The organism is Roseovarius indicus (assembly GCF_008728195.1).
Taxonomy (GTDB): Bacteria; Pseudomonadota; Alphaproteobacteria; order Rhodobacterales; family Rhodobacteraceae; genus Roseovarius; species Roseovarius indicus.
Genome location: NZ_CP031598.1, coordinates 2,913,438 through 3,138,055 on the forward strand (window position 1 = coordinate 2,913,438; position 224,618 = coordinate 3,138,055).

The following is a 224,618-nucleotide window of genomic DNA, read 5'->3' on the forward strand; positions in this document are numbered from 1 at the left end:
ATGGCCGAGCCCGAGCAGCCGCAGATCTATCTCATCACGCCGCCCGAGATCGAACTCAGCCGGTTCCCCGACACGCTCGCCCGGGTGCTCGACGCCCATGACGTGGCCTGCATCCGCCTCGCCCTCTCGACCCATGACGAAACCGCGCTGTCGCACGCCGCCGATGCCTGCCGCGAGGTGGCCCATGCCCGCGACATCGCCATCGTCATCAACACCCATTTCATCCTCGCCGAGCGGCTGGGCCTCGACGGCGTGCACCTGACCGACGGCGCGCGCCAGATCCGCACCGCCCGCAAGACGCTCGGCGCCGATGCGGTCGTGGGCGCCTTCTGCGGCGCCTCGCGCCATGACGGGATGAGCGCGGGCGAAGCCGGCGCCGATTACGTCAGCTTCGGCCCTGTCGGCGACACGGCTCTCGGAGACGGCACAAAGGCCGAGCACGACGTCTTCGAATGGTGGTCGCAGATGATCGAGGTGCCGGTCGTGGCCGAAGGCGCGCTCGACGAAGATCTCATGCGCTCCCTCGCCCCGGTCACCGACTTCTTCGGCATCGGCACCGAGATCTGGTCGGCCGACGATCCCGCCGCCGAACTCGGGCGCCTGATCGCCGCGATGGGCCACGGCTGATGTTGCGCAAACCGGCCCGGCCGCGCACGGTCGGTTAACCCCGCGCCCGGCGCGCGGGTCTCGGTCGAAAACACCGACAAAATACCGACGTTATACCGACGCGATACCGACATCGCCTTTTCCGGCCATTTCAACGCGTTAACCCCGATTCGCCCCGGTTCCTCAACGAGACAGCCGCCGCGCCTCCGGCATCCCGCCCCTGACAACCTGCTCCACATGCGCCGCCAGCGCCTTGCGGGTCGCGAAATCTTCCACCTTTACAGGCACATGGTAGACGACCTTCACAGATCCGTTCCGCCGTGCCGCCAGCAGTTTCAGCGCATGCGACCCGAAATCCATATCGCCCCACCAGCCATAAAACCGCGGGTCTTCCCCCTCCGGCGCGGTATAGATCACGGTGACCGGCTGGATATGCATCTCATGCCGCAACGCCTCGTTGAAGAACGCCTGAAAGAGCGTTGATTTGAATGGCAAAACCCGGAACCCATCCGTCGAGGTGCCCTCGGGGAAAAACAACAGCTTGTGCCCCGCCAGCAGCCGGTCCTCGAACACCTCCTGCTGCGCCTTCGCCTCCCGCGGATCCCGCGCGATGAACACCGTCCCGGTGATCTTCGCCAGGAACCCGATCCCGGGCCACCCCGCCACCTCGGCCTTCGAGACGAAATAGACCCGCTTGCGCGCATTGAGCGAGAAAATATCCAGCCAGGACGAATGGTTGGCCACCACGGCGCCCCGCGCCGTCATCCGCTCGCCCACCGCCTCATGCCGCATCCCAAGCACGAAAAAGGCAAGCCGGCACACCACTTGCGTGATGAAGGGCGTCCACGGCCGGTGCATGCCGTGCAGCGGCCTCTCGACCAGCCGCAGCAGCATCATCGCCACCACGCCCGTCAGCAGGATCGCCACCAGCGTCAGCCCCCGCAGAACCACCCGAAACCAGCCCCCCGCCGTGATTTTGAAAGGCGGTGCGGGCTCTTCGGGCGACCACGTGAAACTCACGCCGTAATACCCTTGGAATATATGTTTTTCTGGGTTTCGCTCAATCGTTCGGTATCCATCACCAGGCAGATATCGGTGGTGTTGAACGCATGATCGATATACGCGCCGTCCCCCACATAGCCCCCCAGCCGCAGGTAGGCCTTGATCAGCGCCGGCACTTGCAGCATCGCCGCCCGCCGGTCGATGCGGTCCTCGGCCAGCAGGTCCATCCGCTGGTAATGCGCCGCCTGCGTGCGCACCCGCAGCCCCTCGGGCGCAAGGTGCCGATGGTGCAGAAGCGACAGCGGCTGTGCCAGGGCCTCCACATCCGTGCCGTGGAAGCTTGCCACCCCGAACAGGATTTCTATCTCGTTTTCAATCACGTAGCGCGCGAGCCCGTTCCAGAGGTGGAACATCGCCGCCCCGCCCCTGTAGGACGGCGCAAGGCATGACCGCCCCAGCTCCATCAGCCGCCGGCCGCTCTGTTTCAGCGGCGTCAGGTCATACTCGTCCTCGGAATAGAACTGGCCCATCTGCCGTGCCTGGTCGTCGCGCAGCAGGCGGTACACCCCCACCACCGCGTCATCCTTCGCGCCGTCCGTCAGGATGAGATGGTCGAAGAACGGGTCGAACCGGTCCTGCTCCAGCCGCGCGTCATGGTCGACCATCGGCCCGTCGCCGCCCAGTTCCTCGACGAAAACCTCGTATCGCAGGCGCTGCGCGGCCCGCAGATCGGCGTCCGAGCCTGCCAGCCTGACACTGAACTGATCCTGGCCCTTGCTCATCCCTGCCCTCGCGCCTCCGTTCGCCGCGGTTTTAGGGCGCGAAAGACACGAAAGCAACGGCACTTGACCGCGTTGCACCGATCATGCCTTTCGGGTGCCTTAACTTTTCCGTAACCTCCCTCATGTTTTGATCACCGGGATCAATTCAACACGGGAACCATCGATCACGACCTTGCCAACTTCCTGGAAATTCACGGTGATTTTTCCACCAATGTTCGACTGCACCTGCCCTGTGCCCCAATCCGGCTGGCGCGGGTGTTCGACCAGCATGCCGGGTTCCAGGAAACTGTTAAGATCTGACATACTGTTAACCGCCACTGTGGAGTTGCCAATTGCTTCATCCTAGCGACAAGATCGCCTCCCTCATAGGGTCGCGTATCTGCCATGACCTGATCAGCCCGGTGGGCGCGGTCGCCAACGGCCTCGAATTGCTGGAATTGTCGGGCCTGCCGAAAAGCCCGGAATTCTCGCTCGTCTCCGAAAGCGCCGGTCACGCCTCGGCGCGAATCCAGTTCTTCCGCCTCGCCTTCGGCGATGCCGAGCCCGAGCAGGTGATTTCCGGTCAGGGCGTGGCCGACATTCTCGCCGCCGTCTACCAGGCCGGGCGGGTCGATATCGACTGGCAGGCGCGCGGCGATTTCGCCCGCCCCGTCGTCAAGGCCGCCCTGCTGGCGGTCATGTGCGTCGAACAGGCCCTTGTGGCTGGCGGCACGATCATCGTCACGCAGGATGACGGGCGTTGGCACATCCGGGCCGAGGCGCCCCGCCTCGCGCCCGATCCGGTGCTGTGGAACATCCTGCGCGGCGAACCCGGGCCGGACGCCGTGACACCGGCGGCGGTGCAGTTCCTTCTCCTGCCGCACATCGCCAGGCAGAACGACATGAATGCCGACCCGCAAGCATCTGATTCTAAAGTAGAAATTAGACTTTAGGAGCGCGTCGCGCCGTCGCCTTCGACAAGATACTTGAAGCTGGTCAGCTGCGCCGCGCCCACCGGGCCGCGGGCATGCATCTTGCCAGTCGCAATCCCGATCTCGGCCCCCATGCCGAACTCTCCGCCATCTGCGAACTGGGTTGACGCATTGCGCATCAGGATCGCGCTGTCGAGCTCGGCAAAGAACTGCTCCGCCGCGGCGTCATCCTCGGTGATGATGCAGTCGGTATGCTGCGAATGATACTGCCGGATATGGGCAATGGCGCCGTCGATATCCTCGACGACCTTGGCCGCGATGATACTGTCGAGATACTCGCGCCCCCAGTCGTCCTCCGCCGCCGCCTGCGTGCCGGCGATGACCTGAAGCGCCGCATCCGCGCGCACCTCGACCCCCGCGTCGATCAGCGCCCGGATCAGCCCCTGACCAATCGTATCCGCCACCTTCCGGTGGATCAGCAGGCATTCCGCCGCGCCGCAGATACCCGTCCGCCGGGTCTTGGCGTTCATCACCACCCGCAGCGCCTTCTCGGGGTCGGCGTCCTTGTCGATATAGATGTGCACGATCCCCTCGAGATGGGCGAAAACCGGCACCCGCGCCTCGCGCTGCACCAGCCCCACAAGGCCCTTGCCGCCCCGCGGTACGATCACGTCGATCGTGCCTGTCATGGTCAGCATTTCCTTCACCGCCGCCCGGTCGCGCGTGGGCACCAGCTGGATCGCGTCCTCGGGCAGCCCCGCCGACCGCAAACCTTCCACCAGCGCCGCATGGATCGCCGCCGAGGAATGGAAGCTCTCCGATCCGCCCCGCAAAATAACGGCATTGCCCGATTTCAGGCAGAGCGCGCCGGCATCGGCGGTCACGTTGGGCCGGCTTTCGTAGATCACACCGATCACACCCAGCGGCGTGCGCACGCGGCGGATATGCAGCCCCGAGGGCATGTCCCACTCGGCCAGAACCTCGCCCACCGGATCATCCTGCGCGGCCACGGCGCGCAAGCCCTCGCACATGGATTTCACCCGGTCTTCAGTCAGCAAAAGCCGGTCCATCATCGCATCCGACAGGCCCTTTTCTCGGCCATAGTCGAGGTCTTTCTCGTTGGCCGCCATCACCTCGCCCCGGGCCGCCCAGAGCGCGTCTGCCGCGGCTTCCAGCGCCTGTCGCTTGGTCTCGGGTCTGGCGGTGGCCAGTTGCGCGGCAGCGGCCTTGGCACGCTCGCCGATATCGGCCATCAGGGCGGGGATATTGTCGAGGTCTTTCATGGTCAGCGGTCCTTCGCAGGTCAGCGGGAGCGTAGCATCATAGGCGATCAGAACGCCATATCGTCGCGGTGAATGAGCGGCCCGCGCGCCGGATAGCCGAGCCGTGGCTCGATATCCTGTGTCTTCAGGCCCTTGATCAGCGCGGCATCCCGCGCATCGTAGCGTGTGAGCCCCTGCCCGAGCTTGCGCCCCGTGCTGTCGGCCACCTCCACCGGGTCGCCGCGCCCGAACCGGCCCGTCACGCCCGTGACACCGGCGGGAAGCAGGCTGCTGCCGCCCTGCAGCGCGCGCGCCGCACCGTCATCGACCGTGATCCGCCCCTTGGGCTTCATCGCGGCAATCCATGCCTTGCGCTTCTGATGCGGGTCGCCCTGCGCCGTGAACCAGGTGGCCGGCGCGCCTTTTTCCAGCGCGGACAAGGGGTTGAGGACCGATCCTTCGGTGATCGCCATGTCGCAACCGGCCGCTGTCGCGGTGCGCGCCGCCATCAGCTTGGTCTTCATGCCACCCTTCGACAGGCCCGACCCCGCATCGCCCGCCATCGCCTCGATCTCGGGCGTGATCTCGGAAATCACGTCGAACCGCGTCGCCGCCGGATCGTCTGACGGATTGCCGGAATAGAACCCGTCGACATCGCTCAGCAGGATCAGCTGATCGGCCCCCGCCGTCACCGCCACCTGGGCGGCCATCCGGTCGTTGTCGCCATAGCGGATCTCGTCGGTGGCCACGGTGTCGTTCTCGTTGACGATGGGCACCGCGCCCAGCTTCAAGAGCTGCTCCAGCGTGGCGCGGGAATTGAGATAGCGCCGCCGGTCGGCACTGTCCTCCAGCGTCACCAGCACCTGCGCGGCCCGCAATCCATGCTCCGACAGCGCCCGGTCATAGGCATGCGCCAACTGGATCTGGCCCACCGCGGCGGCAGCCTGCGATTGCTCCAATGTCAGTTCGGTCATGGGCAGGCCAAGCGCCCCGCGCCCCAGCGCAATCGAGCCCGACGACACGAGGATCACGTCGGTCCCGCGCGCCCGAATGCGCGCCACGTCGTCCACCAGCGCCTTCAGCCAGTCCGAGCGCAACTGGCCCGTGCCGCGATCCACCAGAAGCGCCGACCCGATCTTGACGACGATCCGCTTGGCGTCGCTCAGGGCTGCCACGGCTCGGGCTCTTCGTCTGTGGCCTTCTCGCGCAGCCGGCCATCATCAATCTGGGCCCGGAGCGCGCGGAGCACTTCGGTCACGCCTTCGCGGGATACGCCCGACATCAGCATGACATTCTCGGCGCCGGCGGCCTGAACCTCGTCCCGCAGGAAGGTCCGCTCCTCATCGTCAAGCGCGTCGATCTTGTTGAGCACGGTCACGCGCGGCTTCTCGGCCAGCGCGCCGCCATAGGCCTCCAACTCGTTGATAATCGTCTGATAATCCTCGACCAGCGTGCCCGACGTACCGTCGACCAGGTGCAACAGCACCGCGCAGCGCTCCACGTGACCAAGGAACAGGTCGCCCAGGCCCTTGCCCTCATGCGCGCCGTCGATGAGGCCCGGAATGTCGGCCACGACGAACTCGACGCCGTCCACCTCGACCACGCCAAGGTTGGGGTGCAGGGTGGTGAACGGGTAATCGGCAATCTTGGGCCGGGCGTTGGAGGTGGCCGCCAGGAAGGTCGACTTGCCCGCGTTGGGCAGGCCCACGAGGCCCACATCGGCGATCAGCTTCAGCCGCAGCCAGAGCGTGCGCTCGACCCCTTCCTGCCCCGGGTTCGACCGGCGCGGCGCCTGGTTGGTCGAGGTCTTGAACCGCAGGTTGCCCCAGCCGCCATTGCCGCCATGGGCCAGCTCGATCCGCTGGCCGACTTCGGTGAAGTCGGCGATCACCGTCTCCTGATCTTCGTCGAGAATCTCGGTGCCGACGGGTACGCGCAGGACGATATCCTCGCCATCCTTGCCGGTACGCTGGCGGCCCATGCCGGGCTGGCCGTTATCGGCGAAGAAATGCTGCTGATAGCGGAAGTCGATCAGCGTGTTCAGCCCCTCGACCGCCTCGGCGTAAACCGAGCCGCCCTTGCCACCATCGCCGCCATCCGGCCCGCCATATTCGACGAACTTCTCGCGCCGGAAGCTGATACAGCCACCGCCGCCCGAACCGGACCGGATATAGACCTTTGCGAGATCGAGGAATTTCATACTGTCATCCTTTATGCAAAGGTCCCTGCCGGCTCAATCCATTTTGCGGCTGTAAGTCCAGGTGGGAACCTTGGCGTTGCGGGCGACCGAGAAGGTTTCGGCGTCGCCCAGGTAGTTGAAGCCGTGATTGGTCACCACGCGGGCCGACACGGGGTTGTCCTGAAAGACCGAGGCAAAGACCGTGCGGCACTTGCAGGGGTTTGCCGCAAGCAGCGCGCCCACGACCTCGGAGGCGACGCCGGTGTTCCAGAACGGATGGGCCACCCAGTAGCCGATCTCGCACTGCCCCTCGTCGACCTTTTTCATGCCGATCGCCCCCATTACTTCCGAGCCGCCGTCGCGCGAGCCGTCGATGATCCAGACGGTTTCGATACGGTCAGGCGCGGCAACACGAGCGAGAAACGCCTCGATCGTGCCGGGCGGCAGGGGGTGCGGGATGCTCGACGTGTTGCGTGCCACCCGCTCGTCGCCCACGTAATGGGCCAGAAGCCCCGCATCCGAGGCGCGCGGCGGGCGCAGGTCGAACCGGCCGGCCGCTATGGTGGGTTGCATGTCGATCGTCTCCAGTTTCATTGCGTTCTCCTCCCAAACGCGGGGCCCTCTTCCCTTGGCCCGAACTGGGGAATGACTGGATGCCGGTGCACGATCCGAAAAAAGAAAGGGGACCGGCCCTGGCCGATCCCCCTGATGTTCACGTTACACCTGTTCCGGTCGGCTTATTCTGCGGCCTCCGCCACTGGCGTGACCGAAATGAAGGTACGGCCCTTGATGCCCTTGTGGAACGTCACGGCGCCTTCGACGGTGGCGAACAGGGTATGATCCTTGCCCTGGCCAACGCCGTCGCCCGGCCAGAACTTGTTGCCGCGCTGACGCACGAGGATGTTGCCCGGAATGACGGCTTCGCCGCCATATTTCTTAACGCCAAGGCGGCGGCCGACGGAATCGCGACCGTTACGTGATGAACCGCCTGCTTTCTTGTGTGCCATCTCGTTGTCTCCTATCTCGCCGGATTACTTAGCCAATTCTTTGGCTTGTTCAATCCATTCGGGTTTGACCTTGACGGCCTCGAAATTGTCCGCGTCCACCTTGGCCAGCTCGGCATAGGTGGTGATGCCGGCCTCGTTCAGCTTCTTCGCCGCCGCCGGGCCGATGCCCGTGATGGCGGTGAGGTCGTCTGCGGCAGCCGGGGCCTCCTTCTTGGGCTCGGCTTTCTTCTCGGCCTTCGGTTCGGCTTTCTTGGCGACGCTTTTCTCGCCAGCCTCGTTGTTCTTCACCTGCTTGGCCATCTCGGCCTGATCGGTCGCGTTGTCGGCATAGCGTTCCTTGCCCATGCCAGCGGCCAGCGCACCTGCGCCAACGGCGGCCTTGACGCCCGACTTGTCGGCGCCTTTTTCAAGGATCTCGGTCACGCGCAGCAGGGTCAGCTGCTGGCGGTGGCCCTTCGTGCGCTGCGAGCCGTGCTTACGGCGGCGTTTCACGAAGTGAATGACCTTGTCGCCCTTGACCTGATCGACGACCTCGGCCTGAACGGCTGCGCCATCGACGAGGGGAGAACCGATCACCGGCGCATCGCCACCCAGCATCAGGATTTCGTTGAACTGAACCTTTTCACCGGCGTCGGCTGCAATCTTTTCCACGCGGAGCATGTCGCCCGACTGGACCTTGTATTGCTTGCCACCGGTCTTGAGGACCGCAAACATGTTCGTCTTCCTTTTCAACTTCCGCGTCCTGTGGCCCCCGTTTTCGGGTGTTTAGCGGGGCGTTCCCCCTGCCTCGGACGGCGCGCCCCATGTCGTGGGCGTAATTCCATGAGCCCCGCGCAGGCATTCCACCCGCCGGGATGCGCGCTTATCGGGGGATGAGGCTTCAAAGTCAAGGGGGAAATCCGGGGCCGCGGCCCGGAATTGCTCAGCCTTTCGGAAGCATGAAGGGCGCGAAGAAAGCGGTCAAGCCGGCAAGGTCATCGAGCGGCAGGATCGCGGCGACAAACTGATCGGGCCGGACGATCACGAGCGCGCCCTGCTCCCGGTCGATCCCCCGCAGGTCGAAGATATCGGGGCCGGTCTTGAGGTCGGGACAGAAGGCCTTTTCATAGTCGGCAAGGCCGAACCGCCCCTTGGGCGGTGTCAGCAAGCCGGGCAGCGCGCCCATGTCCATATCGCGGTGATCCGCCTGGAAGACGGCGCGCAGGTCGATGACGGCGTCGATATTCGCACCTTCCGGCGTGTAAAGACGCAGCGGGCTGTCGGGCGACGTCTCGAGCGCTCTACAAAGCCGGGCAATACCGCCCTCCGGCCCGCCCATGTCGCCCTGCCCCGCGAAGGCCACCAGCCGCCATCGGCCATCGGCCAGCATCGCGTGCCCAAGCTGCATGGGCTTGGCATCCGCCAGCCGTATGACCGGCGCGGAATGAAAGCGCATCCCGATGGGCAGCCCGCTGGCCAGCGCCTGGTTCCCCTCGCGCACGATCATCGAAGGCTCGTAGCGCGCCTCGACCCCGGCGGTGTAGCGGCCGTGCTTCTGGAAATACTGCTGGAATTGCGCAGACGAGTCGGGATCGTTGGATTTCGAGCTGAACAGCCGCGCCATGTCGCGGTCGAAATCGATCAGTTCCTGCGCCTTGGCACGGCGCTCGCCGGAATAGGTGTGCAACAGGTCGGGCGCCGCTTGCCCGCGCAAAACAGCCGCCAGCTTCCAGCCGAGGTTGAACGTGTCGGCCATCGACACGTTCATCCCCTGCCCCGCCTTGGGGCTGTGGGTGTGACAGGCGTCGCCCGCGATGAAGATCCGCGGCGTGCACCCCTCCCGCGATCCGGTGCCAAGGTCATCGAAACTGTCGCAGACCCGCTGCCCGATCTCGTAGGCCGAGCACCACGCCACGTCTTTCACGTCGAGCGTATAGGGCGACAGGATCGCCTGCGCCTTCCCGATCAGCATCTCCGCCGTGACGTTCCGGTCGGCGGCGCGTTCGTCGCCGTGCAACTCGTCGAGCTCCACATACATGCGCACCATTGTCCCGCCCTCGCGCGGAATGATCAGGATGCTCCCGCTGCTGGCCGACCGGATCGCGGCCTTGAGGCGGATATCGGGGAAATCGGTGACGGCGAGGATATCCATCACCCCCCAGAGCTGCCGCGCGGCATCGCCCTTCAGGGCATAGCCCAGCGAGGATCGCACGACGCTGCGGGCGCCGTCACAGCCGACGACATACCGGGCGCGGATGCTTTCTTGCGCACCGTCCGGCCCGTCGAACCGGGCCGTGACGGGGTAATCGGGGTCGTCGGTCCGCTCCAGCGCGGCCAGGTGGCGATCATAGTCCGGGGTCAGCCGGCGGGGCCCGTGGCGCATGATGTCGAGGTAGAAGTCATGCACCCGCGCCTGGCTGAGAATGGTGTGGGGCATCTCGGACAGGTCGTCGGCCACGTCCTGGATCCGGTCGGCGCGGACGAGGCCCTTACCCCCCTCTCCGGGGGCCCAGAAGACGGTTTCATTGACCCAGTAGGCCTCCTCCATCACCCGGTTGGCAAAGCCGAAGGCCTGGAACATCTCCATCGAGCGGCAGGCGATCCCGTCGGCCTGCCCAATTTCGAGCGGCCCGGATTTGCGCTCGGCGATGCGGGTCACGATATCCGGGAAGGCCGATAGTTGCGCGGCCAAAGTCAGCCCGGCAGGGCCACACCCGATGATGAGAACGTCGACATCGGCGGGACGGTCGCCGGCGCCGCCTGCTTCAGGCGCGATCCGCGGATCACCCGGTCGGAACCCGTCGAAATGATACTGCATCTCCGTCCTCCCCGCGCGACCGGCCCGGTACGGCCCGGCGCCAGTCTAGGCGGAAAACCCGCCCTGCCAATAGCGGCCATTCCGCCGCAGGGGACAGGTCAGAGCTTCTGGCTCCGCATGTGCTGGGCGACCGCCTGCCCGACCAGATAGGACAATTCCTCGTACATCCGGTCGAAGGTGGCAAAGAGCGCCCGGTTGAGCGCCTGCCCCTCGTCGCTCTGCCACAGCGCGATATAGGCGTCGACCTCGTCATCTTCGAGCGGCTGGTAGGCGGTCAGCAGGTAGGCCCCGATCCAGGCCGCGCTGTCCTCGCGCACGCCGTCTTCCTGCGACCAGACATCGAGCAGCATGTCTTCTTCCGACAGATCGTAGGCTCCGCCGTCTGCAAGGCCGCGGTACAGCATCAGGTTGGAATTCAGAATGCCCATCACGTTGTGCTCGATCAGGTCGCTGTCTTCGATCAGCGTCTCGATCTGGTCGACGATCAGGGCACCCTTGCGCGACAGGTCCTCATACTGATCCTTGGCCGCGGATTCGACCTCGGGGTCGAGAAAGGCCTCACGCGCCGAAAGCTCCAGTTCCACCACTTCGCGCCCCAGGTCCGACGCGAAGAACTCGTTCAGCGGCGCCAGGTTCTCGCCCTTCAGCGCGTGCGTCATCCGCTCTTCCACGAGGTTCTGCATCTTGTCGGTGTCGTAGATCCGCTCGACACTGGCCTGCCAGCCGTCGAGGTCGGCGTCCGGCATCATCTCGAGCGCAAGGCTCTCGGCATAGGCAAGCCCCTCCTCGCGCATGATGTCGACCGTGTCGGTCATGCGCAGCGCCTCCAGCAGGGTGTCAAGCTCGGGGCGGTCCTCGGACTGGGCGGGCATGGCCCAGATCACGGCGGCACAAAGCGCCCCGGCTGCGGCACGGAAAAGGCTCATGCTCAAAGCTCCTGCCCGGGATGCATCTCGGCCATGCGGGCGGCCAGCACCTCGAACCGGTTGGCCATGATCTCGTACTGGATGGCGTTCATCAACTCGTAAACCCTTTGCATCTTGGGCGTTTCCAGTGCCTCGGTATAGTCTTCCAGCTCTTCGAGGGACAGGTCGCGATAGGTGAAGGCCGCATTGGCCAGCCCCGCCTCGACCATGTTCTCGCGCATCTCGTCTTCCTGGTTACGGATGACCGCGCGCAGGGCGCCTTCGTCGATCTGGTAGTCGAGCACCCCGGCGTGCGAGGCGGCCATCAGGAACCGCACCATGATCTCCTGCACGGCACGCACAGACTGATCCTCGGTATCGATCGCGTCGGCCATGCGCTCGAACATCTCGGCCCGGCCATTGCCGGCGTCGCGCGCCTCGGCCAGAAGCTCGGCCCCTTGCGCCCGCTGCGCGGCGCTGTCCTCGGCCATGTGCGCGGCGTTTTCCAGCTTCACCAGCTTCTGCCCCAGCGGCGAGGCATAGAAGCCCGCGGCATGACCCAACAGGTCGTCCGACAGCGTTTCGGACAGGATGTCGATGGCCATGTCGTGCATCTTCTCGGTGTCGAAGACCTGCTTGGTGACGCGCGACCAGTCATGGCCGAAGTCGCTGGGCTTCATGCCCAGCATTTCAGGCGCGTCCGAGGCGGATTGCTTGATCGATTCGAGTGCCACATCGAACCCCGTGACCTCGAGGAACGCTTCGAGGTTGGCCCGGTCGGCTGCGCGCACCTGCGGAGGCAGCAACAGCATGACCGCGGTCATCAGGGCAATGAGCGGAGCGTGGATCTGGGGCCGTCGCAACAAGGGGGGACTCCTCTGGGTGAAATTGCTCTATCCGGAATCTAGGCAAATTCTCCCGCCAAACAATGCAAAACCCCCTTGTCCTGCCCCGGAAAGGCGATTAAACGCACCCTCCAGACCCCCGCGGAGAGGTGCCGGAGTGGTCGAACGGGGCGGTCTCGAAAACCGTTGACCCTTCACGGGGTCCCAGGGTTCGAATCCCTGTCTCTCCGCCATTTTTCCCGACAGACCAACCGCGTCGACCGGCCACCGCCCGGCGGGTGCGCTGTCGCATTGGCTCGCCAATCCCAAGGCCGTCCGCCGTCTGAAAACCCTTAAGACTGATGGCAGAATTAAGGTCATTTTTCGGCACGCCCGAATGCCGATTGCGCCACGCAGCCCGTTCGAGCATCATGGGCGAACAGGTTGATTTCAAAGCATCTTGAGGATGGCAGGGCGGGTCCTCGGTCGCACTGCTCCGGTCATCTGACGTGTGGGTTTCGAAGGGAAGAGGCGATGGATCCGAGCACGAAATCGAAGGTCGACGCGCTCGAGACAGGCCTCGAGAACGAGGTCGACTCTTACAAGACCCTGCTCTCACAGCCTGCCGACACCACGCTTGACCAGTTGCAGGGCGATGTCGAGGGGCTGCCAGGCAAGGTCTCCTCAAGCCTCAAGACCCTCACTGATCAATTCGGTGCGATCAACCCAGCCGCCATAGGCAAGACCGGTCAGGAATTCGCCGGCTCTATCCTGCCAGACCTTGTCGGCGGTGCGGCAGATGGCTTCGCCCGGCACTGGGTGTTGGTCCTCCTTGCCGTCGTCGTGCTGTGGATCACCCGGCTGATCTTCATTTCGTTCGTGGGCACGATCGACTACCGGGGCATCATCTCGCTCGGCAATCCCGGCGGGCTGAAATATATCGTCATCGCATGCGGTATTTTCGGGATAGCCGGGTACTACGCCCACGCCGCCAAGCAGGCCGAGCGCAGCCCGACGGCCACGTGACATCGAAGAGCCTTCATTTCCGCTGAGCGCCACCGCCCAACGAAGCAGTCTCGCCGACAGGCCTCGCCCCCAGTTAAGCGCGCGCGCACCCGGCGCGCCGACGTGCCGCCATTCCAATCCGCACCGCATTTCTTTGAGGTTAGGCACGGCGATTGCATTCCCCGGCCACTGCTCTATTGATGGCCGAAAGGAGCGCGCCTTTGTCCAGCATTATCAGTGTCCTGACCGATCCGGTTCTGCCGATCTTCGCGATTGCGATCATCGGGTACCTGCTGGGCCGCACCGGTCATGCGACCGAGGAAAATGCCCGCATCGTCAACCGCTTCTGCATGTCCATCCCGATGCCCGTGCTTGTCTTCGGACTTTTGGCACGCTCGGATTTCGATGCCTTCGTCTGGGACAAGCTGCTGGTCTATGCCGCCGGAGAGGCGATCGTCTTCACGCTCGTCTTCCTGACCGCGCGCAAGGTCTTCGCCTGCACGGTGACCGAAGCGGTGCTGCTGGGCGTCTGCGGGGCGTTTTCCAACACGGTCATGTATATCCTGCCGATTTCCCAGCTGGTCTACGGCGTCGATGCGGTGGGCTCCGTCGTGTCGGTGATCGTGCTCGATATCCTCTTCCTCTTCGCCGGGTCGCTGATCTTTCTCGAACTGCATGGCAACGAGGCCTGGCGCCCCGGCGTGATCGTCGGAAAACTGGCCCGGATGCCGCTGATCGTGGCGATCGTTCTGGGGCTCGCCACAGGGCTCATGGGCCTCGACCTTCCCGGGCCAGCCGAGACCTTCATCAACTTCAATGGCGATGCCGCCCCGCCGATTGCCCTCTTCGCGCTTGGCGTGGTGCTGTCGAAAACACGGATGTCCGCCGATCCGGTGGTTCTGACCGTCGGCGCGATCAAGATGCTGGCCTTTCCGGCACTGGTCTGGGCTGTGTTTTCCGTGGTCTCGCCCGGTTGGGACCCGCAGACACAGCAATTCATTCTCACCGCGGCCGGCCCTGCAGGGGCCATGGCGTTCAGCATGGCGCTTCTCTACGACGTGCGCGCCGACCGGATCGCGCAGATCATCGTCGGCACCAGCGCGCTGACGCTCCTGTCGCTGGCGCTGGTTCTGTCGTTATAGGGCCACTGTCACGCAATGCCCCTCAATTCGCGCAATTTCCGCCTCAATCGGATCGTAACCCCCGCACCTGTAGCTTCTTACGAGTTTTCGGAGATTCGCGTGATGCGCCCGACCCCGCTGCCCACCGCCCGCCATGCCCGGCTGTTCGAACTGATCCGGCAGATCAATCTTGCCGAGCAACGGCGCGAAATGCCGCTGCCCGCGGATGTCACCGTCGATGACACCATGGCCTTCGCCCGCCGTGCCGCGCAAACGCTTGCGGCACGCGGCTAGCGCTTAGCCGGGCGCGCCGCGAAAACCCGTCGCCACGACGAACTTTTCCGAACTGTCCGAGCGCGAGGCCGGCGGCTTGACGTTGGCCACCTTGGTGAAACGCTGCTTGAGCAGCTTCTGCAACTCGCCCTCGGCGCCCCCGGCCAGCACTTTCGACACGAACGTGCCTCCCTCTTCCAGCACGTCGAACGCCAGATAGGCCGCCGCCTCGCACAGCGCGATGATGCGCAGGTGATCGGTCTGCTTGTGCCCGGAACTGGCGGCCGCCATGTCCGACATCACCACGTCGGCCTTGCCGCCAAGCCAGTCCTTCACCTTGTCGTCGGCGCCCTCGTCCATGAAATCGAGCTGGTGAAGCTCGACCCCGGCAATCGGCTCGACCTCCTGCAGGTCGACACCGAGGATGAACCCCTGGGCCTTGCCGGCCTTCTCGCCCAACGCGTTCACCCGCGGCACCGCCACCTGGCACCAGCCGCCGGGGGCGCAGCCAAGGTCGACCACTCGCGCGCCCGGGACAAGGAAACGGAACTTGTCGTCGAGTTCCATGATCTTGAACGCCGCGCGGCCCCGATACCCATCGGCCTGCGCGCGTTTCACGTAAGGGTCGTTCAGCTGCCGTTGCAGCCAGCGGGTCGAGGACGACTTGCGCCCCCGTGCCGTCTTCACCTTGACCTTCAGATCGCGCTGTCCGCGCCCCGAGGTGTTCTTTCCGTCCGGTTTCTTGGTCATTATGCGTCCGTATCTTCCAGCACGCCGTCGGATGACATGAGCGCGTACAGTATGCCCTCTCGCAGGCCCCGGTCGGCCACTGACAGCCGATCGGTGGGCCAGCAGCGCAGAAGCGCCTGAAGGATCGCCGCGCCTGACATGATGAGGGCCTGCCTGTCAACGCCGATTCGCGGGTCGCGACGGCGCCCGGCCGGGCCAAGGGCAAGATAGCTGCGGATCACCTTGTCGATCTCGTCAGAGGTCATGCGCAGCCCGTCAACCTTGTTGCGGTCATAGCGTTTGAGGCCCAGATGGCTGGCCGCCACGGTGGTGACCGTGCCCGACGTGCCGACAATCTGGAACCCCTCGCGCGGCGGTTCATCCTTGTAGGGGGCGAACTCGGCAAGGTTTTCCTCGAAAAACCAGCTCATCAGGGCAAAGCGCGCGCTGTCATCCTCCACGTCGCGGAACTGATCGCGCAATGTGGCAACGCCCAGCGGCACGCTGATCCAGTCGACGACCCGCGCCCGCGGCCCGCCGTCATCGGGCAGATCGAAGCCGCCATGCATGCGCATGATCGCCCGCGCCCGCCCCTGGGGCGGCACGCCTGTCAGGTCGATCCAGACCAGCTCGGTCGACCCGCCACCGATATCGACCACCAGAAGTTGCTCAGTCCGGGGGCTGACAAGCGGCGCGCAGGACACGACGGCAAGCTGCGCCTCCTGCTGCGGTTCGATGATCTCCAGCCGCAATCCGGTTTCGCGGTGCACGCGGTCCATGAAATCGCGCCCGTTCGCGGCGCGGCGGCAGGCCTCGGTCGCGACAAGGCGCATTTTCACCACCTTGTTGCGTTTCAGCTTCTGCTGACACACGCGCAAGGCCTGGATCGTGCGATAGATCGAGGAACGCGAAAGCCGCCCGGTCTTCTCGAGTCCCGAGCCCAGCTGAACGGATTTGGAAAAGCTGTCGACAACTGAAAATTGTCCGCCCTTCGGACGGGCAATCAGCATACGGCAACTGTTGGTACCCAGATCCAACGCCGCATACAGCGGCGGTGCATCGGGCCGGGTCAGTGCGGGGCTATCTACCGCTTTCGGGATCGCGCCCGCACTTACGGGACGCTTGGGCGCCATCTTGTCACGCCCTCCATTTCGAGTTGAGTCAAAGGTAGGCGCTTGCGAGGCATCGCGCAAGCGTTTGCCTGAGGTCATGACAAAGTTGAAAGCTTTTCCGATTAGCCTCGGTGGCCATGCGCGACAGGCGCCTCTAGTGTCAGACTGTCGCAGGACGTGCGCGTTCTGTCGAAAATCGACCCTGCCGGGGGGCTGCCCTGCTTTAGAGAGAGGCCACTGAAAACGAGGAATCAGTCATGGTTGATGTCACCATCGTCTACTGGCGGGATATTCCGGCACAAGTCATTGTCGGAAAAGGCCGCCGCGGTGCTAAGAAACAACTGCCCGAGCGTTTCGAGCAGGCGATCGACCGTGCCGCGATGAAGGTGGGGGCGTCGGATACCGACACCTACCTGGCCGAGTGGCGCAAGGCGGCGCCCTACCCGGTCGAAGGCGAAGCGGCGGACGTGGCCGAGGCCGAAGCGGCCCGGCTTGACGCGGAATACGATCAGGACCGGATCAAGGCCCTGATCGCCAATGAAGGCTGGGCATGAGCCCGAAACCTGCGCTATGGGAGGCCATTATGGCTCTGTTGAACTTCAAGAAGCGTGAGAAACCCGCGGTCGTGGCCGATGCCCGTCTCGAGGCTGTTCTTCAAGGCTACTCGATCGAGGTGATGCCGCGCACCGCCGAGAAGGTCGAGAATTTCCGCGACCTGCTGCCCGAGGGCACGCGCGTCTACATCGCCCATATCGAGGGCACGCCGATCAACGACATGGTCGCCACCGCCAAGCGCCTGGCCGACGAAGGCTATCCGGTGATGCCGCACTTCCCCGCGCGCATCATCAAGGACAAGGCCACGCTGGCCGACTGGATCGCCCGCTACAACGGCGAGGCCGGCGTCGAGCAGGCCCTGCTGCTGGCCGGCGGTGTCGAGAAACCCCATGGCGATTTCCACAGCTCGATGCAGCTGATGGAATCGGGCGAATTCGACAAGGCGGGCTTCAAGCGCCTGCACGTGGCCGGCCATCCCGAGGGCAACAAGGATATTGACCCCAATGGCGGCACCAAGTCTGTCGACGAGGCGCTGCAGTGGAAGCAGAAATTCTCCGAGCGCACCGACGCCGAAATGGCCATCGCCACGCAGTTCGCCTTCGACGCCAAGCCGATGATCGCCTGGGCCGACCGCCTGAACGCCGAAGGCATCAAGCTGCCGATCCACATCGGCATCGCGGGCCCCGCCAAGCTGCAGACCCTGATCAAGTTCGCCATCGCCTGCGGTGTCGGCCCCTCTCTGAAGGTGCTACAGAAGCGCGCGATGGACGTGTCGAAACTGCTGCTCCCCTACGAGCCGCACGAGGTTCTGCGCGACCTGGCCGCCCACCGCGCCGCGAACCCCGATTTCAACATCACCAACGTCCACTTCTTCCCGCTGGGCGGCATCAAGACGAACGCCACCTGGGCGATCGAGAACGGTGGCAGCGCCACCAAACCCGCAAACGCCTCCTGAAGGATCGAAAATGACCCGTACCATCGTCGAGAGCAAAACCAAAACCGCCATCATCGGCTTCGATGAACCGTTCTGCGTGATCGGCGAGCGGATCAACCCGACAGGCCGCAAGAAGCTTGCGGCCGAACTCGAAGCGGGCGATTTCTCGACCGTGGAATCCGATGCCCTGGCGCAGGTTGCGGCCGGCGCCAACATCCTCGATATCAACGCGGGCGTTGTCTACAACTCGAACCCCGATCCGAACCAGACCGAACCGCCGCTGATGACCAAGGTGGTCGAGCTGGTTCAGGGCCTCGTCGATATCCCGCTTTGCATCGACAGCTCGGTGCCGGGCGCGCTGGAAGCTGGCCTTGCCGCCGCGCATGGCCGCCCGCTGCTGAACTCGGTCACGGGCGAGGAAGAGCGCCTGGAACTGGTTCTGCCGCTGGTCAAGAAGTACAACGTGCCGGTCGTTGCCATCTCGAACGACGACACCGGCATTTCGGAAGACCCTGACGTGCGCTTTGCCGTCGCCAAGAAGATCGTCGAGCGCGCCGCCGATTTCGGCATTCCCGCCCATGACATTGTGGTCGACCCGCTGGTCATGCCGATCGGCGCCATGGCGACCGCCGGTCAGCAGGTCTTCACCCTCGTCCGCCGCCTGCGCGACGAGCTGGGCGTGAACACCACCTGCGGTGCTTCGAACATCTCCTTCGGCCTGCCCAACCGGCACGGCATCAACAACGCCTTCCTGCCGATGGCGATGGGCGCCGGCATGACCAGCGCGATCATGAACCCGATCGCGCTGCCGGTGAAACAGGCGGAGATCGAGGCCAAGAAGGCCGAGGTCGCCGCCCTTGGCATCGTGCTGCCCGAGGACATGGACGACGAGACCTTCTGCCAGCTCTTCGGTCTCGGCTCGACCAAACCGAAGGCCGGCAAGGAGATGGAAGCCATCCGCGCCGCCAACTTCCTGACCAACAACGACCCGCATGGCGGCGACTGGATCCGGTTCAACAAGGCCCCGCCGAAGCCGGGCGAGGAAGCGGAAGGTCGCGGTGGCCGGGGCGGCCGTCGTCGGCGCCGCGCTTAAGGGTAAGTTCGGGATTGGGGGCCAGCCCACAAACCCCCGGGATATTTTCAGCCAGAAGAAGGGCCGGGGTCGTACCCGGCCTTTCTCGTTTAAGGGGTGTGGTCAGGCGCGCTTGTCTTTAAGGGCGGCCACGCCCAAGACGTCGAGCACCTTGGCCTCGATATCGGCGGCGCTGAGCTTGGCGGTGGCATACATGTCGTCGGGGCTCGACTGGTCGATGAACACGTCGGGCAGCACCATCGAGCGGTATTTCAGACCGCTGTCGAAGACGCCGTTTTCCGCCAGAAGCTGGGCCACATGGCTTCCGAAGCCGCCGACCGAGCCTTCCTCGACGGTGATCAATGCCTCATGCTTCGCGGCGAGATCGAGGATCATCTCCTCGTCCAACGGTTTTGCGAAGCGGGCATCTGCAATCGTCGGCTCGATCCCGCGCTGCATCAGCGCCTCACGCGCCTTGCGCACTTCGCCCAGCCGGGTGCCGAAGGACAGGATCGCGACGCGCGCGCCCTTGCTGACGATCCGGCCCTTGCCGATTTCCAACACCTCGCCGTGCTCGGGCATCTCGACCCCCTGCCCTTCGCCGCGCGGATAGCGGAAGGCGATGGGCCCGCTGTCATGGGCCACGGCCGTGGCGACCATGTGCACGAGCTCGGCCTCGTCCGCCGCCGCCATGACGGTGAAGTTCGGCAGGCAGGTCAGGTAGGCCACGTCGAAAGCGCCGGCATGGGTCGGCCCGTCGGCGCCGACAAGGCCCGCACGGTCTATCGCGAAGCGGACCGGCAGGTTCTGGATGGCGATGTCGTGCACAACCTGGTCATAGCCGCGCTGCAGGAAGGTGGAATAAAGCGCCGCGAAGGGCTTCATGCCCCCGGCCGCCAGACCGCCCGCAAAGGTCACCGCGTGCTGTTCGGCGATACCCACATCGAAACAGCGGCTGGGATAGCGTTTCTCGAAGAGGTCGAGGCCGGTGCCGTCGGGCATGGCCGCGGTGATGGCGCAGACCCTGTCATCTTGCGCGGCGTGATCCAGCAGCGCGTTGGCGAAAACCTTGGTGTAGCTCGGCGCGTTCGAGGGCTTCTTCTTCTGCTCACCGGTGACAACGTCGAACTTCGCCCGCGCATGGCCTGCGTCGCTCGACTGTTCGGCGGGCGCATATCCCTTGCCCTTCTTGGTGATCGCATGGATCAGGATCGGCCCGGTGGCCCGCTGCCGTACGGTACGCAGGACAGGCAGAAGCTGCTCCATGTCGTGCCCGTCGATGGGGCCGACGTAAGAGAAGCCGAGCTCTTCGAAGAGCGTGCCGCCCACGGTCATGCCTTTGAGCATTTCCTTGGCGCGACGGGCCCCTTCCTGGAACGGCGTGGGCAAAAGAGAGACCGCTCCCTTGGCCGCTGCCTTGAACTCCTGAAAAGGCTCGCCCGCGTAAAGCCGCGAAAGGTAGGAGGAGAGCGCGCCCACGGGCGGCGCAATCGACATTTCGTTGTCGTTCAGGATGACGATCAGGCGCTTCTTCAGGTGGCCCGCGTTGTTCATCGCCTCGAAGGCCATGCCCGCGCTCATCGCGCCGTCACCGATCACGGCGATGGCATCGCCGTGGCCAGTGTCGCAGACACCACCCAGGTCCCGCGCCACGGCAAAGCCGAGTGCAGCACTGATCGAGGTGGAGCTATGCGCCGCGCCGAACGGGTCATATGGCGACTCGGCCCGCTTGGTGAAACCGGAAAGGCCGTCTTTCTGGCGGATCGTGCGTATGCGTTCGCGCCTGCCGGTCAGGATCTTGTGCGGATAGCACTGGTGCGAGACGTCCCAGATCAGCTTGTCGCGGGGCGTGTCGAAGACATGGTGCAGGGCCACGGTCAACTCGACCACGCCCAGCCCCGCGCCAAGGTGCCCGCCGGTCTCGGAAACGGCCGAGATGGTTTCCTGCCTGAGCTCATGCGCCAGTTGCACAAGCTGCGCATCGCTGAACCGCTTCATGTCGGCAGGCGTGGTCACCTGGTCCAGCAGGGGTGTATTCGGGCGGTCTGACACGGGCATTCCCCTCTCTGGCACGACGCTTCCGTCAGGTCTGGCGTGAGATAACGAAGCGCGCCAGCTGCCGCAAGCTCTCGGCGTCCTGACCATAACAGGATATGGCCTCGCAGGCCTCTTCCGCAAGGGCCGCGGCGCGGGCGCGGGCGGCATCGAGGCCGAGAAGCGAGACGAACGTGGCCTTTCCGGCGGCGGCATCCTTGCCCACCGCCTTGCCCACGGCGCCCGCATCGCCGGTCACGTCGATCACGTCATCCTGGATCTGGAAGGCAAGGCCGAGGGCCTTGGCATACCGGTCGAGCGGCCCGCTATCGTCCCCGGCCATGCGCGGCCCGGCAGTGGCGGCCCAGCGAATGAGCGCTCCGGTCTTGCCGGCCTGAAGGGCGGTGATCTCCTCAAGCGTCAGGGGGCTCTCGGCGGTTTCGGCGGCAATGTCGAGCGCCTGCCCCAGCACCATCCCCTGCCCGCCCGCTGCACGTGCAAGCGTCAGGGCCAGCTCGGCCCGGGCGGCGCCGGTTTCGGCCCCGTCCGGATGGCTGGCCATCTCGAAGGCCAGCGATTGCAGCGCATCCCCGGTCAGAACAGCGGTCGCTTCATCCCACTTCACGTGAACCGTGGGCTGACCGCGGCGCAGGTCGTCATCGTCCATGCAGGGCAGATCGTCATGAACGAGACTGTATGCATGCATCGCCTCGATCGCACAGGCGGGCCAGATCGACCGGTCGTCGGCCACCCCGTGCAGCCGCGCACCTTCGATTACCAACGCAGCCCGCACGCGTTTGCCGCCGCACACAGCGTAGCGCATTGCCTCCGCCACCGGGCCATCGCCAAACGGATTCAGAACGTCGGCAAGATGCGCCTCGACCCGGGAACGGATCCCGGCGAACCTGTCATCCATTCCCGGGCTCACATATTCTCGACCGGGGCAGTCCCGGTCGGGTTGCCCTCTCCATCGAGCGTGATCGCGGCAACCTTCTCCTCGGCTTCCTTCAGCTTGGTCTCGCAGCGCTTCTTCAGCTCGGCCCCGCGCTCGTAGAGCTTGATGGAATCCTCCAGCGCCACGTCGCCCCGCTCCAGCTTGCTGACCACCTGTTCGAGCTCTTTCATGGCCTCTTCGAAGGACATTTCGGAAACGGGAGTATCAGACATCGGCGCCTCGCAAATCTGGCAGGGTTTCGCGCCACCATAGACGCCGCCGGGATGGGGTTCAATTCGGTTGACGCCCCAAATTCCATGCGGAATTGTAACGCCCATGGCGAAACCGCACGGCCCTTCTCCCCTGCCCGACATGGATGCGATGATGGACCTCGTGCAGGCGTTCGAGGGCTTGGCCGCGAAAGACCCTTTGCTGACGGGGGCGCGGCTCAGCGACGTGATCCGTCTGGTGCCGGGCAAGCGCGCGATCCTGTCGGGGATGGTTGGCGAGCGGCCGGCGATATTCCGGTTCTACATCGAACATGCCGAGGCCTATGCCCGGCGCGACTGGGCCGAGTTGCAGCGCACCAGATGCTTCATGTCCGACGGGGATTACCAGGTGAACGCGCCGCTGCTGCATGTGCCCGAGCTTGGGCTTGTGGTGGTCGCGCGGGCGGATGGCGTGCCGTTGATGGAGCGGATACGCGCGGCCGACGCAGCGCAAAGGGCCGATTTCCTGCGCCCGGCCGCAGAGTGGCTGCGCAGGTACACCGCGCCAAGCGAAGAACTGACAGACGTGCGGCTGGACGGGTGGTACAAGCGCATAGAACGCGGCATGGCGCGGCAGCGGCACGGCGCGCTGCGCCGCGCCGAAGCGGCGGTTCTGGCAGAGCTGAAACGGATTGCCGCGCCGCACGAGACCGGCCAGTGGCGGGTTGCGGTCAGTCATGGCGACTTCCACCCCAACAACCTGCTGGCCGACGGTGCACGCCTGACAGGGATAGACACCGGCGGGTCGGCCAAGCTGCCCCTCTACAAGGACATGGCCCGGTTCCTGTCGCACATGGCGCGGCGCGGGTTGATCCCGTCGGGCGAAGAGCGGCTCGGGGTCGATGCGCAGGGGCTCGATGCCTTCGCAGAGGCGTTCGCGCTCGACGAGGTCGAGCGCAACATCTGGCTGCCCTTCATGCTGGGGGTCGAGGTGCTGATCCGGATCGAGGCAAAAGCCTTGTCCGAAAAGCGCATTCGCAAGGCGGCGCGCTTTTACGACACCCTGCTCGACGGGCTGCGAGACATCCGGCCCTAGCGGCCCTTGAAGAACCCGCCAAGGATACCCCGCACGATCCGCCGGCCCGTCGTGCCCTTCAACTCCTTGATCACCGCATCGGACATGGCATCGCCGAATTTCCGGCCAAAGCTGCGATCCTGCCGGCTGCTCGACCGTGTCACGCGCGAGCCGGAATAGCGGCGCCCCGCGTTGAACTCGCGCTCGGCGGGCGGCAGTTCCTCCACCGCCTCTTCCGCCACCTCGGCCTCTTTCGCAGCCTTCTCCGCCCGTGCGGCGAGGATTTCATAGGCTGATTTCCGGTCGAGAACCTCGTCATACTTGCCCTTCACCGGCGAGGCCGCCATCGCAGCGTCGCGCTCGGCCACACTCGCCGGCCCGAGCTTCGACGATGGCGGGCGGATCAGGGTGCGCTCGACGATACCCGGCACCCCCTTGTCTTCCAGCATCGACGTGACCGCCTCGCCCACGCCCACGTCGCGGATCGCGTCGACCGTCTCGAACCTCGGGTTCGGGCGATAGGTTTCCGACGCGCGCTGAAGTGCCTTCCGGTCTCGGGCAGTGAAGGCACGCAGGGCGTGCTGAAACCGGTTGCCGAGCTGGCCGAGGATGTCCTCTGGAATGTCGTCGGGGTTCTGCGTGACGAAGTAGACACCGACCCCCTTGGACCGGATCAGCCGTGCCACCTGCTCGACCTTGTCCACGAGAGCCTTGGGCGCGTCGTCGAACAGCAGGTGTGCCTCGTCGAAAAAGAAGACCAGCTTCGGCTTGTCCGGGTCGCCCACTTCCGGCAGCGTCTCGAAAAGCTCGGACAGCAGCCAAAGCAGGAAGGTGGCATAAAGGCGCGGCGCGCCCATCAGCTTGTCGGCGGCCAGGATGTTCACCTGCCCGCGCCCATCAGCCGAAGTGGTCATCAGGTCGGCAAGCTCAAGCGCAGGTTCACCGAAGAAGCCCGCCCCGCCCTGGTTCTCGAGCACCAGAAGCGCCCGCTGGATCGCCCCCACCGACTGGGTCGAAACATTGCCGTACCGCAACGAAAGCTCGTCGCGATTCTCTCCGACCCAAACGAGCAGCGCCTGCAGGTCCTTGAGGTCGAGGAGCGGCATGCCTTCCTCGTCGGCCACCCGGAAGGCGATGTTCATGATCCCTTCCTGCGCCTCGGTCAGTTGCAGGAGGCGTGAAAAGAGGAGCGGCCCCATCTCGGCAACCGTGGTGCGAACCGGGTGCCCCTGCGCACCGAAAAGGTCCCAGAAGGTGACGGGAAAGGCCGAATAGGCGTAGTCGGCAAAACCGATGGTTGTAGCCCGCTTGGTGAAGGCGTCATGTAGCTTGAATTCGGCGCTGCCCGAGGCCGCAAGCCCCGATAGGTCGCCCTTTACGTCGGACAGGAAAACCGGAACTCCGGCGGCGGAAAACCCTTCGGCCAGGATCTGCAGCGTGACCGTCTTGCCGGTGCCGGTGGCCCCGGCAATAAGACCGTGCCGGTTGGCATATTTCAGCGTCAGGCCCTGCGCGACCGCGTATTCTTCCCCGCCGCCACCGATAAAAACCTTGTTTTCCAAATTATTAGACCCCTGTCCCAAATTTTCCTCGGTGTGAACATACTAAGTTAATTATTGTCTGGCACCTTCAATCTGCCCCGGCCCTCATGTCCTCTTGGCGCCGGGGTGACTTCCTCCCTGTCAGACTGGCCGCGCCTTAATGGTGCGGCCTTTTTTCCTGTTCTGCTCCGCCCGGGATCAAGTCCGCTGACCCCCTGTTTTTTCCCGCCATATCAGCATCATAAAAAAATATGAACCATTCCTGTTGACGGGTAGCGGTAACTGTCATAGCGTTCGCTCAATAACTAAGTCGGCCAGTCCGGCAGGGAGAAACAGGGGAAGAGACCGAAAGGTCTCTTTTCCTTTTTTATGGGTGGCGTGGACGTGCACGTGGCGGAAATCCTTGAAACCTGCCGGACTGTACGATTTTATCCTGTCAGCGCGTTCCCGGACACCGGGGCGCAGCCCGAACACTGATCACCAAAACGGGGATTTCATGTCCAGATTTCTTTTCACCCTGCCGCTCATTGCGCTTCTGGCCGCAGGTACCGCTGCCGTGGCCCAGGATGACACCGCCACCGAGACCGAGACCGAGACCACCACAGAGGCTCCGGCCGAGGAAGGCACCAGCAACGCCAACCAACTCGACATGGGTCAGGAAGTTCAGGAAGATCCGTCCTACGTCAAGGAAACCTATGGCGACTGGCAGCTTCAGTGCTTCCGCAGCGAAGCCGAGGAAGACCCCTGCCAGATGTACCAGCTTCTGCGCGAGGATGCCGGAAATCCGGTAGCCGAGTTCAGCCTGTTCAAACTGCCCGACGACAGCCAGGCCGTGGCCGGTGCGACCATCGTCGTGCCGCTGGGCACCCTGCTGCCGCAAGGCCTGAAGATCGCCGTGGATGACGGCAAGGCCAAGGCCTACAACTATTCCTTCTGCTCGATGGTGGGCTGCTTCGCCCGCATTGGCTTTACCCAGGCCGATGTCGACGCGCTCAAGGCCGGCGGCGAAGCGGTGCTGATGATTGTACCCGCACAGGCCCCCGACCAGCAGGTCGTGATCAAGGCCTCGCTCGACGGGTTCACGAAGGCCTACGAAAACGTCTCGATCGCGCCCAACTGAGGCAGACGATCGACCCGAACGAAAACGCCGCCCCTTTCCGGGCGGCGTTTTTCATTATGCCGTCGCGAAATTCGGAAGCTGCTTACGAGAAACGCTTGAGCGCCAGAACCGCGTTCAGACCGCCAAAGGCGAACGCGTTCGAAAGCGCCACGTCGACATGCGCTTCGCGGGCTTCGTTGGGCACCACGTCAAGCGCGCATTCCGGGTCCGGCTCTTCATAGCCGATGGTTGGCGCAACGATCCCGTCACGCACCGCCATGATGCAGGCCAGAAGCTCGACCGCACCGGTGCCGCCGATCAGGTGGCCATGCATCGACTTGGTCGACGAGATCATCAGGCGGTCGGCATGGGCGCCGAACACATCGGCCACCGCCGCGCTTTCGGTCTTGTCATTGGCGGCCGTACCGGTGCCGTGGGCGTTGATGTAACCGACCTCCGTCGCATCGATCCGCGCATCCATCAGCGCGCCACGAATGGCCCGCGCCGCACCCTGTTTCGATGGCATCACGATATCGGACGCATCCGAGGACATGGCGAACCCGGCCACCTCCGCCAGGATCTCGGCACCGCGAGCCTTGGCGTGCTCCAACTCCTCGAAGACGAACACCCCGGCCCCCTCGCCCTGGACCATCCCGTTGCGGTTGGCCGAGAACGGGCGACAGGCGTCCTTCGACATGACGCGCAGCCCTTCCCACGCCTTCACCCCGCCAAAGCAAAGCATCGATTCCGACCCGCCGGTGATCATCACCGGGGTCACGCCGCCATGCACCATCTGAAACGCCTGCGCCATCGCGTGGTTGGAACTGGCACAGGCGGTCGAAACGGTAAAACTCGGGCCCTTGAGGTTGAACTCCATCGACACGTGGCTGGCGGCCGCGTTGTTCATCAGCTTGGGTACCACGAAGGGGTGAACGCGGTTCTTCCCCTCTTCGTAGACCGAGCGGTAATTCTCGTCGAGCGTGGTCATTCCGCCGCCCGAGTTGCCCAGAACGACGCCGGCCCGTGCGGCCAGCTCGCCGGAAAACTCCAGCCCCGCCTGCGCGATCGCCTCGCGTGCGGCGACAAGGGTGAACTGTGTGAACCGATCGTAAAGCGCAAGCTGCTGGCGGTTGAAGCGTTCCTCGGGCTCGTAGCCCTTCACCTGACCGCCAATGCGAATCGCCAGCCGTTCGACATCGCGAAACTCCAGCTCGCCGATGCCGCAGCGCCCCTCCCGCATCGCCGTCAGGGTCTCGGGCACCGAAAACCCGAGCGCATTGATCGTGCCGGCGCCCGTGATGACGACCCGTTTCACGATTTTTGTTCCGCCACCAGCTTTTCTATGCCTGCCACGATGCTGGCGACCGAAGAAATGTCGAAATCGCTTTCCTGCGGTTCGTTGGCGTTGAACGGCACCGAGATGTCGAACTCTTCCTCGATGGCGAAGATGCTCTCGACCAGCCCGAGGCTGTCGATACCGAGGTCTTCCAGCGTGCTGTCCATCGTGACGTCAGACGGCTCGAGCACGGCCTGCTCGGCAATGATCTTGATGACGCGATCCTTGATGTCCATCGCTCCGCCCTCTTCCTTTTGTCGCGCCCGATTTAGTCTTTCGCGGACGGGTTGGAAACCGTTTTCTTGAGCTCGGCCACATCGGCAAACAGGCGCTTGAGCCGGCGAAAGCCTTTGAACACCTCCATCGTGGTCTCCATCTTCATCGCCGGATAGCCCAGCATGACACGGCCCGCCGGGATGTTGGCCAGCACAATCGTACCGCCGCCGGTAATGACGTTGTCGCCGATGAAAATATTGTCGCTGACGCCGGTCTTTCCGCCGAGAACCACGTTGTTCCCGACCTTGACCGAGCCCGCGATGCCGACCTGCCCGCACAAAAGGCAGTCTTCCCCGATCTCGACGTTGTGGCCGATCATCACCAGGTTGTCGATCTTGGACCCCCGGCCGATGCGGGTGCTGCGGATCGTTCCGCAATCGACGGTGGTATTGGCGCCGATCTCGACATCGTCGCCGATCTCGACACCACCCAGGCTGTGAATGCGTGTCCAGCTCTGGGCCGCGGTCTCGCCGCGGTCGCCAAGCGTCTCGCGTACCTTTTCCACGCCGGAGGTTTCCGCCGTCACGAACGAGAACCCGTCGCCCCCGATCGCCGCGCCCGGCTGCGCGATGAACCGGTCGCCGGTGGTGACGCGCGCGCCGATCTTCACGCCTTCCCGCAGCAGGCTCATCTGCCCGATCCGGGCATCCATACCGACACTGCAATGGGGACCGATGACAGTACCGGCCCCGATCTCCGCGCCTTTCGCGATCACGCTGAACGGGCCGACGGTCACGCCCTTTTCCAGCCGGGCATCACCGTGGATCACGGCCGTCGGGTGAATGCCGTCATCCCAGCCCTGCCCCTTGTCGAGCATCGCGGTCAGGCCGGACATCGCATAGCGTGGCCGCGGAGCGAGGATCGCCGCCTCAAGCCCCAGCGCCTGCCAGTCCGCATCCTCCCAGAGCACGGCCGCGCGTGCGCCACCGTCTTTCAGGCTTTCCGCGAATTGCGGCTTCATGGCAAGGGCCAGGTGGCGCGGGCCGGCATCCGTGGGTTCGGCCAGGCCGTCGACTTCGATCCCTGTGTCGCCGACCGCCTGCGTTCCGAGCGCGGCTGCAATCTGCTCGATCGTATAGCTCATGAGACTCCCCTCGTGCTGCCGCAAAGACTTAGCCCCGTTGACGGGCCAGCGAAACCCCTCTGCCGTCACGGGGTGCGAAATCCCGCGTGTGCCGCAGCGTGACGACCGCCACCATCCGTCCAAAAGAAAAGCCCCCCGCCGTGGCGGGGGGGCCCTCTGTCGTTTAATGGTAAAGGTCTTACCGGTCGCGGCGCGAATTGACCTGCGACGACCGCGTCGACGTCGACTGGGTCTGCCGTTGGGGCGACTGAACCTGGTAGTAGGGCTCGTTCACCACCCGGACCTGCGTGCGCGGCTGCGACACCCGCACGGCTTGCGGCTGCTGCTGCCGGCGCGGCTGTGTCTGTGCCACATATTGCGGCTCGGGGATCTGCATGTCGGCCGCGTAGACCGCCGGCGAAGAGACGCCCGCATTCTTCATTGCCGCCCAGATCCGCGCGTCACGACCATAGACGTCCTGACGGTATTGCGGCTCGCCCTTGGCGTTGGTGAAGGCCGTCCGATAGATGATGTGCACCGGGATCTTCTTCTCGAGATCGACCTGGGTTTCCTGGCCGGTGTCGAGAATGCGGTGGAACATCTCTTTCGGGTTATCCGACTGCTTCGACAGAACCTCGTAGGCAAAGTCGAAGGGTTGTGCGAGGCGGATGCACCCGTGGCTGTAGGCGCGGCGCGCATGGGCAAACAGGTGCTTGCTGGGCGTGTCGTGCAGGTAGATGTTGTACTTGTTCGGGAACATGAACTTCACCAGCCCCAACGCATTGCCGTCCGACGGCGGCTGTACGAGGTTGAACGGGAAGGTGCTCGCCGAATAGGCGTTGAAGTTCACACGCGAGCGGCTGACCTGGTTGCCGGACGCATCGTACAGGCGCAGGTGGCCCGCAGCACCCGGGTTGCGCTGCATCTGCGGCAGGTATTCGTTCACCGCGATCGAGCGCGGCACGTTCCACCGCGGATTGATCACCAGGTGCTCCATCACGTCAGAGAACTCGGGGCTTCGGCGGTCGTGGGAATTGGCCCCGACAACGGCCCGGGTCTCGAAGGTAATGATGTCGTTGTCGATGATCCGCGCCGAGAAGTCGGTCAGGTTGACGAGGATATGACGGCTGCCGCGCTCGGTGTTGAGCCAGCGCTCGCGCTCCATCGCGACCAGCACGGAGGCCAGGCGCGTTGCCGGTGACGTGTTGATCTCGGACAGCGTGTTCGACCCGGCCGCGCCATCGGGCTCCAGCCCGTGCGCCGCCTGGAACTTCATGACGGCCTTCTCGATATTGTCGTCATAGACCATCGTCGAGGTGCGCCCGAGATAGCCCATCGTCATCAGCCGGTCGCGCAGGGCCACGACGGCCTGACCGCTCTGGCCTTTCTCGAGTGCCCCGGCCTGAACCGCAGGCCCCCAGCCGCCGGTTTCGATCAGCCGCTCGAGACGCATCTTTTCCTTCATGAGCCGCGCGTATTCGCGCGTCTGCGGCACCAGCGTGCGGAAATAGGCACGCGGGTGGCCGCTTTCCGTCAGGCCGGAAAGATACGTCTTGGCATCCTTGTAGACCCCGTTGCGCTTGATCCCGTCGTCGATCGACGACGGCTCCAGCGCGCCGGATTGCATGTCACGGGCGATCTGGATGAACGCCTTGGTCATCTCGACCTCGGCAAATCCGCGATCGCGCGGCGTGTTGGCATTGGACAGCACCCGCAACAGTCGGTCTGTCTCGTAACGCGAGGCAGGCAGACCGTGCATCGAGGCGGTTTTCATCGCCGACAAAAGCGCGCTCCTGCGGGCACGGTCTTCCTCGGTCGTTCCCGTCCACACCGCGTCGAACTTGTTTGATCGGTAAAAGGCGGCAATGTCGCGATCCGACGACGCGGCTTCCGCGACGGCCTGCTTGAACGCGGTGATACCGGCCTCGGCGGCCGCGGCACTGAACCCGATCGCCGAGAAGGCAATCGCCAAACCCGACACACGGATGCTGGCCCCCAAGGATCTAAGAATCATAACGTCTCCCCTGACTTGGTAAATTACGTTCTTTCAATGTAGTCGATCATGCGCGCTGAACAATTTCTGTCCAATCAAAAGTTTGGCAGCGCACTAACCTTTCTTTTCGTTAGCAGCCACCGGGCCGCAGGACCTCAGCAAAATAAGCACAACGCCGAAAATTTGCGCGAGATTTCGCCGAAACTCCTTGATCCGTAAAAGTTTTGGAACCGTCCCCCTTTTTCAACAAAACCGGATGTGTCATAAAAATAGCACATCTGGGGATGGATGGCAGAGCCGCCGAAACAGGCGGAAAACACAGGTAAGCGACGGGACAGGCGCATACACTATGACTGAAAGTAGCTCGTTGAGCATGACGCGGCGCGCCCTGCTGGGTGCATTCGCAGCAACCACCGTGGTGGCAGCTCCCACCTTTTCGAACGCAGCAGGATTTCTGAAAGGCGCGGGTGACATCCGGCGCATTCGGATGACGGCCCCCCGCACCGGCGAAACCCTCGACACGATCTACTGGATCGAAGGCGAGTACATTCGCGACGCGGTCAAGGAAATCACCTACTTCATGCGCGATTGGCGTACCGATGGGGTCCATGACATCGACCTGCGCACGGTCGACATCATGACGGCGGCGCACAACATGATGGACGTGACCGAGCCGTACATGCTGATCTCGGGGTACCGCAGCCCGGAAACCAACGCGATGCTGCGCAGCCGGTCGAGCGGCGTGGCCAAGAACTCGCGTCACCTCAAGGGTCAGGCTGCGGATCTCAGGCTCGGGTCCCGCTCGGTCAACCAGATGTACCGCGCAGCGATGGCCTGCCACGGCGGCGGCGTCGGCCGGTACACCAGCAGCAACTTCGTGCACATGGATTGCGGTCCGGTGCGCAGCTGGGGCAGCTGAACGCCCCCGAGAAAACCGACAGGTTTCATGTTACCGAAAAGCGCCGGCTGGGTCCCTCCGCCGGTGTTTTTCTTTTGAAGCAATGGTTGGAAGGCGCCTGCCCCGGCGCCCTCCCAAAACGTCAGGCGCCCAGGCGCTCCTGCCGCGCCGCACTCAGCCGAGCAAAATCATCGCCCGCGTGGTACGACGACCGCGTCAGCGGCGTGGCGGACACCATCAGGAACCCCTTGCCAAACGCTGCCTTCTCGTAGGCCGCAAACTCGTCCGGCGTGACGAACCGGTCGACCGCATGGTGCTTGGGCGTCGGCTGCAGATACTGACCGATCGTCAGGAAATCGACATCCGCCGCGCGCATGTCATCCATGACCTGGCGCACCTGCTCGCGGGTTTCGCCAAGCCCGACCATGATACCCGACTTGGTGAAAATCGACGGATCCATCTCCTTGACCCGCTGCAACAGCCTCAGGCTGTGGAAGTAACGCGCCCCCGGCCGCACCGCGGGGTAAAGCCCCGGCACCGTTTCCAGGTTATGGTTGAACACATCCGGCTTCGCATCGACGACCACCTGAAGCACGCCCGGGTCGCAATGCAGGAAATCAGGGGTCAGGATCTCGATTGTCGTGTCCGGGCTGCGATGGCGGATCGCGCGAATCGTCTGTGCGAAATGCGCGGCGCCACCGTCCTGAACGTCATCACGGTCGACCGACGTGATCACCACATGGTTGAGGCCGAGCTTCTGCACCGCGTCGGCCACGCGCCCCGGCTCGAACGGGTCGAGCTCCTCGGGCGGCTTGCCGGTGGCGATATTGCAGAAGCTGCAAGCCCGGGTGCAGGTATCGCCCATGATCATCATCGTGGCATGACCCTGGTTCCAGCACTCGCCAGCATTGGGGCAGCCGGCCTCTTCGCAGACCGTCACAAGCTTGTGCTCGCGCATGATTCTGTGGGTTTCGCGATAGCCCTCGCCATCAGGCGCCTTCACCCTGATCCAATGCGGCTTTTTCGGCTGCGCATTATCGGGCCGATGAGCCTTTTCGGGATGACGCTGTTCCGGAATCTTGATGTCACGCACGGAATTTCCCCCGCGAACTGTTTGGTAACTCGCCCCCTGCATAATGCATCCCGGTGGGATGTACCAGTTCTGCGGCCGTGCCGGACGGTGCGGCGCTTCATCTTAACGAGTGCCCACCGCCTTCAGCATGCCGCATGCGGCCATTCCGCAGTTGCACCGGTCACCCGACACCTTATCCTGACCAGACCCACCCGGCATTCGGCAAGCAATCAGGCAAGGCGATGGATTGGCAGGCGCACAGGCGCGAGGCTCACAAACTGGGCCGGACGCAGGAGTATCTGAAACAGCTCGTCTATGGCGGCAATGACGGAATCGTCACGACCTTCGCCATTGTCGCAGGCTTTGCCGGCGCCGCAGCCGATGGCGTGGCCCAGATCGGCGGGCTGGCGGTGCTTGTCTTCGGGCTTGCCAATCTTTTCGCCGACGCGGTCAGCATGGGCCTTGGCGAGTTCCTCTCGCTCCGCTCCCAGCACGACCTTTATCGCGCGCGCCGGAACAGCGAGCTGCACGAAATCAAGCGAAACCCGGATCAGGAGCGGATGGAGCTGTTCGAGATCCTCCGCCAGAGGGGCCTGCCCGCCGGCGAGGCCGACACGGCGGCCGGCATCCTGTCGCGGCATCCCGAGATCATGGCCGACCTGATGATGACGTATGAATTCGGCATGACGGACCCGGCAGAGGAGAGCCCGCTCCTGAACGGGCTGTCGACCTTCCTGGCCTTCGTCGCGTTCGGGTCGATTCCGCTTGCGCCCTATTTCCTGCTACCGCCCGACGACCGGACGTTCTTGCTGTCCGTCGCCGCAACCGCGCTGGCCCTGACGAGCCTGGGGTTGCTGCGGTGGAGCGCGACAGGCGAAAGACTGTTCCGCTCGGTCGGCGAAACGATACTCGTCGGGTCGATCTGTGCCATGGTCGCCTTTGTCGTGGGGTGGATCGTCGGCGGCTGACCGCCCTACCCAATGAGGTCTCCGTCATCGCCCAGCCGGTCGTAATGCCGCCTGAGCCGCTGCAGCGCGATGCGCAGCACCACCTTGCCGGACCGGGCCGACCAGCCCATGTGCTTCTCGGCGCTTTCAAGGCCTTCCAGGTGACAACAGCAGCGCAGTACGACGTCGCCCAGCCCCGGCCCAAGATCGCGCAAGGCACCTAGAACCCGAGACCGGGCCACCGCGGTACCATCATGCCCCGGGCCGGCAGGCGACAACTCGGCAGCCTTGACCAGGAACCTGTCCCAGCTCTCCCCCTGACGGATCCCCAGGTCGGCCATCTCGTAATCTTCCCGCAGCCGTTCGCCCGCACTGACGAGTTCGTCCGAAAGGAACTTCTCGCCACTGCGGTCACGCCGACGCCCAAGCAGCGTGAGCGGCGTTTCCACAGCCAAGAACCGGGGGCGCCTGGAAGACATCGTGTCGACCGGGGCGCCCTGCCCCTTCGGCTTGGCGGGTTCGAATCGCGCCGGCGCCTCTGCGAACCCGACAGCGCGGTTTTCGGCTTCGGCCATCATCCGGTTGAGGGCGTCGCGGCCCGCCGAAGTGATCCGGTAGCGTGAAACCCGGCCGGGTTGATCGCAGGCGATCCATCCTGCCAAGGCCATCGCCTCGGCCGCCGCGTGCCCCACGATGGCACGGCGCGTCGTATCCCCGTCGTCGCTTTCGCGCACGACGACGGCCTTGTCCATGTCGGCGGCCACCGCCAGCATCGCACCCGGCTCGCACATCCGCCGCAGCACCCGTCGCGCTTCCTGCGACAGCTCGTCCATCGATGGCACGACCTCGTCCGCTGGGCTATTGCGCGTCCCGGCCGCGTGCACCCGTCGGCCGAGCCGGCTTAACACCTGGTCCACGAGGATATCCTCTCGTCGCGCTTCGAACGCCCGCACCTGCCGCAGAACGGTAGAGGCATGTACCCCCGCCTCCCGCGCAAGGGCGCGGATCGGCTGGCCCGTTTCCGTGTGAAGAAGATATGCGAGTGCCTCTTTTGGCACCCAGCATGGCAACTGTTCCGCGATTTCGGCGGAAGGCGAGACATATGGCACGCCATCTCCTCCTCATATCCTTCGGCAGCACCTGAGCCCCATGCCTGCGGCCATCCGCAGAACCCGGCCGAGTTAAGGCTTCAATTGTTACCGCTTGGTTAATTAAGAACGTATTGGTGAGGATTGTTGCTGAAACGTAAACAAACGGACTCACAACCGCGCGGTGGTTCTGCCCGGCACGCAACACCCTGAAGGGTTGTGCAAAGGTCTCGGTTCACAATTCTGAACAACCTGACCGGAGACTGCCATGACCACGCGCCTGCCCTGCCTTTACAGCCTGCGCCGCCCCCGACTCCTGATCGAGGCGGCACGACTCGGCGTCGCGGAGTACAGCCGCGATGCGGCGCTGCGGCGACATCTCGGGTATCTGCGCCAGCCCGACTGCGAGGCCACGCTCGGGGCGTTGCTGGAAATCGAGGATGAGCTCAACCAGATGCGCAAAGACGGCAACGCCGGCTATTCGCCGGCGCGCCACGTGGATGTCGTGATTGCGATCATGGGCGAGGCGCGGCTGTTGCGCGCCTCGGCCCAGGCTGATCAGGAGAAGGCGTCGGGCATCGAAGCCTTCTTCTCGGCCACGAAAGCGTCGAGCGCCTCGGCGATACCCGGGTCAAGCGCCGGCTGTTGATAGTTCGACAGCGTCTGCTTCACCTTGACGTTGGCCAGCGTCATCGTATCGCGCTCGCCTTCCTCGGCCCATTGCTCGAACGGCTTGTAGTCGAGAAGTTCCGACCGCCAGAACGACTTCTTGAAGTTGGCCTGCGTGTGGGCGCAGCCAAGGTAGTGCCCGCCCGGGCCGACTTCGCGGATCGCGTCCATCGCCTGCCCGTTCTCGGTCATGTCGACCCCGCGGGCCATGTTCTGCAGTGCGCCAAGCTGGTCGGCATCCATCACGAACTTCTCGAAGCTCGAGACAAGGCCGCCTTCCAGCCAGCCGCAGGAGTGCAGCATGAAGTTCACACCCGACAGCAGCCCGAGGTTGAGGCTGTTGGCCGATTCGTAGGCCGCCTGCGCGTCCGGCAGTTTCGACCCGTTGAACGACCCGGCCGACCGGAACGGCAGCCCATACCGCCGCGCAAGCTGCCCTGCACCGTAGGTGATCAGCGAGGCCTCGGGCGTGCCGAAGGTGGGCGCGCCGCTGTTCATGTCGATCGAGGTCACGAAGGCGCCGAAGATAACCGGTGCGCCGGGGCGGATGATCTGTGAATAGGCAATGCCGGCCAGAACCTCGGCCAGAACCTGCGTCAGGGTACCGGCCACCGACACCGGCGCCATCGCGCCGCCGACGATGAACGGCGAAATGATGCAGGCCTGGTTGTTCTCGGCATACACCTCGAGCGCCCCCATCATCACCTCGTCGAAGGTCATCGGCGAGTTGATGTTGATCAGCGAGGTCATCACCGTGTTGTCGCGCACGAAATCCTCACCGAAGAGGATACCGCACATGTCGACGCTGTCCTGCGCGCGGCTGGGGTCGGTGACCGACCCCATGAACGGCTTGTCCGACAGCGTCATATGCGCCTTCAGCATGTCGAGGTGGCGCTTGTTCACCGGAATATCGGTCGGCTCGCACACCGTGCCGCCCGAATGGTGCAGCCAGCGCGACATGTAGCCCAGTTTCACGAACTTCTCGAAGTCGTCCATCGTGGCGTAGCGACGGCCGTGATCCATATCCCGCACGAAGGGCGGGCCGTAGACCGGCGCACAGACCAGGTTGCGCCCGCCGACAACGACATTGCGCTCGGGGTTGCGGGCATGCTGAGTGTATTCGCTCGGCGCCGTCTTGATCAGCTCACGGGCCAGGCCGCGCGGTATGCGCACGCGCTCGCCATCGACATCCGCGCCGGCGTTGCGCCAACGCTCCAGCGCCTTCGGGTTCTCGACGAAGTTCACGCCGATCTCCTCGAGCACGATCTCGGCGTTCTGTTCGATGATGTCGAGCGCCTCTTCGTTCAGAACTTCGAAGAGCGGAATGTTTCGCTCGATATACTTGGCGGTTTCGATATTGACGGCCGTGCGTTCGGCCCGGCGGGCTGCACCGCCGCCACCGCGGCCTCGTCTGCGGGCTGCTGCTTCGCTCATTGCACAGGTCTCCTTGGTCCCGACTCCGGCGCATGTCGGCGCCGTTTGCCCGCTTTTATCGACATCGCACATCCGCACACGGCGGATTTGCGGCTTCGCCCGGCCAAAACCGACATCCACGGTCAAAATTGCGCAAACGGTGCGCCGGGGCATACCAAACCGGCATAACTGATTCAGGTTAAGGCGCGCTTGCCAGCCTGAGGACATATTCGGCCACATGTGGACGCGGGAGAAAAAGCGGAACTGGATGGGCGTGATCGGCGGGGCCGGCGTCGTGGCCGTTCTTGCGGGCGTTTTCGGGCTTGTTCCCCTGTCCGTGGCACTCTTCGCGGGCATCGCGATCTGGATCATGGGCGCGACGGTGATCAACCTGCTTGCGGGCTGAACGCAGGTCTTGCGCGCACGCGCCACCCGCCATACTAGGCAGGGTATGAGCCAGACACCGCACGACCGCCTCCTCATCATCGATTTCGGCAGCCAGGTCACCCAGCTGATTGCCCGCCGCCTGCGCGAACTGAACGTCTATTGCGAAATCCACCCGTTCCAGCAGGTGACGGATGAGTTTCTCGACGAATTCGCCCCGAAGGCGGTGATCTTCTCCGGGGGGCCCGCCTCGGTCATCGACGAGGGCTCGCCGCGCCCGCCGGAAAAGGTGTTCAATCTTGGTGTGCCCATCCTCGGCATCTGCTACGGCCAGCAGGTCATGATGCACATGCTGGGCGGCAAGGTGGAACGTGGCCACGGCACCGCAGAATTCGGTCGCGCCTATGTCACCCCGCCTGCCGAGCGGCTGCCCCTGCTCGATGGCTGGTTCGCCACCCCAGATGGCCGCGAGCAGGTCTGGATGAGCCACGGGGACCACGTATCGGCCATCGCTCCGGGGTTCGAAGTCTACGGCACCTCGCCCTATGCCCCCTTCGCCATCACGGCGGACACTGACAGGAATTTCTTCGCCGTCCAGTTCCACCCCGAGGTGCACCACACTCCGAACGGCAAGACCCTCTATGCCAACTTCGTCAAGCTGGCCGGCTTCACCGGTGACTGGACGATGGCCGCCTATCGTGACGAGGCGATCGAGAAGATCCGCGAACAGGTTGGCGACCGGCAGGTGATCTGCGGCCTGTCCGGCGGCGTCGACAGCTCGGTCGCGGCTGTCCTGATCCACGAGGCCATCGGCGATCAGCTGACCTGTGTCTTCGTCGACCACGGCCTGTTGCGGCTGGGCGAGGCCGAAGAGGTCACGACCATGTTCCGCGACCACTACAACATCCCGCTCATCCATGCCGACGAGTCGGATCTTTTCCTGGGTGAGCTTGAGGGCGTAAGCGACCCGGAGCAAAAGAGAAAAACAATCGGCCGCCTCTTCATCGACGTGTTCCAGAAACACGCCAACGAGATCGAGAATGCCGAGTTCCTCGCTCAGGGCACCCTCTATCCAGACGTCATCGAATCCGTGTCCTTCTCCGGCGGTCCCTCGGTCACCATCAAGTCGCACCACAACGTGGGCGGCCTGCCCGAGAAGATGGGCCTGAAACTGGTCGAACCGCTGCGAGAACTCTTCAAGGACGAGGTCCGCGCCCTTGGCCGCGAACTGGGCCTGCCGCAAAGCTTCATTGGCCGCCACCCCTTCCCCGGGCCCGGCCTCGCCATCCGCTGCCCCGGCGAGATCACCAAGGACAAGCTCGATATCCTGCGCAAGGCCGATGCCGTCTATATCGACCAGATCCGCAAACACGGCCTTTACGACGAGATCTGGCAGGCCTTCGTCGCGATCCTGCCGGTCAGGACCGTCGGCGTCATGGGCGACGGCCGCACCTACGATTACGCCTGCGCCCTGCGCGCCGTCACCAGCGTCGACGGCATGACAGCCGATTACTACCCGTTCAGCCACGAGTTCCTCGGCGAAACCGCCACGCGCATCATCAACGAGGTCAAGGGGATCAACCGGGTCACCTACGACATCACTTCGAAACCTCCGGGAACCATCGAGTGGGAATGATCCAGGCCTGATAGCCGACGGCTCCAAGACGGCATGTGCCATCCGCACAGGCGGCAAACGGCGCTCAACGAGGGGCGCTTTGCCACACGCCTAGCAGGCCGATGTGTCAGGCTCACCATGCGCCGTAAACTTCAGTAATAAAGAAGAAATTCCCGGATCACCCAACGCCCACGCCGGTGCAGACGTGCTGATGACAAGCAGGTCTCATCCAAAAACATCGGCCTTACGATGGAACCTGACGCACGGCGCGGCGTTGTTATACGGGAGAGAGTAAACCAAGCCAGATATCCGGATCACCATGACTGTCGGGCTGCCCGAGGCCGGCAGCCAAGGCGACGCCATTCTTACGCCCCCCGGGCGAGACCGGACTAGGAGACGAGTTGTCACAAGTATCGCACGCGTCCGCGCATCCGTCGAAGGCGGATGGAAATGCCACCTTCACCCCGCTGAATTCCTACGCCTGGGACGCCTATTCGCAAGGTGGGCAGGATGGCATACTGACCGAAATCCTGAAGCGGCTCGATGTTCTCGACGCGGACCGCGAGAAATGGTGCGTCGAGTTCGGCGCCTGGGACGGTGTGCACCTGTCGAACACCTGCCACCTGATCCGCGAGCACGGCTTTCGCGCCGTGATGATCGAGGCCGACAAGAAGCGCTACAAGCAGCTCTGCCGCAACTTCCCGGGCGATAACGTGGTCAAGGTAAACCGCCTGGTCACCCTTGACGGCGACGCCCGGCTTGACCGGATCCTGGCCGAAACCGACCTGCCCGAGGATTTCGACATGCTGTCCATCGACATCGACAGCTGCGACTATCACGTCTGGCAAAGCCTCGAATCTTACCGTCCCAAGCTGGTCATCATCGAGTTCAACCCGACAATCCCCGTCGACATCCCCTATATTCAGCCCCCCGACTTCACGATCAACCGGGGCAACGGCGTGAAGGCCATCGACGATCTGGCGCAAGAAAAGGGATATTGCACCGTGTGCATCCAGGGCGGCAACCTGATCGCGGTCCGTCTCGACTGCCTCGACGCCGTGACCCGTACCCCGCCCCCGCCCGTCGAGAAACTGGCAGACCCGGAATCGCGCAACTTCGTCTTCGTGGGCTACGATGGGACGGTTCTGTCGAATTTCGACGAATTGCCCCTGCACTGGCACCCGACCACCGTCAAGACCGAAGACATGCAGGTCTTGCCGGGGTTCCTCCGGCGGTACACCGGGGATTATTCGCCGTTCCACTGGCTGGCATTCGGTACGCTGGATTATTGGCGGCGGTTCAAACGTCTGCTACGCACGGGGCACTGATCTGAACCGCGGCCCGGCGCCGCGGCCATCCTTTCTTGGCCCACGCGGCACGATACCGGCAGCACCATGACCACATTCCGCCCCCGCACCGGGCCATTCCAAACCCGATGCGCCCCGACGGGACGGGTCTGACCGGTGGCCATTCATCCCGACCCAATCAGCCCGACCGATGCCGATACCGCGCATGTTCTGCGCGCGGCGCTCTGGATGCTGGGTGCGGTCGTATCCTTCTCGTCCATGGCGGTGGCCGGGCGCGCGGTCAGCTTCGAACTCGATACGTTCGAGATCATGATGTACCGCAGCATGGTGGGTTTCCTGATCGTCCTCGCGGTGGCCCCGGTGGCCGGCACGCTGGGCCAGGTCAGCTTGCGCAAACCCGGTGTTCAGCTTGTCAGGAACGTCTTTCACTTCACCGGCCAGAACCTGTGGTTCTACGCCATCACCGTCATCCCCCTCGCCCAGGTCTTCGCGCTGGAATTCACGTCGCCGCTCTGGGTGCTCGTACTCTCACCGCTGCTGCTGGGCGAGAAGCTGACCAAGGCGCGCATACTCGCCGCCCTGACCGGGTTCATCGGCATTCTGGTCGTGGCCCGGCCCAGCCCGGACACGCTGAATGCCGGCACGCTCTGTGCCGCGGGTGCGGCCATCGGCTTTGCCGGCTCGATCATCTTCACCAAGCGCCTGACGCGCACCGAGACACTGACCTGCATCCTGTTCTGGATGACCCTCACCCAGTCCTTCTTCGGCCTGGCCTGCGCCGGCTTCGACGGAACCATCACCCTGCCATCGGTCGTGTCGATGCCCTGGCTCTTCCTGATCGCGCTGGGCGGTCTCACCGCGCATTTCTGCCTGACGACGGCGCTTTCGATCGCGCCGGCCACGCTGATAACACCGGTCGACTTCCTGCGTCTTCCGGTCATCGCCGTCATCGGATTGCTGGTCTACGACGAACCGATCGACGTGTTCGTGATCATTGGCGCGGCCCTGATTTTCGGGGCCAACTACGGCAATCTTTGGTTCCAAACGCGCAAAAGACAGTCTCCAAAGTAAAAACCGTGACAAATATGCTTCGGGCCGGACACTGTCATCATGCCGACATGGCTCTGACGCGGCGTCAAAATTGATAAACGGCGCGAGGCTGGTAGCTTGTTTACAATTTCCGGAGGAGAGCACACATGCAAAAATTGACCTCGACAGCCGCAGCACTCGCCCTGAGCGCAGGCGCGGCCACCGCAGGCGGACTTGACCGCAGCTACACCCCGATCGACCTCATCTTCGACGACGGTAGCTTCACAGAAATCTCGTACGGCTTCACGATGCCCGACCTGACCGGCAGCGACCTGCTTGGCAACCCCATCGCGAATGTCGGCAACGACTTCGGCGTTCTGGGCTCGGCCCTCAAGATGGACTTCGGCGAGAAACTGACCTTCGCTGTCATCGCCGACCAGCCCTATGGCGCCGACACCGTGTATGGCGGCAACCCGGGCGCCACCCTGCTGGGCGGCACCTTCGCCAAGGCGGAAACCGGGTCGCTGACCGCGATCCTGAAATACAAGATCACCGACCGCTTCTCGGTCTACGGTGGTCCGCGTGCGGTCAAGGCTGACGGCACCATCCGCCTGTCGGGCCTCGCCTATGGCGCGCTCAACGGCTACACCGTCCGCTTCAGCAGCAACAGCGGCACCGGCTATGTCGTAGGCGCGGCCTATGAAATTCCCGAATACGCCCTCCGGGTCTCGGGCACCTACCACTCGGCGATCGACCTGCGCATGGGCACGACCGAGAATATCCCCGTGGCCGCTGGCGGCACCGGCACCCCCGTCGGAACCGGTATCACCGCGGTCGAAATCCCGCAGTCCTTCGAACTGGCCGCCCAGTCGGGCATCAACCAGAACACACTGGTCTTCGGCTCGATCCGCTGGTCGGACTGGGAAGCCTTCTCGCTCAACCCGCCGAGCCCGGTGCCGAACCTGGCACAGCTCGACAGCGTGACCACCTACGAACTGGGCGTCGGCCGCCGGTTCTCCGAGCGCTTCTCGGGCAGCCTCTCGGTGTCCTACGAAGCGGGCGGCAGCGACAGCCTCGTTTCTCCGCTGGCTCCGACCAACGGCCAGACCGCCATCTCCGTCGGCGGCCGGTACAAGGTGACCGAGAAGATCGATATCTCGGGCGGTGTCCGCTACACGTGGCTGGGCGATGCCCTGCCGGAGACCGGTACGCCGGACACGCCGCGCGGCAACTTCCAGGACAACAACGCCGTCAGCGTTGGCCTCAAGGTTCGCGTGGCGCTTAACTAAGCCTCGCCGGATGCGACAAATTTCAGGCCCCGCCCATTTCGGGCGGGGTTTTGTTTTGCCTCGGCGCTTTGTGGTTTGACCCCTGCCCCGGCTCTGGCTACCAAGCCAGTCAGAAAGGGACGCAAGATGGTGTATGCTTCTGCAGACGAGTGGCTGAACGCGCCGCACAAACGGGTGCTGGTCTACGGCATGTCCGGGCTGGGCAAAACCTACCTGTCGAACATGCTGCGCGATGCCGGCGACTGGTTTCACTACTCGATCGATTACCGCATCGGCACCCGCTACATGGGCGAGTTCATCACCGACAACGCCAAGGCGCATGCGATGAAGGTCCCCTTCCTGCGCGACCTGCTGATGAGCGACTCGATCTATATCGGCTCGAACATCTCATTCCACAATCTGACGCCGGTCTCGGCGTACCTCGGAAAACCGGGCAACCCCGACAAGGGCGGCCTCCCGATTGACGAATTCCGCCGGCGGCAGGAACAGTTCCGCGGGGCCGAGATTTCGGCCCTTCAGGACACCACCTATTTCATCGACCGCGCAGAGGCGCTTTACGGCTACCCCAACTTCATCTGTGACACCGGCGGCTCGATCTGCGAATGGGTCGACGGAGAGAACCCGGACGACCCGCTTCTGACCGAGCTGTCCGCCCGCTGCCTGCTCGTCTGGATCAAGGGCGACGAGGCTCATACCGAAGAACTGATCCGCCGGTTCGACAGGGCCCCGAAGCCGATGTGCTATCAGCCGGAATTCCTCGACAAGGTCTGGGCCGAATACCTCGAAGAGAACGCGTGCAACGAGGCCGACGTCGACCCCGACACCTTCATCCGCTGGACCTATGCCAAGGCCCTGGCCCACCGCAAACCGCGATACGAGGCGATGGCGAACTGGGGCGTCACCGTCTCCGCCAACGAAGTGAGCCGCCTGCACACCGCAAGCGACTTCGACCAGCTGATCGCCACCGCACTTGAGCGCGCCGGCTGACCCCCTATCTATCCAATCCCACTCCGACGTTCAGAGAGATTTCCGAGCCATGCCCATAAAGATACCCGCAGATCTGCCCGCCTATGACGTGCTGACCCGCGAGGGTGTCATGGTCATGAGCGAGGATCACGCCGCGCGTCAGGATATCCGGCCCCTGCGCATCGGCCTGCTGAACCTGATGCCGAAGAAGATCCAGACCGAGAACCAGTTCGGCCGGCTGATCGGAGCCACCCCGCTGCAGATCGAACTGAGCCTGATCCGGATGACCGAACACCAGACGCGCAACACCGCGGCCGAGCACATGGAAAGCTTCTACCGCCCCTTTGCCGAGGTCGAGGCGACCGGCGAACGGTTCGACGGGCTCATCATCACCGGCGCCCCGATCGAGCATCTCGAGTTCGAAGAGGTCACCTATTGGGACGAGCTGCGCCGCGTCTTCGACTGGACGCAGACCAACGTGCATTCCACCTTCGGCGTCTGCTGGGGCGGTATGGCCATGGTCAAGCACCTCCACGGCATCGACAAGCACATGCTCGACCACAAGGCCTTCGGCTGTTTCCGCCATCGCAACATGAAGCCCGCCTCGCCGCTCCTGCGCGGGTTTTCCGACGATTGCGTCATCCCGGTCAGCCGCTGGACGGAGATGCGCAAGGACGAGATCGACGCCGCGCCGGGCCTGACCACCCTGCTCCACTCCGACGAGGTCGGCCCCTGCCTGGTGGAAGATCCCGGCCACGGGGCGCTCTATATCTTCAACCATCTCGAATATGACAGCGATACCCTGAAGCAGGAGTATGACCGCGATATCGAGGCCGGCACCGCAATCAACGTGCCGTGCAACTACTATCCCGAGGATAACCCGTCCAAGCAGCCGCTCAATCGCTGGCGCAGCCACGCGCACCTGCTCTACGGCAACTGGATCAACGAGATCTACCAGTCGACCCCCTTCGATCTTCATGCCATTGGCCACTAAGATCCTCGCGCTTTTCATTCTCGCGCTGGCGGTGCTCTGGACCGTGGTCCAGTACCGCGCCCGAATGCACGAAGCGCGGGCCGAAACCACGCACCCGCCCGAAGGCCGGCTGATAGAGGTCGACGGCCACACGGTGCATGCCGTTGTCATGGGCGAAGGGCCGGACGTGGTATTGATTCACGGCTCCTCCGGCAACACGCGCGACACGACCCTGTCGCTGGCCCCGCGGCTGGCCAGGGAGTTCCGGGTCTTCGTCATCGACCGGCCCGGGCTGGGATATACCGACCGCATCAACACCTCGGGCGCCACGATCACCCAGCAGGCCGATCTGCTCTCTGCCGCCGCGGCAAAGCTCGGGGCCGAGGACCCCATCGTCGTCGGCCATTCCTATGGCGGCGCCGTCGCGCTGGCCTGGGCGGTCCACCACCCTCAGGAGATGTCGGCGCTGGTGACCCTCTCCGCCGCGTCACACCCGTGGTCGACGGGGCTTTCCACGTATTACAAGCTGCTGTCGCATCCTGTCGCAGGCCCGCTCGTCATCCCCCTGATCACGGCTTTCGTGCCTGACGCAAAGGTCGAACAGGCGGTAAGCGAGGTCTTCGCCCCCGATGCCGTGCCCCAAGGCTACATGGCGCATTTCGGCCCCGGCCTGACCTTGCGCCGCAACAGCCTGCGGGCCAACGCCCTCCAACGCGCCAACCTGCTCGGCGAGATCGAAGCACTCTCGCCCCGCTATCCCGAAATCGAGGTACCCACCGAAATCCTGCACGGCACTGCCGACGACACCGTCGGCCTGTCGATCCATTCCGAACCGCTCGCCCGGGCAATAGACGGCGCCGAGCTCACCACGCTCGACGGTGCAGGTCACATGATCCAGCATTCCGAAGAGGACGCCGTGGTACAGGCCATCCGCCGCGCGGCCGAACGCGCCGGATTGCGCCCGGGCGGCTGACCCGGCATATTATACTGTAAAAACAGGGAGGCACGCATGGAGCTGCCATTCGACGGGGCGATCAGCGAGTATTTCGAGCAGCAAGCGCCGAAAGAGGTCCGCAACGCGATCCGGCGCGCCGACAAGGACGAGATTCTGTCCTCCGACTATCCCCATTCCGAACGCCTGCCGAAAAAGCACTACGAGAAAGACCTCGAGAACCTGCAAACCGAACTGGTCAAGCTTCAGGCCTGGGCCAAGTCCAGCGGCGCGCGCGTGGCGCTGGTTTTCGAAGGGCGTGATGCTGCCGGAAAAGGCGGTACAATCAAACGGTTCCGCGAGTATCTTAATCCTCGCGGCGCGCGCGTCGTGGCCCTGCCCAAACCCTCGGACACCGAACAGACGCAATGGTATTTCCAGCGCTACATCGACCACCTCCCCTCGGGCGGCGAGATCGTGTTCTTCGACCGCAGCTGGTACAATCGCGGCGTCGTCGAAAAGGTCTTCGGCTTCTGCTCCGAGGCAGAGCGCGAACAGTTCTTCGGGCAGGTCAACGAGTTCGAGAAGATGCTGGTCGAGGAAGGCATTCACCTCTTCAAGTTCTGGCTCAACGTCGGCCGCGCCGAACAGCTCCGCCGCTTCCTCAAGCGCGAAAGTGATCCGCTAAAACAATGGAAGCTCAGCCGGATCGACGTCGAGGGCCTGCAGAAGTGGGATGACTACTCCTCGGCCATCAGCGAAACGCTCGACCGTTCCCATTCCGGCCACGCGCCCTGGACGGTGATCCGCTCCGACGACAAGCGCCGGGCGCGGGTCGAAGCGATCCGCCGCGTGCTTCTCGATCTCGACTACGACCGCAAACACCACAAGATGCTGGGCGCACCCGACAAGCAGGTCTGCGGCGGGCCGGACATCTGGGATGGGTAAACGCGGATACCATCACGGCAACCTCAGACAGGCCCTTGTCGAAGCGGCACTCGACCTGATCGAAGAGAAAGGCCCCACGGGCTTTACCCTGTCCGAGGCCGCAAAGGTGGCCGGCGTCACGCCGGCCGCCGTCTATCGCCATTTCGCCGGCCGCGATGACCTGATCGCCGAGGCCGCCCGGCAAGGCTACGAAATCTTCGCCGACGTGATGCAATACGCCTATGACCAGGGACAGCCCTCGGCCCTGGCCAGCTTCGAGGCGACGGGCCGCGCCTACCTCGCCTTCGCCCGCAAGTACCCGGGCCACTACATCGCGATGTTCGAAAGCGGCATCTCGGTCAACCGCACGCCCGAACTGGCAGCCGTGGCCAACCGGGCCCGTGCCGTTCTCGAACGCGCCGCCGAGGAACTCAGCCAGCATATCCCGCCCGAGAAACGCCCGCCCCCCTCGATGTTTTCGGCCCATGTCTGGGCGCTCTCGCACGGCGTCGTGGAACTCTTCGCGCGGAATTCGCCGGGCACCCAAAGCCCCTTCCCCCCCGAAGACCTGCTGGAATCCGGCATCGGCATCTACCTGCGCGGCCTCGGCCTTATTGCGCCGGACGGCTGAGCGCCTCCAGTACCAGCGGCGCCAGCCGCGCCGCCCCGATCTCCGACACATGATCGTCGTCCATGTAAAGCGAATCCGCCCCGTCCAGCCAGGCAAAGCGGTCGCCGTCCACGAACACATCATCCAGCGTCAGCACGGGAATGTCATACTCCGAAGTCACCTCGGCCATGATCCCCCGAGCCCGCGCCTGAAGCCGGTCACTGGCTTCCCGCGTCACGAAGCTCTCCTCGAACCGCCGCCGGGCCGCCGCCTCGTCCAGCCCCAGCAGCATCGCGTTCTGCACAAGGATGCCGGGGATGATCCGCTGTTGCGGCACCTGAGAGAAGACGATCACCCGGATCCCGGCCTCTCGGAAATAGTCGAAGGTCTCACGCAGCCCGTTTTCGAACGCGGCCACGTGGTCGGCGTCAGACATGAACCGTGCGCCGGCCTCCGGAACCAGCTGCGACCTCGGGTCGATCCCGTCGTAATCGCCGCTGACATACAGGCTCCACCGCGCAATCAGCACGACCGTATCGACATCCGTCTCACGCACCTGTTGCGCGAACCGCTCGACCGCCTGCCGGCATATCCGCGCATCGCCGCCACCGCTTGCAAGATGAACCCCCAGCAAGGGCGGGCAGCCTGGCTTGTCCCCAAGAAGGATCGTCGCATCAAGCTCTTCCGAGGCCGGTTCGAAGGCCGGAAGCATCACCCGTGAATGGCTGTCTCCCATCAGGGCAATGCGCCGCTCCGACGTCTCCGGCGCGTAGGCCGGGCACAGATCCCGCAACACCGGCGAACTGGCCTCCGGGCAAAGCCCCTCGGCAGCGCCATGTTCGGTCGTCTGCTCGTAAAGCCGCGCAAGATAGGGCGACCCGTCAAAGTCGATCCTCGAGGGGAACCCCTCCTTGGCCAGCCCCCAGAACCCGAAAGCGGCAAAAACCACGATACCCGCAAAGCTGGCGCCCAGAATGCCGCGCCGCGTCGGCAGCACCAGCGGCGCCTTGCCGCGGAACGGCTGTTCGATGAACCGCCAGCTTGCCCAGGCCAGCACCAGCGCCAGCCCGGCCAGAAGCATCATAGCCCAGTCCGGCACCTCCTCCGCATGGCGAATACGGGCAAAGGCAAAGATCGGCTGGTGCCATAGATAGGCGCTATAACTAATCAGGCCGACGCCCACGAAAGGCTTGATCGACAGGATCCGTGCCGTCACCGTCTCGCGCTCGGCAAACAGGATGATCAGGCAGGTGCCCACCACCGGCACCAGCGTGTAAAGCGACGGGAACGGCAGTGCCGCGTTGAAGAAAACCGTGGCGAACAGGATCATCGCCAGCCCCACCCCGGCCAGCAACTCGCTCTTCAACTGCGCCCGTTGATACAGGATCACGGCACAAAGCGAGCCTGCCAGCAATTCCCACAACCGCGACGGCGTGAAATAGAAATTCTGGCTGGGATAGTTGCGCCATCCCCATTCCGCCACCGCCAGCGACGCCAGCGCCAATAGCGTGAAGACGATCAGGAACTTCGCCCGCCGGAACTTGCGCAGACAGAACAGCACCAGCGGAAACAGCAGGTAATACTGCTCCTCCACAGCCAGGCTCCACGTATGCAAAAGCGGCCGCAGATCGGCGTTAAGGTCGAAATACCCGCCATGCTCGAGGAAATGGACGTTCGAGATGAACAGCGCCGCAAAGGCCAGGCTTCGCGCGAAATCCTCGAACGGGTATGGCGGCACCCACATCCACGCGAACGGGATACAGGCGATCAGCACGATGAACAGCGCCGGCAGGATGCGCCGCGCCCGCCGTTCGTAGAACTTCAGCACCGAATAGGTGCCCCGTTCGCGGTCATCGATCAGGATCGAGGTGATGAGATAACCGGAAATCACGAAGAACACGTCGACCCCGACGAACCCGCCACTCCAGAACGTCATCCCGGCGTGGAAAAGGATCACCGGCAGCACCGCCACCGCCCTCAGCCCGTCGATCTCGCGCCTGTATTTCACGCCTGCCCGCTCTCACTTGCCCGGTTGCGCCCGTATAGGAGCGGGGCCGCCCCGAGGCAAGCCGCAGCCGCCGACCGCGGCAATATCCGACGCCCAAAAAAGAAAAGCGCGGCCAAAGCCGCGCTTTCCATAAACATATATCGAACCGATCAGCGCTTCGAGAACTGGAAGCTCCGGCGGGCCTTGCGGCGGCCGAACTTCTTGCGTTCCACCACGCGGCTGTCGCGGGTCAGGAAGCCGGCGGCCTTAAGCGCGGGGCGCAGGGCCGGATCGTAGAGTTGCAGGGCTTTCGAGATACCGTGCTTGACCGCCCCGGCCTGGCCCGAAAGACCACCGCCGGTGACGGTTGCCATCACGTCGAACTCGTCTTCGACACCGGCCACCGAGAACGGCTGGCGCAGGATCATCTGCAGCACCGGGCGGGCAAAGTACTTGTCCATGGTCTTGCCGTTCACCTGCACCTTGCCGGAGCCCGGCTTGATCCAGACACGGGCCACGGCGTCTTTCCGTTTGCCGGTGGCATACGAACGGCCAAGCTCGTCACGAACGGGTTCGCGCGAGATGGTCTCTTCTGCGACGGGGGCGCCGGTGCCTTCAGCAACGGCTTCCAGCCCTTCGAGGGATTTGATTTCTTCGGTCATCAGTAAGCCACCCGGGTGTTCTTCGAGTTCATGTTCTTCACGTCCAGCACTTCAGGCTGCTGGGCCTCGTGCGGATGCTCGGCGCCGGCATAGATGCGCAGGTTGGTCATCTGCTGGCGGGCCAGGCGGTTGCCGGGCAGCATGCGCTTGACGGCCTGCGAAACCACGCGCTCGGGATGCGCGCCTTCCAGGATCTGCCCGGTGGTGCGGGATTTGATGCCGCCCGGGTAGCCGGTGTGCCAGTAGTTCGGCTTGTCGCGCTTCTTGCCGGTCAGCTGAACCTTGTCGGCATTGATGATGATCACGTTGTCGCCCATGTCCATGTTGGGCGTGAAGCTCGCCTTGTGCTTGCCGCGCAGGCGGGTGGCAACGATCGACGCAAGACGGCCCAGAACGACGCCCTCGGCATCGATCAGGATCCATTTCTTGTCGATATCTGCCGGTGTTGCAGAATAGGTCTTCATGGAGTTTCTTCCCTTTTGGGGTGATATTCGATCCGCGCTTTCTACGCGAATACTCAGCACAGTCAAGCGCGATGAACTCCAATTAATAAAGCCAAAACAATGGCTTACAAAATAGGTATCATTTTACCCCAACTTCAGAGGTCGACACTCACCGGCGGCGCGGCCAGAAGGCCCGACAAGGTCGACAGGGCCTTCTCGAATTCACGCTCCGAGATGTTCGGGTTCAGCCCCACGCGCACGGCGTGCGGCGCGCGCCCCTCGGGAAGGGAAAACTCGTCCGCCGCCTTGATGCGAATGCCTCTTTCGCCACAGGCCCGGGCGAAGCTCGACCCCCGCCAGCCCTGCGGCAAGCGCAGCCAGATGAACGGCACGTCCGGCCGCCACCGGATATCCCACTGGCCAAGGAGGTTCACCGCCGACTTGACCCGTTGCAGCACCCGCGCCTCCGTCATCGCGCGGAACCGCTCGGCCTCGCCCGAGGTAATCAGCTCGGCACACAGGTCGAGCATCGGTTGCGGCAACCCGTAGAAAGTCGATTGCGCCACCTGCCGCGCCCGGCCCGCCTGCTCTTCCGGGGCAATGATGAACCCGAACCGGACAGCCGCCGACACCGCCTTTGTCAGCGACGAAACATACCAGCCCCGCTCGGGGCAAAGCGCCCGGTAATTCGGGATGTCGGGCCGCGTGATGCAGTGACAATCATCCTCGATGATCTGCACCTGGTATTTCCGCGCCAGCCGCGCAATCTCCTGCCGCCGGGCCAGCGTGGTGCGGGTCGTGGTCGGGCTCTGCACCTCGGCGGCCGTGATCAGCACCTGCCCGCCATGCTTGCGCAGCGCCTCCTCGAACCGGTCCGGGCGGATACCCTCGTCATCCATCTCGATCCCGACGATCTCGGCCCTGAGAAGCCGCGCGGCATGGCGCCATCCGGGGTAAGCCAGTTCCTCGGTCATGATCACCGGCGTCGTCCCATGCAGCACGGCCTGCAGCACCACGTTGACCGCGTTCTGCGCACCGAGCCCCAGGATCACGTCATCCGGGCCGAACCGCCCCGCCCGTTCCGGCTCGATCCAGCCGGTCACGGCATCGCGCGCTTCGTAATCCGTTTCAGGCGTGGGATAGTCGATCATGTCGCTCGTGCCACGCTCGGCCATGCCCGCCATGATCCGCCGGATCACCGCATCCTGGCCGGAATTCGGCACCCGGATAGCCCTGAAATCGACCCCTTCGGCCGCCAGCGGATGAATGAGCGGCGGTGGCGTCGGCTCATCTTTCACCATGCCGCCCGACACGAAGGTCCCCCGCCCGACCGCGGTTTCGACCAACCCCTCCTCGGCCGCCATCTTGTAGGCGCGGGCCACGGTGCCGGGGGTGATCCCCAATTGCCAGGCCAGTTCCCGCACCGGCGGCATCTTGTACCCCTGGTCCAGCACGCCGGACCGAATGGCCGTCCGCATCGATTGTATCAACACAATGTACTTCGATTCCGTCGCTTCGGCGAAATCCGGCGGCCAAATTGTATCAGTCACAATGTTTTCCTCGCGTCACCTGCGCTCGATTGTTACGTTAGCCTTGCACAAAGCAGAAATTGTATCAACACAAAAGAGGAGTTCGCCATGTCCGCCTTGACACAATCGGATCGCATGGTTTCATCGCACCTGTCCCGCCGCGCCCCCCGCGTGCCGTTTCTGACGGCATGGGTTGCGCGCTCGGTCCGCGTGGCGCTCCTCTGGCAACACCGCCACCGCACGCGCACCCAGCTCAAACAGCTGCCACCCCATCTGTTGCGTGACGTCGGCCTGACCGAAGACGATGCGCGCATCGAAAGGACCAAACCGTTCTGGAGGCCGTGACAGTTCCCCGTAACGTGCCTCTTCCTGATGGGCCGGAGCCATGTCTCCGGCCCCTTTTTTTGTTAATATCCGTCGAGCGTCCCGAACAGGCGGTACTGGGTCGTCTCGTCATAGACCGTCAGCGACCACGCATCGAAGGACTGCGCCGTGATACAACGGTTGCCCTGCCCCGACAGCACCAGTTCCGCCTCGGTCGGACCCTCGTTGGCAAAGCGGCCCGTGCCCGCCACCGTTCCGCGAAAGCGCAGCTCCGTGTAAAGCGACGTCTCCCCTTCGCCGGTCAGCGCGGTATCGGCGCCGAACCACGTGTAGGCGTCAGGCCACGGAAAGGTCAGCGCACCATCGCCCTGCCCCAGCGTGAAGGTGACCCCGTTTTCGCTCACATCGAACGCGACCGAATAGGTCGGCTGCGGGTCTTCGATGCCCACCACGCATTCCATGCCGCAAGCCGTCAGGTAAAGCCGCGCGGGGCTCGTCGGCTCAAGCCGTGAAATCTCCCCCACCTCCCAGTTGCCGCGAGTGACATCCTGTTCGAAACGGGTGCCGGGATCTGCGCAACAGGCACAGGCGAACGCCGCCCCCGGCAAAATCGCCGGGGCCAACGCGAAAAGGGAAACCATACGTCTCAGCATGGTGTCAGTCTTTCGGCGGAATCGAATATGTCAAGCTCGCCCGCGCCACGGGATGCTCTCCCCCGTCGGAAAAGATCAAAACCTCACCAACCGCCAGCACCCGGCCCAGCTTGAGCAGCCGGCATTCGGCGATCAGGTCGGTATTCGAGGCCGGTTTGCGCATGAAGTCGATCGAACAGTTCGTCGTGACGGTCATGCCCTCAAGGCCTATCATCCCCAGGATGGCGATGTAGACCGACACGTCCGCCAGGGCGAAGACCGACGGACCGGACACCGTGCCGCCCGGGCGCAAATGCGCCTCGTCGACATGCAGGCGCACCCGCACCCGCATTTCCCCCAGCTCTTCGATGGTGAACTGCCCGTCCACCTGCGGGAACACCTCCGCAAGGTAACCGGCAATTTCTTCGGCGGTCATTTTCAGGCTCATACTTTTCTCCCAGGGCGATGGGCTTTAAGAAGGATCACAACGTCATGGGAGAGACAAGATGCCAATTCTCATCCGCGAAGATCAGGGTGCCATCGCCCGGCTGACCCTGAATGCCCCCGAAAAGCTGAATGCGCTGTCCGACGCGATGCTCGCCGCATTGCAGGAGGAGTTCGACGCGCTCCGAGAAGACCGCAGCATTCGCGCCGTGATCCTCGGCGGCGCCGGCAAGGCCTTCTGTGCCGGCCACGACCTGAAGGAGATGACCCAGGGCCGGCAGGCCGAGGATGGCGGCAAGGCCTATTTCGCCGATCTCTTCACCCGCTGCTCGAAAGTCATGACCGCGATCCGCAGCCTGCCCCAGCCGGTGATCGCCAAGCCCCACGGCATCGCCACCGCCGCCGGCTGCCAGCTTGTCGCCTCCTGCGACCTAGCCGTCGCGGCCGAAGGGACACGGTTCGGCGTCAACGGCGTCAATATCGGCCTCTTCTGCTCCACCCCGATGGTCGCGCTCAGCCGCAACATCCCCCGCAAACAGGCCTTCGAGATGCTGACCACCGGCGAATTCATCGAACCCGACCGTGCCATCGCCCTCGGCCTCATCAACCGTGCCGTCCCCGCCGACCAGCTCGACGACGCGGCCATGGAGCTTGCCGAAACGCTCGCCTCCAAACTGGGAAGCGCCGTCAAGATCGGCAAACAGGCCTTCTACCAGCAGCTCGAAATGGGACTCGACGACGCCTATGACTACACCCGCGACGTGATGGTCGAGAACATGCTCGACCGCGACACCGAGGAAGGCATCAACGCGTTCATCGAGAAGCGCCCCCCGGACTGGACCCAGTAACGCACCCCCTTTCGCCAGTTTTTTCCAAGGGGGCCAATAGCTTGGGCATTGTTTCCGGCGCCGCGTCGGAGTTTTTCAATTTTTGCCCTATTTTTGCCGCAATTCATTAAGTAGCCTTTTTGATTGTATAATTCGGGGATGCTGTCGTGCCGAAGCCTTGGGTGTTTGCCGGGCTGCTGAGCCTTCACGCAGGCGTCGCGACCGCGGCCGGCCTGCCCGAACCCGCGCGCCACGATACCTTCCCCACCCCCTCGGCCGAGTCCGTCCTCTTGGGCCGCGACCTGTTCTTCGACCCGATCCTGTCGGGCAACCGCAACATCTCCTGCGCCACCTGTCACCATCCGGCCCTGGCCAGCGGCGACGAGATGTCCCTGTCCATCGGCGAAGGCGGCATCGGCCTCGGCAAGGAACGCATCCCCGACCCAGCCAACCTGCCCCGCGCTCGGGTGCCCCGCAACGCACCGGCCCTCTTCAATCTCGGCGCGGCGGAATTTACCACGCTCTTTCACGACGGCCGCGTCGAGCGGGACCCGTCGGCACGTTTCGGCATCAGGATGCCCCCGGATTTCACGCTGGAACGCGCGGCGGGCACGCCGCTCGCGGCACAGGCCGCCCTGCCCATCACCTCACATGACGAGATGGCCGGCCAACCCGGTGAGAACGAGATCGCCGACGCGGTCAATGCCGGCAATGTGCACGGCCCCGCCGGCGCGTGGCAGATGCTGACCGACCGTGTCGCCGCCATCCCCGAATACCGCCAGCGCTTCGCCTGGCTCAAGGGCAACGCCGACAGCCTGCACATCTCCGACATCGGCCAGGTCATCGGCGATTTCATCGCCTTCGAGTTCCGCTCGGTCGACAGCCCGTTCGACGAATTCCTGCGCGGCGACGACGCCGCGCTCTCGAACGATCAGAAGCGCGGCATGTCGCTCTTCTACGGCAAGGCCCAATGCGCGACCTGCCATACCGGCCTTTTCCAGACCGATCACGGGTTCCATGCGCTCGGCCTTCCGCCCGTCGGCCCCGGCAAGGGCCACGGGCCCGGCGGCTATGCCGACCACGGCCGCGCCGGCGTCACCGGCGACCCGAAAGACGCCTATTTCTTCCGAACACCCTCGCTTCGCAACGTGACCATCACCGCGCCCTACGGCCACAATGGCGCCTATGGCGAACTTGAAGACATCATCCGGCACCATCTCGACCCCCTGACATGGCTGGCCCAGTACAAGGTCGAAAAGGCCCTTCTCCCCGAAGTCGAGGTCGATATCCCCGACACCGCCGCTCTTGACGATTTCGACGAGATGCTGCGCATCGCCATGTCCGTCGAGCTCGAGCCGCTCTACCTCCGAGATGACGAGATACAGGCCATCATCGCCTTCCTTGCCGCGCTGGAAGACCCGCGCGCCTCCCACGGCAGGCTCGGCGCGCCGTACACCGTGCCCTCCGGCCTTCCGGTCGACACCGGCCCGATGGATCACGGCGACACCGCCACCGTGTCGGATTACTGACCCTTTCCAAACGCCCGGCAATCGCCTAGATCGCCCTTCATGGACAAGACACTTCATATCGTCGGCGGCGGAATGGCCGGATCGGAAGCCGCGTGGCAGGCCGCCCGCATGGGCGTCAACGTGGTCATTCACGAAATGCGCCCGCAGGTCGGCACCTTCGCCCACCGCACCGGCGACCTGGCCGAGATGGTCTGCTCGAACTCCTTCCGCTCGGATGACGACGAGCAGAACGCCGTGGGCCTGCTGCATTGGGAAATGCGCAAGGCCGGCGGGCTGATCATGGAAATGGCCGATGCCCACCGCCTGCCCGCGGGCGGCGCCCTGGCCGTCGACCGCGATCCGTTCGCCCGCGCCGTCACCGACCGCCTGCGCGCCCACCCGAATGTCAGCGTCGAGACCGGCGAGATCACCGACCTGCCCGATGACGGCCAGTGGATCTTCGCCACCGGCCCGCTCACCTCCGAAAAACTGGGCCAGTCCATCGCCCGCGAAACCGGCTCCACCGCGCTGGCCTTCTTCGACGCCATCGCCCCCATCGTCTATTTCGACACGATCGACATGGACAAGGCGTGGATGCAGTCGCGCTACGACAAGGGCGATACCGAGGAAGAGCGCACCGCCTACCTCAACTGCCCGATGGACCGCGACCAGTACGAGGCCTTCATCGACGCGCTCCTCGCGGCTGAGAAGACAGAGTTCCACGAGGGCGAGACCGCCCAGTATTTCGACGGCTGCCTGCCCATCGAGGTGATGGCCGAACGCGGCCGCGAAACCCTGCGCCACGGGCCGATGAAACCGGTGGGCCTGACCAACCCGCATCAGCCGGATGTCAAGGCGCACGCCGTCGTCCAGCTCCGCCGCGACAACGCGCTCGGTACGCTCTACAACATCGTGGGCTTCCAGACCAAGATGAAGTACGGCGCACAAACCTCTGTTTTCAAGATGATTCCCGGGCTGGAGAACGCGGCATTCGCCCGCCTCGGCGGCATTCACCGCAACACCTTCCTCAACTCCCCCACGCTGCTCGACGCCCAGATGCGCCTGCGCGCCCGGCCCAACATCCGCTTCGCCGGCCAGATCACAGGCGTCGAGGGCTATGTCGAATCCGCCGCCATGGGCCTGCTCGCCGGCCGCCTCGCCGCCGCCGAGCTTCTGGGCAAGGACGTCCCCGCCCCGCCGCAGGACAGCGCCATGGGCGCGCTCATCCACCACATCACCGGCGGCGCCGAGGCCAAGACCTTCCAACCGATGAACGTCAATTTCGGCCTTTTCCGCCCCGTCGACGGCCTGAAAGGCGGGCGCCGCGGCCGGCGCGACCGCTACAAGGCCTATACCGACCGGGCAAAAGCCGCTTGGTCCGACTGGCTCGCGCAATGCCCACTGGACGAAAGCGAGCCCGTGTGATTTGCTCACCCCATGGGTGAGAAATTTTTGGACCGGGTCTACGATGCGTCGACGCCTGAGGGAACTCAGGCGCTCTACGATGCGTGGGCCTCGACCTACGACGCGGAAATTGCCGAAAACGGCTACGCCACCCCCGGCCGCGTGGCAGAAGCCATGTTCAAGCATGTCCCCGATTCCGATGCGCCGATCCTCGATTTCGGCTGCGGCACCGGGCTGTCGGGCCTTGCGCTGAAACTGGCCGGGTTCTCGACCATCGACGGAATGGACCCGAGCCCCGAAATGGTCGACGGCGCCCGCAAGAAAGGCGTCTACCGCTCGCTTACCGTGCTCGACGTCAAGGAAACCGCGCCTGTCCCGAAAGACGCCTACAGCGCCATCACCGCCACCGGCGTGATCGGCACCGGCGCCGCGCCCGCCTCGACCTTCGGGATGCTGATGAAGGCGCTGCCCAAGGGCGGCCTGCTGGGGCTCAGCCTCAATGACCACGCCCTCGCCGACCCGCGCTTCGAGGCGGCGCTCAACGAATGGCTCGACTGCGGCGCCGCCCATCTGCGCTTCAAGAAATACGGGCCGCACCTGCCTGGCCTCAACCTGAAGTGCAACGTCTACGTCATTGAAAAGGCGTGAAATTCGCCACACGCTTTGCCCCGTCGCCGACGGGCCCGTTGCATCTCGGGCACGCTTACTCGGCGCTACTTGCCCATGACATGGCAAAGGCGGCCAGCGGCACCTTCCACCTCCGCATCGACGACATCGACCAGAGCCGCAGCCGCAGATCCTGGGAAATCCAGATTTTCGACGACCTCGCCTGGCTCGGCATCGACTGGCCGCAACCCGTCTGGCGCCAGTCAGAGCGGCTGCCCACCTATCGCAAGGCGCTCGAACAGCTTTGGAACCGCGGCCTGCTCTACCCCTGCACCTGCACCCGCGCCGATATCCGCGCCGCCGCCTCCGCCCCGCAGGAAGGCGCGCCGCTGCACGGGCCCGACGGTCTGATCTATCCCGGCACCTGCCGCCCGGACACGCCGCCCACCGGCCCCATGCCCGACACGCCCCTGCGCCTCGACATGCGCCGCGCCTTGGCCGAGGTCGACAGCCCGATCACCTTCGAGGAAACCGGCACCGGCCCCAGCGGCGAAACCGGCCACATCGAACCCGCCGACATGGTCACAAACGTCGGCGATGTGGCCCTCGCCCGCACCGGCATGGGCGCCTCCTACCACCTGTCGATCGTCTGCGACGATGCCGATCAGGCCATCACCCACGTGATCCGGGGCCAGGATCTCTACTCCGCCACACAGATCCACGTCCTGCTTCAACGCCTGCTTGACCTCCCCACCCCGACCTATCACCACCACCGCCTCATCCGCGACGAGCATGGCAAGCGCCTCGCCAAGCGCGACGATGCCCGCGCCATCGCCACCTACCGCGACGAGGGTAAATCCCCCGCCGATATCCGCGCCATGGTCGGCCTCTGACCCAAACGAAAAAGGCCGGCGCAACCGCCGGCCTTCCAAAAAATCGGTGAACGCGAAGCTCAGCCCACCTTCACATCCGCCCGCGCCTCGCGCAGCGCCGAGAGCTCCTCGGCCACGAGGAACGCCAGCTCCAGCGCCTGCGACGCATTGAGCCGCGGATCGCACGCCGTGTGATACCGATCCGACAGGTTCTCCTCCAGCACCGCGCGGACGCCGCCGGTGCATTCGGTCACGTCCTGCCCCGTCATCTCGAAATGCACGCCGCCCGGCGTGGTGCCTTCCGACCGGTGAACGGCAAAGAACTCCTGCACCTCGCGCAGCACCGCGTCGAACGGCCGGGTCTTGAACCCGCTGGCCGACTTGATCGTGTTGCCATGCATCGGGTCGCAGACCCAGACCACGTTGGCGCCCTCTTCCTGCACCGTCCTGATCAGCCGCGGCAGATGCTCGCCCGCTTTGCCCGCACCGAACCGCGCGATCAGCGTCAGCCGCCCCTCTTCGTTGTCGGGGTTCAGCGTGGCCAGAAGGCGCTTGAGGTCGTCCGTATCCATCGTCGGACCGCACTTGAGGCCGATCGGGTTCAGCACGCCCCGGGCGAATTCCACATGCGCCCCGTCCGGCTGCCGCGTGCGGTCGCCGATCCAGATCATGTGACCCGAACCCGCCAGCCACTTGCCGGAGGTGGAATCGAGCCGGCACAATGCCTCTTCGTATTCCAGCAGCAGCCCCTCGTGCGAGGTGTAGAAATCCACCGATTGCAGCGTCGGCGCATTGGCGCTGTCGATGCCGGCCGCCTTCATGAAATCGAGCGTGTCGCTGATCCGGTTGGCCATGTCGCGATACCGCTCGGCCTTCTCGCCCTCGGTAAAGCCCAGCGTCCAGGCATGCACCTGGTGCACATCGGCATAACCACCGGTCGAGAACGCCCGCAACAGGTTCAGCGTCGCCGCCGCCTGCGTATAGGCCTGCAGCATCTTCTGCGGGTCGGGAATGCGCGCCTCGGCGGTAAAGGGAAGCTCGTTGATGATGTCGCCGCGATAGCTGGGCAGCTCGACGCCATCGACCACCTCGGTCGGAGCCGAGCGCGGCTTGGCGAACTGGCCCGCCATCCGGCCCACCTTGATGACCGGCACCTTGGCGCCATAGGTCAGCACCATCGCCATCTGCAGCATGACCTTGAACGTGTCGCGAATGGCATCGGCCGAAAACTGGTCGAACGCCTCGGCACAATCACCGCCCTGCAGCAGGAACGCTTCGCCCCGCCCGGCAGCCCCAAGCTGCCGTTTGAGCTTGCGCGCCTCACCCGCAAAGACCAGCGGAGGAAATTGCGACAGCCGTGCCTCCACGGCCTGCAAAGCGCCGGCATCGGTATACTCCGGCATCTGGACCCGGGGCTTGCTGCGCCAGTCGGATTTGTGCCAATCAGCCATTTTCTCTCTCCGCAACCAGAAAACGAGGCCCGTCTATACAGGAGGCGGTCCGCCGAGGCCAGAGACGAAGTATCGGCAGGATGTCGTTTTTGGTGTATGACGGTCTTGTCAATTGCAACACTTTCGTGAAAAGACGCAATTCCATGACGCCAGGTCGCGGAGAATCGTCGCCATGCAGGTTGAGACTGGCAAAGTCGAGGTGAAGGCGCAGGGCGCACCCAGACGTTTCGTTTTCGTTCTTCTCGAAAACTTCTCCCTGCTCAGCTTTGCCGCGGCCCTCGATTGCCTGCGGATCGCGAACCGTATGGCCGACAAAACCCTGTATACATGGGTGACCACCGGCGAATCCGGCGACACCGTCGGCTGTTCCGCCGGCACGCGGTTCCATCTCGACATGCCTCTCGAAGAGCTCAGCCGTGACGACACGATGCTGATCTGCGGCGGCACCGATATCCAGCAGGCGACCACCAAGAAGCTGCTGAACTGGCTGCGCCGCGAGGCCCGCCGCGGCCTACGCGTGGGCGGTCTCTGCACGGCAAGCTACGTGATGGCGCGCGCCGGCCTGCTCGATGGCAAGAAAGCGACCATCCACTGGGAAAACCATGACAGCTTCACCGAGGAATTCGACGAGGTAGAACTGACCAAGTCGGTCTTCGTGATCGACGGCAGCCGCATGTCGACCGCGGGGGGCACCTCCTCCATCGACCTAATGCTCAAGATCATCGCCGACGAACAGGGCGACAAGCTCGCCAATGCCGTGGCCGACCAGATGATCTACGCCTCGATCCGCACCGACCAGGACACCCAGCGCCTGTCGGTTCCCACCCGTATCGGTGTGCGCCACCCCAAGCTCAGCCAGGTCATCCAGATGATGGAGGCCAATATCGAGGAACCGATCAGCCCCGCCATCCTCGCCAAGGATGTCGGCATGTCGACGCGTCAGCTAGAACGGCTGTTCCGGCGCTACCTCAACCGCTCGCCCAAGCGCTACTACATGGAACTGCGGCTTCAAAAGGCCCGCAACCTGCTGATGCAGACCGACATGACCGTGATCAACGTGGCGCTGGCCTGCGGGTTCGCCAGCCCCTCGCACTTCTCCAAGTGTTACCGCTCACACTACAACACCACGCCTTATCGTGAGCGCGGCTCCCAATCGACCCGGCTTTCGGTCTAAGCCTCTGAATTCATTACTTTTACGCAACGCCCCGCTTTCTTGAAAAGAAAGCGGACAGAAATCTTTTCAAGATTTCGCACCCATCACGGCGTCACCCGGTACAATGCCCCCTCGCCAACCGACAGGAACCAGATCGCCCCCTCCGGCCCTTCCCGGATATCGCGCACACGCAACGTCTCGGGCCCCTCGATCCGCTCGACCTCTTCCAGCGGATCGCCCGACAGCCGCGAGATCATGTTGAACTTCAGCGAGCCCACGAAGAAATCGCCCTCCCACTCGGGCCAGAGCTTGCCCGAATAGATCATCATCCCCGACGGCGCGATCGACGGGTCCCAGTAATGCACGGGCTGCTCCATCCCTTCCTTGTGCGTGCCCTCACCAATTTTCCCGCCCGAATAGTGAACCCCGTAGGAAATCACCGGCCAGCCGTAATTGGCGCCCTTTTCCACCCGGTTCACCTCGTCGCCGCCCCGCGCGCCATGCTCGACAACCCAAAGCTGGCCAGAGGCATCCAGCGCCGCGCCCTGCGCATTGCGGTGCCCGTATGACCAGATCTCGGGCTGCGCGCCCTCCCGATCTGCGAACGGGTTTTCCGAGGGCACCGCGCCATCCTTCGTGATGTGCACCACCGACCCGTTCTCGCGCGACAGATCCTGCGCCGAGGGCCGGTCGCCGCGCTCGCCCACGGTCACGAACAAAGTGCCATCGGGCGCCTCCACGATCCGCGAGCCGAAATGCCGCCCGCCGCGCGAGCCCGGCTCCATCTCGAAAATCACCTCCCACCGGCTCAGCCGCGCCCCGTCGGGCGACAACTGCGCCTTGGCCACCGCCGTACCGGCGCCACCATCCTGCGGCTTGGAATAGCTGAAGAACAAGGTCCGGGTCCGGGCAAAGTCGCGCGGCACCAGCACATCCAGCAGGCCGCCCTGCCCGCGGGCCTGCACCTCGCCGACACCGGCCACCTCGGCCACTTGGCCATTCTCGACCAGTTTCAGCCGCCCGGCCCGCTCGGTGACCAGCACGCCACCCCCGGGCAGAAACCCGATCGCCCACGGCTCCTCGAGCCCATCCGCAACCGTCGAGACGCTCAACGCACCGGCACTGCTGTCAAGGGCACCCGCAACTCCGGCCCACGCGCAGAAGGCGGCCACAAGGCCGCCATGTCTCAACACTCTCATCAGACTGCTCCTGTTCCTTTTAACCACCTTAAAAAATGGGGCGCCGTGCCCTTACGTCAAATCACGTCCACGCGCTCTTGCGGCGGGATATCCCCTTGCTTTTCCATATCAGTCAAATAGGCTCAGCCCCCAGAACGTACTGTTCAACAGGGAGAGACAGACATGAAGAAACTACTCGCGACGACCACGGCACTCGCTCTGGGTGCAGGCGCCGCCTGGGCCCAGGACAGCGAAGTCAAGATCGGTATCATCCTCGGCTTCACCGGCCCGATTGAATCTCTGACCCCGCACATGGCGGCCGGCGCAGAGTTGGCGATGTCGGAAGTCAGCGAAAGCGGCAAGCTGCTCGACGGGATGACCGTCTCACCGGTCCGCGCCGACAGCACCTGCATCGACGCAGGCGCGGCGACGGCGGCTGCCGAACGCCTGATCACCTCCGAAGGGGTCAAGGGCATCATGGGCGCCGACTGTTCCGGCGTCACCGGCGCCATCCTGTCGAACGCGGCCGTGCCGAATGGCGTCGTGATGATCTCGCCCTCGGCCACCTCGCCGGCGCTCTCGACCGCCGAAGATGACGGCCTCTTCTTCCGCACCGCCCCCTCGGATGCCCGCCAGGGCGTCGTGATGACCGAGATCCTGATGGAGCGTGGCATCGAAGAGGTCGCGGTGACCTACACCAACAACGACTACGGCAAGGGCCTAGCCGACAGCTTCGCGGCCGCCTTCGAGGAAGCCGGCGGCACGATCACCATCAACGCCGCCCACGAAGACGGCAAGGCCGACTACTCGGCCGAGGTGGGCGCACTGGCCTCCGCCGGCGGCGACCGTCTGGTCGTGGCGGGCTATGTCGACCAGGGCGGCAGCGGCATCGTGCGTGCGGCGCTCGACTCCGGTGCCTTCGACACCTTCCACTTCCCCGACGGCATGATCGGCTCGCAGCTCGAAGCCAATTTCGGCTCCGAGGTCGACGGCTCCACCGGCCAGCACCCGGGCACCGACAGCCCCGGCGTGGCCAAGTTTGAGGAAATGGTCGGCGACAGCTTCGAGGCCACCTCGCCCTTCGCACCGGAAAGCTATGACGCCGCGGCGCTCATCATGTTGGCGATGCAAGCGGCCGGCTCCGTCGAATCCGCCGACTACAAGGAACACGTGATGGACGTGGCCAACGCCCCGGGCGAGAAAATCTTCCCCGGTGAGCTTGGCAAGGCGCTCGACATCATTGCCGAGGGCGGCGACATCGACTACGTCGGCGCGACCGCGGTGGAACTGATCGGCCCCGGGGAATCGGCCGGCAACTACCGCGAGATCGAATTCAAGGACGGCGAGATCACCACGGTCAAATTCCGCTGATCCAGCCGTAGAGGGACAAAAAGACCGGTCCCGGGCACGCCCGGGGCCGATCCAACGAACGGAGGGGCAAAAGCCCCCGGGGGACACACATGATCGTCGTCGATGACGTTCACAAGCATTTCGGCGGGTTCCATGCCGTCGATGGCGCGAGCATGACCATCCAGCAAGGTTCGATCACCGGCTTGATCGGACCTAATGGCGCCGGAAAAACAACTCTTTTCAACGTGATCGCGGGCGTTCTTCAACCAACGTCCGGCCGTGTCACCATGGCCGGCGAAGATATCACCGGCCTGCCGCCGCATGACCTGTTCCACAAGGGCCTGCTGCGCACCTTCCAGATCGCCCACGAATTCAGCTCGATGACCTGCCGCGAGAACCTGATGATGGTGCCCGGCGACCAGTCGGGAGAGCGGCTCTGGAACACCTGGTTCGGCCGCAAGCGCATCGCCGACGAGGAACGCGCCCTGCGCGCCAAGGCCGACGAGGTTCTCGAATTCCTCACCATCGAACACCTCGCCGACCACAAGGCCGGCCAGGTTTCGGGCGGTCAGAAAAAGCTGCTGGAACTCGGGCGCACCATGATGGTCGACGCCCGCATCGTCTTTCTCGACGAGGTCGGCGCTGGGGTGAACCGCACCCTGCTCAACACCATCGCCGACGCGATCGTGCAGCTGAACAAGGAACGCAACTACACCTTCGTGGTGATCGAACACGACATGGATTTCATCGGCCGCATCTGCGACCCGGTGATCTGCATGGCAGAGGGAAAGGTGCTGGCCGAGGGCACATTGGACGACATCAAGGCCAACGAGCAAGTCATCGAGGCCTATCTCGGCACGGGACTGAAAAACAAGGACATGATGGGGACACAGGCATGAAGCACTGCATCACGGCACTTGCACTTTCAATCGGACTGGCGACGGCAACGCAAGGGACGGCGGAACCGGCATCGACCGAAACATGTGAACAACTGACCGACCGCATCGAATTCTGCGGCGAGGAGAGCGGCTGGTCGCGGCTGGGCCGCGCGGTGGCCGAGGCGACAGCCGTCTATCAGCGCGGCGACAACAGCATCGGCAAGCTGATCGTCGAGATGACGGGCACCAAGGCGCTCCGCGACAAGGACGTACAGTCGGCCATCCTCAAGAAGGTCTCCGGCCAGATCAAGAAACTTGGCGGCTCTCTCGACGTGATCGCGCTCAAGGGTGGCATGATGAACCGACCCGCCGGCACGATCCTCTACAGCTACCAATCGAACGGCACCGAGGTGCTCTTCCTGCACTCCTACATGGTGCGCAAGGGCATGGTCATGCAGTTCATCACCGTGGCTCCCGGCGTCACCGATAACGACATCGCCCGGGCCACGCATCGCACCTTCATCTCGGGCTTTTCCTTCTCCGACCCCGGGGTCGCGCTTTGAGCGGAAAAAATGCTTACCAGGATGACCGCGGCAACAAGGACCGGTCGATCGCCAACCCCGACGGGGCGGGCGAAATTCCCCTGCGCCAAAGCGGCGAGGCCGTGAAGGCCGATGGCAGCGGCCCGTTCCTGATCGGCGACACCATGACCGGCGGCTACGGCAAGTCGGGCCCCGACATCCTGCACGACTGCACCATTGCCGTCGACAAGGGCGAGATCGCGGTCATCGTCGGCCCCAACGGGGCCGGCAAGTCGACCGCGATGAAGGCCGTCTTCGGCATGCTCGACCTGCGCGAAGGCCATGTGCGGCTCGACGGCGAGGATATCTCGCGCCTGAGCCCTCAGGCCCGCGTCGCCAAGGGCATGGGCTTCGTGCCCCAGAACAACAACATCTTCACCTCGATGACCGTCGAGGAAAACCTCGAGATGGGCGCCTTCATCCGCACCGACGACATCTCCGGCACGATGAACCAGGTCTATGACCTGTTCCCGATCCTGCGCGAAAAGCGGCGCCAGGCGGCCGGCGAGCTGTCCGGCGGCCAGCGCCAGCAGGTCGCCGTCGGCCGCGCCCTGATGACCAAACCGAAAGTGCTCATGCTCGACGAACCCACCGCCGGCGTCAGCCCGATCGTCATGGACGAACTGTTCGACCGCATCATCGAGGTCAGCCGCACCGGCATCCCGATCCTGATGGTCGAACAGAACGCCCGCCAGGCCCTCGAGATCGCCGACAAGGGCTATGTCATGGTGCAGGGCCGCAACGCCTATACCGGGACCGGCAAGGAACTCCTCGCCGACCCTGAGGTGCGCAAGAGTTTCCTGGGGGGATGACAATGCGAAAGATCATTGCAACGCTGGCCGTTCTGGCCGCTGTCGCCGGCTGTCGCAGCGCGGGCACCGACACCACGCCCACCACCGCGGCATCAAGCTCGGCCACCGGCCACGCCCAGATGGTCGCCTCGCTGGGCAACAGCTACATGTGGAACTGCCGCCTGCAAAGCAAATGGGGCAATCCCGACTGGCAATTCGTGCTTCAGCGCGTGGGCCGCGACAAGTTCAGCGTCGTGGTCCGAGAGGCCGGCCGCCGTCAGCCCCGCCCGATCGAGAACCTGCGCGAGGACAACGCCGCCCGCGTCTACTTCCTGCGCGACGGCAGCCGCATCCTCGTCGCCTCCGACGGCGAGGTCCGCGGCGAAGGCGACATGGGGTCTCAGGGCAACGAATACACCTCCGGCGACTGCACGAGAGGTGGACAGGCGGTATGACGGGACCACGCCGTTATCCACAGGTTTCGACCGTTCAGCCCACCAAGGAGCTGTCACATATGCAATATTTCCTCCACAGGTCTGTGGGCAAATCAGGGGATAACTTGTCGATAACCGATAATTCCGCGGGCTCCCCGCTCTTCGGGATAACGTCGCTGTCACGCAAGGGCCGGAGCGCATCATGACCACCCCGCTCCGTACCACCGCGCGTTCCATGGCGGGGGCCTTTGCCCTTCTGCTCACCACCCAATCCGCCCTGTCGGCCACGTTGGAAACGCTGATTGACCAACCGACGGACACGCTGTCGATCTACCAGTGTGCCGAAGCCCAGACCTGTGATACGGCAAGGAAATGCGTCAATGCGGATACCCGAGTCGTAATTGCCCATTCGAGCGTCGCCGGGTCGCCTCAGTATCTTGCCATGGGGCCGATGGTGGCTCAGGCAAGCGGGGGCATCTTTCATCCCCAGGACTGGCGTTGGATCCTTGGTGGCATACCTGCGCCCTCGTCGAAGGTGGGCCGCCAGAACTACCTGTCCACCCCCGACGGCGTGACCTGGACAGCGCATGTGTACAGGCCCGGAAACGAAACTCAGACTCTGGAAGACAGCGGCTGGGTGCGCGCCGACTACTCTTGTGAACAGGTGCTATTCTGATGGACATCCTCAACGCCATCGTCGCGCTCTCCAACTTCGTGCTGATCCCCGCCATCGCCTATGGCAGCCAGCTGGCCCTTGGCGCGCTCGGCGTGACGCTGATCTACGGCATCCTGCGCTTCTCCAACTTCGCCCATGGCGACACCATGGCCTTCGGCACGATGGTCACAATCCTCGTCACCTGGTGGTTCCAGTCCATGGGCCTCGGCTTCGGCGTCCTGCCCACGGCGCTGCTGGCCCTGCCCTTCGGCATCGCCGCCTGCATGGCGCTGGTACTTGTCACCGACCGCATGGTCTATCGCTTCTACCGCGAACAGAAGGCCAAGCCGGTGATCCTCGTGATCGTCTCGATCGGCGTCATGTTCGTGCTGAACGGGCTCGTCCGCTTCATCATCGGCCCCGGCGACCAGCGCTTCGCCGACGGTGAACGCTTCATCATCAACGCCCGCGACTTCAAGGAGATGACCGGCCTCGAAGAGGGGCTCGCCTTCAAGACCACCCAGGGCATCACCGTCGTCACCGCCGTCATCGTCGTGGCGCTCCTCTTCTGGTTCCTCAACCGCACCCGCACCGGCAAGAGCATGCGCGCCTATTCCGACAACGAGGACCTGGCCCTGCTTTCCGGCATCAGCCCCGACCGCGTGGTCATGGTCACCTGGCTGATCGTCGCGGCGCTGGCCACCGTGGCGGGCGTGCTCTACGGGCTCGACAAGAGCTTCAAGCCCTTCACCTATTTCCAGCTCCTGCTGCCGATCTTCGCCAGCGCCATCGTCGGCGGCCTCGGCAGCCCGCTGGGCGCCATCGCCGGGGGGTTCATCATCGCCTTTTCCGAGGTCTTCATCACCTACGCCTGGAAGAAGGTGCTGGAATACATGCTGCCCGAAAGCCTCGAGCCCTCTGGCCTCGTGCAGCTTCTGTCCACCGACTACAAGTTCGCGGTCAGCTTCGTGATCCTGCTGATCGTCCTTCTCTTCCGGCCCACCGGCCTCTTCAGGGGGAAAGCGGTATGAGCGATATGATGAAAAACACCGCCATGTTCGCCTTCGTGGCCGGGCTGATCCTGCTGACGGGGTTCGCCCAAAGCTGGTCCACCGCGCTCCTGATCCTGAACATGGGGCTCATTTCGGCGATCATGTCGCTGGGGCTGAACCTGCAATGGGGCTTCGCCGGGCTCTTCAACGTCGGCGTCATGGGCTTCGTGGCGCTCGGCGGACTGGCCACCGTGCTTGTGTCCATGCCGCCCACCACCGAAGCCTGGGCCGCCGGCGGCGTGCGCCTGATCTCCGGCCTGCTGACCGGCGCGGCCGTCATCGTCGCGGCCGCCCTGACATTCAAGTACATGCCGAAATCGAAGCTGCGCGGCCTGATCGTGCTGGTCATCCTCGTCGGCGGCTTCTTCCTCTATCGTGCGGTCTTCGACCCGGGCGTCGACGCGGTCGAGGCGGTGAACCCCGCCGGCACCGGCTATCTCGGCGGGCTCGGCCTGCCCGTGCTGCTGGCCTGGCCCGTGGGTGGCCTGCTCGCCGCGGGCGGGGCCTGGATCATCGGCAAATCGGCCCTCGGCCTGCGCTCCGACTACCTGGCCATCGCCACGCTGGGCATCGCCGAGATCATCCTCGCCATCCTCAAGAACGAAGACTGGCTCGCACGCGGGGTCAAGAACGTGGTGGGCCTGCCCCGCCCGGTGCCCTACGAGGTCGACCTGCAGAACGACCCGGGCTTCGTCGAAACCGCCTCGGGCATGGGCATCGACCCGGTCACCGCCTCCTCGCTCTTCGTCAAACTCAGCTATGGCGCCCTCTTCGCCGTCGTCCTCGCGATCATCCTCGTCCTCGCCCAGCTCGCCCTCAACAGCCCCTGGGGCCGGATGATGCGCGCCATCCGCGACAACGAGGTCGCAGCCGAGGCGATGGGCAAGGACGTCACCGCCCGCCACCTGCAGATCTTCATCCTGGGTTCCGCCTGCTGCGGCATAGCCGGCGCGATGATGACCACGCTCGACGGCCAGCTCATCCCCACCTCCTACCAGCCGCTGCGCTTCACCTTCCTGATCTGGGTGATGGTCATCGTCGGCGGCTCGGGCAACAATTTCGGGGCCGTGCTGGGCGGCTTCCTGATCTGGTTCCTCTGGGTGCAGGTCGAACCGATCGGCCTCTGGCTGATGCAGACCATCACCGCACCCCTGGCCGATGGCAGCGCGCTCAAGGATCACCTGATCGGCAGCGCCGCGCATATGCGGCTCCTGACCATGGGGGTGATTCTCATCCTCGTGCTCCGGTTCAGCCCAAGAGGCCTCATTCCCGAAAGATAAGCGGTCAAACCGGGCCTCCGCGCCCGGTTTCCGCAACCCGCAACAGGGGCCCGGTTTCCGTTTCAGCACCAATGCCCGGCAGCCGCTGCATTGGTGACAGGTCGATATGAAACTGTGGCACGAATATGGCACGCCAACGAAATCGCCACATTCGCGCCACATTCCCGGCTCAGGAAATTCCCACTGACACAGGCACTGCCCATCTCTCCCCGGCCGCGCCCATCACCCCTGATCCGGAAAGGCCGGCCCGATGCTCAAATACCTGCACAGCTTCCTTCGTGACGAGTCCGGCGTCATCAGCACCGACTGGGTCATGCTGACGGCCGGCGTCGTCATGCTGGGTGTGAACGCGACCATCGCCGTTCACACCGGAACGGTCGAGCTGAGCCAAGTAGTCAGTGAAAGCGTCAGCGTCGCGAACGGAGACTGACCCGGCTGCGACAGAACGCGCAGTCCGGGCCGAAGAACCGGCCAGACCGGGCCACAATCCCGCCAAATTCCTTCGTCAGACCTGTCATCAGCGCAAAGCCCCTGTGCGCCCCGATGGCATGATCTGCCGCGGGGATGGGGGCGTTACGAAAAGCCATTCGGGATGGCAGAGATGAAGAAACGATTTGAACAGTTCCTGAAGGATGAAGACGGCGCCGCAACGGTCGACTGGGTCGTGCTGACCGCGGCCGTGGTCGGTCTCGGTGTCGCGGCCGTCGACACGGTCGAGGAAGGAATCAACGCTTTGGCCTCGGACATCGCGACAGCGGTGTCCACCAAGGAAGTCGACAACGGCGACTGAGCCCGCCCTGAGGCAAGACCCGAAAAGGGCCGGCATCCCGCCCCTTTCCTGGTGACCGACCGGCTGCCAGTTTCGATTTTCTCGAATGGCTCTTTCCAGAGTTTACAAGGCACCCCGGCCGCCCGATCCTGTGTCACATGAAGAAGTCCAAGCTCAGCCTCAAATGGCTCGAAGTCTTCCTGCTGACCGCCCGCAGCGGGGCCGTGCAAGAGGCCGCGCAAGAAAGCGGCCTGTCCGTCAGCACCGTCTCGCACCACATCCGCAGCCTTGAAGACGCGCTTGGCGTCAATCTCTTCGACCATGCCCGCCGGCCGTTGCGCCTGACGGCGGCCGGCTCGGTCTTTCACGCCCAGGTCGACGAGGCGATGCGCCTCCTGCGCAAGGCCGAGACCGAGGCCCAGGCGGGCGATCTCGCCGAAACGCGGGAGCTCTCCATCGGCCTGATCGAGGATTTCGACAGCGAGATCGGCCCCGAACTGGCCCGAAGCCTCGCCGCGGGCATGCCGAAATGCCGGTTCCGCCACCTGACCCGCCCGAGCCACGAAATCCTCGCCCTGCTGCGCCATCAGGACATCGACGTCGGCATCGCCACCCGCCCGCAATTCGGCACCGACGACCTGACCGAGGCCCCCCTCCTGCGCGATCCCTTCGTCCTCGCCGTGCCATTGGGTGACACCACCACACCCGAGGATCATCTCGCCGGCCGGTCCCCCCTGCCGCTCCTGCGCTATTCCGGCAACCAGATCATGGCGGCCCAGATCGAGCAGCACCTCCGTCGCCTGCGCGTCACCCTGCCCGCCCGCTTCGAATTCGACAGCAACCAGAGCCTGATGAGCATGGTCGCCGATGGCGACGGCTGGGCGATCACCACGCCGATGAACTACATCCGCGCGCACCGCTTTCACCGCCAGATCATGCTTCTGCCATTCCCCGCCAAAAGCTTCGCCCGCACCCTCTCGGTCTTCACCACCGACGACAGCCCCGGCGCCGCCGTCGCCTCGGTCATCGGCACCATGCGCCGTCTGGTCGAGGACCGCGCCGTTGCACCGACCGTCGAGCGCATGCCCTGGCTTGACGGGCTGTTCCGCGTGCTGCCGGACACGTCCGGCCCCGAAGACTGACCTAATCCAGTATCCGGAACCGCCGCCGGATCTCGGCATCCTGCTCCGCCGTCAGGTACTCCGGATGATGCGCCTCCAGCACCTCGCGCGCCCTCTCCCGCGCCCGGGCCCACGCATCCCGCGCCCCTCCGTCGGCCCAGGTCTTCGGCGTGTCCCGGTCGGCCAGGCTAGGATAGACATAATCCCGCTCCATCGCCTGGAACGTATGGGCACCCCCAAGGAAATGCCCCTCGCCCAGCACCGCCTCGCAGATCGCATCGAACCCGAGATTATCCTCGCTCACCTCGATCCCCCGCAGCGCCCGATACGTCATCGCGTGCATCTCGTTATCAAGCACGAACGCCTCGAAACTCGCCCCCAGAAGCGAGGCCGTCATGCCCGAGCTTTCATAGATCAGGTTCCCCCCGGCCAGCGCCGCCGCCAGCGAGGTCAGCCCCTTCTCCACGCCATACTGCGCATCGATCGCCTTCGCATCCGTCATGCTCGCCGCCACGCCCGACACCAGCCCCAGCCAGTTCGACAGCTGCGCCGACGCGGCGTTCAGCACCGCAATCTCGCCCCCGCCCCCGGCAAACGCCCCGGTCCGCAGGTCAATCACCAGCGGCCAGTTCGAAAACACCATCGGATGCCCCGGCTTGATCGCATGCACCATCACGAGACTCGCCAGCGTCTCGGCCAGCGACTGCGCGAGGAACCCCGCCAGCGTCGCCGGCGCCGTCGCCCCCGCCTGCGCCGCGGTAATGCACGACACCGGGATGTTGTGCTCCAGGCAGGCAAAGGTCACGTCCACCGCATCCTCCCCGAACCGCAGGGGCGAGATCACCGGGCTGATATGCGCCTTCACGAAGGGCCGCTTTGCAAACGCCCCGGGCCCACCGGCGGCGACATCGAACATTTCGACAATCGGCGCCACGTGCTCGGCCAGCGTAAAGGCCGTGGCGACAGGCTTCGTCGTGTTCCTCAAAAGCGCATAAGCGGTATTCACATCAAGGTCGTAGTGATCCTCGATATCCGTGGCGATACAGCACCGCGTGAACCAGCTCACATTGGTCAGCGTGTCCTGCAACCGGGTGAAATCATGCAGGTCCCGCAAGGTCGAGGCGCGGTACACCCCGCTGTCGAGGTCAAGTGTCTGCACCGCCGCGCCGCCGGTGCCAAAATGCACGGCCTGCCCGCCCACCTCGATGCTCCGCGCCGGGTCACGCCCATGCATCGGAAAATGCCTCGGCGCGGCCGCCACCGCCTCACGCACCAGACGCTCCGGCAACGCAAACCGCCCGTTCTCCATCTCCCGCGCCCCCGCGCTGCGCAGCACATCGGCCAGCCGCGCCGGCACCTGCCCCATCCCCAACTCTTCAAGCAACCGCAACGCCGTACCATAGATCGCCTGCATGTCCGCCTCGGAGAGCGGCCGGTACACCCCGCCGATCTGACCCGGCGGCGCCGGGTTGATCAGCGGCGGCGCCGCGCGCTTCGCCACCCGCTCCCGCCGCCCCGACCGGCGCGGCCTGCCGTCATCCTTCGCCATTCTCGCCTCCGGATCATGTCCCGATCATCAGGCGGCATGGCGCACCACGCGGCAAGCGCAATCCGGAAGGCGGCAATTTCTCTCATCACCGTTTCGATAATCTGCAAACCACGCTCATCCCATTGACCGCCGCCCCGGTTCGACGGCCATCTGGCTCCGAACCATGCGGCCGGGAGACATCGAACATGAAATCGCAAACCAGGTGCGTCGTGATCGGCGGCGGCATCGCCGGCTGCTCCACCCTCTACCACCTCACGCAAGAGGGCTGGTCCGACGTGGTCCTCGTCGAGCGTGACGAACTGACCAGCGGCACCACCTGGCACTCCGCGGCGCAGGTCACCAATTTCGGCATGAACCAGACGATGGTCGGGCTGAAGACCCACTCGATCAACCTCTACAAGGAGCTTGCCGACGACCCCGATTACCCGATCAACTATCACCACGGCGACGGCGGCATCCGCCTCGCCAATACCGAGGCGCAGATGGACGGCTACCGCCACTTCGCCTCGATGGCCCGCGGCATGGGCGTGCATTTCGAGGTGCTCGACGCCGCCGAATGCGCCCGCCGGCACCCGCTCATTTCCACCGACAACCTGCTCGGCGGGCTGTGGGACCCGCTCGATGGCGATATAGATCCCGCCCAGCTCTGCCAGGCCCTCGCCCGCCGCGCCCGCACCGCCGGCGCCGAGATCTACCGCCACACCCCCGTCACCGGCCTCACCCAGCACGCGGACGACAGCTGGACCGTCCACACCGACAAGGGCGACATCCGCACCGAGATCGTGGTCAACGCCTGCGGCTACCGCGTCAACGAGGTGGGCGCGATGATGGGCGTGCACCACCCGGTCATGTCGATGGAACACCAGTATTTCCTCACCGAACCGATCCAACAGATCATCGACGCCGGCCACCGCATGCCGCTCCTGCGCTGCCCGATCTCCGACTATTACTGCCGTCAGGAGAAACAGGGCCTCCTGCTGGGTTTCTATGAACAGGACTGCCGCACATGGGGGATGGACGGGATCGACCCGAACTTCACGAACGCGCTCTGCCCCGACGACCTCGACCGCGTGACCGACGTGCTCGAAGGCGCCTTCGCCCGTATGCCCGCCCTGATGGAGGTCGGCATCCATACGGTGGTGAACGGTCCGATCACCTATTCCCTCGACGGCGCGCCGCTCGTCGGCCCCATCCCCGGCAAACGCAACGCCTTCTGCATCATCGGCCTGCGCGCAGGCCTCGGCGAAGGCGGCGGCCATGGCTGGCTGCTGGCCCAGCAGATCGTCCATGGCGAGGCCTGCTACGACACCTGGCCACTCGACCCCCGCCGCTTCACCGGCCACGGCAATGTCGAACTCACCGCCCTGAAAGCCATCGAGGAATACCAGAACGAATTCCGCTTCGAATTCCCCCACGAACACCGCCCCGCCGGCCGCCCCGTCAAGACCACGCCACTCACCCCCATCCTCGCCGCCGAAGGCGCAGACTTCACCGTGGTGAACGGCTGGGAACGCGCCGATTACATCAAGCCCACCAGCGACTTCCACGAAACCCACGGCTTCCGCTTCAACGAAACCTTCGACGTCGTCGCCGCCGAGGTCGAAGCCGTCCAAACCGCCGTTGGCCTCTGCGAGGTGAACGGCTTCAACCGCTACGAACTCACCGGCTCGGACGTGCACAGCTTCCTCGACCGGATGATCTGCGGTCGCCTCCCCCGCAAACCCGGCCGCGTCGGCCTCGGCTACCTTCTGAACCACCACGGCATGATCAAGGCCGAAGCCACCATCGCCAACCTCCCCGACGGCCGCGTATGGTACGGCTCCGCCGCCGCCGCCGAAGCCCACGACATGGACTGGCTGACCCGGCACATCCGGCCCGGCGAAGACGTGCAGATCCACTCCCTCACCAACGCGCACACCATCCTCGTCCTCGCCGGCCCCAAATCCCGCGAGGTGATGCAGGCCGTCAGCCGCGCCGACTGGTCGAAACCGGCCTTCCCCTGGCTCTCGGTCCGCCAATGCTTCATCGGCATCGCCCCCGCCGTCGTCATGGGCGTCAGCTTCTCGGGCGAGCTCGCCTACGAAATCCACATCCCCAACAACCAGCTCTACGCCGCCTGGCTCGCCCTCCGCCGCGCGGGCGAGGCGCACGGCCTCCGCCTCTTCGGCGCCCGCGCGGTCGAATCCATGCGCCTCGAGAAAGGCTTCCTGCACTGGAAATCCGACCTCCTGACCGAGTTCGACCCGTTCGAAACCGGCCTCGCCCGCTTCGTGACCCTCGACAAACCCGATTTCATCGGCAAACCCGCCCTCGAAACCCGCCGCACCCAAGGCCCCCGCAAACGCCTCGTCACGCTCGACATCGACAACAGCAACGCCCCCGCCCATCCCGGCGCCTCCGTGATGCTGAACGACCGCGTCGTCGGCACCGTCACCAGCGGCGCCTGGGGCCACCGCACAGGGAAAAACCTCGCCTACGCCTTCATCGCCCCCGATCTCGCCCAGCCGGGCACCGCGATCGAGATCGACATCATCGGCCGCCTCACGCCGTCCCGCGTCATCCCGCCCTCCCCCTACGATCCTGACATGACCCGCCCCCGCCAATAGCCACTCACCGCCTCTTTCCGGGTCCGAAATCCCCCGGCGCGATTGGCCCCGGCCCACCGGGCCAGGGCAAGAGAGTCAGCGCCCTTGCCCCCCCTGCGCCACACGCCCCTTCCCCGTTGCCATTTCCCCGGTTTCCGCTAGGCTTGCCATCGCGCTGCCGCCACGTGGCGGGCGCGTCCCGGGGAAACATGCATGTCCGTTTGGAAACAGCTTCTTGTGCTCTGCCTTCTGGGCGGTCTCGCCTATGGCGGATGGGAAGCCTACACCATCTACCTCGCCCCGGCCGAAGAAGCCGCAACCGATCGCGCCAGCCCGCCGGCCCCGGTCGAGCTGGTCCCGGCCGAACGACGCGTCCTCGCCCAGTCGGTCGAGGCCGTCGGCACCACCCGCGCCCGCCAGTCGGTCGAAATCGTGCCCGAGGCCGATGGCCGCGTGGTGGAAATCACCTTCACCCCCGGCGACCGCGTCGCAAAGGGCGAGGTGCTGGTCCGGCTCGACGAGACCATCCAGCGCGCCGACCTGACCGAGGCCGAGGCCCGGTCGACCGAACAGGAACAGGCCCTCTCCCGCGCCCGCCAGTTGCGCGAGACCAACGCCATCTCCCAGGCCACGCTGGAAGACACCATCGCCCGCCTGGCCGAGGCCGGCGCCCAGCTCGACCGCGCCCGCCGCCGGCTGGATGACCGCACCATCAAGGCCCCCTTCGCCGGCGTCGTCGGACTGACCGAGATCGACCCCGGCGCCCGCGTCAGCGAGGGCGACATCATCACCCGGCTCGACGACCTTTCCGAGGTCATCGTCGAGTTTGCCCTGCCCGAAACCCTCTTCGCCCAGGTCCGCACCGGCCTCGGCGTAACCGCCACCTCCGCCGCCTTCCCCGACCGCACCTTCGAAGGCCGGATCGAGGCCGTCGACAGCCGCATCGACCCGGTCAGCCGCGCCTTCCGCACCCGCGCCGTCATCCCCAACCGCGACAGCGTGCTGCCCGCCGGCATGTTCATGTCCCTCACCCTGACCCTCTCCGAGGCCGAGGCGCTCGTCGTCCCCGAAGCCGCGATTATCTTCCAGGCCGCCGAAACCTACGTCTTCACCGTCACCGACGACATCGCCACCCGTGTGCCCGTCAAGACAGGCCAGCGCCGCGGCGGCTACGTCGCCATCGAGGGCGGGCTCGAGGAAGGCACCGGCGTCGTCGTCCGCGGGCTCCAACGGGTCCGCGACGGCGGCGCCGTCACCGTCCTGGACGCGGGCGACACATCCGACAGCTCCAGCACCGAGGGCGACTCGTGACCCTCCCCGACATCGCCGTCCGCCGCCCCGTGCTGGCCGCCGTGGCCAGCCTCCTTCTCCTCGTTTTCGGCCTCGCCGCCCTGCGCACCATCCCGGTGCGCGAGCTGCCGGATGTCGACAACGCCGTCGTCTCCATCGACACCATCTATGTCGGCGCCGCCCCCGAGGTGATCGACACCGACATCACCGAACCCATCGAGGGCGCCGTCGCCGCCATCACCGGCCTGCGCTCGATCAGCTCCGAAAGCCGCCAGGGCCGCAGCCGCATCACGCTGGAATTCGAAACCGGCCGCGACATCGAACAGGCCGCCAACGACGTGCGCGACGCGGTGGGCCGCGTCTCCTCCCGCCTGCCGGAAGAAGCGCAGGACCCCCGCGTCATCAAGAGCGACGCCGACGCCGACCCTGTCATGCGCCTCGCCGTCACCTCCTCGCGGATGACCACCGCCGAGATCACCGACTATATCGACCGGTTCATCTCCGACCGGCTCGCCACCATCGACGGGGTCGCGAACCTGCAGATCTACGGCGAACGCCCCTTCGCCGTGCGCATCTGGCTCGATCGCCGGGCACTGGCGGCCCGCCAACTCACCGTGGCGGATGTCGAAACCGCCCTCCGCCGCAACAATATCGAGCTTCCCGCTGGCGAAGTCGTCTCGCAAGACCGCCAGCTTTCCGTCCGCCTCAACAGCCGCCTGCGCAGCGTCGACGATTTCCGCGACGTTGTGCTCGACCGCGTGGCGGGCTACCCGGTGCGCCTGGGCGACGTGGCGCGCGTCGAACCGGGCGTCGCCGACGACACCACCATCGTGCGCACCAACGGCACCGACGCGGTCGGCATGGCCGTCCTGCGCCAGAGCCAGTCGAACACGCTCGCCATCTCGCAAGGCGTGCGAGAGGAGATCGAGCGGCTCAAACCCACCCTGCCCGAGGGGATGGACATCATCATCGGCTCCGACGACGCGCTCTTCGTCGGCGCCTCGATCCGCGAGGTGCTGATCGCGCTCTCCATCTCGCTCGGCCTCGTGGTGCTGGTGATCCTGCTCTTCCTGCGCTCCTTCCGCGCCACGCTGGTCCCCGCCGTCGCAATCCCGATCTCGCTCATCGGCTCCTTCATCCTGATCGGCGCCTGGGGCTTTTCGCTCAACACGCTCACCCTTCTGGCCATGCTGCTGGCCATCGGCCTCGTCGTCGACGACGCCATCGTCGTGCTCGAGAACATCCAGCGCCGCATCGAGAACGGCGAAAGCCCCCTCGTCGCCAGCCTGCGCGGCGCCAAGCAAGTCACCTTCGCCGTCATCGCCACCTCCCTTACCCTCATTGCCGTCTTCGTGCCCCTTTCCTTCATGCCCGGCCAGGTCGGCCGGCTTTTCGTCGAGTTCGGCTGGGTCATGGCCGGCACCGTCGCCATCTCCACCTTCGTGGCGCTCTCGGCCTGCCCGGCGCTCGCCTCCCGCGTGCTGAAATCCGGCAGCGGCCTCACCCGCGAAGATGGCGAACTCACCGGCATCCAGGCCGCCTATTACCGCCTCCTGAAACGCGCGGTGCAGATGCCGCTCGTGGTGCTGGCCATCGCCATCGCCATCACCGGCGGCGCCGCGCTCTTCTTCGACGGCCTGCCCCGCGAACTGGCCCCCAAGGAAGATCGCGGCGTCGGCTTCATCCCCCTCACCGCGCCCCAGGGCAGCACTGTCGACCACACCGACCTCGCCGCACGACAGGTCGAAGAGATCCTCGAACCGATGCGCGAGGAAGGGCTGATCGACACCGTCTTCACCTTCACCGGCTGGGGCAACCGCGCCTTCCGCTCCTTCGTCGTCTTCCGCCTCGTCCCGTGGGAAGACCGCGCCGTCTCGGTCTTCGAAGTGGTCGGCCGGCTCGTCCCGCAGATGAGCCAGGTCACCATCGCCCGCGGCTTCCCCGTCACCCCCGCAGGCCTGGGCCTGCGCGGCAACTCCACCCCCGTGCGCGTGGTCATCGGCGGCCCCGATTTCGACAGCGTCAAGGAATGGGCGACAACCCTGCTCGAACGCGCCGAATCCATCCCCGGCCTCGTGAACCCCGAGATCAACTTCGAGGAAAACCTCCCCCAGCTCGACGTCAGCATCGACCGCAACCGCGCCGACGATCTCGGCATCTCCATCGACACCATCGCCAACACCCTGCAAACCATGCTCGCCTCGCGCGAGGTCACCACCTTCGTCAGCCGCGGCCGCGAATATCCGGTCATCCTGCAGGCGGCCGAGGTCGACCGCGAAAGCCCCTCCGACATCAACAACCTCTTCATCCGCGCCGGCGACGGCGAAACGCTCGTGCCGCTGGGCGCACTGGTCACGCTCGATGAAAACGCCGCCGCCCCCTCGCTCCGCCGCTTCGACCGGCTGCCTTCGATCCAGCTGTCGGGAACGGTGGGCCCGGGCCACAACCTCGGCACCGTGCTGGAAGGCGTCGAAGCGGTCGCGAACGACATCCTGCCGGCCTCCGCCAAGCTCGGCTACGAAGGGCAGTCGCGCACCTTCAAGGACACCTCCGAAGGCGTCAGCATCGTGCTGGCTTTGGCCCTCCTCATCGTCTTCCTCGTCCTCGCGGCCCAGTTCGAAAGCTTCGTCCACCCGCTCACCATCATGCTGACCGTCCCGGCCGGCGTGGCCGGCGCGATCTACGCCATGGCGCTCGGCGGCCTCTCCCTCAACGTCTACTCGCAAATCGGGATCATCCTGCTGGTCGGGCTCGTGGCCAAGAATGGCATTCTCATCGTCGAATTCGCCAACCAGCTCCGCGACGAGGGGCTCAAACGGCGCGAGGCCGTGCTCCGCGCCTCCGCCCTGCGCCTGCGCCCGATCGTGATGACGGTGCTCTCCACTGTCCTCGGCGCCCTGCCCCTGGTCGTGGCCACCGGCGCCGGCGCCGAAAGCCGCGCGGCCATTGGCACGGTGATCATCGCCGGCCTGCTCCTCGCCAGCGTCCTGATGCTGGTGGTGACACCGGTGCTCTACGACCTGCTCGCCCGTTTCACCAAGCCTCGCGGCGCCTTCGAAAGGCTCATCAACCGCGAACTCGCCAAACCCGCTACGCAGGCGGCGAACGGATGATTTGAGTATTTTCGGAACAATGAAAGGGCTGCCACACCCCGCCTTTCATTGTTCTCCAAATACTCCCGCCGGAGGCGTCCCGACATCAGCCACCCTGCGCCTTCGCCGGAAGCCCGGGGGCCCACCGCTCCACATCCCGTGCCAGCTTGTCCAGAAGCCGGGTCAGCACCTCCACCTCTTCCGGCTCCAACGTCTCCAGCATGACCCGTTCCGCATCGGCAAACGTCGCCATCACCCGGTCATGCACCGCCTTGCCTGCCTCGGTGATCGCCAGCACGTTGCGCCGCGTATCGACGGCATCCCGCGTCCGCGTCACGTATCCCTTCTCGACCAGCGCGCCGACCGCGCGGCTGACCGTGTTCGACGGCTGCTCGGTGATTTCGCAGATATCCCGCGCATTCAGCCCCGACCGGTGGCTCAGGCACATCAGCACCGTCAGCTCGGGACGGATCATCCCGGTCTCCCGCTCCATCCGCCGCAACAGCGGTTCGCGGTAGAAGTTGGTGATGAACGCCATCCGGTAATTCACCGGAATGGACGTGCCATCGAGGATATCCATAAGCTTGAGCATGACCGGCGCCTCCTGACCTGCTAGGCTAGGACAAAAAAAGGGATTGCTCCAGATGGAAATATATAGTTCCATATGGAGGAATATCTGGCAAGGGAGGCACGGCCGGAGATGGAGGAGGGAAAAGGCAGCCCCTGGGCGCAAGCGCTACTGCGCGCGCTGTCCTGGCTGGTCATCCTGCTGATGCTGGCGATCGTGTTGCAGGTTCTGTGCAGCGCGCTCGACATCAACCCGCTGGCGCAGTTCGAGAGCGCCCTGCCCCTGCTCGGCAAGGGGCTTACCCTCAATTCCCTGCTCGACGTGCAATGGCACCTGCTGGTGATCGTCGGCCTCCTGCCCGCCGGCGTGGTCTGGCTGCGCGACGCCCATGTCCGGGTCGACTTCCTCTACCAGAAGCGCAGCGACCGCACCAAGGCGCGCATCGACCTTCTCGGCAACCTGGCGTTCGCGCTGCCCTTCCTCGTCATGATCCTGCCCGCCGCGTGGGATTTCACCCATCGGGCCTGGCGCTCCGACGAAGGCTCCCGCTCGGGCGGCCTCAACGACCTCTGGCTCATCAAGGCGTTCCTGCCCCTCGGCATGGCCCTTCTCGCCCTGGCGCTCGCCGTCGAAACCCTCCGCCTGCTCCGGCGCGCCAAATGACCGACACCGCCCTCCCCCTCGCCATGGCGGCGCTCACCCTCGCCGGCATCCTCGCAGGCTACCGCGTCGCCATGGTGCTGGCCGGCTCCGCCGCGCTCTTCATCCTGGTCTCCGACCTGCCCACCGCCTATTTCAACCTGCTCACCAGCCGGATCTACGCCAACGTCCTGTCGAACTGGCTGCTGGTGGCCATCCCGATGTTCATCTTCATGGGGCTCGTGCTCGAGAAAACCGGCGTCGCCGAACGCTCCCTCCGCGCGGCCCAACAGGCCCTCGGCGGAAGCGCCGCCGGCATGGGCATCTCAGTCCTTGTCATCGGCGTCCTCCTCGCCGCCTCCTCCGGCATCGTCGGCGCCTCCGTGGTGCTGCTGGCCCTCCTCGCCCTGCCCCGCCTTCAGGAAACCGGCTACGACAAGCCCACCTCCGCCGGGCTTATCGCCGCCTCTGGCACGCTCGCCATCCTGATCCCGCCCTCGGTCATGCTGATCGTGCTGGGCGACCAGTTGCAGACGCCCGTCCCCGACATGTTCGCCGGCGCCATCGGCCCCGGCCTCCTCCTCGTCGCCGTCTACGGCATCCTCGTCGCCATCCGTGCCCGCGGTCTCCCCCGTGCGCCCCGAGCGGAAGGCCGCGCAAACCCCCTCCGCCTGCTCCTCGACCTCGGCCCGCTCCTCTCTCTCATCGTCATCGTCCTCGGCTCCATCATCGCCGGCTACGCCACCCCGACCGAGGCCAGCGGCCTCGGCGCCTTCGGCGCCATCCTCGTGGCGCTCCTCTACCGCCGCTTCGACCTCTCGGTAATCATGGACGCCGCCCGCCAGACCGTGACGACCACCTCCATGGTCCTGCTCGTCATGATCGGCGCCACCTGCTTCTCCGCCGTCTTCAAGGCCGTCGGCGGCGACGACATGGTCGAAACCGCCATCACCGCCTTCGGCACCGAGCCCCTGACCGTGCTCGCCGTGGTCATGGGCGCGATCTTCCTCCTGGGCTTCGTCCTCGACTGGCTCGAAATCACCCTTATCCTCATGCCGATCTTCGCCCCTATCGTGGCGGGCCTCGACTTCGGCAACGGCCTCACGGGCGACGCGCTTCTGGTGTGGTTCGGCATCCTCGTCGCCGTGAACCTGCAAACCAGCTTCCTCACACCGCCCTTCGGCTTCTCGCTTTTCTACCTGCGCGGCGCGGCCGCCGGCCAGCTCACAACCACCGACATCTACAAGGGCGTCCTGCCCTTCATCCTGCTTCAGCTTCTGGTGCTGGGGCTGATCATCGCCTTCCCCGTCATCGTCACGGGGCTTCTATGAACCACTAGGGAGGGACCTATGAAACACACACTGAAAGCCGCGGCACTCGCGGTTCTGGCAAGCACGGCGGCGCAAGCCGACAGCTACACGATGCAAAGCGCCTTCGGTCCGCTGCCGGTGCTCGACCCGGCCGCCAAGCGCTTCGTCGAGAACGTCTCGACCCTCACCGGCGGCGAGGTCGACTTCGACTACCTCCTCGCGGGCGAACTCTCCCCCGCCTTCGAGATCTTCGACAACGTCAGCGCCGGCGCCATCGACGCGGGCTTCAGCTTCGCGGGCTACGCCGCCGGCAAGGAACCGGCAGCGGCGCTCTTCGGCTCCATCCCCTTCGGCGGCGAGCCCACACAGTACATCTCCTGGCTCAACCACGGCGGCGGGCTGGAACTCTGGCGCGAGATCTACGAACCCTACAACCTCGTGCCGATGGCCTGCGGCGTCATCCTGTCCGAGGCGGGCGGCTGGTACACCAAGGAAATCAACAGCCCCGAAGACCTCAAGGGCCTCAACATCCGCATCGGCGGGCTCGGCGGCGCGATCCTCTCGAAGCTTGGCGCCAACGCCATGTCGCTGCCCGCGGGCGAGATTTCCACCTCGCTCGAAACCGGCCGGCTCGACGCCACTGAACTCAGCTTCCCGCTGGTCGACAAGCTGCTGGGCTTCGACAAGGTGGCCAAGAACTACTACTTCCCCGGCTGGCACCAGCCCGCGGGCTTCATCGAATTCTACATGAACAAGGACAAGTGGGACGCCCTCACCGACCCGCAGCGCAAGGCGATCGAGATCTCCTGCAACGAGGTCAGCCTCTGGGCCCTCGGCCACGCGGCGGGCGCGCAGGGACCGATCCTGGATGAATTCCGCGAAAAGGGCGTCAACGTCGCCCGCTTCCCCGAAAGCGTGATGGACGCCCTGCGACAGGCCGCCGACGAGGTCTATGCCGAACGCTCCGCCGAGGACGAGATGTTCAAGCGCGTGATCGAAAGCTACCGCGCCTATGGCGAGGATTACCGCGAATACCAGGCCCTGTCGGACCTGCAATAACCCCACCTGCCCGGGCCATCGCCCGGGCGGGCCCACACCGGGAGACCTCCGATGCCCGTGACCCTGCGCGACTTCGGCAGCTACACCGCGGGCGGCCGCCTCCACCGGGTGACCGAGGGCGAACCGCGCGACATACAGGTAACGCGCGACGTCACCCTGACTTTCGACCCCAGGGGCACCTTCGCGGTCGAACACGCCTACGTGCAGTATTTCATCCCCGAACCGCGCCGCGATGCCCCGCCGGTCGTCCTGCTGCATGGCGGCGGCATGACCGGCACGGTCTGGGAAACCACACCCGACGGCCGCCCGGGCTGGCTGCACCTGCTGCTGGCGCAAGGCTACGAGGTCCATGTCATTGACAATGTCGAACGCGGCCGCGCCGGGTTCATGCCGGGGCTCTGGCCGGGCGAGCCGGTGCTCCGCTCCCTCGAAGACGCCTGGACCCTCTTCCGCATCGGCCCGCCCGAGGGCTTCGAGACACGCACGCCCTACCCCAACCAGCGGTTCCCCACCGAGGCACTAGAGGCGCTCGCGAAAACCTTCGCCCCCCGCTGGCTCTCGACCGGCCCGCAACAGGCCGCGGCGGTGAAAGCGGTGCTCGACCGGCTCGACGCCCCCACCCTCATCGCCCACAGCCAGGGCGCGGACCCCGCCTTCGAGGCCATCGCCCAGGGCGCGCGCGCCTCCCATCTCGTTCTCGTCGAACCATCCGCCGAACCGGCCGACCCCGCGGCGCTTGCCGACATCCCCGTCACCCTGATCACCGGCGACCATCTCGACATCAACGATCTCTGGCGTACCCGCGCCGCCGCCTGGGCCACCTTCGCCGCCGACCTTCGCGCCGCCGGCGCCACGGCGCATCACCCCGCCCTCGCCCCGGGCCATTCGCACCTGCCAATGCATGACCTGGGCCACGATACCGTGCTCGATGCCATCCTCGCGACCCTGCCGGGCTGATCCCGCAGGTTCCGGTGGCGCCCCGGCGCCGGTGACGGTAAGACCAGCGCAACCGCACTCCCGCAACCAACGCCAGAGACACCCGCATGACCCTTGACGAGCTCAACGCCCTTCTGCCCGATTTCCCCAAGTCCATGGGCGTGACCCTGACCGGCGGCGCCCCCGATTTCGTCGAGGGCACGATGACCGTGCTGCCACAGCACGGTAACCGCAACGGCGTGATGCATGGCGGCGCGATCATGGCGCTGGCCGATGCGCTCGGGGGCACGGCGGCGGCGATCAATCTCGAAGAGGGCCAGAACACGACCACCCTTGAAAGCAAGACCAACTTCCTGCGCCCTATCCCCATCGGGGAGACCGCCACCGCCCGTTGCGAGGCGCTGCACCGGGGGCGGCGCACGTCGATCTGGCAAACCACCGTCCGCCGCGAAGACGGCAAACCGGCCGCGATCGTCATCCAGACCCAGATGACGCTCAATCCGTCATCCTGAGACCCGCATTTTCGGGCGTTCGGGCCACACCCGCGCCGTTTCGTATCCCACCGCACAAAAATCTGCGGAACCGGCGAAACCAGAATCGCCATGGCCGCGTTGTGCCTGCGTTGCCTGACTTCGCGTCAAACCGCGAAATTTGTTGACCTTCGCGCTTTGCATCGGGTCAAAAGGCTGCAAACACGTTGTCACCGCGCCCCAGCGTACCAATATTGGGGTGTCGATCCGGACACGAACGAGATGAAAGAGATGTCGTCAAAACAAGACCTGCCACCCGCGCTTCACGATTATATCCAGAAGTCCGGCGTTGCCCTGGCCGTTTCGACGACCGAAGGGGATGCGCCCCTCACCGCCGTGAACGGCGCCTTCTGCACCCTCACCGGCTATACCGAGGATGAGGTCACCGGCCAGAACTGCCGCTTCCTGCAGGGCCCCGAAACCACCGAGGAGGAACGCCAGCCCCTTCACGATTTCGTGCATGGCAAGGGCGGCGACAACGGCCGCTTCCCGATCCTCAACTACCGCAAGGACGGCAGCAAGTTTCGCAATTTCGTCTTCATGTCGCGGCTGTACGACAGCGCCGGCCAGGCCCGGCTGATCCTCGCCTCTCAGTTCGACATGACCTCCGCGATGCAGCGCTCGGAAATCACGAAGAACGACGCCAGGCTCTCGCAGGCGCTGACGGATGTCGAACAGATCGGCCGCGAATACGGCTATGCGATGATGGGCTCGGCCCAGCTCATCGCCGACTCCGTGGCGACCCTCGCCCGCATGTCCTTCACCGATCCCCGATAGACCGGCGCAGCAGATCATGAAAGATTCCGAGGAAGAAGAAAACAAGCCGGTGGAAGAGCGGGAAGAAGACCGCAAGCGGCTCTGCATCGTCGGCATCGGCGCGTCCGCCGGCGGGCTCGAGGCGATCCGCGAGATGATGACCGAGGCCCGCCCCGAGAGCAACCTCGCCTATGTCGTCATCCAGCATCTCGACCCGAACCACGAAAGCCTTCTGGCCGAACTTCTCTCGCGCCACACGGATCTGAACGTCCGGCAGGTGTCGGGCGGCGAGAAGATCGAGGCCGGGAACCTCTACATCATCCCCCCCGGCCACGGCCTCTCGATCAAGGACTCGGTGCTCAACCTCACCGATTTCGCCCAGCCGCGCGGCCTGCGCCGCCCGATCGACGACTTCTTCGAAAGCCTCGCCCTAGACCAGGGCCGTTTCGCCGCCTGTGTCATCCTCTCGGGCACCGGCGCCGACGGAAGCGCCGGCCTCCGCGCGATCAAGGAACATGGCGGCCTCTGCCTCGTGCAGGATCCGCGCACCGCCAAGTACGAAGGCATGCCCACCTCGGCCCAAAGCACGGGGCTCGTCGATTTCGTCCGCCGCCCAGGCGAGCTTATCCACGCGATCCAGCAATTCTACGCCCATTCCTTCGTCGACACCGTCGACCGCCAGCTTGCCAACACGGTCGAGGAAAACCTCAAGGACATCTGCGGCGTCGTCCGAAATTTCGTCGGGCACGATTTCTCGGGCTACAAGAAATCCACTCTGATCCGACGGGTTCAACGCCGCATCCAGGTGCTCGACCTCGCCGACGCCCATTCCTACCTGCAGCACATCAAGTCCGATCCGCTGGAATGCGAGGTGCTGTTCCGCGACCTCCTGATCAACGTCACCCGCTTCTTCCGCGACCCCGAGCATTTCGCGGCGCTGCGCGCCAAGTCGATCCGCCCGCTGGTCGAGAACGCCGGCAACGGCGACGAGATCCGCGTCTGGATCCCCGGCTGTTCCAGCGGCGAAGAGGCGTTTTCCATCGCGATGATGTTCGCCGACGAGATGCGCAGCCAGAAACGCGCGCCCAAGGTCCAGATCTTCGCCACCGATATCGACGAGCAGATGCTGCGCATCGCGCGCGAGGCCTCCTACCCGCAGGCCGCCCTCGCCGACATACCCGAGGAAATGCGCGACGCCTTCACCATCGCCCGCGACGGCCGCTTCCAGATCTCCTCGCGCATCCGCGACATGATCCGCTTCTCGGTCCACAGTATCGTCCGCGATCCGCCATTCTCGAATATCGACCTGCTGTCCTGCCGCAACCTGCTGATCTATTTCGGCGACCAGTTGCAGGGCCTCGCCCTGCCGATCTTCCATTACTCGATCAAGCCGGGCGGCACGCTCTTCCTCGGTCCGTCCGAAACGGTGGGCCGCCACGATCACGCCTTCCGGCAGGTCGACCAGACCGCCCGCATCTTCGAGCGCAACGATGGCCGCCCGGAATACCCGCTCCACCTGCGCGGCCAAAGCCGCCCGGACACGCCCCGCCGTCCGGGCCTGCCCGAAGACACCTCCGGCTCGCTGCAACCCGACTGGCGCGAGGATGACGCGGTGCAACGCATCCTCGCCACCTACGCGCCCGCGACCCTGCAGGTCACGACCGCCGGCGAGATCCTGAAAACCACCGGCCGTCTCGGCAAATACCTCGATTACGGCACCGACCAGGAAACCAACCGCTTCGCCCCCTCCATCGCAAGGCCCGGCGTGCGCGAGGCCGTCTCGGCCATCATCCGCCAGGTCGGCAAGAGCAAGAAGCGCACCATATCGCGCGATCTGGTCGCCAAGTCCGAATTCGGCCGCCAGTCCTTCGACCTGATCGCCGAGCCGCTCGACGATGGCTCGATCCTGCTGGTCCTGCGCGACACCGACCGGTTCGAGGCCTTCGACGACGAGGATTTCGAAAACCTCGACCCGATGGACAGCCACGTGCAAAGCCTCGAGGACGAACTGCGCAGCACGCGGGTCCGGCTGCACACCACCGTCGAGGAGCTGGAAACGGCCAACGAGGAGCTGAAAAGCTCCAACGAAGAAATGATGTCGATGAACGAGGAGCTCCAGTCGACCAACGAGGAGCTCTCGACTGTCAATGACGAGCTGAAAAGCAAGGTCGACGAGCTGTCCGTCGCCAATGCCGATCTCAGCAACTTCTTCGCCTCGACGGCCCTGCCGCTGGTGGTGGTCGATTCCGACATGTCGATCCGCAACTTCACCGACGCGATCCAGTCGATCTACCCCTTCCGCGGCACCGACCGCGGCCGCCCCCTCAGCGAAGTCACCAGCTCCCTGCGCCACAACGAAGACGTGCTGACCGCCGCACGGGACGTGATGAAAGACGGCGAAGTCCGCCACATGCGGGTCACCGACCGCACCGAGGAACGCACCTGGTCGCTGGTCATCACCCCTTACCGCAACCGTCACGACGATGTCGACGGCGCCACCCTTGTCTTCACCGAGGTCACCGACGCCCTCCGCCTCGAGGAAGCGCTGAAACACGAGGGCGAGCGGCTGCGCCTCGCGCTCGACGTCACCTCGCTCAGTGTCTGGGAATACGACCCGGCCACCGAAACGCTGAAGCTCGACCAGATGGGCCAAAGCCTGATCGAGCTGGAAACCAACAGCTTGCCGCTTGAACGCTTCGCCGCGATGGCAGAGGCCGATGGCGGCAAGGCGATCAAGGGCGCCTTCCGCGGCGCCCGGGACGAAGGGGAAGCGATCGACATGACCTTCTCGGTCATCGTCGGCGACGTTCAGAAGCGGTCCATGCGCCTTGTCGGCCGCCGCATCAAGAGCCACCGTGCCGACCGCATCCTCGGTGTCATCTTCGACGTGACCTCGGAAGAAGAGGCCAAGTCGGTCCGCGAACTCATGCTGCGCGAGATGAACCACCGGGTGAAGAACATGTTCTCGGTCATCTCCAGCATGGTCCGCATGGCCGGCCGCTCCAGCGACAATATCGACGACCTCGTAGAAGGCATCCAGGCCCGCATCAACGCCCTGGCCCGCTCGCACGACATGACGCAACGCTCCCGCTCCGGCAAACGCCTGCGGCTCGAGGACGCCATCCGCGCCGCCCTCGAACCCTATGGGGGCCAGGCCGAGTTCGGCATCTCCGGCCCCGGCGTCATTCTGAGCAGCCAGGAGCTGACCTCGCTGTCGCTTCTCTTGCACGAATGGGCCACCAATGCCGCCAAGTACGGCGTGCTCGGCCCCGCCTCGGGCAGGCTCGATGTGGCATGGAAGACTCAAAATGACGGTTCTGTCGAATTGACGTGGAACGAGATCCACGATCAAAGAGTTGTACCGGACGATAACGGATCCGGATTTGGCTCGACCTTGGTCGAACTGGCTGCAGCCCAACTCGGCGGAAGCGTGACGGTTTCGTTCAATGACAACGAGCGGAAGATGATTTTGGTATATGTGCCCGAAAACAATGAATGATAACGAAAATCGAGCAACGGTCCTTGTGTGCGAAGACGAATTCGTGGTCGCGCTGGACCTCAAACTGCTGATCGAGGAATTTGGCTTCCAGGTCATGGGACCGTTCGCAAAGCGGGCGGATGCGCTGGAAAAACTCGATCAGAACCTGCCCGACGTGGCCCTTCTCGACGTGCGTCTGAAGGATGGCGAGGTGTTTCCCCTGGCCGACAAACTGGTCGACCTCGGCGTGCCGATCGTCTTCCATTCCGGCCACATCTTCGAGGAAGACGTCCGCAACCGCTACCCCGGCGCCGAGACCTGCCAGAAGCCGGTCAGCGCCAAGCACCTGCGCACGACGCTCGAAAACGCCCGCTGAAAACGGCCGCTCCCCTCGGGGAACGGGCCTTCGGTACATGGGGACTTGCAAGCCCGGCACGGGCTGGACGCGCAATGTCCGCTTCCCGCGATGAGGCAGTGACCTCTCGCTGCTGCAGCACGAACGCCCGTCGCTTACAGCCCAACCGGTCATCAGATGCAGTCAGGTCCGAACGTCCGGTTTGGCAATGCAAAATCTGATGTGTTCATTTCAAGATCATCGTCATATGACCCCGACCCGGCCAAAGGGTGGAGCCGCGATACCCCCGCCTGCTTGAAGATGTAGGTCTCGATAACAACCACTTTGATCTCGTTACCGGTATCAACACTGGCATTTTGAATCGAATTTCCCCACACTTGCAGAAGCTGGCCGGAACGGCGCGCGAGATGGGCCGCGAACATGAATTCAGAAGCCGCGGAGATTTTCATGAGGCAGCGAAGCAGGTCTGCGTCCCGATCCGATCAGATAAAGTCCCGCATTGCAGCATGAAAGGGAGTGGAACCCGATGCTTAGACAATCCATGTTTGCCGCCCTGCTGGGAATTGCAATGACCCCGGCACAGGCTGAAGACATCTCTCTATTCGCGGCAGGCAGTCTTCGGGCGGCGCTGTCGGAGGTTGCAGAGGATTTCACGCAGACCTACGGCACACCCGTCGCCGCCACTTTCGGCCCCTCCGGCCTCATGCGCGAACGGATCGAGGCTGGCGAAACAGCCCATGTCTTCGCCTCCGCCAACATGCGGCACCCTCGTACCCTCGAAAGCGCCGGAAAGGGGGGCCCGGTGGTGCTCTTTGCCCGCAACCGCCTCTGCGCCCTGGCGCGGCCGGACGTCGAGGTTTCGTCGGACACCCTGCTGGAGGTCATCCTGAAGCCGGAGACGCGCCTTGGAACGTCGACTCCAAAGGCCGATCCGTCGGGGGACTACGCGTTCGAGCTTTTCGACAAGTCCGGTCATGCCGAGACGCTCAAGGCCAAGGCGCTCCAACTCACCGGCGGCCCTGACAGCGAAACGCCACCCGGGGGGCGCAATGCTTACGCATGGGTTCTCGACAGCGACCAGGCGGATATCTTCCTGACCTATTGCACCAATGCGGTGCTGGCCCGGAAAGAAGTGCCCGAGCTGCAGATCGTTCAGGTGCCAGAGGCCCTGTCGGTGGGGGCCGATTATGGATTGATCGTGCTTGACGGGGCGCCGACCGCGGCATCCCGGCTCGCGATGCACATCCTCTCCCCTGCCGGTCAGGCGGTTCTGGCGGACTACGGGTTCGATGCCGCCGGTGTTCCGGAGGTCGATTGACATGCGATACCTGTGCCTCGTCCTTGCCCTTCTGGCACTGCCTGCCCAGGCGGGCACGATCACCGACAGCGCCGGCCGGACCGTCGACATCCCCGACAAGGTGACCACGGTCTTCGCCGCCGGCCCGCCCGCCTCGATCCTCGTCTACATCATGAAGCCCGAGGCGCTGACCGGCTGGCCCCGCGCCCTGCGCCCCGAGGAACGCGCCTATATCGCCGAACCCTATCGCGACCTGCCAGAAACGGGGCGGCTGACGGGGCGCGGCGGTGAGGCCAACCTCGAACGGGTCCTGGCGATCGAGCCCGACCTGATTGTCGATTTCGGCTCGGTTCGTGACACCTATATCGACCTCGCCAACCGGGTGCAGGAACAGACCGGCATTCCCTATATCCTGATCGATGGCCGCTTCGAGAACACGCCCGAGGCGCTTCGCGTCGTGGGCGAAGCGCTCGGCGTGCCGAACCGGGGCGAGGCGCTGGCCCGGGACGTGGAAGCCACCTTCGGCCGGATCGACGCGCTCCTCGAGGGGGTCCCCGAGGCCGACCGCCCCCGCGTCTACCTCGCCCGCGGGCCCGAGGGGCTGGAAACCGGCATGAAAGGCTCGATCAACACCGAGATCATCGAGCGGGCGGGCGGGCGCAACGTGGCCGATGACGGCGGCCAGACCCGCGGGCTCGTGCAGGCCTCGATGGAACAGGTGATCGTCGCCAACCCCGACACCATCGTGACGTGGGATCGCAATTTCTTTGCCAAGGTCTTCGACGATCCGCTCTGGCAGGGCATCGACGCCGTGCGCGAGGGCCGGGTCTACCTTTCGCCCACGGCCCCCTTCGGCTGGATCGACCGGCCGCCTTCTGTCAACCGGATGATGGGGCTCATATGGATGGCCGGGCTGCTCTATCCCAAGCGGTGGGAAGGGACCCTGCGCAAGGAGGCGCGGGCGTTCTACAAGCTCTATTACCACGTCGACCTTAGTGACGAAGATCTGGAGGGGCTTCTCGAATGGGCCGAGGGACGACCACCCGAATAATCGCGCCGCGCCCCGTTCTGACGCTGACCGGGGCCCTGACGCTGGTGCTCGTTCTTCTGGCCTTCGGGGCGGTGATGATCGGGCCCTATGCGCTCACCCCGGGGCAAACGCTGGCCGCGCTTGTCGGTCGGGGCGACTCGCAGGCACAGATCGTGGTGTGGAACATCCGCCTGCCGCGCGTCGCCGCCGCGGTGCTGGTGGGCGCGGCACTGGCCGCGGCCGGGGCCAGCTACCAGGCGCTTTTCCGCAACCCGCTGGTGTCGCCGGATATCCTCGGCGTGTCCGCTGGCGCGGGCCTGGGGGCGGTGGCCGGGATATTCCTGTCGCTGCCCGTGGCCGCGATCCAGGCGTCCGCCTTCGCCGGCGGCATGGTGGCGGTGGGTGCCGTCACGCTGGTCGCCTCGCTGGTTCGCAATACCGACCGGACACTGACCCTGGTTCTGATCGGCGTGGTGATCGGCGCGCTTGCGGGGGCGGCGACCTCGCTGCTGAAGGTGATGGCCGACCCCTACGACCAGCTCCCCGCCATCACCTTCTGGCTTCTGGGTTCTCTCGCGGCAATCACCACCGACGACATCCTGCCCGCCCTGCCCGCGGTGCTGGTGGGACTTGTGCCACTGGCACTGCTGCGCTGGCGGATCAACGTTCTGTCCCTGGGCGACGAGGAAGCCCGCGCCCTGGGCGTCGAGGCCGGGCGCACGCGTTTCCTGGTGATTGCGGCGGCCACGCTCATCACCGCCAGCGTCACGGCGCTGGCGGGTGTCGTGGGATGGGTCGGGCTGGTGATCCCCCATATCGCGCGGATGCTGGTCGGTCCCGGCTTCGGCCGTCTTTTGCCCGCCTCCGTACTGATCGGGGCCGGGTATCTTCTTGTCGTCGACACGCTGGCGCGCACGATGGCACAGGCCGAGGTGCCGCTGGGTATCCTGACCGCGGTGATCGGCGCGCCGTTCTTCGTCTGGCTTCTGGCCCGTGGGCGGCGGGGGTGGTCGTGATGCTCGAGGCCAGGAACCTTGCCATCGGTTACGGCGCCACGACAATCGGCACGGAGCTGGCGCTTCAGGTCACCGGCGGCGATATCCTCTGCCTCCTGGGGCCGAATGGCTGCGGCAAGACCACGCTGTTCCGCACGCTTCTGGGCCTTCTGCCGGCACTGGCGGGCACGGTCACGCTCGGCGGCAAACCCCTCGCGGCACAGACTCGCGCCGAGATTGCCCGGCAGGTCGCCTATGTCCCGCAGGCCCACGCGCCGCCGTTCCCCTTCGAGGCGCTCGAGGTTGTCTTGATGGGCCGCACCGCGCGCCTCGGCCTTTTCGGCCAGCCCGGGCGGCAGGATCGCGACTGTGCCTTTCATGCCCTCGATCAGCTGGGCATCGCCGATCTCGCGCATCGCGACTACGCCCGTCTTTCCGGCGGCCAGCGGCAGCTTGTGCTGATCGCCCGGGCACTGGCGCAGGAGGCACCGCTGATCGTCATGGACGAACCGACCGCCAGCCTCGATTTCGGCAACCAGGCCCAAGTGCTGGCCCATGTCGCCGCCCTGGCCGATGGCGCTGCGGCGGGCGGGCGCGGCGTGATCATGTCCACCCACGACCCCGATCAGGCCCTTGCCCTGAACGCCCGCGTCCTGTTGATGAAAGACGGCCGTGCCTTTGCCGAGGGCCCGGCCGAAGCCGTGCTGACAGGAGACACTCTGAGCGCCGTCTACGGCATCCCCGTCACCGTGGAAACGACCGGCTCGGGGCGGAAGGTCTGCCTGCCGTCCCTCGACCGTCAGTCGGCGCCGACAATGACGTCAGAGGCTTTCACGATCGCATAGGCCGTCTTGCCCACCTCGAGCCCCAGGTCGTCGACCGAGGCATTGGTGATCATCGCCGTCACGATGCTGCCTCCGCCCAGGTCGATATGGACGGTCGAATTGACGGCCCCCCTGTCGATCGACACCACCGTCCCGGTCAGCTTGTTGCGTGCGCTGAGTTTCATGGCAAATTCCTCCGCAATGAGTAAGGTTGCGGTATACGGTATGATCCCGAGCCTTGATTTCAACTGTCCCGCGGGGAAGACGTGGAAAGACGCCCGGCAAATGAAGATGCGACGAGCGGAACCGCCCCGGGCGGGTTCCGCTTTGATCTGCGCGAGTTGAACGGTGCGCTGGGGGATCTGGGCACGCTGCTGCCGCTGACCATCGGGGCCATCGCGCTGGTCGGGCTGTCGGCGCAGCAGGTCCTGCTTGGCTTCGCGCTGTTCTATATCGCCACCGGCCTGATCTACCGCCTACCCGTCCCGGTCCAGCCAATGAAGGCCATCGTGGCCGTGGCGCTGACGACCGCGGTCACGCCGGCCTCCATCGCGCTGAGCGGGATGATGATCGGGGCGGCGCTGCTCCTGCTTGGGGGCAGCGGGGTCATCGACCGGATCGCGCGCCTGGTGCCCCAATCCGTGTTGGCCGGTCTTCAATTGGGACTTGGCCTGGCCCTTGGCTGGATCGCCCTGGGGCTGATGGCGGAGCAGCCGGTCATCGGCGCGCTGTCGTTGGGGCTGGCCGTTGCGGGTTTGCGGCTGGGCACCCATGCGGCGTTGGCGACGCTCCTTTTCGGGGTCGTGATGGGTGGCTATTTCGGTCACGAGGCCCTGCCGGAGCTGCCCGAGCTGCCGGCATCAGTCGGTGGCTGGCTTGCACCGATCCCGACCGCCGCGGACTTTCAGGTCGCGGTGACGGAGCTGGCGCTGCCCCAACTGGCGCTCACGCTGACCAATGCCGTGGTTCTCACGGCGCTCGTTGCCGGCGACAGCTTCGGCGCCCGGGCCGCCCACGTGACGCCCCGGCGGCTATGCCTGACCTCCGGTGCGGCCAACCTGCTGACGGCGCCGTTCGGGGCGCTGCCGATGTGTCACGGTGCCGGGGGCGTCATCGCGCATCACCGGTTCGGGGCCCGCAGCGGCGGGGCGCCGGTGATGCTCGGCGCAGCGCTTCTCGGGCTCGTGCTTCTTCCCGAAGACTTGCGGCGCATGGCATTGTCGGCAATTCCCGCCGCGACACTCGGAGCGCTTCTGCTCATCGCCGCGGCCGAGCTTGCCACAAGCCGCCGGCTCTTCGATGCCATGCCCTCCTGCCGGCCGGTGATCGCGCTCACGGCGGTTGCGACCCTGGCCGGAAATCCGTTGATCGGTCTGATGGCGGGCACGGCAGCAGAGATGGTGCGGAAAACAGTTCTGAGGCGCATGGGTCTTTCGGGACGGGGCGACGCGAAAAGCTAGGTCTCGCACAGGCGTCTTGCACGCAGCACGCAATTCATGATTTCTATCAAAATGCGTGAAAACAATTCGGGATGGCCATGATGCTGGACAAGTTGCAGATGTTCATCGCCGTGGCCAAGGAAGGTCATTTCGGCCGCGCCGCGGCCAGCCTCGGGATCACCCAGCCGACACTCTCGACCGGAATCAAGCAACTCGAGGATCAACTGGGTGTTCAGCTGATCTTTCGTGGCTCCCGCTTCGGCGGGTTGACGCCCGAGGGGCAGACAGCCCTGGTCTGGGCGCGCAAGATCGTCGGCGACACGCGGCAACTCCGCGAGGAGATGCGCTTCCAGCGGCACGGCCTGTCGGGGCAACTCCGGATCGCGGTCATTCCCACCGCACTGACCTGGGCGGCGCGACTGACCAGCCGGTTCAGCGAGGCGCATCCGAAGGTGCGCTTCACCATCCTGTCGCGCACCTCGATCGAGATCCTGTCGATGCTGGAAAACCTCGAGGTGGATGCCGGCATTTCATATCTCGACAACGAGCCGATGGGCCGGGTCAGCACCGAGCCATTGTACGAAGAGCGTTATATGCTGGTCTGCGCGGCCGACTCGGCCTTCGCTGCACGAGAGGCAGTTGGCTGGGAAGAGCTGGACGGACAGAAGCTTTGCCTGCTGACGCCCGACATGCAGAACCGCCGGATCATCAACAAGAACTTCGCCGCCGCCGGTGTGACGCCCGAGGCATGGGCGGAATCGAACTCTACCATCGTGCTGGTGGCCAACGTCGAGGCCGGCGGGTTCGTGACCGTGCTGCCGGAAGACATGGCACGCTTCCTGATCAGCGGAAAATCCTTGAAAATCATACCTCTGAAGGGGGTGGAGGTAGCGCACACGGTGGGGCTTGTGGCGCCCTACCGCGAGCCGCATACGCCCGTTCTGGGAACTCTCCTTCGCGAGGCGAAGCGGATGTCGGCAGCATAACGATAGAGATCCTCTATCGGTTGACGGAATACCGATATTGATTTCCAAATGCCATGCCTGTTTGGCTCGAGCGGAAAACCGTAAGAGGCCAGCCCATGCCAGCACCAGCGCCATCCCACACGGACGAGGACATCCGCGCCCTCATCCAGGCCAATCTCGGTCTTGAAGGGCCGCTTCTGCCCATTCTGCACGCCCTGCAGGACGCCTTCGGATACATCCCCCATGCCGCCATGCCCCTGATCGCCGATGCGCTCAACATCACCCGGGCCGAACTGCATGGCGTCATCAGCTTCTACCATGATTTCCGCGAGGCGCCGGCGGGGCGTCACGTGGTGAAGATCTGCCGCGCCGAGGCCTGCCAGGCGGTCGGCGGGAGCGCTCTGGCCGAAGAGACGCTCAAGAAACTGGGGGTGGACTGGCACGGCACCACGGCCAACGGGGCCGTTACGGTGGAGCCGGTCTACTGCCTCGGCCTCTGCGCCTGCGGCCCGGCGGCGATGGTCGATGACCAGGTCGTTGGCCGCGTCGACACGGCGCGGATGGACACGTTGCTGAAGGAGGCCGGAGCATGAGGATATTCGTGCCGATGGACAGCGCCGCCAAGGCGCTCGGTGCCGATCTTGTGGCAGTCGCCCTGGCGGCGGCTGCGCCCGATGCAGAGATTATCCGGACCGGAACCCGTGGCATGATCTGGCTGGAACCCCTGGTGGAGGTCGAAATCGACGGTGTGCGCCAGGGCTACGGCCCGGCGACGCCGGAGGATGCGGCGGCCATTCTCGACGGCAGCAGCGAAAAGGCACTCGGCCCGGTCGAGGAACTCGACTGGGTGACGCGCCAGGCACGGCTGACCTTTGCGCGCGTCGGAGTGATCGCCCCGCTTTCGCTGAGCGATTACGAGGCGCATGGCGGTTTGAGCGGTCTGCGACGGGCGCTGGACATGACCGGGGAGGAGATCGTCGGCGAGGTCACCGCCTCGGGCCTGCGCGGCCGCGGCGGGGCGGGCTTTCCGACGGGCATCAAGTGGAAGACGGTACTCGAGGCGGACGCTCCGCAGAAATACATCGTCTGCAATGCCGACGAGGGCGACAGCGGCACGTTTGCCGACCGGATGATCATGGAAGGCGATCCCTTCACCCTGATCGAGGGCATGGCCATCGCCGGGCTCGGCGTCGGCGCGACCAGGGGCTACCTCTACCTGCGCTCGGAATATCCGGACGCGATCCGCGTCATGGAAGAGGCCGTTCGTCTTGCCCGCGCGGCCGGCATCCTTGGGCCGGATGTGCTTGGCTCGGGTCGAGCCTTTGACATGGAGATCCGTAAAGGCGCCGGGGCCTATGTCTGCGGCGAGGAAACCTCGCTTCTGAACTCGCTGGAAGGCAAGCGCGGGGTGGTGCGGGCCAAGCCGCCGCTGCCGGCGCTGGAAGGTTTCCTGGGCCGCCCCACGGTGGTCAACAACGTCATCAGCCTGGCCACCGTGCCGGTGATCTTCGAGAAGGGCGCCGCGCATCACGCAAGTTTCGGCATTGGCAAGTCACGCGGAACGATCACGTTGCAGATCGCCGGCAACGTGAAACATGGCGGGCTGTTCGAGACGGGGTTCGGCCTGACCCTGGGTGAGGTGATAGACGAGATTGCAGGCGGCACCGCCACCGGCCGGCCGGTGAAGGCCGTGCAGGTGGGCGGCCCGCTGGGCGCCTACATGCCGAGAGACAAGTTCGACGCCCCGCTGGGGTACGAGGAATTCGGCGCCGAGGGCGGGTTGATCGGACATGCCGGCCTGGTGGTGTTCGACGACACCGCCGACATGCTCGGAATGGCCCGCTTTGCAATGGAATTCTGTGCAGTGGAGAGCTGCGGCAAGTGCACGCCCTGCCGGATCGGGGCGGTCCGCGGGGTCGAGACCATCGACCGGATCGCCCAGGGCGACGCGGCGGCCATCCCGCTTCTGACCGATCTTTGCGAGACCATGACCGACGGCTCGCTTTGCGCCCTGGGAGGGTTCACGCCCTACCCGGTCATGTCGGCGCTCACACATTTTCCCGAGGATTTCGCGACCGCGAAGGAGGCCGCAGAGTGAAGGATTTCATCATTCCCGACGACCGCGACATGGGCACACCCGCCAAGACAGGCGCGCCGGTGACGCTTACCGTGGACGGGTTCGAGGTGACCGTGCCCGAGGGCACCAGCGTGATGCGGGCTGCGGCCGAGGCCGGAATCTCGGTGCCCAAGCTCTGCGCCACAGACAGTCTCGAGGCGTTCGGCTCGTGCCGGCTCTGCGTCGTGGAGATCGAAGGGCGGCGGGGCACGCCGGCCTCCTGCACCACGCCGGTCGCGCCGGGCATGGCCGTGCGCACCCAGTCTGACAAGGTCCGCAAGGTCCGCAAGGGTGTGATGGAGCTTTACATCTCCGACCACCCGCTCGACTGCCTGACCTGCGCGGCCAACGGCGATTGCGAACTGCAGGACATGGCCGGCGCCGTGGGCCTGCGCAACGTGCGTTACAAGGCGCCGGACAATGGCGGCTTGGCGAACCATTTCGAAACGCGCGACAGCTCGGGCGAGACCAACCCGGAATGGCTGCCCAAGGACGACAGCAACCCCTATTTCACCTACGACCCTTCCAAGTGCATCGTGTGCAACCGATGTGTCCGCGCCTGCGAGGAAGTCCAGGGCACATTTGCCCTGACGATCGAAGGCCGCGGCTTTGACAGCCGGGTGAGCGCGGGCGCGGCGTCAGACGATTTCCTGTCGTCGGATTGCGTGAGCTGTGGCGCCTGCGTGCAGGCCTGCCCGACGGCCACCTTGCAAGAGAAATCGGTGATAGAGATGGGCACGCCGGACCGGTCGGTGGTAACCACCTGCGCCTATTGCGGGGTGGGCTGTACCTTCAAGGCCGAGCTGCAAGGCGACGAGCTGGTGCGCATGGTGCCCTACAAGCACGGCAAGGCGAACCGGGGCCATTCCTGCGTGAAGGGGCGCTTTGCCTATGGCTATGCCCACCACAAGGACCGGATCCTGTCCCCGATGATCCGCGACCGGGTGGACGAGCCGTGGCGCGAGGTCGGCTGGGAAGAGGCGCTGAGCTTTGCCGCCGGCAAACTGCGCGGGCTGCAGGAGACCCACGGCAGGAAATCCATCGGCGTCATCACCTCAAGCCGCTGCACCAATGAGGAAACCTACCTGGTGCAGAAGCTGGCGCGCTCGGTTTTCGGCAACAACAACACCGATACCTGTGCGCGGGTCTGCCATTCGCCCACGGGCTATGGGCTGGGCCAGACCTTCGGAACATCCGCCGGGACACAGGATTTCGACTCGGTCGAGCAGACGGACGTGGTGATCGTGATCGGCGCCAACCCGACCGACGGTCACCCGGTTTTCGCCTCGCGGCTCAAGAAACGCCTGCGCGCCGGGGCCAAGCTGATCGTGATCGACCCGCGCCGGATCGACCTGGTGAAATCTGCGCATATCGGCGCGGCGCATCACCTGCCCCTGCGGCCCGGCACCAACGTGGCCGTGGTCACGGCGCTGGCACATGTGATCGTGACCGAAGGGCTGATGGACGAGGATTTCATCCGCACCCGCTGCGACTGGGAGGAGTTCCAGGAATATGCGGCCTTTGTCACCGACCCGCGCCACAGCCCCGAGGCGACGGCACTGCTGACGGGGGTCGACCCGCAGGAGCTGCGCGCCGCCGCCCGGCTGTTCGCCACCGGCGGGAACGGGTCGATCTATTACGGGCTCGGCGTGACCGAGCACAGCCAGGGCTCGACCACCGTCATGGGAATCGCCAACCTCGCCATGCTCACCGGCAACATGGGCCGGCCCGGCGTGGGGGTGAACCCGCTTCGGGGACAGAACAACGTTCAGGGCTCGTGCGACATGGGGTCCTTCCCCCATGAATTGCCGGGCTATCGCCACGTGAAGAACGCCGATGTGCGCGAGATGTTCGAGGCCGTCTGGGGCACCGAGATCGACCCCGAGCCGGGGCTGCGCATTCCCAACATGCTGGACGCCGCCGTCGACGGGACGTTCAAGGGCCTCTACTGTCAGGGCGAGGACATCCTGCAATCTGATCCCGACACCAGGCATGTTGCGGCGGGGCTCGCGGCGATGGAATGCGTCATCGTGCATGACCTTTTCCTCAACGAAACCGCCAATTACGCGCATGTCTTCCTGCCCGGTTCGACCTTTCTCGAGAAGGACGGCACGTTCACCAATGCCGAGCGCCGGATCAACCGGGTGCGCGAGGTGATGAAGCCATTGAACGGCCATGCCGACTGGGAGGTGACGCAGCTGCTGGCCAATGCGATGGGGGCGGGTTGGCATTACACGCACCCGGCGCAGATCATGAACGAGATCGCCGCGACGACCCCGTCCTTCGCCGGAGTGGATTACGCGCTGCTGGAGGAGAAGGGCAGCGTGCAGTGGCCCTGCAACGAGGCACACCCCGAGGGAACGCCGCTCATGCATGTCGACGGGTTCGTGCGCGGCAAGGGACGGTTCATCGTCACCGAATACGTGGCCACCGACGAGAGGACCGGGCCACGCTTTCCGCTCCTGCTCACCACGGGGCGGATCCTGTCGCAGTATAACGTCGGCGCCCAGACGCGACGCACTGCGAACGTGGTCTGGCATGACGGCGACCTGCTGGAGATCCATCCGCACGACGCCGAAAACCGCGGTGTGACCGAGGGCGATTGGGTGAAACTGGCGTCGCGTTCCGGCGAGACCGCCCTGCGCGCCACGATCACCGACCGGGTCAGCCCGGGGGTTGTCTACACCACCTTCCACCATCCCGACACGCAGGCCAACGTGATCACCACCGACTTCTCGGACTGGGCGACCAACTGCCCGGAATACAAGGTGACGGCGGTGCAGGTCAGCGCGTCGAACGGGCCGACGGACTGGCAGGAAGACTATGCCGCGCAGGCCGCGCAGGCACGCCGCATCCTGCCGGCAGCGGAGTGACGGCGGTGATTTGGTCGTCTTCCGTCAGCCGCCCGGGCGTGTCGGTACAGCCCGACGGCGCCTTCGAGGTGCATCGCGCCCTGCCCGAAGAGGTGCCTGTCGCGATGGTCTATGACGGCACCAGCCACGCGGTGATGATGGCGACGCCTGCGGACATCGCCGATTTCGCCTACGGGTTTTCGCTGACCGAGGGGATTGTCACCGATCCCGGTCAGATCGACGACTTCGAGATCGTCGAGCATGCCGGTGGCATCGAGGCGCGGTTCTGGCTGTGCACCGACCGGCGCGAGGCGCTGACGGCGCGGCGTCGGTTCATGGCAGGGCCCGTCGGCTGCGGGCTCTGCGGGCTGGACAGCCTCGAGGCGGCCGCGCGGGCGCTGCCGGCCGTCCCGGACACCGGGCTTCGGTTCGGTCGGGAGGACGTGCTGCAGGCGACCGGGGCACTGCGTCCCTGGCAGCCCCTGCATGACCGGACCCGGGCCACCCATGCCGCCGGATTTCTACGGCCCGGCGAGGGGATCGTCCTGGCGCGGGAAGATGTCGGCCGGCATAACGCCCTCGACAAGTTGATCGGCGCCATGGTGCAGCGCGGGGTCGACGCCTCTGCCGGCGCCTTCGTGATGACCAGCCGCCTGTCGGTGGAGCTCGTCCAGAAATGCGCGCTTGCCGGGTGCCCCGCACTGATCGCGGTTTCCGCGCCCACGGCCCATGCCCTGCGCCTGGCCGAAAGCGCCGGCATCACTCTTGCCGCCTTCGCACGCGGCAGGGGTTTCGACCTTTACTCCCACGCCCACCGCATCCAGGAAGGGGTACCCGATGTCGCCTGAAAAGATGGTCCACATGGCGAACCAGATTGCCACTTTTTTCAAGACCCAGCCGGGGGGCAACCAGGTCGAGAAAGTCGCCAACCACCTCACGGATTTCTGGGATCCACGGATGCGTCAGCAACTCCGCGACTACGTGGACCAGGGCGGCGAGGGCCTCGACGATATCGCGATCGGAGCCGCACGCATGATCGCGTAATTCGAAAACGCGATCATTCGGCGAGAACGCCGCGACTCCCGGCAATCCGACGGTCTGTCGGACCGTCACGAACGGCCCTTTGCGGTCCTTCTCCAAACTTTCATGTGCCGCAGTGCAGCTTTCCTGAAGCGGACATTCACGAGCCCCAAGTTGATGTGTAGGCCATCCCCGCTCATGTAAGGTCCTGGTAATTTGCAGCCGTGACTTATAGCCACGCGGATAGTTCACGTCTAAATGAGTTAATCTCTTTTTCTGAAATGTCGCTTGGATACCTCTGCCTCAAGTTAAGGCGTTCAAGATAATTCAGATTTTCTCTGACAGCTTGCCGCAGCTTTCTCAGTCGATAAATGTTTACCTGCGACCTCCCTGCATTCGCCATGTCATTGCAAAGGGCCATTGCTTCACCATCATTTATGTACGAAGCGGCAAAATAAAGCGCAGAACAAAGTGGAAGGTAAGTATCCCTCGTGCTCGCCAGTAATTTTGACAAAACGTCAGCAGTGTCGGAATTTTCTCCCCAATTATCGACCAGTAAGCGAAACGCAAAAAATCGTTCGGCCCATAGTGACTTTGACAGAACTGTGGCCGAAAGATCGTTGAAGTCGTCGCCACGAACTTCGTCGGTTCCTTTGCCGCGCATGGAATAGCGCAAGCTTTGAGGGTCCGAAGCCCGGTTGTCCCATTTAGCACCACGAAGGTCAGCATAGTCAAAGTTGAACTGCGAAAGATTCGACCCCGCGAAGTCAACACCTGTAAGTCTTGAATGTTGAAAGTCACTTTGGGGACGCAGTCCAGACAGTTCGACCAAGTCTGAGAACACATCACTTTCGGCTTCTATGACGCTGGAAAAGGCGGTGCTTTGTACGTCATTCGTCTTCAAGTGAGACCTCCATGACTGAACGAGCAAGGACTATATCGTCATTGCCAATATTGGGGGGCAATGCGAAATTCGCGACTTGGTTTGAGGAAATGCCTCTTCGGGCCATTGCCTCTATAATCACAACTTTGTTTCGAGAGGCTGGCAGTCCACCGGCTGCTGCCTCAATGTCCAAGTCCTGCCGGTTCACCGTAACTGTTATTTGGCAGAGGCAGTCGGCCCCATGCATTGTCAGCAAGCAAAGTGGGCCAACTTCCTTGTCTCCGTCACTTCCGATAAACCGGCCAGAAAGTATGTGAGGTTTAACCGGTTCCACGACAGCCCACTTCCCCTTGTTCCGAGGAATGATCCGCGATACTCGTAAAGAAGATTTGATGATATGGTCGTGCTCAGCCCTTTTTGAGCGTCGCTTCTTCCAAGATACTGCGGCCATCAAGCGACCAAGAATGTTGGGTTTTACATCGACTTCAATATGTCCTTCGGCACCCACTTCGGTTTCGATCGCATGCCTCACGCTCTGAGTAACCTCGGCTGTCATTTGCGTATCTAACGCGTATTCACCAAGCCTCGATCCGCGGACTATGTCTGCATCCGCAACTCGCAACTGAATTGTAGCTCTTCTTGCGCGCACACTGAATGAAGTTGAGGAAAAATTAACAATTTCGGAATCGAAGTCCAAATCGATGGATAGCGGAATTGCTTCGGCGATGGTTCCCTGTGGTGGCTTCCATAGCTCTAGCTCGCAAAGTGATTGCGAGTTGTCTGTGTTTTCAACGTTTGAATTCAATTCAGGCACTAGGTAGCCTCAAATATTTCTCTTCACTCAAAAGGCGCGCTCATCAAAAGGCAGATGAGCACCACTCAGCATCATCCAAAACTTGTTTGCCAGCAAAGCTGATTTGGACGATCCGGTGCTTATCGCGGCTCGAACATCGAAAGATGAAGGTGCTCAGTAGATTGTTTGTGACAAGTATACCTTCGAAAGTCGAGCATATTTAGCAACTGAATCTTTCAGTGTTTCTTGTACGCTGGCCGCGAAACCCAGGTGCCCTACCTAACGGGCACCTGGGTTTTGCGGCGTGATCTGGAGGAATGTCCGCTTCTGTGATCTGGCAAGGTTGACTTCGCACGCGCAGAGAAAATCGACTCCCCGCCCATTCTAGGACGCCGATCGCCTCAGCAGCGAACGACAGCTCCCCCGCCCGTTTTCCCCATGACCGTCACGCCCGCAGCAAGAGTGGAGCGTCCGCCAAAAACAACACCAAACCTCCCGCCCTCAACGACCATCAGCCCCCACCCCATCACCTACCGAAAAGGCCGCTCCCCCAGGGGAACGGCCCTCGCTCTTCCGGAACCCATCGCTCGGGCGATCAGCTGAACCACCAGCGCTCCACGCAGCGCTCGCCATCCATGTCCCAGTTAGACGCGAACGTCTCGGGCACGCCTACCTTGTCGCGCGTCCCGAAGACATACGAGGCGAACATCGGCGCGATCAGCCCACCGTCGTTGCTCAGGATCTCCTGCATCTCGTAATACATCTCGCGCCGCTTCTCGGTCTCGAGCTCGGCCCGTGCCGCGATCAGCAGCTCGTCGAACCGCTCGTTCGACCAGCGCGTCCCGTTCCACGGTACCCCGCTCTGATAGGCGGTCGAGAACATCAGGTCCTCCACCGGGCGCCCGCCCCAGTAGACGGCGGTGAACGGCTTCACGTTCCACACATCCGTCCAGTACCCGTCATTGGGCACCCGCACCGGCGTGATGTCGATCCCCGCCTTCGCGGCCGAGTTCTGATAGAGCGTCGCCGCATCCACCGCGCCCGCAAAGGCCGCATCCGCCGCCAGCAGCTCGATGCTGACCGACTCCATCCCCGCCTTCTTCAGGTAGTGCCGCGCCTTGTCCGGGTCATAGCTCCGCTGCTCCATCTCCGAGTTGTAGAACCGCTGCCCCTGCCCGATCGGGTGGTCGTTGCCCACCGCGCCATAGCCGAACAGGATCTTGTCCACCAGCTCCTGCCGGTCGATCGCCCATTTCAGCGCCAGCCGCAGGTTGGCATCGGTGTAGGGGTCGACCGTGCACATCATCTCGAAGGTGAAATGCTGCGTGCCCGGCACCGAATGCACGGTCACACCCGAGTTCTGCTTGATCCGGTCGACGGTTTTCAGGTCCATCCGGTCGATCGCGTCGAAATCCCCGGTGATGAACCCGGACGTCCGCGCATTCGTATCCGTCACCGAGATGATCTCGGCCGAGTCGAAGAACGCCCGGTTGTTCAGGTCCCAGTGATCCCCGTAACGCGACAGGTCCGCCCGCACGCCCGGCTCGAAATTATCCAGCCGGTAGGCGCCACAGCCAATCCCCGTCTTCCAGTCGACACTGCCATCCTCCGACAGGCCCACCGGAATGTGGTAATCGCTCATCACGAACGGAAAGTCGGCATTCCCCGCTTCCAGCTCGAACACCACCCGGCTCTTGCCATCGGCCCGCACATCCGTCAGCGCCGACAGAAGCGGCTTCGCGGCCGAGGTCGAATTCTCGCCCCGGTGATGGTTGACCGACGCCACCACATCCTCGGGCGTCACGTCCTTGCCGTTGTGAAAGGTCACGCCCGGCCTCAGCTCGAACACCCAGGTCTTGCCGCCATTCTGCGCCTCCCAGCTTTCCGCCACACCGGCAGCAAGGCTGCCATCGGGCGCGACCTCGGTCAGGTAGCCGTGATACGACTGCAGCAGGTTGACCATGTAGCCGTTCTCGGCCGTCCCCGGGTTCATCGTGTCGGTCGTCTGACCATGCCCCTTGCCGATCCTGAACGTGCCGCCCCGCTGTGGCGCCGCCGCCTGCGCCATGTCGGCGACGCTGGTCGCCGTCGCCGCCGTCATGCCGGTCGCCAGCATGGCGCGCATGAACTGCCGCCGGTTCATGTCGCCGGCCATGAATTGGGTTCTGAGACGGTTGATATGTCTTTCTTTCATTATTCGCTCCCTGTCGGTTTTATTGCTTCTTCCTTATTGTCGTGACCCTCAGCCCGGCGCCCGCCGCAGCGATTGCGCCATGCAGTGAATGCCGCCGCCCATCATGGTGAACATGTCCATCTCCGGGTCATAGACCTTGAAGCCATTCGCCCGCAGCTTGGCGTTCAGATCCGTGCTCGCCGCCGGCGACAGCACCCGGTCATTGCCCAGCGACATCACGTTGCAGCCAAGCGCCATGGTGTCCTTGAACCCCACCGGGATCAATTCGAACCCCTTCCCCTTCAGCCAGTCCACCACGTGCTCCGGCGTCGTCTCCAGGCAGACCGCTGCGCATTTCGGCGCGATCACACAGACCATCAGGTCGATATGCACGTAATAGGGGTCGATATAGGCATAATGCACCTCCCACCCCTCCTTCTCGACCCAGCCGCCGATCTGCTTGGCCGACACCTCTTCACAGCGCATGCCGGTATAGCCGATCAGCACCGCGCCCGGCTCGACGATATGGAAATCGCCGCCCTCGAAATTCCCGGCACTCACCATGTCGTAGATCGGAATCCCCGCCTCGAGGTAGAACCGCAGCGCGGCGGAATACTCGCCCCGCCGCCGCGGGTTGGCCATCTGGGTGATCACGGCGCCCCACGGCGTCATGAAGCTCGAGTCGCGCGCATAGACCCCGTATTTCAGGTTCTCGTCCTGCGGCATCGTGTGAATGGTCACGCCCGCATCCTCGTAGGCCTCGCACATCTCGCGATACTGCCGCACCGCGGCCTGGTGATCCCACGCGCGCCCCGTGCGCGCCGTCTCGCGGTAGATCGAGCTGAAGGCGGTGTTGTCCATGTGCCCGAAGGTCTCGACCGGGCCCAGCAGCACGTCCTTGAGGGCGCCGTATTCCGAGTCGATCCCCCAGTTTTCGAGCGGCTGTGTCCCACCCCCGGCCTGACGCGCCTGAAGGGGCAGTTGGGCGGGTATCTTGTCTTTGGGCATGGCGATTCTCCGTTGATGTTTCCACCAACGGTAGAAATGAGCCAATCTTGATAAAAGCGAGTAATTTTGCTTAATCTGATGAGTTGAACTTGTTAAAAGGACAGCCCGATGAAGATCGGCGACAACTGGGTCTCCCTCAACGCCCTGCAAACCTTCCAGGTCGCGGCCCGGCATCAGCATATGGGCCTCGCCGCGCGCGAGCTGAACGTCACTCAAAGCGCCGTCAGCCACCAGGTTCGCGCGCTCGAAACCTCGCTGGGCGTCCCGCTCTTCGACCGGCGCGGCCGCCGGATCGAGCTCAACCCCGCCGGCCAGCGCCTCCTGCGTTCCATCGAAACGGGCTTCGCCGACATTGCCTCGACGGCCCTGTCGCTCTCGACCGATGCCTTCTCGGGCCAGCTTTCCGTCGCCGTCCCGGTCTCGCTCATGGTCGAATGGCTCAACGCCAAGCTGTCGGAATTCCTCGGCCGGTTCCCCGGCCTCTCCCTCCGGCTCTCCTACGCCGAACGCACGATGACCACCCTGCCCGCCGATGTCGACATGGCCGTCGTCTTCTCCGCCCACAGCTTCCCGGGCTGCACCGTCACGCCCTTCATGCGCACCGCGATCTTCCCGGTCTGCGCCCCCGAACTCAGCCGGGGCAGCCTGCCGATGGACCCCGAAATCCTGAAACGCGCCACCCTCATCCACGAAGACGACGGCGATATCTGGGCCCAGTGGTTCGCAAGCCGCGGCCTCGAACAGTTCCGCCCCCAGCGCGAAATCCACGCGGGCTCCCATCACGACGCCGTGGCCTTCGCCCGCAACGGCGCGGGCTTCGCCATGACCGACTGGTTTCTCGGCGGCAACACCCTGCGTTCCGGCCGGCTGGTCCAGGCCTTCGGCCCGCGTGAGCTCGATTACGACGGCTACTACATCGTCACCCGAATGAACCAGTCGCCCTCGAGCCCGGCGCTGGCCCTGGCAGAGTTCCTCGTCCGCGAGGCAGAGGCCGCAACAAACGGTCAGGCGTGACGTCGCGGTGCCGCTCTGCTCCTCGCAATCCTGGCCCGACCCGCCATTTTGGCTGTCGAATTTGCCCACAAATGAAAAAAGTTTCTTTCCTCTGAAAAAAGCCACACCCGGTGCCGGCGTCGCCACCATGCAGGATCATTAAAACTCGCATTAACAAATACTTAAATCGAATTCGCCGCGACCTCCGCGCCGGAAAACGCAGGCGCGCAACCTCGCTTTTTCCCCGAAAAGACGCCCCGGATCTTCATCCCGATTGATAAGAAATTTGAAACTATTTCGCACGCCCTACGTGTCTCATGTTCGTAAAAAGATTCATGTCAGGATAAGGTTTTCAATGAGACAACAGGGTAGAACGTCAGTTGCAGGGTTTCTCAAAGGGTCGGCCAGCGCAGTCGTCATGATGACAGCCGGCGCGGCCTATGCCGACGGCACGGCGCCGTGCAACACGGGCGCAGGCATCAACAGCGTCGAATGCGGCGAGAACAGCACCGCGAATGGCGACTTCTCCGTCGCCGTGGGCGACCAGTCGACCACCGACGCCACCTCGACCGACGGCGTCGCCATCGGCTCCGAGGCCGCGGCCACCGGCCCCTCGACCACCGCAGTCGGCGGTGAAACCGTCGCAACCGGCCCCGGCACCACCGCCGTCGGCTGGCAGTCGCAAGCCACCGCCGAGCGCGCCCAGGCCTTTGGTCACCTCGCCACCGCCCAGGGCGAACGCTCCCTCGCCGTCGGTGAAAACGCCGACGCCCAGTCCGAGAACTCGACCGCCATCGGCAACGAAGCCATCGCCAACGGCGTCGACGCCCTCGCCCTCGGCGACACCGCGGCGGCCAACGGCCCCTCGACAACGGCACTGGGCGGTGAAACCGTCGCCACCGGCCCCGGCGCCACCGCCGTTGGCTGGCAATCGCAGGCAAACGCCGAACGCGCGCAAGCCTTCGGTCACCTGGCAACCGCCCAGGGCGTCCGCTCGCTGGCCGTCGGCGAAAACGCCGACGCCCAGTCCGACAACGCCACAGCCATCGGCAACGAGGCCATCGCCAACGGCATCGACTCCATCGCCCTCGGCGACACCTCGATGGCCATGGGCCCGTCGACCACCGCCGTCGGCGGCGAAACAGTCGCAACAGGCCCCGGCGCCACCGCCGTCGGCTGGCAGTCGCAAGCCACCGCCGAACGCGCACAAGCCTTCGGCCATCTCGCCACGGCTCAAGGCGTCCGGTCGCTGGCTGTCGGCGAAAACGCCGACGCGCAAACCGACAACGCCACCGCCATCGGCAACGAGGCCATCGCCAACGGCACCGACTCCATCGCCCTCGGCGACACCTCGATGGCCATGGGCCCCTCGACCACCGCTGTCGGCGGCGAAACAGTCGCAACAGGCCCCGGCGCCACCGCCATCGGCTGGCAATCCCAGGCCACGGCAGAGCGTGCCCAAGCCTTCGGTCACCTGGCAACCGCACAAGGCGTCCGCTCGCTGGCTGTCGGCGAAAACGCCGACGCCCAGTCCGACAACGCCACCGCCATCGGCAACGAGGCCATTGCCAACGGCATCGACTCCATCGCCCTCGGCGACACCTCGATGGCGAACGGCCCCTCGACCACCGCCCTTGGCGGCGAAAGCACGGCCATGGGCCCGGGCGCAACGGCGGTCGGCTGGCAATCCACAGCCTCGGCGGAACGGGCGCAGGCCTTCGGCCACCTCGCCACCGCCTCCGGTGTCCGCTCCACGGCCGTCGGCGAAGGCGCCACCGCCTCGGGCGACGTCTCGCTCTCCTTCGGCAACCTCGCCACGGCCAGCGCCACCAACTCCGTCGCCATCGGCAACGGCGCCATGGCGACCCGGGCCAACCAGTTCACCATGGGCAACGCGCAGAACACCTACACCATGCCCGGTGTGGCCTCTGACGAAAGCACCGCCGCCCAGGGCACGCCCGTCGGCTACGTGACGTCCGACGCCAACGGCAACCTCGCCGTCGACCGCTCGGTCTTCCCGACCGCCGCGCTCAGCCGGCAGGTCCAGTCGAACAGCGGCGCCATCGCCAACAACAGCCGCCGGATCTCGAATAACGAGGAAGGCATCGCCATGGCCATGGCACTCAGCACGCCTTACGTGCCCACCGACCGCAGCTTCGCACTCTCGACCAGCGTCGGCATGTTCGAAGGCTCGAGCGCGATGGCCGTCAACATGGGCTTCCGTGTCAGCCCCAACGTGCAGCTCGACGCGGGCATCACTCACGGGTTCGACAGAAGCCAGACCGGCGGCCGCCTGGGCGTGACGTACTCTTGGTAACTCTTCGAACGATAAGAACCATCGGGGCGCCGCGGACATTTTCCGCGGCGCTTCTCGCCCTTGTCCTGCTGGCCACCCCCGGCGCGGCACAGGAACAGGTCGAGCGCAGCTTCGCAACGGCGCTCGTTCGTGACGTGCTGACGGCCATCCACCACGGCAACCGAACCGGCAACTACACCGTCCTGCGCGACTACGCCGCCGATGATTTCGGCGCCGAAAACAACGCCACGCAACTGGCCGCCCGCTTCACCGAGCTGCGCGGCTCGGGGCTCGACATGCTGCCGACGCTGGTGGTCGAGCCGACGATCCTGCAGGCCCAGATCTCGGCCGGCAACGACCAGATGCGCCTGACGGGCTATTTCCCCACCCTGCCCCAGCATTTCAGCTTCGACCTCGTCTTCCTTCAGGAACGCGGCCGCTGGCGCATGCTCGACGTCTCGGTGGGCAATTTCGACCCGATCGAGGCCCCGGAGCCGACACCGCAGGCCGAGGAGCCAGCGGCAGAGGCGGAAGAGAGCAGCGAGTAAGGCGCCGCCTGAGCGTGCCACACGACCGGAACATAGCCGCACGTTGGCGCGGCAAACGGATAGCAGAGCTTTTGTATTCTCCCCACTCCGGGCCTGACCCGGGGCCTCTCACCACGCGAGGTCCCGGCTTGGGGCCGGGCCCGACCCGGCTCACCCCTCCCCGCTGATCCGCCGCCGCATCATTCGTTCGTAAAACCCCGGCGCCGCGCGCCTGATCCACCACGACAACCGTGCCACCCGCCCCACCGGAATGAACGTGCGCCCCCGCGCGACGCCCCGCAGGATCACCGCCGCGGCGTCCTCCGGCGACATGTAATCCACGCCATCCGCCGCCGAGCCCGGCCGCACGATCCCGTCCGCCTCGCGCCCGGTATTGCCGATATTCGTCGCCACGAAGCTCGGCGCCGCGATCAGGCAGCGCACCCCATGCGCCAGCTCCTCCGACCTCAGCGAGCCGAAAAACCCCTCCAGCGCATGTTTCGATCCGGCATAGGCCGTGCGGTTCTTCAACGGCGCGAACCCCGCGACCGAAGATATCGCCAGGTGCACGCCCCCGCTCTCCCGCAGAGGCTTCAGAAACGCCCGCGCCATCGCCACGGCAGCGAAATAATTGATCTCGAAAACCCGCCGGTGGCTGGCCTCGTCGCTCTCCGCAAAGGGCCCGATCTGCGACACACCCGCATTATAGATCACCATGTCGATCGAGGGCCGCTCGGCCACCACCGACGCCGCCGCCCGGTTCAGGGCCTCGCTATCCGTCAGGTCCACCTGCACCGGCGTCCGCGTCTCCGACGCCTCCAGACCTTCGGTATTCACATCCATCAGAACGCAATGCCAACCCTCGGCCTCGAGCCGCCCCGCCAGCGCCCGGCCAAGGCCCCCATTGCCACCCGAAATCACCGCCGTCTTCACAGCCCTGCCTCCCGTCGCCAAAGCTCGAACACCTCGGCCGAGCTCAACTCGGGCACGTAGCCGAACACCTCCTTCAGCCGGTCATTGGCCAGCACCGGCCGGTATTGCAGGAACCTGACCTGCTCCGGCCCGTATTGCGTCAGCTCCAGCGGCTTCGCCATCGCCAGCGCCGCTTTCAGCACCCATGCCGGCAGCCGCAGCACCGGCTTTCCCAACATCTTCGCCAGCTCATCCACCGACAGCCAGCCGTCGCCCGCCACGTTGTAGATCCCCGCCGGCCCGTCCGTCGCGGCCCGCTCGACGATCCGCGCCAGGTCCCTGTTCCAGATGAACACGAAGGGGCTGTCGCAGCCGCGAATGGCCAGCAGCCGCTTGCGATGGAAGAGCGCCGTGATCTGGTTCTCGACCCCGGCCCCCAGCACCGTGCCCACCCGCAGCACGACCTGCTCAAGCTCCGGATGAGCCTCACGCGCCTCGGCCAGCATCTCCTCGACCTGCCGCTTGTGATCGGCATAGGCGAACTCGACATTGCCCCGACAGGGCGCCTTTTCCGTCAGTGGCACGGGGTTGTCGGGGTGATAGCCATAGGCCGCCCCCGAGCTTGTCACCACCAGCCGCCTGACGCCGTGTTTCACGCAGGCCTTCAGCACGTTGCGCGTGCCGGTCACGTCGACCGCATGGGCCTGGTCCCGGCTCATCCCCGGCGGCGGCGTCACGACCGAGGCGAGATGCACCACCACCTCCGGCCGCACCTTGCCGATCACCGCGTCCGGGTCGCTCCCCGTCACATCCATCGGCCGGAACGGCACCGCCTCGGGCAGGGTTCCCCGCGCCAGGTCGGTCGCCACCACGTCCTTCGCCGGCAACGCCTCCGCCAAGGCTCGGCCCACCATACCGGCCCCACCGGTGATCAGGATCCGGCTCATCGCGCCGCCTCCGTCCGGCTCATGACAGACGCCAGTGCGATCCCCGATATCGCGTGCCAGATGCCCCACATCGCGGCCACCACGGCCATGCCGCCCAGCCCCCCGAAGAACCCGAAGATCAAGACCAGCCCCAGCCCCGAATTCTGGATCCCCGTCTCGATCGTCACCGACCGCCGGTCAAAGGCCGACAACCCGGTCACCCAGGCCGTCGCATACCCGCCGCCCAATGCCAGCGCATTGTGCAGCACGACCAGCCCGATGATACTGCCGGCATAGGTTAGAAACTGCGTCCAGTTGGCCGCCAGCGCCACCGCCACGAACCCCACGAATATCGCCATCGACAGCCATTGCAACGGCTTCCGCAACCGCCGCGTCACCTCCGGCCGCTTCGTGTTCAGCGTCACCCCCAACACCAGCGGCAACACCAGCATCAGCCCCACCGTCACGGCAATCCTGACCGGGTCGATCTCCGTCGCCCGCAATATCTCCGCCGACGGCCCGTAAAGGCTCCCCCAGAACGCGATATTCAACGGCGTCAACACGATCGCCCCCACCGTCGCCACCCCCGTCATCGACACCGACAACGCCGCGTTCCCCCCGGCCCGATGGGTGATGAAATTCGAGATATTCCCCCCCGGACACGCCGCCACCAATATCAGCCCCAACGCCACCGACGCCTGCGGCTGCACCGCCAGCACCATCAGGAAGGTCAGCACCGGCAGCACGACAAACTGCGAAACGAGCCCCACCACCAACGGCTTCGGCGCCCTCGCCAGCGCCTTGAAATCCTGCGGTTTCAAATCGATCGCGATGGAAAACATCACCACCGCCAGGATCGCGTTCAGCAACGTCAACGACCCCGCCGAAAACTCCAGCACCGCCTCGTCGATCATGCCTTGGCCCCGCCCAGCCGCCTGATCCACCGTCCCACCGCCTTCCGATAGGTCGCCTTGTCCACGTAATACGCCATCCGCGGCAGATCGATATACTCCATCCCCCCCGTCGCCCGCTCGAACCCCCCGGCCTTGGCCTTCTGCAACGCCTCAGCCTCCGAGGACCCGGCCCTCAGCCCCTCGATATACCGCACCACCATCTCGGCCTGCTCGTGCCGCCCCTGCCAGCCCAGCCCCGACGCCTCGACCATGCCCAGCACGAAAAGATCGTCCCGCTCCGGATGCATGCAGTTGAGGTAGAGATGCGGCGCATCCCCCGTCCAGTTCAGCAAGCTGTCATCGATGAACGGATAATCCAGCTTGTACCCGGTCGCCGCCAGAACCATGTCATACTCGGCACGCGTCCCGTCCTTGAAATGCACGGTCCTGCCTTCGAACCGCTCGATATCCGGCCTGATCCGCACATCGCCATGCCCCGCATGATAGAGGATCAGCGAGTTCACCACCGGGTGACTTTCGTAAAGCTTGTAGTCGGGCTTCGGAAACCCGTATTTCTGCGGGTCGCCCACGAACCATTTCAGAATGGTCCCATCCACGATCCGCTTCAGCGCCATCGGCAGCTTGATCGCCCCGCCCAGCGTGTCCGCCGGCTTGCCGAACACATACTTGGGAACGAAATAATACCCCCGCCGCATCGACACGTCACAGGAAACGCCATGATGAATGGCATCCACCGCGATATCACAACCCGAATTCCCGGCCCCGATCACCAGAACCCGCTTGCCCTTGAACTGCTCCGGCTCACGATACGCCGCCGAATGGATCAACTCCCCGGTGAACTCGCCTTCGAAACGCGGCATATTCGGCGTGCTCAGCGTCCCGTTGGCAATCAGAACCCCCGAGAACACCGCCTCATGCTCGCCGTCCTTGTCACGCCACGTCACGCGCCACCCCTCGCCCGACGCCCCCAGCGGCTCACACGACAACACCTCCGCCCCGAACCGGTAATGCCGGTAAAGGTCGAACCGCTCCGCAAACTCCCGGAAATAGCGCTTCATCTCGCGATGCGACGGGTATTCCGCCACCTCGTCGCGCATCGGGAAATCGGCAAACTCCGTCATCCGTTTCGACGAAATCAGATGCGCCGTCTCGTACATGGTCGAGCGCGGGCCATCGATATCCCAAAGCCCGCCCACATCACCGTTCAGCTCAAACCCCTGAAACCCGATCCCGTGCTCAGACAACAACTTGGCCGCAGCCAAACCCATCGGCCCCGCCCCGATCAGGGCAAGCCTTTCGCGCGCGTCACTCATCACGTCCTCCCTATTCACCCTTAACTTGAACATCTGTTCAACTTAAGGCAAGATGTTTTCATGACTCAGGCACAAACCTTTGACACGGCTCGAAAAAGAGCCCCCTCCAAACGGGCGCTCGCCACCCGCAAGCGCGTCTTCGATGCCGCGGAAACCATATTCGCCGACCGGGGATTCGACGGCGCCACCATCCGCGACATCGCCGCCGAAGCGGGCGAGCCGGTGGGCACCATCCACCACCACGGCGGCGGCAAAGAGGCGCTCTTTCACCGCACCGTTGCCCGCCGGGCGGAGCCCCTCTCGAAGGCCCGTCTCGATGCGCTCGCAACACTCCGCAGCACCGGCGACCTCACGCTCGAAACGCTGCTCTCGGCCTTCATGCGCCCCTTTTTCGACCTCTCGAAAGAAGACCCCCGCTGGCGCAACTACGCCCGCATCGTGGCCTATGTCTCGGCCGATGACCGCTGGCGCGCCATCGCGGCGGAATGCTTCGACCCCACGGCCGAAATTTTCCTCGCCGAGATCCTCGCGCTCCGCCCCACCGCCTCGCGACAGCAGGCGGCCGAGGGCTTCGTCTTCTCCGTCTCGGCCATGCTGGCGCTCCTGACCTCGCAGGGCCGCATCGGCGCCCTCGGCCAGAGCCCGGCACGGGACTCCGACCAGCTCGACCACCTGATCCGCTACTGCGCCGCCGGACTTTCCGCCTGAATGCCGCGGCAAACCTCCGCCGCCCGGCCCAGGGTGACCAGATGGACCCCGCCCGAAGCATGGGCTAGCATCGCCCGCAACAAATCCGACCACGGGAGCCCCCATGAGATACGCCCTGATCGCCGCCTGCCTCGCCACCACCGGGTGCATGGCCACCGACCCCGACGTCGCCTCCCGCGACGCGGGCCGCACCCTCTTCGCCGAAGACTGCGCCGCTTGCCACGGCCCCGAGGCCAAGGGCAACGGCCCCCTCGCCGCCGAGCTCGAAACCCAGCCGGCCGACCTCACGAAAATCGCCAGCCGCCGCAACGGCGTCTGGCCCATGCTCGAAATCATGTCGATCGTCGACGGCTACTCGAAACGCACCAACCCGCGTGACGACATGCCCATCATCGTCGGCCTGACCGAGGGGCCGATGATCGATTTCGACAGCGGCAACGGCATCACCCAACAGGTCCCGGCCCGCCTCGTGGCGGTGGTCGAGTACCTCGAAAGCATCCAGTCGCCGCGGCCCACCTCCTACGTGCCCTGACACTTGCGCGATGATCGGCGGGGCGGCATTGTCCTGCCGCCCCGAATGCCTATCTCCCCTGCATGAGCACCGCATCGCCCCAGAACCGCCCGCCGCCCCGCTCTTTCGCCACGCAGCCGGGCGCGCCGGCGTTTCTCTGGGTCCTCGTCGGCATCATGGCCGCCATCGAGCTGGTGCTCAGCCTGTCCGATTCCGGCTATATCGGCGCAAGCGGCCTGCGCTGGCAGGCCTACGCGCTCGGCGCCTTCTGGCAGTCGGTTTTCTCCGGGGCCCTCGCGCCGGCCTATCCGGGCCAGACGGTGGCCATGTTCATCACCCATGCCTTCCTGCATGGCGGGATCATGCACCTTGCGCTCAATTCCGTCATCCTGCTGTCGCTCGGCAAGTTCGTCACCGCACGGGTCGGCGCGGCACGGACTTTGCTGGTGCTCTTCCTCTCCGCGGTGGGCGGTGCGCTGCTCTTCGGTCTGCTTGCCTTCACCGACGCGCCCATGATCGGCGCGTCCGGCGCGGTCTTCGGCCTCGTGGGGCTCTGGCAGGCCGACGAATACCGCATCCGCAAAAGCCGCGGCCTGCCCCTGAAACCGGTCTATACCGCCATCCTCGGCCTTGTTGCGGCGAACGTCGCCTTCTTCGTCATGCTCTCCGGCGGCCTCGCCTGGGAGGCCCACCTCGGCGGCTGGCTCACCGGCGGCCTGGCCGGGCTGGTCCTGCTGCGGGACCGATGACGCACCGACAAAATACCGACGTAATACCGACGTTATACCGACGTTGGATTTTCCGCCAAAACCGGCGCCGGCAGACGATGTGAGAGGCCCCATGCCCATAACCAGAAGGAATATGCTGACAGGCGCCGCGGCGGCCTTCGCCCTGCCCTCCGTGCCGGCCCTTGCCGACACCGCGCCGCTCCGCACCATCCCCTCCACCGGCGCCCGGGTGCCGGCCGTGGGGCTGGGCAGCTGGATCACCTTCAACGTCGGCACCGACCCGGTCCTGCTCGACGCCTGCGCCGAGGTGATCGCCGCCTTCGTCGACGAGGGCGGCGGCATGATCGACTCCTCGCCGATGTACGGCTCGTCTCAGGCAACGATCGGCTATGGGCTGGAAAAACTTAATGATACCAATACAGTATTCCCGACCGACAAGGTCTGGACCAACAACGCCGACATGGGCCCCGAGCAGATCGCGCAAAGCCGCGCGGCCTGGGGCATCGGCCGCTTCGACCTCCTGCAGGTTCACAACCTCGTCGCATGGGAAGCGCATCTCGAAACGCTCTTCGCCATGAAGGAGGAGGGCCGGCTGTCCCATGTCGGCCTCACCACCTCCCACGGCCGCCGCCACGACCTGCTCGAACGGCTGATGCGCGACCATCCGGTCGATACCGTCCAGCTCACCTATAACCTGGCCGACCGGGAAGCCGAAGACCGCCTCCTCCCCCTCGCCCGCGAAAAAGGCATCGCCGTCATCGCCAACCGCCCCTACCGCCGCGGCACCCTCCCCCAACGCCTCCAGGGCCAACCGCTCCCTGATGTTGCCCGCGATCTGGAGGTCGATACCTGGCCGCAACTCCTGCTTAAATTCATCCTCTCCCACCCGGCGCTGACCGTCGCGATCCCCGCGACCACGCAGGTCGCCCATGTGCGCGAGAACAAGGCCGCTGCGCGCGGCCCCATGCCCGACGCCGAGATGCGCCGCCGGATCGTCGCGCATTTCCAGACCCTCTGATGCGCGAGTGGCTCACCTACAGCCTGTCGGACATGCTTCTTTTTTCCGAGCAGGTCTACTGGCGGCTCTTCACGCTCGAGAACGCGGAACTCTGGCCCATGCCGCTGCTGGCGCCGCTGGCGTTCCTTGTGGCGTTGGCACTCCACAACCGCCGTCCAACCGGCGGTCTGCGCCTGCTTCTCGCGCTTCTGGCACTGTCATGGTTCTCGGTCGGGTCGAACTTCATCATGCAGCGCTACGCCCCGATCAACTGGGCGATGAGCTACGCCGGCCCGATCTTCTTCCTTCAGGCCATCGCCTATGCCGTCATGGCCTTCCTCGGGCCCGCCCACGGGAAGGTTTCCCCGGGAGAGATCAAGGCGGGCTATGCCCTGATCCTTGCGGGCACCCTGGTCTATCCCCTCCTCGCACTGCTGCGGGGCCGATCGCTTGCCGACGCGGAAATCGCCGGCATCGCCCCGGATCCGACGGCGCTTGTCAGCCTTGGCGTGGCTGTCCTGAGCACCGGGCGCTGGCACAGGCGCGTCGGTCTGGTCGTGCCCTGCCTCTGGCTGGCCCAGAGCAGTCTGACACTCTACGTCCTGAACGGTCCTGCCGCGCTGGCGCCAGGCCTCGCGCTCGCGGCCGGTCTTGCCTGCCTGGCCCTCACCCCGCGACGCCCGGCCTGAGCCAGACGGAGTCGCGCTCTGTCAGGACGGAACGGTCACGGATGATCAACGGCCCCTGACCTGGTTCAAAACACGGCTCGCGGGTCATAAGCCGGCCCTTGCCGATGCGGCATGTCGGAACTTGAAAAAAATACCCCGGCCGCGCTAACACGGCAGGGGCTAACTTTTTGAAATATCGGGAACGCCACCACTCACGAAGCTGTCCCCGGTTCGAAAAGTTATCCAGGCCATCAAAATTGTCAACATGACAATTTTGATGGCCGCCAGGAACTGAATTCGCGTGATGCATTGTCTTCAACCGAATTATCGGTTTGATATAGGTATGAACAGGATTTCTGCACTCTTCGAACTGCGATGCATACTGCGCGACATGGAGCGCGACATCGGCCTGCAAGAACTTTCCGCGACGGAAATGGATGTCTTCCTGGCAGCGCACGCCGTGGCCGAAAGGGGAGACCGGGAAAATCCCGTCACATCCGACCAGATTCGCCAGCACCAGCTTGTTTCGAATCTCGCCCAGGCCACCTATCACCGGGCGTTGCGATCGCTCCTGAAACTGGGCCTGCTGGAAAAGGCGCAGGGCTACAAATCCCGGATGTATGTCGTCCGCAGCGATATTGCCGACCCGTGACCTGCGCTGACCCGCCCGGGTGGCCCGGTGACACGGTGCCGCGCCAGCCCGGGAATGACACCGAACCGGAGTGTCATGCTTGACCTACCTGCTCATCGTTCTCGCCTACGTCTTCTGCCACGGGCTGACATCGCTCGTGGTGACGCCCGTTCAAAGCATCCTACTGCCTGAAATCACCATGTTCGCAAGCCTGATATACCTGCCCCACGGGGTCAGGGTGCTGGCGAGCTGGGCGTCGGGCTGGAAGGCGATCCCGACGCTCTTCATCGGCGCCGGCCTCGCGTCCTGGCTGTTCACCCCGGCCGACGAGTGGGACATGGTTCAAGGCATGATGCTGGAAAGCCTGTTCGTGGGCGCCATATCCGCCTATTTCGCTTTCGAATTGCTGCGGCTCTTCGGCTGCGACTTCTACTTCGGCAGCCAGCGGCGCCTGAACTGGAAAGGGATGATCCTGATCGGGGCGATCTCTTCCGTCGTGAACTCTGTGGGCCAGACGCTGGTCTTCTCCGGCGTCATCGCCTTCGAGAGGTTCGCCCAGATCCTGATCATCTACGCCATCGGCGACCTGATCGGGCTGGTGATCTGCATGTTCGCCCTGATGTTCCTCTTTCGCTGGGTGCGCGGCTACAGCTTGGCAAAGCGCCGCTAAACAGCCGAAAGCAGGCCAGGCCCGCGCCTAGATCCCCGTCTCTTCCATGAACTGCGCCACCGCTTTCAGGCCCTCCTGCCACGCCGGTTCGCTGTCGAGCAGGATGTGATTCCGGCTCTCGAGCGGCACGAAATGCGCCCCCGGAATACCCGACGCCAGCGCCCGCCCCATTTCCAGCGGAATGCGCTGATCATACCGCGAATGCAGCACGATGGTGGGCACCTTCACCTCCTTCAGCCGATGGCGCACGTCGATCTGGCCAAATGCCTCCTGGAAGCGCGCGGCATTCGCGGGCGAGGCCGTCTTGCGCTGGAAATCGTCGAACCACGCAAGGTCTTCGGCGCTCGCATCCGGCATGAAGGTCTGGGAGAAGATATGGCGATAGGCCGGGTTGTCGGTGCCCCAGCCCACCTCGGTCAGTTTCAGCACCGCCTCGCGCCGCGCCTGTTCCTCCTCGCTGGCAAGATGGCGCCAGCCCGCGGCATAGCCACTGACCAGGATCAGCCCGCTCACCCGCTCCGGATGGCGCACCGCATATTCCACCGAGACGGCACAGCCCTGCGAAATGCCGAGCAGCGGAAACCGCTCGAGCCCCAGACAATCAGCAACCGCCTCCAGGTCTTCCACGAAGGCGTCAAAGGTCAGCTCTTTCACATCCCAGTCCGAAAGCCCGCTTCCGCGCTCATCGTAGCGGATGAATGTCCGCGTCCGGGCGATGGTACCGAAGGTCTTTCCCCAGATCGGGCTGTCCCAGTCAAACTCCAGATGGTTGAGCCAATTCGCGGCTTTCAGCAGCGGCGGTCCGGACCCGATGGTCGCATAGGCGATCTTGGTCCCGTCGGGGACCTCGCAGAACCCGATTCTCTGGGCCCTCAAGGCGCGGCGCTTCGGGCTGGGTTTCGGCCCGCGCGGCGTGTCCTCCGACGCGGTTTTCCGAGGCTGGGCCTGCTTCCGGTCATACTCCTCCGCCGCGTCCGGGTCGGCCTCGCGCCAAAGCCGGCGCCACTTCTTCGCCTTCAGCGCCGGCATACTCTCGTGGGTGGCGAGACGGCGCAGCACTTCGACCTGGGCCGCGCGGGCATCTTCCCGTTCCGAGGTCAGCCAGCCCTCGAACCCCTCGTCGCCAGCGCCATCCAGCCCGTCGAGCAGGGTCATGTCGAGATCGGCCGCCATCCGCTCCAGCTCGGCAACAGAGAACTCGGCCTCCGGCCGGCGCAACGCCGTGTAAAGGTCGCGCAGGTCGATCACAGCGCCCTCCGCGTCGAACCACACCCGCTCGCGATCCGCGATGATCCGCAGGCGCTCGGGCGTGTCCACGACCTTGCGCAGCTTGCTCAGCGACCAGCGCAGGGCCGCTTTCGGGTCGTCGGGCAGATCCCAGAACAGCTCGCACAGCCGTTCGCGCCGGTGCGGCCGCCCGGTCGTGACCAGAAACGCCAGAAGCGCCCGCGCCTTCTTCGACGCCGGCAAAGAGGTTCTCTCGCCCCGTCGTGATACCTGCAATTCTCCGAACAACGAGATTTCGAGGTCCTGTTCCACCTCAGTGTCCCTTTCACTCAATCCGATCCGGCCCGCGTCCGGCCGGAAAGCCTCCACCCATTCATGTCGTACAATGAGTGTCGGCCAGTTGCTCAATCAATTTCCGCATGCAAGCCCCGGCCGCCTGTCAAAAGCCGGGGATCGCCCAAAAACAACGCTTCGGATCCGGCAATACCACCCTCGTTACAACGCTCGCTCCAACGGTACGTCCCCAGATGAGCGCAATCCAGACTACCGCAACCGGAGACTCAAAGTGAACACCAAGTCCTTGCCGGGTTTATCCGACCCGATGCACATTTCGATTACCACCCTCGACGACATCCTGGTCGCCGAACTCTCGGGCGCGCTGACCTGCATGGCCGCAGGGCCCGTTTATGACGCCCTCGTGCGCCATGTCGACGAAACGGCCTGCCGGCTGATCGTGGACATGTCGGGCGTCACCCGCCTGACCCGCGCCGGGGTGCGCGGCCTGGTCGTGGCGGCCAAGCTGTGCGTGACACATGGCGGCAAGATGCGGATCTGCGGGGCCGACGCCTCGGCCACGCTGCTGCTCACCAGCCTCGGCTTCCGCCATATCCTGAAGCTCGAGCCCAGCGTCGAGGCCGCCGTCATGGCGCTTGGCGACACGGCCGACACAGCTGGTGCGGGCGTCGCCCCCGTGCCCGAAAACTGGCCGGACGGCAGTGTCACCCGAACCCAGTTCGCCGAGATCAACCGCGTCGAACATGCCCGCTACCTGATCGCCGAGGCCGAGCTTCCGTTCGAATTCGTCGCGCGCACCTGCGGCTTCGACAGCGCCAAGGCGATGGGCTGCGCCTTTCTCCGCCACCTGGGCATTCCGCCCAGCTATTTCGCCGAACGCGCCGCTACCGCCCGCGAGATGTCCCGCGTGCAGATGACCGGCTAACGCCGGCCCCACCCCCAGAAGGCAGGCGCCCGCCCGCATGAACGGGCCCGCGTGCCGCCCCCTTCGCAAAACCCGAAAGGAACGAACCGATGGCTATCAGCCGCATTGGGGCGGTGCCCCGTCCCACCCGTTTTTCCCCGGCACGCCGCCCGACCCTGCTGCGCCTGCTTCTGCGCACGGTCCTTCTGTGGCGTGGCGATATCAAGACCGCCCGCGACCGCGCCGGCTTTGTCGCCCTGCCCGATCACACGCTGCGAGATATCGGCGTCACGCGACATTCCATCCTTGAGGCGGACTCCCACGATCGCACCGCGCGGAGGGCCCGATCATGATCACCGGCTTACTTCCGCAGGATCTGCCGACCCTGCTGACGGGCCTCGCGGCGGCGACCTGCCTGACGGCCGCCCCGGCCTGCCGCAGCCGCCATGCCATCCTCTTGGTGCAACTGGCCGCCGGCCTGTTCTTCGCGGCGCATTATCTCTGCCTCGGCCTCAGCGGCGGTGCGCTTGCGAACATCCTGGGCTCCGTCCAGACCGCGGCCGCCATCTTCGCCACGCGCAGTGCCGCGATGAACAGGCTGGGCTACGGGCTGATCGGGCTGATGGTCATCCTCGCCCTTGCCTTCTGGCAGGGGCCGGTCACCATGCTCAGCATCCTCGCCATGGCGCTGATCTCGCTCGGGCGGATGCAGACCGACGAACGCCACCTGCGTGCCCTTGTCATCGCCGGGGGCGGCTTCTGGGTCATCCACGACGTCATCGGCCAGGCGTGGATCGCACTGGCCGCAGATATCGGTGCCCTTGCGGTGGGCATCGCGGCGCTCATGGCGCTGACAGTACGTGTCCGCATCGAATGGCGGCCCGCCGCCCTTCCAACAATCTGAAAACCAAAACCAAGCTCGACCTGAAAGGAAAGACCATGCATGTCCAAACCACTGAACTTCTGCCGAAGACCACTCGACTCGGCGCCACACCGGACCATACGGTTCTGCGGCGCCCCCTGCAGCTGCTTGCCGACCACCTGCGCCGCCGGCGTCACATGCGACACCTCGAAAGCCTGCCCGATTACCTGCTCCGCGACATCGGCCTGACCCGTGCCGAGATCAGGAAAATCGCCTGACCCGCCATCGGCCCCGGCCGTCCGGCCGGGGGCCTGTCGTGGCGTCCTCGAAAAGGACCGCCACGGCATTGGGCAACCCCGCACAATCCGCAAAACGCAACGGCATTTCCCGACGCTGTCGGGCAAAACACGATCTGAAGGGAAATGGCGGAGAGACAGGGATTCGAACCCTGGAGACGGTTTCCCGCCTACACGCGTTCCAGGCGTGCGCCTTCGACCACTCGGCCACCTCTCCGTGCGGCTCTCTTTAGCCGTGGGGGCGCAGGCAGTTCAAGGGAATTCTTGGGCCAGCCCCGCCCCGCGCGTCAGTCGCCGAGATGCAGGCTCACCCGGCGGTTCTGGCGGCCCTTCTTCTCGACCTTGCCAAGGCGCACGGGGCCTATCTCGCCCGTGCGGGCGACATGGGTGCCGCCGCAGGGTTGAAGGTCAACCTGATCGGCGCCCTCGCCGATGCGGATCAGCCGAATCTGTCCGGCCCCGCGCGGCGGTTGTACCGACATGGTTTTCACCAGATCCGGCTGGGCATCCAGCTCGTCCTCGGTGATCCAGCTTTCGCCGACCGGCAGATCGCGGGCGATGAGCGCGTTGAGTTCCTCTTCAAGCGCCGCCTTGTCCTCCGGCGCCTCGGGCATGTTGAAATCCAGCCGGCCCTTGGCCTCGCTGATCGACCCGCCCGTCACCGGCAGCGGGATGACCACCGACAGAAGATGCAGCGCCGTATGTACCCGCATATGCGCATAGCGCCGGTCCCAGTCGAGCACCTGCTCGACGCGCGCGCCCACCGGGGGCAGGTCGGCCGCCTCGGCCAGAACCAGCGCGATCGCATCGCCTTCGGCCTTCACGGTCGTTGCAACATGGGCATGGCCGCCCTCCCACGAGATACGACCGCTATCTCCCGGCTGACCGCCCCCCGTGGCATAGAAGAGCGACGCGTCGAGCACGACGCCGCCCTCGGCCGTGTGCGCGATCACCGTCGCTTCCGCGTCGGCCTGGTAGGCATCCTTCCGAAACAGCAGCTTCGTCATCTTGCGTCACCGTCGCCGGCGCCGCTGTCGCCATCACCGTCGCCATCGGTATCGCCGGTGCGGGCATCCTCGATGTCCTTGGCAGTCAGGTGGGCCCGGGCATCCTCGACATCGCCACGTGTGCTCGGCTGGGCCGGCTCCGTGTCGGGCGACGGCTCGCCGCGCAGCACCTCGGGGTTGCGCAGCCAGACATCGCGCTGCGCGAACGGGATCTCGACGCCTTCCTCGACGAAGCGGCGGGCGATCTCGTGGTTCATGTCGGAATGCACCGCCAGCACCCAGTTCACGTCGCGCAGGATGGCGCGGATCTCGAAGTCGAGCGAATCCGCCCCGAACCCCTTGAAGACGATGAAGGGCGGGGTCGACATCAGCACCATCGGGTGCGCCTCGGCGATCTCCTTCAGGATGGTCTCGACCTTGCGGGTATCGGTGCCATAGGCCACGCCCACCGGCACGATCACCCGGCCGACGGTGTTGCCGCGGGTATAGTTGGTGACGGTGCCGCTGATCAGGTCGGAGTTCGGCACGATCACGTCGGAGCGGTCGAAGGTCTCGATCACCGTCGAGCGTACCGAGATGTCGCGCACCACGCCATGGGTGCCGCCCACCTCGATCCAGTCGCCTTCCGAAATCGGCCGTTCGATCAGCAGGATGATGCCCGAGACGAAATTCGACACCACGTTCTGAAGACCGAAACCGATACCGACCGACAGCGCACCGGCGACATAGCCGAGGGCTGTCAGGTCGATCCCCGCGCTGGTGATGGCGATGATCGCCGCCAGGAATATCCCGACATAGCCGATGCCCGAGACGATCGCGTTCTGCCCGCCCTGGTCGAGCTTCGTTTTCGGCAGGACGGTGTTCTTCAGCGTCCCCTGCAAAAGCCGGGTTCCCATGTAACCGATCACGAAGACCATCGCGAAGGTCAGGAAGATCGCGGGCGATATCCGCGTGCCGCCTACATCGAACCCCTGCAGCACGCGCGCGTAGATCTCGGTCAGGTCGGCCACCCGCGCGCCCCATGCCAGCGCGAAGAATGGCAGAGACAGCAGGACCAGCACGAAGCCCACGAGCACCGGAATGAGCGATTCCGCCGCGCCTTCCCGGTTGCCGGTCACCAGCACGTAAAGCTCGGTCACGAGCCGCTGCAGGATCAGCAGGACCGCCAGAAGCTGCAGCGAGGCCAGCGACGGGAACATCAGGAAATGCGCCAGCTTGAAATACCCGATCGACGCCAGCAGCGGCGAGATCAGCGCCAGCAGGTTCAAGGCCAGCACGAGGAACCGCGTAAGCCGCGTGCGGTAGTTTTCGCTGCCCTCAAGCTCCACCTGGTTGCGGGTATGCGCCCGCAACAGCCCCGCCAGACGCAGCACCAGAAGCCCGGTGATCACCAGGAGCGGGAACAGCAGCGAATTCGTCGTGGCCTCGGACCAGCGCGAGATTTCGGCCGTGTTCTTGAGCAGCGCGTAGATGCCCACCACGAGCCCCAGCGCCGCCCCCGTCCAGCGCCCGCTGAAACGGTGCGCGTCGTCGAGGACCAGCGGCAGCGTGCGTGCCTCCTTCGCCGGGAAGATCCGCGTGGCAAGCCAGCGTGCCAGCAGGAAGACGAAGGTCGACGGCAGGATCGCCTCGACGAACTGTTCGGCCCGCAGCCCCAGAAGACCGGTTCTGGTAAGGCCCTCGACCAGAAGCGACACGCCGATGAACGGCAGGATGAGGCTGCCCAGCGACAGGGTGAACCCCGCCAGCCAGCGCCCCGCGCCCGGATGATCGCCCAGGACCCAGGCCGTCAGCGCCCGGCTCCACCGCCGGCCGCGGAAAACCAGGACGACACCGACCACCAGGAAGACAAGGACAGCCGGCAGGTTGTCGCGGGTTTCATCCTGTCGGACAGGGTTGCTCCAGGCGTTGCGAACCTCGCCGACCATCTGCGTGGCCGTGGTGTTCACCGCCGTCAGGGCCGGGATCCAGTGCACCGGGTTCAACGGCGAGGGCCCGAATTCCAGCAGCTCTTCGGCCTGCCGGTCGCGGATGATCCGGTCGACCCCGCGAATCAGGCCATCGGCCCGGCTATAGGCAAGCTCCGCGCGTTTCACCGGCGCCTGAAGCTCGGCCAGGCGCGATGTCAGGGCCTGGCGCTCGGCCGCGATATCCTCGGATTCCGTGCCGTCCTCGGGAGCGGTCCCCAACGCTTGAAGCTGCTGACGCACGGTCGCGATGGTGCTGGCATTCTCGGCCTGCGCGGCAAGGAACCGGTCGCGCCATTCCGCAAGGTCCTCGCGCAGCGCCTCCAGGGCCGGGGTCGAGGCGCGGTTGTTCTCGATCGCCTCCTCCGCCCGGTTCGCGTGTCTTTCCCATTCCTCGTAGTCGACGGCCTGGAAACTCTCCTGCGCGGCCGCCTGCGGCGCCGTGACGATCCCCGCCCCGGCAGCGCCGATCAGCAGCGCCAGAACAAGGCAGAGCGCGCGCAGCAGACCGCTCACTCGACGAACACTCCGGGAATGCTGCGCGGCGAGCCGTCAAGCCAGTCGGGCACCGGCAGGTTCTTGTCGCGCAGGAATTGCGGGTTGAACAGTTTCGACTGGTAGCGGTTGCCGTAGTCGCACAATACCGTCACGATCGTGTGGCCCGGCCCCATTTCCTTGGCCATGCGGATCGCCCCGGCCACGTTGATGCCCGAAGAGCCGCCAAGGCAAAGCCCTTCGTGCTTCAGCAGGTCGAACACCACCGGCAGCGCTTCCTCGTCAGGCACCTGGTAGAGCATGTCGGGCTTGAACCCCTCGAGGTTGGCCGTGATCCGCCCTTGCCCGATCCCTTCGGTGATCGAACTGCCCGTCGGGTTGGCCTCGCCGTCGCGGTAGAGCGAATACATCCCCGACCCCATCGGGTCGGCCAGTGCCACCTTGACACCCTTGGGCTGCAGTGCCTCGCCGACACCGGCCAGCGTGCCGCCCGAGCCCACGGCACAGACGAACCCGTCGACCTTGCCGCCGGTCTGCTCCCAGATCTCGGGGCCGGTCATCTCGACATGGGCCTGCCGGTTGGCGGTGTTGTCGAACTGGTTGGCCCAGATCGCGCCCTTGTCCGACTGCCGCGCCATCTCTTCGGCCAGACGGCCGGAATAGCGCACGTAGTTGTTGGGGTTCTTGTAAGGCGCCGCCGGCACCTGCACGAGATCGGCCCCCGCCAGGCGGATGAAATCCTTTTTCTCCTGGCTCTGGGTCTCGGGGATGACGATCACCGTCTTGAACCCCATCGACGCGCCCACCAGCGCCAGCCCGATCCCGGTATTTCCGGCCGTGCCCTCGACGATGGTGCCACCGGGCAGCAGCTCGCCGCGCTTTACGGCATCATTGATGATGTAAAGCGCCGCCCGGTCCTTGACCGACTGGCCCGGGTTCAGAAATTCGGCCTTGCCGTAAATCTCGCAACCGGTCTCCTCGCTGGCCTTGCGCAGCCGGATAAGTGGCGTGTGTCCAACGGCCTCGGCCAGATCCTTCGCGACGCGCATGCCCTGCTCCCTCTTCTTGCATTGCCGGAGAAGGATTAGAACCTGTGTCCCGGAAACTCAAGAAGCAGAACGCAGGCGCGGCCGTTCCCGCTGAAGCCAGAGCAGCATCAGCACCAGCGGCCCGATATTGGCCTCGCCGCTTTCGATCAGCTCCATGGCGCGGTCGAAGCTGAGCACGTGGGTGCGGATATCCTCGTTCTCAGTTTCGAGGCCTCCCCGCCCCTTTTCCATGTCGGGCAGGTCGGTCAGGCCGAGGTAACAGTGGTAAAACTCCGTCGAGCAGCCGGGCGAGCAATAGTGGCTCGTCATGTGCTCCAGCCCCGTCAGGCGCAGCCCGGCCTCCTCCCATGCTTCGCGTTGGGCGGTGGCCTCGGGCGTCTCGCCCGCATCGACACGGCCCGCCACGGGCTCCAGCACGAAGGGCAGCGGGTCGCCCCGGCCATAAGGGCCCATGCGGAACTGCTCGACCAGCAACAGCCGGTCACGCACCGGGTCGTAGGGCAGCACGATTGCCGCATCGGTGGCCACGAACACCTCGCGTCGCAGCAGCGGGCTGACATGGCCGTCGAAGACCGGATGCCGCAGCGAATGGGTGCGCGTCAGGAAGAAGCCGGCATGGCTCAACTCCTGCGCGGCCTCGTCCACCTCTGACGATGGTGTGGCGCTGCGCACGGTCGCGGGCGGCGTGTTGGCCGCCGCCGCGCGGGCCGCGGCCCGGGCCAGCACCATTTGCAGATGCGCCTGCACCTCTCGCGCGTCCTTGCGGCCGAAATAGGCCATGATCTCGGTCGCGGCGCCCAGCGCAATCGCGCCCCAGCGCGCCGACCAGCCTGCCTCGTCCCAAGCGGGGCCGGCCACGCTGTCCGTATCCCCGAGAAAGGCAATGGCGGCCAGGCTCTCGCCATTGACCTCGATATGCTTGGGCACCGGCGTCAGGCCGAGAACCGCGGCGAAAAATTCGACCCGGTCGAACAGGATCCGCTCGGGCACATCGACAAGGATACCGTCAGCCGCCCCCTCCGACCACGGCACGAGCGGCGGAAAACAGGTATCGCGGCCAAGGTCGAGCCCCGCCCCGCTCAGCCGTGCGGGCCGCGTCGGCCCGGGCATCTCTCCGCCCGACACGATCTCGAGCAGGGGAGACCAGGCCAGCGGCCCCGTGACGAAGACTTCCTGCATGCGATCACCGGGCCCGACGCGTGAAGATTTCCGCGATCAGCCCGATCAGCATCGCGCCACCGACCAGCATGCCGATCAACGGCCAGTAATAGACGTTCTGCCCATACTCGAACGCGATCTCGAACATCCCCTGGAAGGCCTCGACCGGCCCCTTGTAGCGCAGATCGAGCGAGCGCTGGATCATTTCGTAGAAGGACAGCAGCAGGAATTCCCAGAACAGGTAGGCGCCAAGCCCCGTCAGCCCGGCGCCAAGCGCGGCCATGTAGCCTCGCCCGATCCGCTTGCCCATGACCCACCAGCCGATGATCAGCCCCAAAAGCGCGGTAAACTCGCTGAAGAGGCCGAACCCCTGTTCCACGGGCCAGATGGCCTTGACCGTCTGCGTGGCCTGCCAGCCCAGCACCGCGAGCCCTATGGCGCAGATGAACTTGCCGACGGTGGGCATACTTTCCGTGGGGCGCATGTGTTATCCGGGCCTTGCGATGGTGATCTGTGTCACATCGCAGTTTCCCCCACGGAACGCCCCGGCACAAGAGGTCAGGTAGAAATTCCACATCCGGCGGAAACGGTCGTCGAAGCCCATGCGGGCGACCTCGTCCCACTTCTCGTTGAAGGTGTCGTGCCAGCGGCGCAGGGTCTGGCTGTAGCTCTCGCCGAACTCGATCGAGCGCAGCACCTGAAGCCCGGCCCGTTCCACCTCGGCGCGCAGCACCGAGGGGCTGGGCAGCATGCCACCGGGGAAGATGTATTTCTGGATGAAATCGACCGTGTTGCGATAGGCTTCGAAGCGGTGATCCTCGACCGTGATCACCTGAAGCGTCGCCCGGCCGCCGGGGTTGAGCCGGTCGCGCACAGTGTCGAAATAGGTGGGCCAGTATTGCTCGCCCACAGCCTCGAACATCTCGATGCTGGCCACCGCGTCATAGGAGCCCCGCTCGTCGCGATAGTCCTGCAGCTTGAAGGTTACCTGGTCCTGCAGGCCCGCCCTGGCGATCCGCTCTTGCGCAAAGGCGAATTGCTCCTGGCTGATCGTGAGGCCCGTCACCTTCAGCCCGCGCTCTTTTGCGGCATATTCGGCGAACCCGCCCCAGCCACAGCCGATCTCAAGCACATGGTCGCCGGGCTTCGCGCCCAACTGGTCCACCATGCTGGCATATTTCTGCGTCTGGGCGGCTTCCAGGCTTTCCTGCCCCGTGCGGAAGAGCGCGCTGGAATAGGTCATCGTATCGTCCAGCCAAAGACGGTAAAACTCGTTGCCGAGGTCGTAATGGTGGCTGATGTTCCGCTTGGCCTGCGCCTTGGAGTTCCGCTTCAGCCAGTGCCGGAGCCGCTCGTACATGCGTACCAGCCCCATGCCAGGGAAGCCGTCATAGACGTCCCAGTTGTCCTCGTGCACGAAATCCATCAGCGCCTGAAGGTCGGGCGTGCTCCACCACCCCTCAAGATAGGCGTCGCAGAACCCCAGATCCCCCTCGCGGATCAGCCGCGCGAAACAATCCGGGTTGTGGATGTCGAGCTCGGCCACCGGCCCCGGCGTCTTGCCTTCCACGCGAAAGCGCCGCCCGTCGGGCAGGACGAAGTCGAGCCGCCCGCAATTGATCTTCTTCACCGTCTCGAAAGCCTGCGCGAAGTAGCGCGGCAGGTCCTTCTGGCCGGTCGTGTCGGTCAGGATCATTCAGGTCCCCCAGTTCGGTTTCACCAAGGCTAGGCCGATGGCGCGCAGGGCAGCAAGCAGTTTTGTCAATGTTTTCAAAAGTCCCGCGCCTCGTAGGCCGCCAGCGCCTGCTTTCTGCCCTCTTGCAGCCCGACCACCGGCTCGCCCGGGTAGGCATCGTCGGGCGACAGGCCCCAACTGCGCGGGATGGCCTCGAAATAGGACAGTGCGGTCTTCGTCGGGCGCGATTGCCCCTCGGCGATCCAGCGGCGGCGATAGGTTCCGTCCTTGTCGAACTTCTCGGCCTGCGTCTCGGGGTTGAAGATGCGGAAATAGGGCGCGGCATCGGGGCCACAGCCGGCCGTCCATTGCCAGCCGAGCGCGTTGCTGGCCGGGTCCCAATCGGTCAGGCAGTCCTCGAACCAGCGCTTGCCGATCTCCCAATGGGTCATCATGTGCTTGGTCAGGTAGCTTGCCACGATCATCCGGGCACGGTTGTGCATCTTGCCGGTCACGTACATCTCGCGCATGGCGGCATCGACAAAGGGCACCCCCGTGCGGCCCTGCTTCCAACGCAGCACGCTCTGGCGGTCTTCCTTCTCCTCCCACGGGAAGCGGTCCCACCCCTCGCGCCAGTTGCGTTCGGTGATCTGGGGTGTGTGATAGATCAGGTGATAGGCGAACTCGCGCCAGACGAGTTCCTTGACCCAGGTCTCGGCCCCCTCGGCGCCCTCCTCCACGGCCCGCCACCCGGCATGCCAGCACTGGCGCGGGGAAATCTCGCCATAGGTCAGGTTCTCCGACAGGCCGGAGCAGCCCTCGTCGGCCACCATGTTGCGGCCCGTCTTGTAGTCGCCGATGGCATGGCCCGCGAACCAGCCCAGCCGGCCCTGCGCGGCCTCCTCGCCCACGCGCTGATGCGGGAGGCACACGGCGGCGCCCCGGTTCATCGCGGCGCCAAGCTGCCAGTCTTCCAGCTTGTCGCTCTCCGGCCAGCTTTCGGGCGCGGGTATCTTCGACGGGGTCGACAGCGCCTCGGGCACCTCGCGATCCTTCACGGCGCGCCACATGGGGGAGTAAACCTTGTAGTACCCGCCCTGCCCGGTCTCGACCGTCCACGGCTCGAACAGCACGTGGCCTTCGAAGCTTTCCGCCTCGATGCCCTCGTCCTTCAGCAGAGATTTGACATCCGTGTCCCGTTCGATCGCCTCTGGATCATAGAGCCGCGACCAATAGACCGCCCCTGCCCCGGCCTCCTTGACCAGGTCCCGCAGAACCTCGCGTGCAGGCCCCGCCCGGAAGATGAGCCGGCTGCCCTTGTCCGCCAGCCGCGCCGCCAGGTCCTCCAGTGACAGGCCCAGCCGCCAGCGCGGTGCGGCGCCCAGCCGGTCGACACTGTCATCGCGGATGAAGACCGGAATGACCGGCCCGCCGCGCTCCACCGCCGCCACCAGCGCCGGATGGTCGCTCAGCCGCAGATCACGCCTCAGCCACAGGATTGTTGGTCGGTTGTCACTCATGCCCCGCCTCTTGCCTTTCACTCATTACGCAAGAGGCGATCTAGCGGATCAGATCACGTCGTCCAGCGCGGTCAGAAGCTGATCGACCTCGGCCTTGGTGGTGTAATGCACGAAACTCAGCCGCAGCACGCCCTTCTTCAGGTCCACGCCCATCGCCTGCAAGGGCCGCGAGCCGTAGAAATCGCCGCCGCCTGCCATGATGCCGTGACCCGCCAGCTTCGCCGCCGCGTCCTCCCCCGGCCCGGGGAGTTCCATCGCCACCGTGGGCGCCTTCTCGGGCGCCATCCGGGGGCCGATCAGCCGCACCGAGTTCCGGTCTGACAGGAAATCCAGCACCGGCTGCAACAGCTCGCTTTCATGCGCGCGGAAGAGGTCATGCACGCCGCTCGTCCGCGCCGCCGCATCCCCGCCGATGCCATGATGCCCGGCCAGCGCGTCGTAGTAATCGGCCATCCCGGCGCTGGCCGCGACCTGCGCATGGTCCGGCCCGGCGGGCGTGAACCGCTTGTAAAGCGTGTCGGCGTTGAACCAGTGCGCCTGGTTCGGCAGCAGCCGGCCCAGTTCTTCCCGGATCACCATGATCCCCTGGTGCGGACCATAGGTCTTGTAGGCCGAGAACAGGTAGATATCCGGCCGCATCTCGCCCACGTTCGGAAAGCCGTGCGGCGCATAGCTGACCCCGTCGACGCAGACGAACGCGCCCGAGGCATGGGCGGCGGCCGTGATCTCGGCCACCGGGTTCACGGCGCCGACGATGTTCGAGCAATGCGGAAAACACACCAGCCGCACATTGTCGTCCAGCAGGTCCTCGAGGTCTTCCAGCCGTAACAGCCCCGTCTCGCGGTCGATCCGCCATTCGCGCACCTCGATCCCGGCATCGGCCAGCCGCCGCCACGGGCCCGAGTTCGCCTCGTGGTCCTGGTCGGTGACGATGATCGCGTTGCCCTCGCCCAGCCACTCGCGAAAGGCCTGCGCCAGCACATAGGTGTTCTGCGTGGTCGAGGGGCCGAAGCTCAGCTCATGCGTCTTGACCCCCAGCATCGCGGCCAGCCGGCTGCGCGCCTCGTCCATCTCCTCGCCCGCCAGGCGGCTGGCCTCGTAGGGCGCATAGGGCTGCACCTTGCGCTGGCGGTAATACCGCTCCAGCCGGTCGATCACCGGCCCGCAGGTATAGGAGCCCCCGGCATTCTCGAAGAAGGCCTGCCCCTGCAAGGTCGGTTCGGAAAACGCGGGAAACTGCGCCCGCACGAAATCGAGATCCAGCTTATCCGGCATGTCGCCCCCCCAAGGTCACCCGTTATCGGGGGCAGGAAACAACAAAGCCCCCCGGGCTGCAACACCCGGGGGGCTTCCTGTTGGCAAGTTTGCCTTTACGTCAGGCGCGCTTTTCGCTCATCAGCCCCTTGGTGATGCCGATACAGAGCACGATCAGGATGATGGTGAACGGCAGGCCCGTTGAAATCACCATCGCCTGTAGCGCCCCGAGTCCACCGCCGACCAGCAGCGCGATCGCGACCAGCCCTTCGAAGGTGCACCAGAAGACACGCTGCGGCACCGGCGCGTCGACCTTGCCACCCGCGGTGATCGTGTCGATCACCAGCGAGCCCGAGTCCGACGACGTCACGAAGAACACGATCACGAGGATGACCCCGATGGTCGAGGTGATCGCCGTCAGCGGCAGGCTTTCGAGCATCGCGAAGAGCGAAAGCTCGGGCGCGTAGCTGTCGATCACGTTCGCCTTGACCGCCGACGTTTCGGGGTTCGCGATCATGTCGTTGATCGCCGAGCCGCCAAAGACCGCCATCCAGAAGATGCAGACGACCGACGGGATGATCAGCACGCAGGTGATGAACTCGCGCACGCTGCGGCCCCGGCTGACGCGGGCGATGAACATGCCCACGAACGGTGACCAGGAAATCCACCAGGCCCAGTAGAACGCCGTCCAGCCCTGCATGTAGCCGGTATCTTCACGGCCATGCGGGTTCGACAGCGGTATGACCTCCTGCACGTAGGCGCCCAGCGTCGAGATGAAGTCGGTGAAGATTCCGACCGCCCCGGCGGTGAACAGCACGAAGAGCAGCAGAACCATCGCGACGACCATGTTGATCTCCGACAACACCTTCACGCCGCCGTCGAGGCCGCGCAGCACCGAAACAAGGGCAATCGCGGTGATCCCGCAGATCAGCAGAACCTGGACCGTCATGTTGTTGGGCACGCCGTAGACATAGTTGATGCCGGCATTGGCCTGTTGCGCGCCGATCCCGAGCGAGGTGGCCAGGCCGAACAGCGTGGCGAAAACGGCCAGCGTGTCGATGATATGGCCGGTCCAGCCCCAGACCCGCTCGCCGAAGATCGGGTAGAAGGCCGAGCGGATCGAAAGCGGCAGACCCTTGTTGTAGGAGAACAGCGCCAGCGCCAGTGCCACCACCGCGTAGATCGCCCAGGGGTGAAGCGCCCAGTGGAACGAGGTCGCGGCCAGCGCCATGCGACGGGCTTCCGCCACGTTTTCCTGGATCAGAGCGCCATCCTCGCCGAAGGGCCGCACCGTGCCAAGCGGGGCATCCCCCCACGGTGTGCCGAAGTAATAGGCCGGTTCCAGCACGCCGAAGAACATCAGGCCGATGCCCATGCCGGCCGCGAACAGCATCGCGAACCAACCCGGGTAGCCGTAATCAGGCGTCGCCTCGGTCCCGCCCAGCTTGACCGAGCCCCAGGGGCTGACGATCAGGAACAGGCAGAAGACGACGAAGATATTCGCCCCCCAGAGGAAGAACCAGTCGAAGGTCTGGGTGAGATAGGTCCTGAGGCCGAGGTCGCAGAAGGCACCGGCCTCGCATCCCTCGACATCCTCCGGGTTCACACCGTTGAAAAGGGCGTTCGCCGTGTCGGCCGCGAACAGCGCGAAAGCAACAAAGGCAATGATCACGAGGCCCGAGATCACGAAGACCGGGTTATGAATATCGAGACCGAACGGCCCGATCTTGGTTTGAATGTTGTCCTGACCGATCTCGTAATCGGTATCGATGAGGTCTACCGTGCCTTCCGGCGCGGGTATCCCCTGGTCTTCTACTGTCGTTTCATCGGCCATGCATGGCTCCTTGTTGTGAGTGTCTTATTCGTCCGCCCTGTCGGCCGAGATCAGCTGCGAACCACCAGGACCGAACAGTCCACGTGCTCCGCCACGCTGCCGCCGTTCGACGGCCAGACGATATCGAACACGTTGGGCACGTGGCTGGCCATGATGACCAGGTCGGCGCCTGTCTCCTTCGTCGCCTTGATGATCGCGTCGTCCACTTCCGTCGTCGGATCGTGGCACATTTCCATCTTCGAGGAGACGGTCACGCCGTGCTGTTTGCCCTGCTCCTCGGCAAAGGCCTTGAGCTTGGCCTCGAACTCTTCCGGGTTATGGGCCGTCGAACTCGGCGTGGCGGCGGTGACGCCGACATAGACGACTTCGGCGCCGTAGTGCTTGGCCAGGTCGGCCGCACAGTCCAGCGCCTTTCCCAGATCGCCCTTATGTGCCAGGTCGACCGGCGTCATGATCTTCTTGAACACGATGTCCCTCCTGCTTTGACACTTGGGAACCGGCGGGCAGTCCGCCTCGGCGCCAAGGTGCCTCGTTGTTGCCCGTTTTTTCGGCAAAGGCAAAAATCCGCCAATGCCTAGGGGGCAAAGCTAACCCGATTCCGCCGGGTATTACAAATACCCGCGACGTTTTTTACCCTTTACGCGACATACCGGGCATGTACCCACAGGTTGAGCTAGGGCGAATCTTTCGTACGGAAACGGGCGAATTTTCTCGGCTTCCCCGCATCACGCCCCTTTCAAAAACCAAATCAAAGGCCTATGTTCGCAATGTTCCTTCGGGAACTATGGGCATAAACGCGCTCGTAATAAGCGGATCGGACCCGGGGGCGGTACCCGGCGGCTCCACCAAATCACCCGTCGTTGGGGGGATCTGGGGCCGAAACAGGATCGACGAACGTGTAAAGGAGTGGCTTTGTCCCGGTGAGGTACCACCGTTATCGGTCCGTACAAGCATAATTGCCAACGACAATCGTGCTCCGGTTGCAGTTGCCGCGTAAGCGGTAACAAGACCGAAATCTAAGCCCTTGCCTCTAGCAAGGTAAGGCGGGGTTCGCAGGCACCTGGCAACAGAAGCCTGCACTTTATTCCCCTTTCGATGACGTCGCGGCGCACCCGGAATTTGCACAAATTCCGGGATAGAAAATACGCATTTTCTATCCCGTTTTCCGCGCGGAAAACGCGCGCCCCCACAGGTGACAGTTTTGCGACACCCCGTCTCGCCGCTTGCATCGTCCCGCAGGCGGGATACACCCGGGCCTCATGGACACGCCGCTTTCCCAGCTCTTCGCCACCTTCGCCCGCATCGGCGTGCTGTCCTTCGGCGGGCCGGCGGCGCAGATTTCGCTGATGCATGCCGAGCTGGTCGAGCGGCACAAATGGCTCACCGAGAAACAGTTCCTTCAGGCGCTGTCCTTCTGCATGCTCCTGCCGGGGCCGGAAGCCATGCAGCTGGCCACCTATGCCGGCTGGAAGCTGCGCGGCGTGCCGGGCGGGCTGATCGCGGGGCTGCTCTTCGTGCTGCCCGGCGCGGCGGTCATCATGGGGCTCGCCTTCGGGTATGCCCATTACGGCGACGTACCGCTGGTGCAGTCGCTCTTCGCCGGCATCAAGGCCGCGGTTGTCGTGGTCGTGCTGCAGGCGCTCTGGCGGCTGTCGCGAAAGGCGCTTGGCGGCGCGTCGAGCTGGATACTGGCGGCGCTCGCCTTCGCCGCGCTCTTCTTCCTGTCGGTCCCCTTCCCGCTCATCATCGCCGCTGCGGCGCTCTGGGGCTACCTTGTGACCCGGTCCGAGGCCCACGAGCCGGCGCCGCCGCCCGAGCGCCCCGCCACGCTGCGCACGATCACCGTCTGGGGCACGCTCTGGCTGGCCCCCGTGGCGGTTCTCTGGCTCTCCGGCGCCACCTTCCTCACCGACCTCGCCCTTTTCTTCTCGCAACTGGCCGTGGTCACCTTCGGCGGAGCCTACGCGGTGCTGGCCTACATGACCCAGGCCGTGGTCGAGACCCATGGCTGGCTCACCACGCCCGAGATGATCGACGCCCTCGGCCTTGCCGAAACCACCCCCGGGCCGCTGATCCTCGTCACCCAGTTCGTGGGCTTCCTGGCGGGCTTCGCCGAAGGCGGGCCTTGGCTGGCCTTCGGCGCCGCCACCCTCACGCTCTGGGTCACCTTCACGCCCTGTTTCCTGTGGATCTTCGCCGGGGCACCTTACGTGGAAACCCTGCTCGCCCGCCCTCGCCTGCGCGGCGCGCTCGATGCGATCTCGGCCGGCGTGGTGGGCGTGATCCTCAACCTGTCCGTCTGGTTCGCCCTGCACGTGATCTTTGCAAACGTCACGCCCGGCCGCTTCGGCCCCCGGGTCGAGCTGGCCAGCCTGATCCCGGAAAACCTTGTTTTCATCGGCATTGCCGTTCTCCTCCTGCTGGCCCTGCGTCTGCCGCTCATCCTCAGCCTCGGGCTGATGGCGGCCATCTCGGGTGCCGCGGAATTATTTGTTTGACGCCAGACCGCCACGGGTCTTTGTTAGAGAGAGAATCCCTCAAACAAACGGGCGTGACCCGGGGACATCATGGCGCGAGAGATCGACTACGGAAAACTCATGCACAGCGCGATGCGCGGCCTCATCCAGGAGGTTCTTTCGGATGTGCGCGATCATGGGTTGCCCGGAAACCACCATTTCTTCATCACCTTCGACACCACCCACCCGGAGGCCCGGCTGGCGCCCTGGCTGCGGGAACGCTACCCGACCGAGATGACCGTGGTGATGCAGCACTGGTTCGACAATCTCGAGGTCAACGACGACGGCTTTGGCGTCACGCTGAATTTCGGCGACGAGCCGGAAAGCCTCTACATCCCCTATGACGCCATCCAGACCTTCGTCGACCCCTCGGTCGAGTTCGGCCTCCGCTTCGAAAGCCACGAAGACGACGAGGACGACGACAGCGCCGAGGACGACGAGCAGGCCGATTTCGCCGAGGATGTCGAGGACGAGACGGAGAAGAAGGACGCCGAGGTCGTCAGCCTCGACAGCTTCCGCAAGTGACCCGCGCGCGCCCGTGCGCGTGAAGTTTTCATGAAGAATTGACGCCCCCGCTTGCCCCGTCACTTGCCTTTGCTATGCCGCTGCAAAACACACCGCAGAGGACGCGAACATGGCAAACGATATGGGGCTTTTCCTTGGTGAAATGCTGCGCCACCCGGCAGAGGTTTCGGCCCTCCTGCCCTCCTCCAGCGCCGTCGCCTGGCGCATGACCGAAGGGCTGCACCGCAATATCGGCCCGGTGGTCGAGATCGGCCCGGGTACGGGCAGCTTCACCAAGGCGATCCTCGCCCGCGGGGTGCCGCCCGAGCAGCTGACGCTGCTGGAAACCAACGACCGCTTCTGCGACATCCTCCGCCAGCGCTTTCCCGGTGTCCGCGTCCTCAACCGCCCGGCGCAGGATATCGAGAAGCTGGGCCTCTCCGAGCTTGGCGCCGTCGTCTCGGGCGTGCCGGTGCTGGCCCGTCCGAAGATCCAGCGCGAGGTGGTGGGCCCGGCCTTCCGCCTGATGAAACCCGGCGGCTTCTTCACCCAGATCACCTACAGCCCCAACCCGCCCATCTCGGCCGAGATGCAGCGCGAGCTGGGGCTCTCGGTCGAGAGGCTGGGCACCATCTGGGTCAACCTGCCGCCCGCGCGCGTCTTCGTCTTCCGCCGCCGCACGCATTGATCTTTCCCGCCACTTGGGTATGACGGGGGCAAACCGTTTTCAGGAGAGCCCCCCAATGACCGACACCCGCACCGAAACCGACAGCTTCGGCCCTCTCGAGGTGCCCGCCGACAAGTACTGGGGGGCGCAGACGCAACGCTCGATCATGAACTTCCCCATCGGCTGGGAGAAACAGCCGGTGGCGGTAGTGCGGGCGCTGGGGGTCATCAAGAAGGCCTGCGCCATGGCCAACAAGGTACAGGGCACGCTGGACGCCAAGCTCGCCGACGCCATCATCGAGGCCGCGGGCGAGGTGATCGACGGCAAGCTCGACGACAACTTCCCGCTGGTGGTCTGGCAGACGGGCTCGGGCACGCAGTCCAACATGAACGCCAACGAGGTCATCGCCAACCGTGCGATCGAGATCCTGGGCGGCACCATGGGCACCAAGGACCCCGTGCACCCCAATGATCACTGCAACATGGGGCAAAGCTCGAACGACACCTTCCCGACGGCGATGCATATCTCGACCGCCACGACGGCGCATAACGTGCTGCTGCCGGGGCTGGCCAAGCTGCACGCGGCGCTGGAGCAGAAGGTTCAGCAGTTCGACGGCATCATCAAGATCGGCCGCACCCACACGCAGGACGCCACGCCGCTGACGCTGAGCCAGGAATTCTCGGGCTATGCCCACCAGGTCGCCATGGGGATCGAACGGGTGCGCGGCGCGCTCGGGCGGATCTACGAGCTGGCGCAGGGCGGCACGGCCGTCGGCACCGGGCTCAACACCCGCAAGGGCTGGGACGTGACGGTGGCCGCCAACATGGCGGAAATCACCGGCCTGCCCTTCGTGACCGCGCCCAACAAGTTCGAGGCGCTGGCGGCGCATGACGCCATGGTCGAAATCTCGGGCGCGCTGAAAACCGTCGCGGCCTCGCTCTTCAAGATCGCCAACGACATACGCCTCTTGGGCTCGGGCCCCCGCTGCGGGTTGGGCGAGCTGATCCTGCCGGAAAACGAGCCGGGCTCCTCGATCATGCCCGGCAAGGTGAACCCCACCCAGTGCGAGGCGCTGACGCAGGTCTGCGCGCATGTGATGGGCAATGACGCGGCGGTGGGCTTCGCCGGCTCGCAGGGCCATTTCGAGCTCAACGTCTACAAGCCGATGATGGCCTATAACGTGCTGCAATCCATGCAGCTTCTGGGCGACGCGGCCTCGGCCTTCACCGATAACCTGATCGACGGGCTGGAAGCCAACAGCGACCGGATCGAGAAGCTGATGCGCGAGTCGCTGATGCTGGTCACGGCGCTGGCGCCCGAGATCGGCTATGACAACGCCACCAAGGTCGCCAAGACCGCGCACAAGAACGGCACGACGCTCAAGGAAGAAGCCATCGCGCTGGGCTTCGTCGATGCCGAAACCTTCGACCGCGTGGTCCGGCCGGAACAGATGATCGGCCCGAAATGAGCGGCAAACCGGTCAACCTGAACCGGGTCCGCAAGGACAAGGCCCGGGCGGAGAAACGCGCCCGGGCCGACGAGAATGCCGTGAAATTCGGCCGGACGAAGGCTGAGAAGGCCCGCGATGCTGACGCCGCCGACAAGGCCGGCAAACATATCGACGGGCACAAGCGCGACAGATGAGCCACCGCCCCGTCAAGCACTCGCTCACGCTGCGCGGCCACCGCACCAGCGTCTCGCTCGAGGCGGAATTCTGGGACGCCTTCCGCACCATCGCCGCCGACCGCGGCCAGCCCATCAACGCGCTCGCCGCCGAGATCGACGAGGCGCGCGGCACCGATCTGGGCCTCGCCTCGGCCATCCGGCTCTTCGTACTGCGGCATTACCAGGACCGGGCCATCTAACCTTCTGCGCCGGGGTCAGACGCCCCTTTGGGAGCCTCCGGCGGGGATATTTACACCAAGAAGAAGCCGGGTGTCGCGCCACTGCTTCTTCTTGGTCAAAATATCCCGGGGAGTCGCGCCGAAGGCCCGGCGGGGCAGCGCCCCTACTTTTCCAACCTTGCCTTCAGCGCCGCGTTCTCGGCTTTCAGATCGGCCAGTTCCTTGCGGATGGGCGCCAGAACCGGCTCCAGTTCCTCGACCGTCAGGCGCACGGGCAGGTGCTGGGGGCAGTTCCAGTCGAAGCCTTCCACGGTGATCACCCCCGCCCGTTCCACCCGGGCGCGGTAGCCGTCGTCGCGCAGCCGGGCGATCAGGTCGGGGTCGTCGGACAGGCGCGCGCGGCCGAAGATCTTGATCCGGGCGGAGTTGGGATAATCCACGAGAATCAATGCGATGCGGTCATCGCCCTTGAGGTTGCCGTCGCTGATATATTGCCGGTTGCCGCGGAAATCGGCATAGGCGATGGTCTTGTCGTCCAGCACCTTGAGGAAGCCGCGCGGGCCGCCGCGGAATTGCACGTAAGGCCAGCCCGTCTCGCCCACCGTGGCCTGGTAGAAGCCGTCGCGCAGGCCGATGAAGCGCACCTCGTCGGGGCCGAGCCGGTCGCCCCGTGCGGCGTCGGGGTCGAGCATACGGTCATAGATCCGGGCCGAGCCCTGTTTTTCCTGCATCTCGCGCACCGCGGGGGTGAAGGCGAGTTCGGCGAATGTCTTGGCCATGGGGCAACTCCTGTACCGATCGGTCAACCCCTAGATAGGCACAAGTTTCCCACGCTGCCAAGCCGCATCACGCCAGCGTGACGGGGCGCGATCAGATCGCCTCGAACTGGGCGGCCTGCCGGGCGTTCCAGCGCACCGTCAGGTGATAGCCGTCCTCGTCCTGGGCCTCGTCCTCGACCAGGCCCTTTTCGAAGAGCCAGGCGCGCCGCCGCCCGTCGTCGAAGCCCAGGTGCAGCACCTCGACCGAGGTCACGCCGGCGATCTCTTCCTTGATCGCCTCGACCACGTCGCCGATCCCCTCACCGGTCACGGCCGACATAAGGTAAACATTGTCTGAACGGCCGGCGCGATTTTCGAGCACCAGGCGCGCCTCGGTCTCGACGCGGTCGATCTTGTTCCACAGCTCGATCTGCGGCACTTCCTTCTGCACGCCGAGGCTTTCGAGGATCGCGGCGACATCGGCCGCCTGTTCCTCGCTCTCGGGGTGCGAGATGTCGCGGACATGGACGATCAGGTCGGCCGCCGTCACCTCTTCCAGCGTCGCGCGGAAGGCCGCGACCAGCTCGGTGGGCAGGTTCGAGATGAAGCCCACCGTATCGGACAGAATGACTTCCGGACCGTTACCGGGCAGTTCGATCTTGCGCATCGTCGGGTCGAGCGTGGCGAAAAGCATGTCCTTCGCCATCACGTCGGCCCCGGTCATCCGGTTGAAGAGCGTCGACTTGCCGGCGTTGGTATAGCCCACCAGCGCCACGATGGGGAACGGCACCTTGGCGCGGGCCGCGCGGTGCAGGCTGCGGGTCTTCACGACCTTTTCGAGCTGGCGTTTCAGCCGCACGAGCTGTTCGTCGATGGCGCGGCGGTCGGCCTCGATCTGGGTCTCGCCGGGGCCGCCGACGAAGCCGAGCCCGCCGCGCTGGCGTTCGAGGTGGGTCCAGGCGCGGACGAGGCGGGTGCGTTGATAGGACAAGGCCGCCATCTCGACCTGCAGCACACCCTCGCGGGTGGCGGCGCGGTCGCTGAAGATCTCGAGGATCAGCCCCGTCCGGTCGAGCAGCTTCACCTTGAGGTCTTTCTCGAGGTTGCGCTGCTGCACCGGCGTGACCGGCCCGTCGACCAGCAGAAGCTCGACCTCCTCGGCCTCGATCAGTGCCTGCAGCTCTTGAAGCTTGCCCTTGGAGAAGAGCGTGCCCGGGTGCGGCTGGCGCAGGCGCACCACGTTCGAGCCGCACACCTGAAGCCCCGGCAACGCATGTGCCAGGGCAACGGCTTCTTCCAGCGCGTAGGCCGGGTCACGCGCGTCGGCGTCCCCGGGAATATCCGGATGCACCACCCAGGCGCGGGTGGCGGCGGTGTCAGTCTGGGTCACTCAACCCCCGTATCAGGATGACGAGGAGTCATCCCCGTCATACAGGTTTACCGGCTGCGACGGCATGATGGTCGAGACCGCATGCTTGTAGACAAGCTGCGACTGACCATCCCGGCGCAGAAGGATGCAAAAATTGTCAAACCAGGTGATCACGCCCTGAAGCTTCACACCATTGATCAGGAAAACCGTTACAGGAATCTTGGTCTTGCGGACCTGATTCAGAAATGCGTCCTGCAGATTTTGTCGATCTGTCGCCATCGTTATATTGCCTTTGTTCTTGCGACGCCGCGGATCGGCGCGTCCCTCTCCCTCGGCCGAGTATGAATTGGCACGTTCCGAGTTTCCACCCTAAAATTCAACCCGTTGCAAGGGGCAATCGTGTACCCGTATCAATAGCGCCACAGGGAGGGATTGAAGAGCGCGATGATGGCCAGCGTTTCAAGCCGCCCGAGCGCCATCGCGCCGCAGAAGACGAACTTCGCCGCCGCGCTGAGCTCCATCAGGCTGATGGGCACCTCGCCGGCGATCTGTGTCAGGGGCCCGGTTGTCGAGAGCGAGGCGATGGCCAGCACGGTGGCAGATTCGAAATCGATGCCCAGACCGGCGAAGATCACGGTGATCAGCGCCAGCGAGACCGCGAAGAGCATGAAGAAGATCCAGGCGATGAACGCGCCCTCGCGCCGGATGCGGCGGCTGGCCTGCCCTGCCCCGCTGATCGAGGACGGGTGCACCAGCTTCTCCATCTCGCGCCGCCCGCTGAGGTAGAGCGCGTAGACCCGCAGCAGCTTGACCCCGCCCGCCGTCGTCGCGACGCCGCCGCCCACCACCGACAGCCCCATCAGGATCAGCCCCGGCGTGCCGAGGCCGGACCAGCCGCGCGCCTGCTCCCACGCGACGCTTTCGAAGCCGGTGGTCGACAGGAACGAGAGCACGGTGAACATGCCCCCCCAGAGGGCCGAGACCGCCTCGCGGAAATTCTCGATCTCGTCGACATCGAAGGCCGCCACCCAGTGCCGCAGGAACAGCAGGACCGGCACGCCCAGCACCAGCGCGATGCCGATGCGGAATTCCGGGTCGCCCCAGAGGCCGGTCTCGGAGGTCGTGGTCGTGTCGGAGGAGAAGGTCAGCCGCGACAGGCCGAAGAGCATGAAGAGAAAGATGATCCCCTCGCCGGCGACGCCGCTTTGCGCCTCGGGCACGCCCACCAGCGGGGTGATGCCGCTGGTCGCCATGGTCGACATGGCATGCATGATCGCCACCAGCGGCCGGTCGCCGGCGATCAGCAACAGCATCCAGATCGCCGCCGTGAGGCCGGTATAGACCGGGAAAAGATGCGCGGTGAACTGCGCGATCCGCCGGGCGGAGGAGGCCCGGCGGAACCGGTCGAGGCGCTGCGCATCCTGCCCCGGCTCGGCCCGGGCGGTGACCTCGAACCCGCCAAGGTGCAGCGGCGCCAGAACCGCCGCCGCCGAGATCCAGACCAGCAGACCGCCCAGCCAGCCGACCATGCCGCGCCACAGATGCAGGCTTCCGGTCAGCCGCCCGGGTTCGGAAAAGAGGGTCGCGCCGGTGGTCGTCAGCGACGAGACCATTTCCACGTAGGCGTTAAGAAAGCTGGTCGTCTGGACGCCCTCGTAGAACGGCAGCGCCAGGAAGAAGGGCAACAGCGTGTAGGTCAGGAAGAGCGACAGCAGGTTCTGCAGGTCGGAGGCATCGCGCCGTACCTGCCCCGACATGGCCAGCCCCACCACCATGACCAGCGCCAGCCCCAGCAGGCCGGAATAGAAGAACGAGCGCGCGATCGTGTGATCCTGCTGCACCAGCGCATGCAGCGCGGGCACGAACATGGCGATGGAGAAGATGCCGGTCAGCAGCAGGACCAGCGGAAGGCTCAGGATGCGCTCGCCCGGGGTCATCGCCATCTAGAAGAAATCGATCGAGACCTGCAGCAGCTGCTCGACCCGGGCGACATCGGCCGCCAGCGCGAAGATCACCACCACGTCGCCCGCCTCGATCCTCATGCCGCCGGTGGGCTTCACGATCTCGCCGTCCTTCTGCACCCCGCCGACCAGCACGCCCTCGGGAAAGTCGATATCCCGGATCGCCGCGCCGGCGATGTTCGAGGTCGACATGACCTCGGCCTCGATCACCTCGGCCTCGGCATCGCCGATGGAATAGACGGCGTGCACCCGGCCATGCCGGATATGCCGCAGGATCGAGCTGACGGTCGTGGCGCGCGGGTTGATATAGGCGTCGATGCCCAGCGGCTCCATCAGCGGCAGCAGTGTCGGGTCGTTGATCAGCGCGATGGCATAGTCACAGCCCTCGGCCTTGGCCCGGACAGAGGCCAGCATGTTGGTCTTGTCGTCGTCGGTCACCGCGAGGATGGCGTCGGCGCGCGAGATCCCGGCCTCGGTCAGCAGCGTCGAATCGAGCCCGTCGCCATTCAGGACGATGGTCCGCTCCAGCGCGTCGGCTGCGCGTTCGGCACAGCGGCGGTCGCGCTCGATCATCTTGGTGCGGCTCTTGCGGCCGCGTTTTTCCAGCGATTGCGCCACGGCCAGGCCGATATTGCCGCCGCCGACGATCACCAGCCGCTCCTGCTTGTGCTCGGACTTGCCGAAGACCTCGAGCGTGCGGGGGATATCCTCGACCGGGGCGAAGACATAGGCCTCATCATGGGCGAAAAGCTGGTCGCCCGCTTCCGGCGCGAAGAGCCGCCCGTCGCGGCGGATGCCCACCACGACGACCCGCAGGGTGGAAAAGAGGTCGTTGAGCTGCCGGAGCGGGGTGTTCAGAACCGGGCAATCCTCGTCCAGCCGGAGCCCCATGAGCTGGCCCTTGTTGCCCAGGAACATCTCGGTGTCGAAGGCCGCGGGCGCCGCCAGCCGTTGCAGGGCGGCGTCGGCCACCTCGCGCTCGGGGCTGATGACCACGTCGATGGGCATGTGGTCGCGGCGGTAGAGGTCGGAATAGATCGCGTCGAGATAGGACTGGCTGCGCAGGCGGGCGATCTTGCGCTGGATGGAAAAGACCGAATGCGCGACCTGGCAGGTGACCATGTTCACCTCGTCCGAATAGGTCGCGGCGATGATCATGTCGGCATCGCGCGCCCCGGCCCGGTCGAGCACGTCGGGGTAGCTGGCGAAGCCGTTGATCCCCTGCACGTCCAGCGTTTCGGCGGCCCGGCGGACAAGGTCGGCGTTGTTGTCGACCACCGTGACGTCGTTCTTCTCGCCGCTCAGATGGCGGGCGATCTGCCAGCCCACCTGGCCGGCCCCGCAGATGATGACCTTCATGGACGCCCCTTGAGCTGTCGTCGGGGTTTTTGAATGACAGAAGGGCGCATGGGGGTCAATTGCCTTTGCCCCCGGGCGACGTGGCGGCGCCGGGGCAGCGCGCCGATGCCCGGTTTCCGGGTGATCCGTCTGCCTGGCAGTGGTTTTTCACCCCGGCCGGCGGGCGGGGCTGGACCGTGGACAACGGCAGGTTTCTTAACGGCGCGTCTGGCGGTTGACCGGCGCGGGGCGCGAAAGGGGCGGCGAATCATGGTTAATTCGCTGATTTATCTGCCGATTCCGATGTCGGTATAACGTCGGTATTTTGTCGGTATCACGTCGGTGTCGAGATCGGCCCGACCGCGGGTTCATGTGGCGTTCGGTGCCGGCCGCCACGAGATGTTGTGAGCCGCGCAACAGGCCCGCGCGCCGCCCGCTCCGGCGGGTCATTTCGAATTGTCGACAGTCTCCCCCGGATCGCCACGGTTTCCCGCCGGTGAGCACCAGCCGTACCGTTACGCCCCGCCTTCAGACCGCGGCGCGGCCGCATTTTCCGGAAGGAGCGACACCAATGGGCGCAAACAACACACCTATTCCCGATCTCATCGAGATTTCCGGCATCACCGTGAACACCACCTACACCGTGGATGGCAGCGGCGGCGGCACGATCTACGGCGTGATCGACAATGCCACCTACACCGATGACGAGGCCGGCAACACCAGCACCCATATCGAACAGCTCAACGAGACCACGGATGCCGACCAGGGCGTGCTCACGATCGACGGGGTGGAGTACAGTATCGAGCTTGTCACCCCCACCGGCGACCCGGCCGGCGACGTGACCTACAGCCTGTCAGACGGCACCGGCGGCACGATTGCGGGCAATGGCGACGACAGCAACATCACCTTCATCGTGGCGACACCCACGGGCGGGGGTGCGACGCGCTACTTTGCCCTGATGGATGACAGCGTCGGCGATGTGGACGGGATCAACGCGCTCTCCACCGGCAATCTCGATTACGACCCGGCGGGCGACGACGTGATGATCGATGTCGAGCAGAACAACGCCCAGACGGTGGTGTGTTTCTGCGCCGGCACCCTGATCGAGACGCCCGAAGGGCTGCGGGCGGTGGAAACGCTGCGGCCCAATGACCTTGTCTCGACGCTGGACCGGGGCGCGCAGCCGATCCTCTGGACCAGCGTGCGCCGCGTCGGGGCAGACCGGTTGCAGGCCCTGCCGCGCCAGCGCCCGGTGCGGATCGTGGCGGGGGCGCTGGGGCCCGGCCTGCCCGAACGCGACCTCTATGTCTCGCCCCAGCACCGGATCCTTCTGCGCTCGAAGATCGCCGCGCGGATGTTCGGCCATGCCGAGGTGCTGGTACCCGCGATCAAGCTGACCCCCCTGCCCGGCGTCGAGCAGGTTCTGCCCGAGGGGCCGGTCGCCTATCATCACTTCCTGTGCCGCCGGCACGAGATCGTCCGGGCCGAGGGGCTGCCCTGCGAGACGCTGCTGCGGGCCGAGCAGACGGTGTTGTCGCTGTCGGATCAGGCGCGCAAGGCCTGGGCGCTTCTGCGCGGCGCGGGGCAAGGGCCCGCGCGGCCGGTCCAGGGGAGACGGGCCAGCATCGAAAGCCTCGTGCAGCGGCATGTGAAGAACCGCAAGCCGCTGATCTTCGGTTGAGGCCCGGGCGGCCTGCTGTCGGCTCCGATTGGGGTCCAATCGGACCGGCAGTCGGAATTTTTCAAAAATTCCGACCCGGAAAATTCATATTTTCCGGGTCGTTTTCTTTACAAGAAAACGGCGCCGCGCAGGGCCTCAGCCCGCGTCCTCGGTCTCGGACTGTTTCACGCCCTTGTTGCCCGTCACCACGCCGAGGCTCTTCAGCTTGCGGTGCAGCGCGCTGCGTTCCATGCCGACGAACTCGGCCGTGCGGCTGATATTGCCGCCGAAACGGTTGATCTGGGTGAGCAGGTATTCCCGTTCGAAAGCCTCGCGCGCCTCGCGCAGGGGCATGGTGGCCACGGTCCCCGACAGCACCACGCGCCCCTCTTCCGCCGGGGCCTGGGTTTCGCCCGGCAGTTCCTTCGACTCGATCTCGCCGCTGCTGTCGCCGAGGATCAGCACGCGTTCGATCACGTTGCGCAGCTGGCGGACGTTGCCGGGCCAGCTCATCGTCTGCAGAAGCGCGCTGGCCTCGCCGCTGATCTTGCGCAGCGGCAGGCCCTGCTCGCGGTTCAGTACCTCGATGAAATGCCTGGCCAGCTCCGGCACGTCCTCGCGCCGTTCCTCGAGGCTGGGCACGGTGATCGGCACCACGTTCAGCCGGTGATAGAGCTCGCGGCGGAAGCGGTCGGCGGCGATCTGGGCCTCGAGGTTGCGGCTGGTGGAGGAAATGACGCGCAGATCGACCTGCACCTTGTCCGAGCCGCCGACGCGCAGGAAGGTCTGGTCGACCAGCACCCGCAGGATCTTGGACTGGGTGCCGAGCGGCATGTCGGCCACCTCGTCGAAATAGATCACCCCGCCATTGGCCTCTTCCAGGAGGCCCGGCTCGACGCCCCGCTCGTCGCTTTCGCGGCCGAAGAGCACCTCTTCCATCCGTTCCGGCTCGATCGAGGCACAGCTCACCGAGACGAACGGCCCCTCGGCCCGGTTGGAATGGGCGTGAATGTAGCGCGCGGCCAGTTCCTTGCCGGAGCCGGCGGGCCCGGTCAGCATCACCCGGCCGTTCGACTTGGTCACCTTGTCGAGCTGGCTGACCAGCGTGCGGAAGGCGGGGCTTTGGCCCAGCATCTCCGACGGCTCGGCGCCGCGGCGCTTGAGCGCGATATTCTCGCGGCGCAGGCGGCTGGTTTCCATGCCACGACGGATGACGACCAGCAGCTGGTCGATGTTGAAGGGCTTCTCGATGAAGTCATAGGCGCCCTGCTTGATGGCGGCGACGGCGATCTCGATATTGCCGTGGCCCGAGATGATGACGACGGGCACGTCCGGGTAATCGCGCTTGACGGTCTTGAGGATATCGATCCCGTCCATGTTGCTGTCCTTGAGCCAGATATCGAGGATCAGCAGCGCCGGCGGCTCCTGCCCGATCGAGGCCATGGCCTCGTCGGAATTGCCCGCAAGCCGGGTGGTGAATCCCTCGTCCTCGAGGATGTCGGAGATCAGTTCCCGTATGTCTCTTTCGTCGTCAACGATCAGGATATCGCTCATTTGAACCTCATACCGCTTGCTTTTGCTCTTCTGTCAGGTGGGCCGTCACGATGATCGGCAGCCGGATCACCGCCATCGCCCCGGCATGGGCGCCGTCTTCGAAAGGCGGCGCGTCTTCCAGCGCCAGCGTGCCGCCATGTTCCTCGATGATTTTCTTGACGATGGGCAGGCCGAGGCCGGTGCCCTTCTCGCGCGTGGTCACGTAAGGCTCGAACAGGCGCGAGCGGTCCTCCGGCAGGCCGATGCCGTTGTCGGCGATGCGGATCGTGACGTCGGTCTCGCCGATCTCGCTGGTGACGCGGATGGTCGGGACATGCCCTTCCGGTGCGCCTTTTTCCTGAAGGCTTTCAATGGCTTCCCCGGCGTTCTTGATCAGGTTGGTCAGCGCCTGGCTGATCATCGTGGCATCCAGGTCGGCCCAGATCTCGCCTTCGTGCATCTCGGTCTCGAAGCGCACGTCGGGCTGGCCGGCCTCCTGGAGCAGGATCGCCTCGCGCAGCAGGCTCGAGACGTCCTCCTGCCGGGTCTGGGGCTCGGGCATGCGGGCGAATTTCGAGAACTCGTCGACGATGCGGCGCAGGTCGTCGGTCTGTCGGATGACCACGCCGGTCAGCTGTTCTAGGCTGTCTTTCTGGTCGTCGGTCAGCACCTTGCCGAACTTGCGGTTGATCCGCTCGGCCGACAGCTTGATGGGCGTCAGGGGGTTCTTGATCTCGTGCGCGATGCGGCGGGCCACGTCGCCCCAGGCCGCCATCCGCTGGGCCGCGACAAGGTCGGTCACGTCGTCGAAGGCCACGACATAGCCCTCGCGCCGGCCCTGTTCGGTTCTGCGGGTCGACATGCGGACCAGCAGGTTTTCCATCCGCCCGCCCCGGCTGACCTTGATCTCCTCCTGCACGAAGCCCGAGGCATTGCCCTTGAGCCGTTCGAAGAGTTGGCCGAACTCGGGCACGGCATAGCTCAGCTCGACCGATTGCTGGTCGTCGTGCCAGTCGAGCAGCCGCTGGGCGGCGCGGTTCACGAAGGTGACACGGCCCTTGGCATCGAGCCCCACCACGCCGGACGAGACCGAGCCAAGCACGGAATCGAACAGCCGCCGGCGGCGTTCGATCTGCTGGGTGTTGGCGAGCAGACGGTCACGCTGGGCCTTCAGCTGGCGGGTCATCTGGTTGAAATAGGTCGACAGCATGGCGATCTCGTCGCCGCCGCCCTCTTCGCGCACGCGAATGTCGAGATTGCCCTCGCCCACCCGCTGTGCGGCGCTGGTCAGCCTGCCCACGGGGCGCGAGAGGCGCTCGGCGAACCACATGCCCAGCCAGATGGCGGCGAGGATCAGGATCACCGCGAAGCCCACGTAGAGCAGCCCGAACTCGAACAGCACGCGGCCCCGCTCGCTTTCGCGCTGGTTGTAGAAGCGCGCGGTTTCCTGCGTGTCGTCGAGCAGGTTGAGAATGGCGCCGTCCACCGTGCGGGTGACGTAGAGGTAGCGGTCGGGGATCTCGTCGAGCGGCATCAGGGCGCGGAACTCGTCATTGTCCCAGTCCTGGATCACCAGGATGCCCTCGGCATCCGCCTCGGTGATCTGTTCGCGCGTCGGTTCCTCGTAGTCGAAGAGGTACGAGCGTTCGCCGCGCGCCCGGATCTCGCCCGTGCCGTCGATGACGAAGGCCTCGCGCAACCCGCGCTGGATCTCGCGCTGACCGCGCGACAGCACCTGCCGGATCTGGCCGTCATCAATGAAGACCGCCGCGCGCTTGGTGGCGTTGATGACAGAGGCCAGCGCCTGGGCGTCGGTGACGAGGTCGCGCCGGTGCTCCTCCTCGTAGGCCTGGGCGGCGGCGACCGAGCTGTCGACCACGCGCCCGACCCGGTCGGAGAACCACGCTTCCAACCCCATGTTGACCGACAGCGTGGCGAAAACCGCCACGGTGATCGTCGGCAGAAGCGCCATGATCGCGAAGACCCCGGTCAGCCGCAGGTGCAGCCGCGAACCGGCAGAGCGCCGCCGGCGGGCGGCGATCATCTGCATGAGCTGCTGCATCACCAGCGCGGCGATCATGATCACGTAGACCAGGTCGCTCAGCAGCACGATGCGCAGGATGTTGGACGAGGCGCCCTGGTCGAGCGGGCCCATGACAAGGTAGGTCACCAACGCCAGGACCGGCCCCAGCACCACGAGGCCGAAGGTCGCCGCCGTCTGGACACGGCGCAGCCGCCGGAGGCGACTGACCGTATCCCACGAAAATCTGCGTGTCCGGGTCGCCACGGACCTCCCCCATCAGGTTGTTATGTCACTGCGGCCGCCCCCCATATCTGGGTCTATTCCGGGCGCCGTCAGCACAGTGGCCCCAATTGGCCACACCAGATGTTGCAGTTTTACATCAACTTGCGGCGGCGTGTCACGCGAATATCAAGGTCGGTAATCTTCTTGCGCAAAGTATTGCGATTGATGCCCAGCAGGTCGGCACATTTGGCCTGGTTGCCGCTTGTCGCATCCAGCGCGATCTCGATCAGGGGAAGCTCCATTTCCTTCAGAATCCGGGCATATAGGCCCGGCGGCGGAAGCTGGGTGCCATGCAGATCGAAATAGCGCCTGAGGTGCCGGGCGACCGAGTCGGACAGGCTTTCGCCGCCGCCATGGCCCACCACGGGCGCCGCTTCGGGCTGGTTGCCGATCACGGCCTCGACCTCGCCGCGGGTGATCTCGACCCCGCGCGCCGTCAGGCCGATTCGCTGCACCATGTTCTCGAGCTGGCGGACGTTGCCCGGCCAGCTATAGGCGCGCATCAGCTCCATCGCGTCTTCCGACAGGTGGCGTGCGGGCTGGCCGTCGCGCTCGGCCCGGGCCATGAAATGCTCGATCAGCAGCGGGATGTCGTCGACCCGCGAGCGCAGCGCCGGCACCTCGACCACGGCGCCCGACAGGCGGTAGTAGAGATCCTCGCGCAGCTCGCCCGCTTCCAGCCGGTCGGCCAGGCGGCCCAGCGATGTGGCCATGAAGCGCGGCACGTGATCGCCCGGCGCATCCATCATCCGCACCACGCGGGCCTGCGCGGCGGTGTCGAGATCGCCCACCTCGTCAAGCACCACGGTGCCGCCCTTGGCCCGCGCCATCACCTTCGACGGCCCTTCGAGGTCGGCCAGGTCGGCCGGTGTCACTGTCACGAAGGGCAAGGTCCGCCGGTCGGAGAAATCGTGGATCGCCCGTGCGATGAGCGACTTGCCGGTGCCCGACTCGCCGGTGATCAGCACCGGCAGGTCGGTGTTCATCAGCCGCGCCACCACCCGGTAGAGCCCCTGCATCGCCGCCGTGCGCCCGATGAGCGGCAGCTCGTCGGGCTTGTCCTCGGCCTCGGCGTGATGGGCCGCGCGGCTGCGGGAATCGAGCGCCCGCGCCGTGCGCTTCATCAGGTCCGGAAGGTCGAAAGGCTTGGGCAGGTAGTCGTAGGCATCCGCCTCTTCCGCCTGGATCGCCGTCATGATCGTGTTCTGCGCCGAGATCACGATCACCGGCAGGCCGGGCCTGTCGCTGGCGATCTTGGGCAGCATTTCCAGCCCGTTGCCGTCGGGCATCATCACGTCGGTGATCACCGCGTCGCCCTTGCCCTCGCCCACCCAGCGCATCAGCGTGGTCAGCGAGCTTGTCGCATGCACCTTGCACCCGGCCCGTGTCAGGGCCTGTGTCAGAACCGTTCGGATCGTGCGGTCGTCATCCGCGACCAGTACCGTGCCATCCATCAGCCTTCCTCCATATCCTTGGGCGCCAGCGGCAGCGAAATGCGGAACACCGTCCGCCCCGGAACCGAGGAGACGGAAATCCACCCGTCATGGTCCGATATGATCTTCGCCGCCAGCGCGAGCCCCAGCCCAGTTCCGTTTTCCCGGCCCGACACGAAGGGTTCGAACACCTCCGCCGCGATTTCGGGCGGAAGGCCCGGGCCGTCATCAATGATTTCCACCTGCAGGGGCAGCGTCTTGCCCTTGCCCTCGCCGCGGCGCACACGCAGCGACTGTTCGTAATAGGTATGCAGCCGGATCGTGCCGCCCGCCTTGCCCGCCGCCTCGGAGGCGTTCTTGACCAGGTTCAGGATCACCTGGAGCAGCTGATCGGGGTCACCAAGCGCAAGCGGGAGCGAGGGGTCGTAATCCTCGATCACCGTCATGTCGGCGGCAAAGCCCACGATGGCCGAGCGCCGCGCGCGGTCGAGCACGTCGTGGATGTTCATCGCGCGCAGCTTGGGCGCCGAGACGTTGCCGAACTGCTCGACCTGCTCCAGCAGGCCCACGATGCGCCGGCTCTCGCTGACGATCAGGTCGGTCAGCTCGAGGTCTTCCTTGCTCAGGTTCATCGACAGAAGCTGGGCCGCGCCGGTGATCCCGGCCAGCGGGTTCTTGATCTCGTGCGCCAGCATCTCGGCCATGCCGATGGCCGAGCGGGCGGCGGATTTCACCGACTGGCCCTGGCTGACCCGACCGGCCAGCTCGCGCGGCGAAATGAGCAGCACCATGTGCCCCGCCTCGCCGGAAAGCGGCGCGATCTGAAGGTTGCATTGCAGCGGCGCGCGGTCGCCGGTGCCCACGTCGACATCGTTGACGAAAAGCGGCGAGCCGTCGCGGCGGGCGCGGGCCAGCGCATCTTCGAGCGGCGCATCGACCGCCAGCTTGTCCCAGACCGGCTGGCCGGTGACCGCGCGGGCCGAGCTCATCAGGAAGCCTTCGGCAGCCGGGTTGATGCGGGCGATACGGTCTTCGGGGTCGAGCACCACTGCCGGCACGGGCAGCGAGGTCCAGATGGCGTCGTCGGACGGGCTCATGCGGCGATCCTTTCGCCATCAGCCAGCGCGTCGGGAATGAGGCGCAGCACCTCGTCGGCGTCGCGGGTGGTCAGAACCCGCTTGCGCAGCTCGGGGCCGGTGCCGGCCTCGTCCATGTACCAGCCCAGATGTTTGCGGGCGACCCGGGCGCCCAGATCGCGGCCATAGAAATTCAGCATGTCTTCGTAATGGGTTGCGACCATGTCTTCACGTTCTTTGCCCTGCGGCACCTCCGGCGCCGGGCCGGTGCCCAGCTCATGCGCCACCTGCGCCAGCAGCCAGGGGCGGCCTTGTGCCCCGCGCCCGATCATCACGCCATCGGCGCCCGACAGGCGCAGCGCGTCTGTCGCGTCCTCGGTGCCGAGAATGTCGCCATTGGCGATCACCGGCACGGTCACGGCCTCCTTCACGGCGCGGATGGCGGCCCAGTCGGCCCGCCCCTTGTAGAACTGGCAGCGCGTGCGGCCGTGGATGGTGATCATCTGCACGCCCGCCGCCTCGGCACGCCGTGCCAGTTCCGGGGCGTTGAGCATATTGTCGTCCCAGCCCAGCCGGGTTTTCAGCGTCACGGGCACGGAAACCGCGCCCACCACCGCCTCGATCAGCGACAGCGCATGGTCGAGATCCTTCATCAGCGCCGAGCCGCTTGCCCCCGTGCCGCTGGCCGAGGTCACCTTCTTCGCCGGGCAGCCCATGTTGATGTCGATGATCTGCGCGCCGTTGCCCTCGACCTGTTTCGCGGCTTCGGCCATCCAGTGCGCCTCGCGCCCGGCCAGTTGCACGGCGGTATCGGCCTGGCCAAATCCCAGCTCGGCCTTCTCGCGCACGCCGGGCTTGGCCTGAACCATCTCCTGGCTCGCCACCATCTCGCTCACCACCAGCCCGGCGCCGAATCGCGCCACCAGCCGCCGGAACGGCAGGTCGGTGATCCCGGCCATCGGGGCCAGGAAGACCTGGGGTGATAACACCTTGTTTGTCAGACAAACGGTCAAGTGATTAATCCTTGTGCAGCAACCCCTATTTAGAGTCGGTGTCCTCTAGGTACAATATTTCAAGGGCATAAAAGGCGATCACCAAATCGTATTGCCTGTTTTTTAGGCATACTTCCGTAGTAACCTAGCGTAAACACCCGCTGCGGGTGTGCCGGCGGATAGCCCGCGCGGCACCTGCCTGCGCGGCAAATCCGCCGCTTGCGCGCCTTGTGTTGCAACGGCCGCCACCACCACGCTATCAGGGCGCATGACAACCGCCTCCATCATCGTTGCCGCCGGTCGCGGCACCCGCGCCGGGGGGGACCTGCCGAAGCAATGGCAGGCCTTGGGCGGCGCCCGCGTCATCGACTGGACGATCGCGGCCTTCGCGGCGGTGCCCGAGGTGGCACAGACGGTCGTCGTGCTGCATCCCGACGATATGGACAGGATCGCGCCCCGCGAGGGGCTGACCACCGTCGAGGGCGGTGCGAGTCGGTCAGAATCCGTCCGCAACGGGCTCGAATCGCTTGCAGAAAGCGGCGTGACCCGGGTGCTGATCCATGATGCCGCGCGCTGCTGTATCCGGCCGGCGCTGATCGCCCGTGTGCTCGATACGCTGGCCGAGGGTGCGCTGGCCGCCGCCCCTGCCCTGGCCGTCTTCGACGCGCTCTGGCAGGGCGACGGCAAAACCGTCACCGGCACGCAGGACCGCACCGGCCTTTACCGCGCCCAGACACCGCAGGGCTTCGACTTCGACACGATCCTCGCCGCTCACAGGGCCCATGATGGCGAGGCGGCGGACGACGTCGAGGTCGCCCGCATGGCCGGGATCGACGTGCAGATCGTCGAGGGCGACGAGAGCAACCTCAAAATCACCACCCCGGGCGATTTCGCCCGCGCAGAACGGATCTTGCGAGACATGGACATACGTATCGGCACCGGTTTCGACGTACACCGCTTTGGCGAGGGCGACCACGTGGTGCTCTGCGGCGTGGCGGTGCCCCATACGCGGGGGTTGCAGGGCCATTCCGACGCCGACGTGGGGATGCACGCGCTGACCGACGCGATCTACGGCGCGCTCGCCGAGGGCGACATTGGCCGGCATTTCCCGCCCACCGACCCGCAATGGAAAGGCGCGGAAAGCCATATCTTCCTGCGCCACGCCGTGACGCTTGCAGGCGAAAAAGGATATAAAATCAATAACCTCGACGTCACTCTTGTCTGCGAACGCCCCAAGATCACGCCCCATGCGCCCGCCATGCAGGCCGCGCTGGCGGATATCACCGGCCTTGCGACCGACCGGATTTCGGTCAAGGCCACAACCTCGGAACGGCTCGGCTTCACCGGGCGCGAAGAAGGCATCGCTGCACAGGCGGCGGTGACACTGGTGCCCAAATGAGCCTGAGCCACCTGATCGCTACCGTCTGTTACGTGGGCCACATGCGGCCCGCCTCGGGAACATGGGGCTCGCTGGTGGCGCTGCCGCTGGCCTGGGCGATCCATCTTGTTGCCGGGCCGTGGCTGCTGATCGTCGGCATTATCGCGTTTTATATCATGGGCTTGTGGGCCACAGCTCAGGAAACGCGGGGCAGCGACGATCACGATCCGTCAGAGATCGTCGTCGACGAGCTGGTGGGCCAGTGGATCGCCTTCCTGCCCGTCTCGATCGGGGCCGCGCATGTGGGGGCGGAGCTTACCGCGCTCTGGCCCGGCTGGGTCGCGGCCTTCCTGCTGTTCCGGCTTTTCGATATCTGGAAACCCGGCCCGATCGGCTGGGCCGACCGGCGGGGAAATGCGACGGGCGTGATGCTCGACGACGTCATCGCCGGGGTGTTCGCCGCCTTGGGCGTCGTCATTCTTGCCGCCATTTCGCACGGGATCATGCTGCTATGAACGTCACCGACCTGCTCGAAAAAGCCCGCAGCAAGGGCATCAAGATCGTCACCGCCGAAAGCTGCACCGGGGGTATGGTCGCGGTGGCCCTGACCGACATTCCCGGCTCGTCCGACGTGGTTGAACGTGGCCTCGTAACCTATTCGAACGAGGCGAAAATCGAGCTTCTCGACATCTCGCCCCGCACGCTTTCCGAGTTCGGCGCCGTGTCGGAAGAGATCGCCCGGGAGATGGCCGACGGGGCGCTGAAAAACTCCTACGCCCAGCTCGCCGTCTCGATCACCGGCATCGCCGGGCCCGGCGGATCGGAGCACAAGCCCGAGGGCCGCGTCTGTTTCGGCCTCGCCATGCAGGGCAAACCCACCAGGACGGAAACGCAGGAATTCGGCGCCCGGGGCCGCGACAAGGTTCGCGAGATGGCCCGCGACCACGCGCTTGCCCTGCTCGACGCCGCGCTCTCCTGAGCGGTCAGCCCTGCCCGTAAAGCTTGTCGGCCCGCCCCTCGAACGCCTTCACGATGCGCTTCATCGCCTCGTAGAAGAAGATCTCCGACGCCGATTGCAAAAGCCGGTTGCGCAACTCGAAATCCACGTCGAAATGCACCTTGCAGCCGCCCTCGGCCTCTTCGAATTTCCAGTTGGATTTCATGTACTTGAACGGGCCATCGAGATATTCCGTCTCGATCACGCGGGCCTCGTCCCAGAGCGTCACCTTGCTGCCGAACTTCTCGCGGAAGACCTTGAAGCTGATCACGAGATCGGCCTCCATCACCCGCGCGCCATCGTCGCGGGGGGTCACCTTGCGCACCCGCGCGGCGGCCGTCCAGGGCAGGAACTCGGGATAGGATTCGACATCCGCCACGAGGTCGTACATCTGCTGGGCCGTGTACGGCATCGACCGGGTCTCGGAATGGGATGGCATAGGCAGGCTGGCCCCGTTTTCGCGTGACAGTGGGCCGCTATTTCGTAGACTGCACCCGGAAAATCAAGGGGATACCATGACGGAGCGGCCATATGTCATCGACCGCATGATCTCGGCCAAGGAAATTGCCGCCCGGATCGAGCAGTTGTCGGACGAGATCGAGACCGAGTTTGCGGATACCGAGAAGCTGGTCGTGGTGGGCCTGCTGCGCGGGTCGTTCGTGTTCATCGCAGACCTCGTGCGCGAGCTCGACATGACGGTCGAGGTCGATTTCATCGAGACCTCGTCTTATGGGAATTCCACCCAGTCCAGCCGGGAAGTGCGTATTCTCAAGGACTTGCGCGGCGATATTGAAGGGCGCGACGTGCTGGTTGTCGAGGATATCGTCGACACCGGCCACACGCTTTCCCATGTGCTGGCCCTGCTGAAGAACCGCAAACCGCGCAAGCTGCGCACCATCGCGCTGCTCGACAAGCCGTCGCGGCGCGAGGCGCAGATCACCGCCGACTGGATCGGCTTCGAGATCCCCGATGAATTCGTGGTGGGCTATGGCATCGACTATGCCCAGCGGAACCGCAACCTGCCCTATATCGGCAAGGTCCGCTTTACCGAATGAACCCCCGCTGGCTGTTCCGGATGGCCAAATGGGCCCAACGGCCGCCCAGCGAAAAGCGGGTGAAGCTGGTACTGGGGGTGATCGTGCTCTGCCTGCTGCTGGTCGCCATCGAGTATTTCATAGGCTGGCCCGACTGGATGACGGTAGAACCCGCGGGCCGGCGCGGCTGGCTGCCCTGAGGCGGCCGGATTCGGCCCATGCCACGCCCGCAATGGTCCGAGGGGTCGACCGAATCGATGGGGCGGGCGACAAGGGCGCCCCTGCCCTGACGCGAGCCCGGACTGACATGCCCACCGCACCCACAGTTGAACGCCGCGCCGCCGCGCGCTATGCCGTCTTCGCCCTCGCGATGGGGCTTTTCACCGGAGGTGCGATGGCCGATGACAGCAAGAACGCCGCCGAGGGCGCCGCACAGATCGCCCGCCCGCTGCTGGCCTATCGCTGCCCCGCGGGGTTCGACACGGCCGAAGAGCTCTGCCGCGCCTTCCGCACCCTGCTGGGCGAGGCCGCGCCCGGCCATGCCCTGCGCCGGCTCGGGGAAGAGGAGCACATGCCGGCCCTGCGCGACAGCGATCTTTACGTCGCCCTCGCGGCGGAGCGGCACGGCGCCCATAGCCTGACGGCAAGGATCGAATGGCGCGCAGGCAAGGATGCCGAAACGGTCACCGGCCCCGAAATCTCGCTCGACAGCAGCGACACGGCCCTGCGCCCGTCGATGTACCCGGGCTTCCTGCGCGAGCTCTGGTCGCTGTCGGCGCCGCCGGGCCTGCGCGACCCCGCCGAGTAGACCGCGTGACGTGACGGCTTTTCGCCCATCCGGCAGCCGACCCTTGTTTTTGAAAAGCCGGGGATTTATCCCTCTCCGGCACAGGGAGAAGGGACCACCACGGCATGACGGTCACGAGAGAATTCCAGGTCGCCCAGGCTGACACCGCGCCCGAGGCCGCCAATATCATCGAGACCTCCGACGCGCCCGCCGGCACCGGCACGGGCTATGTCATGGCCGTGGGCGACACCTTCTCGGGCGAGCTGTCACCGTCGGGCGACCGTGACTGGGTCGCGATCCAGCTGGAAGCGGGCCAGGCCTATGACATTGCCGTCACCGGAAGCCCCTCGGGCGACGGCACGCTTTCCGACCCGTATCTGAGGGTCTACGATTCCAACGGCAATCTCGTGGCCGAGGATGACGACGGCGGCGCGGGGTACGAATCGCTGGCGCGCTACACGGCGCCGACATCCGGCACCTATTATGTCTCGGCGGGCTCCTACGCCGACGGGTATTCCGGCACCTACCAGGTCGCCGTCACCGAATCCGCACCGGTCGAAGAGGCCGATCTCGACACGCTGGCCGCCTATCTCACCGATGGCTACTGGGAAGAGACGGGCCGCGGGCGCCGCTCTTTCGATACCAGCACCGACAACGTCATCACCGTCAACATCACCGCCCTGACCGCCGATGGCCAGCAGCTGGCCCGCTGGGCGCTGCAGGCCTGGGAGATGGTGGCGGATATCGAGTTCCGCGAGGTCACGGGCAAGGCCGACATCACCTTCGACGACGACGAGGCCGGCGCCTTCAGCACCTCGATCATCTCGGGCAGCCGGATCCTGTCATCCGAGGTCAACGTCTCGACCAACTGGCTGAACACCTACGGCACCACGATCGACAGCTACGCCTACCAGACCTACGTGCACGAGATCGGCCACGCGCTCGGCCTCGGGCACCAGGGCGACTACAATGGCAACGCGGTCTATGGCCAGGACGAGACCTTCGCCAATGACAGTTGGCAGGTCTCGATCATGTCCTATTTCTCGCAGACCCAGAACACCACGGTGAACGCCTCCTACGCGCTGCTCGGCACGGCGATGATGGCCGACGTGGTCGCCATCCAGGACCTTTACGGCGCGCCGGGCGCGGGCAGCCCGACGGCGGGTGACACCGTCTATGGCGCCAACGGCACGTTGGGCGGCTCGCTCGGCGCGGTCTTCGCGGCCATCGCCGGGGCGCCGGTCTCGGCCTCGATGATCTCGGGCGACGCGCTTGCCGCCACGATCTACGACACCGGCGGCACCGACAAGATCGACCTGACCACCAGCACCGCCAACAACCGGCTCGACCTGCGGCCGGGCAGCTTTTCCGACATCGGCGGGTTGATCGGCAATCTCGGCATCGCACCCGGCACCATCATCGAGGATGCCGACGGCGGCAGCGGCAACGATTCCATCACCGGCAACGCCGCCGACAACCAGATCCTGGGCATGGGCGGCGAGGACACGCTGAACGGCGGCGGCGGCGACGACATGATCAAGGGCGGCGCCAACGATGACACCATCAACGGCGGTCCGGGCAACGATTACATCTACGGCCAGAACGGCGTCGACGTGGTGCATGGCGGCGACGACAGCGACACGATCATCGGCAACAACGGCGAAGACACGCTGCACGGCGATGACGGCAATGACAGCATCAAGGGCGGGTTCAACTGGGACACCGTTTATGGCGACGCCGGCAACGATACGGTGCTGGGCCAGAACGGCAACGACACCGTCTCGGGCGGGGCGGGCAACGACACCGTGATGGGCAACAACGGCGATGACGTGCTCGAGGGCGACGCCGGCGACGACCTGCTCGACGGCGGGCCCGGCGACGACATGATGCGCGGCGGTGCCGACAACGACACCCTGCTGGCCGGAACGGCGCGCGACACGCTTGTCGGCGGCGCCGGCGACGACGTGCTGACCGGCGGCAACGCCCCCGACCTGTTCGTCTTCAACCCCGACAGCGCCACCGGCGACGACACGATCACCGATTTCGAGGACGGGTACGACATGATCCGCATCAACGGGTCTGCCGAGTTCTCGGACCTGACGATCCTGCCGGTCGGGCTCGACACGCTCGTGAGCTGGGATGGCGGCTCGGTCACGCTGGAGAACACGGTCGGGCTGATCGACGAGGATGATTTCGTCTTCGGCTGAAGGTGAAGACCGGGCGCCAAGCCTCTGGCCTGAAAATATTTTCCGGATCCATGATCGCCCCGCCGGCAAATAGGTGCCGCCTCCGGCCGCATGTGCCGCTTGATCCCGCGGGTGCCTGCGCCGTAACCTCGACACAGGCACAGGCACAGGCAACCGGCACGAGGCGGCAATGGCACTTTCCCAGACAGAGGTCATCCGCACCGGCACCTTCCTTGCCCGCACCGTCTATGGCGGCGACGGCCTGCCGGCCGCTTTCCGCGGCCCCCTGACCGGGGGCGCCGACCCGCTCAACTACGACGACGATTACGCCGGTTATATCGCGAGCCAGTCGCCCGAGGGCGAAAACTGGCGCGTGCTGACCGATGCCGAGCTGGGCGCCAGCCACTTCTCGGGGCCGGGCGGCGGCAGCTTCACCGATGGCGGCCTCTACCTGTCTGCCAATGACGACGGCAATGCCGGCGAGGTGCTGATCGTCGAGGCGGTGATCGACGGCGAGCCGACGCTCTTCGTCATCTTCCGCGGGTCGGATGGCGAGGATGCCTTCACCGAAAGCCAGACCTTCACCCGGCAGGGCGTGACCGACTATTACCTCTCGGTCCGCCCCGCCATCCTGGCCGCCGCGGCCTATGCCGCCGCCAACGGGATCGACAACGTGGTCGTCGCGGGCCAGAGCCTTGGCGGCACCATGGTCGATGTCTTCGCGCTGGCCGATTCCGACCTGTTCCCCGGCATGTCGGTCTACCTCGTGTCGCTGGCCTCGGCCGGGGTGGTGCCCGACCTGTCGCGGAATGCCGCGCTGCTCGATCTCGACCTCTCGAACTCCACCCTCGGCCCGGCGGGCCAGATCGAGACGCTTGGCCTGCCCGATGCGGTCACCGCCTATTACGCCATCAACCACACCGAGGACCGTGTCTATCACTCCCTGCCCGGCAACGCGCCCGGCATGACGCCGAATTTCGTGCTTTACGACAATGTCCACTTTCCCGGTGCGACCGAGATCGACCTGCCCAATATCGACAACGCCGATGTCGACTATGACCCGGGCCTTGCCACCGATTACGGCTTCGGCGCCGAGCACAACATGAGCCTCTACTGGTCGAATATCGACGCGCTGACCCGCGACCCGCTTTACGCCTTCCACGCGGGCCAGGCGATCATCATGGGCGTCAACGCCTATGCCACCGCCACGCGGGATTACAACGGCACCCCCTTCCCCGCATTCCTGTCCTTCACCGGCGGCCCCGGCGCCGAGATCGACAATTTCACCCAGACCCTCACCGGCAGCGATGCGGCCGACTACATCCTCGGCCTTGCCGGCGACGACCGGCTCGAGGGCAATGACGGCGACGACCTGCTTTCGGGCGGCGACGGCGCCGACGAGATCTTCGGCGATGCCGGCGAAGACCGGATCGATGGCGGCGACGGCGACGACACCATCAAGGGCGGCGCCGATGACGACACGATCGAGGGCGGCGACGGCAATGACTTCATCCACGGTCAGAACGGCGTCGATGTCGTCAATGGCGGCGCGGGCAACGACACCATGACCGGCAACAACGGCGAGGACACGCTGTCGGGCGATGCCGGCGATGACGAGATCAAGGGCGGGTTCAACTGGGACACGGTCCGCGGCGGGCCCGACAACGACACCGTGCTGGGCCAGAACGGCTATGACACCGTCTTCGGCGACGGCGGCGACGACCTCGTGCGCGGCAACAACGGCGACGATGCGCTTTACGGCAATTCCGGCAATGACCGGCTCGAGGGCGGGCCCGGCAATGACACGCTGGAAGGCGGCCGGGGCAATGACACGCTCGAGGGCGGCACGGCGCGCGATACCTTCGTCTTCGACACGGATGAGGCGACGGGCGCCGACGTGATCGAGGATTTCGACAATGGGATCGACACGATCCACTTCACCGGCGCGGTCGGCTTCGACGACCTGACCATCGACCAGACCGGCCCGGACACGGTGATCACCTGGGCGGGCGGCTCGGTCACGCTTCTGGGCGAGACGGGCCCGATCGACGAGGATGATTTCCTGTTCGGGTGACAGGCGGCGCGGACCTTCCTGATTTCCGGCAAAAATCGTTGACACAGGGGGGCTTGTAGCTAACCTCGGCCAGGTCAAGAGTAACCTGGGGTTGTATCATGCTGGTACCCGACCAATTGATCGACGTCGAGAGCATCAGCATCACCGCCGACCTCGAAGGCGACCAAAGGCTGCCTTCCGTGGCGGTTCTGGCCGACGGGCGGCTTGTCGCCGTCTGGGCCACGCTCAGCGACACGAGCGACCGCTACGACATCTATGCCCGCTTCCTCGACGCCGACGGCACGCCGATAAGCGAGCCGTTCCTCGTCAACACCACCACCGCCTCGGACCAGATCAAGCCGCAGGTCGTGGCCCTGCCCGGCGGCGGGTTTTCCGTTGTGTGGGAATCCTACGGTCAGGATCACTTCGTGCCGCCCGACTACAACTGGTACGACATCTACCAGTACGGTGTCTATCAGCAGGTGTTCGACGCCACCGGCACCCCCGTCGGCAGCGAGACCCCCGTCAACACCAGCGTCGTGCAATATGACCAGACCATCAGGGACGTGACGCCCCTGCCGGATGGCGGGTATGTCGTCACCTTCTTCCACCAGAATTTCTATAGCTGGGTGGATCGCGGCACCGGCACCTACCTGCAGCGCTTCGACGCCAGCGGCGCGCCGGTGGGCGACAATGTCGAGCTGGTCCTCGCCGAGGGGCCGCGCCCCGACCCGCTGCGCGGCACCGGCATCACCGATATCGGCACGCTGAGCGATGGCCGGCTGGTCTACGCCGGCGCGGGCGAAGGGTACGACATCACCGTCGCCATCCAGAACCCCGACGGCACGCTCGCGACGCGGATCGCGGTGGGCGGCGGCTCCGGCGACATCCCCGCCTTCGCCATCCTGCCCGACGACACCATCTTCACCGTCTGGCACGACACCGATGGGCTGTCCGACAACGTCCATGCCGCCGTATACGACGCCTCCGGCGCGGTGGTGATGGCGCCCCGGCTGATCAGCCAGTTTCAGGCGGGTGGCCAGCACGCGCCTGACGTTCACCTGCTGCCGGATGGCAACCTGTTGATCACCTGGGTGGATACGAGACAGCACGAAGACGGCTATCGCGCCGTTTCCGTCTTCGGGCGTGTGGTCGAGGCGGACGGCACGCCGGTCACCGGCGATATCCAGCTCTCGGACGATACAATCGACATCACCGCCTACGACGTACAGATCACGCCCGAGGGCGAGATCGTCGTGATCTTCTCGCACCCGGGAAATCCCAGTGGCCCCGGGGACGACTTCAACACCTATGTCAGGGTCTTCACCGTCGATGACATGCCGCGCGTCACTGTCCTGCCCGACGGGCCGAATGACGTCGCGCTCGGGGGCGAGGACAATTCCGTCGAGGCGGGCAATGGCCACGACACGGTCGATGGCGGCGGCGGCGACGACGATATCTTCGGCCAGAATGGCAACGACCTGCTGATGGGCGGTGCGGGAGACGACATGCTCTCGGGCGGTCCCGGCGATGACACGATCCACGGCGGCCCGGGGGCGGATTCGATCTTCGCGGGCGCCGGCGACGATGTCATCCACGTGGATACGGATGATGTCTACGAATACATGTGGAGCCACCTGGCGTCGTTCAACCAGAACTACACCGGCGGGCCAGGCTATGACACGATGATCGTGCACGGCTCCGAGGGGGTCTCTTTCGAGAACCTCTCCGCCATGCTGATCGAGGCCTTCTTCGGATCCGAGGGGGATGACAGTGTCGACTTCTGGGGCGACCACGCCAATCTGATGCGGGGCCGCGGGGGTAATGACACGCTCAGCGGCGACTGGGGCGACGATACGATCTTCGGCGATGCCGGGGCCGACAGCCTGCTGGGCGGCGAAGGCGACGACCACATCAAGGGCGGCGCCGCCAATGACACCATCGACGGCGGGCCCGGCAACGATTTCATCCACGGCCAGAACGGCGTCGACCTGGTCGACGGCGCCGGTGGCAACGACACCATCACCGGCAATAACGGCGAAGACACCCTGATGGGCGGCGCCGGCTCCGACCTCGTCAAGGGCGGTTACAACTGGGACACGGTCTATGGCGGCCAGCACAATGACACGGTGATGGGCCAGAACGGCTATGATACCGTCTATGGCGGCTATGGCGACGACCTCGTGCGCGGCAACAACGGCAATGACAGGCTGTATGGCGAGGGGAACGACGACCGGCTCGAAGGCGGCCCCGGGCGCGACACGCTCGAAGGCGGGTCCGGCAACGACACGCTCGAGGGGGGCACCGAGCGCGACGTGTTCCTGTTCGACACCAACGAAGGCACCAATGACGACGTGATCGAGGATTTCGACAACGGGGTCGACACGATCCACTTCTCCGGCCCGGTCGGCTTCGACGACCTCACCATCGACCAGACCGGCCCCGACACGATCATCACCTGGGGCTACAGTTCCGTCACGCTGCTGGGCGAAACCGGCCCGATCGACGAGGACGATTTCCTGTTCACGTGACGCGCGGCGCAAAGAAAAAGCGGCCGCCCCTTGGGACGACCGCTTGGAACATGAAACTTTCCTGACTTGGCAGGGATCAGGCCTTACGACGCGGATTGCGCCTTGATGGCCTCGATCAGCGCCTGCTCGGTCATGTTGACGCGAAGGCCGTCATCCGCGACAGAGAGCGAGCTCTTGCTCATGGCGACGTTCTCGGTCGACCCTTCGATCGAGGTTTCCATCTGGGTATCGAGGTCGACGAGCACCATGTCATCGGCAAGATCGGCCTTGTGGACGGTGCCGACAAGCTCGCCGTCGCTGGTGCGCACCTTGGCGTCCTGCGTCAGCGCCGCGTCAAGCTGTGCGCCTGCGTCGCTGGCGGCATCATAGCCCGCTTCGGCCGTGGCCGAGGCCGCATCGACACCAAGCTCGACGGTGTTCTTCATGAAGTCACCGGCTTCCTTGGCGGTCTGCTCCAGCTCTTCGCCCACGTTTGCAGAGCCTTCGGCTTGCGTTTCCATCTCGACCTTCTGCTCTTCGGCCGAGAGGGGGGCCGCGGCGACGATGGCCAGCGCGGCGGTCGTGGCTGCAATGCTCTTGCGGAATGTCATGGGAATTTCTCCTTTGCTTTTGACATAGCGTCTTCGCATCAGGTCAACCCGACCCGCCCCGCGCTTGTTCCATGCTGTTTTCGCCCTTCGAAAACCGGCAAATTTCCGCGAACCGGCAGGCGCGCGCGGGCCACCCGCAACCGGCCCGCCCCCCCGCGCCGGGACAACATCAAACCCGCCTTCTCCGTCGAGATGCTCAACCGGATGGTTTTCAGCGGCGAGGCAGGTTGATCGCAAGGCCCACGCCAGCGATGGCGTGGCCCGCAAGACCGGTCACTTCATCTCGATCGCGAAGCGATGTCCACCGGTCGTGTTCGGCGTATAGGTGACTTCCGCCGGCCCGTTCCGGCTCATCCACTTCCAGACATAGGTGCCATATGACTCGTCATAGGGCGGGCGGGCGGAGTCGTGTTGATAGACCGGATACGTCCCGGCGGCGCGGCGGCGAAAAAGGGCGAATTCCATCGCCCCGAAGACCCGCTTGTCCTGGCGGCGAAGGTCGGTGACATAGAATTCGCAGGTATTGGGGTACATGCCCGCACCCTCCTCATAGTACGCGACATAGGCCATCGCGCTCCGAAGGCGATAGATGATCCGGTCGTCCTTGTCGGTGTGCTTTTCGAACCCGGCCTCCTTCGCCACCCGCCGCGTCGCATCCATGTTGCCCGGGTCCGACAGGCAAAGCTCTTCAAAATACATGATCGCTTCGGAATTGCCGGAAAAGCCCCCGAATTGCAGGCCATACTTGTGCTCCCCCGGCTTGTAGAGCGGGTTGGCGGTTGCGGCCCCTGCGGCAATGAGAGCCGCTGCGGCGCCGGTGAGTGTATTTCTGATGATTTTCAACATAATGTGCTGATCTCCTCGTAATCCAAAATGCTTTACACAATGCCAATAAGCGCCCCCGAGCATGGCAGAGCGGCTGCGCGGGTCAACCGGAAATCATGGCGAACGTCGGGAGCCGTCGCGGCAAGGGCTCGCGCAGGATCTGCAAGGGAAAGGGGAACGTGGCGCACCTGTCAGGAGTCGATTCTGAGGCCTCTTCCTTCGAAGGATGTGACCATGTGTCAAGGAACAGGCTCGTATCCGACCGCCACCCGTACTCCGCGCAAGACTTGGATCGGACTTGACCGTGTGCGATGGAGAGCGTTTGGCTCACGCCCCCGGCTTTTCGGGCGAAGGTGATTGGGCTCTGGATGTCGAGCGGTGAAGGCCGTCTGACGCGATCGTAGACCCCGTCGGTTTACATGGCGATGGGTTTATCGCTCACAAGACGCATGCCGAGATGCGCGGGAGGCGAGCCGACGGCGCATCCGCCGCGGGCGGGGTCGCGGATGAGGTAGGACATTGCGGCGAGATGTTCGCCGCCTACGTAAAAGGCCGGGCAGCGTGCCGGATCGGCGTCGCCAGATGCGCCGGAAAAGCAGTCCTGCGTCCATTCCCAAACGCTGCCGTCAAGATCGGCGATGCCTTCGGGAGAGGTCGAGAAACTGCCGCGCGGCTTCAGCGCACGAGGCGTCAAACCCTCGGTCAGATAGGTCGAGGCCCATGTAAGGGACGGATCGGTGAAGATCGGGTCAGCTTCGTCCGGCAGGACGGATGCCGCCATCTCGGCCCACTCGCCTGCGGTGGGCAGGCGGAAATCCGCGCCGGTCGCGTCATTGATCCAGCTGAGATACTCACCGACATCGACATAGCTCAGGCCCGTTGCGGGCGTCGTCTCGGCTGTCTGGCCGGGCCGTACCCGCAGGCGCAGGGTACAGGCGCCCTGGTCGTGGCAGGTGTTCCATTCGGCCACGCTGACCTCGTATTTCTGGACATGGAGCTGCGCTCCGGTCGACAGGGTGACGGGGCTCGGGGCCATTTCCGGCAGGAAAGCCGGGTTTTTCCCGGCGCCGCGCTGTGTCAGCGCGGCGCCGAGAAGAACCGCCGCGAAGACCAGCAGCGCAACCAGAAGAAGGGACGCCTTCGGGCCGGGCTGACATGTCTTCGCGGCGATCATCTTTCCGTTCCTTTCCCTCAGCTTTCGAAGGCTCGCGGTGCCACGACCTGTTCCATCAGGTTGTTGTCCCAATCGCCCTCGACGACGAAGTGCGCGGTTCCGCCCAGCATCGCGCCGATGATCAGGTTGTGGTTCACGTAGGCGTAGACGCCCGGCTGTTCGAAGGTGTACATGGCCGCCGCCGCGCTGCCGCCGCGGACGAACCAGGTTTCCATCCCGGTCAGCGGCGTATCGGTGAAGGAGCTTTCCCAGACATAGTTGCCATGTCCGCCGATCAGGTGCGGGCGGCTGTCCACGTTGCACGAGTTGTGCACCATCAGAACCGTCTCGCCGACCTTGGCCTTGAGCGCGTTCTCACCGGTCAGGGCGCCGACCGCGCCGTTGAACACCTGGTGCGTCGGCACGAGAGACCGCATCGCCTCAAGACTGTCGGCATAGTCGTCGCCGGCGGCGTCGTAGGACTTGTAATCGCCGTTCTCATCCATCGGCAGGTAGTAATCCTGCTCGCCGATATAGGCGATGCTGTCATAGCGCAGCGGATTGCCCTGCGCGTCCTTCAGCCCGTCGCGCGGCAGCACCATGATGGCGCCGTTCATGCCGTGGGTCACGTGGTACGGGATCATCGCGCCACCCGGGGCACAGTGATAGGTGAAGCATCCCGGTTTCGTCGCCTTCCAGCGCAGCACGCATTCCTCGCCCGGGTAGACATGGGTCAGGCCACCGCCGCCCAGCGCCCCCGTGGAGGCGTGGAAGTCGATGTTGTGCTCCATCATCGAATCCGCGGGGTTGCGCAGCGTCAGCTCGACCATGTCGCCCTCGTGGCAGATGATCAGCGGACCGGGAACCGAGCCATTGTAGGTCAGCGCCCAGACGCTGGCGCCGGTGTCCTCGTCGACGACCATCAGGCGTTCTTCGGTCACCATGGTGATCTCGATGATCTTGGGCCCGCCCGTCGCGACCTGTTCGTGTTCCGGGGCGAAGGGGGGCGCGACGAGCTCCTGCTTGACGCGGGTGTAGCCCGACAGATCGGCGGGTTTCGCGGTGCTGTCCGTGGTCTGTTCGGCCGACGCCTTGTGAAGGTTGCGCGACACCGCGTCAGCCCTGAGCGGCTGTTGCGGGCGACGGGCGGCCATGGCGCCCACGCCGGTCATGGCGGCGGCACCGGCAAGAAGCGACCCGCGCAGCACGTTGCGGCGGCTGGTGGGCATAAGGCCTGGGTTGATGAACTTGGTCATTCTATCCTCCTTGGATTGGTGGGTGCGGCGGGCGATCCCGCGCGCACCGCCGGGTCACATGTTGTTGAGTTGATCTTCGAAACGGGCCTTGGCCTTTTTCGGCACGCGGCCTTCAAGGAAGCCGTCGGGCACCTCGACGTCGCCGACGGCGATGGTCATCACCATGCCCATGGCGTAGTGCGGCTTGCACAGCACGGCATAGACGCCCTCGGTGTCGAGCGTGACCTCGAACTCCTCGTTGATCTTGCCCTTGAAGCCCTCGGCCCCCTCGGGGATCATGTCCTTGGCGGTTTCGGCGTTGTGGCCCTTGTCGGCGGCGATGAACTTGATCGTATCGCCTGCCGCGGCCTGCACGAAGGCGGGCTCGAACACCATGCGTTCGCCATCGGCGCCCTTGTTCAGCATCTTGACTTCGAATGTTTCGGCGAAGGCCGCGCCGCCCATCAGGGCTGCGAGTGCCAGGCCGGTTGCCAGTGTGCGGATCATCGGTTTTTCCTTCCAGATCGCTGTTTCGGTTGACTGAAAGATACCGTGCCCGCGCCACGCGTTTATTGCGCTGGCACAAACTTCTGCGCGAAGACCTGAAAATATCGTGTTGGTGCGGTGCCGCGGAATGTGGCAGAACCCGCGACATGGAAGCCTCTCCCGCACGCAAGACCCTGCCACGGCTCGACGAGAGCCTGTTGACGCATTTGCCGCCCTTCTCGCGCCTCGAGAAACGGCAGATCCGCAGGATTCTCGATCAGGCGTCGTCCCGGCGCTACGACGCGGGCGTGGCGATCTTCCAGGAGGGGCATCCGGCGGAACGTTTCTTCATGCTGCTCGACGGCTATGTCCGTGTCGTGCGCATCACGGCCACGGGCGAGCAGGTCACGGCATTGCACATCCCGCCGGGCCAGCTGATCGGCATCGCCCGCGCCATCGGGCGGGATACCTATCCCGCGACAGCGATGACCGCGTCGGAATCGCTTGCGCTCAGCTGGCCGATGCACCTGTGGGACAACTTCGTCGCGGAATACGACGGCTTTGCCACCGAAAGCTACAAGACGCTCGGCCAGCGGCTCGGCGAGGTGCAGAACAAGATCGTGGAAATGGCCACGCAGCAGGTCGAGCAGCGTGTCGCCAACGCGCTTCTGCGCCTGGTCAACCAGACGGGACGCAAGGTCGAGAACGGGATCGAGATAGATTTCCCGATCACCCGGCAGGACCTGTCCGAACTGACCGCAACCACCCTGCACACGGTCAGCCGGCTTCTCAGCGGCTGGGAAAAACAGGGGCTTGTCGAAAGCCGGCGCAAGCGTATCGTCGTGCGCGATCCGCATGCGCTGGTCGTGCTCAGCCAGAAGTAATCAGCCTCTCGACCGCTCCGCCGCCTGCCTGAGTTCCGCGAGGAAATCCTCCTCGTCCAGGTGATACTCGGCACAGGCATCGGTGACGGTGTGAAACGGGCTGATGAGACACCCGACGCACAGCATCTTGTGTCGCACGAAGACCGGGATCGTCTGCGGCCATCTCGTCATCAGGTCGGCCAGCGGCAGATCGGGGTCGTCCAGGCGGGGGCGAGCCATAAGGTGTCTCCTTTCAACGATCACCCTACCCGGCCAATCCCGCCGAACTTTGCGCTGGCACAAACTTCGGCTTCGGAGGTGCGGCTACGAATGGGCATCCCGCTTTCAAGGAGGCCCGAACATGGCTGAAATTCTCACGAAATCCCGGGCGCGAAACATCTTCTACGGGGGCTCGATCTTCTTCGTCGTGGTCTTCGTGGCGATGACCGTCCACTCGCACCGCTACGTGGTGCAAACCTCGACCGCCGGCATGCCGCTGAGCGAAGAGGTCGTTCACGGCAAGCACGTGTGGGAGGAACATTCCTGCATCAACTGCCACAGCCTGCACGGCGAAGGCGCCTATTTCGCGCCGGAGCTTGGCAACGTCACGACCCGCTGGGGCGTGCAGGACAGCCCCGACGACGCGTTCTGGATGCTCAAGGGCTGGATCGAAAGCCAGCCGAGCGGCATCGAAGGGCGCCGCCAGATGCCGCGCTACGACCTCAGCGACGAGGACATCCGCGCCCTGTCGGAATTCCTCCGCTGGGCCGATCAGACAGACACCCAGGGCTGGCCGCCCAATGACGCCGGATAAGGAGGCGAACCAATGAAATACGAATCTCAGAAAGTGGCGTACTGGTATATCCTGGCCGCCCTTGCCCTTTTCGGCATCCAGGTGCTGGGCGGGCTGCTGGCGGGCTGGGTCTACGTCTCGCCCAATTTCCTGTCCGAGTTGCTGCCCTTCAACGTGATCCGGATGATCCACACCAACGCGCTGATCGTCTGGCTTCTGCTGGGCTTCTTCGCGGCGGCCTATTTCCTCGTGCCCGAAGAATCGGAGCGCGAGATCTGGTCGCCGAAGCTGGCCTATCTTCAGCTCATCATCCTGCTGGTGGGCACGCTGGGCGCGGTCGGGTCCTACCTTGTCGGTATCCATGGCGGGCGCGAGTTCCTCGAACAGCCCCTCTGGGTCAAGTTCGGCATCCTCGTCGCCGCGGTCATCTTCCTCGTGAACATCTCGATGACGGTGTTGTCGGGCAAGAGAACGGCGATCACCAACGTCTTGCTGATGGGCCTGTGGCTTTTGTCGCTGCTCTGGGTCTTCGCCTTCATCAACCCGGACAACCTGAGCCTCGACAAGATGTACTGGTGGTTCGTCGTCCACCTGTGGGTGGAGGCGACCTGGGAGCTGGTGATGGCCGCGATCCTGGCCTTCCTGCTGCTGAAGCTGACGGGCGTCGACCGCGAGGTGGTGGAGAAATGGCTCTATGTCATCGTCGCCACGGCGCTTTTCTCGGGCATTCTCGGCACCGGGCACCACTTCTACTGGATCGGCCTGCCGGGCTACTGGCAGTGGGTCGGCTCGATCTTCTCGACCTTCGAGGTGATCCCGTTCTTCCTGATGATGTCCTTTGCCTTCGTCATGGTCTGGAAGGGCCGCAAGAACCACCCGAACAAGGCGGCCCTGCTGTGGTCGCTGGGGTCCTCCACCGTCGCCTTCTTCGGCGCGGGCGTCTGGGGCTTCCTGCATACGCTGCACGGGGTGAACTTCTACAGCCACGGCACGCAGATCACCGCGGCCCACGGCCACCTTGCCTTCTACGGCGCCTACGTGGCGCTGAACCTGGCGGTCTTCACCTATGCCATGCCGATGCTGCGCCAGCGTGCGCCCTACAACCAGGTGCTGAACATGGCCAGCTTCTGGCTGATGACCGGGGGGATGGCCTTCATGACCTTCGTGCTGACCTTCGCCGGCACCATCCAGACGCATATGCAGCGCGTGGTGGGCGACTACTACATGGACGTGCAGGACAGCCTCTCGGTCTTCTACCTGATGCGCTTCGGCGCCGGGGCGGCCGTGGTGATCGGCGCGCTTCTCTTCATCTACTCGATGCTGGTCGTGCGGCGGCGCGAGGTCATCGCCCCCGGCCCCGCCAACCCTGTTCCGGGAGAATGAGCGATGAACATGGAAAACAAGCCCACCCTGCCGTTCTACCAGCCCACGGGCCGCGAATGCGACCTGTTCGAGACGGCCCAAGACAACGGTTTGCCCCTTCTTCTGAAGGGGCCGACCGGCTGCGGCAAGACGCGCTTCGTCGAGCATATGGCGGCGCGTCTGGGCAAGCCGCTCCATACCGTGGCCTGCCATGACGACCTGTCAGCCGCCGACCTGATCGGGCGCTACCTGCTCAAGGGCGGCGAGACGGTCTGGGTCGATGGCCCGCTCACCCGCGCCGTGCGCGAGGGCGGCATCTGTTACCTCGACGAGGTGGTCGAGGCGCGCAAGGACGTCACCGTGGTGTTGCACCCGCTGACCGACACCCGCCGAACCCTGATGATCGACCGGACGGGCGAGGAGCTGGTGGCGCCCGCGGGCTTCATGCTGGTGGCGTCCTACAACCCGGGCTACCAGAACGTGCTCAAGCGGCTGAAACCCTCCACCCGGCAACGGTTCCTGTCGATCAGTTTCGACTTTCCCGATCCGGAAACCGAGATCGCCGTGGTCGCCGCCGAAAGCCGGCTGGAGCCGGGGCGCGTCGCGCCGCTGGTGCGGCTGGCCGGGCATATCCGGCGGCTGTCGGGCATGGACCTCGAGGAAGGCGTCTCGACCCGCCTGCTGATCTATGCCGCGACGCTGATGGCGGGGGGGATGGGTGTCATCCAGGCGCTGGAGGCGGCCATCATCGAACCGCTCAGCGACGAGCCGGACGTGCAGCAGGCGCTGCGCGACCTCGTCGCGACGATCTACGGGTAAGCGCCATGCACCTTCTCGATCTCATGGAACCGGAAGAGACCGTCGGCAACCTCTGGCACGACATGGCCAGCCGGATCGGTGCCGAGGTGAGCTACCCGCAGGCGGGCGTCGCGCTCGCCTCGGTCCGGCCGAGCCTCGCGGTGCTGTTTCGCTCACTGGGCGGCGCGCCGGGGGTGGAGCTGTCCGAGGCCACGGCGACGCTGGTCCGGCACCGTCGGCACCTCCGGCGCAAGCTGGGGGCCGAGCGGGACCATGAATGGGTGGCCCGGTTCGACGGCGAACGCCTGGCCCTGCCGCCCTTCATCGCCGCCTTCCCCGACCCCGAGCTGAACCGGTCCGCCTATTTCTGGCTGACCGCGCTGGCGGCCTGCTCGGATATCGCGGCCTTCGACTTTGCGGTGGATGGCCCCGCCCTCGACTGCGCCCAGATCCGTGCCAACATGGCGGCGGCGGACGCCGCCTATGCCGCCTGCCCCGGCCTGCGGCAAAGCTATGCCCGGATGGCCCGGATCTGTGCCGAGGCGCGCCCCAACGTCCTGCGCCCCGCACAGGAAGCGGCGATGGAAGCCGCCATCCTGGATCAACTCTGCGGGGTCGGGCCCGCCCTTGCGCCGGCCCCTGCCGCACGCGGCTACATGCCGGCGGCCCCGGTGCCGATCTGGCTGCGCTTTGCCACCCCCGGCTCGGGCACAGCAGCGGGGGACGAACAGGCCGATCCGGCCGCGCCACCTCCGACCGCCGCGCATACCAGCCGCAAGCTGGGCGAGCGCAAGGACCAGGATCAGCAGAACCGCAAGGACAGCTTCATCATCCACCGGTTCGAGTCGATCCTGTCCTGGGTCGAGTCGATGAACATCAACCGCAGCGTCGACGATGACGACGACGAGAACGCCCAGAAGGCCGCCGACGACCAGGACCGGATTACCCTGTCGAAGCAGGATCGCAAGGCCGCGACCCGCCTGCGCCTGCATCTCGACCTGTCGCCCGCCGATGCCGATCACGAGGCGCTGGCCGGGGATTACACCTATCCCGAATGGAACCACCGCAGCCGCAGCTACATGCCCGGTCACTGCCGCGTGCTGGACGCGCCGGCACGTCCGGGTGCCACGCCTTTCGAGCCCAATGCGCGGCGCATGCGCGAGGTCCGCCGCCAGTTCGAGGCGCTGCGCCCGCGGCGGATCCTGCAACCGCGGCAGGTGGACGGCACCGAGCTCGACCTCGATGCCCTGCTGACGGCCCGCGCCGACCTGGCGGCGACCGGGCGCGGCTCGGACCGGATCTGGCAATCGGCCCGCCAGACCGAGCGGGACCTGTCCGTGGCCTTCCTGATCGACACCTCGCGTTCCACCGAGGCCGCCATCGGCGACACCTCGGTGATCGAGGTCGCGCGGGAGGCGATGGCGGCACTCGCCGGCGGCATCGACGCGGCGGGCGACCGGCTGGGCATCTGGGGGTTCTCCTCCCTGCGCCGCGACCGCGTGTTCCTGACCCGCTGCAAGGGCTTCGACGCCGCCATGTCACCGGACATCACCGCCAATATCGGCGCGCTGAGCCCCGGCCACTACACCCGTCTCGGTGCCGCGATCCGCCATGTCAGCGCCCAGCTGGCCGACCAGCCGAGCGCCCGCAAGCTGCTGATCGTGCTGACCGACGGCAAGCCCAACGACCTGGACCATTACGAAGGCCAGCACGGTATCGAGGACAGCCACATGGCCGTGCGCGAGGCCCGCAATGCAGGGCAAAGCCTGCATGGCATCATCATCGACGAGGACGGCCAGGACTGGTTCGCCCGCATCTTCGGGCGTGGCGGTTTTACCCTCCTGCCCGATCCCGAACGCCTGACACGGGCCCTGCCCGACATCTACCGCACCCTCACACAGGAGACCTGACATGCGCAGACTGATCCTTCCCCTCGCCACGCTCTTCGCCTCGCCCGCCGTTGCCAAAAGCTTCGACCGGCCGATCCCGCAGGCCCAGTCGGCCACCGCCGAATTCTGGTACGCGATGGCCTGCATCGCGCTGATCGCGTCCATGGTCGCGGTTCAGCGACTGGTGTCCCGGCGATGACCCGGGGATGGCCCACCCGGCGCATCGCGCTGGCGCTCTACCCGTTCGGGGCCGGGGCGGCGGCGGTGAACGTCTTCTTCGCCTCGCTGATCTTCAGCTGGGTCGGCGGGCCGGTCGCCTCGACGGCCTGGTCGCTGGGGCTGGGCTGTCTCATCGGCGCACCGGCGACGTGGTACTTCGCGCGGCATATCCGTCACCTGATGGACGTGGCCGACGGAAGCGAGGCGTCATGAGGATCGACATGCGAACCGGCCGGCCCACCATCGACGCAACCGACCTTGCCGGCCTTCTGAACCTGACACCGGACGAGGTGCGGGACCGGATGCGCGCCGGCCGGATTACATCGAGGCTGGAGATCGGCACCGACGACGACTTCGGCAGAATGCGGCTCAGCTTCTTTCACGAAGACATGCGCGTGCGCCTGACCTGTTCCGAGGACGGAACGGTGCTCAAGAGCCTGCGCAGCAGAACAGGATCAAGATGATGGCAAAGACATCGGCAGAACAGATGCGAGACTGGCAGGGGCCGGCGCTTTTCAGCTTCGGTTTCCGGCCCTTCTTCCTTTTCGCGGCACTCTGGGTCGCGCTGGCCATGCTGTTGTGGCTGCCCGCGCTGTCGGGTGCGATCACGCTGCCGACGCGGTTCAGCGCCGTCTCCTGGCATGCGCATGAATTCCTCTTCGGCTATCTCGGCGCCGTGGTGGCCGGGTTCCTGTTGACGGCCGTACCCAACTGGACCGGCCGCCTGCCCATGGTGGGCTGGCGGCTGGCGGCGCTCTTCGCGCTCTGGGTTGCCGGGCGCGTCGCGGTGCTGGTCTCGGATCACCTGCCTGCGGCGGTCGCCCCCGTGATCGACCTGGCCTTCCCGCTTGTGCTGGGCGGGTTGATCCTGCGCGAGATCGTGGCGGGCAGGAACTGGCGCAACCTGATCGTGCTGGCCCTGCTGGCCGTCTTCACGCTGGCCAACGGGATCTTTCACCTCGAGGCCCTGACCGGCAGCTATGCCGCCCAGGGTTTCGGCCTTCGTCTCGGCCTGGCGACGGGCATCATGATGATCGCCGTGATCGGCGGGCGGATCATCCCCTCCTTCACCCGTAACTGGCTGGCGAAGGAAAACGACCCGGCCCGGCCCGCGCCCCCGATGCAGCGCCTCGACAAACTGGTGCTGCTGGCCAGCATCCTCATCCTGGTGCTTTGGGTCCTCCGCCCCTTCGAGCCGCTGACCGGGGCGCTGCTTCTTGCCTTCGGCGGGCTGCACTTTGTCCGGCAGGTCCGCTGGCAGCCGTTCCATACCCTGCGCGAACCCTTGCTCTGGGTGCTGCACGCAGCCTATCTCTTCGTCCCGCTGGGCGCCTTCGCGCTCGGACTCGATCAGATCATGGGCCATCCGGGGACTGCCGGGGCTCAGCACCTCTGGATGGCGGGGGCGATCGGCTTGATGACCCTTGCCGTCATGACCCGGGCCAGCCTCGGCCATACCGGCCAGGCCCTGACGGCGAACCGGGCGACCGTGGCGATCTACCTCTGCCTCTTCGGCGCGGTCCTGGCCCGGTTCTGGGCGTCGCTGCACCTGGGGCTGACACATCTGTCGGGCGCCCTTTGGCTTGCGGCCTTCCTGGGATTCGTGCTGGCCTACGGCCCATCGCTCCTGCGTCCGAAACCGGAGAAGTAACATGGGATGGACAGGATTTGCCGTGGTGTTCGCGGCCTTCTTTCTTACACATTCAATCCCGGTGCGCCCGGCGGTGAAATCCCGCCTGGTGTCGGTGATCGGTCTGCGCGGCTTCGGGGTGGCCTACTCGCTCCTCTCGGTCGGGATGCTGGCGCTGTTGATCCGGTCCGCCGGCCAGGCCCCCTACCTTCAGCTCTGGCCACAGATGGAATGGCACCGCCACGCGGCCCATCTGGGCATGCTAGCGGTCTGCCTGATCCTCGCGCTTGGCGTCGCACGCCCGAACCCGTTTTCCTTCGGCGGCGCGCGGAACGACAGCTTCGATCCCGACCGGCCCGGCATCGTGGGGTGGACGCGCCACCCGATCCTGCTGGCGCTGGCGCTCTGGGCGGGCGTGCACCTGTTGCCCAACGGCGATCTCGCACATGTCATCCTGTTCGGCGTGCTGGGCGGGTTCGCCCTTGCCGGCCGGAGGCTGATCGACCGGCGCAAGCGGCGGGTCCTCGGCGCGTCGCAATGGGCTGCGCTCGATGCCGACCGCAAGGCCGCGCCGTGGGTCCACGCGCCGCGCTCCTGGCCCGTCCTGGCCCTCAGGCTGCTGACAGGCGTTGCCGCTTTCGCTGCCCTGCTTCTGGCGCACCCCCATGTGATCGGCGTGTCCGCCTGGTGAGCCGAGGTTCGGCAGGCAGATCGCGCTGAGGAAATCACCTCCCCCTTGTCTCAGAAGCATCCTTGCGGCTTCCGTTTCACTTGCGCGTCACTCAAGCCCGGGATGCAGGCCGGATCACTCGGAGGCGGTATCGGTCAGGAAACTCTGGATCTGCTCACCATCGTCAAGGCCGGGCTGCTTCTCGCCCTGAAGCGCCTCGGGCACCGTCCAGCCAGGCTCGACCCCGGTCATGTCGGGCAGCTCGTGCGCAATGCCCTTGTGGCAGTCGATGCAGGTGCGCTCGCCCGACAGCAGGTACTCGGTATGGATCTCCGCCGCGCGCGGCGACTGGCGACTGAGATCCATGGCCGTCTCCGAATGACAGTTGCGGCATTCGAGACTGTCATTGGCCTGCAGCCGCGACCATTCCCGCTTGGCCATGACAAGCCGGTGGTCGAGGAACTTCTCGCGCGTGCTGATCGTGCCGAAGATATGCCCCCAAACCTCTTTCGAGGCCTGCATCTTGCGGGCGATCTTGTCGGTCCAGTCATGCGGGACGTGGCAGTCGGGACAGCCCGCACGCACCCCCGACCGGTTGGAGAAATGCACGGTGCGCGACAGCTCTTCGTAAACGTTGGCTTCCATCTCGTGACAGGAGATGCAGAAATCCTCGGTATTCGTATATTCCAGCGCCGTGTTGAACGCGCCCCAGAACACCACGCCGCCGACGAAGCCGCCCAGGGTCAGGAACCCCAGGCCGAGCGTGCCCGCCGGCGTCCACAAGACCCGCCAGAACCAGCGGAACGGCTGCAGGATCCAGCGCATGTCATTCGCTCCCGGCGCCGGTGGCACCCATTTCGGACATGTCGGTGAAGGTGTTTTCGATCAGCGGCGCCGTGTCGGCCTGCGGCACGTGACACTGGGTGCAGAAATACCGCCGCGGCGAGACATCGGCCAGCATCTGCCCCTCGCGAGTCATGTAATGGGTGATCGAGATCATCGGCGCGCCCGAGCCTTCGGTATGTTCGCGCTTGTGGCACGACATGCAGCGGTTGGCGTTGACCGACAGTTGGTAGCCGGTGATCGAATGGGGGATCACGGGCGGCTGCTCGGGATAGGCCCGCATCTGGCGCACGTCATCGGTGACGAAGCGTTCCAGCGGTGCGGCCGGAACAGGCTCCATCGGGTCGGGGGACGGGCCGGACAGTTCCGGCACGCTCTGGGCAAACACGAAACTCCCGGCCAGGCAGGCGGCGAAGATGGCGGTCAGGCGAAACTGCGTCATCACACCGGCTCCACGCGCACGGCGCATTTCTTGAAGTCCGTCTGTTTCGAGATCGGGTCGGTCGCGTCCAGCGTCACCTTGTTGATGAGCTGGCTGGCGTCGAACCACGGCACGAAGATCACGCCCGAGGGCATGCGGTTGCGGCCGCGCGTCTCGACCCGGCTGCGGATCTCGCCCCGGCGCGAGATCACCCGCACCTCCATCCCCTGGTTGAGGCCCCGTTCCCGCGCGTCGATGGCGTTCATGAACACCTTCGCGCCGGGGAAGGCCTTGTAGAGCTCGGGCACCCGCATGGTCATCGAGCCGGAATGCCAGTGTTCGAGCACCCGGCCTGTCACCAGCCACATGTCGAACTCGTCATCCGGGCTTTCGGCCGGCGGCTCGTAGGGGACGGAAATGATCACCGCCCGCCCGTCGGGCTTGCCGTAGAACTCCACGCCGGCGCCCTCGGTCACGTAGGGGTCGTAGCCCTCGCGGAAGCGCCACTTGGTCTCCTCCCCGTCGACCACCGGCCAGCGCAGGCCGCGCACCTCGTCGCTCTGGTAGGTGTCGTAGGGGGCAAGGTCGTGCCCGTGCCCGCGCCCGAAGGCGGCGTATTCCTCGAACAGCCCTTTCTGGATGTAGAAGCCGAAATCCTCCGCCTCGTGGTTGGCGTAGTCCTCCGGCATGTCTTCGAGCGGATAGGCATCGACCTGTCCATTGGCGAAGACCACGTCGAAGATCGTCCGGCCCCGGTACTCGGGGTTGGCGTTCAGGATCTCCTCGGGCCAGACCTCGTCGGTGGTGAAGCGCTTGGAAAACTCCGCCAGCTGCCACAGGTCCGACCGCGCCTCGCCCGGCGCGTCGACAAGCTGGTGCCAGGCGTGCGTGCGCCGCTCGGCATTGCCGTAGACGCCCTCCTTCTCGACCCACATCGCCGCCGGCAGGATGATGTCGGCCGCCATCGCCGTCACCGTCGGGTAGGCGTCGGAGACCACGATCATGTTCTCGGGGTTGCGATAGCCCTGGTAGGTTTCTTTCTGCGAATTGGGCGCGGCCTGCAGGTTGTTGTTCACCTGCACCCAGTAGAAATTCAGCACCCCGTCCTTGAGCATCCGGTCCTGCTGCACGGCATGGAAGCCCGGCTTGGTGTTCAGCAGCCCGTGCGGCAGCTTCCAGATTTCCTCGGCATGTTCCACATGCTCGGGATTGGTCACCACCATGTCGGCCGGCAGGCGGTGCGCGAAGGTGCCCACCTCCCGCGCCGTGCCGCAGGCCGAGGGCTGCCCGGTCAGCGAGAAGGGCGAATTGCCCGGCTCCGAGATCTTCCCGGTCAGCAGGTGGATGTTATAGACCATCTGGTTGGCCCAGACGCCCCTCACATGCTGGTTGAACCCCATCGTCCAGAGCGACATCACCTTGGTGTCGGGGTCGGCGTAAAGCTCGGCCAGCTCCTCGAGGAAACCCGGCTCGACCCCCGATAGCTCGCTGACATAGTCCAGCGTGTACTCGGCGACATGCGCCTTGAACGCCTCGAAATCCGACGGCTCCATCAGCCCGGCATTGCCGGCCCCCTCGGCGGCCATCTGCAGCGGATGATCGTCGCGCAGGCCATAGCCGATATCCGTCTCGCCCTTCATGAAGGTCGTGTGGTTCGAGACGAATTCCTCGTTCACGCGGCCGGTCTGGATGATGTGGTTGGCGATGTAGTTGAGGATCGCAAGGTCGGTGCCCGGCTTGAACACCATCGGAATGTCGGCCAGGTCCATCGACCGGTGCGTGAAGGTCGACAGCACCGCGCATTTCACCCCCGGCGTGCCGAGCCGGCGGTCGGCCAGACGGGTCCAGAGGATCGGGTGCATCTCGGCCATGTTCGAGCCCCACAGCACGAAGGCGTCGGCATGTTCGAAATCGTCGTAGCACCCCATCGGCTCGTCGATGCCGAAGCTCCGCATGAAGGCCGCCGCCGCCGAGGCCATGCAGTGCCGGGCGTTCGGGTCGAGGTTGTTCGACCGGAACCCCGCCCGCATCAGCTTGGAGGCGGCATAGCCCTCCATCACCGTCCACTGGCCCGAGCCGAACATGCCGATGCTCTCGGGCCCCTTCTCGGCAAGCTGCTGCTTGACGCGGTCCGCCATGACGTCGAACGCCTCGTCCCAGCTCACCGGCTCGAACTCGCCCTCCTTGTCGAACCGGCCGTTCCGCTTGCGCATCAGCGGGGTGGTCAGGCGGTCTTCGCCATACATGATCTTGGACAGGAAATAGCCCTTCACACAGTTCAGCCCGCGGTTGACCTCGTGCTGCATGTCGCCGTGGGTGGCGACGACCTTGCCCTCCTTGACGCCCACCATCACGCCGCAGCCGGTGCCGCAGAACCGGCAGGGCGCCTTCGACCAGTTGATCTTGAGGGCCTCGACCCCGCCCTCGACGGGTTGGGCGACGGCCTCTTGCGACAGGCCGGCCGCCGAGGCCGCGAGGGCGGCGGCATGCGCCTTGAGAAGCTGGCGTCGGGTCAGGTCGAGTGGCATGTCGTCTCCTCCGGTTCCTCGGCGTGCTCGAAGACCATGTTGGCCGCCAGAACGCCCTCCATCAGGTTGATCTCGGTCAGCTTGTCGCCAAGCTGCCCGGTGCTCGTTCCTTCGATCGTCACGATCAGGCGCGTGTCGTCGCCGCCATGCACCTCGACCCCGTCGATCGCCTCGACCAGGCGGCGCACCTCCTGCCAGGCCCCGTCGGCAACCGTCACCACGGCAGAGGATACGTGCCAGCGCGGGTCAGACATTCTCAGGCTCCCTTTCCACGGCGTGAATGGCATCCGCCGGGCACGCGGCCGAGCAGGCCGCGCAGCCCGTGCAGTTTTCGGTATCGAGTTCAGGCAGGAAGGGCCCGCCGATCCGGGGGCGCATGGCGATGGCGCTTTCGGGGCAGACGTCGCGACAGGTCATGCAGGCGACCCCCGCCTTTGCCAGGCAATCGCCGGAGATCTGCATCACGTGCGCCATCCGCCGGTTGTCGGCAAAGACATCCTCGGGGCAGGCCTCGGCGCAGGCCCCGCAGAAGGTGCATTCCCCGGCTTCCGGCCTGAGCGTCACGCCATCCTCGACAATGTCGAGAATCTTCTCCGGGCAGGCATCGGCGCAGGCACCGCAGGATGTGCAGGCGGCCAGCGACTGCCGCGTCACGCCCGGCGGCCGGGCCCGGAACGGCCCGGGTTGCGGGCGACCGCGCAACAGGTCGCGGCGGGATATGGCGGTCTCTGCCGCCACGGCGGCTCAGTGCCCCCCCGGCCCCGGCGGACCGGCCACAAGCTGGTACATCCAGACAAGGAAGCCGTAGCCGCCAACGGCCCCGACGGCCACCACGGGCCAGATACCGAACGCCAGAATCATGAAATTGGTCAGTTCCCTGCCTCGCGAAACGCGGCGAGGCGCGGGATCAGGTTCAGTGGCATGTCGATCTGACAATGCTGCCTCCCCGATTGAGCGTGATCTTGAATGCGGATGCCCAATCTTTAGGCAGCGTAACAAAACCGTGATCGACAATTCAAGACGCGATCTCGGGATGCGCGAGAGCCTGCGTGTTCCTGACGTCAAGAACCCGAATTGAGCCATGAAGTTTGATCTGCGGCAAAGTTCTCACGCTCCGTCCGTTTAGGAAGGCGGCATGGAACATATGGAAACCCTCAAGGCACTTGGCCTGTTCGATGCGCGTGTGCCGCGGTACACGTCCTATCCGACCGCGGCGGTCTTCTCGCCCGATACCGGCGCGTCCTTTCAAAGCACCGCGCTTGCAACGCTCGACCCGAAAGACCCCGTATCGGTCTACATTCACATCCCGTTCTGCGAGCGCCTGTGCTGGTTCTGCGCCTGCCACACTCAAGGAACGAAAACCCTTGGCCCGGTGGAAAGCTACATCGAGACGCTCGAGGCGGAACTCGAGATGGTGCGCGCGACCTTGCCGTCCGGCCTGGAAATGGGCAGCCTGCACTGGGGCGGCGGAACGCCGACGATCCTGCCGCCGGCATTGATCCATCGCCTCGTCCGAGCGATACGCCGCGTGTTTCCCCCTGCTGACGTCTTCGACTTCTCGGTCGAGATCGACCCGACCATGGTAGACCGCGCCAAGATAGATGCCCTGGCCGCAGAAGGCATGACCCGCGCGTCGATCGGCATTCAGGACTTCGATCCGGAGGTTCAACAAGCCATTGGCCGCCTGCAGCCGTTCGACGTCACGCGCGCTTGCGTCGAAGACCTGCGCGCGGCGGGCATCAGCTCTCTCAACACCGACCTCGTCTATGGCCTGCCGCATCAGACCCTCGCGCGTATCGAGGACACCATCGACAAGGTTCTGACCTTTGCGCCGGACCGCGTTGCCCTTTTCGGTTACGCGCACGTGCCCTGGGTTTCCAAACGGCAGAAGCTGATCGACGAAGACGCGCTTCCGGGGGATCTGTCGCGCTACCATCTCGCCAGGCGTGCCGGCGAACGCTTTGTCGAGGCCGGTCTGACCGCCATCGGAATCGACCATTTCGCACGCCCCGGGGATGACCTGTCGAAAGCGCTCGAAGCAGGACGCCTGCGCCGCAATTTCCAGGGCTACACCGCCGATTCCTGCCAGACGCTCATCGGGCTCGGCGCCTCGTCGATCTCTCGCTTGCCGGGTGGCTACGTGCAGAACGCGCCCGCAACGGCGGCCTACAAGCAGCGGATCGCAGAAGGTGTCTTTCCCGGCTCCCGCGGTTACCGGATGACCCATGACGATCATCTGCGCGCACGCGCGATCGAGCAGCTGATGTGTACCTTCGCGCTGGATCTCGACGATCTGAGCCGGGAATTCGGCCCCCGCGCCTGCGAGCTTCTGCCTTGCTTGAACGAGATGGCGGCGCGTTTCGCACCGTTCACGGAGCTGACGGGACGGCGCATCACAATAGCACCGGAGGGCCGGTCCTTGACCCGCATGATCGCGTCCGTCCTGGATCAACACGTGCCAGACGGCGTGCGCTACTCGCGCGCATCGTAAGGTGTCGAACCCAGGCCTGCGGTTTCGGCTATGACGGAGGGCCGCCAGACTGCGCGATGGCCGTCTATCGTCGCGCGCCGCGCACGCAAATGCAACAGCCATGGCTTCAAGAGCCCTGCGTAGGACCACGTTTCAATCCATGCATGCGGCGAAGGTCTGACTGCAACCCTTCGTCCGCTTGCATCACGCGCAGCGCCGCCCCATGCCCCCTCGCCCTTGCCGAATGTCCGGATTTGGACTACATATCCAAATAAGAACGGAGGCCCGACATGACCATTCTTCAGCTCCCCGAGCAAGCCGGGGCGGAACCCGTCCCGCAGCGGATCGACACGGCGGCGCGCCGCCGTGTGAGCGGCCCGGGCCTGCGGACCTTCCTGGCCATCGCCGACCGCTACGGCATCCCGACGCGCGACCGGGTGGCGCTTCTGGGCGAGCCCTCGAACTCCACCTATCACGAGTGGGTCAAGAAGGCGCGCGCAGAGGCATCCCTGGCGCTGCCGCTCGACACGCTGACGCGGATCTCCGGCATTCTCGGCATTCACAAGGCCCTGGGCATCCTGTTCCCGGTCGAGGCCGAGGCGATGACCTGGCTCAAGGGGCCGCATCGGGGCGAGGTCTTCGGCGGGCAGGCCCCGCTCGACGTGATGATCGAAGGCGGGCTCGACGGCATCCTCACCGTGCGTCGCTACCTCGACGGCTGGCGCGGCGGGCTGCGCGGCGGCCCCGGCGAGGGCGCCGATATCGAGCCCGTGCGCGACACCGACATCGTCTTCACGTGACGCGCCTTTGCCGCGCGCCGGAGCGCACGCACCGCCTCATCCCCTCGCGCTTCCCGCCGATCGACGCGTTCGAAACGGTGACAAGCCCGCGCGATCTCGAACCCGTCCTTGAACTCGAGGGCTGGACCAATGACCGCCTCGTGGCGCCGCGCCTCAGGCGGCTGCCGGAAACCGAGTGGGTCTACGGTCGCGCCAATGCCAGCGTCGTCATGGCCGCGTTCCTGCACGGCGCGCAACAGGGCACCTGCTTTGCCGGGCCGGACCTCGGTGCCTGGTATGCCGCGAGCGCGCTGCAGACGTCTGTCCTGGAGGTGGTCAACGGCATCCGCCGCGAGATCGCGCTCAGCGCGCTGGAGCAGAAGACCGAGGAGTTGCGCGAATACACCGCGCGCCTCGAGGGTGACTTCGTCGACATCCGCGGCACGCGCCCCGACCTGCACAATCCGGACCCCGCGAACTATCCGGCGACCCAGGTCTTCGGCCGCTCCGTCAGGGCGGGCCCGCATGACGGCATCGCCTATGACAGCGTGCGCCATGCGGGTGGCGTGAACTGGGTGTCCTACCGGCCCAGCCGGGTTCAGGACGTGCTCCAGGCCCGGCATTTCCGGGTCGTGGTGCCGCTTGCGGGAAAGGTCGTCGTGGAAGAGATGCGCGCCGGCGTTTGAGCGGGCGAACCCGCAGCGCCGGGCTTCCTGCCTATTCGCCTTGCATTGCCTCCGCGCCCCAGCGGGCACGCAGATAGCCGCTCAGGTCTTCCAGTTCCGCCTCGGCGAGGGTGGTATCGAATGCGGGCATTTCCTGCATCCTCAGATGACCGCTCAGCTGCCGGGCCGGAATCCCCTCCCGGATCACGCGCTGCAGGTTCAGCGGGTTGTCCAGCATCAAGGTGGTGTTGCCCACCATCGCGACAGAGCCGGAGGGCTGGCCGCTCCCGTTCGTGCCGTGACACCCGGCGCAAAGCCCGACATACAGCCGGTGGCCGTCGGGGTGCGCGTCGATGGCGCCGGGATCGGAGGGCGGCTCGGACGGCTCCGGCATCTCTTGCGCCAGGTAGGCCGAGACCGCCTCGATATCGCGCTCGGGCAGGTACTTGGTCGAGTGGCTGAGCACCGGAAACATGCGGAACGTCATCACGCCCTGCGGCGACAAACCGGTCGAGAGGAACTGCGACAGGTCCGCCTCGGTCCAGCCCCGGCCGGCCAGCCCCTGCGGCGTGATATCGGGGGCGACGGCGCCTTCGATCACCGTGCCGCCCAGATGCTCGCCCGTCTTGGCAAAGGCGAGGTTGCGGGGCGTGTGGCATTCCCCGCAATGGCCCAGCACATCAACCAGGTACGCCCCGCGCCCGGCGTCGGCCAGCCTGTCGCCTCCCGACAATCCGGGGCCCGGCTCCTCTGGCGGGTCGGGCCGATAGATCAGGTTCCAGAAGGCGACCAGGGGCCGAATGTTGAACGGGAAGGCCATGTCGGCATCGCGGTTCGGCTTCTCCACCGGGTCCTGCGCCATGAGATAGACGTAGAGGGCGTCGATATCCTCGCGAGACACCGCATGGTAGGAGGTGTAGGGCATGGCCGGATAGAGCCGCCGCTCGCCGGGCGCGATACCGTAGACCATCGCGCGATAGAGATCGTCGGGTGAATAGTCGCCGATACCGTGGGTCTCTGACGGGGTGATGTTGGTGCCGTAGACCGTGCCCATGGGCGTTTCCATCGGCGTGCCCCCGGCAAGCGCCAGCCCATCCTCGCTCTCGTGGCAGGCGGCGCAATCGCCGGCCTTGGCGACGTATTCGCCCAGCGCAACCATCTCGGCCCTTGCCTCGTCATCCAGCGCCTCGAGATCGCGGCTGGCCGGGGGCACGGGCCCGGCCCCGGTGAACCCGAAAAAGATGACCACGGCAACGATGACGCCAAGCAGAACGAGCCCGGCCAGGACGCGAAACAGGGTGCGCATCAGCTTCCCTCCGCCCGGCCGTCGCCGCTCGTCAGGCCGGGTGTCGCAAGGATCACGTCGCGTGTCGCCTCGAGGTAGCGGACATAGCCGGTGCAGCGGCAGATGTTTTCGTTCAGCGCCTCCAGCACGACGCCCTCGACGTCTTCCGCCGGCACGGGATCGACTTCCAGCCGCTCGACCAGGGCCTGCGCCGCGGCGACGAAGCCGGGCGTGCAATAGGAGCACTGGAAGGAGAAGTGATCGAGAAACGCCTGCTGAACCGGCGTCACCGCGGTGACATTGCCGTCCGCATCATGCTCGGCATGCCCTTCGACGGTCCTGAACGCGCGTCCGTCGGCCCAGGCCACACCGGTGACACAGGCCGGCACCACCCGGGCGCCCCGTGGGCCGTCATGGATGACGGCGCAGGCGCGGCAGACCCCCTGCCCGCAGCCATAGCGCGTGCCGGTCAGGTTGAGGTATTCCTGCAGGAACTCCAGCAGCATCAGGTCTTCGGGCACCTCCACCGGCTCGGTCTCGGTGCCGTTGATCGTCATGGAAACGGTCATCATGGCGCTCATGCCGTGACCTCCTTAATCCTTTCGGGCGTGATCGGCGTGCGGTCGAACCTGTGGCCGATGGCGTGATGCACGGCATTGCCGATCGCCGCCACCACCGGGATCATCACCACCTCCGCAATCCCCTTCGGCGGGTCGGTGGGCGACAGGGGCTCGAGCACCGTGGCGCTTTGCGCCCAGACCGCGACATCCTCGGCGCGGGGCAGACGGTAGCGGCTGAAGTTCCAGGTGCCGTTGCCGGGCCCGTCTTCATAAGGCGGCATCTCTTCGTAGAGCGCGTGGCCGATGCCCATGGCGATGCCGCCCTGTATCTGCCCCGAGACCAGCTCCGGCACGATCTGCCGGCCGCATTCCAGCCAGGACCGGTGGTTGAGCACCTTGACCTCTCCCGAACCGGGATTGACCGAAAGCTCCACCAGCGTCGCGCAGGGCGCATAGTAGGTGACGGCGGCATTGTTGCGCTGCGTGGGCGGGTATTCGACACGCTGGCGCGGTTGGAAGGCATAGCCCCCATCGGTCATGGCCGCCCGCTTCCCGGAATCGGCCCCCTCGCCCCAGCGGACGGAAAGCGCGTCGATCGGAGCCTCGAACCGCTCGCCCTCGACCTCGAATTCCGCCCGGGCCCAGGCCCAGCGATTGAACGTGTGCACCGTGACGCCGGTGATGTAACCCCGCTCGTGGGCGCGGCGCGCCAGGTCTTCCAGCGGAAGCGGGTTCAGCCCGCCGGCCACCAGGTGCCCGTCGCGCCACTCCGCCTCTTCCCGGCGCACGTGCAACGGGCCCGCCTGCCCGCCCCCGATACCTTCGCGCCAGAAGCTGAGAGCGGCTTTCCACAGGCCCAGTTCGAACAGCAGCCGCGCCGCTTCCGTGGTGGCGTGGGTGAAGTAATAGGCAGAGTTCGAGGCGCTGCGGGGCGACGTGATGCGCGGCACCCAGCGGGGGTTTTCCGCCAGCCTGTCCTGCGTGTCCTGGCTCATCGTGTACGGTTCGTTATTGGCCTCCAGCGGCAGGCTGGGCCAATCCGTGACGGCGAAATCGACGCTGTCGGCCGGCTTGCCAAGATGCGCTTCGGTCACCAGCATCTGCGACGTGGTCGCACCGCAGCCGATTTCCGAGGCCACGTGCCGCATGTGCAGGTGGCCGTCTGGCGAGAGCTCGAGCTGCACGAGAGCCGCCTCCGCCCCGGTGCCGTAATCCTTCTGCACGCAGGAGAAGCCGACACCGTAGCGATAGCCAGGGTTCTCGGCCTCGAACGCCTTCTTTTTCTCGGCACGTTCGGTCCAGATCGGGTCGGCCGCAGCGGCTTCGAGCATTTCGGCGGCCCGAAGATGCCCGCCCGGAATGGCGCCCTGGGTGTTCTTGTTGCCGGTCCGGAAGGCGTTGATCCGGCGCAGCTCGATCGGGTCGCGCCCCAGATCCTCTGCCACCTCGTCGACCATCAGTTCCATCGCGACCATGCTTTGCAGCGTGCCGTAGCCGCGCATCGAACCGGCGGTGGGCGCCCGCGAGGCATCGACCTGCACGGCGAGATCGCTTTTCGGCAGGTAGTAGATGGATTGCAGCGCCGTCGCGGACACCTGACCGACCGACGGGCTGAAATTCATCACCCCGCCGCCATCGGCCCGCTGGTCGGCGGCCAGGCTGCGAAACTCGCCCGTCTCGCGGTCGACGGCGAGCGTGATATCGGTATCGAACGGATGGCGCTTCAGCGCGCTTTGGAAATGCTCCCACCGGTCGAGCGCCAGTCGCACCGGGCGCCCGTCGCCGTAGAGGGCCGCCATGGCGACGTAATAGGGATGAACGTGGTGTTCTTTCTGGCCATAGCCCACGGTGTAGCCGGGATGAAAACGCAGCTCGGTCAGATCGAAACGGCTGGCGCTGACCATTCTTTCGATGTGGTCGGCATTGGTCCAGGGCGACTGGGTGCCCGTCACCACGTGAAGGCGGCCCGTGGCCGTATCGTACCACGCGTTGCCGTTATCGGGCTCGAGCGCCGCGGGATCGACATATTGCGAGCGATACTTGCGGCGGTAGACATTCCAGCCTTCGGGGGGATTTTCCAGCTCAGACCGCAACTCACCGGCCAGGGCCATGGCCTTGCCGCCGACATCGCCTTCGCTGTCCTCGTCCGGCCAATCCGCCTCGCCGTTTTCGAACCCGGCGAAGATCGTGCCGTTCTTGAGGGGCGAGAAACGATCCTCGGCCTCCCGCGTCTTCCCGCCGATCCGGACGTAACGGGTGGCGCCATAGGGCGTGCGCGCCGGCGGCTCGGCCGCATCGCCCCAGACCAGCGCGTCCTCGTTGAACTTGAACCTTGTCCGCGCCGCGCGAAACCGCGCGTAGTCGTGGTAAACCAACAGCGCCACGGGCTGCCCCAGGTAGGCCGGCACGTTGCCCTGCTCAAGAAAGAACGCCCCGTAGAAGTCCGGCTCGACCATCTCGACGCCATCGTTGCGCAGCGTCTCTGCCGTCACGACGGCGTCAGGGCGCAGCTCTTCGCCAAGCGGGTCGAGCGTCACGCCCTCGAAGACCCGATCCGCCCGAGGCACCCGTATGAGAAAGGCGTGCGCCTGTTCGTCCGGCCAGTCGGGCATGTCTTTGGCCCGGATATCGACCGCAAAGACCTTGTCCCCGGTCACCTTGGGAATGCCGTCCTGGCGAAAGCGGACATTGCCGTTTTCACGCCATCCGGGCGGCTGGGTCTGTCGCTCGGTCTGAAGCCCGGCCAAGGCTTGGTGAAGCGGGGTCACGCTGACTGCCACGGCAGTCGCGCCCCCTTTCAGGAATCCCCGTCGCGACAAATGGTTCATGAGTGCCTCCACTACCTCAACGCGCAGGCTTTCGATCACGTTCCATGTTGATTGAAGGACTGGCCCTTGAAGCCGTTCAAGAAGATCGGAAGGTCAGTCGTCTCGGGAACCGGCGGGAGACGACCCGCCGGCACTGACGATCCGCTCCCAAACCGCCTTGGCCACGATTTCTCTGTCGCCCGAGGCCTCTACCCTCTGCCAGTCAATCGGGCCCGTATCCTTTTCCACCTGCTTGCGCACCACGGACGCGTCGGCGTCAGAGGCGTCGCCTTCCCTTGCATCAACCCTGCGCGTCAATGCCTCCACAGGCGCGTCGAGCCAGATGCCCGTGAACGGCACCCCTGCCTGCGCGGCCAGGTCTCGTGCGTGTGTCCTCTCGACCGGGGTCAGGAAGGTGGCATCGAGGATGACGCTCTGCCCGGTCGCCAGAACGGCCGCCGCCCGCGCCGCGAGACGATCGTACACGGCATCGGACGCGGCCGCCGTATAAGCGCTCTCCGGCAAGCGGTCTTTCGGGGCTACGCCGGCAAGCGACTTGCGCTCCAGGTCGCTCCGCAGATGCACGGCCCCCGGCATCCGGCCGATCTGCGGCGCCAGGCGCCGGCCGATCGTCGACTTGCCGGATCCGGACATTCCGCCGATCGCCACGAGCCGTGCCTCGCAAGGCTCCAGCGCGGCCAGGCCCGTCTCGAGATACCCCCGGGCCTGTGCCCGAACCTCCTCTCGCTCACCGGCACCGGTTTGCACCGCCACCATCGCCCGGATACCGGCGCGCAACGCCACAAAGAGAGGAAGCGCGGCCAGCCCCTCATCCTGCCGCCCCCCATTTGTATGCAGCCACGCGTTCAGGACGATATTCGCCTGCCGGCCGAGGCCCCGGTTCAGCAGGTCCATGACCAGAAAGGCCAGGTCATAGAGCACGTCGCAGGTGCCCAGCTCCTCGTCGAACTCGAGCGCATCGAAAAGAACCGGCCGGCCGTCGATCAGCACGAGATTGTGCAGATGCAAATCGCCGTGGCAGCGCCGAAGATGCCCCCCGGCAGCCCGCTCCCGCAAAAGCGCCGCGACCCGGCCGAACTCGGCCTTTGTCATCGTGATGAACGCATCCGCCTCGCTGCCGCCAAGCTCATCGCCCATCGCCCCGAACGCGGTCTCCAGCTCCTCGATGATCGCCTGTATCCGGTCGGCGCCGTCGCCCTCGCGCAAAGGCGCATCGGCGTGGTAATCCGCGATGGCTCGGCCCAGGTCATCCGCCAGCGCATCGCTCAATTCGCCGCGTGCGGCCACGGCCGAAAGCTCATTCTCCTTCGGGAAACGCCACATCCGCAGCACCCATTCCACCGGGGCCCCCGGCCCGTCCAGCTCCAGACGGTCGCCGTCACGCGTCACCGCCACGACATCGCGATAGATCTGCGGTGCGCCCGGCCGGTTCAGGTCCAGTTCGCGGCGCAGCATCCTTTCGCGCGTCTCAAGCGCGGTGAAATCGAGGTAATCATAGCGGACGGCCTTCTTGATCTTCAGGGCCGTATCGCCCTGCAGGAAGACATGCGCGCCATGCGTTTCGACGTGATCGCACCGACCACCGCCCTCACCCTCGTGACGGCCGAGAAAGGCGATCACCTCGTCCTGTGTGTCTTCTGCCATGCCAATGCTCCGCGACAATCAGGATTGGGGCCTCATGACGTCTCCGCAAGGTCCTTCGACGCCTCCCTGCGATATTTTCCCGGTCAGCATATCGAACGCGCTGAGAAAGCAAGTATCGCTGAAAGGTTTCTCGATAAGATGACACCCCCCCTGCGCCCCGGAAAGATGCTCCGGCAACGCCATGTCATCTGCAAGCAGCAGAACCGGACAGGCATTGCCGGCAAGCCGGGTGGCGATGGCCAGGGAGGCATCCCGCTCTGCCAGCCCGATGTCGAGAACACCGGCATCCGGAACGGCAATGTCGATGCTCCGCTCGGCCAGTTCGGCCGTCTCGCAGACGATCACCGGATCGCATCCACGCGCCTCCAGGATCGATGCCAGGTCAAGGGCGACGACGCTTTGGTTTTCGAGGATCAGGACTCTGAGCGAGGACATGGAATTTCCTTTCTCCCGGTCTTCGTCTCTAAAAGGTAATCAGTGTTCCCGGCTGCACCTAACGAAACGACCTCCGACTGCGCTGGTTTCCGCTCGGCCGCATTCCGCGGGCCGCGCCCCGTTGATGGAACATCGCCACGCCAGAGAAGGTTGGGGGTGAAAGGAAAGGCCCATGTCAGACACCCCCGACATCACGAGACTGAAGGCAAGCCACGGCGACTGGATCGGCCCGGAGGAACTTCACGACATCCTCGCGGAAGAGGGATACTCCGCCGGCACGCGCGAGCAGTACCTCAAGTCGATCCTGACCGAGCTGAGCAAGATTGAATCCGATCCCGCGGATAACAGGGAAAAGCGTGAAGCCCTGATGCGGGAGGTGCGGAACATCCTGTCACAGGAACAGGGCAAGCAGGGTCAGACCCCACTGTCGGACGACGTCTGAGGCGCCTCGGGCTACGCCAGCCGGTCAATCAACGGCAGAGCCCATCCCTTCGGAATTCGTAAAAAAACCCGGCCGGGCCGCCTATCGCGACCCGGCCGGATAGCAACCATCACTCGATGACCGCACAGGCGATCCGTTCACCGGCGTCGCCGGACGGTTGGCTTTCGTAGTCGTCCGCCCCGCCATGGATGACGATGGCGCGGCCCGAAACATCGGCCTCGCCGCCAATCGACACGGCGGTGTTCAGAACCTGCGCGATCAGCTTGCCGTCTGCCGAAACATACTGGTTCGGCATGTCGCCGCTATGCGCGCCGCCTTCGACCAGCAGGCCGTGCTCGGTGTCACCGGCGTTGAAATGCCCGCCTGCGGATTTGAACCCGCTCTCGACATCGCACACCCCTTTCTCGTGGATGTGAAACCCGTGCCAGCTATCGGCCGGCAGGTTCTGCAGGTCGACCTCGATCAGCACGCCGGCGGGGGTGCCGGTCAGCGTGCCGGTGCCGATCTCCTCGCCCTCGGCAGAGGTAAAGGTGATGTCCTTCTCGGGCATCTCCGCCCCGCTACTCTGCGCCACGGCCATGGGCGCCGCCACGCCCAGGCACAGGGCGCCGGCGGCGGCCGCCGTCCAGAGGCGGCGGGTCGATGCGGCATGGGTTGAGGGATGATGAGTCATGATCATGTCCTTTCTCGGGCTTGGCCCGCCCCGCCGGTCTTCGGTCGGCGGCGCGGTGATCTACTCAGGGAAAAACCGACAGCCACCGGCACATGTTCCAGACCGAAACGGGCGTGGCCCGCGCGGGCGCTCACTCGGCATGATTTGGCTGAGAGGGATATGCAGCGGAGCGCCCGCCAGGCGCCCCGGCCGCGAGAATGAAACGGCGGGCGCGATGGGCGCCCGCCGAAGCGGTCAGGCCGCGGCCGGACCTACGCGGAGGTTGTTCTGAACATGGACCACGCCCGACACGCTGTCGGCACAGTCCTCGGCCGCGCGTTTGGCCCGGCGCGTGTCCACCGTGCCGTCAAGCGTGACCTCGCGGTCTTTCACGCCCACGCTGACCTCGGTGGCATCGACCTCCCGGTCGTCGGTCAACCGGTCGTTGACATCCTCCTCGATGCGAACGTCGGAACGGACATAGCTCTTGGGCCCGCGCCCGCGATGGTCGACCTCGCGGCGTTGCCGGGCCGCATCATCGCCGAACCACGACGCCACCTCGTCTTCCGCGCGCGCAAGGAAGCCACGGTCCTCATAGCCGCGCGGTGCCCGGCGATACGCGTAATCCGACCCCCTGGGAGGGTAGCCCGGATACGCGGTCGGCAGGCCGGGCTCGGGCGACGGATAGACCGGGACCGGCCAGGGATAAGGGTAGCCCGCGACCGGGTGTCGTCCGGCCACGTAGGCGGCGGAATCCCATGGCCTGTCCAACTGTTCATCATAGCCGTAGGGGCCCGGACGCCTCTGACGGTACTGGCGGGCCAGCTCGTCGCGGGCGTCCTGCTCGGTCAGGTCGTCTGATCTTCTGGACATGGTGTCCTCCTTTCGCGGCGCGCCAGCAGTCTGGCGGCTCGCATTCGGGTTCCTGACAGAAAACGAAAACGGCCGCGCAGATGTTCCTGTTCGACACCGCCTGAAACCGCGCGAACCAAGGCCGCGCCGGCCTCAGTCGGCGGTGGCCTCGCCACCGTCCGGGTGCAGCACGTGACCGGTCATGAAGGAGCTGTCCCGACAACTCAGGAACAGGATCGCGGGGGCCACCTCGTTGGGCTGCCCCGGGCGGCCGAGCGTGCTGGATTTGCCGAACCGCTCCACCTTTTCCGGCGGGAAGGACGCCGGGATCAGTGGTGTCCAGATCGGACCGGGCGCCACGCCGTTGACCCGGATCCCGCGCGGCGCCAGCTTGTGGGCCATCGCGCGGATGAACGACAGGATCGCCCCCTTCGTGGCGGAATAGTCGATCAGCAGATCCTCCCCCCGATAGGCCGTCACCGATGTGGTGGCCACGATCGCCGCGCCTTCCCCCATATGCGGCAGCGCGGCCTGCACCATGAACATCTGTCCGAAGATATTGGTGCGGAACGTGGCCGCTATCTGCTCTTCCGACACGTCCTCGAACGCATCCTGCCCATGCTGCTCGGCGGCGTTGTTCACAAGCACGTCGAGCCGGCCCCATTCTCCGACGACCCTGGCGACGGCGTCGAAACAGCACGGCTTGTCGCCGACATCGCCCCGGATCGCGATACAGTCGGCCCCTTCGGCGCGGACTGCCTCGAGGGTCTCCCGGGCATCGTCGTCTTCATCGAGATAGAGGAAGGCGACCTTGGCGCCCTCTCTCGCGAAAAGCACGGCCGCCGCCCGGCCGATCCCGGAATCGCCACCGGTGATCAAGGCGACCCGGCCCTCGAGCCGCCCGGATCCCGGGTATCGGGGCATGTATTCCGGGGGCGGCGACATCTCGTGTTCGAGCCCCGGCTGCTGATCCTGCACCCGGTCGTCGGAATACTGCGTCATGAAAGACCTCCGTAAATGAGAAGTACCGCAAGGATGATGCTCACCACGAGAACCATCACCGTCATCACCCCCGGCCGCCGACGAGCGCCCTGTCGGTCTCCCGGTCCGGGCTTGTGGTCGGCGGGCGCGGCGCGATGGCGTTCCGCGTCCTCGGCGACGGCCACTTCCTCCCGTGTGGGCGGCGCTCCGGCGGCCTCGTCATCGGTGCCCAGGGGCGCGGCCGCCGGATCCCAGGCCGCGGCCTTGTCGGCCGCCCCGCCCCGGTCGATATGGTCGCGCAGCCGCGCCGCTCCGGCGGCGGCGCTGTCTTTGCGGGCGCTGCGGGCGTCCGCATCGCTGTCTTGCCGGGTGTCATCTGTCATTGGGAGTCAACAGAGCCGGGGAACAGATGTTCCGCCGCCGTCCGTGCCGTCTGCTGGAACATGCCGAGACGCGCCTGCGCCTTCCCGAGGCATTATCGCCTGACGTCGCCACAAGCAGCGTGTCCGCGCCCGGCTGTCCCGGGCGCGGGGGGCACGTGCCCGATCAGTCGTCGAGCACGAACGTGACCTTCATGGTCACCTTGTACTGATCCGGGTCACCGATGACCACTTCCTGGTCCTTGACCCAGCAGTTCTTCACGTTCCGCAATGTCTCGCGGGCGCGGGCGATCCCCTGTTTCAGGGCATCGTCAAACCCGCTCGTGGACATGGCGGTCAGTTCTGTGCTTCTTGCTACAGACATCGGGTCCTCCTTTCATGAGTTCCGTCAGAGTCAACGCGAGCTTCCGACCGCTGTTCCTGCCCCCACCCGCCTGCGCGGCAGTCCGCATGGGGGGCGCGGCCTCAGCCCATGTCATCGACGATATCCGTCGGCGTGATCCCCAGCTCGCCGAGGTTCGGCAGGTCCGCCGACGCCACGTTATCCTGCCGCACCAGCGCCACCTGCGACCGCGTCAGCGGCGCCCCCGGCAGGCGTTCGGCCACCAGCGCCACCGCCCGCCACGCAACAAACGGCACGGGAACCGGCCAGACCCGTTGCCCGGCCGCCCGCGCCACCTCGCGCACCAGCCTTTCATAGCGATAGGTTTCGGCACCGCCGAACTCGTACAGGGGCGCCGGCGCCTCCATGGTCAACAGCCTGGCAATGGCGGCGGCGACATCGGCCCGGTGAACCGGCTGAAGCCGCGTATCACCGCGCCCGAACAGCGGGAAGATGGGCTGATGGCGAATGACCCGCAGGATGGTGGACCTGATGGCGTCGCCCTCCCCCACCATGACCGAGGGCCGCACGATGCTCGCATAGGGGCACGCCTCCCGCACCGCCGCCTCGCCCGCGCCGCGCGACCGGATGAAGGGATCGGCCGAGGCCGCATCCGCCCCGATACCCGAGACATGCACGTAGCGGTCGAGCCCGGCCGCCCGCGCGGCGCCAGCCAGGCGCGCAGCGCCATCGACATGAACGGCCGGGAACGTCACCTCGCCATGTTCGAGGTAAAGGCTGACCGCGTTCACCGCACCGTCGGCCCCCTCCAGCGCCGGCGCCACTGTCTCGGGGCGCAGGATATCGGCCTGAACCGGCACCGCGCCCGGCGGCATCCCGGCCGCCTCGGGGCTGCGCGCCACAACGCGCACCCGGTGGCCCTCCGCCAGAAGCGCCTCAACGATGCACCGGCCAAGAAAGCCCGTACCGCCGAAAACCGCAAGATCCGCCATATCCGCCCGTCAATCCGGCATGCGCCGGCGCGGGGGCCGCCGGACAACCTGCCACCCGGCAGCGCCGCCCGCCAGAATCGCGGCGATCAGACAGATCACCCCGATCGCCAGCCCGGGCGTGCCGACCAGCAGGGTGACAAGCCAGGTCAGCCCGAAATACACCGCCGCCGCGACCAGCCCCAGCACGCTGGCAAACAGCAGGAAGGCGGCCAGCGGCGACTGGTCCCGGTGCTTCAGCGCCTGCGCCAGCGGCCAGCAGCCGGCCAGCATCAGAAGCGCGATCAAAAGAATGAGCGGCGGCATCATACCTGTCGTCATGTCAAAACCTCCTTGTCTCTCAGGCGTCCATGGCCACCGAAGCCGTGTCGCATCCGCCCCGCCGGGCACGCGGTGCCAGAAGGAAACCGCCAACGCGCCTCGGGCGCAGGCTCAGCCCTCCGGCGCCCCGCTCCGGCTGCCCGGAAGCGGATCGTCATCGCGGTTCCACGGCTTCGATCGCTCCGTCTGGCGGCAGATCTGGCGCAGGGCCGATTGCAGCCCTTCCTCGAGCGTCGGGTGGTAGAACGGCATTTCCAGAACATCCGACGCGCTCATGCCGCACTGAACGGCCCAGGCCAGCAGATGCGCCAGGTGCTCGCCCCCCGGCGCGCATAGCTCGGCCCCGACAAGCCGCCCGTCGCCGGCGCGGGCGTGAAGCCGAGCCATCCCGGCCGCCCGGGCCATGACCTTCGCGCGCCCCTGGTCCGAGAAATCGGCCTCTCCGGTCACGTGGGTGTCGTCATCCGCCTCCGGAATGGTTCCGATCACCGCCGCCTCCGGACGGGTGAAGGCGATGTTGAGCGGCACCTTGCGGGTGGTCCGGGTCACCTCGGGCCACGCGGCGGCATTGCGCCCGGCCACCGTGCCCTCATGCGAGGCTTCGTGCAGAACCGGCCGGTCATGGTTGGCATCCCCCGCGATGAACACCGGCGCCTCGCCGCATTGCATCGTCGCGGGGTCGAACAGCGGTGTCCCATGATCGTCAAGGTCGAGGCCGGCCTTCTCAAGCTCCAGCGCATCGAGCAACGGCGGCCGCCCGGCGGCGACCAGAACCCGCTCGACCCGCGTCGAGCCATCCTGCCAGGTCAGCGCCACCCCGTCGGGATGTGGCGCAGGCTCGGGCGTCCGGTTCAGGTGGATGCGAAAGGCCCGCGACAGTACCTCGTAAAGCGCCCGGCTCGTCTCGGCCGGCAACCCCGCCAGCCGGTCGCCCGCGTCGAACACCTCCACCTGCACGCCCAGCCGGTGCATCGCCTGCGCCAGTTCCAGCCCCAGCGGCCCGGCGCCGATCACGCCCAGGCTTTCGGGCAGGTCGTCCAGCTCGAAAATGGTCTGGTTGGTCAGAACCCGGTCAGACACCGCCTGGTAAGGCCCTGGCAGCGCCGGCGTGGCCCCCGTCGCGATCACGACCGCCCGCGCCTTGACCGTATCGCCGCTATCCAGCGCCAGCTCGCCCGGTGCCTCGAACCGCGCCCGCGCCCGAAGGCAGACCCCGTCGGGAAGCTCGGCGATCGACTGCTGCACCCCTTGGGCGAAATCGTCCCGCATCCGCCGGACCCGCTCGAAAACCTCGGCGCCGCGCACCTCCACCTCCGTGCGAAGGCCGAACGCCCCGGCCCCGGCGGCCTCATGCGCCGCGTCCGCCGCCCCGATCAGCAGCTTCGAGGGCATGCATCCGACCGTGGCGCATGTCGTTCCGGCAAAATCCGGGTCGATCAGCCGAGTCGTCACCCCTTGCCGCCGGGCGTGCCGCTCGGCCGCCAACCCGGCCGTCCCGGCCCCGATCACGGCAACATCTGCAACGTGATGTGTCATCTGCACCTCCTGCCTGAATCAACACGCCGGAAAGGACGCAGGTTCCGCGACGCCCCCAGGGGCGAAGCCAGCGGTGCGCGTTCGGTCTCCTCTCCGACGCGCTTGAGAACGGGCGCGGGAACAGGGCGCCAAACGTCACCGGCGATGCGAAAAGCCGTCTCCGGGCGATCTTCAGAAAAAAGAATTGTTTCAAATACATCTTCATCCGGACAAACGCGTGATGCTATGTCTCAGCGACACACGCATAACTTGTGCCACACGTCGGAGTTAATATTGCCGAAGTCATTCCGCCTCCTCGCCGGCCCCCTTCTTACCCTCCTGACATCCCTTCCCGCGGCGGCCGATATGACCCGCTGTCTCGATCTGGCTGATGATGACGCGCGGCTCGCCTGCTACGACGAGGAGGCAGGGTACGCTCCGGCGGCCGGCACCCCGTCCGACACGGATCAGGCTGACGCAGGAACAGATACCGGCGACTGGACCATCGACGTGGAAAAATCCGTCATGGACGATTCAACGAATGTCTTCCTGTTCCTGGATGCCGACCAGCAAACCAACTGCCCCTACAAGGAGGCACCCCACACGATCGCGATCGCCTGCCGGGAGAACGAGACGAACCTCTGGTTCCGGTTCGGCGGCTGCTTCATGTCAGACATCCAGGGCAAGGGGCGGGTCACCTATCGCCTCGACTCCGACCAGGCCCGCACGAAATCCTTCCGCGAAAGCAACAACAACATGGCCCTCGGCCTCTGGAGCGGCGGCCAGGCCATCCCCTTCATAAAGGAGATGTTCGGACATGAGCGGATGATCGTCCGCGCCCAGCCCTTCTCCGAAAGCCAGGTCACGGGGCATTACGATATCGCCGGAATCGAGACCGCCATCAAACCCCTGCGCGAGGCCTGCAACTGGTAGCGCTTCCGGATTTCCCCCCAAGGTATTCATTTTATGGACAAGATTCTCGTACACCTGCTCCTGCTCGACGAGTTCCAGATCGTCGCCCTGGCCGGCGGGCTCGCCATTGCCGGCGGGGGGCTCGGCGCGCTCTTCCTCAAGGTCAGGATTCCTCTTCGGCGCGTCGGCTACCTCTGGTTTCTTGCCGGCCTGAACCTGGCCCTCGCGATCGCCCAGATGGGTTGGTTGTACCTGCCCCCCGCGACCGAGGCCGGGTTCTTCTCGGCGCTCCTGATCGGCCTCTACGGCAGCTTTCTCCTCTTCGGCGTCGGGGTCTACTATGCCTCGGCAGCCCGCTCGAACGACATCTGCGGCAGGGCCCGGATGGCCTGGATGGGCTTCGTGCCCCTCGTCAATCTCGTGCTCGTTTTCCGGCGCGGCGGGGCGATGAACGCCGAAACCGGCGACCGGCCGGGTCTGCCCCGCTACGTATATGATCCCTTGCTGGTCATCGGCGCGCTTGCCGTTTTCAGCTTGAGCCAGCGCCTCGTGGATGACGCCATGGACACGCCTCCCTGGCAGCCAGGCGACAGCCCGGCCCTCGAGAAGCTGCTTGTCAGCACCCGGACGCTCGAACAGAGCTTTGCCATCGAGGCGGAGGCCAGTTCGCAGACTCTGCCGTTGCGGATCGACGAGATCACCGTTCTCACTGCGATGCGGGCCGAGGGCGACACGCTCTACATGACCTTCGAGATCGAGGATGAAACGATCACCGGTTTGAATCCCGAGTTCGAGCCGCTTATCGCCGAATGGCAATGCACCCCCGACACCTTCGCCACCGACCTCGCCCGCGGAGGCCGAATCATGTCCATATACAAAGGGGCAGACGGTCAGGTCATCGCGGAGTACGAAATCACCCAGGAGGACTGCGACACCGCGATCTGACCCCGCCCGTTCCGTCCGGATTGTCGATGCGTGGTCGGAGACAGGGACCGGATAGCGTGAGCGGTCAAGCGCGGCCATGACAGCGGTTCGGAAGGCGCGCCCGACCGTCCTGACGTCACCCGGCAAGTACGGCTGATAGCGAGCGGAAAACGCGCTTCGAACGCGGCACCCAGATCTGCGCCTGCACGGCAAAAACCAACATCTGAAAGGGAAAGTGGCGCACCTGTCAGGATTCGAACCTGAGGCCTCTGCCTTCGGAGGGCAGCGCTCTATCCAGCTGAGCTACAGGTGCCTACGCGGCGGGGTATAGCGACCGCCGGGCACCCACGCAATCGCGAAATGCGCCCTTTTGCCACGATTCACCCACCGTGAAAGTTAAGAGGCCGCAATCCCTGGCGGGAATGCGGCCTCTTGATGTTTTGAACTCACCAGAAATGGTCGAGCGGTCAGAGACCGTTCGATCAGATCGGGTTGCCGTACTTGTCGTAAACCGGTTCCGGCACGACCATCGGCGCGGGCTCTTCCTGCTGCTGTTGAGCACAGGCGGTTGCACCGAGGCCGATTGCCAGCAGAGTGATAAGCTTGATCACTTTCATAAGGGCAGCTCCTTTCGCATTAAACAGGTTGGATAAAACAACGAATTAATTCCGTTGTCGACCGTCTTTTCACGTTACCGCGAGGAAATACCGGCAACGTGCCCAAGAGTTTGCCGGGTGTTGCGTAGTTGACGCACATTGGCCGGTTTTTGGCCACTTTCGGGCCCGAATCCGCCGAAGAATCAGGAGAATAACTCGTGCGCCAGCTCGAGCGCCTCGATCAGCGTGTCGACTTCTGACTCGGTATTGTAGAGCCCGAAGGAGGCCCGGCAGGTCGCCGTCAGCCCGAGGTGATCCATCAGCGGCCCGGCGCAATGATGCCCCGCGCGCACGGCCACGCCCTTCTTGTCGAGGATGGTCGAGATGTCATGCGCATGTGCCGCCCCGTCCAGCGTGAACGAGAAAATCGCCCCCTTGTCGGGCGCCCTGCCCTGCACCTGAAGCCAGTTCAGCCCGGCAAGCCGTTCGACGGCGTAATCGCGAATCCGGTCTTCATGGGCGGCGATATTCTCCATCCCCAAGCCCATCATGTAGTCGAGCGCGACGCCCAGCCCGATGGTCTGGACGATGCCGGGCGTGCCGGCCTCGAATTTCATCGGCGGGTCGGCATAGGTGACCTCGTCCTTGCTGACCTCGCGGATCATGTCGCCGCCGCCCATGAAGGGCCGCATCTCGGCCAGCCGCTCCTTCTTCACGAAGATCGCACCCGACCCCGACGGCCCATACAGCTTGTGCCCGGTGATGGCGTAGAAATCGCATCCGATCTCGTCGAGGTTCACCGGCATATGCACCGCCGCCTGGCTGCCATCGACCAGAACCGGCACGCCCTTCTCACGCGCCGCGTCGCAGATCGCCTTCACGTCGACCTTCGTGCCCAGCACGTTCGACAGGTGCGTCACCGCCACCAGCTTCGTCTTCGGCCCGATCGCGTCGATCACCTTCTGCGTGTCGAGCGACCCGTCCGCCTCGGTGTCCACCCACTTCAGCTGCACCCCCTGCCGTTCGCGCAGGAAATGCCAGGGCACGATATTGGCGTGGTGCTCCATCACCGACAGCACGATCTCGTCGCCCGCCTCCATCCGCGGCATGGCCCAGCCATAGGCGACCATGTTGATGCCCTCGGTGGTGCCGCTGTTCAGGATGATCTGCTCTTCATCGGCCACTCCGAGGAAGCGCGCGATCGTCCCGCGCACCGCCTCGTATTTCTCGGTCGCGATGTTCGACAACGTGTGCAGCCCCCGGTGCACGTTCGAGTACTCGTGGCTATAGGCGTTGGTGATCGCATCGATCACCACCTGCGGCTTCTGGGCCGAGGCGCCGTTGTCGAGATAGACCAGCGGCTTGCCATTCACCTCGCGGCTCAGAATCGGGAAATCGGCGCGGATTTTCTCGACGTCGTACATGTTCATCTCCCTGTCATCCCCAGCCCGCCGAACATCGCGGACAGGATCGTCATACCGATGGAGAAGGCCACCACCGTCACCACGCACACGCCCGCCGATTTCAGCAGGCTGTCGAATCGATTGGCGGCGGCGACCAGCGCAAGCGTGGCCCACAGCCCCCAGAAAAACGCGGCGATCATCATCAGCCCGCCCACCAGCGGCAGGATCAGCCCCACCAGGAACAGCACCACCGCCAGCACCAGCGACACGACCTGAAGCCAGATCATCACCGCCAGCATATCGGCCAGCTCGCCCTGCCCGCCAAAGCTGCGCCCGATCCAGTGCAGCAGGAACACCGACACCAGCGCCTGCGCCCAGTTCAGAACCGCGAAAAGCAGCGGCGTGTGATAGGCCGGCGACATCTCGATCAGCTGGCCCAGGTCGCCCGGCGGCAACGGCGCCGAATGAAACACCGCCGAGACCAGCAGCGACAGCAGCACCGACACCAGCATCAGCGCGATCCACAGCCCCTGCACGGGGAACTGCATGTCGATCACCGCATAGCCCGCCTGCCGCGGATTGGTCAGCGTCAGGCGCAACATCGCCCGGAACCAGGCAAAATTCATGATACGCCCCACCCCGCTTCGCGCAGGTTCGACAGCCAGAACCACAGGAACACCGCGACCCAGACAACGCCTACGCCGGTCAGCCCCGCGCCCGGGCCGATAAACCCGGCCACGAGACCGTAAAGCAGCAAAAGCGGGCTCGCCGCAAGGAACGCCCAGAACAGCGCCAGCCGCGACCCATAGGCCGAGCCCCTGGCGCCGAACGCGCGGCTCACCAGGTGGCTGACGAACGCGATCAGGTAAAACGCCAGCGGCGCCATGAACAGCCAGCCCAGCAGTGCGCCGCCCAGAAGCGGGTTCAGCTCCTGCCCGGTCAGATGCGCCTCGCGCGCCAGCCGGGGCCATTGCCCGATGAAGGTGACAAGGCACCCGGCCATCAGGATCGCCAGCGCCCGCCCCTCGCTTTCGGGCATCGCCAGAAGCCGCCGCATCACCGGCCGCGGCCCCCGGTAGGAGGCCACGATATCGGTGCTGACCGGCATCAGCCGCGCCGGCGCTGCAGCCAGGCGTCCAGCCGGCCGACAAGCTCTTCGCGCAGGGTCTCGTCCTCGATCTCCTGCACGGCCTCGGCCAGGAAGGCGAGCGTCAGCAGGTCGGTCGCGATCTCCTTCGGCACGCCCCGCGCGCGAAGATAGAACAGCCCTTCCTCGTCGATCGCGCCGCTGGTGGACCCGTGCGAACAGGCCACGTCATCGGCATAGATCTCGAGCTCCGGCTTGGCGTCGAACTCGCTATCGTCATCCAGCAACAACGACTGGCTGATCTGGTAGCCGTCGGTCTTCTGCGCGCCCGGCTTCACGAGGATCTTGCCCTGGAACACGCCTTTCGCGCCGTTCCGCAGCACCTTCTTGAACACCTGCCGGCTTTCGCAATTCACCGCGTCATGGGTCACGAACACCGTGTCGTCATGGTGGAAATCGCCATCGCCGACACAGGCGCCCGCGATATGCGCGGCGGCATCGTCGCCCAGCATCTCCACGACACACTCGTTGCGCGTCAGCACGCCGTTCACCGTCAGGGTAAACGTCTTGAACGTGCTCTCCTTGCCGAGCCTTGCGAAGATATGCGTCGCCGCCCGCCGCTCATGGTCGCGGCCTTGCGTGCGCACATGGTGGAAGCCCGCGCCATCGGCCACGTCCACCTCCATCACCTTGTTGAACCGCGCCGCCGCCGGGCCGTTCTCCAGCACCGTCAGGTCGGCGCCCTCGTCCAGCTTGATGGCATGGTGCAGGATCGCATCGGAAACCTCTGATCTATGGTGATAAATCAGGTTGATCGGCTTGCTCACCTTGCCGGTCACATGGATCAGCAGCCCATCCTCGGCCAGCGCCGTATTCAGCGCCGCCAGCGGCCGCTCGACCGGGGTCTGCCCCCGCTCTTCCAGCACGCCATAGACGTCCTTGGCCCAGTGGATATCGCTCTTCGCCGCCTCGCTCAGCCGCTCGATGGTGACGCCCTCGAGGCTCAGGTCATCGCTCGCGGCTTCATCGAACTTCCCGTCGACAAAGACGATCTTCAGCCGGTCGACACCCTCGTACATCGGCGCCTCGTCCGAATCGAACGTCGCCGCCGGCGGCACATCCGCCTGCACCAGCGTATCGGGCCGGGTGTATTTCCAGTACTCGTCGCGCCGCTCGGGCAGGCCCATCGCCTTCACCCGGCCAAGCGCCGCCTCGCGCGCCGTCGTGGCCCAGGCCGCCCCCTCGGGCAGGCTCAGGCCCTCCAGCCGCGCTTCCGTCGCGTCCAGCTTCTTCTGCGGCAACGCCATCAGGCCACCTCCCCGCGCAGGTCCGCATAACCGTTCTCTTCGACTTCCAGCGCCAGCTCGGGCCCGCCTGTCTTGATGATCCGGCCCTCGGACATGATGTGCACCACGTCCGGCTGAATGTGGTTCAGCAGCCGCTGGTAGTGGGTGATGACAAGGAAGCTCCGGCCCGCGTCGCGCAGGGCGTTCACCCCGTCCGACACCAGCTTCATCGCGTCCACGTCGAGGCCCGAATCCGTCTCGTCGAGAATGCACATCTTCGGCTCCAGCACCGCCATTTGCAGCACCTCGTTGCGCTTCTTCTCGCCACCCGAGAAGCCCACGTTCACCGGCCGTTTCAGCATGTCGGCGTCGATCTTCAGCGTCTTCGCCTTCTCGCGCACCAGCTTGAGGAAATCGGCCGCGCTCATCTCCTCCTCGCCACGCGCCTTGCGCTGTGCGTTCAGCGCGGTGCGCATGAAGGTCATGTTGCCCACGCCCGGAATTTCCACCGGGTACTGGAACGCCAGGAACAGCCCCGCCGCGGCGCGCTCTTCCGGCTCCATGTCGAGCAGTTCCTCACCCAGAAGCGTGGCGCTGCCCTCGGTCACCTCATAGCCATCCCGGCCCGACAGAACATAGCTCAGCGTCGACTTGCCCGAGCCGTTCGGGCCCATGATCGCGTGCACCTCGCCCGCGCCAACCTTCAGGTCGACGCCTTTCAGAATCTGCTTGTCCTCTTCTTCAAGACCGACGTGCAAGTTCTTGATTTCCAACATGTCCTAACCCTTCTTCATCTCAGCCGTCGGGGCCGTGCCCCCGGCATATTTCGCTTTCATCCGCGCGATCTGCGCGTCCGTCATCTCTGTCTCGGCGGCCCGTCTCGCAGTCAGCGCCGCCACCTCCCGATCCATCCGCCGGCGTGTCACCCGGCGATACACGACCGCCCCCGCCAGGAACCCGGCGCCAAGGCCCGCGGCCAGCGCCAAACCGGCGGGAAACCAGCTATAGACCACCAGCCCGACCACGATCGCCACGCCCGAGCCGCTCAGCCCGGCAATCCGCTCAGGGTCCAGATGCCCGGGATAGTCCAGCCGCGTCAGCAGCCATTCCTCTGTGGCGTTCCCGGTCATGCCAAACCCTTACTCGATCACCACGGCGGTGCCGCTCGCCGACACCATCAGCATCGACTGCCCCACCACCTCGTAATCCAGGTCGACGCCGACAACCGCATTCGCGCCCAACGCCGCCGCCCGCGCCTCCAGCTCGTTCATCGCCGTGTCGCGCGCATCCTGAAGCTTGCTTTCATAGGCGCCCGAGCGCCCGCCGACGATATCGGTGATCGAGGCGAAAACGTCGCGCACGACATTCGCCCCCATGATCGCCTCGCCCACCACGATCCCCTTGTAGTCGGTGATCCTGTGGCCTTCGATGGTATTGGTCGTCGTGACGATCATTCCTCGCCCTCCCAGTAATCGCCGCTCGTCTCCTTGCGGCCGACGAAGCGAATATGGGCTTCCCGGAAATCCGCCCCCGGCGCGATGGCGATGGCGGCGAATTTGCCGCTATCGGGGTACTCCACCACATCGGGGTCGTCCAACGTCGAAATACTGAGGTATTTCAACGCGCTGTCGCCCGTATTTATCAGCTGGTGCGCGGTCTCGGGCCCGCCCCGTGGCGCCGCACAGACATCACCGGCCCGCACCGGGTATTCCGCCTCGCCGAACCGATAGGTACCTGTCCCTTCCATGATCACGAACATCTCGTCATTGCCCAGATGGTTGTGAAACGGAAAGGCCCGCTTGCCCGGCTCGACGACCGTGTACATCGCCCCCAGACCGCCCGACCCGATCGCCGCACCCATCGGCGCCACGGTCGCGCCGAACCGCGTGCTGCCTTCCGGCGGCCGCGTCGGAATCGCCGGCGCGTCTTCCACGTTCAGTACGGGGTGGGTCATGTCGGTGTCCTCAGATGCAAAGCCATGATCATGCTTGCCGTTCCCGCCATAGGCGTTTGAATTGCGGTTCCTTCAGATCCTGGAGAAACTCTTCCCCGAAACGAAGGTCGTCAAACTCCACGGTGAACGCGTCGACCGGGCCTCCCTGCAATTCCACGATCGTGCCACGTGTGCCGGCGGGCAGGGTCACGCCATTGCTGACAACATCGCAAGCCAGCTCGACAACGTCATATTGGCGCGGAGGGCCCTCCGGCGCGTCTTGCACATTCTGTACAGGCTGCGTCATGTCGGTGTCCTCAGAAGCAAACCAGCGTGTCCGGGTCCAGAAGCTGCAGGAAGCATCCTCCCGGCTGTTGCACGAACATGAACCATTCAACGGCGATCCCGGGAACCATGAACCAGCCAAGGAACGTCTGGCCAATCCCGGCGCCCAAGGCCGAGTGAAGAGGCTCGAAATACCAATTCACCCCCATTGGATCGTCAAACAGCGCAGCCACCAAGGCAAACACCATCAGCGAGAGAACCCCGATGCGTGTCGCCGGCCGGGTCATCAGCCCACCGACCCTTCCAGCGAAATCGCCACAAGCTGTTGCGCTTCCATGGCAAATTCCATCGGCAGGGCCTGCAGCACGTCCTTGCAGAAACCGTTGACGACAAGCGCCACCGCCTCCTCCTCGTCCATGCCGCGCTGGCGGCAATAGAACATCTGGTCGTCATCCACCTTCGAGGTGGTGGCCTCGTGCTCCACCCGGGATGAGTTGTTCTTCACCTCGATATAAGGCACCGTGTGCGCCCCGCACTCGCTGCCGATGAGAAGGCTGTCGCACTGCGTGTAGTTCCGGCTGTTCTTCGCCTTCGGGTGCATCGAAACAAGCCCACGATAGGTGTTCTGCGCCTTGCCCGCGCTGATGCCTTTCGAGACGATCCGCGACCGGGTATCCTTCCCGAGATGCACCATCTTGGTGCCGGTATCGGCCTGTTGATGGTTGTTGGTGATCGCGATCGAATAGAACTCGCCCTGGCTTTCATTCCCGCGCAGGATGCAGCTCGGATACTTCCACGTCACCGCCGAGCCGGTCTCCACCTGCGTCCACATCACCTTGGCCCTATCGCCCCGGCAATCGGCCCGCTTGGTGACGAAGTTGTAGATACCGCCCTTGCCGTTCTCGTCACCCGGGAACCAGTTCTGAACGGTCGAATACTTCACCTCGGCGTCTTCCTCGACCACGATCTCGACCACCGCGGCATGAAGCTGGCTGGTGTCCCGCTGCGGCGCGGTGCAGCCCTCGAGATAGCTCACGTAAGAGCCCTTGTCGGCGATGATCAGCGTCCGCTCGAACTGCCCGGTATTCTCGGCATTGATCCGGAAATAGGTTGACAGCTCCATCGGGCAGCGCACCCCCGGCGGCACGTAGACGAACGAGCCATCCGAGAAGACGGCCGAGTTGAGCGTTGCATAGAAGTTGTCGCTCACCGGCACGACCGACCCGAGGTATTTCTTCACCAGCTCCGGATGCTCCCGGATCGCCTCGGAAATCGAGCAGAAGATCACGCCCGCCTTCTGCAGCTCCTTCTGGAACGTGGTCCCGACACTGACGGAATCAAACACCGCATCGACGGCCACCTTCCGGTCACTCTCGCGCGCCTCCGCCGGGGCCTCCTCGGCCCCTTCGACACCCGCAAGGATCATCTGCTCCTTCAGCGGAATGCCCAGTTTCTCGTAGGTTTCCAACAGCTTGGGGTCCACCTCGTCCAGCGACTTGGGCTTCGTCTCCATGCTCTTGGGGCGGGCATAGTAATACTGGTTCTGAAAGTCGATCTGCGGATAATCGACCATCGCCCAGTCGGGCTCTGTCTTCTGCAGCCAGCGCTCATAGGCCGCCAGCCGCCAGTCGGTCATCCATTCGGGCTCGCCGTTCTTCTCGGAAATCAGCCGCACGATATCGGTCGTCAGACCCTTCGGCGCATATTCCGTCTCGATCTCGGTTTCCCAGCCGTGCTTGTAGGTGCCGGCCTCGCGGACCGCATCGACCGTTTCCTTGTCGACGCCTTCCTTCACGCGTGTTTCGTCCAGTGCCGCCATCCTTTAGCTCCTTTCAGCTCACGCCGCGCGGGCGCGATGCTTGGCTTGCTGCCTTGCCCATGTTTCGGCAAAGCGTGTCACGTCGTCTTCACTCGTCCCGGGGCCAAGAGAGACCCGCACGGCGCTCGCCGCCTGCGTGTCGTCATAGCCCATCGCCCCCAGAACCCGGCTCGCCTTCACCTTGCCGCTGGAACAGGCCGAGCCTGCGGATATGGCAAACCCCGCCAGATCCATCGCCATCACCTGTGTTTCGCCTTTCCAGCCTTCGGAAATGAAACACGCGGTGTTGGGCAGACGCCGATCCGATTTCCCGACAAAAATAGTCTCTCTCGCGGATTCCTCAAGCAAAGTTTCTAGAATGTTTCTAAATTTCTCGACCTCGGCCCAGACCCCCTCGGCCTGGTCCCTGAGCGCCGCTTCAATTGCGGCCCCGAAGCCCGCGATTCCAATGATGTTTTCCGTGCCCGACCGGCGGCCCATCTCCTGTCCGCCACCGGGCGTCAGCGGGGCGAAATCCACCCCCTGCTTGACGATCAGCGCGCCAATTCCCTTGGGCCCGCCAAGCTTGTGCGCCGACAGAACGGCCAGGTCGGCGCCGCTCCAGGCGAAGGAAAACGGAATACGCCCCACCGCCTGCGTGATGTCAAGCAGAAGCGCCCCCTCGCGCGCCGCACCTTCCCCCATGCCGGGCTCGGTCACGATCCCCGTCTCGGAATTCGCCAGCCCCATGGCGTAAAGCGGAACGCCCTCGCCCGCACGCCTTTGCGCCCAAAGCGCGTCATGCGCCGTTTCCTGCACCTCCACCGGCCCCGGCCAGCGCTCCATCACCCGCGCGGCTTCCGTCGCGCCTGACGTGAACACCACCTCCTGCGGCTTGCACCCCACGGCCTCGGCCACCTGCGCCCGCGCCCGCTCGACCAGCGCCTTGGCCGCCCGCCCCTCGGCATGCACGCTCGACGGGTTGCCCACGACATCCATCGCCGCCACCATCGCCTCGCGCGCCTCCGGCCTCAGCGGCGCCGTCGCGTTATGATCCAGGTACACCCGGGCCACTAAACCCCCGCTTCTTCTTGGTGAAAAATATCCCGGGGGAGTCCCGCATGAAATGCGGGATGGGGGCAGCGCCCCCTTCTGCAATTCTCACACCCACAGGTCACTGATCGTCGACCACCGGCACCAGCGTCGGCACGATCGGGCATGGCGTCAGCGAATTGTCCACCACGTCCGACAGCCGCGTCTGGTGCAGGAACACGTAGACATGCGCCGACAGCCCCTCCCACAGCCGGTTCGCCATCGACTGCGCCCGCGAGCCCGACGTGCCGCCCGACGCCCCCGCCCCCTTGTGCAGCGCGTCGACCGTCTCGTCGACCGCCTGCAGCACCTCGCTTATGCGGATCTCCGCCGCCGGCCGCGCAAGGCGATACCCGCCACCGGGCCCGCGCACCGATTCCACCAGCTCCGCCCGGCGCAGCTTGACGAACAACTGCTCCAGGTAGGGCAGCGACACCTTCTGCCGTTTCGAGATTTCGCCCAATGTCACCAGCCCGTCCTTCTGGCTGAGAGCGATGTCCACAAGCGCCACCATCGCGTAGCGCCCCTTCGTGCTGAGTTTCATGACCCCGACCCTCGCGAATAGATTGACCTGACGACCTGCAAAGCTTATCTCGCTTGCAGCCCGATCCGGCCCCCGGCTGGAACTTAGAATAATTCTAAGGTGCTGGAGTGATTTCGTCAAGAATACCCTCCGCACCCCTGAGATGGACAAAGGGACCATATGCCCGAGGTAATATTTCCCGGACCGGAAGGCCGGCTCGAAGGCCGTTATCACCCCCAACGCGAAAAAGACGCCCCCATAGCCATCGTGCTGCACCCGCACCCGCAATTCGGCGGCACGATGAACAACAAGGTCGTCTACAACCTGCACTACGCCTTCTACAACATGGGCTTCACCGTGCTGCGGTTCAATTTCCGCGGCGTCGGGCGCAGCCAGGGCGAGTATGACCAGGGCGTGGGCGAGCTGTCCGATGCCGCCTCCGCGCTCGACTACCTGCAGTCGATGAACAACAACTCCAAGCATTGCTGGGTCGCGGGCTTCTCCTTCGGCGCCTGGATCGGCATGCAATTGCTGATGCGCCGGCCCGAGATCACCGGGTTCATCTCCGTCTCGCCGCCCGCCAACATGTACGACTTCTCGTTCCTCGCGCCCTGCCCCTCCTCGGGCCTCATCATCAACGGCGGCGCCGACCGTGTCGCGCCCCCGGCCGACACCAAGTCGCTCGTCTCGAAGCTGCAGGAACAGCAGGGCATCACCGTCACTCACGAGGAAATCGACGGCTCCGGCCACTTCTTCGAAGAGCCTTACATGGACACCATGATCGAGACGGTCAGCGATTACGTGAAACGGCGGCTGACCGAAACCACGAGGTAAGCCCATGGGCGTGACCGAGGATCTGGCCGACGACCTGGCGCTTCAGGTCATCAAGTATGTCGATGCCTCGGGCGACGAAGGTGTCGTGAACGAGATCGTGGCGCTCCTCGGCGCCACCTCGCAAACCGCCGAGGAAGCCTTCCTCACCTCCATGCGCGTGCGCCGCGCCAACCAGAAGGCGCGCGCGCTGCTCCTCCAGAAGGTCAAGGCCTTCAAGGCCCGGCAGGAGGCGGCGGGCACCGCCGACACGTCCGGCACATGACCGACGCCACCCTCGACGCAAGGATCGCCTTCCTGAACGAGGCTTGCCGCCTCAAGTCGGTCACCCGCACCACCACGCTCTGCGACGGCTCCCGCTACGAGAACTCGGCCGAACACAGCTGGCACCTCGCCCTCTACGCCATGGTGCTGGAAGACCACGCGCCCGAGGGCACCGATATCTCTCGCGTGATCCGCATGCTGCTCCTGCACGACATCGTCGAGATCGACGCGGGCGACACGCCGATCTACGGCACCACCGGCCACGACGACCAGGCCGAGCGCGAGGCAGAAGCCGCACGCCGCCTCTTCGGCCTCCTTCCCCCGGGCCAAGGCGACAGCTTCCGCGCCCTCTGGGAAGAATTCGAAGCAGCCGTTACCCCCGACGCCCGCTTCGCCAAGGCCCTCGACCGCTTCCAGCCGCCCAACCAGAACCTCGCCTCCGACGGCATCGGCTGGCGCGAAAACGGCGCCACCTGGGACAAGTTCGAAGCCCGCATCGCCCCTTCGCTGCGCGACACCGTCCCCGCCTTCTGGGACTACATCGCGCCGAAGGTGAAAGCGTGGTTCTCACGAAACGGTTGATCCGCCGTAGGGTGGGTGAAACCCACCATTCCGCCGCGGACGCGCCGGGCGAGAGCCGGCCCGTGGGGAGGCGCCGCAACGGTCGTAGATGGCACTTTATGGCGCCAGATACATCGAACCTCTAATTTGTCACAAACATCCGCCAAAGCGCCTGCCCGCCGGGACGGGCCGGCGCTCGCCCGGCGCGGCAGGCTCGATTCCGGGCGAGTACTACCTAACACCCGTCCCGGCCGCTCGCGCCCCGTTGCGCCCCGCACAACATCCAGTACCACCCCGCACCGCACACCCCATTAACCCGGACCCCCTCGGTGAAAAACACCGACGCGATACCGACGAAATACCGACGTTATACCGACCCACCAAAACCGAATAAAATCAGCCCATTAACCCCGATTCGCCCCGGAAACCGGACCGCTCAGGATTTCGCCCCCGATTTCTTCTTCTCGACAACCTTCTCGGCCAGATCCCGGGCAATGGCGAACGCCCCCTTGATCTTGTCGCTTTCCTTCTTCCAGTCCCGCCGCACGACGATCTTGTTGTCCTTGACCTTGGCCATCCCGCGCTGGTCCTGCATGAACTGCACAAGGCCTTCCGGCGACGCGAACTTGTCGTTGTGGAACTGGATCGTCGCCCCCTTCGGGCCGCCGTCCAGCTTGGCAATCCCCGCCCGTTTGCACATCGCCTTGATCCGCACGATCAGCAGCAGCGTGTTGACCTCCTTCGGCAACTTCCCGAACCGGTCGATCAGTTCGGCGGCAAATCCCTCAAGTTCAACTTTGGTGTGCAACCCACTGAGCCGACGATACAATCCCAGCCGGACATCGAGGTCCGGCACGTAATCCTCGGGGATCAGAACCGGCACACCAAGGTTGATCTGCGGCGCCCATTGCTCGTCCGTCTCGGTCAAGCCTTCCAGCTCGCCCGCCTTGATCTTGGCAATCGCCTCTTCCAGCATCGACTGGTACAACTCGTACCCCACGTCGCGCATTTGCCCCGACTGCTCTTCACCAAGCAGGTTCCCCGCCCCGCGAATATCCAGATCCTGGCTCGCCAGCGTGAACCCCGCCCCCAGCGTATCCAGGCTCCCCAGCACCCGCAGCCGCTTCTCCGCCGCCGGCGTCAACGGCACGCGCGGCTTGGTGGTCAGATACGCATAGGCCCGCACCTTCGACCGCCCCACACGCCCCCGGATCTGGTAGAGCTGCGACAGCCCGAACATATCCGCCCGGTGCACCACCATCGTGTTCGCCGTCGGAATATCCAGCCCCGACTCCACGATCGTCGTGGCCAGCAGAACATCGAACTTCCCGTCATAGAAGGCGTTCATGCGGTTATCGAGCTCCCCCGCCGCCATCTGCCCGTGCGCGACAACGTAAGACACCTCCGGCACCTGTTCTTCGAGGAACTGCTCGATCTCCGCCAGGTCCTTGATCCGCGGCACCACGAAGAAGCTCTGCCCGCCCCGGTAATGCTCACGCAAGAGCGCCTCGCGAATGGTCACCGTATCGAACTCGCTCACATAGGTCCGGATCGACAGCCGGTCGACCGGCGGCGTGCCGATTATGCTGAGATCCCGGACACCTGAGAGCGAAAGTTGAAGTGTCCGCGGAATGGGCGTGGCGGTCAGGGTCAGCACGTGCACGTCACTGCGCAGCTGCTTCAGCCGCTCCTTGTGCGCCACCCCGAACCGCTGCTCCTCGTCGATCACCAGAAGGCCCAGATTGGCAAACCGCACGCTCTTCGCCAGAAGCGCATGGGTGCCCACCACGATATCCACCTGCCCCCGCGACAGTGCCTCACGCGTCTTCGCGGCCTCGGTCGTCGACACGAAGCGCGACAGCGGCCGTACGGAAATAGGAAAGCCCCGGAACCGCTCGGCAAAGCTCTGGTAATGCTGCCGTGCCAGCAGCGTCGTCGGCGCGATCACCGCCACCTGGTAGCCCTGCAACGCCGCCACGAAGGCCGCCCGCATAGCCACTTCCGTCTTGCCGAACCCCACATCGCCACAGATCAGCCGGTCCATCGGCGTGCCCGAGCTCAGGTCGTTCACCACATCCTCGATGGCCCGCAGCTGGTCGTCCGTCTCCTGGTACGGGAACCGGGCGGAAAACGCCTCCCACGCGTGGTGCTCCGGCTCCATCACCGCGCCCTTGCGCAGCGCCCGCTCGGCGGCAATCCGGATCAGCCGGTCCGCCATCTCGCGGATGCGCTCTTTCAGCTTGGCCTTCTTCGCCTGCCACGCACCCCCGCCCAGCCGGTCGAGCAGCCCCTCCTCGTGCCCGTACCGACTCAGCAACTCGATATTCTCGACCGGCAGGTAAAGCCTTGCGCCCTCGGCATATTCGAGGCTCAGGCATTCATGCGCCGCCCCCGCCGCCGTGATCACCTCCAACCCGTGATACCGCCCGATCCCGTGATCCACATGCACCACCAGGTCGCCGGGGCTAAGCGATTGCGCCTCGGTCAGGAAATTCTCCGCCCGCCGCCGTTTGCGCGGCGACCGGATCAGCCGGTCGCCCAGCACATCCTGCTCGGCAATCACCGTCAGGCCGGGCGACTCGAACCCGTGCTCCAGCCCCCAGACCGCCAGGTGCAGCCCGCGCTTGCCCACGCCGCCGACGTCACGCACCGTGACGGCCCCGATCAGCCCCTCGTCTTCCAGCAAACCCTCGAGCCGCTCCCGCGCCCCTTCGGAATAGCTCGCCAGAAGCACCGGCCCGTCGGCCATCTTCGCTTCAATATGGTCCTTCAACGCCCCGAAAAGGCTGATGCTTTCCTGCTGCCGCTCGGGCGAGAAATTCCGCCCGATCCGCCCGCCCGCGTCGATGATATTGGGCCCCGGGCTCTTCGCCAGCGGCGAAAACGCCAGCCGCCGCCGGTCGGCCACGGCCGCATTCCACGCGTCATCGTCGAGATAGAGCTGCCCGGGCGGCACCGGCTTGTAGATCGTCTCGGCCCGCTGCTTCTGCTCCAGCGCATGCCGCCGCGCCTCGTACTGGTCCTGCACCGTGTCCCACCGCGACAGGCGCGCCGCCTCGACCTGATCGTCGAGCGTCACCGGCGCACCGGGCAGGTAGTCGAACAAAGTCTCCAGCTTCTCATGGAAGAACGGCAGCCAATGCTCGATCCCGGCGTGCTTCCGCCCCGCGCTCACCGCCTCGTAAAGCGGGTCGTCCGTACCGGCCGCACCGAACTCGATCCGGTAATTCTGCCGGAACCGCGTGATCGACGCCTCGTCGAGGATCACCTCGCTCACCGGCGCCAGCTCCACCCGCGACAGCTTCTCCGTCGTCCGCTGGCTGCCCGGGTCGAACCCCCTTACGCCATCCAGCACATCGCCGAAGAGATCGAGCCGCACCGGCCCGCCCTCGCCCGGCGGGAAGATGTCGATGATCCCGCCGCGCACGGCATAATCACCGGGCTCGGTCACCGTCGGGCTCTGCACGAAGCCCATCCGCACCAGGAACGCTTTCAGCGCGTCCTCGTCGATCCGCTGATCGACCTCGGCCGTGAACGCGGCCTCCTTCAGAACGTCACGCGGCGGCACACGCTGCGTTGCCGCGTTCAACGTGGTCAACAAGACGAACTGCTTGGGCGCGCCATGCACCAGCCCCGCCAGCGTCGCCATCCGGGCGGCGGAGATGTCGGCATTGGGCGAAATCCGGTCATAGGGCAGGCAATCCCACCCCGGAAAGCGCAGCACCGGCATCCCCGGCGCAAAGAAGGCCAGCGCCTCGGCCATCTGCGCCAGCCGCTTGTCGTCGCGCGCCACGTGAATGACGGGGCCGCCATCGCGCTCGGCCTCTTTCAGAACCAGACGCGCGTCAAACCCCTCGGGCGCGCCGCCCACGACTATGTGCTTCGCTTCACTCATATCTCACCGCCTGGCCGGGCCCCGGGCCCTAGCCGAGCGCCCCGATCGTCATGTTCTGCAGCATGCCCCACATGGCGGTGATGAAGATCGAGATCACCCCCACCACCTGCGTCAGCACCCTGTGCTTGTGCATCATCCGGAACAGCGGCTCGCCCTGCAGCCCGTCGCGCCGGATGGCGTGCGACGTGGCGATCGACAGAAGCCCGATGATGCTCATCGGAAAGGCCAGCAGAAAGACCGCCTGCGAGAACTCGTTGCCATAGACGAAGCCCAGAAGGGCCAGCATCGTCAGCAGGAAGCACGAGCTCGCGGCCAGCAACAGGCCCGACTCCTCGGCGATCAGCAGGATGCGGTTGGTGTTGATCCGCACCATCGCCTCGAGATCGTGCACCCGTTCCTCGCTGTCGCCCTTGCGGGCGCGCATCACCATGTCCCACGGCACGCCAAGCACCCAGTGGCTGGTCGAAGACCACATGACAGCCAGAATGATCCAGAACCAGAGGTTGCTGAAACTGCGCATGTCGATAAGTTCGAAGACGCTTTCGTACCAGTCCACGAGATTGAGCCTGTAACTTTTCTTGCCCGGCCGGGGCCGAATGTTCACCCCTCATAGCGCCGCCACGCGGCAATTCCTACCCTTGAGATAACCAATTTTCCATGCCAGTGACTTGAAGACAAACGACAAGGAAAATGACCGATGCGCCCCACGCAAGCCCCCTTCCCCGCGACCCGCCTGCGCCGCACCCGCCAATCGCCCGCGATCCGGGCGCTGGTGGCGGAAAACACCCTGACGGCGGGCGACCTGATCTGGCCGGTCTTCGTGCGCGAGGGAGAGGGCATCGAGGAGCCGGTGCCGTCGATGCCCGGCGTGGTGCGGCGCAGCGTCGACCGCGTGGTCGAGGCGGCGCGCGAGGCGGCCGACCTGGGCATTCCCGCCATCTGCCTCTTTCCCTATACCGAGGCCGCCAACCGCACCTCCGACTGTGCCGAGGCCTGGAACCCCGAGAACCTCTCGAACCGCGCCACCCGCGCCATCAAGGCCGCAGTGCCGGAGATCGCCATCATGACCGACGTGGCGCTCGACCCCTATTCCGACACCGGCCATGACGGCTTTGTCGTCGATGGCGAGATCGTCAACGACGAGACCGTCGAGGCGCTGGTCCGACAGGCCATGTCCCAGGCCGAGGCCGGGGTCGACATCATCGGCCCCTCCGACATGATGGATGGCCGCATCGGCGCGATCCGCACCGCACTGGAAGCCGCGGGCTACCGCAACACCATGCTGCTCTCCTACGCCGCCAAGTACGCCTCGGCCTTCTACGGGCCCTTCCGCGACGCGGTGGGCGCCAGCGGGGCCCTCAAGGGCGACAAGAAGACCTACCAGATGGATGCCGCCAACACCGACGAGGCGCTGCGCTGTGTCGCCCGCGACCTGGCCGAAGGGGCCGACATGGTGATAGTCAAACCCGGCATGCCCTATCTCGACATCTGCCGCCGCGTGAAGGACGAGTTCGGCACGCCCACCTTCGCCTACCAGGTGTCGGGGGAATACGCGATGATCATGGCCGCCGCGCAAAACGGCTGGATCGACGGCGACCGGGCGATGGTCGAAAGCCTGATGGCCTTCAAACGCGCGGGCTGCGACGGGATCCTGACCTATTTCGCACCGGCCATGGCGCGGGCCCTTGCCTGAAGACCCGGCGCGCCCGGTTTCGCCGTCGGATGCCTCCGGCGGGAGTATTTCGGGCAAGATGAAGGGCGGGAAGCAAAGCCTTAACCTGTCTGTGGAATAGTGCGCCCGAATCGCTGGGCCCGGCCGCGCGGCGCGCACGGTTGCGGTATCCCGCCGAAAAGGCGCTTTGCGGGTGACACTTCCGCCGGTCGTCTCTATACTCCGCCCCAGATCGGCAGGTACATGCCGACGCGGAACACAGGCAGTCACAGGCAAATCACATGAGCATTATTTCCAGACGCAGCTTCACGCTCGGCATGCTGGCCACCACCCCGGTCGTCGCCGCATGCGGCAACGGCATCGGCAGCAACAGGGGTCAGCAGATCGACGCCCGCTCCGACGCGACACTCGATTATCTCTATTCCCGCTACCCCGCCACGCGCGAGATCGCCGACAAGTCGACCGGCGTGCTGGTCATGCCGCTCGTGACCGAAGGCGGGCTGATCGTCGGCGGCGGCTACGGCCGCGGCGCGCTCCGCGTGGGCGGCGTGACGGTCGATTACTACTCGGCCACCAAGGGCAGCGTCGGCCTTCAGATCGGCGCCCAGCAATTCGCCCATGTGCTGTTCTTCATGACCGAAGACGCGCTCAGCCGCTTCCGCCGGGCCACCGGCTGGGTCGCGGGGGCCGACGTGGAATATGTCTTCAACGACCAGGGCGGCAACCTGCGCGCCGACACGGTGACGACGACGGCGCCCGTCGTGGCGGTCGTCTTCGGCCAGGCGGGCGCACTGGTGGGCGCCTCGCTCGAAGGCATGAAATACACCCGCATCATTCCCTGATCGCCGCTTGCACGGCCGTCAGACAGCCCCGGGCCCCAAAAGCCCGGGGTTTTTCATGTTTCGTTAACGGATGTTAATGAAGGGTGAACTCCCCCGTCACCTGCCGCCACTCGCCGGGCGCGATCAGCTTGCGATGGGTGAACTGGACCGAATGCAGCGGCCCCTCGATTTCCTTCTGCCAGAACTCCACGAACTCGAACAACCGCGGATGGTCGGGTGCAAGATCGTATTCCTGCCAGATGAAGGTGTTGAGAACATGGGCATAGTCGGGGATGTGGTAATAGAACTCCGCCGTGGTCAGGCCATACCCTTTGAGCATCATCTCCGTTTCGGTCATTTTGGCGCTACTCCTGTTGGAACCTCGAATTTTTTGACTATCGTTCCAATAAGGATGCCGCGGAAATTTTACTTTTCAACAAAAACAGTATGTTAGCAGCCCCGTCCGATGGCTGCCAATGCACCGGCGACACGGGCCGGGCATGGGGCATTGCGCCCCGTGCGAGGGCTCTGATATACCCTGACCAACGAGATATTAAGACAGCAGGACAGAGCGGGCAGCAACGTGAACGATACGCCGGAAACACCTGAAAACGAAGACGAAATGCCAAACGGTGGTTCCGGGCCCGAACGCCCGGCCTATGACGGGCCGACGGTCTCGATCTCGGAAGAGATGAAGACCTCCTATCTCGACTACGCCATGAGCGTGATCGTCAGCCGCGCGATCCCCGATCTGCGCGACGGCCTAAAACCTGTGCACCGGCGCATTCTTTACGCGATGCACGAAACCGGAAACACCCACGACAAGCCCTATCGCAAGTCGGCCCGCCCCGTCGGCGACGTCATGGGTAAGTACCACCCCCACGGCGACAGCGCGATCTACGACGCGCTCGTGCGGATGGCGCAGGACTTCTCGATGTCCCTGCCCCTGCTCGACGGCCAGGGCAATTTCGGCTCGATGGATGGCGACAACCCGGCCGCCATGCGCTACACCGAGGTGCGCATGGACAAGCCGGCGCAGTCGCTTCTCGCCGATATCGAGAAGGACACGGTCGACTTCCAGGACAATTACGACGGCAAGGACCGCGAGCCTTCCGTCCTGCCCGCGCGCTTCCCCAACATGCTGGTCAACGGCGCCGGCGGCATCGCCGTCGGCATGGCCACCAACATCCCGCCGCATAACCTTGGTGAGATCGTCGATGCCACGCTGGCCCTGATCGAGAACCCCGATCTCGACAGCGCGCAGCTCAACGAATACGTGCCCGGCCCCGATTTCCCCACCGGCGGCCTGATGCTGGGCCGTTCGGGCGCGCGCAAGGCCTATCTCGAAGGGCGCGGCAGCGTCATCATCCGCTCGAAAACCCGGGTCGAGGAACTGCGGAAAGACCGCTACGCCATCGTCATCGACGAGATCCCCTACCAGGTGAACAAGGCGGCGATGATCGAGAAGATCGCCGAAACCGCCCGCGAGAAGCGGATCGAGGGCATCGCCCACGTCCAGGACGAGAGCGACCGCACCGGGGTGCGCGTGGTGATCGAACTGAAACGCGACGCGACGCCCGAGGTGGTGCTCAACCAGCTCTTCCGCTTCACGCCGATGCAAACCTCCTTCGGCTGCAACATGCTGGCGCTCAACGGCGGCAAGCCCGAGCAGCTGACCCTGCACGGATTTCTCAGCGCTTTCATAGCCTTCCGGGAAGAAGTTGTTGCACGCCGCACCGCCCATGACCTGCGCAAGGCCCGCGAACGCAGCCATATCCTCTGCGGCCTCGCCGTCGCCGTCTCCAATGTCGACGAGGTGGTCGCCACCATCCGCGCCTCGGCCGACGCGGCGGAAGCCCGCGAAAAGCTGATGACCCGCCGCTGGCCGGCGCAGGACATCCTCGAATACATCGCGCTGATCGACGATCCGACCCACACCGCGAACGAGGACGGCACCTACAACCTGTCAGAGGCACAGGCCCGCGCCATCCTCGAACTGCGCCTGCAACGCCTGACCCAGCTTGGCGTCCGCGAAGTCACAGACGAGCTTCAGGAGCTCGCCGCCAAGATCAAGGAATACCTCGCCATTCTCGCCAGCCGCGAGCGGATCATGCAGATCATCTCGGACGAGCTGACCGAGGTGAAAGAGCAATTCGCCGTCCCCCGCCGCACCGAGATCGTCGACTGGTCCGGCGACATGGAAGACGAGGACCTGATCGAGCGCGAGGACATGGTCGTCACCGTCACCCAGGGCGGCTACATCAAGCGCACCGCGCTGGCCGACTTCCGCGCGCAAAAGCGCGGCGGCAAGGGCCTGTCGGGGATGCAGACCAAGGAAGAGGACGTGGTCACCACCCTCTTCGTGGCCAACACCCATACCCAACTTCTGTTCTTCACCACCGACGGGATGGCCTACAAGCTCAAGACATGGCGCCTGCCGCTGGGCGGGCGCACGTCCAAGGGCAAGGCCATCGTCAACATCCTGCCCATTCCGCAGGGCGTCTCGATCGCCGCGATCATGCCGGTCGATGTGCCCGAGGATGAATGGGAAAACCTGCAGATCTTCTTCGCGACATCCGCTGGAGATGTGCGCCGTAACGCCTTGTCAGACTTCACGAATGTCAAATCGAACGGCAAGATCGCGATGAAGCTGCCGGAAGATGGCACACAGCTGGTGAACGCCCGCATCTGTTCGGAAGATGACGACGTGATGCTCTTCACCGACAGCGGCCGCGCGATCCGCTTCCCCACCACCGAGGTGCGTATCTTCAAGGGCCGCGATTCCACCGGCGTGCGCGGCATCCGCCTGCAAAACAGCGACAAGATCGTCTCGATGTCGGTGATCCGCCATTTCGACGCCACCGCCGACGAACGCGCCGCCTATCTCAAGATGCGCCGCCAGATGGCCGGGGCCGAGGATGACGGCGGCTCCGACGAGGAAGGCAATGCCGACGCCACCATCTCCGACGAGCGTTTCGAGGAGATGAAGGCGGCCGAGAACCTGATCCTGACGATCACCGAGGGCGGCTCGGGCAAGCTCAGCTCCAGCCACGACTACCCGGTGCGGGGCCGTGGCGGCATGGGCGTGCGGGCGATGGACAAGGCCATGCGCGGCGGCGCGCTGGTCGCCTCCTTCCCGGTCGAGACCGAAGACCAGATCATGCTCGCCACCTCGCGCGGCCAGTCGATCCGCGTCCCGGTCGAGGGCATCTCCTTCCGCTCCCGCGGGGCGGGCGGCGTGAAAGTGTTCAACACCGGCAAGGGCGAAAAAGTCGTCAGCGTCGCATGGATCGCCGAGAGCGCCGAGGAAGAGGCGGAAGACGCCGAAGCCTGAGCAGACCCCGTACAACACGCGAAAGGCCGCATGCATTTGCCGCCTTTGGGCTGAAGTTTTGACACATTCGGGTCCCAAGTAGTCAGCTTGGAACGACGTGTGCCCGAGTGTGGGGTGCATTTGCCTTACGAGTAATTCTCGCGGCCTCGCTGCGCGAGGCGTACAGGACGATGGTAGTGCCGATAAAGAACGAACGCTGGCTTGACCATACCGGTCTGAACCTGATCCGTATCGTGATCGGGTCTTACTTCATGGCGATATCCCTCGGCCTCATCACCGGAGTCGACCAGTCCGCCCTGTTCCGGCCTTGGCTCGACGCCCAGACCGCCCAGCTTGCCGGCACGGGCGTGCTGTTCTCCCTGTCGATGATCTTCATGTCCGGCGTCTTCCTGCGGATGGCCGCGCTGACGCTGGCGCTGTTCGTCCTGTGCTCCAGCGCGGTCGGCAGCTTCCTGAGCTTCGAGCCCCAGCCGATTTCGTCGTTCTGGCGTGACCTGGCCCTGGTCTGCGCGGTGCTGATGTCCTATTCTAGCCTGCGCCGGCACGAGCTGCGCAACGCGGCGCTGCTCATGCGGCGCCGGGCGGCGCGCATCAAGCGGGGCAAGTTCTCGACGGTGACGCCACGCCGTGTCAGCGTGCAGGGCAAACCGGCCTCCAAACCCGCGGCCAAGGCGGCACGCCGTCACGAGAAGGCACCGGATTACGACCGCGCCCTGCGCCCGCTGATCGCCCCGACCGGGCCCATCCAGCGGCCCGAAACCCTTGCCGACGCCCGCAGCAAAAGCATCGCCGCCCAGGCCCGCAACAACCAGCCCGACGCCCGGGCGCAGCGCGCCGAAAAGGCGCAGACCGTGGCCAAGCGCCTGCGCCTCACTCCCCCGCCGCTCGACGGCGACGAGGATATCGACAACATTTTCTCGAATATCTGACTGGTCGGCGCGCCCTTCAGGACGCGCCTGTCACCCTGGTCCCGAGGCCGATCCGGCTCAGTTGCTCAGGTTGTTGACCGAGGACGTGACGCCGATCACCGTGCCGAAGAGGCCCATGATCGTCTGCGCCGCCGTGATCGGCGATTCCGTCGCCATCAGCGTGTCGTTCGGCATGATCTGGAACTGCCGCGCGGCGAACAGGCCATCGGCATTGGTCATGTCGACCGAGAAGATCACCTGCTGCATGTCGGGCCCACGCGGCCCCGGCGTCAGGTCGCGCGGATGGTATTCCCGCAGAATCAGGATGCCCTGCGGATCGGCCCGCCCGGGGTTCAGCCCGCCGGCCGCCGAAAGCGCATCGAGCGCGTTCATGCGCTCCTTCTCGAAATAGACGAGCTTCTGTTCACGCGAGGCGCCCAGCACCGTGAAGCTGCGGGCGTCTTCCACGATGGCGATCTGGTCGCCACCCTGCACCCGGATGTTCATCGACGGCTCGGCAAGGATCGATTCGACCCGCGTCTCGTACACCTGGCCGTTGCGCTGCAGCCGCACGCGCGGATGGCGCAACGCGGAGTTCACCCCGCCGGCCAGCGCCAGAACGCTCATAATGCGGGTGTTGCGGTTCTCCAGCGGAAAGCGGCCCGGCGACCCGACCCCGCTCGCCACATCGACCGAGTTGTTGCGGCCCGGCGAGACCTGCACCTGCACCTGCGCGGCGGGCACGATCATTTCCATCTTGCGCTGAATGCGGTCACGGGCGGAATCGGCGGTCAGCCCCCGCACCACGACGTCACCGACATAGGGCAGGAAGACCGACCCCGAAGACGAAACCGTCAGCGGCGGAATCGGCGTCTGCTTGGTGCCGTCGGAAATCAGCGAGTTTTCCTGGTTGTCCCAGACCACGACATCGATCCGGTCACCGGTCTGGATGACCGACGAATCCGGGCCACGATCGGCATGGAACCACGTGGAATGCTCTTCATAGCCTGTATAGGGCCATGTCGAGATCATCGGTGTGGCGGCACGTGTCACCTCGACGACCTGGAAGGTCGGGTTCTCGGATGAGCCCTGGTTCACGACTTCCCGTTGTACCGCCGCCCCTCTGGGCAGAGAGCACGCGCCGATCGAAAGGGCCATGCCAACCAACAGAATCGTCTTTGAAACACGCGTCAAACCGTCGTCCCCCGACTTATTGGTATTGGCAGTTCACTACCTCAACAAAAGGATGTTAGACAACGGAAATCTCACCGTATCTGGTAGTTGGGCAGTTTCGTGACACAATTCCCGCAGGCAGCCGACATTTTGGTCACCGGCGCAGGTGGCCGGCTTGGCCGGTTGCTGCGCGCGGCGGCCCGGCGCGCGGGCTCGGATGACACCCGCTTGGCCTTCCAGTCTCGCCAGCCCGGCGCCGACATCGCCTGGGCCCCCGGCGACCCGCTATCCGCCTTGCCACGTTGCGAAACACTGGTCGCGCTGTGGGGGGCCACCGGCGGTGATCCGACGGCGCTCGCCGCCAATAGCGCGCTTGTGGCCACCAGCCG

227 protein-coding genes, 3 tRNA genes and 1 other RNA gene (1 of these 231 only partly in view) are annotated in these 224,618 nt (G+C 65.3%); 119 read left to right on the forward strand and 112 right to left on the reverse strand.

What is annotated here, in order from left to right:
• Nucleotides 1–627: a thiamine phosphate synthase gene (locus RIdsm_RS13830; RefSeq protein WP_057815302.1), complete on the forward strand. Its 627-nt coding sequence runs from the start codon at nt 1–3 to the stop codon at nt 625–627.
• A 162-nt stretch (nt 628–789) separates the two neighbouring features.
• Here RIdsm_RS13830 and olsA read toward each other — a convergent pair whose 3' ends face one another.
• The 3 genes from olsA to RIdsm_RS13845 form a co-directional block, all read right to left on the reverse strand.
• Entirely contained in the window at nt 790–1,626 is an 837-nt protein-coding gene (gene olsA / locus RIdsm_RS13835) for a lyso-ornithine lipid O-acyltransferase (RefSeq protein ID WP_057815299.1), read from the reverse strand.
• A complete protein-coding gene (gene olsB, locus RIdsm_RS13840) occupies nt 1,623–2,390 on the reverse strand; it encodes an L-ornithine N(alpha)-acyltransferase (protein ID WP_057815298.1) in 768 nt (255 codons plus the stop codon). The genes olsA and olsB overlap by 4 nt, the downstream gene beginning before the upstream one ends.
• Before the next feature lie 120 nt (nt 2,391–2,510).
• On the reverse strand, nt 2,511–2,693 hold the full coding sequence (locus tag RIdsm_RS13845; protein WP_057815296.1) for a DUF3553 domain-containing protein: 183 nt from the start codon (nt 2,691–2,693) through the stop codon (nt 2,511–2,513).
• Between the two features lie 29 nt (nt 2,694–2,722).
• Here RIdsm_RS13845 and RIdsm_RS13850 point away from each other — a divergent pair, with 29 nt between their 5' ends.
• Nucleotides 2,723–3,322 (forward strand): histidine phosphotransferase family protein, encoded by a 600-nt coding sequence (locus RIdsm_RS13850; RefSeq protein ID WP_057815294.1) that lies wholly within the window; start codon nt 2,723–2,725, stop codon nt 3,320–3,322.
• On the opposite strand, the gene RIdsm_RS13855 is transcribed toward RIdsm_RS13850, so the two are convergent.
• From RIdsm_RS13855 to RIdsm_RS13895, 9 genes are all read right to left on the reverse strand, one after another.
• Nucleotides 3,319–4,584 (reverse strand): glutamate-5-semialdehyde dehydrogenase, encoded by a 1,266-nt coding sequence (locus RIdsm_RS13855; protein WP_177228369.1) that lies wholly within the window; start codon nt 4,582–4,584, stop codon nt 3,319–3,321. The genes RIdsm_RS13850 and RIdsm_RS13855 overlap by 4 nt on opposite strands.
• Nucleotides 4,585–4,631: 47 nt before the next feature.
• Entirely contained in the window at nt 4,632–5,738 is a 1,107-nt protein-coding gene (gene proB / locus RIdsm_RS13860; RefSeq protein WP_057815291.1) for a glutamate 5-kinase, read from the reverse strand.
• A complete protein-coding gene (obgE, locus tag RIdsm_RS13865) occupies nt 5,726–6,763 on the reverse strand; it encodes a GTPase ObgE (RefSeq protein ID WP_057815290.1) in 1,038 nt (345 codons plus the stop codon). Before obgE ends, proB begins: the two co-directional genes overlap by 13 nt.
• Before the next feature lie 33 nt (nt 6,764–6,796).
• Entirely contained in the window at nt 6,797–7,336 is a 540-nt protein-coding gene (locus RIdsm_RS13870) for a GNAT family N-acetyltransferase (protein ID WP_057815288.1), read from the reverse strand.
• A gap of 143 nt (nt 7,337–7,479) precedes the next feature.
• On the reverse strand, nt 7,480–7,749 hold the full coding sequence (gene rpmA / locus RIdsm_RS13875) for a 50S ribosomal protein L27 (RefSeq protein ID WP_057815286.1): 270 nt from the start codon (nt 7,747–7,749) through the stop codon (nt 7,480–7,482).
• Between the two features lie 24 nt (nt 7,750–7,773).
• A complete protein-coding gene (locus RIdsm_RS13880) occupies nt 7,774–8,463 on the reverse strand; it encodes a 50S ribosomal protein L21 (RefSeq protein WP_057815284.1) in 690 nt (229 codons plus the stop codon).
• Between the two features lie 208 nt (nt 8,464–8,671).
• Complete coding sequence (locus RIdsm_RS13885) at nt 8,672–10,546, reverse strand: FAD-dependent monooxygenase (protein WP_057815282.1); 1,875 nt, start codon at nt 10,544–10,546, stop codon at nt 8,672–8,674.
• A gap of 98 nt (nt 10,547–10,644) precedes the next feature.
• On the reverse strand, nt 10,645–11,472 hold the full coding sequence (locus RIdsm_RS13890) for a DUF2059 domain-containing protein (protein ID WP_057815280.1): 828 nt from the start codon (nt 11,470–11,472) through the stop codon (nt 10,645–10,647).
• 2 nt (nt 11,473–11,474) lie between these two features.
• Nucleotides 11,475–12,317, reverse strand: coding sequence for a DUF2059 domain-containing protein (locus RIdsm_RS13895; RefSeq protein WP_338049618.1), 843 nt, complete (start codon nt 12,315–12,317; stop codon nt 11,475–11,477).
• A gap of 122 nt (nt 12,318–12,439) precedes the next feature.
• Between RIdsm_RS13895 and RIdsm_RS13900 the strand changes: the two genes are divergently transcribed.
• From RIdsm_RS13900 to RIdsm_RS30160, 4 genes are all read left to right on the forward strand, one after another.
• Nucleotides 12,440–12,529, forward strand: a tRNA-Ser gene (locus RIdsm_RS13900).
• Nucleotides 12,530–12,809: 280 nt separating this feature from the next.
• Complete coding sequence (locus RIdsm_RS13905; protein WP_057815275.1) at nt 12,810–13,301, forward strand: hypothetical protein; 492 nt, start codon at nt 12,810–12,812, stop codon at nt 13,299–13,301.
• Nucleotides 13,302–13,501: 200 nt separating this feature from the next.
• The gene (locus RIdsm_RS13910; protein ID WP_057815273.1) at nt 13,502–14,422 is read left to right on the forward strand and encodes an AEC family transporter; all 921 of its coding nucleotides are present in this window, start codon (nt 13,502–13,504) and stop codon (nt 14,420–14,422) included.
• A 102-nt stretch (nt 14,423–14,524) separates the two neighbouring features.
• Complete coding sequence (locus RIdsm_RS30160; protein ID WP_160325839.1) at nt 14,525–14,695, forward strand: hypothetical protein; 171 nt, start codon at nt 14,525–14,527, stop codon at nt 14,693–14,695.
• A gap of 3 nt (nt 14,696–14,698) precedes the next feature.
• Here RIdsm_RS30160 and RIdsm_RS13915 read toward each other — a convergent pair whose 3' ends face one another.
• Entirely contained in the window at nt 14,699–15,424 is a 726-nt protein-coding gene (locus RIdsm_RS13915; protein ID WP_057815271.1) for an RlmE family RNA methyltransferase, read from the reverse strand.
• Nucleotides 15,424–16,536, reverse strand: coding sequence for a Ppx/GppA phosphatase family protein (locus RIdsm_RS13920; protein ID WP_057815268.1), 1,113 nt, complete (start codon nt 16,534–16,536; stop codon nt 15,424–15,426). Before RIdsm_RS13920 ends, RIdsm_RS13915 begins: the two co-directional genes overlap by 1 nt.
• A gap of 236 nt (nt 16,537–16,772) precedes the next feature.
• On the opposite strand from RIdsm_RS13920, the gene RIdsm_RS13925 reads away from it, so the two are divergent.
• Genes RIdsm_RS13925 through RIdsm_RS13935 form a run of 3 tightly spaced genes read left to right on the forward strand, consistent with a single transcriptional unit; the run spans nt 16,773 to nt 19,097 of the window.
• Complete coding sequence (locus tag RIdsm_RS13925) at nt 16,773–17,069, forward strand: virulence factor (protein ID WP_057815266.1); 297 nt, start codon at nt 16,773–16,775, stop codon at nt 17,067–17,069.
• A 29-nt stretch (nt 17,070–17,098) separates the two neighbouring features.
• Nucleotides 17,099–18,025: a methylenetetrahydrofolate reductase gene (locus RIdsm_RS13930; RefSeq protein ID WP_057815264.1), complete on the forward strand. Its 927-nt coding sequence runs from the start codon at nt 17,099–17,101 to the stop codon at nt 18,023–18,025.
• 10 nt (nt 18,026–18,035) lie between these two features.
• Complete coding sequence (locus tag RIdsm_RS13935; RefSeq protein WP_057815263.1) at nt 18,036–19,097, forward strand: dihydropteroate synthase; 1,062 nt, start codon at nt 18,036–18,038, stop codon at nt 19,095–19,097.
• Nucleotides 19,098–19,199: 102 nt separating this feature from the next.
• Here RIdsm_RS13935 and dxs read toward each other — a convergent pair whose 3' ends face one another.
• From dxs to RIdsm_RS13950, 3 genes are read right to left on the reverse strand one after another with little or no spacing between them, the layout of a single operon-like run.
• The gene (gene dxs / locus RIdsm_RS13940; protein ID WP_057815684.1) at nt 19,200–21,128 is read right to left on the reverse strand and encodes a 1-deoxy-D-xylulose-5-phosphate synthase; all 1,929 of its coding nucleotides are present in this window, start codon (nt 21,126–21,128) and stop codon (nt 19,200–19,202) included.
• 31 nt (nt 21,129–21,159) lie between these two features.
• Nucleotides 21,160–22,026 carry a polyprenyl synthetase family protein gene (locus tag RIdsm_RS13945; RefSeq protein ID WP_057815261.1) on the reverse strand — a complete coding sequence of 289 codons (867 nt, stop codon included), beginning with the start codon at nt 22,024–22,026 and terminating at the stop codon, nt 21,160–21,162.
• Nucleotides 22,027–22,034: 8 nt separating this feature from the next.
• On the reverse strand, nt 22,035–22,277 hold the full coding sequence (locus tag RIdsm_RS13950) for an exodeoxyribonuclease VII small subunit (protein WP_057815683.1): 243 nt from the start codon (nt 22,275–22,277) through the stop codon (nt 22,035–22,037).
• A gap of 103 nt (nt 22,278–22,380) precedes the next feature.
• Here RIdsm_RS13950 and RIdsm_RS13955 point away from each other — a divergent pair, with 103 nt between their 5' ends.
• A complete protein-coding gene (locus RIdsm_RS13955) occupies nt 22,381–23,349 on the forward strand; it encodes a phosphotransferase (RefSeq protein ID WP_074939729.1) in 969 nt (322 codons plus the stop codon).
• On the opposite strand, the gene RIdsm_RS13960 is transcribed toward RIdsm_RS13955, so the two are convergent.
• Complete coding sequence (locus RIdsm_RS13960) at nt 23,346–24,890, reverse strand: helicase HerA-like domain-containing protein (protein WP_057815257.1); 1,545 nt, start codon at nt 24,888–24,890, stop codon at nt 23,346–23,348. The genes RIdsm_RS13955 and RIdsm_RS13960 overlap by 4 nt on opposite strands.
• 475 nt (nt 24,891–25,365) lie before the next feature.
• Here RIdsm_RS13960 and RIdsm_RS13965 point away from each other — a divergent pair, with 475 nt between their 5' ends.
• The gene (locus tag RIdsm_RS13965) at nt 25,366–25,989 is read left to right on the forward strand and encodes an invasion associated locus B family protein (RefSeq protein WP_057815256.1); all 624 of its coding nucleotides are present in this window, start codon (nt 25,366–25,368) and stop codon (nt 25,987–25,989) included.
• 82 nt (nt 25,990–26,071) lie between these two features.
• Here the strand turns inward: RIdsm_RS13965 and RIdsm_RS13970 are convergent, their stop codons facing one another.
• From RIdsm_RS13970 to RIdsm_RS13985, 4 genes are all read right to left on the reverse strand, one after another.
• Nucleotides 26,072–27,283, reverse strand: a complete 1,212-nt coding sequence (locus tag RIdsm_RS13970) for a beta-ketoacyl-[acyl-carrier-protein] synthase family protein (protein WP_057815254.1) — start codon at nt 27,281–27,283, stop codon at nt 26,072–26,074.
• A complete protein-coding gene (locus tag RIdsm_RS13975; RefSeq protein WP_057815252.1) occupies nt 27,280–27,540 on the reverse strand; it encodes an acyl carrier protein in 261 nt (86 codons plus the stop codon). The genes RIdsm_RS13970 and RIdsm_RS13975 overlap by 4 nt, the downstream gene beginning before the upstream one ends.
• Before the next feature lie 32 nt (nt 27,541–27,572).
• Nucleotides 27,573–28,664, reverse strand: coding sequence for a UDP-3-O-(3-hydroxymyristoyl)glucosamine N-acyltransferase (locus RIdsm_RS13980; protein WP_057815249.1), 1,092 nt, complete (start codon nt 28,662–28,664; stop codon nt 27,573–27,575).
• 178 nt (nt 28,665–28,842) lie between these two features.
• On the reverse strand, nt 28,843–30,657 hold the full coding sequence (locus RIdsm_RS13985; protein WP_138179583.1) for a L,D-transpeptidase family protein: 1,815 nt from the start codon (nt 30,655–30,657) through the stop codon (nt 28,843–28,845).
• A gap of 352 nt (nt 30,658–31,009) precedes the next feature.
• Between RIdsm_RS13985 and mepK the strand changes: the two genes are divergently transcribed.
• Nucleotides 31,010–31,555, forward strand: a complete 546-nt coding sequence (gene mepK / locus RIdsm_RS13990; RefSeq protein WP_244955831.1) for a peptidoglycan L,D-endopeptidase MepK — start codon at nt 31,010–31,012, stop codon at nt 31,553–31,555.
• Between the two features lie 121 nt (nt 31,556–31,676).
• On the opposite strand, the gene lipA is transcribed toward mepK, so the two are convergent.
• The gene (lipA, locus tag RIdsm_RS13995) at nt 31,677–32,627 is read right to left on the reverse strand and encodes a lipoyl synthase (protein ID WP_057815244.1); all 951 of its coding nucleotides are present in this window, start codon (nt 32,625–32,627) and stop codon (nt 31,677–31,679) included.
• Nucleotides 32,628–32,761: 134 nt separating this feature from the next.
• Here lipA and RIdsm_RS14000 point away from each other — a divergent pair, with 134 nt between their 5' ends.
• Nucleotides 32,762–33,574, forward strand: a complete 813-nt coding sequence (locus RIdsm_RS14000; protein ID WP_236553216.1) for a VIT1/CCC1 transporter family protein — start codon at nt 32,762–32,764, stop codon at nt 33,572–33,574.
• 5 nt (nt 33,575–33,579) lie between these two features.
• Here the strand turns inward: RIdsm_RS14000 and RIdsm_RS14005 are convergent, their stop codons facing one another.
• Nucleotides 33,580–34,662: a DUF6456 domain-containing protein gene (locus RIdsm_RS14005; RefSeq protein ID WP_074939727.1), complete on the reverse strand. Its 1,083-nt coding sequence runs from the start codon at nt 34,660–34,662 to the stop codon at nt 33,580–33,582.
• A 247-nt stretch (nt 34,663–34,909) separates the two neighbouring features.
• On the opposite strand from RIdsm_RS14005, the gene RIdsm_RS14010 reads away from it, so the two are divergent.
• Entirely contained in the window at nt 34,910–35,290 is a 381-nt protein-coding gene (locus RIdsm_RS14010; RefSeq protein WP_074939726.1) for a DUF6477 family protein, read from the forward strand.
• On the opposite strand, the gene RIdsm_RS14015 is transcribed toward RIdsm_RS14010, so the two are convergent.
• The gene (locus RIdsm_RS14015; RefSeq protein WP_057815238.1) at nt 35,200–36,744 is read right to left on the reverse strand and encodes a trimethylamine methyltransferase family protein; all 1,545 of its coding nucleotides are present in this window, start codon (nt 36,742–36,744) and stop codon (nt 35,200–35,202) included. The genes RIdsm_RS14010 and RIdsm_RS14015 overlap by 91 nt on opposite strands.
• A 217-nt stretch (nt 36,745–36,961) precedes the next feature.
• Between RIdsm_RS14015 and RIdsm_RS30165 the strand changes: the two genes are divergently transcribed.
• From RIdsm_RS30165 to RIdsm_RS14060, 10 genes are all read left to right on the forward strand, one after another.
• A complete protein-coding gene (locus tag RIdsm_RS30165) occupies nt 36,962–37,129 on the forward strand; it encodes a hypothetical protein (protein ID WP_160325838.1) in 168 nt (55 codons plus the stop codon).
• A 45-nt stretch (nt 37,130–37,174) separates the two neighbouring features.
• On the forward strand, nt 37,175–38,743 hold the full coding sequence (guaA, locus tag RIdsm_RS14020) for a glutamine-hydrolyzing GMP synthase (RefSeq protein ID WP_057815236.1): 1,569 nt from the start codon (nt 37,175–37,177) through the stop codon (nt 38,741–38,743).
• A 380-nt stretch (nt 38,744–39,123) separates the two neighbouring features.
• Nucleotides 39,124–40,050, forward strand: a complete 927-nt coding sequence (locus tag RIdsm_RS14025) for a hypothetical protein (protein ID WP_057815234.1) — start codon at nt 39,124–39,126, stop codon at nt 40,048–40,050.
• A gap of 207 nt (nt 40,051–40,257) precedes the next feature.
• Nucleotides 40,258–41,100: a DMT family transporter gene (locus tag RIdsm_RS14030; RefSeq protein WP_057815679.1), complete on the forward strand. Its 843-nt coding sequence runs from the start codon at nt 40,258–40,260 to the stop codon at nt 41,098–41,100.
• A 125-nt stretch (nt 41,101–41,225) separates the two neighbouring features.
• Complete coding sequence (locus RIdsm_RS14035) at nt 41,226–42,347, forward strand: OmpP1/FadL family transporter (RefSeq protein ID WP_057815232.1); 1,122 nt, start codon at nt 41,226–41,228, stop codon at nt 42,345–42,347.
• 126 nt (nt 42,348–42,473) lie between these two features.
• Nucleotides 42,474–43,334, forward strand: coding sequence for a hypothetical protein (locus RIdsm_RS14040; RefSeq protein WP_057815230.1), 861 nt, complete (start codon nt 42,474–42,476; stop codon nt 43,332–43,334).
• Nucleotides 43,335–43,383: 49 nt separating this feature from the next.
• Entirely contained in the window at nt 43,384–44,307 is a 924-nt protein-coding gene (metA, locus tag RIdsm_RS14045; protein ID WP_057815228.1) for a homoserine O-acetyltransferase MetA, read from the forward strand.
• The gene (locus RIdsm_RS14050; protein ID WP_057815227.1) at nt 44,291–45,259 is read left to right on the forward strand and encodes an alpha/beta fold hydrolase; all 969 of its coding nucleotides are present in this window, start codon (nt 44,291–44,293) and stop codon (nt 45,257–45,259) included. The genes metA and RIdsm_RS14050 overlap by 17 nt, the downstream gene beginning before the upstream one ends.
• 36 nt (nt 45,260–45,295) lie before the next feature.
• Complete coding sequence (ppk2, locus tag RIdsm_RS14055; protein WP_057815225.1) at nt 45,296–46,165, forward strand: polyphosphate kinase 2; 870 nt, start codon at nt 45,296–45,298, stop codon at nt 46,163–46,165.
• Nucleotides 46,158–46,775: a TetR/AcrR family transcriptional regulator gene (locus tag RIdsm_RS14060; RefSeq protein WP_057815223.1), complete on the forward strand. Its 618-nt coding sequence runs from the start codon at nt 46,158–46,160 to the stop codon at nt 46,773–46,775. The genes ppk2 and RIdsm_RS14060 overlap by 8 nt, the downstream gene beginning before the upstream one ends.
• On the opposite strand, the gene RIdsm_RS14065 is transcribed toward RIdsm_RS14060, so the two are convergent.
• The 4 genes from RIdsm_RS14065 to RIdsm_RS14080 form a co-directional block, all read right to left on the reverse strand.
• Nucleotides 46,756–48,762, reverse strand: coding sequence for an acyltransferase family protein (locus RIdsm_RS14065; RefSeq protein ID WP_057815221.1), 2,007 nt, complete (start codon nt 48,760–48,762; stop codon nt 46,756–46,758). The genes RIdsm_RS14060 and RIdsm_RS14065 overlap by 20 nt on opposite strands.
• A 149-nt stretch (nt 48,763–48,911) precedes the next feature.
• Nucleotides 48,912–49,403: a 30S ribosomal protein S9 gene (rpsI, locus tag RIdsm_RS14070; protein WP_057815219.1), complete on the reverse strand. Its 492-nt coding sequence runs from the start codon at nt 49,401–49,403 to the stop codon at nt 48,912–48,914.
• Entirely contained in the window at nt 49,403–49,867 is a 465-nt protein-coding gene (gene rplM / locus RIdsm_RS14075) for a 50S ribosomal protein L13 (protein ID WP_057815217.1), read from the reverse strand. Before rplM ends, rpsI begins: the two co-directional genes overlap by 1 nt.
• Nucleotides 49,868–50,001: 134 nt before the next feature.
• Nucleotides 50,002–51,324, reverse strand: a complete 1,323-nt coding sequence (locus tag RIdsm_RS14080; protein WP_082647362.1) for an aminotransferase-like domain-containing protein — start codon at nt 51,322–51,324, stop codon at nt 50,002–50,004.
• Between the two features lie 159 nt (nt 51,325–51,483).
• Here RIdsm_RS14080 and RIdsm_RS14085 point away from each other — a divergent pair, with 159 nt between their 5' ends.
• Nucleotides 51,484–51,720 carry a DUF1127 domain-containing protein gene (locus RIdsm_RS14085; RefSeq protein WP_057815213.1) on the forward strand — a complete coding sequence of 79 codons (237 nt, stop codon included), beginning with the start codon at nt 51,484–51,486 and terminating at the stop codon, nt 51,718–51,720.
• 62 nt (nt 51,721–51,782) lie between these two features.
• On the opposite strand, the gene RIdsm_RS14090 is transcribed toward RIdsm_RS14085, so the two are convergent.
• Both RIdsm_RS14090 and RIdsm_RS14095 read right to left on the reverse strand, forming a co-directional pair.
• Complete coding sequence (locus RIdsm_RS14090) at nt 51,783–52,352, reverse strand: hypothetical protein (protein ID WP_143100325.1); 570 nt, start codon at nt 52,350–52,352, stop codon at nt 51,783–51,785.
• A gap of 4 nt (nt 52,353–52,356) precedes the next feature.
• Nucleotides 52,357–52,779, reverse strand: a complete 423-nt coding sequence (locus tag RIdsm_RS14095) for a PaaI family thioesterase (protein ID WP_057815210.1) — start codon at nt 52,777–52,779, stop codon at nt 52,357–52,359.
• A 58-nt stretch (nt 52,780–52,837) separates the two neighbouring features.
• On the opposite strand from RIdsm_RS14095, the gene RIdsm_RS14100 reads away from it, so the two are divergent.
• The 5 genes from RIdsm_RS14100 to gluQRS all read left to right on the forward strand — a co-directional run bounded on the left by RIdsm_RS14100 (nt 52,838) and on the right by gluQRS (nt 58,013).
• Nucleotides 52,838–53,623, forward strand: coding sequence for an enoyl-CoA hydratase (locus RIdsm_RS14100; protein WP_057815207.1), 786 nt, complete (start codon nt 52,838–52,840; stop codon nt 53,621–53,623).
• A 146-nt stretch (nt 53,624–53,769) separates the two neighbouring features.
• Complete coding sequence (locus RIdsm_RS14105; RefSeq protein WP_143100324.1) at nt 53,770–55,131, forward strand: cytochrome-c peroxidase; 1,362 nt, start codon at nt 53,770–53,772, stop codon at nt 55,129–55,131.
• A 39-nt stretch (nt 55,132–55,170) separates the two neighbouring features.
• Nucleotides 55,171–56,535, forward strand: coding sequence for a methylenetetrahydrofolate--tRNA-(uracil(54)-C(5))-methyltransferase (FADH(2)-oxidizing) TrmFO (trmFO, locus tag RIdsm_RS14110; protein ID WP_057815203.1), 1,365 nt, complete (start codon nt 55,171–55,173; stop codon nt 56,533–56,535).
• 12 nt (nt 56,536–56,547) lie between these two features.
• Complete coding sequence (locus RIdsm_RS14115) at nt 56,548–57,162, forward strand: class I SAM-dependent DNA methyltransferase (RefSeq protein ID WP_057815200.1); 615 nt, start codon at nt 56,548–56,550, stop codon at nt 57,160–57,162.
• Complete coding sequence (gluQRS, locus tag RIdsm_RS14120; protein ID WP_057815199.1) at nt 57,159–58,013, forward strand: tRNA glutamyl-Q(34) synthetase GluQRS; 855 nt, start codon at nt 57,159–57,161, stop codon at nt 58,011–58,013. Before RIdsm_RS14115 ends, gluQRS begins: the two co-directional genes overlap by 4 nt.
• 59 nt (nt 58,014–58,072) lie before the next feature.
• Here gluQRS and RIdsm_RS14125 read toward each other — a convergent pair whose 3' ends face one another.
• Nucleotides 58,073–59,443 carry a class II 3-deoxy-7-phosphoheptulonate synthase gene (locus RIdsm_RS14125; RefSeq protein ID WP_057815197.1) on the reverse strand — a complete coding sequence of 457 codons (1,371 nt, stop codon included), beginning with the start codon at nt 59,441–59,443 and terminating at the stop codon, nt 58,073–58,075.
• Nucleotides 59,444–59,615: 172 nt separating this feature from the next.
• Between RIdsm_RS14125 and RIdsm_RS14130 the strand changes: the two genes are divergently transcribed.
• The gene (locus RIdsm_RS14130) at nt 59,616–60,617 is read left to right on the forward strand and encodes a GlxA family transcriptional regulator (protein ID WP_057815195.1); all 1,002 of its coding nucleotides are present in this window, start codon (nt 59,616–59,618) and stop codon (nt 60,615–60,617) included.
• A gap of 83 nt (nt 60,618–60,700) precedes the next feature.
• Here the strand turns inward: RIdsm_RS14130 and RIdsm_RS14135 are convergent, their stop codons facing one another.
• Nucleotides 60,701–61,795 carry a PQQ-dependent sugar dehydrogenase gene (locus RIdsm_RS14135; protein ID WP_057815193.1) on the reverse strand — a complete coding sequence of 365 codons (1,095 nt, stop codon included), beginning with the start codon at nt 61,793–61,795 and terminating at the stop codon, nt 60,701–60,703.
• A 162-nt stretch (nt 61,796–61,957) separates the two neighbouring features.
• Here RIdsm_RS14135 and RIdsm_RS14140 point away from each other — a divergent pair, with 162 nt between their 5' ends.
• The 11 genes from RIdsm_RS14140 (at nt 61,958) to RIdsm_RS14190 (ending at nt 70,706) form a co-directional block, all read left to right on the forward strand.
• Complete coding sequence (locus RIdsm_RS14140) at nt 61,958–63,145, forward strand: ABC transporter substrate-binding protein (protein WP_057815191.1); 1,188 nt, start codon at nt 61,958–61,960, stop codon at nt 63,143–63,145.
• An 89-nt stretch (nt 63,146–63,234) separates the two neighbouring features.
• The gene (locus RIdsm_RS14145; protein WP_057815190.1) at nt 63,235–64,023 is read left to right on the forward strand and encodes an ABC transporter ATP-binding protein; all 789 of its coding nucleotides are present in this window, start codon (nt 63,235–63,237) and stop codon (nt 64,021–64,023) included.
• Complete coding sequence (locus RIdsm_RS14150; protein WP_057815188.1) at nt 64,020–64,565, forward strand: hypothetical protein; 546 nt, start codon at nt 64,020–64,022, stop codon at nt 64,563–64,565. The genes RIdsm_RS14145 and RIdsm_RS14150 overlap by 4 nt, the downstream gene beginning before the upstream one ends.
• Complete coding sequence (locus RIdsm_RS14155) at nt 64,562–65,395, forward strand: ABC transporter ATP-binding protein (protein WP_074939717.1); 834 nt, start codon at nt 64,562–64,564, stop codon at nt 65,393–65,395. The genes RIdsm_RS14150 and RIdsm_RS14155 overlap by 4 nt, the downstream gene beginning before the upstream one ends.
• Nucleotides 65,396–65,397: 2 nt before the next feature.
• Nucleotides 65,398–65,829 (forward strand): hypothetical protein, encoded by a 432-nt coding sequence (locus RIdsm_RS14160; protein ID WP_057815186.1) that lies wholly within the window; start codon nt 65,398–65,400, stop codon nt 65,827–65,829.
• A 181-nt stretch (nt 65,830–66,010) separates the two neighbouring features.
• Nucleotides 66,011–66,484, forward strand: coding sequence for a hypothetical protein (locus RIdsm_RS14165; RefSeq protein ID WP_057815184.1), 474 nt, complete (start codon nt 66,011–66,013; stop codon nt 66,482–66,484).
• Nucleotides 66,484–67,494, forward strand: a complete 1,011-nt coding sequence (locus tag RIdsm_RS14170) for a branched-chain amino acid ABC transporter permease (protein ID WP_057815182.1) — start codon at nt 66,484–66,486, stop codon at nt 67,492–67,494. The genes RIdsm_RS14165 and RIdsm_RS14170 overlap by 1 nt, the downstream gene beginning before the upstream one ends.
• Complete coding sequence (locus RIdsm_RS14175) at nt 67,491–68,795, forward strand: branched-chain amino acid ABC transporter permease (RefSeq protein WP_057815180.1); 1,305 nt, start codon at nt 67,491–67,493, stop codon at nt 68,793–68,795. Before RIdsm_RS14170 ends, RIdsm_RS14175 begins: the two co-directional genes overlap by 4 nt.
• Nucleotides 68,796–69,045: 250 nt before the next feature.
• Nucleotides 69,046–69,225, forward strand: coding sequence for a hypothetical protein (locus tag RIdsm_RS14180; RefSeq protein WP_057815178.1), 180 nt, complete (start codon nt 69,046–69,048; stop codon nt 69,223–69,225).
• 171 nt (nt 69,226–69,396) lie between these two features.
• A complete protein-coding gene (locus tag RIdsm_RS14185; protein WP_057815676.1) occupies nt 69,397–69,585 on the forward strand; it encodes a Flp family type IVb pilin in 189 nt (62 codons plus the stop codon).
• Nucleotides 69,586–69,722: 137 nt separating this feature from the next.
• The gene (locus RIdsm_RS14190) at nt 69,723–70,706 is read left to right on the forward strand and encodes a LysR family transcriptional regulator (RefSeq protein ID WP_057815176.1); all 984 of its coding nucleotides are present in this window, start codon (nt 69,723–69,725) and stop codon (nt 70,704–70,706) included.
• A 1-nt stretch (nt 70,707) separates the two neighbouring features.
• Here the strand turns inward: RIdsm_RS14190 and RIdsm_RS14195 are convergent, their stop codons facing one another.
• Nucleotides 70,708–72,234, reverse strand: coding sequence for a trimethylamine methyltransferase family protein (locus tag RIdsm_RS14195; RefSeq protein ID WP_057815174.1), 1,527 nt, complete (start codon nt 72,232–72,234; stop codon nt 70,708–70,710).
• Between the two features lie 185 nt (nt 72,235–72,419).
• On the opposite strand from RIdsm_RS14195, the gene RIdsm_RS14200 reads away from it, so the two are divergent.
• From RIdsm_RS14200 to RIdsm_RS14210, 3 genes are all read left to right on the forward strand, one after another.
• Nucleotides 72,420–74,840, forward strand: coding sequence for a GcvT family protein (locus RIdsm_RS14200; protein ID WP_057815172.1), 2,421 nt, complete (start codon nt 72,420–72,422; stop codon nt 74,838–74,840).
• A 192-nt stretch (nt 74,841–75,032) separates the two neighbouring features.
• The gene (locus RIdsm_RS14205) at nt 75,033–76,130 is read left to right on the forward strand and encodes an efflux RND transporter periplasmic adaptor subunit (protein ID WP_057815170.1); all 1,098 of its coding nucleotides are present in this window, start codon (nt 75,033–75,035) and stop codon (nt 76,128–76,130) included.
• Complete coding sequence (locus RIdsm_RS14210; RefSeq protein WP_057815168.1) at nt 76,127–79,222, forward strand: efflux RND transporter permease subunit; 3,096 nt, start codon at nt 76,127–76,129, stop codon at nt 79,220–79,222. The genes RIdsm_RS14205 and RIdsm_RS14210 overlap by 4 nt, the downstream gene beginning before the upstream one ends.
• Before the next feature lie 85 nt (nt 79,223–79,307).
• Here the strand turns inward: RIdsm_RS14210 and RIdsm_RS14215 are convergent, their stop codons facing one another.
• Nucleotides 79,308–79,793, reverse strand: coding sequence for a MarR family winged helix-turn-helix transcriptional regulator (locus RIdsm_RS14215; protein ID WP_057815166.1), 486 nt, complete (start codon nt 79,791–79,793; stop codon nt 79,308–79,310).
• Between the two features lie 72 nt (nt 79,794–79,865).
• Between RIdsm_RS14215 and RIdsm_RS14220 the strand changes: the two genes are divergently transcribed.
• From RIdsm_RS14220 to RIdsm_RS14255, 8 genes are all read left to right on the forward strand, one after another.
• Nucleotides 79,866–80,432, forward strand: coding sequence for a TRAP transporter small permease subunit (locus RIdsm_RS14220; RefSeq protein ID WP_057815164.1), 567 nt, complete (start codon nt 79,866–79,868; stop codon nt 80,430–80,432).
• Nucleotides 80,429–81,739 (forward strand): TRAP transporter large permease, encoded by a 1,311-nt coding sequence (locus RIdsm_RS14225; protein WP_057815162.1) that lies wholly within the window; start codon nt 80,429–80,431, stop codon nt 81,737–81,739. Before RIdsm_RS14220 ends, RIdsm_RS14225 begins: the two co-directional genes overlap by 4 nt.
• Before the next feature lie 18 nt (nt 81,740–81,757).
• Entirely contained in the window at nt 81,758–82,777 is a 1,020-nt protein-coding gene (locus RIdsm_RS14230) for a TRAP transporter substrate-binding protein (protein WP_057815160.1), read from the forward strand.
• 51 nt (nt 82,778–82,828) lie between these two features.
• Complete coding sequence (locus tag RIdsm_RS14235; RefSeq protein WP_057815159.1) at nt 82,829–83,734, forward strand: alpha/beta hydrolase family protein; 906 nt, start codon at nt 82,829–82,831, stop codon at nt 83,732–83,734.
• Between the two features lie 86 nt (nt 83,735–83,820).
• The gene (locus RIdsm_RS14240) at nt 83,821–84,225 is read left to right on the forward strand and encodes a PaaI family thioesterase (protein ID WP_057815157.1); all 405 of its coding nucleotides are present in this window, start codon (nt 83,821–83,823) and stop codon (nt 84,223–84,225) included.
• A gap of 249 nt (nt 84,226–84,474) precedes the next feature.
• Nucleotides 84,475–85,020 (forward strand): PAS domain-containing protein, encoded by a 546-nt coding sequence (locus RIdsm_RS14245; protein ID WP_057815675.1) that lies wholly within the window; start codon nt 84,475–84,477, stop codon nt 85,018–85,020.
• A 16-nt stretch (nt 85,021–85,036) separates the two neighbouring features.
• Nucleotides 85,037–88,498: a CheR family methyltransferase gene (locus RIdsm_RS14250; RefSeq protein ID WP_057815155.1), complete on the forward strand. Its 3,462-nt coding sequence runs from the start codon at nt 85,037–85,039 to the stop codon at nt 88,496–88,498.
• A 25-nt stretch (nt 88,499–88,523) separates the two neighbouring features.
• On the forward strand, nt 88,524–88,853 hold the full coding sequence (locus tag RIdsm_RS14255; protein ID WP_235607798.1) for a response regulator: 330 nt from the start codon (nt 88,524–88,526) through the stop codon (nt 88,851–88,853).
• A 152-nt stretch (nt 88,854–89,005) separates the two neighbouring features.
• Here RIdsm_RS14255 and RIdsm_RS14260 read toward each other — a convergent pair whose 3' ends face one another.
• Complete coding sequence (locus tag RIdsm_RS14260) at nt 89,006–89,254, reverse strand: hypothetical protein (protein ID WP_057815152.1); 249 nt, start codon at nt 89,252–89,254, stop codon at nt 89,006–89,008.
• Between the two features lie 119 nt (nt 89,255–89,373).
• Here RIdsm_RS14260 and RIdsm_RS14265 point away from each other — a divergent pair, with 119 nt between their 5' ends.
• Genes RIdsm_RS14265 through RIdsm_RS14280 form a run of 4 tightly spaced genes read left to right on the forward strand, consistent with a single transcriptional unit; the run spans nt 89,374 to nt 92,999 of the window.
• The gene (locus RIdsm_RS14265) at nt 89,374–90,150 is read left to right on the forward strand and encodes a molybdate ABC transporter substrate-binding protein (protein ID WP_244955832.1); all 777 of its coding nucleotides are present in this window, start codon (nt 89,374–89,376) and stop codon (nt 90,148–90,150) included.
• 1 nt (nt 90,151) lies between these two features.
• Nucleotides 90,152–91,180 (forward strand): iron ABC transporter substrate-binding protein, encoded by a 1,029-nt coding sequence (locus RIdsm_RS14270; protein ID WP_143100322.1) that lies wholly within the window; start codon nt 90,152–90,154, stop codon nt 91,178–91,180.
• A complete protein-coding gene (locus tag RIdsm_RS14275) occupies nt 91,153–92,175 on the forward strand; it encodes a FecCD family ABC transporter permease (protein ID WP_057815146.1) in 1,023 nt (340 codons plus the stop codon). Before RIdsm_RS14270 ends, RIdsm_RS14275 begins: the two co-directional genes overlap by 28 nt.
• Nucleotides 92,175–92,999, forward strand: coding sequence for an ABC transporter ATP-binding protein (locus tag RIdsm_RS14280; RefSeq protein WP_082647350.1), 825 nt, complete (start codon nt 92,175–92,177; stop codon nt 92,997–92,999). Before RIdsm_RS14275 ends, RIdsm_RS14280 begins: the two co-directional genes overlap by 1 nt.
• Here RIdsm_RS14280 and RIdsm_RS14285 read toward each other — a convergent pair.
• Nucleotides 92,954–93,163 (reverse strand): TOBE domain-containing protein, encoded by a 210-nt coding sequence (locus tag RIdsm_RS14285; RefSeq protein WP_057815144.1) that lies wholly within the window; start codon nt 93,161–93,163, stop codon nt 92,954–92,956. The genes RIdsm_RS14280 and RIdsm_RS14285 overlap by 46 nt on opposite strands.
• Before the next feature lie 81 nt (nt 93,164–93,244).
• On the opposite strand from RIdsm_RS14285, the gene RIdsm_RS14290 reads away from it, so the two are divergent.
• The 7 genes from RIdsm_RS14290 (at nt 93,245) to RIdsm_RS14320 (ending at nt 101,394) form a co-directional block, all read left to right on the forward strand.
• On the forward strand, nt 93,245–94,438 hold the full coding sequence (locus RIdsm_RS14290) for a putative sulfate/molybdate transporter (protein WP_082647349.1): 1,194 nt from the start codon (nt 93,245–93,247) through the stop codon (nt 94,436–94,438).
• 80 nt (nt 94,439–94,518) lie between these two features.
• On the forward strand, nt 94,519–95,403 hold the full coding sequence (locus RIdsm_RS14295) for a LysR family transcriptional regulator (RefSeq protein WP_057815671.1): 885 nt from the start codon (nt 94,519–94,521) through the stop codon (nt 95,401–95,403).
• A gap of 95 nt (nt 95,404–95,498) precedes the next feature.
• Complete coding sequence (locus tag RIdsm_RS14300; protein ID WP_057815141.1) at nt 95,499–95,975, forward strand: formate dehydrogenase subunit gamma; 477 nt, start codon at nt 95,499–95,501, stop codon at nt 95,973–95,975.
• Nucleotides 95,972–97,480 carry an NADH-ubiquinone oxidoreductase-F iron-sulfur binding region domain-containing protein gene (locus tag RIdsm_RS14305; protein WP_057815139.1) on the forward strand — a complete coding sequence of 503 codons (1,509 nt, stop codon included), beginning with the start codon at nt 95,972–95,974 and terminating at the stop codon, nt 97,478–97,480. The genes RIdsm_RS14300 and RIdsm_RS14305 overlap by 4 nt, the downstream gene beginning before the upstream one ends.
• Nucleotides 97,477–100,371, forward strand: coding sequence for a formate dehydrogenase subunit alpha (gene fdhF / locus RIdsm_RS14310; RefSeq protein ID WP_057815137.1), 2,895 nt, complete (start codon nt 97,477–97,479; stop codon nt 100,369–100,371). Before RIdsm_RS14305 ends, fdhF begins: the two co-directional genes overlap by 4 nt.
• Nucleotides 100,368–101,198, forward strand: coding sequence for a formate dehydrogenase accessory sulfurtransferase FdhD (fdhD, locus tag RIdsm_RS14315; RefSeq protein ID WP_057815135.1), 831 nt, complete (start codon nt 100,368–100,370; stop codon nt 101,196–101,198). Before fdhF ends, fdhD begins: the two co-directional genes overlap by 4 nt.
• Nucleotides 101,188–101,394 (forward strand): formate dehydrogenase subunit delta, encoded by a 207-nt coding sequence (locus tag RIdsm_RS14320; RefSeq protein ID WP_057815132.1) that lies wholly within the window; start codon nt 101,188–101,190, stop codon nt 101,392–101,394. Before fdhD ends, RIdsm_RS14320 begins: the two co-directional genes overlap by 11 nt.
• 205 nt (nt 101,395–101,599) lie before the next feature.
• On the opposite strand, the gene RIdsm_RS14325 is transcribed toward RIdsm_RS14320, so the two are convergent.
• From RIdsm_RS14325 to RIdsm_RS14340, 4 genes are all read right to left on the reverse strand, one after another.
• Nucleotides 101,600–102,274, reverse strand: a complete 675-nt coding sequence (locus RIdsm_RS14325) for a pentapeptide repeat-containing protein (RefSeq protein ID WP_074939714.1) — start codon at nt 102,272–102,274, stop codon at nt 101,600–101,602.
• Nucleotides 102,261–103,067 carry a hypothetical protein gene (locus RIdsm_RS14330; protein WP_143100321.1) on the reverse strand — a complete coding sequence of 269 codons (807 nt, stop codon included), beginning with the start codon at nt 103,065–103,067 and terminating at the stop codon, nt 102,261–102,263. Before RIdsm_RS14330 ends, RIdsm_RS14325 begins: the two co-directional genes overlap by 14 nt.
• Nucleotides 103,068–103,641: 574 nt before the next feature.
• Nucleotides 103,642–105,240, reverse strand: a complete 1,599-nt coding sequence (locus tag RIdsm_RS14335) for an ABC transporter substrate-binding protein (protein WP_082647347.1) — start codon at nt 105,238–105,240, stop codon at nt 103,642–103,644.
• 48 nt (nt 105,241–105,288) lie between these two features.
• Nucleotides 105,289–106,227 carry a dimethylarginine dimethylaminohydrolase family protein gene (locus RIdsm_RS14340; protein WP_057815130.1) on the reverse strand — a complete coding sequence of 313 codons (939 nt, stop codon included), beginning with the start codon at nt 106,225–106,227 and terminating at the stop codon, nt 105,289–105,291.
• 108 nt (nt 106,228–106,335) lie between these two features.
• On the opposite strand from RIdsm_RS14340, the gene RIdsm_RS14345 reads away from it, so the two are divergent.
• The 3 genes from RIdsm_RS14345 to RIdsm_RS14355 all read left to right on the forward strand — a co-directional run bounded on the left by RIdsm_RS14345 (nt 106,336) and on the right by RIdsm_RS14355 (nt 110,064).
• Entirely contained in the window at nt 106,336–107,241 is a 906-nt protein-coding gene (locus tag RIdsm_RS14345; protein WP_057815127.1) for a LysR substrate-binding domain-containing protein, read from the forward strand.
• 397 nt (nt 107,242–107,638) lie between these two features.
• Complete coding sequence (locus RIdsm_RS14350; RefSeq protein WP_074939711.1) at nt 107,639–109,537, forward strand: YadA-like family protein; 1,899 nt, start codon at nt 107,639–107,641, stop codon at nt 109,535–109,537.
• Nucleotides 109,531–110,064: a hypothetical protein gene (locus RIdsm_RS14355; RefSeq protein ID WP_057816186.1), complete on the forward strand. Its 534-nt coding sequence runs from the start codon at nt 109,531–109,533 to the stop codon at nt 110,062–110,064. Before RIdsm_RS14350 ends, RIdsm_RS14355 begins: the two co-directional genes overlap by 7 nt.
• Before the next feature lie 150 nt (nt 110,065–110,214).
• Here RIdsm_RS14355 and RIdsm_RS14360 read toward each other — a convergent pair whose 3' ends face one another.
• The 4 genes from RIdsm_RS14360 to RIdsm_RS14375 are packed head-to-tail and all read right to left on the reverse strand — an operon-like array spanning nt 110,215 to nt 114,108.
• Nucleotides 110,215–110,976 (reverse strand): SDR family NAD(P)-dependent oxidoreductase, encoded by a 762-nt coding sequence (locus tag RIdsm_RS14360; RefSeq protein ID WP_057816185.1) that lies wholly within the window; start codon nt 110,974–110,976, stop codon nt 110,215–110,217.
• On the reverse strand, nt 110,973–111,902 hold the full coding sequence (locus RIdsm_RS14365; protein ID WP_057816184.1) for an SDR family oxidoreductase: 930 nt from the start codon (nt 111,900–111,902) through the stop codon (nt 110,973–110,975). The genes RIdsm_RS14360 and RIdsm_RS14365 overlap by 4 nt, the downstream gene beginning before the upstream one ends.
• A complete protein-coding gene (locus RIdsm_RS14370) occupies nt 111,899–112,795 on the reverse strand; it encodes a bile acid:sodium symporter family protein (RefSeq protein ID WP_057816210.1) in 897 nt (298 codons plus the stop codon). The genes RIdsm_RS14365 and RIdsm_RS14370 overlap by 4 nt, the downstream gene beginning before the upstream one ends.
• The gene (locus RIdsm_RS14375; protein ID WP_057816183.1) at nt 112,792–114,108 is read right to left on the reverse strand and encodes a flavin-containing monooxygenase; all 1,317 of its coding nucleotides are present in this window, start codon (nt 114,106–114,108) and stop codon (nt 112,792–112,794) included. Before RIdsm_RS14375 ends, RIdsm_RS14370 begins: the two co-directional genes overlap by 4 nt.
• A 60-nt stretch (nt 114,109–114,168) precedes the next feature.
• Between RIdsm_RS14375 and RIdsm_RS14380 the strand changes: the two genes are divergently transcribed.
• The 7 genes from RIdsm_RS14380 (at nt 114,169) to RIdsm_RS14410 (ending at nt 119,021) form a co-directional block, all read left to right on the forward strand.
• Nucleotides 114,169–114,816: a TetR/AcrR family transcriptional regulator gene (locus tag RIdsm_RS14380; RefSeq protein ID WP_057816182.1), complete on the forward strand. Its 648-nt coding sequence runs from the start codon at nt 114,169–114,171 to the stop codon at nt 114,814–114,816.
• 103 nt (nt 114,817–114,919) lie between these two features.
• Nucleotides 114,920–115,348, forward strand: coding sequence for a c-type cytochrome (locus tag RIdsm_RS14385; RefSeq protein ID WP_057816181.1), 429 nt, complete (start codon nt 114,920–114,922; stop codon nt 115,346–115,348).
• A gap of 62 nt (nt 115,349–115,410) precedes the next feature.
• On the forward strand, nt 115,411–116,076 hold the full coding sequence (locus RIdsm_RS14390) for a rhomboid family intramembrane serine protease (RefSeq protein ID WP_057816180.1): 666 nt from the start codon (nt 115,411–115,413) through the stop codon (nt 116,074–116,076).
• A gap of 91 nt (nt 116,077–116,167) precedes the next feature.
• Entirely contained in the window at nt 116,168–117,073 is a 906-nt protein-coding gene (locus RIdsm_RS14395) for an aldo/keto reductase (protein WP_177228368.1), read from the forward strand.
• Nucleotides 117,073–117,741 carry a DUF6064 family protein gene (locus tag RIdsm_RS14400; RefSeq protein ID WP_057816178.1) on the forward strand — a complete coding sequence of 223 codons (669 nt, stop codon included), beginning with the start codon at nt 117,073–117,075 and terminating at the stop codon, nt 117,739–117,741. The genes RIdsm_RS14395 and RIdsm_RS14400 overlap by 1 nt, the downstream gene beginning before the upstream one ends.
• 370 nt (nt 117,742–118,111) lie before the next feature.
• Nucleotides 118,112–118,372: a hypothetical protein gene (locus RIdsm_RS14405; protein ID WP_236553225.1), complete on the forward strand. Its 261-nt coding sequence runs from the start codon at nt 118,112–118,114 to the stop codon at nt 118,370–118,372.
• Nucleotides 118,373–118,451: 79 nt separating this feature from the next.
• Entirely contained in the window at nt 118,452–119,021 is a 570-nt protein-coding gene (locus tag RIdsm_RS14410; protein ID WP_236553224.1) for a hypothetical protein, read from the forward strand.
• A 27-nt stretch (nt 119,022–119,048) separates the two neighbouring features.
• Here RIdsm_RS14410 and RIdsm_RS14415 read toward each other — a convergent pair whose 3' ends face one another.
• Nucleotides 119,049–120,560, reverse strand: coding sequence for a bifunctional AfsR/SARP family transcriptional regulator/alpha/beta hydrolase (locus RIdsm_RS14415; protein WP_057816175.1), 1,512 nt, complete (start codon nt 120,558–120,560; stop codon nt 119,049–119,051).
• A 289-nt stretch (nt 120,561–120,849) separates the two neighbouring features.
• Here RIdsm_RS14415 and RIdsm_RS14420 point away from each other — a divergent pair, with 289 nt between their 5' ends.
• From RIdsm_RS14420 to RIdsm_RS14435, 4 genes are all read left to right on the forward strand, one after another.
• Complete coding sequence (locus RIdsm_RS14420) at nt 120,850–121,467, forward strand: STAS domain-containing protein (RefSeq protein ID WP_057816174.1); 618 nt, start codon at nt 120,850–120,852, stop codon at nt 121,465–121,467.
• Nucleotides 121,468–121,556: 89 nt separating this feature from the next.
• Nucleotides 121,557–121,799: a hypothetical protein gene (locus tag RIdsm_RS14425; RefSeq protein WP_057816173.1), complete on the forward strand. Its 243-nt coding sequence runs from the start codon at nt 121,557–121,559 to the stop codon at nt 121,797–121,799.
• Entirely contained in the window at nt 121,796–122,350 is a 555-nt protein-coding gene (locus tag RIdsm_RS14430; RefSeq protein ID WP_057816172.1) for a YgjV family protein, read from the forward strand. Before RIdsm_RS14425 ends, RIdsm_RS14430 begins: the two co-directional genes overlap by 4 nt.
• Nucleotides 122,320–122,586, forward strand: coding sequence for a YjiS-like domain-containing protein (locus RIdsm_RS14435; protein WP_057816171.1), 267 nt, complete (start codon nt 122,320–122,322; stop codon nt 122,584–122,586). The genes RIdsm_RS14430 and RIdsm_RS14435 overlap by 31 nt, the downstream gene beginning before the upstream one ends.
• A gap of 145 nt (nt 122,587–122,731) precedes the next feature.
• On the opposite strand, the gene RIdsm_RS14440 is transcribed toward RIdsm_RS14435, so the two are convergent.
• The 11 genes from RIdsm_RS14440 to RIdsm_RS14490 all read right to left on the reverse strand — a co-directional run bounded on the left by RIdsm_RS14440 (nt 122,732) and on the right by RIdsm_RS14490 (nt 135,030).
• Nucleotides 122,732–122,821, reverse strand: a tRNA-Ser gene (locus RIdsm_RS14440).
• 70 nt (nt 122,822–122,891) lie between these two features.
• On the reverse strand, nt 122,892–123,611 hold the full coding sequence (locus RIdsm_RS14445) for an alanyl-tRNA editing protein (protein ID WP_057816170.1): 720 nt from the start codon (nt 123,609–123,611) through the stop codon (nt 122,892–122,894).
• Nucleotides 123,608–126,094, reverse strand: coding sequence for a DUF3772 domain-containing protein (locus RIdsm_RS14450; RefSeq protein WP_057816169.1), 2,487 nt, complete (start codon nt 126,092–126,094; stop codon nt 123,608–123,610). Before RIdsm_RS14450 ends, RIdsm_RS14445 begins: the two co-directional genes overlap by 4 nt.
• On the reverse strand, nt 126,091–127,122 hold the full coding sequence (locus tag RIdsm_RS14455) for a cysteine synthase A (protein ID WP_057816168.1): 1,032 nt from the start codon (nt 127,120–127,122) through the stop codon (nt 126,091–126,093). Before RIdsm_RS14455 ends, RIdsm_RS14450 begins: the two co-directional genes overlap by 4 nt.
• A 57-nt stretch (nt 127,123–127,179) precedes the next feature.
• The gene (locus RIdsm_RS14460) at nt 127,180–128,301 is read right to left on the reverse strand and encodes an NUDIX domain-containing protein (protein ID WP_057816167.1); all 1,122 of its coding nucleotides are present in this window, start codon (nt 128,299–128,301) and stop codon (nt 127,180–127,182) included.
• 4 nt (nt 128,302–128,305) lie between these two features.
• On the reverse strand, nt 128,306–128,746 hold the full coding sequence (locus tag RIdsm_RS14465; protein WP_057816166.1) for a TrgA family protein: 441 nt from the start codon (nt 128,744–128,746) through the stop codon (nt 128,306–128,308).
• Between the two features lie 21 nt (nt 128,747–128,767).
• On the reverse strand, nt 128,768–129,976 hold the full coding sequence (locus RIdsm_RS14470; protein WP_057816165.1) for an SAM-dependent methyltransferase: 1,209 nt from the start codon (nt 129,974–129,976) through the stop codon (nt 128,768–128,770).
• A 74-nt stretch (nt 129,977–130,050) separates the two neighbouring features.
• On the reverse strand, nt 130,051–131,475 hold the full coding sequence (locus RIdsm_RS14475; protein WP_057816164.1) for a cryptochrome/photolyase family protein: 1,425 nt from the start codon (nt 131,473–131,475) through the stop codon (nt 130,051–130,053).
• Nucleotides 131,476–131,523: 48 nt separating this feature from the next.
• Entirely contained in the window at nt 131,524–132,750 is a 1,227-nt protein-coding gene (locus tag RIdsm_RS14480; RefSeq protein ID WP_057816163.1) for an aminotransferase class V-fold PLP-dependent enzyme, read from the reverse strand.
• Nucleotides 132,751–132,850: 100 nt separating this feature from the next.
• Nucleotides 132,851–134,563: a BCCT family transporter gene (locus RIdsm_RS14485; RefSeq protein ID WP_057816162.1), complete on the reverse strand. Its 1,713-nt coding sequence runs from the start codon at nt 134,561–134,563 to the stop codon at nt 132,851–132,853.
• A gap of 50 nt (nt 134,564–134,613) precedes the next feature.
• A complete protein-coding gene (locus RIdsm_RS14490; protein WP_057816161.1) occupies nt 134,614–135,030 on the reverse strand; it encodes a universal stress protein in 417 nt (138 codons plus the stop codon).
• A 263-nt stretch (nt 135,031–135,293) separates the two neighbouring features.
• On the opposite strand from RIdsm_RS14490, the gene ssrA reads away from it, so the two are divergent.
• The 7 genes from ssrA (at nt 135,294) to RIdsm_RS14525 (ending at nt 140,115) form a co-directional block, all read left to right on the forward strand.
• Nucleotides 135,294–135,644, forward strand: a transfer-messenger RNA (tmRNA) gene (gene ssrA / locus RIdsm_RS14495).
• A 178-nt stretch (nt 135,645–135,822) separates the two neighbouring features.
• Entirely contained in the window at nt 135,823–137,061 is a 1,239-nt protein-coding gene (gene chrA, locus RIdsm_RS14500; RefSeq protein ID WP_057816160.1) for a chromate efflux transporter, read from the forward strand.
• Between the two features lie 69 nt (nt 137,062–137,130).
• Nucleotides 137,131–137,604, forward strand: coding sequence for an SspB family protein (locus tag RIdsm_RS14505; protein ID WP_057816159.1), 474 nt, complete (start codon nt 137,131–137,133; stop codon nt 137,602–137,604).
• Between the two features lie 109 nt (nt 137,605–137,713).
• Complete coding sequence (locus RIdsm_RS14510; RefSeq protein ID WP_057816158.1) at nt 137,714–138,271, forward strand: class I SAM-dependent methyltransferase; 558 nt, start codon at nt 137,714–137,716, stop codon at nt 138,269–138,271.
• A 55-nt stretch (nt 138,272–138,326) separates the two neighbouring features.
• Nucleotides 138,327–139,718 (forward strand): class II fumarate hydratase, encoded by a 1,392-nt coding sequence (fumC, locus tag RIdsm_RS14515; protein ID WP_057816157.1) that lies wholly within the window; start codon nt 138,327–138,329, stop codon nt 139,716–139,718.
• The gene (locus RIdsm_RS14520) at nt 139,715–139,894 is read left to right on the forward strand and encodes a DUF4169 family protein (RefSeq protein ID WP_057816156.1); all 180 of its coding nucleotides are present in this window, start codon (nt 139,715–139,717) and stop codon (nt 139,892–139,894) included. The genes fumC and RIdsm_RS14520 overlap by 4 nt, the downstream gene beginning before the upstream one ends.
• A complete protein-coding gene (locus tag RIdsm_RS14525) occupies nt 139,891–140,115 on the forward strand; it encodes a ribbon-helix-helix domain-containing protein (protein WP_057816155.1) in 225 nt (74 codons plus the stop codon). The genes RIdsm_RS14520 and RIdsm_RS14525 overlap by 4 nt, the downstream gene beginning before the upstream one ends.
• 143 nt (nt 140,116–140,258) lie before the next feature.
• Here RIdsm_RS14525 and RIdsm_RS14530 read toward each other — a convergent pair whose 3' ends face one another.
• From RIdsm_RS14530 to trkA, 5 genes are all read right to left on the reverse strand, one after another.
• Nucleotides 140,259–140,873, reverse strand: coding sequence for a pyridoxamine 5'-phosphate oxidase family protein (locus RIdsm_RS14530; RefSeq protein ID WP_057816154.1), 615 nt, complete (start codon nt 140,871–140,873; stop codon nt 140,259–140,261).
• Between the two features lie 91 nt (nt 140,874–140,964).
• The gene (gene hflX / locus RIdsm_RS14535) at nt 140,965–142,242 is read right to left on the reverse strand and encodes a GTPase HflX (protein ID WP_057816153.1); all 1,278 of its coding nucleotides are present in this window, start codon (nt 142,240–142,242) and stop codon (nt 140,965–140,967) included.
• Between the two features lie 12 nt (nt 142,243–142,254).
• Nucleotides 142,255–142,500, reverse strand: coding sequence for an RNA chaperone Hfq (gene hfq, locus RIdsm_RS14540; protein ID WP_057816152.1), 246 nt, complete (start codon nt 142,498–142,500; stop codon nt 142,255–142,257).
• A 131-nt stretch (nt 142,501–142,631) separates the two neighbouring features.
• Nucleotides 142,632–144,164, reverse strand: a complete 1,533-nt coding sequence (locus RIdsm_RS14545) for a TrkH family potassium uptake protein (RefSeq protein WP_057816151.1) — start codon at nt 144,162–144,164, stop codon at nt 142,632–142,634.
• Nucleotides 144,165–145,541 carry a Trk system potassium transporter TrkA gene (gene trkA / locus RIdsm_RS14550; protein WP_057816150.1) on the reverse strand — a complete coding sequence of 459 codons (1,377 nt, stop codon included), beginning with the start codon at nt 145,539–145,541 and terminating at the stop codon, nt 144,165–144,167.
• Nucleotides 145,542–146,091: 550 nt separating this feature from the next.
• Here trkA and RIdsm_RS14555 point away from each other — a divergent pair.
• Nucleotides 146,092–147,201: a Hint domain-containing protein gene (locus RIdsm_RS14555; RefSeq protein WP_057816149.1), complete on the forward strand. Its 1,110-nt coding sequence runs from the start codon at nt 146,092–146,094 to the stop codon at nt 147,199–147,201.
• Between the two features lie 135 nt (nt 147,202–147,336).
• Here the strand turns inward: RIdsm_RS14555 and ntrX are convergent, their stop codons facing one another.
• The 5 genes from ntrX to dusB form a co-directional block, all read right to left on the reverse strand.
• Nucleotides 147,337–148,734 carry a nitrogen assimilation response regulator NtrX gene (gene ntrX, locus RIdsm_RS14560; RefSeq protein ID WP_057816148.1) on the reverse strand — a complete coding sequence of 466 codons (1,398 nt, stop codon included), beginning with the start codon at nt 148,732–148,734 and terminating at the stop codon, nt 147,337–147,339.
• A gap of 7 nt (nt 148,735–148,741) precedes the next feature.
• On the reverse strand, nt 148,742–151,000 hold the full coding sequence (locus RIdsm_RS14565) for a sensor histidine kinase NtrY-like (RefSeq protein ID WP_057816147.1): 2,259 nt from the start codon (nt 150,998–151,000) through the stop codon (nt 148,742–148,744).
• Between the two features lie 110 nt (nt 151,001–151,110).
• Entirely contained in the window at nt 151,111–152,472 is a 1,362-nt protein-coding gene (locus RIdsm_RS14570) for a response regulator (RefSeq protein ID WP_057816146.1), read from the reverse strand.
• Nucleotides 152,472–153,548 carry a two-component system sensor histidine kinase NtrB gene (locus RIdsm_RS14575; protein ID WP_057816145.1) on the reverse strand — a complete coding sequence of 359 codons (1,077 nt, stop codon included), beginning with the start codon at nt 153,546–153,548 and terminating at the stop codon, nt 152,472–152,474. Before RIdsm_RS14575 ends, RIdsm_RS14570 begins: the two co-directional genes overlap by 1 nt.
• Nucleotides 153,545–154,486, reverse strand: a complete 942-nt coding sequence (dusB, locus tag RIdsm_RS14580) for a tRNA dihydrouridine synthase DusB (protein WP_057816144.1) — start codon at nt 154,484–154,486, stop codon at nt 153,545–153,547. The genes RIdsm_RS14575 and dusB overlap by 4 nt, the downstream gene beginning before the upstream one ends.
• A gap of 301 nt (nt 154,487–154,787) precedes the next feature.
• Between dusB and RIdsm_RS14585 the strand changes: the two genes are divergently transcribed.
• Genes RIdsm_RS14585 through RIdsm_RS14595 form a run of 3 tightly spaced genes read left to right on the forward strand, consistent with a single transcriptional unit; the run spans nt 154,788 to nt 156,876 of the window.
• The gene (locus RIdsm_RS14585; RefSeq protein ID WP_057816143.1) at nt 154,788–155,918 is read left to right on the forward strand and encodes a bifunctional 2-C-methyl-D-erythritol 4-phosphate cytidylyltransferase/2-C-methyl-D-erythritol 2,4-cyclodiphosphate synthase; all 1,131 of its coding nucleotides are present in this window, start codon (nt 154,788–154,790) and stop codon (nt 155,916–155,918) included.
• The gene (locus RIdsm_RS14590) at nt 155,915–156,412 is read left to right on the forward strand and encodes a phosphatidylglycerophosphatase A family protein (RefSeq protein WP_057816142.1); all 498 of its coding nucleotides are present in this window, start codon (nt 155,915–155,917) and stop codon (nt 156,410–156,412) included. Before RIdsm_RS14585 ends, RIdsm_RS14590 begins: the two co-directional genes overlap by 4 nt.
• A complete protein-coding gene (locus RIdsm_RS14595; RefSeq protein ID WP_057816141.1) occupies nt 156,409–156,876 on the forward strand; it encodes a CinA family protein in 468 nt (155 codons plus the stop codon). Before RIdsm_RS14590 ends, RIdsm_RS14595 begins: the two co-directional genes overlap by 4 nt.
• Before the next feature lie 4 nt (nt 156,877–156,880).
• Here RIdsm_RS14595 and RIdsm_RS14600 read toward each other — a convergent pair whose 3' ends face one another.
• Complete coding sequence (locus RIdsm_RS14600; RefSeq protein WP_057816140.1) at nt 156,881–157,333, reverse strand: type II toxin-antitoxin system RatA family toxin; 453 nt, start codon at nt 157,331–157,333, stop codon at nt 156,881–156,883.
• A 76-nt stretch (nt 157,334–157,409) separates the two neighbouring features.
• On the opposite strand from RIdsm_RS14600, the gene hpt reads away from it, so the two are divergent.
• From hpt to RIdsm_RS14630, 6 genes are all read left to right on the forward strand, one after another.
• Complete coding sequence (hpt, locus tag RIdsm_RS14605) at nt 157,410–157,949, forward strand: hypoxanthine phosphoribosyltransferase (protein WP_057816139.1); 540 nt, start codon at nt 157,410–157,412, stop codon at nt 157,947–157,949.
• 20 nt (nt 157,950–157,969) lie between these two features.
• Nucleotides 157,970–158,128: a hypothetical protein gene (locus tag RIdsm_RS14610; protein WP_338049619.1), complete on the forward strand. Its 159-nt coding sequence runs from the start codon at nt 157,970–157,972 to the stop codon at nt 158,126–158,128.
• 107 nt (nt 158,129–158,235) lie between these two features.
• On the forward strand, nt 158,236–158,736 hold the full coding sequence (locus tag RIdsm_RS14615; protein ID WP_143100320.1) for a hypothetical protein: 501 nt from the start codon (nt 158,236–158,238) through the stop codon (nt 158,734–158,736).
• 104 nt (nt 158,737–158,840) lie between these two features.
• Complete coding sequence (locus tag RIdsm_RS14620; protein ID WP_057816136.1) at nt 158,841–160,922, forward strand: M10 family metallopeptidase C-terminal domain-containing protein; 2,082 nt, start codon at nt 158,841–158,843, stop codon at nt 160,920–160,922.
• 169 nt (nt 160,923–161,091) lie between these two features.
• Nucleotides 161,092–162,975 (forward strand): calcium-binding protein, encoded by a 1,884-nt coding sequence (locus tag RIdsm_RS14625; protein ID WP_057816135.1) that lies wholly within the window; start codon nt 161,092–161,094, stop codon nt 162,973–162,975.
• A gap of 98 nt (nt 162,976–163,073) precedes the next feature.
• Nucleotides 163,074–165,485, forward strand: coding sequence for a calcium-binding protein (locus RIdsm_RS14630; RefSeq protein ID WP_057816134.1), 2,412 nt, complete (start codon nt 163,074–163,076; stop codon nt 165,483–165,485).
• 83 nt (nt 165,486–165,568) lie between these two features.
• Here RIdsm_RS14630 and RIdsm_RS14635 read toward each other — a convergent pair whose 3' ends face one another.
• The 5 genes from RIdsm_RS14635 to RIdsm_RS14655 all read right to left on the reverse strand — a co-directional run bounded on the left by RIdsm_RS14635 (nt 165,569) and on the right by RIdsm_RS14655 (nt 169,795).
• A complete protein-coding gene (locus tag RIdsm_RS14635) occupies nt 165,569–166,075 on the reverse strand; it encodes a hypothetical protein (RefSeq protein WP_057816133.1) in 507 nt (168 codons plus the stop codon).
• Between the two features lie 273 nt (nt 166,076–166,348).
• A complete protein-coding gene (locus tag RIdsm_RS14640) occupies nt 166,349–166,921 on the reverse strand; it encodes a hypothetical protein (RefSeq protein WP_057816132.1) in 573 nt (190 codons plus the stop codon).
• A 394-nt stretch (nt 166,922–167,315) separates the two neighbouring features.
• Nucleotides 167,316–168,074, reverse strand: a complete 759-nt coding sequence (locus tag RIdsm_RS14645; protein WP_057816131.1) for a formylglycine-generating enzyme family protein — start codon at nt 168,072–168,074, stop codon at nt 167,316–167,318.
• A gap of 17 nt (nt 168,075–168,091) precedes the next feature.
• On the reverse strand, nt 168,092–169,309 hold the full coding sequence (nirK, locus tag RIdsm_RS14650; RefSeq protein WP_057816130.1) for a copper-containing nitrite reductase: 1,218 nt from the start codon (nt 169,307–169,309) through the stop codon (nt 168,092–168,094).
• 54 nt (nt 169,310–169,363) lie between these two features.
• On the reverse strand, nt 169,364–169,795 hold the full coding sequence (locus tag RIdsm_RS14655; RefSeq protein ID WP_057816129.1) for a pseudoazurin: 432 nt from the start codon (nt 169,793–169,795) through the stop codon (nt 169,364–169,366).
• A 173-nt stretch (nt 169,796–169,968) separates the two neighbouring features.
• On the opposite strand from RIdsm_RS14655, the gene RIdsm_RS14660 reads away from it, so the two are divergent.
• Nucleotides 169,969–170,658 carry a Crp/Fnr family transcriptional regulator gene (locus tag RIdsm_RS14660; RefSeq protein WP_057816209.1) on the forward strand — a complete coding sequence of 230 codons (690 nt, stop codon included), beginning with the start codon at nt 169,969–169,971 and terminating at the stop codon, nt 170,656–170,658.
• Here the strand turns inward: RIdsm_RS14660 and RIdsm_RS14665 are convergent, their stop codons facing one another.
• Nucleotides 170,659–170,877, reverse strand: a complete 219-nt coding sequence (locus RIdsm_RS14665; RefSeq protein WP_057816127.1) for a DUF1858 domain-containing protein — start codon at nt 170,875–170,877, stop codon at nt 170,659–170,661.
• Nucleotides 170,878–170,998: 121 nt separating this feature from the next.
• On the opposite strand from RIdsm_RS14665, the gene RIdsm_RS14670 reads away from it, so the two are divergent.
• The 9 genes from RIdsm_RS14670 to RIdsm_RS14710 are packed head-to-tail and all read left to right on the forward strand — an operon-like array spanning nt 170,999 to nt 178,019.
• Entirely contained in the window at nt 170,999–171,451 is a 453-nt protein-coding gene (locus RIdsm_RS14670) for a c-type cytochrome (RefSeq protein WP_057816125.1), read from the forward strand.
• Between the two features lie 12 nt (nt 171,452–171,463).
• Complete coding sequence (locus tag RIdsm_RS14675) at nt 171,464–172,813, forward strand: cbb3-type cytochrome c oxidase subunit I (RefSeq protein WP_057816123.1); 1,350 nt, start codon at nt 171,464–171,466, stop codon at nt 172,811–172,813.
• Between the two features lie 3 nt (nt 172,814–172,816).
• Nucleotides 172,817–173,611, forward strand: coding sequence for a CbbQ/NirQ/NorQ/GpvN family protein (locus tag RIdsm_RS14680; protein ID WP_057816120.1), 795 nt, complete (start codon nt 172,817–172,819; stop codon nt 173,609–173,611).
• Nucleotides 173,612–173,616: 5 nt separating this feature from the next.
• Nucleotides 173,617–175,500 carry a nitric oxide reductase activation protein NorD gene (locus RIdsm_RS14685; RefSeq protein ID WP_057816118.1) on the forward strand — a complete coding sequence of 628 codons (1,884 nt, stop codon included), beginning with the start codon at nt 173,617–173,619 and terminating at the stop codon, nt 175,498–175,500.
• Between the two features lies 1 nt (nt 175,501).
• Nucleotides 175,502–175,678 carry a hypothetical protein gene (locus tag RIdsm_RS14690; RefSeq protein ID WP_057816116.1) on the forward strand — a complete coding sequence of 59 codons (177 nt, stop codon included), beginning with the start codon at nt 175,502–175,504 and terminating at the stop codon, nt 175,676–175,678.
• Nucleotides 175,675–175,911 (forward strand): hypothetical protein, encoded by a 237-nt coding sequence (locus tag RIdsm_RS14695; RefSeq protein ID WP_057816114.1) that lies wholly within the window; start codon nt 175,675–175,677, stop codon nt 175,909–175,911. The genes RIdsm_RS14690 and RIdsm_RS14695 overlap by 4 nt, the downstream gene beginning before the upstream one ends.
• Complete coding sequence (locus RIdsm_RS14700) at nt 175,908–176,162, forward strand: DUF6522 family protein (RefSeq protein ID WP_057816113.1); 255 nt, start codon at nt 175,908–175,910, stop codon at nt 176,160–176,162. The genes RIdsm_RS14695 and RIdsm_RS14700 overlap by 4 nt, the downstream gene beginning before the upstream one ends.
• Nucleotides 176,162–177,349, forward strand: a complete 1,188-nt coding sequence (locus tag RIdsm_RS14705) for an NnrS family protein (RefSeq protein ID WP_057816208.1) — start codon at nt 176,162–176,164, stop codon at nt 177,347–177,349. Before RIdsm_RS14700 ends, RIdsm_RS14705 begins: the two co-directional genes overlap by 1 nt.
• A 1-nt stretch (nt 177,350) precedes the next feature.
• Nucleotides 177,351–178,019: an NnrU family protein gene (locus RIdsm_RS14710; protein ID WP_057816110.1), complete on the forward strand. Its 669-nt coding sequence runs from the start codon at nt 177,351–177,353 to the stop codon at nt 178,017–178,019.
• A gap of 114 nt (nt 178,020–178,133) precedes the next feature.
• Here RIdsm_RS14710 and RIdsm_RS14715 read toward each other — a convergent pair whose 3' ends face one another.
• From RIdsm_RS14715 to RIdsm_RS30515, 6 genes are read right to left on the reverse strand one after another with little or no spacing between them, the layout of a single operon-like run.
• Nucleotides 178,134–178,823 (reverse strand): NapC/NirT family cytochrome c, encoded by a 690-nt coding sequence (locus RIdsm_RS14715; protein WP_057816108.1) that lies wholly within the window; start codon nt 178,821–178,823, stop codon nt 178,134–178,136.
• Nucleotide 178,824: 1 nt separating this feature from the next.
• Nucleotides 178,825–179,283, reverse strand: coding sequence for a nitrate reductase cytochrome c-type subunit (locus RIdsm_RS14720; protein ID WP_057816106.1), 459 nt, complete (start codon nt 179,281–179,283; stop codon nt 178,825–178,827).
• Complete coding sequence (gene napA, locus RIdsm_RS14725; RefSeq protein WP_057816104.1) at nt 179,283–181,790, reverse strand: periplasmic nitrate reductase subunit alpha; 2,508 nt, start codon at nt 181,788–181,790, stop codon at nt 179,283–179,285. The genes RIdsm_RS14720 and napA overlap by 1 nt, the downstream gene beginning before the upstream one ends.
• Nucleotides 181,775–182,044, reverse strand: coding sequence for a chaperone NapD (locus RIdsm_RS14730; protein WP_057816102.1), 270 nt, complete (start codon nt 182,042–182,044; stop codon nt 181,775–181,777). Before RIdsm_RS14730 ends, napA begins: the two co-directional genes overlap by 16 nt.
• Nucleotides 182,037–182,528: a 4Fe-4S binding protein gene (locus tag RIdsm_RS14735; protein ID WP_057816100.1), complete on the reverse strand. Its 492-nt coding sequence runs from the start codon at nt 182,526–182,528 to the stop codon at nt 182,037–182,039. Before RIdsm_RS14735 ends, RIdsm_RS14730 begins: the two co-directional genes overlap by 8 nt.
• Nucleotides 182,529–182,534: 6 nt before the next feature.
• Entirely contained in the window at nt 182,535–182,651 is a 117-nt protein-coding gene (locus tag RIdsm_RS30515) for a periplasmic nitrate reductase, NapE protein (RefSeq protein WP_236553223.1), read from the reverse strand.
• A gap of 274 nt (nt 182,652–182,925) precedes the next feature.
• On the opposite strand from RIdsm_RS30515, the gene hemN reads away from it, so the two are divergent.
• From hemN to RIdsm_RS14755, 3 genes are all read left to right on the forward strand, one after another.
• Nucleotides 182,926–184,281 carry an oxygen-independent coproporphyrinogen III oxidase gene (hemN, locus tag RIdsm_RS14745; RefSeq protein WP_057816095.1) on the forward strand — a complete coding sequence of 452 codons (1,356 nt, stop codon included), beginning with the start codon at nt 182,926–182,928 and terminating at the stop codon, nt 184,279–184,281.
• Between the two features lie 269 nt (nt 184,282–184,550).
• Nucleotides 184,551–185,060, forward strand: a complete 510-nt coding sequence (locus RIdsm_RS14750; RefSeq protein ID WP_082647379.1) for an MbcA/ParS/Xre antitoxin family protein — start codon at nt 184,551–184,553, stop codon at nt 185,058–185,060.
• Entirely contained in the window at nt 185,057–185,725 is a 669-nt protein-coding gene (locus RIdsm_RS14755; RefSeq protein WP_057816093.1) for an RES family NAD+ phosphorylase, read from the forward strand. The genes RIdsm_RS14750 and RIdsm_RS14755 overlap by 4 nt, the downstream gene beginning before the upstream one ends.
• 31 nt (nt 185,726–185,756) lie before the next feature.
• Here RIdsm_RS14755 and RIdsm_RS14760 read toward each other — a convergent pair whose 3' ends face one another.
• From RIdsm_RS14760 to RIdsm_RS14780, 5 genes are all read right to left on the reverse strand, one after another.
• The gene (locus RIdsm_RS14760) at nt 185,757–187,010 is read right to left on the reverse strand and encodes a c-type cytochrome (RefSeq protein WP_057816091.1); all 1,254 of its coding nucleotides are present in this window, start codon (nt 187,008–187,010) and stop codon (nt 185,757–185,759) included.
• Nucleotides 187,010–187,570 (reverse strand): (2Fe-2S)-binding protein, encoded by a 561-nt coding sequence (locus RIdsm_RS14765; protein ID WP_057816089.1) that lies wholly within the window; start codon nt 187,568–187,570, stop codon nt 187,010–187,012. The genes RIdsm_RS14760 and RIdsm_RS14765 overlap by 1 nt, the downstream gene beginning before the upstream one ends.
• Nucleotides 187,567–190,329 (reverse strand): xanthine dehydrogenase family protein molybdopterin-binding subunit, encoded by a 2,763-nt coding sequence (locus tag RIdsm_RS14770; RefSeq protein WP_201455566.1) that lies wholly within the window; start codon nt 190,327–190,329, stop codon nt 187,567–187,569. The genes RIdsm_RS14765 and RIdsm_RS14770 overlap by 4 nt, the downstream gene beginning before the upstream one ends.
• Before the next feature lie 141 nt (nt 190,330–190,470).
• The gene (locus tag RIdsm_RS14775) at nt 190,471–192,021 is read right to left on the reverse strand and encodes a bifunctional aminoglycoside phosphotransferase/ATP-binding protein (RefSeq protein ID WP_057816085.1); all 1,551 of its coding nucleotides are present in this window, start codon (nt 192,019–192,021) and stop codon (nt 190,471–190,473) included.
• Between the two features lie 18 nt (nt 192,022–192,039).
• Nucleotides 192,040–192,456, reverse strand: a complete 417-nt coding sequence (locus tag RIdsm_RS14780; protein ID WP_057816083.1) for an ANTAR domain-containing protein — start codon at nt 192,454–192,456, stop codon at nt 192,040–192,042.
• Nucleotides 192,457–192,628: 172 nt separating this feature from the next.
• Here RIdsm_RS14780 and RIdsm_RS14785 point away from each other — a divergent pair, with 172 nt between their 5' ends.
• Nucleotides 192,629–192,898 carry a hypothetical protein gene (locus tag RIdsm_RS14785; protein ID WP_057816080.1) on the forward strand — a complete coding sequence of 90 codons (270 nt, stop codon included), beginning with the start codon at nt 192,629–192,631 and terminating at the stop codon, nt 192,896–192,898.
• A 109-nt stretch (nt 192,899–193,007) separates the two neighbouring features.
• On the opposite strand, the gene RIdsm_RS14790 is transcribed toward RIdsm_RS14785, so the two are convergent.
• The 8 genes from RIdsm_RS14790 to RIdsm_RS14825 form a co-directional block, all read right to left on the reverse strand.
• On the reverse strand, nt 193,008–193,571 hold the full coding sequence (locus tag RIdsm_RS14790; protein ID WP_082647385.1) for a superoxide dismutase family protein: 564 nt from the start codon (nt 193,569–193,571) through the stop codon (nt 193,008–193,010).
• Between the two features lie 234 nt (nt 193,572–193,805).
• Nucleotides 193,806–194,423, reverse strand: a complete 618-nt coding sequence (locus tag RIdsm_RS14795) for a BON domain-containing protein (protein ID WP_057816078.1) — start codon at nt 194,421–194,423, stop codon at nt 193,806–193,808.
• A 132-nt stretch (nt 194,424–194,555) separates the two neighbouring features.
• Nucleotides 194,556–195,404 (reverse strand): SDR family oxidoreductase, encoded by an 849-nt coding sequence (locus RIdsm_RS14800; protein ID WP_057816075.1) that lies wholly within the window; start codon nt 195,402–195,404, stop codon nt 194,556–194,558.
• Complete coding sequence (locus tag RIdsm_RS14805) at nt 195,401–195,766, reverse strand: hypothetical protein (protein WP_057816074.1); 366 nt, start codon at nt 195,764–195,766, stop codon at nt 195,401–195,403. The genes RIdsm_RS14800 and RIdsm_RS14805 overlap by 4 nt, the downstream gene beginning before the upstream one ends.
• Before the next feature lie 163 nt (nt 195,767–195,929).
• Nucleotides 195,930–196,127 carry a dodecin family protein gene (locus RIdsm_RS14810; protein WP_057816072.1) on the reverse strand — a complete coding sequence of 66 codons (198 nt, stop codon included), beginning with the start codon at nt 196,125–196,127 and terminating at the stop codon, nt 195,930–195,932.
• 101 nt (nt 196,128–196,228) lie between these two features.
• Nucleotides 196,229–197,098, reverse strand: coding sequence for a complex I NDUFA9 subunit family protein (locus tag RIdsm_RS14815; RefSeq protein WP_057816070.1), 870 nt, complete (start codon nt 197,096–197,098; stop codon nt 196,229–196,231).
• 9 nt (nt 197,099–197,107) lie between these two features.
• The gene (locus tag RIdsm_RS14820; RefSeq protein WP_143100318.1) at nt 197,108–197,416 is read right to left on the reverse strand and encodes a hypothetical protein; all 309 of its coding nucleotides are present in this window, start codon (nt 197,414–197,416) and stop codon (nt 197,108–197,110) included.
• Nucleotides 197,417–197,527: 111 nt separating this feature from the next.
• Nucleotides 197,528–198,952 carry a dihydrolipoyl dehydrogenase gene (locus RIdsm_RS14825; RefSeq protein ID WP_057816067.1) on the reverse strand — a complete coding sequence of 475 codons (1,425 nt, stop codon included), beginning with the start codon at nt 198,950–198,952 and terminating at the stop codon, nt 197,528–197,530.
• A 345-nt stretch (nt 198,953–199,297) separates the two neighbouring features.
• On the opposite strand from RIdsm_RS14825, the gene RIdsm_RS14830 reads away from it, so the two are divergent.
• Together RIdsm_RS14830 and RIdsm_RS14835 are read left to right on the forward strand one after the other, a co-directional pair.
• Nucleotides 199,298–199,864: a type VI secretion system-associated protein TagO gene (locus RIdsm_RS14830; protein ID WP_057816065.1), complete on the forward strand. Its 567-nt coding sequence runs from the start codon at nt 199,298–199,300 to the stop codon at nt 199,862–199,864.
• A gap of 33 nt (nt 199,865–199,897) precedes the next feature.
• The gene (locus RIdsm_RS14835; protein ID WP_057816064.1) at nt 199,898–200,788 is read left to right on the forward strand and encodes a hypothetical protein; all 891 of its coding nucleotides are present in this window, start codon (nt 199,898–199,900) and stop codon (nt 200,786–200,788) included.
• 215 nt (nt 200,789–201,003) lie between these two features.
• Here RIdsm_RS14835 and RIdsm_RS14840 read toward each other — a convergent pair.
• From RIdsm_RS14840 to iscR, 15 genes are all read right to left on the reverse strand, one after another.
• Nucleotides 201,004–201,080 (reverse strand) — tRNA-Arg (locus RIdsm_RS14840).
• Nucleotides 201,081–201,249: 169 nt separating this feature from the next.
• Nucleotides 201,250–201,384 (reverse strand): hypothetical protein, encoded by a 135-nt coding sequence (locus RIdsm_RS30740; protein WP_268793852.1) that lies wholly within the window; start codon nt 201,382–201,384, stop codon nt 201,250–201,252.
• A gap of 182 nt (nt 201,385–201,566) precedes the next feature.
• On the reverse strand, nt 201,567–202,787 hold the full coding sequence (locus RIdsm_RS14845; RefSeq protein ID WP_057816062.1) for a cysteine desulfurase: 1,221 nt from the start codon (nt 202,785–202,787) through the stop codon (nt 201,567–201,569).
• A gap of 2 nt (nt 202,788–202,789) precedes the next feature.
• Nucleotides 202,790–203,392 (reverse strand): YIP1 family protein, encoded by a 603-nt coding sequence (locus RIdsm_RS14850; protein WP_057816061.1) that lies wholly within the window; start codon nt 203,390–203,392, stop codon nt 202,790–202,792.
• On the reverse strand, nt 203,389–203,874 hold the full coding sequence (locus RIdsm_RS14855) for a hypothetical protein (RefSeq protein ID WP_057816059.1): 486 nt from the start codon (nt 203,872–203,874) through the stop codon (nt 203,389–203,391). Before RIdsm_RS14855 ends, RIdsm_RS14850 begins: the two co-directional genes overlap by 4 nt.
• Nucleotides 203,874–205,160 (reverse strand): Fe-S cluster assembly protein SufD, encoded by a 1,287-nt coding sequence (sufD, locus tag RIdsm_RS14860; protein ID WP_057816057.1) that lies wholly within the window; start codon nt 205,158–205,160, stop codon nt 203,874–203,876. The genes RIdsm_RS14855 and sufD overlap by 1 nt, the downstream gene beginning before the upstream one ends.
• Nucleotides 205,160–205,915, reverse strand: a complete 756-nt coding sequence (gene sufC, locus RIdsm_RS14865) for a Fe-S cluster assembly ATPase SufC (protein WP_057816055.1) — start codon at nt 205,913–205,915, stop codon at nt 205,160–205,162. The genes sufD and sufC overlap by 1 nt, the downstream gene beginning before the upstream one ends.
• A gap of 3 nt (nt 205,916–205,918) precedes the next feature.
• Nucleotides 205,919–206,269 (reverse strand): hypothetical protein, encoded by a 351-nt coding sequence (locus RIdsm_RS14870; protein WP_057816053.1) that lies wholly within the window; start codon nt 206,267–206,269, stop codon nt 205,919–205,921.
• 9 nt (nt 206,270–206,278) lie between these two features.
• Nucleotides 206,279–206,593, reverse strand: coding sequence for a heavy metal-binding domain-containing protein (locus RIdsm_RS14875; protein ID WP_057816051.1), 315 nt, complete (start codon nt 206,591–206,593; stop codon nt 206,279–206,281).
• Entirely contained in the window at nt 206,590–207,093 is a 504-nt protein-coding gene (locus RIdsm_RS14880) for a cupin domain-containing protein (RefSeq protein WP_074939704.1), read from the reverse strand. The genes RIdsm_RS14875 and RIdsm_RS14880 overlap by 4 nt, the downstream gene beginning before the upstream one ends.
• Nucleotides 207,094–207,121: 28 nt before the next feature.
• A complete protein-coding gene (locus RIdsm_RS14885; RefSeq protein ID WP_057816049.1) occupies nt 207,122–207,379 on the reverse strand; it encodes a hypothetical protein in 258 nt (85 codons plus the stop codon).
• Between the two features lie 10 nt (nt 207,380–207,389).
• Nucleotides 207,390–207,644, reverse strand: coding sequence for a hypothetical protein (locus RIdsm_RS14890; protein WP_057816047.1), 255 nt, complete (start codon nt 207,642–207,644; stop codon nt 207,390–207,392).
• Nucleotides 207,644–209,176, reverse strand: a complete 1,533-nt coding sequence (gene sufB, locus RIdsm_RS14895) for a Fe-S cluster assembly protein SufB (RefSeq protein ID WP_057816044.1) — start codon at nt 209,174–209,176, stop codon at nt 207,644–207,646. Before sufB ends, RIdsm_RS14890 begins: the two co-directional genes overlap by 1 nt.
• 18 nt (nt 209,177–209,194) lie before the next feature.
• Entirely contained in the window at nt 209,195–210,229 is a 1,035-nt protein-coding gene (locus RIdsm_RS14900; RefSeq protein WP_057816042.1) for a cysteine desulfurase family protein, read from the reverse strand.
• Between the two features lie 100 nt (nt 210,230–210,329).
• Complete coding sequence (gene iscR / locus RIdsm_RS14905) at nt 210,330–210,791, reverse strand: Fe-S cluster assembly transcriptional regulator IscR (protein ID WP_057816040.1); 462 nt, start codon at nt 210,789–210,791, stop codon at nt 210,330–210,332.
• A gap of 159 nt (nt 210,792–210,950) precedes the next feature.
• Here iscR and RIdsm_RS14910 point away from each other — a divergent pair, with 159 nt between their 5' ends.
• The 3 genes from RIdsm_RS14910 to RIdsm_RS14920 are packed head-to-tail and all read left to right on the forward strand — an operon-like array spanning nt 210,951 to nt 212,447.
• A complete protein-coding gene (locus RIdsm_RS14910) occupies nt 210,951–211,604 on the forward strand; it encodes an alpha/beta hydrolase (protein ID WP_057816037.1) in 654 nt (217 codons plus the stop codon).
• Nucleotides 211,605–211,608: 4 nt separating this feature from the next.
• Nucleotides 211,609–211,866, forward strand: a complete 258-nt coding sequence (locus RIdsm_RS14915) for a hypothetical protein (RefSeq protein WP_057816036.1) — start codon at nt 211,609–211,611, stop codon at nt 211,864–211,866.
• Nucleotides 211,863–212,447, forward strand: coding sequence for an HD domain-containing protein (locus tag RIdsm_RS14920; RefSeq protein ID WP_057816034.1), 585 nt, complete (start codon nt 211,863–211,865; stop codon nt 212,445–212,447). Before RIdsm_RS14915 ends, RIdsm_RS14920 begins: the two co-directional genes overlap by 4 nt.
• A gap of 415 nt (nt 212,448–212,862) precedes the next feature.
• On the opposite strand, the gene mfd is transcribed toward RIdsm_RS14920, so the two are convergent.
• Both mfd and RIdsm_RS14930 read right to left on the reverse strand, forming a co-directional pair.
• A complete protein-coding gene (gene mfd / locus RIdsm_RS14925) occupies nt 212,863–216,321 on the reverse strand; it encodes a transcription-repair coupling factor (RefSeq protein WP_057816031.1) in 3,459 nt (1,152 codons plus the stop codon).
• Between the two features lie 28 nt (nt 216,322–216,349).
• Nucleotides 216,350–216,877 (reverse strand): hypothetical protein, encoded by a 528-nt coding sequence (locus RIdsm_RS14930; RefSeq protein ID WP_057816204.1) that lies wholly within the window; start codon nt 216,875–216,877, stop codon nt 216,350–216,352.
• Nucleotides 216,878–217,018: 141 nt separating this feature from the next.
• On the opposite strand from RIdsm_RS14930, the gene hemB reads away from it, so the two are divergent.
• Both hemB and RIdsm_RS14940 read left to right on the forward strand, forming a co-directional pair.
• Nucleotides 217,019–218,014 (forward strand): porphobilinogen synthase, encoded by a 996-nt coding sequence (gene hemB / locus RIdsm_RS14935; RefSeq protein WP_057816029.1) that lies wholly within the window; start codon nt 217,019–217,021, stop codon nt 218,012–218,014.
• Nucleotides 218,015–218,274: 260 nt separating this feature from the next.
• Nucleotides 218,275–218,835 carry a lipid-binding SYLF domain-containing protein gene (locus RIdsm_RS14940; protein WP_057816027.1) on the forward strand — a complete coding sequence of 187 codons (561 nt, stop codon included), beginning with the start codon at nt 218,275–218,277 and terminating at the stop codon, nt 218,833–218,835.
• A gap of 73 nt (nt 218,836–218,908) precedes the next feature.
• On the opposite strand, the gene RIdsm_RS14945 is transcribed toward RIdsm_RS14940, so the two are convergent.
• Nucleotides 218,909–219,172 (reverse strand): usg protein, encoded by a 264-nt coding sequence (locus RIdsm_RS14945; protein ID WP_057816025.1) that lies wholly within the window; start codon nt 219,170–219,172, stop codon nt 218,909–218,911.
• A gap of 264 nt (nt 219,173–219,436) precedes the next feature.
• Here RIdsm_RS14945 and gyrA point away from each other — a divergent pair, with 264 nt between their 5' ends.
• Together gyrA and RIdsm_RS14955 are read left to right on the forward strand one after the other, a co-directional pair.
• Nucleotides 219,437–222,148 (forward strand): DNA gyrase subunit A, encoded by a 2,712-nt coding sequence (gene gyrA, locus RIdsm_RS14950; RefSeq protein ID WP_057816023.1) that lies wholly within the window; start codon nt 219,437–219,439, stop codon nt 222,146–222,148.
• A gap of 176 nt (nt 222,149–222,324) precedes the next feature.
• Nucleotides 222,325–223,077, forward strand: coding sequence for a hypothetical protein (locus RIdsm_RS14955; RefSeq protein WP_057816021.1), 753 nt, complete (start codon nt 222,325–222,327; stop codon nt 223,075–223,077).
• Nucleotides 223,078–223,134: 57 nt separating this feature from the next.
• Here the strand turns inward: RIdsm_RS14955 and RIdsm_RS14960 are convergent, their stop codons facing one another.
• On the reverse strand, nt 223,135–224,214 hold the full coding sequence (locus tag RIdsm_RS14960; RefSeq protein WP_057816020.1) for a polysaccharide biosynthesis/export family protein: 1,080 nt from the start codon (nt 224,212–224,214) through the stop codon (nt 223,135–223,137).
• A gap of 135 nt (nt 224,215–224,349) precedes the next feature.
• On the opposite strand from RIdsm_RS14960, the gene RIdsm_RS14965 reads away from it, so the two are divergent.
• Nucleotides 224,350–224,618, forward strand: the 5' portion of a protein-coding gene (locus RIdsm_RS14965; protein ID WP_057816203.1) for an NAD-dependent epimerase/dehydratase family protein. The gene runs 580 nt beyond the window's last position; only the first 269 of its 849 coding nucleotides appear in the window; the start codon lies at nt 224,350–224,352; the stop codon falls past the right edge of the window.

Bases quoted from the DNA above. Each gene is read 5' to 3' on its own strand.
- RIdsm_RS14435 (WP_057816171.1), top strand. From the start codon at position 122,320: ATGGCGGCCCGCCGCCCTTCCAACAATCTGAAAACCAAAACCAAGCTC.
- RIdsm_RS14730 (WP_057816102.1), bottom strand. From the start codon at position 182,044: ATGTCTGACCCGCGCTGGCACGTATCCTCTGCCGTGGTGACGGTTGCC.
- RIdsm_RS14685 (WP_057816118.1), top strand. From the start codon at position 173,617: ATGCACCTTCTCGATCTCATGGAACCGGAAGAGACCGTCGGCAACCTC.
- RIdsm_RS14000 (WP_236553216.1), top strand. From the start codon at position 32,762: ATGCGGCCATTCCGCAGTTGCACCGGTCACCCGACACCTTATCCTGAC.
- hemB (WP_057816029.1), top strand. From the start codon at position 217,019: ATGCGCCCCACGCAAGCCCCCTTCCCCGCGACCCGCCTGCGCCGCACC.
- RIdsm_RS14420 (WP_057816174.1), top strand. From the start codon at position 120,850: ATGCACATTTCGATTACCACCCTCGACGACATCCTGGTCGCCGAACTC.
- RIdsm_RS14960 (WP_057816020.1), bottom strand. From the start codon at position 224,214: ATGGCCCTTTCGATCGGCGCGTGCTCTCTGCCCAGAGGGGCGGCGGTA.
- RIdsm_RS14825 (WP_057816067.1), bottom strand. From the start codon at position 198,952: ATGACACATCACGTTGCAGATGTTGCCGTGATCGGGGCCGGGACGGCC.
- RIdsm_RS14085 (WP_057815213.1), top strand. From the start codon at position 51,484: ATGTCCGCCTTGACACAATCGGATCGCATGGTTTCATCGCACCTGTCC.
- RIdsm_RS13965 (WP_057815256.1), top strand. From the start codon at position 25,366: ATGTCCAGATTTCTTTTCACCCTGCCGCTCATTGCGCTTCTGGCCGCA.
- trmFO (WP_057815203.1), top strand. From the start codon at position 55,171: ATGGACAAGACACTTCATATCGTCGGCGGCGGAATGGCCGGATCGGAA.
- RIdsm_RS13915 (WP_057815271.1), bottom strand. From the start codon at position 15,424: ATGACCAAGAAACCGGACGGAAAGAACACCTCGGGGCGCGGACAGCGC.
- RIdsm_RS30740 (WP_268793852.1), bottom strand. From the start codon at position 201,384: ATGAAAGTGATCAAGCTTATCACTCTGCTGGCAATCGGCCTCGGTGCA.
- RIdsm_RS14470 (WP_057816165.1), bottom strand. From the start codon at position 129,976: ATGATCCTGACCGACACGACCGGCCAGAAGGACCTGCCGCGCTACTTC.
- RIdsm_RS14175 (WP_057815180.1), top strand. From the start codon at position 67,491: ATGAGCGATATGATGAAAAACACCGCCATGTTCGCCTTCGTGGCCGGG.
- RIdsm_RS14285 (WP_057815144.1), bottom strand. From the start codon at position 93,163: ATGAAACTCAGCGCACGCAACAAGCTGACCGGGACGGTGGTGTCGATC.
- RIdsm_RS13905 (WP_057815275.1), top strand. From the start codon at position 12,810: ATGGATCCGAGCACGAAATCGAAGGTCGACGCGCTCGAGACAGGCCTC.
- RIdsm_RS14485 (WP_057816162.1), bottom strand. From the start codon at position 134,563: ATGGCCGATGAAACGACAGTAGAAGACCAGGGGATACCCGCGCCGGAA.
- RIdsm_RS14820 (WP_143100318.1), bottom strand. From the start codon at position 197,416: ATGACGACAGGTATGATGCCGCCGCTCATTCTTTTGATCGCGCTTCTG.
- RIdsm_RS14095 (WP_057815210.1), bottom strand. From the start codon at position 52,779: ATGAGCCTGAAAATGACCGCCGAAGAAATTGCCGGTTACCTTGCGGAG.
- RIdsm_RS14610 (WP_338049619.1), top strand. From the start codon at position 157,970: ATGGCCAAATGGGCCCAACGGCCGCCCAGCGAAAAGCGGGTGAAGCTG.
- RIdsm_RS14405 (WP_236553225.1), top strand. From the start codon at position 118,112: ATGGAGCGCGACATCGGCCTGCAAGAACTTTCCGCGACGGAAATGGAT.
- RIdsm_RS14715 (WP_057816108.1), bottom strand. From the start codon at position 178,823: ATGCGCTGGATCCTGCAGCCGTTCCGCTGGTTCTGGCGGGTCTTGTGG.
- RIdsm_RS14555 (WP_057816149.1), top strand. From the start codon at position 146,092: ATGGGCGCAAACAACACACCTATTCCCGATCTCATCGAGATTTCCGGC.
- trkA (WP_057816150.1), bottom strand. From the start codon at position 145,541: ATGAAGGTCATCATCTGCGGGGCCGGCCAGGTGGGCTGGCAGATCGCC.
- RIdsm_RS14250 (WP_057815155.1), top strand. From the start codon at position 85,037: ATGAAAGATTCCGAGGAAGAAGAAAACAAGCCGGTGGAAGAGCGGGAA.
- RIdsm_RS14245 (WP_057815675.1), top strand. From the start codon at position 84,475: ATGTCGTCAAAACAAGACCTGCCACCCGCGCTTCACGATTATATCCAG.
- RIdsm_RS14090 (WP_143100325.1), bottom strand. From the start codon at position 52,352: ATGCTGAGACGTATGGTTTCCCTTTTCGCGTTGGCCCCGGCGATTTTG.
- nirK (WP_057816130.1), bottom strand. From the start codon at position 169,309: ATGACCAAGTTCATCAACCCAGGCCTTATGCCCACCAGCCGCCGCAAC.
- RIdsm_RS14280 (WP_082647350.1), top strand. From the start codon at position 92,175: ATGCTCGAGGCCAGGAACCTTGCCATCGGTTACGGCGCCACGACAATC.
- RIdsm_RS14390 (WP_057816180.1), top strand. From the start codon at position 115,411: ATGAGCACCGCATCGCCCCAGAACCGCCCGCCGCCCCGCTCTTTCGCC.
- RIdsm_RS13885 (WP_057815282.1), bottom strand. From the start codon at position 10,546: ATGCAGTATCATTTCGACGGGTTCCGACCGGGTGATCCGCGGATCGCG.
- gyrA (WP_057816023.1), top strand. From the start codon at position 219,437: ATGCCAAACGGTGGTTCCGGGCCCGAACGCCCGGCCTATGACGGGCCG.
- RIdsm_RS14220 (WP_057815164.1), top strand. From the start codon at position 79,866: ATGGAGGAATATCTGGCAAGGGAGGCACGGCCGGAGATGGAGGAGGGA.
- mepK (WP_244955831.1), top strand. From the start codon at position 31,010: ATGACGCGGCGCGCCCTGCTGGGTGCATTCGCAGCAACCACCGTGGTG.
- RIdsm_RS14525 (WP_057816155.1), top strand. From the start codon at position 139,891: ATGAGCCACCGCCCCGTCAAGCACTCGCTCACGCTGCGCGGCCACCGC.
- RIdsm_RS14875 (WP_057816051.1), bottom strand. From the start codon at position 206,593: ATGATCGTCACGACGACCAATACCATCGAAGGCCACAGGATCACCGAC.
- RIdsm_RS14505 (WP_057816159.1), top strand. From the start codon at position 137,131: ATGGCGCGAGAGATCGACTACGGAAAACTCATGCACAGCGCGATGCGC.
- RIdsm_RS14130 (WP_057815195.1), top strand. From the start codon at position 59,616: ATGCAGGTTGAGACTGGCAAAGTCGAGGTGAAGGCGCAGGGCGCACCC.
- RIdsm_RS13870 (WP_057815288.1), bottom strand. From the start codon at position 7,336: ATGAAACTGGAGACGATCGACATGCAACCCACCATAGCGGCCGGCCGG.
- RIdsm_RS14460 (WP_057816167.1), bottom strand. From the start codon at position 128,301: ATGCAGGAAGTCTTCGTCACGGGGCCGCTGGCCTGGTCTCCCCTGCTC.
- RIdsm_RS30160 (WP_160325839.1), top strand. From the start codon at position 14,525: ATGCGCCCGACCCCGCTGCCCACCGCCCGCCATGCCCGGCTGTTCGAA.
- sufC (WP_057816055.1), bottom strand. From the start codon at position 205,915: ATGTTGGAAATCAAGAACTTGCACGTCGGTCTTGAAGAAGAGGACAAG.
- RIdsm_RS14180 (WP_057815178.1), top strand. From the start codon at position 69,046: ATGCTCAAATACCTGCACAGCTTCCTTCGTGACGAGTCCGGCGTCATC.
- RIdsm_RS14480 (WP_057816163.1), bottom strand. From the start codon at position 132,750: ATGCCGGATAAGCTGGATCTCGATTTCGTGCGGGCGCAGTTTCCCGCG.
- RIdsm_RS14585 (WP_057816143.1), top strand. From the start codon at position 154,788: ATGACAACCGCCTCCATCATCGTTGCCGCCGGTCGCGGCACCCGCGCC.
- RIdsm_RS14635 (WP_057816133.1), bottom strand. From the start codon at position 166,075: ATGACATTCCGCAAGAGCATTGCAGCCACGACCGCCGCGCTGGCCATC.
- RIdsm_RS13935 (WP_057815263.1), top strand. From the start codon at position 18,036: ATGACCCGTACCATCGTCGAGAGCAAAACCAAAACCGCCATCATCGGC.
- RIdsm_RS14670 (WP_057816125.1), top strand. From the start codon at position 170,999: ATGGCTGAAATTCTCACGAAATCCCGGGCGCGAAACATCTTCTACGGG.
- RIdsm_RS14380 (WP_057816182.1), top strand. From the start codon at position 114,169: ATGACTCAGGCACAAACCTTTGACACGGCTCGAAAAAGAGCCCCCTCC.
- olsB (WP_057815298.1), bottom strand. From the start codon at position 2,390: ATGAGCAAGGGCCAGGATCAGTTCAGTGTCAGGCTGGCAGGCTCGGAC.
- RIdsm_RS14430 (WP_057816172.1), top strand. From the start codon at position 121,796: ATGATCACCGGCTTACTTCCGCAGGATCTGCCGACCCTGCTGACGGGC.
- RIdsm_RS14890 (WP_057816047.1), bottom strand. From the start codon at position 207,644: ATGACCCGGCCGGCGACACGCATCGGGGTTCTCTCGCTGATGGTGTTT.
- RIdsm_RS14160 (WP_057815186.1), top strand. From the start codon at position 65,398: ATGCGAAAGATCATTGCAACGCTGGCCGTTCTGGCCGCTGTCGCCGGC.
- RIdsm_RS14640 (WP_057816132.1), bottom strand. From the start codon at position 166,921: ATGTTGAAAATCATCAGAAATACACTCACCGGCGCCGCAGCGGCTCTC.
- RIdsm_RS14125 (WP_057815197.1), bottom strand. From the start codon at position 59,443: ATGGCTGATTGGCACAAATCCGACTGGCGCAGCAAGCCCCGGGTCCAG.
- RIdsm_RS14705 (WP_057816208.1), top strand. From the start codon at position 176,162: ATGGCAAAGACATCGGCAGAACAGATGCGAGACTGGCAGGGGCCGGCG.
- RIdsm_RS14800 (WP_057816075.1), bottom strand. From the start codon at position 195,404: ATGACGCAGTATTCCGACGACCGGGTGCAGGATCAGCAGCCGGGGCTC.
- RIdsm_RS14870 (WP_057816053.1), bottom strand. From the start codon at position 206,269: ATGACCGGGAACGCCACAGAGGAATGGCTGCTGACGCGGCTGGACTAT.
- RIdsm_RS14590 (WP_057816142.1), top strand. From the start codon at position 155,915: ATGAGCCTGAGCCACCTGATCGCTACCGTCTGTTACGTGGGCCACATG.
- RIdsm_RS14270 (WP_143100322.1), top strand. From the start codon at position 90,152: ATGCGATACCTGTGCCTCGTCCTTGCCCTTCTGGCACTGCCTGCCCAG.
- RIdsm_RS14600 (WP_057816140.1), bottom strand. From the start codon at position 157,333: ATGCCATCCCATTCCGAGACCCGGTCGATGCCGTACACGGCCCAGCAG.
- RIdsm_RS14225 (WP_057815162.1), top strand. From the start codon at position 80,429: ATGACCGACACCGCCCTCCCCCTCGCCATGGCGGCGCTCACCCTCGCC.
- RIdsm_RS14195 (WP_057815174.1), bottom strand. From the start codon at position 72,234: ATGGCGAAGGATGACGGCAGGCCGCGCCGGTCGGGGCGGCGGGAGCGG.
- RIdsm_RS14620 (WP_057816136.1), top strand. From the start codon at position 158,841: ATGACGGTCACGAGAGAATTCCAGGTCGCCCAGGCTGACACCGCGCCC.
- RIdsm_RS14140 (WP_057815191.1), top strand. From the start codon at position 61,958: ATGAAGAAACTACTCGCGACGACCACGGCACTCGCTCTGGGTGCAGGC.
- RIdsm_RS14395 (WP_177228368.1), top strand. From the start codon at position 116,168: ATGCCCATAACCAGAAGGAATATGCTGACAGGCGCCGCGGCGGCCTTC.
- RIdsm_RS14830 (WP_057816065.1), top strand. From the start codon at position 199,298: ATGACCCGCTGTCTCGATCTGGCTGATGATGACGCGCGGCTCGCCTGC.
- RIdsm_RS14675 (WP_057816123.1), top strand. From the start codon at position 171,464: ATGAAATACGAATCTCAGAAAGTGGCGTACTGGTATATCCTGGCCGCC.
- RIdsm_RS14615 (WP_143100320.1), top strand. From the start codon at position 158,236: ATGCCCACCGCACCCACAGTTGAACGCCGCGCCGCCGCGCGCTATGCC.
- RIdsm_RS14035 (WP_057815232.1), top strand. From the start codon at position 41,226: ATGCAAAAATTGACCTCGACAGCCGCAGCACTCGCCCTGAGCGCAGGC.
- RIdsm_RS14205 (WP_057815170.1), top strand. From the start codon at position 75,033: ATGTCCGTTTGGAAACAGCTTCTTGTGCTCTGCCTTCTGGGCGGTCTC.
- RIdsm_RS14340 (WP_057815130.1), bottom strand. From the start codon at position 106,227: ATGCCCAAAGACAAGATACCCGCCCAACTGCCCCTTCAGGCGCGTCAG.
- RIdsm_RS14815 (WP_057816070.1), bottom strand. From the start codon at position 197,098: ATGGCGGATCTTGCGGTTTTCGGCGGTACGGGCTTTCTTGGCCGGTGC.
- RIdsm_RS13925 (WP_057815266.1), top strand. From the start codon at position 16,773: ATGGTTGATGTCACCATCGTCTACTGGCGGGATATTCCGGCACAAGTC.
- RIdsm_RS14350 (WP_074939711.1), top strand. From the start codon at position 107,639: ATGATGACAGCCGGCGCGGCCTATGCCGACGGCACGGCGCCGTGCAAC.
- RIdsm_RS13930 (WP_057815264.1), top strand. From the start codon at position 17,099: ATGGCTCTGTTGAACTTCAAGAAGCGTGAGAAACCCGCGGTCGTGGCC.
- ntrX (WP_057816148.1), bottom strand. From the start codon at position 148,734: ATGAGCGATATCCTGATCGTTGACGACGAAAGAGACATACGGGAACTG.
- RIdsm_RS14165 (WP_057815184.1), top strand. From the start codon at position 66,011: ATGACCACCCCGCTCCGTACCACCGCGCGTTCCATGGCGGGGGCCTTT.
- RIdsm_RS14305 (WP_057815139.1), top strand. From the start codon at position 95,972: ATGAGGATATTCGTGCCGATGGACAGCGCCGCCAAGGCGCTCGGTGCC.
- RIdsm_RS14375 (WP_057816183.1), bottom strand. From the start codon at position 114,108: ATGAGTGACGCGCGCGAAAGGCTTGCCCTGATCGGGGCGGGGCCGATG.
- RIdsm_RS14765 (WP_057816089.1), bottom strand. From the start codon at position 187,570: ATGAGCGCCATGATGACCGTTTCCATGACGATCAACGGCACCGAGACC.
- sufB (WP_057816044.1), bottom strand. From the start codon at position 209,176: ATGGCGGCACTGGACGAAACACGCGTGAAGGAAGGCGTCGACAAGGAA.
- RIdsm_RS13880 (WP_057815284.1), bottom strand. From the start codon at position 8,463: ATGTTTGCGGTCCTCAAGACCGGTGGCAAGCAATACAAGGTCCAGTCG.
- RIdsm_RS14880 (WP_074939704.1), bottom strand. From the start codon at position 207,093: ATGACCCACCCCGTACTGAACGTGGAAGACGCGCCGGCGATTCCGACG.
- rpmA (WP_057815286.1), bottom strand. From the start codon at position 7,749: ATGGCACACAAGAAAGCAGGCGGTTCATCACGTAACGGTCGCGATTCC.
- RIdsm_RS14910 (WP_057816037.1), top strand. From the start codon at position 210,951: ATGCCCGAGGTAATATTTCCCGGACCGGAAGGCCGGCTCGAAGGCCGT.
- RIdsm_RS14915 (WP_057816036.1), top strand. From the start codon at position 211,609: ATGGGCGTGACCGAGGATCTGGCCGACGACCTGGCGCTTCAGGTCATC.
- hemN (WP_057816095.1), top strand. From the start codon at position 182,926: ATGGAACATATGGAAACCCTCAAGGCACTTGGCCTGTTCGATGCGCGT.
- RIdsm_RS13980 (WP_057815249.1), bottom strand. From the start codon at position 28,664: ATGAGCTATACGATCGAGCAGATTGCAGCCGCGCTCGGAACGCAGGCG.
- RIdsm_RS14575 (WP_057816145.1), bottom strand. From the start codon at position 153,548: ATGAGCCCGTCCGACGACGCCATCTGGACCTCGCTGCCCGTGCCGGCA.
- iscR (WP_057816040.1), bottom strand. From the start codon at position 210,791: ATGAAACTCAGCACGAAGGGGCGCTACGCGATGGTGGCGCTTGTGGAC.
- RIdsm_RS14370 (WP_057816210.1), bottom strand. From the start codon at position 112,795: ATGATCGACGAGGCGGTGCTGGAGTTTTCGGCGGGGTCGTTGACGTTG.
- RIdsm_RS14300 (WP_057815141.1), top strand. From the start codon at position 95,499: ATGCCAGCACCAGCGCCATCCCACACGGACGAGGACATCCGCGCCCTC.
- RIdsm_RS13845 (WP_057815296.1), bottom strand. From the start codon at position 2,693: ATGTCAGATCTTAACAGTTTCCTGGAACCCGGCATGCTGGTCGAACAC.
- RIdsm_RS14260 (WP_057815152.1), bottom strand. From the start codon at position 89,254: ATGTTCGCGGCCCATCTCGCGCGCCGTTCCGGCCAGCTTCTGCAAGTG.
- RIdsm_RS14335 (WP_082647347.1), bottom strand. From the start codon at position 105,240: ATGAAAGAAAGACATATCAACCGTCTCAGAACCCAATTCATGGCCGGC.
- RIdsm_RS14645 (WP_057816131.1), bottom strand. From the start codon at position 168,074: ATGATCGCCGCGAAGACATGTCAGCCCGGCCCGAAGGCGTCCCTTCTT.
- RIdsm_RS14030 (WP_057815679.1), top strand. From the start codon at position 40,258: ATGCTGGGTGCGGTCGTATCCTTCTCGTCCATGGCGGTGGCCGGGCGC.
- napA (WP_057816104.1), bottom strand. From the start codon at position 181,790: ATGCCACTCGACCTGACCCGACGCCAGCTTCTCAAGGCGCATGCCGCC.
- RIdsm_RS14885 (WP_057816049.1), bottom strand. From the start codon at position 207,379: ATGACGCAGCCTGTACAGAATGTGCAAGACGCGCCGGAGGGCCCTCCG.
- RIdsm_RS30515 (WP_236553223.1), bottom strand. From the start codon at position 182,651: ATGATTCTGGCGTTCGGTATCTGGCCCGTGGTGGCCGTCGGGGCCGTT.
- RIdsm_RS14115 (WP_057815200.1), top strand. From the start codon at position 56,548: ATGGGTGAGAAATTTTTGGACCGGGTCTACGATGCGTCGACGCCTGAG.
- RIdsm_RS14230 (WP_057815160.1), top strand. From the start codon at position 81,758: ATGAAACACACACTGAAAGCCGCGGCACTCGCGGTTCTGGCAAGCACG.
- RIdsm_RS14775 (WP_057816085.1), bottom strand. From the start codon at position 192,021: ATGGCAGAAGACACACAGGACGAGGTGATCGCCTTTCTCGGCCGTCAC.
- RIdsm_RS14940 (WP_057816027.1), top strand. From the start codon at position 218,275: ATGAGCATTATTTCCAGACGCAGCTTCACGCTCGGCATGCTGGCCACC.
- RIdsm_RS14185 (WP_057815676.1), top strand. From the start codon at position 69,397: ATGAAGAAACGATTTGAACAGTTCCTGAAGGATGAAGACGGCGCCGCA.
- RIdsm_RS14720 (WP_057816106.1), bottom strand. From the start codon at position 179,283: ATGACGCAGTTTCGCCTGACCGCCATCTTCGCCGCCTGCCTGGCCGGG.
- RIdsm_RS14425 (WP_057816173.1), top strand. From the start codon at position 121,557: ATGGCTATCAGCCGCATTGGGGCGGTGCCCCGTCCCACCCGTTTTTCC.
- RIdsm_RS14265 (WP_244955832.1), top strand. From the start codon at position 89,374: ATGTTTGCCGCCCTGCTGGGAATTGCAATGACCCCGGCACAGGCTGAA.
- guaA (WP_057815236.1), top strand. From the start codon at position 37,175: ATGAGCCAGACACCGCACGACCGCCTCCTCATCATCGATTTCGGCAGC.
- RIdsm_RS14945 (WP_057816025.1), bottom strand. From the start codon at position 219,172: ATGACCGAAACGGAGATGATGCTCAAAGGGTATGGCCTGACCACGGCG.
- RIdsm_RS14690 (WP_057816116.1), top strand. From the start codon at position 175,502: ATGCGCAGACTGATCCTTCCCCTCGCCACGCTCTTCGCCTCGCCCGCC.
- metA (WP_057815228.1), top strand. From the start codon at position 43,384: ATGCCCATAAAGATACCCGCAGATCTGCCCGCCTATGACGTGCTGACC.
- rpsI (WP_057815219.1), bottom strand. From the start codon at position 49,403: ATGACCGAAGAAATCAAATCCCTCGAAGGGCTGGAAGCCGTTGCTGAA.
- rplM (WP_057815217.1), bottom strand. From the start codon at position 49,867: ATGAAGACCTATTCTGCAACACCGGCAGATATCGACAAGAAATGGATC.
- RIdsm_RS14920 (WP_057816034.1), top strand. From the start codon at position 211,863: ATGACCGACGCCACCCTCGACGCAAGGATCGCCTTCCTGAACGAGGCT.
- RIdsm_RS14240 (WP_057815157.1), top strand. From the start codon at position 83,821: ATGACCCTTGACGAGCTCAACGCCCTTCTGCCCGATTTCCCCAAGTCC.
- RIdsm_RS13955 (WP_074939729.1), top strand. From the start codon at position 22,381: ATGGCGAAACCGCACGGCCCTTCTCCCCTGCCCGACATGGATGCGATG.
- RIdsm_RS14200 (WP_057815172.1), top strand. From the start codon at position 72,420: ATGAAATCGCAAACCAGGTGCGTCGTGATCGGCGGCGGCATCGCCGGC.
- RIdsm_RS13890 (WP_057815280.1), bottom strand. From the start codon at position 11,472: ATGAGCCTTTTCCGTGCCGCAGCCGGGGCGCTTTGTGCCGCCGTGATC.
- RIdsm_RS14795 (WP_057816078.1), bottom strand. From the start codon at position 194,423: ATGTCCAGAAGATCAGACGACCTGACCGAGCAGGACGCCCGCGACGAG.
- RIdsm_RS14150 (WP_057815188.1), top strand. From the start codon at position 64,020: ATGAAGCACTGCATCACGGCACTTGCACTTTCAATCGGACTGGCGACG.
- RIdsm_RS14465 (WP_057816166.1), bottom strand. From the start codon at position 128,746: ATGCCCACCGTCGGCAAGTTCATCTGCGCCATAGGGCTCGCGGTGCTG.
- RIdsm_RS14510 (WP_057816158.1), top strand. From the start codon at position 137,714: ATGGCAAACGATATGGGGCTTTTCCTTGGTGAAATGCTGCGCCACCCG.
- RIdsm_RS14665 (WP_057816127.1), bottom strand. From the start codon at position 170,877: ATGGCTCGCCCCCGCCTGGACGACCCCGATCTGCCGCTGGCCGACCTG.
- RIdsm_RS14445 (WP_057816170.1), bottom strand. From the start codon at position 123,611: ATGACGAAGCTGCTGTTTCGGAAGGATGCCTACCAGGCCGACGCGGAA.
- RIdsm_RS14320 (WP_057815132.1), top strand. From the start codon at position 101,188: ATGTCGCCTGAAAAGATGGTCCACATGGCGAACCAGATTGCCACTTTT.
- RIdsm_RS14710 (WP_057816110.1), top strand. From the start codon at position 177,351: ATGGGATGGACAGGATTTGCCGTGGTGTTCGCGGCCTTCTTTCTTACA.
- RIdsm_RS14790 (WP_082647385.1), bottom strand. From the start codon at position 193,571: ATGACTCATCATCCCTCAACCCATGCCGCATCGACCCGCCGCCTCTGG.
- RIdsm_RS14810 (WP_057816072.1), bottom strand. From the start codon at position 196,127: ATGTCTGTAGCAAGAAGCACAGAACTGACCGCCATGTCCACGAGCGGG.
- RIdsm_RS14545 (WP_057816151.1), bottom strand. From the start codon at position 144,164: ATGGCGATGACCCCGGGCGAGCGCATCCTGAGCCTTCCGCTGGTCCTG.
- RIdsm_RS13950 (WP_057815683.1), bottom strand. From the start codon at position 22,277: ATGTCTGATACTCCCGTTTCCGAAATGTCCTTCGAAGAGGCCATGAAA.
- RIdsm_RS13945 (WP_057815261.1), bottom strand. From the start codon at position 22,026: ATGGATGACAGGTTCGCCGGGATCCGTTCCCGGGTCGAGGCGCATCTT.
- hpt (WP_057816139.1), top strand. From the start codon at position 157,410: ATGACGGAGCGGCCATATGTCATCGACCGCATGATCTCGGCCAAGGAA.
- RIdsm_RS14295 (WP_057815671.1), top strand. From the start codon at position 94,519: ATGCTGGACAAGTTGCAGATGTTCATCGCCGTGGCCAAGGAAGGTCAT.
- RIdsm_RS14625 (WP_057816135.1), top strand. From the start codon at position 161,092: ATGGCACTTTCCCAGACAGAGGTCATCCGCACCGGCACCTTCCTTGCC.
- obgE (WP_057815290.1), bottom strand. From the start codon at position 6,763: ATGAAATTCCTCGATCTCGCAAAGGTCTATATCCGGTCCGGTTCGGGC.
- RIdsm_RS14135 (WP_057815193.1), bottom strand. From the start codon at position 61,795: ATGAGAGTGTTGAGACATGGCGGCCTTGTGGCCGCCTTCTGCGCGTGG.
- RIdsm_RS14050 (WP_057815227.1), top strand. From the start codon at position 44,291: ATGCCATTGGCCACTAAGATCCTCGCGCTTTTCATTCTCGCGCTGGCG.
- RIdsm_RS14145 (WP_057815190.1), top strand. From the start codon at position 63,235: ATGATCGTCGTCGATGACGTTCACAAGCATTTCGGCGGGTTCCATGCC.
- mfd (WP_057816031.1), bottom strand. From the start codon at position 216,321: ATGAGTGAAGCGAAGCACATAGTCGTGGGCGGCGCGCCCGAGGGGTTT.
- RIdsm_RS14855 (WP_057816059.1), bottom strand. From the start codon at position 203,874: ATGCCGGTCAGCACCGATATCGTGGCCTCCTACCGGGGGCCGCGGCCG.
- RIdsm_RS14520 (WP_057816156.1), top strand. From the start codon at position 139,715: ATGAGCGGCAAACCGGTCAACCTGAACCGGGTCCGCAAGGACAAGGCC.
- RIdsm_RS14845 (WP_057816062.1), bottom strand. From the start codon at position 202,787: ATGTACGACGTCGAGAAAATCCGCGCCGATTTCCCGATTCTGAGCCGC.
- RIdsm_RS14455 (WP_057816168.1), bottom strand. From the start codon at position 127,122: ATGCGCGTCGCGAAGGATCTGGCCGAGGCCGTTGGACACACGCCACTT.
- RIdsm_RS14010 (WP_074939726.1), top strand. From the start codon at position 34,910: ATGACCACGCGCCTGCCCTGCCTTTACAGCCTGCGCCGCCCCCGACTC.
- hfq (WP_057816152.1), bottom strand. From the start codon at position 142,500: ATGGCGACAGATCGACAAAATCTGCAGGACGCATTTCTGAATCAGGTC.
- RIdsm_RS13830 (WP_057815302.1), top strand. From the start codon at position 1: ATGGCCGAGCCCGAGCAGCCGCAGATCTATCTCATCACGCCGCCCGAG.
- RIdsm_RS14060 (WP_057815223.1), top strand. From the start codon at position 46,158: ATGGGTAAACGCGGATACCATCACGGCAACCTCAGACAGGCCCTTGTC.
- RIdsm_RS14170 (WP_057815182.1), top strand. From the start codon at position 66,484: ATGGACATCCTCAACGCCATCGTCGCGCTCTCCAACTTCGTGCTGATC.
- RIdsm_RS14275 (WP_057815146.1), top strand. From the start codon at position 91,153: ATGGGCCGAGGGACGACCACCCGAATAATCGCGCCGCGCCCCGTTCTG.
- RIdsm_RS13985 (WP_138179583.1), bottom strand. From the start codon at position 30,657: ATGATTCTTAGATCCTTGGGGGCCAGCATCCGTGTGTCGGGTTTGGCG.
- RIdsm_RS14365 (WP_057816184.1), bottom strand. From the start codon at position 111,902: ATGAGCCGGATCCTGATCACCGGTGGGGCCGGTATGGTGGGCCGAGCC.
- RIdsm_RS14655 (WP_057816129.1), bottom strand. From the start codon at position 169,795: ATGATCCGCACACTGGCAACCGGCCTGGCACTCGCAGCCCTGATGGGC.
- RIdsm_RS14785 (WP_057816080.1), top strand. From the start codon at position 192,629: ATGTCAGACACCCCCGACATCACGAGACTGAAGGCAAGCCACGGCGAC.
- RIdsm_RS14190 (WP_057815176.1), top strand. From the start codon at position 69,723: ATGAAGAAGTCCAAGCTCAGCCTCAAATGGCTCGAAGTCTTCCTGCTG.
- RIdsm_RS14040 (WP_057815230.1), top strand. From the start codon at position 42,474: ATGGTGTATGCTTCTGCAGACGAGTGGCTGAACGCGCCGCACAAACGG.
- RIdsm_RS14015 (WP_057815238.1), bottom strand. From the start codon at position 36,744: ATGAGCGAAGCAGCAGCCCGCAGACGAGGCCGCGGTGGCGGCGGTGCA.
- RIdsm_RS14530 (WP_057816154.1), bottom strand. From the start codon at position 140,873: ATGGCCAAGACATTCGCCGAACTCGCCTTCACCCCCGCGGTGCGCGAG.
- RIdsm_RS30165 (WP_160325838.1), top strand. From the start codon at position 36,962: ATGTGGACGCGGGAGAAAAAGCGGAACTGGATGGGCGTGATCGGCGGG.
- RIdsm_RS14080 (WP_082647362.1), bottom strand. From the start codon at position 51,324: ATGCGGACGGCCATTCGGTCCGGCGTGCTGGACCAGGGGTACAAGATG.
- RIdsm_RS14760 (WP_057816091.1), bottom strand. From the start codon at position 187,010: ATGCGCACCCTGTTTCGCGTCCTGGCCGGGCTCGTTCTGCTTGGCGTC.
- RIdsm_RS14780 (WP_057816083.1), bottom strand. From the start codon at position 192,456: ATGTCCTCGCTCAGAGTCCTGATCCTCGAAAACCAAAGCGTCGTCGCC.
- ppk2 (WP_057815225.1), top strand. From the start codon at position 45,296: ATGGAGCTGCCATTCGACGGGGCGATCAGCGAGTATTTCGAGCAGCAA.
- dusB (WP_057816144.1), bottom strand. From the start codon at position 154,486: ATGGCCGGGATCACCGACCTGCCGTTCCGGCGGCTGGTGGCGCGATTC.
- RIdsm_RS14805 (WP_057816074.1), bottom strand. From the start codon at position 195,766: ATGACAGATGACACCCGGCAAGACAGCGATGCGGACGCCCGCAGCGCC.
- RIdsm_RS14570 (WP_057816146.1), bottom strand. From the start codon at position 152,472: ATGGATGGCACGGTACTGGTCGCGGATGACGACCGCACGATCCGAACG.
- RIdsm_RS14750 (WP_082647379.1), top strand. From the start codon at position 184,551: ATGACCATTCTTCAGCTCCCCGAGCAAGCCGGGGCGGAACCCGTCCCG.
- RIdsm_RS14100 (WP_057815207.1), top strand. From the start codon at position 52,838: ATGCCAATTCTCATCCGCGAAGATCAGGGTGCCATCGCCCGGCTGACC.
- RIdsm_RS14235 (WP_057815159.1), top strand. From the start codon at position 82,829: ATGCCCGTGACCCTGCGCGACTTCGGCAGCTACACCGCGGGCGGCCGC.
- RIdsm_RS14630 (WP_057816134.1), top strand. From the start codon at position 163,074: ATGCTGGTACCCGACCAATTGATCGACGTCGAGAGCATCAGCATCACC.
- RIdsm_RS14680 (WP_057816120.1), top strand. From the start codon at position 172,817: ATGAACATGGAAAACAAGCCCACCCTGCCGTTCTACCAGCCCACGGGC.
- RIdsm_RS14595 (WP_057816141.1), top strand. From the start codon at position 156,409: ATGAACGTCACCGACCTGCTCGAAAAAGCCCGCAGCAAGGGCATCAAG.
- RIdsm_RS13920 (WP_057815268.1), bottom strand. From the start codon at position 16,536: ATGGCGCCCAAGCGTCCCGTAAGTGCGGGCGCGATCCCGAAAGCGGTA.
- RIdsm_RS13975 (WP_057815252.1), bottom strand. From the start codon at position 27,540: ATGGACATCAAGGATCGCGTCATCAAGATCATTGCCGAGCAGGCCGTG.
- chrA (WP_057816160.1), top strand. From the start codon at position 135,823: ATGGACACGCCGCTTTCCCAGCTCTTCGCCACCTTCGCCCGCATCGGC.
- RIdsm_RS14215 (WP_057815166.1), bottom strand. From the start codon at position 79,793: ATGCTCAAGCTTATGGATATCCTCGATGGCACGTCCATTCCGGTGAAT.
- RIdsm_RS14345 (WP_057815127.1), top strand. From the start codon at position 106,336: ATGAAGATCGGCGACAACTGGGTCTCCCTCAACGCCCTGCAAACCTTC.
- RIdsm_RS14400 (WP_057816178.1), top strand. From the start codon at position 117,073: ATGCGCGAGTGGCTCACCTACAGCCTGTCGGACATGCTTCTTTTTTCC.
- RIdsm_RS14695 (WP_057816114.1), top strand. From the start codon at position 175,675: ATGACCCGGGGATGGCCCACCCGGCGCATCGCGCTGGCGCTCTACCCG.
- RIdsm_RS14475 (WP_057816164.1), bottom strand. From the start codon at position 131,475: ATGAGTGACAACCGACCAACAATCCTGTGGCTGAGGCGTGATCTGCGG.
- fumC (WP_057816157.1), top strand. From the start codon at position 138,327: ATGACCGACACCCGCACCGAAACCGACAGCTTCGGCCCTCTCGAGGTG.
- RIdsm_RS14850 (WP_057816061.1), bottom strand. From the start codon at position 203,392: ATGAATTTTGCCTGGTTCCGGGCGATGTTGCGCCTGACGCTGACCAAT.
- RIdsm_RS14385 (WP_057816181.1), top strand. From the start codon at position 114,920: ATGAGATACGCCCTGATCGCCGCCTGCCTCGCCACCACCGGGTGCATG.
- RIdsm_RS13855 (WP_177228369.1), bottom strand. From the start codon at position 4,584: ATGAAAGACCTCGACAATATCCCCGCCCTGATGGCCGATATCGGCGAG.
- RIdsm_RS14700 (WP_057816113.1), top strand. From the start codon at position 175,908: ATGAGGATCGACATGCGAACCGGCCGGCCCACCATCGACGCAACCGAC.
- RIdsm_RS14835 (WP_057816064.1), top strand. From the start codon at position 199,898: ATGGACAAGATTCTCGTACACCTGCTCCTGCTCGACGAGTTCCAGATC.
- sufD (WP_057816057.1), bottom strand. From the start codon at position 205,160: ATGGCGTTGCCGCAGAAGAAGCTGGACGCGACGGAAGCGCGGCTGGAG.